The organism is Bacillus sp. JK106, assembly GCF_053663355.1.
On the sequence record NZ_JBSJQC010000005.1, the window covers coordinates 111070 to 302978 of the forward strand.

At 47.6% G+C, this 191909-nt stretch carries 178 protein-coding genes, 1 rRNA gene and 4 pseudogenes (1 of these 183 running past the window's edge); 123 read left to right on the plus strand and 60 right to left on the minus strand.

Translation table 11 applies throughout. The features are described from left to right. The 4 genes from pcrA to ACWJJS_RS18075 form a co-directional block, all read left to right on the plus strand. Positions 1-1936 carry the 3' portion of a DNA helicase PcrA gene (gene pcrA / locus ACWJJS_RS18060; protein ID WP_454023783.1) on the plus strand. It extends 284 nt beyond the left edge of the window, so 1936 of the gene's 2220 nt are visible here — the last part of the coding sequence; its start codon lies beyond the left edge, outside the window; its stop codon occupies positions 1934-1936. Between the two features lie 24 nt (positions 1937-1960). Continuing rightward, on the plus strand, positions 1961-3967 hold the full coding sequence (gene ligA, locus ACWJJS_RS18065; RefSeq protein WP_017419034.1) for an NAD-dependent DNA ligase LigA: 2007 nt from the start codon (positions 1961-1963) through the stop codon (positions 3965-3967). A gap of 15 nt (positions 3968-3982) precedes the next feature. After that, positions 3983-5179, plus strand: a complete 1197-nt coding sequence (locus ACWJJS_RS18070) for a CamS family sex pheromone protein (protein ID WP_454023784.1) — start codon at positions 3983-3985, stop codon at positions 5177-5179. A gap of 235 nt (positions 5180-5414) precedes the next feature. Next, complete coding sequence (locus ACWJJS_RS18075) at positions 5415-6410, plus strand: phosphotransferase enzyme family protein (protein ID WP_015388584.1); 996 nt, start codon at positions 5415-5417, stop codon at positions 6408-6410. A 36-nt stretch (positions 6411-6446) separates the two neighbouring features. Here the strand turns inward: ACWJJS_RS18075 and ACWJJS_RS18080 are convergent, their stop codons facing one another. Together ACWJJS_RS18080 and putP are read right to left on the minus strand one after the other, a co-directional pair. Then, positions 6447-7139: an MgtC/SapB family protein gene (locus ACWJJS_RS18080; RefSeq protein WP_003155735.1), complete on the minus strand. Its 693-nt coding sequence runs from the start codon at positions 7137-7139 to the stop codon at positions 6447-6449. 120 nt (positions 7140-7259) lie between these two features. Further along, positions 7260-8738: a sodium/proline symporter PutP gene (gene putP / locus ACWJJS_RS18085; RefSeq protein WP_007408914.1), complete on the minus strand. Its 1479-nt coding sequence runs from the start codon at positions 8736-8738 to the stop codon at positions 7260-7262. A gap of 420 nt (positions 8739-9158) precedes the next feature. On the opposite strand from putP, the gene gatC reads away from it, so the two are divergent. The 3 genes from gatC to gatB are packed head-to-tail and all read left to right on the plus strand — an operon-like array spanning position 9159 to position 12365. Continuing rightward, a complete protein-coding gene (gene gatC, locus ACWJJS_RS18090) occupies positions 9159-9449 on the plus strand; it encodes an Asp-tRNA(Asn)/Glu-tRNA(Gln) amidotransferase subunit GatC (RefSeq protein ID WP_003155732.1) in 291 nt (96 codons plus the stop codon). 14 nt (positions 9450-9463) lie between these two features. Continuing rightward, entirely contained in the window at positions 9464-10921 is a 1458-nt protein-coding gene (gene gatA / locus ACWJJS_RS18095; RefSeq protein WP_454023785.1) for an Asp-tRNA(Asn)/Glu-tRNA(Gln) amidotransferase subunit GatA, read from the plus strand. A gap of 13 nt (positions 10922-10934) precedes the next feature. Continuing rightward, the gene (gene gatB, locus ACWJJS_RS18100) at positions 10935-12365 is read left to right on the plus strand and encodes an Asp-tRNA(Asn)/Glu-tRNA(Gln) amidotransferase subunit GatB (protein ID WP_003155730.1); all 1431 of its coding nucleotides are present in this window, start codon (positions 10935-10937) and stop codon (positions 12363-12365) included. A 62-nt stretch (positions 12366-12427) separates the two neighbouring features. On the opposite strand, the gene ACWJJS_RS18105 is transcribed toward gatB, so the two are convergent. Beyond that, positions 12428-13276 (minus strand): TetR/AcrR family transcriptional regulator, encoded by an 849-nt coding sequence (locus ACWJJS_RS18105; RefSeq protein WP_060674470.1) that lies wholly within the window; start codon positions 13274-13276, stop codon positions 12428-12430. A gap of 128 nt (positions 13277-13404) precedes the next feature. Between ACWJJS_RS18105 and ACWJJS_RS18110 the strand changes: the two genes are divergently transcribed. From ACWJJS_RS18110 to rlmD (ACWJJS_RS18120), 3 genes are all read left to right on the plus strand, one after another. Beyond that, complete coding sequence (locus ACWJJS_RS18110; protein WP_070081472.1) at positions 13405-16548, plus strand: efflux RND transporter permease subunit; 3144 nt, start codon at positions 13405-13407, stop codon at positions 16546-16548. A gap of 152 nt (positions 16549-16700) precedes the next feature. Beyond that, positions 16701-17612 (plus strand): diacylglycerol kinase, encoded by a 912-nt coding sequence (locus tag ACWJJS_RS18115; protein WP_020955460.1) that lies wholly within the window; start codon positions 16701-16703, stop codon positions 17610-17612. Positions 17613-17759: 147 nt separating this feature from the next. Beyond that, the gene (gene rlmD, locus ACWJJS_RS18120; protein WP_454023786.1) at positions 17760-19145 is read left to right on the plus strand and encodes a 23S rRNA (uracil(1939)-C(5))-methyltransferase RlmD; all 1386 of its coding nucleotides are present in this window, start codon (positions 17760-17762) and stop codon (positions 19143-19145) included. Between the two features lie 154 nt (positions 19146-19299). Here the strand turns inward: rlmD (ACWJJS_RS18120) and ACWJJS_RS18125 are convergent, their stop codons facing one another. Next, positions 19300-19767, minus strand: a complete 468-nt coding sequence (locus ACWJJS_RS18125; protein WP_156736044.1) for a hypothetical protein — start codon at positions 19765-19767, stop codon at positions 19300-19302. Positions 19768-20119: 352 nt separating this feature from the next. Here ACWJJS_RS18125 and ACWJJS_RS18130 point away from each other — a divergent pair, with 352 nt between their 5' ends. Then, positions 20120-21073 (plus strand): ABC transporter ATP-binding protein, encoded by a 954-nt coding sequence (locus tag ACWJJS_RS18130; protein WP_071391414.1) that lies wholly within the window; start codon positions 20120-20122, stop codon positions 21071-21073. Next, positions 21074-21949 (plus strand): ABC transporter permease, encoded by an 876-nt coding sequence (locus ACWJJS_RS18135; RefSeq protein WP_204530342.1) that lies wholly within the window; start codon positions 21074-21076, stop codon positions 21947-21949. Positions 21950-22016: 67 nt separating this feature from the next. Here ACWJJS_RS18135 and ACWJJS_RS18140 read toward each other — a convergent pair. The 9 genes and pseudogenes from ACWJJS_RS18140 to ACWJJS_RS18180 form a co-directional block, all read right to left on the minus strand. After that, positions 22017-22280, minus strand: a pseudogene (locus ACWJJS_RS18140) (TIGR01741 family protein); the annotation flags it as partial. A gap of 83 nt (positions 22281-22363) precedes the next feature. After that, positions 22364-22834 (minus strand): TIGR01741 family protein, encoded by a 471-nt coding sequence (locus tag ACWJJS_RS18145; RefSeq protein WP_454023787.1) that lies wholly within the window; start codon positions 22832-22834, stop codon positions 22364-22366. 33 nt (positions 22835-22867) lie between these two features. Then, entirely contained in the window at positions 22868-23329 is a 462-nt protein-coding gene (locus ACWJJS_RS18150; RefSeq protein ID WP_104843154.1) for an antitoxin YezG family protein, read from the minus strand. Between the two features lie 16 nt (positions 23330-23345). After that, a pseudogene (locus tag ACWJJS_RS18155) lies at positions 23346-23833 on the minus strand (immunity protein YezG family protein). Positions 23834-23917: 84 nt separating this feature from the next. After that, a complete protein-coding gene (locus ACWJJS_RS18160) occupies positions 23918-24394 on the minus strand; it encodes an antitoxin YezG family protein (protein ID WP_454023788.1) in 477 nt (158 codons plus the stop codon). A gap of 20 nt (positions 24395-24414) precedes the next feature. Next, a pseudogene (locus tag ACWJJS_RS18165) lies at positions 24415-24869 on the minus strand (TIGR01741 family protein). 83 nt (positions 24870-24952) lie between these two features. Beyond that, the gene (locus ACWJJS_RS18170) at positions 24953-25423 is read right to left on the minus strand and encodes a TIGR01741 family protein (RefSeq protein WP_454023789.1); all 471 of its coding nucleotides are present in this window, start codon (positions 25421-25423) and stop codon (positions 24953-24955) included. 89 nt (positions 25424-25512) lie between these two features. Then, on the minus strand, positions 25513-25992 hold the full coding sequence (locus ACWJJS_RS18175; protein WP_454023790.1) for an antitoxin YezG family protein: 480 nt from the start codon (positions 25990-25992) through the stop codon (positions 25513-25515). Positions 25993-25996: 4 nt separating this feature from the next. Then, positions 25997-28003, minus strand: a complete 2007-nt coding sequence (locus ACWJJS_RS18180; RefSeq protein WP_454023791.1) for a T7SS effector LXG polymorphic toxin — start codon at positions 28001-28003, stop codon at positions 25997-25999. A 298-nt stretch (positions 28004-28301) separates the two neighbouring features. Between ACWJJS_RS18180 and ACWJJS_RS18185 the strand changes: the two genes are divergently transcribed. The 9 genes from ACWJJS_RS18185 to ACWJJS_RS18225 all read left to right on the plus strand — a co-directional run bounded on the left by ACWJJS_RS18185 (position 28302) and on the right by ACWJJS_RS18225 (position 33486). After that, positions 28302-29021 carry a YebC/PmpR family DNA-binding transcriptional regulator gene (locus ACWJJS_RS18185; RefSeq protein WP_003155709.1) on the plus strand — a complete coding sequence of 240 codons (720 nt, stop codon included), beginning with the start codon at positions 28302-28304 and terminating at the stop codon, positions 29019-29021. Between the two features lie 179 nt (positions 29022-29200). Next, a complete protein-coding gene (locus tag ACWJJS_RS18190) occupies positions 29201-29494 on the plus strand; it encodes a spore coat protein (protein WP_115996197.1) in 294 nt (97 codons plus the stop codon). 175 nt (positions 29495-29669) lie between these two features. Further along, a complete protein-coding gene (gene ant(6), locus ACWJJS_RS18195; protein WP_454023792.1) occupies positions 29670-30539 on the plus strand; it encodes an aminoglycoside 6-adenylyltransferase in 870 nt (289 codons plus the stop codon). A 133-nt stretch (positions 30540-30672) separates the two neighbouring features. Further along, positions 30673-30921, plus strand: a complete 249-nt coding sequence (gene cotJA / locus ACWJJS_RS18200; RefSeq protein WP_003155704.1) for a spore coat-associated protein CotJA — start codon at positions 30673-30675, stop codon at positions 30919-30921. Then, complete coding sequence (gene cotJB / locus ACWJJS_RS18205; protein ID WP_003155702.1) at positions 30905-31168, plus strand: spore coat protein CotJB; 264 nt, start codon at positions 30905-30907, stop codon at positions 31166-31168. Before cotJA ends, cotJB begins: the two co-directional genes overlap by 17 nt. 14 nt (positions 31169-31182) lie before the next feature. Then, entirely contained in the window at positions 31183-31752 is a 570-nt protein-coding gene (cotJC, locus tag ACWJJS_RS18210; RefSeq protein ID WP_003155700.1) for a spore coat protein CotJC, read from the plus strand. Between the two features lie 88 nt (positions 31753-31840). Continuing rightward, positions 31841-32374 carry a GNAT family N-acetyltransferase gene (locus ACWJJS_RS18215; RefSeq protein WP_454023793.1) on the plus strand — a complete coding sequence of 178 codons (534 nt, stop codon included), beginning with the start codon at positions 31841-31843 and terminating at the stop codon, positions 32372-32374. 30 nt (positions 32375-32404) lie between these two features. Continuing rightward, positions 32405-32683 (plus strand): YesK-like family protein, encoded by a 279-nt coding sequence (locus ACWJJS_RS18220; RefSeq protein WP_017419062.1) that lies wholly within the window; start codon positions 32405-32407, stop codon positions 32681-32683. Between the two features lie 113 nt (positions 32684-32796). Further along, complete coding sequence (locus ACWJJS_RS18225; RefSeq protein WP_167859957.1) at positions 32797-33486, plus strand: YetF domain-containing protein; 690 nt, start codon at positions 32797-32799, stop codon at positions 33484-33486. A gap of 32 nt (positions 33487-33518) precedes the next feature. Here ACWJJS_RS18225 and hmoA read toward each other — a convergent pair whose 3' ends face one another. After that, complete coding sequence (gene hmoA / locus ACWJJS_RS18230; RefSeq protein ID WP_454023794.1) at positions 33519-33845, minus strand: heme-degrading oxygenase HmoA; 327 nt, start codon at positions 33843-33845, stop codon at positions 33519-33521. An 84-nt stretch (positions 33846-33929) separates the two neighbouring features. Beyond that, positions 33930-34292, minus strand: coding sequence for a VOC family protein (locus ACWJJS_RS18235; protein WP_007408938.1), 363 nt, complete (start codon positions 34290-34292; stop codon positions 33930-33932). Positions 34293-34453: 161 nt separating this feature from the next. Here ACWJJS_RS18235 and ACWJJS_RS18240 point away from each other — a divergent pair, with 161 nt between their 5' ends. The 8 genes from ACWJJS_RS18240 to ACWJJS_RS18275 all read left to right on the plus strand — a co-directional run bounded on the left by ACWJJS_RS18240 (position 34454) and on the right by ACWJJS_RS18275 (position 40808). Further along, positions 34454-35320, plus strand: coding sequence for an STAS domain-containing protein (locus ACWJJS_RS18240; RefSeq protein WP_063174331.1), 867 nt, complete (start codon positions 34454-34456; stop codon positions 35318-35320). Between the two features lie 281 nt (positions 35321-35601). After that, positions 35602-36630: a sulfate ABC transporter substrate-binding protein gene (locus ACWJJS_RS18245; RefSeq protein ID WP_063174337.1), complete on the plus strand. Its 1029-nt coding sequence runs from the start codon at positions 35602-35604 to the stop codon at positions 36628-36630. A gap of 15 nt (positions 36631-36645) precedes the next feature. Beyond that, positions 36646-37482 (plus strand): sulfate ABC transporter permease subunit CysT, encoded by an 837-nt coding sequence (cysT, locus tag ACWJJS_RS18250; protein ID WP_060674487.1) that lies wholly within the window; start codon positions 36646-36648, stop codon positions 37480-37482. Between the two features lie 10 nt (positions 37483-37492). Next, positions 37493-38365: a sulfate ABC transporter permease subunit CysW gene (gene cysW / locus ACWJJS_RS18255; protein ID WP_369614762.1), complete on the plus strand. Its 873-nt coding sequence runs from the start codon at positions 37493-37495 to the stop codon at positions 38363-38365. Between the two features lie 13 nt (positions 38366-38378). Continuing rightward, a complete protein-coding gene (locus tag ACWJJS_RS18260; RefSeq protein WP_182069662.1) occupies positions 38379-39449 on the plus strand; it encodes a sulfate/molybdate ABC transporter ATP-binding protein in 1071 nt (356 codons plus the stop codon). 118 nt (positions 39450-39567) lie between these two features. Beyond that, positions 39568-39741: a YezD family protein gene (locus tag ACWJJS_RS18265; RefSeq protein WP_070081483.1), complete on the plus strand. Its 174-nt coding sequence runs from the start codon at positions 39568-39570 to the stop codon at positions 39739-39741. Positions 39742-39770: 29 nt separating this feature from the next. After that, positions 39771-40073: a hypothetical protein gene (locus tag ACWJJS_RS18270; protein WP_003155691.1), complete on the plus strand. Its 303-nt coding sequence runs from the start codon at positions 39771-39773 to the stop codon at positions 40071-40073. 90 nt (positions 40074-40163) lie between these two features. Continuing rightward, on the plus strand, positions 40164-40808 hold the full coding sequence (locus ACWJJS_RS18275) for a Bax inhibitor-1/YccA family protein (RefSeq protein WP_094247178.1): 645 nt from the start codon (positions 40164-40166) through the stop codon (positions 40806-40808). 38 nt (positions 40809-40846) lie between these two features. Here the strand turns inward: ACWJJS_RS18275 and ACWJJS_RS18280 are convergent, their stop codons facing one another. Next, complete coding sequence (locus ACWJJS_RS18280) at positions 40847-41359, minus strand: MarR family winged helix-turn-helix transcriptional regulator (RefSeq protein ID WP_109566772.1); 513 nt, start codon at positions 41357-41359, stop codon at positions 40847-40849. Positions 41360-41508: 149 nt separating this feature from the next. Here ACWJJS_RS18280 and ACWJJS_RS18285 point away from each other — a divergent pair, with 149 nt between their 5' ends. After that, a complete protein-coding gene (locus tag ACWJJS_RS18285) occupies positions 41509-42630 on the plus strand; it encodes an FAD-dependent oxidoreductase (protein WP_454023822.1) in 1122 nt (373 codons plus the stop codon). Between the two features lie 36 nt (positions 42631-42666). On the opposite strand, the gene ACWJJS_RS18290 is transcribed toward ACWJJS_RS18285, so the two are convergent. Beyond that, positions 42667-43737: a DUF3900 domain-containing protein gene (locus tag ACWJJS_RS18290; protein WP_003155683.1), complete on the minus strand. Its 1071-nt coding sequence runs from the start codon at positions 43735-43737 to the stop codon at positions 42667-42669. Positions 43738-43901: 164 nt separating this feature from the next. Between ACWJJS_RS18290 and ACWJJS_RS18295 the strand changes: the two genes are divergently transcribed. The 11 genes from ACWJJS_RS18295 (at position 43902) to ACWJJS_RS18345 (ending at position 57831) form a co-directional block, all read left to right on the plus strand. Next, a complete protein-coding gene (locus ACWJJS_RS18295; RefSeq protein WP_454023795.1) occupies positions 43902-47084 on the plus strand; it encodes a bifunctional cytochrome P450/NADPH--P450 reductase in 3183 nt (1060 codons plus the stop codon). Positions 47085-47548: 464 nt separating this feature from the next. Beyond that, positions 47549-48142 (plus strand): hypothetical protein, encoded by a 594-nt coding sequence (locus ACWJJS_RS18300; RefSeq protein ID WP_077721924.1) that lies wholly within the window; start codon positions 47549-47551, stop codon positions 48140-48142. Further along, positions 48135-48446 carry a winged helix-turn-helix domain-containing protein gene (locus tag ACWJJS_RS18305; RefSeq protein WP_007609957.1) on the plus strand — a complete coding sequence of 104 codons (312 nt, stop codon included), beginning with the start codon at positions 48135-48137 and terminating at the stop codon, positions 48444-48446. The genes ACWJJS_RS18300 and ACWJJS_RS18305 overlap by 8 nt, the downstream gene beginning before the upstream one ends. Then, positions 48447-49337 (plus strand): ABC transporter ATP-binding protein, encoded by an 891-nt coding sequence (locus ACWJJS_RS18310; protein ID WP_454023150.1) that lies wholly within the window; start codon positions 48447-48449, stop codon positions 49335-49337. Between the two features lie 14 nt (positions 49338-49351). Then, complete coding sequence (locus ACWJJS_RS18315) at positions 49352-50092, plus strand: ABC transporter permease (protein ID WP_077721926.1); 741 nt, start codon at positions 49352-49354, stop codon at positions 50090-50092. A 776-nt stretch (positions 50093-50868) separates the two neighbouring features. Beyond that, positions 50869-52797, plus strand: a complete 1929-nt coding sequence (locus ACWJJS_RS18320) for an LTA synthase family protein (RefSeq protein ID WP_003155677.1) — start codon at positions 50869-50871, stop codon at positions 52795-52797. 215 nt (positions 52798-53012) lie between these two features. After that, positions 53013-53777, plus strand: a complete 765-nt coding sequence (locus ACWJJS_RS18325; RefSeq protein ID WP_003155676.1) for a glucose-1-phosphate cytidylyltransferase — start codon at positions 53013-53015, stop codon at positions 53775-53777. A gap of 6 nt (positions 53778-53783) precedes the next feature. Next, complete coding sequence (locus ACWJJS_RS18330) at positions 53784-54752, plus strand: GDP-mannose 4,6-dehydratase (RefSeq protein WP_369614759.1); 969 nt, start codon at positions 53784-53786, stop codon at positions 54750-54752. Positions 54753-54776: 24 nt separating this feature from the next. Beyond that, the gene (locus ACWJJS_RS18335; protein WP_454023796.1) at positions 54777-55688 is read left to right on the plus strand and encodes a putative nucleotide-diphospho-sugar transferase; all 912 of its coding nucleotides are present in this window, start codon (positions 54777-54779) and stop codon (positions 55686-55688) included. 28 nt (positions 55689-55716) lie between these two features. Continuing rightward, the gene (locus ACWJJS_RS18340; protein ID WP_172614525.1) at positions 55717-56877 is read left to right on the plus strand and encodes a glycosyltransferase family 2 protein; all 1161 of its coding nucleotides are present in this window, start codon (positions 55717-55719) and stop codon (positions 56875-56877) included. 15 nt (positions 56878-56892) lie between these two features. Beyond that, positions 56893-57831, plus strand: coding sequence for a putative nucleotide-diphospho-sugar transferase (locus ACWJJS_RS18345; protein ID WP_003155671.1), 939 nt, complete (start codon positions 56893-56895; stop codon positions 57829-57831). A 28-nt stretch (positions 57832-57859) separates the two neighbouring features. On the opposite strand, the gene ACWJJS_RS18350 is transcribed toward ACWJJS_RS18345, so the two are convergent. Both ACWJJS_RS18350 and ACWJJS_RS18355 read right to left on the minus strand, forming a co-directional pair. After that, positions 57860-59089, minus strand: coding sequence for an MFS transporter (locus tag ACWJJS_RS18350; protein ID WP_103527075.1), 1230 nt, complete (start codon positions 59087-59089; stop codon positions 57860-57862). 117 nt (positions 59090-59206) lie between these two features. After that, positions 59207-60592, minus strand: coding sequence for an amino acid permease (locus ACWJJS_RS18355; RefSeq protein WP_025649927.1), 1386 nt, complete (start codon positions 60590-60592; stop codon positions 59207-59209). A 244-nt stretch (positions 60593-60836) separates the two neighbouring features. On the opposite strand from ACWJJS_RS18355, the gene ACWJJS_RS18360 reads away from it, so the two are divergent. The 3 genes from ACWJJS_RS18360 to ACWJJS_RS18370 all read left to right on the plus strand — a co-directional run bounded on the left by ACWJJS_RS18360 (position 60837) and on the right by ACWJJS_RS18370 (position 64194). Continuing rightward, the gene (locus ACWJJS_RS18360; RefSeq protein WP_033574964.1) at positions 60837-62294 is read left to right on the plus strand and encodes an aldehyde dehydrogenase family protein; all 1458 of its coding nucleotides are present in this window, start codon (positions 60837-60839) and stop codon (positions 62292-62294) included. Between the two features lie 465 nt (positions 62295-62759). Continuing rightward, positions 62760-63164, plus strand: a complete 405-nt coding sequence (locus ACWJJS_RS18365; RefSeq protein WP_369719111.1) for a methyl-accepting chemotaxis protein — start codon at positions 62760-62762, stop codon at positions 63162-63164. A 130-nt stretch (positions 63165-63294) separates the two neighbouring features. Beyond that, positions 63295-64194, plus strand: a complete 900-nt coding sequence (locus ACWJJS_RS18370; protein ID WP_196616276.1) for an SDR family oxidoreductase — start codon at positions 63295-63297, stop codon at positions 64192-64194. Between the two features lie 46 nt (positions 64195-64240). Here ACWJJS_RS18370 and ACWJJS_RS18375 read toward each other — a convergent pair whose 3' ends face one another. Next, entirely contained in the window at positions 64241-65308 is a 1068-nt protein-coding gene (locus tag ACWJJS_RS18375) for a glycosyltransferase (RefSeq protein ID WP_025649929.1), read from the minus strand. A gap of 158 nt (positions 65309-65466) precedes the next feature. On the opposite strand from ACWJJS_RS18375, the gene ACWJJS_RS18380 reads away from it, so the two are divergent. The 3 genes from ACWJJS_RS18380 to ACWJJS_RS18390 all read left to right on the plus strand — a co-directional run bounded on the left by ACWJJS_RS18380 (position 65467) and on the right by ACWJJS_RS18390 (position 69217). Further along, complete coding sequence (locus ACWJJS_RS18380; protein ID WP_454023797.1) at positions 65467-67356, plus strand: ABC-F family ATP-binding cassette domain-containing protein; 1890 nt, start codon at positions 65467-65469, stop codon at positions 67354-67356. A gap of 190 nt (positions 67357-67546) precedes the next feature. After that, complete coding sequence (locus tag ACWJJS_RS18385; protein WP_017419084.1) at positions 67547-67969, plus strand: MerR family transcriptional regulator; 423 nt, start codon at positions 67547-67549, stop codon at positions 67967-67969. A gap of 63 nt (positions 67970-68032) precedes the next feature. Further along, positions 68033-69217, plus strand: a complete 1185-nt coding sequence (locus ACWJJS_RS18390; protein WP_317859688.1) for an MFS transporter — start codon at positions 68033-68035, stop codon at positions 69215-69217. Positions 69218-69260: 43 nt separating this feature from the next. On the opposite strand, the gene ACWJJS_RS18395 is transcribed toward ACWJJS_RS18390, so the two are convergent. Beyond that, positions 69261-70817 (minus strand): ABC-F family ATP-binding cassette domain-containing protein, encoded by a 1557-nt coding sequence (locus tag ACWJJS_RS18395; protein ID WP_012117051.1) that lies wholly within the window; start codon positions 70815-70817, stop codon positions 69261-69263. Between the two features lie 171 nt (positions 70818-70988). On the opposite strand from ACWJJS_RS18395, the gene ACWJJS_RS18400 reads away from it, so the two are divergent. Both ACWJJS_RS18400 and ACWJJS_RS18405 read left to right on the plus strand, forming a co-directional pair. Then, a complete protein-coding gene (locus ACWJJS_RS18400; RefSeq protein ID WP_017419086.1) occupies positions 70989-72119 on the plus strand; it encodes a DEAD/DEAH box helicase in 1131 nt (376 codons plus the stop codon). 73 nt (positions 72120-72192) lie between these two features. Beyond that, positions 72193-72639, plus strand: a complete 447-nt coding sequence (locus ACWJJS_RS18405) for a GNAT family N-acetyltransferase (RefSeq protein WP_063174325.1) — start codon at positions 72193-72195, stop codon at positions 72637-72639. 52 nt (positions 72640-72691) lie between these two features. Here the strand turns inward: ACWJJS_RS18405 and ACWJJS_RS18410 are convergent, their stop codons facing one another. Further along, positions 72692-73711 (minus strand): NADP-dependent oxidoreductase, encoded by a 1020-nt coding sequence (locus ACWJJS_RS18410; RefSeq protein WP_172614527.1) that lies wholly within the window; start codon positions 73709-73711, stop codon positions 72692-72694. Positions 73712-73839: 128 nt separating this feature from the next. Beyond that, positions 73840-74190, minus strand: a complete 351-nt coding sequence (locus tag ACWJJS_RS18415) for a DUF3212 family protein (protein ID WP_050515827.1) — start codon at positions 74188-74190, stop codon at positions 73840-73842. A gap of 190 nt (positions 74191-74380) precedes the next feature. Between ACWJJS_RS18415 and ACWJJS_RS18420 the strand changes: the two genes are divergently transcribed. The 12 genes from ACWJJS_RS18420 (at position 74381) to nosA (ending at position 95679) form a co-directional block, all read left to right on the plus strand. Then, positions 74381-74728, plus strand: a complete 348-nt coding sequence (locus tag ACWJJS_RS18420) for a general stress protein (RefSeq protein ID WP_003155650.1) — start codon at positions 74381-74383, stop codon at positions 74726-74728. A gap of 163 nt (positions 74729-74891) precedes the next feature. After that, positions 74892-76157, plus strand: a complete 1266-nt coding sequence (locus ACWJJS_RS18425) for a pectate lyase family protein (protein ID WP_454023798.1) — start codon at positions 74892-74894, stop codon at positions 76155-76157. A gap of 124 nt (positions 76158-76281) precedes the next feature. Beyond that, on the plus strand, positions 76282-77718 hold the full coding sequence (locus ACWJJS_RS18430) for an anion permease (RefSeq protein WP_015417012.1): 1437 nt from the start codon (positions 76282-76284) through the stop codon (positions 77716-77718). Between the two features lie 106 nt (positions 77719-77824). Continuing rightward, a complete protein-coding gene (locus ACWJJS_RS18435; protein ID WP_454023799.1) occupies positions 77825-78532 on the plus strand; it encodes a hypothetical protein in 708 nt (235 codons plus the stop codon). 114 nt (positions 78533-78646) lie between these two features. Further along, positions 78647-85948 (plus strand): NTTRR-F1 domain, encoded by a 7302-nt coding sequence (locus tag ACWJJS_RS18440; protein WP_454023800.1) that lies wholly within the window; start codon positions 78647-78649, stop codon positions 85946-85948. Between the two features lie 180 nt (positions 85949-86128). Further along, a complete protein-coding gene (locus ACWJJS_RS18445; protein WP_454023801.1) occupies positions 86129-88687 on the plus strand; it encodes an exosporium glycoprotein BclB-related protein in 2559 nt (852 codons plus the stop codon). Positions 88688-88870: 183 nt separating this feature from the next. After that, entirely contained in the window at positions 88871-90475 is a 1605-nt protein-coding gene (locus ACWJJS_RS18450; protein ID WP_102421964.1) for a sensor histidine kinase, read from the plus strand. Next, on the plus strand, positions 90472-91152 hold the full coding sequence (locus ACWJJS_RS18455) for a response regulator (protein ID WP_276788392.1): 681 nt from the start codon (positions 90472-90474) through the stop codon (positions 91150-91152). Before ACWJJS_RS18450 ends, ACWJJS_RS18455 begins: the two co-directional genes overlap by 4 nt. 12 nt (positions 91153-91164) lie before the next feature. Further along, positions 91165-92127 carry a tripartite tricarboxylate transporter substrate binding protein gene (locus ACWJJS_RS18460; RefSeq protein WP_278071654.1) on the plus strand — a complete coding sequence of 321 codons (963 nt, stop codon included), beginning with the start codon at positions 91165-91167 and terminating at the stop codon, positions 92125-92127. Positions 92128-92319: 192 nt separating this feature from the next. After that, entirely contained in the window at positions 92320-93618 is a 1299-nt protein-coding gene (locus tag ACWJJS_RS18465; protein WP_003155615.1) for a citrate:proton symporter, read from the plus strand. Positions 93619-93669: 51 nt separating this feature from the next. After that, positions 93670-94464, plus strand: a complete 795-nt coding sequence (locus tag ACWJJS_RS18470) for an MBL fold metallo-hydrolase (protein ID WP_454023802.1) — start codon at positions 93670-93672, stop codon at positions 94462-94464. Positions 94465-94587: 123 nt separating this feature from the next. Beyond that, entirely contained in the window at positions 94588-95679 is a 1092-nt protein-coding gene (gene nosA, locus ACWJJS_RS18475; RefSeq protein ID WP_454023803.1) for a nitric oxide synthase, read from the plus strand. On the opposite strand, the gene ACWJJS_RS18480 is transcribed toward nosA, so the two are convergent. After that, a complete protein-coding gene (locus tag ACWJJS_RS18480) occupies positions 95673-95945 on the minus strand; it encodes an acylphosphatase (protein ID WP_454023804.1) in 273 nt (90 codons plus the stop codon). The genes nosA and ACWJJS_RS18480 overlap by 7 nt on opposite strands. A 67-nt stretch (positions 95946-96012) precedes the next feature. Here ACWJJS_RS18480 and ACWJJS_RS18485 point away from each other — a divergent pair, with 67 nt between their 5' ends. Further along, positions 96013-96672 (plus strand): MOSC domain-containing protein, encoded by a 660-nt coding sequence (locus ACWJJS_RS18485; protein ID WP_015239385.1) that lies wholly within the window; start codon positions 96013-96015, stop codon positions 96670-96672. A gap of 40 nt (positions 96673-96712) precedes the next feature. Here the strand turns inward: ACWJJS_RS18485 and ACWJJS_RS18490 are convergent, their stop codons facing one another. The 4 genes from ACWJJS_RS18490 to map form a co-directional block, all read right to left on the minus strand. Further along, positions 96713-96847 carry a YflJ family protein gene (locus ACWJJS_RS18490; protein ID WP_003155609.1) on the minus strand — a complete coding sequence of 45 codons (135 nt, stop codon included), beginning with the start codon at positions 96845-96847 and terminating at the stop codon, positions 96713-96715. 178 nt (positions 96848-97025) lie between these two features. Further along, the gene (locus ACWJJS_RS18495; protein ID WP_003155608.1) at positions 97026-97181 is read right to left on the minus strand and encodes a hypothetical protein; all 156 of its coding nucleotides are present in this window, start codon (positions 97179-97181) and stop codon (positions 97026-97028) included. Positions 97182-97263: 82 nt separating this feature from the next. Then, a complete protein-coding gene (locus ACWJJS_RS18500) occupies positions 97264-97575 on the minus strand; it encodes a DUF3243 domain-containing protein (protein ID WP_003155607.1) in 312 nt (103 codons plus the stop codon). 56 nt (positions 97576-97631) lie between these two features. Further along, the gene (map, locus tag ACWJJS_RS18505) at positions 97632-98381 is read right to left on the minus strand and encodes a type I methionyl aminopeptidase (RefSeq protein WP_003155605.1); all 750 of its coding nucleotides are present in this window, start codon (positions 98379-98381) and stop codon (positions 97632-97634) included. 164 nt (positions 98382-98545) lie between these two features. Between map and nagE the strand changes: the two genes are divergently transcribed. Both nagE and ACWJJS_RS18515 read left to right on the plus strand, forming a co-directional pair. Next, complete coding sequence (gene nagE, locus ACWJJS_RS18510; protein ID WP_012117066.1) at positions 98546-99928, plus strand: N-acetylglucosamine-specific PTS transporter subunit IIBC; 1383 nt, start codon at positions 98546-98548, stop codon at positions 99926-99928. A gap of 125 nt (positions 99929-100053) precedes the next feature. Continuing rightward, a complete protein-coding gene (locus tag ACWJJS_RS18515; RefSeq protein WP_003155601.1) occupies positions 100054-100497 on the plus strand; it encodes a YfmQ family protein in 444 nt (147 codons plus the stop codon). 40 nt (positions 100498-100537) lie between these two features. Here the strand turns inward: ACWJJS_RS18515 and ACWJJS_RS18520 are convergent, their stop codons facing one another. Continuing rightward, on the minus strand, positions 100538-102475 hold the full coding sequence (locus ACWJJS_RS18520) for an LTA synthase family protein (RefSeq protein WP_003155599.1): 1938 nt from the start codon (positions 102473-102475) through the stop codon (positions 100538-100540). Between the two features lie 245 nt (positions 102476-102720). On the opposite strand from ACWJJS_RS18520, the gene ACWJJS_RS18525 reads away from it, so the two are divergent. Then, entirely contained in the window at positions 102721-103098 is a 378-nt protein-coding gene (locus tag ACWJJS_RS18525; RefSeq protein WP_353575413.1) for a DnaJ family domain-containing protein, read from the plus strand. A gap of 9 nt (positions 103099-103107) precedes the next feature. Here ACWJJS_RS18525 and ACWJJS_RS18530 read toward each other — a convergent pair whose 3' ends face one another. The 3 genes from ACWJJS_RS18530 to ACWJJS_RS18540 are packed head-to-tail and all read right to left on the minus strand — an operon-like array spanning position 103108 to position 104072. Next, entirely contained in the window at positions 103108-103539 is a 432-nt protein-coding gene (locus ACWJJS_RS18530; protein ID WP_003155596.1) for an Hsp20/alpha crystallin family protein, read from the minus strand. A 15-nt stretch (positions 103540-103554) separates the two neighbouring features. After that, entirely contained in the window at positions 103555-103797 is a 243-nt protein-coding gene (locus ACWJJS_RS18535) for a spore germination protein (RefSeq protein ID WP_003155595.1), read from the minus strand. Between the two features lie 14 nt (positions 103798-103811). Next, positions 103812-104072 carry a spore germination protein gene (locus tag ACWJJS_RS18540; protein WP_007408496.1) on the minus strand — a complete coding sequence of 87 codons (261 nt, stop codon included), beginning with the start codon at positions 104070-104072 and terminating at the stop codon, positions 103812-103814. Between the two features lie 269 nt (positions 104073-104341). On the opposite strand from ACWJJS_RS18540, the gene treP reads away from it, so the two are divergent. The 4 genes from treP (at position 104342) to ACWJJS_RS18560 (ending at position 109057) form a co-directional block, all read left to right on the plus strand. Continuing rightward, the gene (gene treP, locus ACWJJS_RS18545; RefSeq protein WP_191073295.1) at positions 104342-105757 is read left to right on the plus strand and encodes a PTS system trehalose-specific EIIBC component; all 1416 of its coding nucleotides are present in this window, start codon (positions 104342-104344) and stop codon (positions 105755-105757) included. Between the two features lie 75 nt (positions 105758-105832). Continuing rightward, the gene (gene treC / locus ACWJJS_RS18550; protein ID WP_353575412.1) at positions 105833-107518 is read left to right on the plus strand and encodes an alpha,alpha-phosphotrehalase; all 1686 of its coding nucleotides are present in this window, start codon (positions 105833-105835) and stop codon (positions 107516-107518) included. A 23-nt stretch (positions 107519-107541) separates the two neighbouring features. Next, positions 107542-108258, plus strand: a complete 717-nt coding sequence (treR, locus tag ACWJJS_RS18555; RefSeq protein WP_454023805.1) for a trehalose operon repressor — start codon at positions 107542-107544, stop codon at positions 108256-108258. Positions 108259-108391: 133 nt separating this feature from the next. Beyond that, positions 108392-109057 carry an NAD(P)H-dependent oxidoreductase gene (locus ACWJJS_RS18560; RefSeq protein ID WP_454023806.1) on the plus strand — a complete coding sequence of 222 codons (666 nt, stop codon included), beginning with the start codon at positions 108392-108394 and terminating at the stop codon, positions 109055-109057. A 35-nt stretch (positions 109058-109092) separates the two neighbouring features. On the opposite strand, the gene ACWJJS_RS18565 is transcribed toward ACWJJS_RS18560, so the two are convergent. The 3 genes from ACWJJS_RS18565 to ACWJJS_RS18575 form a co-directional block, all read right to left on the minus strand. Next, the gene (locus ACWJJS_RS18565; RefSeq protein ID WP_454023807.1) at positions 109093-109854 is read right to left on the minus strand and encodes a YibE/F family protein; all 762 of its coding nucleotides are present in this window, start codon (positions 109852-109854) and stop codon (positions 109093-109095) included. Beyond that, complete coding sequence (locus ACWJJS_RS18570) at positions 109851-110990, minus strand: YibE/F family protein (RefSeq protein WP_096034920.1); 1140 nt, start codon at positions 110988-110990, stop codon at positions 109851-109853. Before ACWJJS_RS18570 ends, ACWJJS_RS18565 begins: the two co-directional genes overlap by 4 nt. A 210-nt stretch (positions 110991-111200) precedes the next feature. Then, complete coding sequence (locus tag ACWJJS_RS18575) at positions 111201-115499, minus strand: multifunctional 2',3'-cyclic-nucleotide 2'-phosphodiesterase/3'-nucleotidase/5'-nucleotidase (protein WP_454023808.1); 4299 nt, start codon at positions 115497-115499, stop codon at positions 111201-111203. Between the two features lie 220 nt (positions 115500-115719). On the opposite strand from ACWJJS_RS18575, the gene ACWJJS_RS18580 reads away from it, so the two are divergent. Further along, on the plus strand, positions 115720-116235 hold the full coding sequence (locus ACWJJS_RS18580; RefSeq protein WP_003155578.1) for a type 1 glutamine amidotransferase domain-containing protein: 516 nt from the start codon (positions 115720-115722) through the stop codon (positions 116233-116235). 20 nt (positions 116236-116255) lie between these two features. On the opposite strand, the gene ACWJJS_RS18585 is transcribed toward ACWJJS_RS18580, so the two are convergent. The 5 genes from ACWJJS_RS18585 to ACWJJS_RS18605 all read right to left on the minus strand — a co-directional run bounded on the left by ACWJJS_RS18585 (position 116256) and on the right by ACWJJS_RS18605 (position 120908). Further along, positions 116256-117287 carry a LacI family DNA-binding transcriptional regulator gene (locus ACWJJS_RS18585; protein ID WP_326361130.1) on the minus strand — a complete coding sequence of 344 codons (1032 nt, stop codon included), beginning with the start codon at positions 117285-117287 and terminating at the stop codon, positions 116256-116258. A 137-nt stretch (positions 117288-117424) separates the two neighbouring features. Then, a complete protein-coding gene (locus ACWJJS_RS18590) occupies positions 117425-118309 on the minus strand; it encodes a shikimate dehydrogenase (RefSeq protein ID WP_204530359.1) in 885 nt (294 codons plus the stop codon). Positions 118310-118374: 65 nt separating this feature from the next. Then, entirely contained in the window at positions 118375-119136 is a 762-nt protein-coding gene (gene aroD / locus ACWJJS_RS18595) for a type I 3-dehydroquinate dehydratase (protein ID WP_024085013.1), read from the minus strand. 26 nt (positions 119137-119162) lie between these two features. Then, positions 119163-120356, minus strand: coding sequence for an MFS transporter (locus ACWJJS_RS18600; protein WP_003155573.1), 1194 nt, complete (start codon positions 120354-120356; stop codon positions 119163-119165). Positions 120357-120692: 336 nt separating this feature from the next. Continuing rightward, positions 120693-120908 carry a DUF1128 domain-containing protein gene (locus tag ACWJJS_RS18605; protein ID WP_003155571.1) on the minus strand — a complete coding sequence of 72 codons (216 nt, stop codon included), beginning with the start codon at positions 120906-120908 and terminating at the stop codon, positions 120693-120695. 155 nt (positions 120909-121063) lie between these two features. Between ACWJJS_RS18605 and ACWJJS_RS18610 the strand changes: the two genes are divergently transcribed. The 3 genes from ACWJJS_RS18610 to ACWJJS_RS18620 are packed head-to-tail and all read left to right on the plus strand — an operon-like array spanning position 121064 to position 122728. Continuing rightward, positions 121064-121537, plus strand: coding sequence for a low molecular weight protein-tyrosine-phosphatase (locus ACWJJS_RS18610; RefSeq protein WP_003155569.1), 474 nt, complete (start codon positions 121064-121066; stop codon positions 121535-121537). 13 nt (positions 121538-121550) lie between these two features. Next, complete coding sequence (locus tag ACWJJS_RS18615; protein WP_003155568.1) at positions 121551-121877, plus strand: hypothetical protein; 327 nt, start codon at positions 121551-121553, stop codon at positions 121875-121877. 11 nt (positions 121878-121888) lie between these two features. Further along, positions 121889-122728 carry a YihY family inner membrane protein gene (locus ACWJJS_RS18620; RefSeq protein WP_003155567.1) on the plus strand — a complete coding sequence of 280 codons (840 nt, stop codon included), beginning with the start codon at positions 121889-121891 and terminating at the stop codon, positions 122726-122728. A 185-nt stretch (positions 122729-122913) separates the two neighbouring features. Here the strand turns inward: ACWJJS_RS18620 and ACWJJS_RS18625 are convergent, their stop codons facing one another. Further along, positions 122914-124092: an MFS transporter gene (locus ACWJJS_RS18625; RefSeq protein ID WP_014304624.1), complete on the minus strand. Its 1179-nt coding sequence runs from the start codon at positions 124090-124092 to the stop codon at positions 122914-122916. A gap of 158 nt (positions 124093-124250) precedes the next feature. Between ACWJJS_RS18625 and cax the strand changes: the two genes are divergently transcribed. Both cax and ACWJJS_RS18635 read left to right on the plus strand, forming a co-directional pair. Next, on the plus strand, positions 124251-125306 hold the full coding sequence (gene cax, locus ACWJJS_RS18630; protein WP_077721939.1) for a calcium/proton exchanger: 1056 nt from the start codon (positions 124251-124253) through the stop codon (positions 125304-125306). Between the two features lie 70 nt (positions 125307-125376). After that, complete coding sequence (locus ACWJJS_RS18635; RefSeq protein ID WP_088005349.1) at positions 125377-126171, plus strand: YfkD famly protein; 795 nt, start codon at positions 125377-125379, stop codon at positions 126169-126171. A 28-nt stretch (positions 126172-126199) separates the two neighbouring features. Here the strand turns inward: ACWJJS_RS18635 and ACWJJS_RS18640 are convergent, their stop codons facing one another. Both ACWJJS_RS18640 and yfkAB read right to left on the minus strand, forming a co-directional pair. Continuing rightward, positions 126200-127033 (minus strand): mechanosensitive ion channel family protein, encoded by an 834-nt coding sequence (locus ACWJJS_RS18640; RefSeq protein ID WP_015388541.1) that lies wholly within the window; start codon positions 127031-127033, stop codon positions 126200-126202. 6 nt (positions 127034-127039) lie between these two features. Continuing rightward, positions 127040-128161, minus strand: a complete 1122-nt coding sequence (gene yfkAB, locus ACWJJS_RS18645) for a radical SAM/CxCxxxxC motif protein YfkAB (RefSeq protein WP_454023809.1) — start codon at positions 128159-128161, stop codon at positions 127040-127042. Between the two features lie 146 nt (positions 128162-128307). Here yfkAB and ACWJJS_RS18650 point away from each other — a divergent pair, with 146 nt between their 5' ends. After that, positions 128308-128493: an SE1561 family protein gene (locus tag ACWJJS_RS18650; protein WP_003155558.1), complete on the plus strand. Its 186-nt coding sequence runs from the start codon at positions 128308-128310 to the stop codon at positions 128491-128493. 100 nt (positions 128494-128593) lie between these two features. Continuing rightward, positions 128594-129385 (plus strand): delta-lactam-biosynthetic de-N-acetylase, encoded by a 792-nt coding sequence (pdaA, locus tag ACWJJS_RS18655; protein WP_237436845.1) that lies wholly within the window; start codon positions 128594-128596, stop codon positions 129383-129385. A 34-nt stretch (positions 129386-129419) separates the two neighbouring features. Here pdaA and ACWJJS_RS18660 read toward each other — a convergent pair whose 3' ends face one another. The 3 genes from ACWJJS_RS18660 to corA all read right to left on the minus strand — a co-directional run bounded on the left by ACWJJS_RS18660 (position 129420) and on the right by corA (position 132001). Beyond that, complete coding sequence (locus ACWJJS_RS18660; protein WP_172614536.1) at positions 129420-130280, minus strand: NAD(P)-dependent oxidoreductase; 861 nt, start codon at positions 130278-130280, stop codon at positions 129420-129422. Between the two features lie 50 nt (positions 130281-130330). Continuing rightward, positions 130331-130978: a hypothetical protein gene (locus ACWJJS_RS18665; RefSeq protein WP_454023810.1), complete on the minus strand. Its 648-nt coding sequence runs from the start codon at positions 130976-130978 to the stop codon at positions 130331-130333. 63 nt (positions 130979-131041) lie between these two features. After that, positions 131042-132001 carry a magnesium/cobalt transporter CorA gene (gene corA / locus ACWJJS_RS18670; protein ID WP_003155549.1) on the minus strand — a complete coding sequence of 320 codons (960 nt, stop codon included), beginning with the start codon at positions 131999-132001 and terminating at the stop codon, positions 131042-131044. A 106-nt stretch (positions 132002-132107) separates the two neighbouring features. On the opposite strand from corA, the gene ACWJJS_RS18675 reads away from it, so the two are divergent. The 19 genes from ACWJJS_RS18675 (at position 132108) to cyoE (ending at position 155517) form a co-directional block, all read left to right on the plus strand. Beyond that, positions 132108-132971 carry a DNA-3-methyladenine glycosylase family protein gene (locus ACWJJS_RS18675; RefSeq protein ID WP_077721942.1) on the plus strand — a complete coding sequence of 288 codons (864 nt, stop codon included), beginning with the start codon at positions 132108-132110 and terminating at the stop codon, positions 132969-132971. A 144-nt stretch (positions 132972-133115) separates the two neighbouring features. Next, entirely contained in the window at positions 133116-134516 is a 1401-nt protein-coding gene (rlmD, locus tag ACWJJS_RS18680; protein WP_070081509.1) for a 23S rRNA (uracil(1939)-C(5))-methyltransferase RlmD, read from the plus strand. Between the two features lie 734 nt (positions 134517-135250). Continuing rightward, the gene (locus ACWJJS_RS18685; RefSeq protein ID WP_094247152.1) at positions 135251-135532 is read left to right on the plus strand and encodes a YfzA family protein; all 282 of its coding nucleotides are present in this window, start codon (positions 135251-135253) and stop codon (positions 135530-135532) included. 887 nt (positions 135533-136419) lie between these two features. Further along, on the plus strand, positions 136420-137403 hold the full coding sequence (locus ACWJJS_RS18690) for a tRNA dihydrouridine synthase (RefSeq protein WP_167860598.1): 984 nt from the start codon (positions 136420-136422) through the stop codon (positions 137401-137403). A gap of 157 nt (positions 137404-137560) precedes the next feature. Further along, on the plus strand, positions 137561-138040 hold the full coding sequence (locus tag ACWJJS_RS18695) for a DUF6884 domain-containing protein (RefSeq protein WP_353575404.1): 480 nt from the start codon (positions 137561-137563) through the stop codon (positions 138038-138040). Positions 138041-138315: 275 nt separating this feature from the next. Next, complete coding sequence (gene acoA, locus ACWJJS_RS18700; RefSeq protein ID WP_025854017.1) at positions 138316-139317, plus strand: acetoin:2,6-dichlorophenolindophenol oxidoreductase subunit alpha; 1002 nt, start codon at positions 138316-138318, stop codon at positions 139315-139317. A gap of 1 nt (position 139318) precedes the next feature. Continuing rightward, on the plus strand, positions 139319-140347 hold the full coding sequence (gene acoB, locus ACWJJS_RS18705) for an acetoin:2,6-dichlorophenolindophenol oxidoreductase subunit beta (RefSeq protein WP_043866923.1): 1029 nt from the start codon (positions 139319-139321) through the stop codon (positions 140345-140347). A gap of 14 nt (positions 140348-140361) precedes the next feature. After that, positions 140362-141555, plus strand: coding sequence for a dihydrolipoamide acetyltransferase family protein (locus ACWJJS_RS18710; protein WP_353575403.1), 1194 nt, complete (start codon positions 140362-140364; stop codon positions 141553-141555). A gap of 14 nt (positions 141556-141569) precedes the next feature. Continuing rightward, positions 141570-142949: a dihydrolipoyl dehydrogenase gene (lpdA, locus tag ACWJJS_RS18715; protein ID WP_095315892.1), complete on the plus strand. Its 1380-nt coding sequence runs from the start codon at positions 141570-141572 to the stop codon at positions 142947-142949. A gap of 106 nt (positions 142950-143055) precedes the next feature. Then, the gene (locus tag ACWJJS_RS18720; protein ID WP_063637095.1) at positions 143056-144864 is read left to right on the plus strand and encodes a sigma-54-dependent Fis family transcriptional regulator; all 1809 of its coding nucleotides are present in this window, start codon (positions 143056-143058) and stop codon (positions 144862-144864) included. A gap of 65 nt (positions 144865-144929) precedes the next feature. Further along, on the plus strand, positions 144930-145112 hold the full coding sequence (locus ACWJJS_RS18725; RefSeq protein WP_003155535.1) for an H-type small acid-soluble spore protein: 183 nt from the start codon (positions 144930-144932) through the stop codon (positions 145110-145112). Positions 145113-145282: 170 nt separating this feature from the next. Beyond that, complete coding sequence (glvA, locus tag ACWJJS_RS18730) at positions 145283-146632, plus strand: maltose-6'-phosphate glucosidase (protein WP_003155532.1); 1350 nt, start codon at positions 145283-145285, stop codon at positions 146630-146632. A gap of 68 nt (positions 146633-146700) precedes the next feature. Beyond that, positions 146701-147462: a MurR/RpiR family transcriptional regulator gene (locus ACWJJS_RS18735; protein WP_007408530.1), complete on the plus strand. Its 762-nt coding sequence runs from the start codon at positions 146701-146703 to the stop codon at positions 147460-147462. Between the two features lie 16 nt (positions 147463-147478). Further along, positions 147479-149065 (plus strand): alpha-glucoside-specific PTS transporter subunit IIBC, encoded by a 1587-nt coding sequence (locus tag ACWJJS_RS18740; RefSeq protein WP_052587310.1) that lies wholly within the window; start codon positions 147479-147481, stop codon positions 149063-149065. Positions 149066-149202: 137 nt separating this feature from the next. Continuing rightward, the gene (locus ACWJJS_RS18745; RefSeq protein WP_167859987.1) at positions 149203-150936 is read left to right on the plus strand and encodes an ABC transporter ATP-binding protein; all 1734 of its coding nucleotides are present in this window, start codon (positions 149203-149205) and stop codon (positions 150934-150936) included. Continuing rightward, positions 150917-152734 (plus strand): ABC transporter ATP-binding protein, encoded by a 1818-nt coding sequence (locus ACWJJS_RS18750; protein ID WP_454023811.1) that lies wholly within the window; start codon positions 150917-150919, stop codon positions 152732-152734. The genes ACWJJS_RS18745 and ACWJJS_RS18750 overlap by 20 nt, the downstream gene beginning before the upstream one ends. A gap of 166 nt (positions 152735-152900) precedes the next feature. Next, a complete protein-coding gene (locus ACWJJS_RS18755; RefSeq protein WP_014304646.1) occupies positions 152901-153305 on the plus strand; it encodes a DoxX family protein in 405 nt (134 codons plus the stop codon). A gap of 16 nt (positions 153306-153321) precedes the next feature. Further along, the gene (locus ACWJJS_RS18760; RefSeq protein WP_454023812.1) at positions 153322-154179 is read left to right on the plus strand and encodes a VOC family protein; all 858 of its coding nucleotides are present in this window, start codon (positions 153322-153324) and stop codon (positions 154177-154179) included. A 390-nt stretch (positions 154180-154569) separates the two neighbouring features. Then, positions 154570-155517: a heme o synthase gene (cyoE, locus tag ACWJJS_RS18765; protein ID WP_070081515.1), complete on the plus strand. Its 948-nt coding sequence runs from the start codon at positions 154570-154572 to the stop codon at positions 155515-155517. Positions 155518-155554: 37 nt separating this feature from the next. Here the strand turns inward: cyoE and ACWJJS_RS18770 are convergent, their stop codons facing one another. After that, a complete protein-coding gene (locus ACWJJS_RS18770; protein WP_012117104.1) occupies positions 155555-156106 on the minus strand; it encodes a PadR family transcriptional regulator in 552 nt (183 codons plus the stop codon). 232 nt (positions 156107-156338) lie between these two features. Between ACWJJS_RS18770 and ACWJJS_RS18775 the strand changes: the two genes are divergently transcribed. From ACWJJS_RS18775 to bstA, 5 genes are all read left to right on the plus strand, one after another. Next, positions 156339-156941, plus strand: coding sequence for an NAD(P)H-dependent oxidoreductase (locus tag ACWJJS_RS18775; protein WP_454023813.1), 603 nt, complete (start codon positions 156339-156341; stop codon positions 156939-156941). Next, the gene (locus tag ACWJJS_RS18780) at positions 156932-158020 is read left to right on the plus strand and encodes an acyltransferase family protein (protein ID WP_454023814.1); all 1089 of its coding nucleotides are present in this window, start codon (positions 156932-156934) and stop codon (positions 158018-158020) included. The genes ACWJJS_RS18775 and ACWJJS_RS18780 overlap by 10 nt, the downstream gene beginning before the upstream one ends. A gap of 256 nt (positions 158021-158276) precedes the next feature. Then, the gene (locus tag ACWJJS_RS18785; RefSeq protein ID WP_454023815.1) at positions 158277-160688 is read left to right on the plus strand and encodes a PEP/pyruvate-binding domain-containing protein; all 2412 of its coding nucleotides are present in this window, start codon (positions 158277-158279) and stop codon (positions 160686-160688) included. Positions 160689-160710: 22 nt separating this feature from the next. Continuing rightward, positions 160711-160983, plus strand: coding sequence for a ribonuclease inhibitor Barstar (locus ACWJJS_RS18790; RefSeq protein ID WP_094247144.1), 273 nt, complete (start codon positions 160711-160713; stop codon positions 160981-160983). A 25-nt stretch (positions 160984-161008) separates the two neighbouring features. Then, on the plus strand, positions 161009-161551 hold the full coding sequence (gene bstA, locus ACWJJS_RS18795; protein ID WP_094247143.1) for a bacillithiol transferase BstA: 543 nt from the start codon (positions 161009-161011) through the stop codon (positions 161549-161551). Here bstA and ACWJJS_RS18800 read toward each other — a convergent pair. Both ACWJJS_RS18800 and ACWJJS_RS18805 read right to left on the minus strand, forming a co-directional pair. Beyond that, a complete protein-coding gene (locus tag ACWJJS_RS18800; protein ID WP_454023816.1) occupies positions 161511-163103 on the minus strand; it encodes an MFS transporter in 1593 nt (530 codons plus the stop codon). The two genes, bstA and ACWJJS_RS18800, sit on opposite strands and share 41 nt — an antisense overlap. A gap of 107 nt (positions 163104-163210) precedes the next feature. Beyond that, entirely contained in the window at positions 163211-163693 is a 483-nt protein-coding gene (locus ACWJJS_RS18805; RefSeq protein ID WP_003155512.1) for a MarR family transcriptional regulator, read from the minus strand. A 168-nt stretch (positions 163694-163861) separates the two neighbouring features. On the opposite strand from ACWJJS_RS18805, the gene mprF reads away from it, so the two are divergent. The 3 genes from mprF to ACWJJS_RS18820 all read left to right on the plus strand — a co-directional run bounded on the left by mprF (position 163862) and on the right by ACWJJS_RS18820 (position 168071). Next, entirely contained in the window at positions 163862-166432 is a 2571-nt protein-coding gene (gene mprF / locus ACWJJS_RS18810) for a bifunctional lysylphosphatidylglycerol flippase/synthetase MprF (protein WP_060386825.1), read from the plus strand. A gap of 93 nt (positions 166433-166525) precedes the next feature. Further along, positions 166526-167410, plus strand: a complete 885-nt coding sequence (locus ACWJJS_RS18815; protein WP_454023817.1) for a PhzF family phenazine biosynthesis isomerase — start codon at positions 166526-166528, stop codon at positions 167408-167410. Between the two features lie 76 nt (positions 167411-167486). Further along, positions 167487-168071: a nitroreductase family protein gene (locus ACWJJS_RS18820; protein WP_007408549.1), complete on the plus strand. Its 585-nt coding sequence runs from the start codon at positions 167487-167489 to the stop codon at positions 168069-168071. A gap of 38 nt (positions 168072-168109) precedes the next feature. On the opposite strand, the gene ACWJJS_RS18825 is transcribed toward ACWJJS_RS18820, so the two are convergent. The 3 genes from ACWJJS_RS18825 to ACWJJS_RS18835 all read right to left on the minus strand — a co-directional run bounded on the left by ACWJJS_RS18825 (position 168110) and on the right by ACWJJS_RS18835 (position 169439). Then, entirely contained in the window at positions 168110-168301 is a 192-nt protein-coding gene (locus ACWJJS_RS18825; protein WP_003155508.1) for a YfhD family protein, read from the minus strand. 70 nt (positions 168302-168371) lie between these two features. After that, a complete protein-coding gene (locus tag ACWJJS_RS18830) occupies positions 168372-168482 on the minus strand; it encodes a YfhE family protein (RefSeq protein WP_003155504.1) in 111 nt (36 codons plus the stop codon). A 57-nt stretch (positions 168483-168539) separates the two neighbouring features. After that, positions 168540-169439, minus strand: a complete 900-nt coding sequence (locus tag ACWJJS_RS18835; RefSeq protein ID WP_454023818.1) for a TIGR01777 family oxidoreductase — start codon at positions 169437-169439, stop codon at positions 168540-168542. A gap of 91 nt (positions 169440-169530) precedes the next feature. On the opposite strand from ACWJJS_RS18835, the gene recX reads away from it, so the two are divergent. The 3 genes from recX to ACWJJS_RS18850 all read left to right on the plus strand — a co-directional run bounded on the left by recX (position 169531) and on the right by ACWJJS_RS18850 (position 171980). Continuing rightward, positions 169531-170322: a recombination regulator RecX gene (gene recX, locus ACWJJS_RS18840; RefSeq protein ID WP_003155502.1), complete on the plus strand. Its 792-nt coding sequence runs from the start codon at positions 169531-169533 to the stop codon at positions 170320-170322. A gap of 6 nt (positions 170323-170328) precedes the next feature. Further along, entirely contained in the window at positions 170329-170640 is a 312-nt protein-coding gene (locus ACWJJS_RS18845) for a YfhH family protein (protein ID WP_025650230.1), read from the plus strand. A gap of 146 nt (positions 170641-170786) precedes the next feature. Continuing rightward, entirely contained in the window at positions 170787-171980 is a 1194-nt protein-coding gene (locus ACWJJS_RS18850) for an MFS transporter (RefSeq protein ID WP_454023823.1), read from the plus strand. Positions 171981-172019: 39 nt separating this feature from the next. Here the strand turns inward: ACWJJS_RS18850 and ACWJJS_RS18855 are convergent, their stop codons facing one another. The 3 genes from ACWJJS_RS18855 to ACWJJS_RS18865 form a co-directional block, all read right to left on the minus strand. Then, positions 172020-172409 carry a DUF2606 family protein gene (locus tag ACWJJS_RS18855; RefSeq protein WP_454023819.1) on the minus strand — a complete coding sequence of 130 codons (390 nt, stop codon included), beginning with the start codon at positions 172407-172409 and terminating at the stop codon, positions 172020-172022. Continuing rightward, positions 172372-173283 carry a trypsin-like serine peptidase gene (locus tag ACWJJS_RS18860; protein WP_003155497.1) on the minus strand — a complete coding sequence of 304 codons (912 nt, stop codon included), beginning with the start codon at positions 173281-173283 and terminating at the stop codon, positions 172372-172374. Before ACWJJS_RS18860 ends, ACWJJS_RS18855 begins: the two co-directional genes overlap by 38 nt. A 145-nt stretch (positions 173284-173428) precedes the next feature. Continuing rightward, complete coding sequence (locus tag ACWJJS_RS18865; RefSeq protein WP_003155495.1) at positions 173429-173581, minus strand: small, acid-soluble spore protein K; 153 nt, start codon at positions 173579-173581, stop codon at positions 173429-173431. A gap of 123 nt (positions 173582-173704) precedes the next feature. Here ACWJJS_RS18865 and ACWJJS_RS18870 point away from each other — a divergent pair, with 123 nt between their 5' ends. The 6 genes from ACWJJS_RS18870 (at position 173705) to ACWJJS_RS18895 (ending at position 179720) form a co-directional block, all read left to right on the plus strand. Further along, the gene (locus ACWJJS_RS18870) at positions 173705-173974 is read left to right on the plus strand and encodes a YfhJ family protein (RefSeq protein ID WP_003155492.1); all 270 of its coding nucleotides are present in this window, start codon (positions 173705-173707) and stop codon (positions 173972-173974) included. A gap of 131 nt (positions 173975-174105) precedes the next feature. Beyond that, entirely contained in the window at positions 174106-174633 is a 528-nt protein-coding gene (locus ACWJJS_RS18875) for an SH3 domain-containing protein (RefSeq protein ID WP_167859997.1), read from the plus strand. A gap of 85 nt (positions 174634-174718) precedes the next feature. Beyond that, a complete protein-coding gene (locus tag ACWJJS_RS18880; protein WP_070081524.1) occupies positions 174719-175054 on the plus strand; it encodes an SdpI family protein in 336 nt (111 codons plus the stop codon). Next, the gene (locus ACWJJS_RS18885; RefSeq protein ID WP_070081525.1) at positions 175047-175907 is read left to right on the plus strand and encodes an alpha/beta fold hydrolase; all 861 of its coding nucleotides are present in this window, start codon (positions 175047-175049) and stop codon (positions 175905-175907) included. The genes ACWJJS_RS18880 and ACWJJS_RS18885 overlap by 8 nt, the downstream gene beginning before the upstream one ends. A 210-nt stretch (positions 175908-176117) precedes the next feature. Beyond that, the gene (locus ACWJJS_RS18890) at positions 176118-177098 is read left to right on the plus strand and encodes a glycosyltransferase family 2 protein (protein WP_003155484.1); all 981 of its coding nucleotides are present in this window, start codon (positions 176118-176120) and stop codon (positions 177096-177098) included. Positions 177099-177134: 36 nt separating this feature from the next. After that, entirely contained in the window at positions 177135-179720 is a 2586-nt protein-coding gene (locus ACWJJS_RS18895) for a YfhO family protein (RefSeq protein WP_454023820.1), read from the plus strand. On the opposite strand, the gene ACWJJS_RS18900 is transcribed toward ACWJJS_RS18895, so the two are convergent. Then, positions 179717-180700 (minus strand): metal-dependent hydrolase, encoded by a 984-nt coding sequence (locus ACWJJS_RS18900; RefSeq protein ID WP_003155481.1) that lies wholly within the window; start codon positions 180698-180700, stop codon positions 179717-179719. The two genes, ACWJJS_RS18895 and ACWJJS_RS18900, sit on opposite strands and share 4 nt — an antisense overlap. 226 nt (positions 180701-180926) lie before the next feature. On the opposite strand from ACWJJS_RS18900, the gene mutY reads away from it, so the two are divergent. Beyond that, complete coding sequence (gene mutY / locus ACWJJS_RS18905; protein ID WP_003155480.1) at positions 180927-182021, plus strand: A/G-specific adenine glycosylase; 1095 nt, start codon at positions 180927-180929, stop codon at positions 182019-182021. A 6-nt stretch (positions 182022-182027) separates the two neighbouring features. On the opposite strand, the gene ACWJJS_RS18910 is transcribed toward mutY, so the two are convergent. Then, positions 182028-182252, minus strand: a complete 225-nt coding sequence (locus ACWJJS_RS18910) for a hypothetical protein (RefSeq protein ID WP_003155479.1) — start codon at positions 182250-182252, stop codon at positions 182028-182030. An 81-nt stretch (positions 182253-182333) separates the two neighbouring features. Between ACWJJS_RS18910 and fabL the strand changes: the two genes are divergently transcribed. The 5 genes and pseudogenes from fabL to ACWJJS_RS18935 all read left to right on the plus strand — a co-directional run bounded on the left by fabL (position 182334) and on the right by ACWJJS_RS18935 (position 186240). After that, positions 182334-183086 (plus strand): enoyl-[acyl-carrier-protein] reductase FabL, encoded by a 753-nt coding sequence (fabL, locus tag ACWJJS_RS18915; protein WP_070081527.1) that lies wholly within the window; start codon positions 182334-182336, stop codon positions 183084-183086. Between the two features lie 83 nt (positions 183087-183169). Next, positions 183170-183322 (plus strand): annotated as a pseudogene (locus ACWJJS_RS18920) (gamma-type small acid-soluble spore protein); the annotation flags it as partial. A 160-nt stretch (positions 183323-183482) separates the two neighbouring features. Then, entirely contained in the window at positions 183483-183749 is a 267-nt protein-coding gene (locus ACWJJS_RS18925) for a YgaB family protein (protein WP_003155476.1), read from the plus strand. A gap of 135 nt (positions 183750-183884) precedes the next feature. Next, positions 183885-184415, plus strand: coding sequence for a nucleoside tri-diphosphate phosphatase (gene ntdP, locus ACWJJS_RS18930; protein ID WP_003155475.1), 531 nt, complete (start codon positions 183885-183887; stop codon positions 184413-184415). Between the two features lie 82 nt (positions 184416-184497). Continuing rightward, positions 184498-186240: an ABC transporter ATP-binding protein gene (locus tag ACWJJS_RS18935; RefSeq protein WP_165625945.1), complete on the plus strand. Its 1743-nt coding sequence runs from the start codon at positions 184498-184500 to the stop codon at positions 186238-186240. Positions 186241-186319: 79 nt separating this feature from the next. On the opposite strand, the gene ACWJJS_RS18940 is transcribed toward ACWJJS_RS18935, so the two are convergent. Together ACWJJS_RS18940 and ACWJJS_RS18945 are read right to left on the minus strand one after the other, a co-directional pair. Continuing rightward, positions 186320-187384 carry an aromatic acid exporter family protein gene (locus ACWJJS_RS18940; RefSeq protein WP_454023821.1) on the minus strand — a complete coding sequence of 355 codons (1065 nt, stop codon included), beginning with the start codon at positions 187382-187384 and terminating at the stop codon, positions 186320-186322. A 209-nt stretch (positions 187385-187593) separates the two neighbouring features. After that, the gene (locus ACWJJS_RS18945) at positions 187594-188883 is read right to left on the minus strand and encodes a glutamate-1-semialdehyde 2,1-aminomutase (RefSeq protein WP_007408567.1); all 1290 of its coding nucleotides are present in this window, start codon (positions 188881-188883) and stop codon (positions 187594-187596) included. A gap of 147 nt (positions 188884-189030) precedes the next feature. Between ACWJJS_RS18945 and bcp the strand changes: the two genes are divergently transcribed. Both bcp and perR read left to right on the plus strand, forming a co-directional pair. Then, positions 189031-189504 carry a thioredoxin-dependent thiol peroxidase gene (gene bcp / locus ACWJJS_RS18950; protein WP_003155466.1) on the plus strand — a complete coding sequence of 158 codons (474 nt, stop codon included), beginning with the start codon at positions 189031-189033 and terminating at the stop codon, positions 189502-189504. Between the two features lie 124 nt (positions 189505-189628). Then, the gene (perR, locus tag ACWJJS_RS18955) at positions 189629-190066 is read left to right on the plus strand and encodes a peroxide-responsive transcriptional repressor PerR (protein ID WP_003155465.1); all 438 of its coding nucleotides are present in this window, start codon (positions 189629-189631) and stop codon (positions 190064-190066) included. A gap of 34 nt (positions 190067-190100) precedes the next feature. Here the strand turns inward: perR and ACWJJS_RS18960 are convergent, their stop codons facing one another. After that, on the minus strand, positions 190101-190454 hold the full coding sequence (locus ACWJJS_RS18960) for a YgzB family protein (RefSeq protein WP_007408568.1): 354 nt from the start codon (positions 190452-190454) through the stop codon (positions 190101-190103). 202 nt (positions 190455-190656) lie between these two features. On the opposite strand from ACWJJS_RS18960, the gene ACWJJS_RS18965 reads away from it, so the two are divergent. Together ACWJJS_RS18965 and ACWJJS_RS18970 are read left to right on the plus strand one after the other, a co-directional pair. Further along, a complete protein-coding gene (locus tag ACWJJS_RS18965) occupies positions 190657-191541 on the plus strand; it encodes a nucleotidyltransferase-like protein (protein WP_003155463.1) in 885 nt (294 codons plus the stop codon). A 292-nt stretch (positions 191542-191833) separates the two neighbouring features. Continuing rightward, positions 191834-191909 (plus strand): 16S ribosomal RNA (locus ACWJJS_RS18970); the annotation flags it as partial.

Sequence of the window (191909 nt, forward strand, 5' to 3'; positions counted from 1 at the left end):
GTGCGTGCGGATTCTGCGCAGGGATATTGACAGAATCGGCATCAACCGAAACTTCTCCATTCTTGATACGGCTGATCAGCTTTCCGTTATTAAAGGGATTTTGAAAGAGCGGAATATCGATCCGAAAAAGTTTGATCCGAGAAGTATTTTAGGCTCCATCAGCAGCGCCAAAAACGAGCTGATCGAACCTGAGGAATTCGCAAAAACGGCCGGCGGCTACTACGATCAGGTCACGAGTGACGTGTATACCGATTATCAGAAAAAACTGCTGAAAAACCAATCGCTCGATTTTGATGATTTAATCATGACGACGATTAAGCTTTTCGAGCGTGTGCCGGAAGTGCTTGAGTTTTATCAGCGCAAATTCCAGTACATTCACGTAGACGAGTATCAGGATACGAACAGAGCGCAATACCTGCTTGTGAAGCAGCTTGCGGCCCGTCTTGAAAATATCTGCGTCGTCGGTGACTCCGACCAGTCCATTTACAGATGGCGCGGGGCGGATATCGCGAATATCCTTTCCTTTGAAAAAGATTATCCGAGCGCAAACGTGATTCTGCTCGAGCAAAACTACCGCTCAACAAAGCGGATTCTGCAAGCGGCTAACGAAGTGATCAAAAACAACTCAAACCGCAAGCCGAAAAAACTGTGGACGGAAAATGACGAAGGCATCAAGCTTTCTTATTACAGCGGCGACAATGAATTCGGCGAAGGCCAATTCGTCGCGGGCAAAATTTATGAGCTGCACAGCTCGGGGCGGCGGAAGCTTTCCGATATCGCGATTTTATACCGGACAAACGCCCAGTCGCGCGTCATTGAGGAAACCCTTTTAAAATCCGGTCTGAACTACAATATCGTCGGCGGAACCAAGTTCTACGACAGGAAAGAAATTAAAGACATTCTTGCATATCTGCGCCTTGTGTCAAATCCGGACGACGACATCAGTTTTACGCGGATCGTCAATGTGCCGAAGCGGGGCGTCGGCGCCACTTCGCTAGAAAAAATCGCGTCATATGCGGCGATGAACGGAATGTCAATGTTCCAGGCGATCAAACAGGTTGATTTCATCGGCGTCAGTGCAAAAGCGGCAAACGCGCTTGACGGCTTTGGCGCGATGATTGAGAATCTGACGAACATGCAGGATTATCTGTCCATTACGGAACTCACGGAAGAAATTCTCGAAAAAACGGAATACAGAGAAATGCTGAAGGCCGAAAAATCAATCGAAGCCCAAAGCCGCCTTGAAAATATCGACGAGTTTCTTTCCGTGACGAAAAACTTCGAACAAAAAAGCGAAGACAAGTCTCTCGTCGCGTTTCTGACTGATTTGGCGCTTATCGCGGATATTGACCAGCTCGACCAGAAGGAAGAGGAATCAGGCGGAAAGGATGCCGTCACTTTAATGACACTGCACGCCGCTAAGGGGCTTGAATTTCCTGTCGTGTTCTTAATGGGCATGGAAGAAGGCGTGTTCCCGCACAGCCGCTCCCTGATGGAAGAAGCCGAGATGGAAGAAGAACGCAGGCTCGCATATGTAGGCATTACGAGGGCGGAAGAAGAACTGTATTTAACGAATGCCAAAATGCGAACCTTATTCGGCCGCACCAATATGAATCCGGAATCCCGCTTTATCAGGGAAATACCTGGCGATTTATTGGAGAACCTAAATGAGAAGAAAACACCTCGCATGCAGCCGGGACGAAAAGTGCAGCCGAAACGCGGGCCCGTATCCCGTCCCGTTTCCTATGGGAACAAAACAGGCGGCGACTCGCTCAGCTGGGCGGTCGGCGATAAAGCGGGCCATAAAAAATGGGGCACCGGAACGGTTGTCAGCGTAAAAGGAGAAGGCGAAAGCACCGAGCTTGATATCGCATTCCCGAGCCCAGTCGGCGTGAAGCGTCTGCTTGCAGCTTTTGCGCCGATTGAAAAGCAGTAACCTGAAGAGGAAAGGAAGAACATGATGGACAAAGAAACAGCGAAACACCGGGCAGAAGAATTGCGCCGCACCATCGATCAGTACAGTTATGAATATTACACCTTAGATGAACCGAGCGTGCCGGATTCCGAGTACGACAGACTGATGCAGGAGCTGATTGCCATAGAGGAAGAGCACCCGGAGCTCAGAACGCCTGATTCGCCCACACAGCGGGTCGGGGGAGCGGTGCTTGAATCTTTTCAAAAGGTGCAGCACGGCACGCCGATGCTCAGTCTCGGCAACGCATTTAACGATGATGATCTCCGCGATTTTGACCGCCGCGTCCGTCAGGCTGTCGGTGACGGCGTCGCTTACAATGTGGAGCTGAAAATAGACGGTCTTGCTGTTTCTCTCCGTTATGAAGACGGCTATTTCGTCAGAGGCGCGACAAGAGGAGACGGAACGACGGGCGAAGATATCACGGAAAACTTAAAAACGATCCGCAACATTCCGCTGAAAATGAAACGGAATCTTTCCATAGAAGTGCGCGGAGAGGCGTACATGCCGAAACAGTCATTTGAAGCGCTCAATGAAGAAAGGCTGAAACATGAAGAGGAGCCGTTCGCCAATCCCCGGAACGCGGCTGCGGGCTCACTCAGACAGCTCGATCCGAAAATTGCAGCGAAACGAAATCTTGACATCTTCGTCTACAGTATAGCGGAGCTTGACGAGATGGGTGTGGAAACACAGAGTCAGGGCCTGGATTTTCTGGATGAGCTCGGTTTTAAAACAAACCAGGAACGGAAAAAATGCGCCACGATAGATGAAGTCATTGAAATGATCGAAGAGCTGCAGGCGAAGCGGGCCGATCTCCCTTATGAAATTGACGGAATCGTCATCAAAGTCGATTCGCTCGACCAGCAGGAAGAACTCGGGTATACGGCAAAAAGCCCGCGCTGGGCGATTGCTTACAAATTCCCGGCGGAAGAGGTCGTGACAAAACTGCTCGATATCGAACTGAATGTCGGAAGAACGGGCGTTATTACGCCGACCGCCGTTCTGGAACCGGTAAAAGTCGCGGGAACGACGGTCTCAAGAGCATCCCTTCATAACGAAGATTTAATTAAAGAGAAGGATATCCGCATTCTCGATAAAGTGGTCGTCAAAAAAGCGGGCGACATCATCCCTGAGGTCGTCAATGTCTTAATTGAACAGCGGACCGGGGAAGAAAAAGAATTCAATATGCCGACCAGCTGCCCTGAGTGCGAAAGCGAACTTGTCCGCATTGAAGGGGAAGTCGCGCTGCGCTGCATCAATCCGGAATGTCCGGCGCAGATCAGAGAAGGCCTGATTCACTTTGTCTCACGCAACGCGATGAATATTGACGGACTCGGAGAACGTGTCATCACACAGCTTTTCCGTGAACATCTCGTCCGTAATGTCGCTGATTTGTATAAGCTGACGAAAGAACAGGTTATCCGGCTTGAGCGGATGGGGGAAAAATCAACTGACAATCTGATCAGCTCCATCCAAAAGTCGAAAGAGAATTCGCTGGAACGCCTGCTGTTCGGTCTCGGCATCCGTTTTATCGGCTCAAAAGCGGCCAAAACACTGGCCATGCATTTTGAAAGCCTGGAAAATCTGAAACAAGCCACGGAAGAAGAGCTGCTTGCGGTAGATGAAATCGGCGAAAAGATGGCCGATGCCGTTATCACCTATTTCCGCAAAGAGGAAATGCTTGAGCTTTTGAATGAACTTGAGGAACTCGGTGTGAACACACTCTACAAAGGCCCGAAAAAAGTAAAAGCGGAGGACAGCGACTCTTATTTTGCCGGCAAAACCATCGTGTTAACCGGAAAGCTTGAAGAGCTGTCCAGAAATGAAGCCAAGGCGCAGATTGAAGCGCTCGGCGGAAAGCTGACGGGATCTGTCAGCAAAAAAACAGACTTGCTGATTGCCGGAGAAGCGGCCGGAAGCAAGCTGACAAAAGCGCAGGAATTAAACATTGAAGTATGGAATGAAGCACAGCTATTGGGAGAGCTAAAGAAATAAGAGGAGTGTTTTCTATTGAAAAAGATGTTGGCATTGGCGGCGACGGCAACGGCGGCAGTACTCATGCTGTCGGCCTGTTCGCCGAGTTTCGGGGGAAAAAAAGAGGAAGAGATCACGCAGAAAACGGCAAAGTCTTCTGAAAAAGCGATCATACCGAAATATAATATCTCTGATTCCTACTATAAAATGGTGCTCCCGTTTAAGGCCGGAAAAGCGCGCGGCCTGACCGCGGACCGGCTGAACACGAGGCTGGACATCGATGAATTCGAGACGGGGCTGATGCGGCTCGCTCAAGACACGTTCCCGACGGATGACTATTTGTATCAGGAAGGCCAGTATTTAGATGAGGACACGGTACTCAGCTGGCTTGACCGCAAAAAAGAGGGCAGTGATCTGAAAAAGGCGAAAAAGGCAGACGCCAATTTCCAGAATCTCGGCTTAAACCCGGTGCTGCCAAGCTCGGGATCAGCAAAAGAGAAAAACGAAAACAGCCCGATTTACTTAGCGTCCATGCTTGAGCAGGATTACCTAGTAAGAAAAGATAAAAATTCCATCCAGCTTGGCGGTGTTATGATCGGTCTCGCTCTCAACTCTGTATACTATTACCGCGAAAACACAGGTGATCCGCAGCAGGAAGTGGAGCTCAGCGACAAAACGATCCGCAGCCACGGTGAAGAAATCGCACAGGAAGTCGTTAACCGCCTTCGGAAAATGGATAACCTGAAAAATGTGCCGATTACCGTCGCCCTTTATAAACAAGCGCCGAAAACATCAATCGTACCGGGGAATTACATTGCGAAAACAGAAGTCAAGGCCGGCTCATCCACCATTTCAAACTGGGATGATGTCAAAGAAAAGTACGTCTTCTATCCGGCGGATACAGACACGGCAAAGAAATACCCTGATGATTCCGAAGTGTTTAAACGCTTCAAAAACGCCATCGACAGCTACTTCCCGAATTACACCGGAGTTGTCGGAACGGCAATGTACGAAAACAATGAAATGAGAAAAATGAAGATTGAAATCCCGATGCAATTTTACGGGAAAAGCGAAGTCATCGCCTTTACCCAATACTTAACAGGTGAGCTGATGGATTATTATTCAAAAGGCTCAGTTGATGTCGAAATTAACATTACCTCGTCTGACGGGCAGGAAGCGCTGATCGTCCGCAATGCGGGTGACAAAGAACCGACCGTCCATATTTACGATTAACCAAGATGCCCTTGTTCATTTCTGTATGAGCAAGGGTTTTTAGTGTGAATATCGTTGGAGAGAGGAATGAGGTATGTTAAGATATTTGTATAATTAGGAATTAACAGGAAAACACATTGCATTTCTAAGCGGATGTTACGAATCTGCTGTGAAAAAAGAAGGGCAGGAATGTTGATGAATGACATTTGCTGAGTACACACACCGCCTACAAACGTTATGAAAAGGGTGAATCAGCATGCATAAAGATATTAAAGCGATTTTTGAGGAAGATAAGGTGCTCGCTGAAGCAGGTGAAATATACGGATTTACCAAGTTTCAATTTATCGCGGACGCAGAGAACTACGTATATGAAATTGTGAAAGATAACGAACCGTATATCTTAAAAATTACGCATACGATCAGAAGAACACCGGAATATATTCTCGGAGAAATGGAATGGCTTCATCATCTGGCAAAGGGAGGGCTTTCAGTAGCAAAGCCGATTCCTTCATTAAATGGCAAAGATGTCGAAGAAGTGCCGGACGGAAAAGGCGGAGCGTTTTTATTAAGAGTCTATGAAAAAGCGCCCGGACGCAAAGTGGAGGAATCAGACTGGAACGGAACTCTGTTTTACCAGCTTGGAAAGTACACGGGGAACATGCACCGGCTGACGAAAAGCTACCGTCTGAGCGATCCGGCATATAAAAGGCAGGAATGGGATGAAGAGGAGCAGCTGAAGCTGAGAAAATACGTGCCCGCAGATCAGCATCTCGTATTTGAGCGGGCGGATGCTCTAATGGAAAAACTGCGCCGTTTGCCGAAGAATCCTGAAAACTACGGCCTTGTGCACGCCGATCTGCATCATGGCAATTTTAATTGGGACAACGGAAAAATCACTGCATTTGATTTTGATGATATCGGCTACAATTGGTTTGTGAATGATATCAGTATTCTGCTGTACAACATGTTGTGGTATCCGGTCATCCCGTATGAAGACAAGGCCGCGTTTACGGGTGAATTCATGACTCACTTTATGAAAGGCTACAGGGAAGAAAATGACCTTGATTCCGCATGGTTTGAACACATCCCGGATTTCCTCCGGCTGCGCCATATGCTGATCTACGGATTATTGCATCAGGCGTTTGACCTCAATTCACTCGGGGACGAGGAACTCGGGATGCTGAAAGCCTTCAGGCGCGATATCGAAAATGAAACACCGATTACGGAGTATCAATTTTCTGCATTCGTATAAATAGAAAAACGCCGGCTGAATCCAGCCCGGCGTTTTTTATAACGTATCACATTTCACTCCGACGACGCCCTGAATTTCTTTAATATCATAATAGACGTCAGTGGTGTAGCGGTTTTTATGAACACTGACTTTCACTTCCATAATCGGAAATTCTTTTTCACCCAGATCATCAATCCGGACGGAGTGAATGCGGAGCTGTTTGCTTTTCATTTCCTTTAAAATCTCGGTCATTTTGTCTTTATCGGAAAGAGACATTCTCACGCGGATATCCTTTTCCTTCAAGCGGTTGGGACCGATTTTTCTGATCAGCCACGGAAGAAATTCGACACTGATCAGGATAAACAAGAGGCTTGCGAACGCCTCTTTATAAAAGCCGGCGCCTGTAGCCAGACCCAGCCCGGCCGCGCCCCAGATGATAGCCGATGTCGTCAGGCCGGATATGACGTCATTGCTTTTACGCAGGATCACGCCCGCGCCGATAAAACCGACGCCGGAAATGATTTGGGCGGGAAGGCGGAGCGGATCCATCATGATACGGTAATATTTTGGGAAATGGTATGCCGCATTAATGCTGACGATCGTCAGCATACAGGAGCTGACGGCGATGACGATACAGGTTTTCAGTCCGAGCGGTTTGTTTTTCAGCTCGCGTTCAAGACCGATGATCATGCCGATCAGCGTGGCAATGCCCAGCTTTAATAAAATGTCTGGTTCGATAGGCCAGCTCAATTTGCACAGCACCTCCGCAATTTTTCTTATAATAAATTGATATGATTTTCTCACAGTATTTATAGCAGGACAAGTGCGGAAGAAAAAAGCCGTCAGGGATAAAATCTGACGGCTTTTTGTCTATTTCTTGTTTTTCAAAAGAGCTTCCATCCGGCTGAACAGCTGATAAGAAGCATCGGCCGGTTTTTTGGTCAGCAGGCTGACGGCAATACCGGCAATCAGACTGAGGAAGAATCCCGGAATGATTTCGTATACGCCGGTTGAAGCGGCAAGCCCTGTGGTGATCCAGATTAAAACGGCCGCTGCCCCGGTAATCATCGCCGCAAGCGCTCCCCATTCATTCATCCGTTTCCAGTACAGACTGAGCAAGAGCGCCGGACCGATAGCCGAACCAAAGCCAGCCCACGCATATCCGACCAGATCAAGAATGGTGCTGTTCGGATTCATGGATAGCAGGATGGCGATAACGGCTACGATCAATACCGACAGGCGTCCGGTCATGACCAATTCTTTATCGCTCGCTTCCCGTCTGAAAAAGGCGCGGTATAAATCTTCCGTAATGGCGCTTGCCGTTACGAGAAGCTGTGAGGAAATGGAACTCATGATCGCCGCTAAAATCGCGGACAGCAGGAAGCCCGTAATCAGCGGGTGGAACAAGATTTTAGAAAAAATAATGAAAATCGTTTCCGGATCTTTTACGGAGACCCCGAAGTGATGAGAATACGCAACCCCGATAATCCCGGTCAGCAATGAACCGACAACTGAAATAACCATCCAGCTCATCCCGATTCTGCGGGCGGGTTTTAAATCTTTCACTTCTTTAATCGCCATAAATCGTACGATGATATGAGGCTGGCCGTAATAGCCGAGTCCCCATGCCAAATAAGAAATAATGCTAATGACGCTCGCGCCTTTAAAGATATCCAATAGTTTCGGGTTAACGGCGTTGATCGAATCAATCGTCGTTGAAACGCTCCCGAGCTGGGTAAAAGCAACGATCGGCACAAGCACTAATGCCGCAAACATGATCGCTCCCTGTACAAAGTCAGTCAGACTGACAGCGAGGAAACCGCCAAACAGCGTGTAAAGGACAACAACACCGGCCGTTAAAAACAAACCGAATTTGTAGTCGGCGCCGAATGCCGATTCAAATAACCTGCCTCCGGATACCATCCCGGACGATGTGTACAGTGTGAAAAAGATCATAATAATCACGGCGGAAACAATTTTCAGCAATGATGACGAGTGGCGGAACCGTTTATCGAAAAAATCGGGAATCGTAATCGCATCATCCGCAACTTCCGTGTAAGCGCGCAGCCTCGGAGCAAGCAGCAGATAATTTGAATACGCGCCGATCGTTAAACCGAGCGCCAGCCATAAGGTCGATAACCCCGTTGCGAACATTGCGCCGGGAACTCCCATCAGCATCCATGCGCTCATATCCGCCGCACCTGCGGACAGCGCCGTTACGAACGGGCCGAGTCCTCTTCCGCCCAGCATGTAATCATTAATATTCGTTGTCTTCCTGAATGCGTACCAGCCGATTAACAGCATGGCAGCAAAGTAAATGCCAAGAGATATAATTAATTCAATACTCACGTTTTTGGACCCTCTCTTCTTTCATGTAAATGTTGCATCACCTCTGTAGATTAGTAGTGCCGGAATATGCGCCGGCGATCCAGCCTTTAGTCATCATTCCATGCGAATCACATATTTAGTGCCGGCTATGGTTACTAAACCTAACAAAGTATCCCCGATCAATCAACTCTCGAAACCTGGCCCGCTCAAGGAAAAAATCCCCGCCAACATAGAACAGCTTAGAGATGAAAACGCTACCAATAAATTATAAAAGTAAAAATTTTCTGACATATAATTCGTTTCTCTTTCTCCCCGATTTAGGATAAAATAGAGAGGGTTTCATCATGCCTCAGAAGGCGGCGTTTTGTTGCTTTAGAGGGCTCGTTTTTGATATGATCAGTATTATATGACGAAACGGAGAATTATGCGGAGGTGGATCTTATGTCACGAATTTCTATAGAAGAAGTAAAGCATGTCGCTCATTTGGCGAGACTCGCCATTACGGATGAAGAAGCTGAAATGTTCACAGAACAGCTTGACAGCATCATCTCGTTTGCCGAGGAGCTTAATGAAGTGGACACGGATAACGTGGAACCGACAACACACGTGCTGAAAATGAAAAACGTAATGAGAGAAGATGAAGCGGGTAAAGGCCTTCCGGTCGAGGATGTCATGAAAAATGCTCCCGATCATAAAGACGGCTATGTCCGTGTGCCATCTATTCTGGATTAAAGGAGGGAGACAGTATGTCATTATTTGATCACAAAATCACAGAACTGAAACAAATGATACATAAAAAAGAAATCAAGATTTCCGATCTTGTTGATGAATCTTACAAACGGATCGCATCCGTGGATGATAAGGTGCAGGCATTTTTACAGCTTGATGAAGAAAGAGCCCGCGCTTACGCGAAAGAACTTGACGAAGCGGTTGACGGACGGTCTGAACACGGTCTTCTCTTCGGAATGCCGATCGGCGTCAAAGACAACATCGTGACCAAAGGGCTTCGCACAACATGCTCAAGCAAAATCCTCGAAAACTTCGATCCGATTTACGATGCGACGGTTGTGGAACGCCTTCAAGCCGCTGAAGCCGTCACAATCGGAAAGCTGAATATGGACGAGTTCGCGATGGGTTCTTCTACTGAAAACTCCGCGTACAAAGCGACGAAAAACCCTTGGAATCTCGATACGGTTCCCGGCGGATCAAGCGGCGGTTCCGCAGCTGCGGTTGCAGCCGGCGAAGTGCCGTTTTCACTCGGATCTGATACGGGCGGCTCCATCCGTCAGCCGGCTTCTTTCTGCGGCGTCGTCGGATTAAAGCCTACATACGGACGCGTGTCACGTTACGGTTTGGTCGCTTTTGCGTCTTCACTTGACCAGATCGGACCGATCACAAGAAACGTAGAAGATAACGCATTCCTGCTTCAGGCGATTTCAGGCCCGGACAAAATGGACTCTACGAGCGCCAATGTCGAAGTGCCGGACTTTCTTTCTTCATTAACTGGCGATATTAAAGGCTTAAAAATCGCCGTACCGAAAGAATATATCGGAGAAGGCGTCGGCAAAGAAGCGAAAGAATCGGTTTTAGCCGCTTTAAAAGTGCTTGAAGACCTCGGAGCGACATGGGAAGAAGTATCTCTGCCGCACAGCAAATACGCGCTTGCGACATATTATCTGCTGTCTTCTTCCGAAGCGTCTGCAAACCTTGCGCGCTTTGACGGCATCCGCTACGGATACCGCTCAGACAATGCGGACAACCTGATTGATCTTTATAAACAGACACGCTCTGAAGGCTTCGGCAATGAAGTGAAGCGCCGCATCATGCTCGGCACCTTCGCGCTCAGCTCCGGCTACTATGACGCGTATTACAAAAAAGCGCAAAAAGTGCGCACGCTTATTAAAAAAGATTTTGAAGACGTATTTGAGAAATACGATGTCATCGTCGGACCGACAACGCCGACACCGGCATTCAAAATCGGCGAAAAAACCAGCGATCCGCTCACAATGTACGCCAACGATATTTTAACGATCCCTGTCAACCTCGCGGGTGTGCCGGGAATCAGCGTGCCGTGCGGATTTGCGGACGGACTGCCGCTCGGACTGCAAATCATCGGAAAACACTTCGATGAAGGCACTGTATACCGCGTCGCTCATGCTTTTGAGCAGGCAACAGATCATCATAAAGCGAAACCTGAACTGTAAGGGGTGAAATGAAGTGAACTTTGAAACGGTAATCGGACTTGAAGTCCATGTGGAATTAAAAACAAAATCTAAAATTTTCTCAAGCTCACCGACGCCATTCGGCGCGGAAGCGAATACCCAAACGAGCGTCATCGACCTCGGCTATCCCGGCGTGCTGCCCGTTTTGAACAAAGAAGCGGTCGAATTCGCGATGAAAGCCGCAATGGCTTTGAACTGTGAAATCGCAACGGATACGAAGTTTGACCGGAAAAACTATTTCTATCCGGACAACCCGAAGGCATATCAAATTTCTCAATTTGACAAGCCGATCGGCGAAAACGGCTGGATTGAAATCGAAGTCGGCGGAAAAACGAAAAAAATCGGCATTACCCGTCTTCACCTTGAAGAAGATGCGGGAAAACTGACGCATACGGGCGACGGCTATTCCCTCGTTGACTTCAACCGCCAGGGCACGCCGCTTGTCGAGATTGTATCTGAGCCGGATATCCGCACACCGGAGGAAGCTTACGCATATCTCGAAAAGCTGAAATCAATTATCCAATACACAGGCGTTTCCGACTGTAAAATGGAAGAAGGTTCACTGCGCTGTGACGCCAACATTTCCCTCCGTCCGATCGGCCAGGAGAAATTCGGCACAAAAACGGAGCTGAAAAACCTGAACTCCTTCGCGTTCGTGCAAAAAGGACTTGAGCATGAAGAAAAACGCCAAGAGCAGGTGCTTCTGTCAGGCGGAGTCATTCAGCAGGAGACGCGCCGCTACGATGAAGCGACGAAAAAAACCATTTTGATGCGTGTCAAAGAAGGTTCGGACGACTATCGTTATTTCCCTGAGCCTGACCTTGTCGAGCTCTACATTGATGACGAATGGAAAGAACGCGTAAGAGCAACCATTCCTGAGCTTCCGGACGAGCGCCGCAAGCGTTATATCGAAGAGCTCGGCCTGCCTGCTTATGACGCAATGGTTCTGACGCTGACGAAAGAAATGGCTGATTTCTTCGAAGAAACGGTCAATAAAGGCGCGGAAGCCAAGCAGGCATCAAACTGGCTGATGGGTGAAGTGTCAGCTTACCTGAATGCCGAACAAAAAGAGCTTGAGGATGTCGCACTGACTCCTGAAGGCCTTGCCGGCATGATTAAGCTGATTGAAAAAGGAACCATCTCGTCCAAAATCGCGAAGAAAGTCTTTAAAGAATTAATTGAAAAAGGCGGCGACGCAGAAAAAATCGTCAAAGAAAAAGGCCTTGTGCAGATTTCTGACGAAAGCGTGCTTCTGAAGCTGGTAACAGATGCGCTTGACAGCAACCCGCAGTCAATTGAAGACTTCAAAAACGGAAAAGACCGCGCGATCGGCTTCCTTGTCGGGCAGATTATGAAAGCCTCAAAAGGACAGGCCAACCCGCCGATGGTCAACAAAATCTTACTTGAAGAAATCAAAAAACGATAAAAAAAGCAGCCGCCTGAAAGGGCGCTGCTGATACGGAGACCGGTAAGCGCCGGTCTCTTTTTTTATAAGCTGAAATAGGTTTCAATGGAAGCCCGCAGCGTTTCAATCTGCTCATTTCCGCTGCCTGCCAAGTTGGACAGCATTCCTTTAATAATCGGTTTTCGCGGCTCTTCCTTTGCGTATTCCTCTTCAATGACTTCAAGCGATACGAGGACGTCCTCAGGCAGCCCCTGCTGTGCTTTTATCTTTTGAATATCCGCAAGCAGCCTTTCTCTGTCCGCCGCGGGCTGAGTGAAGATATCCTCCGGCAGCAGCGGATCGGGATTGTCTCTTATCAGTCCCGTAATCAGATCATCGATTCTGGCAATCAGAAAGGCCGCCACGTTTTCCGTCCGGAATGCCGTATGTTCATTAAAAATCAAGAAATGAATATAGGAGCTCACTATTCCTTGCGCCATAACGGACGCATCCGCTATAAACGGTATGACGGCATCTCCGTAAACGGAGAGCAAAGCATCCCGATACAGCATGTTAAATTGAATATTGGCCTCATGAAAATACTGTTTGACCTTTTGATTTTCAGGAATGACCTTTTCGCTCAGCAAGAGAATGATAAAGTCCTTGTGCTCCATAAATTCCTGGAATTGATAAGCGATTTGTTTTCGGAATACGTCCTTAGGCGATTTATGCTGATGTTCTGTTTTGATTTTCTTTATTTCTTCCATAGACATGCCGATGTAATACTCACATGCTGAGAGCAAAAGGTCTTCTTTTGATTTAAAATGAAGATAGAAGGCCCCTTTTGAAATTCCGCATTCACCGGCGATTTCCTGAATGGTTGTTGAAGAAAACCCTTTTTTGGCAAATAAATGGATGCCTGTTTTTATGATTTTCTCTTTTTTTTCGTTCATGACGTGCTTCCCCTTAATCCTGAAAAATTTAGAAAAATTTACTGCCTTATTAGTTGACGATGTTGAGTTATACCGTTTAGTATTATATAGAATGACCAGTCAGTCAATAAAAATTAACGGAGGACATGATGAACCACATTATTAACTTTGTACTGAAGAACAAATTCGCAGTTTGGCTGATGACGATTATCGTTACTGTAGCAGGGCTGTATGCCGGTATGAATATGAAGCAGGAATCCATACCGGACGTCAACATGCCTTACCTCTCAGTAAATACGACTTATCCCGGAGCTGCTCCGAGTCAAGTTGCGGATGACGTGACAAAACCGATCGAGCAGGCGGTGCAGAATTTAGAAGGAGTGAGCGTCGTAACGTCCACATCCTCTGAAAATGTCTCATCGGTTATGATTGAATATGATTACAACAAGGATATGGACAAGGCGAAAACCGAAGTCGCTGAAGCGCTGGACAGTGTCAGCCTTCCTGATGACGCGAAAAAACCTGACATTTCCCGTTACAGCCTCAACTCTTTCCCGATTTTGACGCTCAGTGTGACAAGCGGCAAAAGCTCGCTTGAAGATCTGACTAAAAATGTGGAAAACACTCTCGTTCCTAAGCTTGAAGGCATTCAGGGCGTTGCGTCCGTACAAGTTTCCGGACAGCAGGAAGAGCAGGTGGAATTCTCTTTCAAAGATAAAAAAATGAAAGAGTACGGACTTGATGAAGATACCGTCAAGAAAGTGATCCAAGGCTCTGACGTCAATACGCCGCTTGGGTTGTACACATTCGGCAACAAGGAAAAATCAGTTGTCGTTAACGGAAATATTACGTCAATTAAAGATCTGAAAGAGATGAGAATTCCGGTCACATCTTCTTCTGCCGCTCAAGGTCAAGCGGGCGGAGCCGGTGCGGCATCTGCGGCGGACGCTCAGGCTATGCAGCAGGCACAGCAAAGCGCGTCAGCAGGGGTGCCGACAGTCAAGCTTTCTGACATTGCCGACATTAAAGATGTGAAAAAAGCTGAATCCATTTCCCGCACGAACGGAAAGGACAGCATCGGAATTAATATCGTAAAAGCCAATGACGCCAACACGGTAGAAGTGGCCGATGCGATTAAAGATGAACTGAATCAATACAAAAAAGACCACAAAGGGTTCAAGTACAGCTCGACTCTTGATATGGCAGAGCCGATTACAGAGTCAGTGGATACGATGTTAAGCAAAGCGATTTTCGGCGCGATTTTTGCGGTCGTGATCATTCTCTTATTCTTAAGAGATATTAAATCAACGATGATTTCTATCGTTTCCATCCCGCTGTCACTGCTGATTGCGCTTCTCGTGCTGAATCAGCTTGATGTCACATTGAACATAATGACGCTCGGTGCGATGACGGTCGCCATCGGACGGGTAGTCGACGACTCGATTGTCGTGATCGAAAACATTTACCGCCGCATGAGGCTGAAAGATGAACCTTTACGCGGGAAGCAATTGGTGCGTGAAGCGACGAAAGAAATGTTTAAACCGATCATGTCATCAACGATCGTAACCATTGCCGTATTCCTGCCGCTTGCCATGGTCGGCGGACAGATCGGCGAACTGTTTATGCCGTTTGCCTTAACAATCGTCTTTGCGCTTGCCGCATCACTGTTGATTTCGATCACACTGGTGCCGATGCTTGCGCACAGCTTATTCAAAAAATCGCTCACAGGCGCGCCTGTTAAAGCGAAAGAGCATAAGCCGGGCAGATTGGCCAATTTCTATAAAAAAGTGCTGAATTGGTCATTAAGCCATAAATGGATTACATCTATCATCGCGGTTCTGATGCTTGTCGGAAGTTTGTTCCTCGTACCTCTGATCGGCGCGAGCTACCTGCCTGCGCAAGCGGACAAAACGATGCAGCTCACATACACGCCTGAACCGGGCGAAACGAAAAGCGAAGCTGAAAAAGCTGCGCAAAAAGCGGAAGACATGCTGCTTAAACGCAAACATGTCGATACCGTTCAGTATTCTTTAGGCTCGCAAAGTCCGCTCGGCGGAAGCTCAAACGGCGCATTGTTCTACGTGAAATACGAGGATGACACGCCTGATTTTGACAAAGAAAAAGACAATGTCTTAAAAGAAATCAAAAAAACATCCAGCCGCGGCGAATGGAAATCACAAAATTTCAGTTCGTCAGGCAACAACAACGAATTAACGTACTATGTGTACGGAGATTCAGAGTCTGATATTAAAGGCACGGTCAAAGACATCGAAGGCATCATGAAAAAGGAGAAGGATCTGAAAGACGTCAACTCAGGCCTTTCCAGCACATATGATGAGTACACGTTCGTCGCTGACCAGGAGAAACTCAGCAAGCAGGGCCTGACGGCTTCGCAAATCTCCCAAGCCCTGATGTCCCAAACGTCACAGTCTCCTTTGACAACGGTGAAAAAAGACGGCAAAGAGCTTGACGTCAACATCAAAACAGAAAAAGACCAGTATAAGAGTGTAAAAGAATTAGAGGATAAAACCATCACATCGCCTGCAGGCCAAGAAGTAAAAATCGGCGATGTGGCGAAAGTGAAAAACGGCACGACGTCTGATACCATTTCCAAACGCGACGGCAAAGTGTACGCTGACGTAACGGCAACCGTCACTTCTGACAACGTCACGAAGGTGTCATCAGCCGTTCAAAAGAAAGTTGACAAACTGGATAAACCGGACAATGTATCGATTGATACCGGCGGTGTATCAGCGGATATTGCAGATTCCTTTACGAAACTCGGGTTAGCGATGCTTGCCGCAATCGCCATCGTATACCTCGTTCTTGTGATCACGTTCGGCGGAGCATTAGCGCCGTTTGCGATTCTGTTCTCGCTTCCGTTTACAGTCATCGGCGCATTAGTCGGACTGTATGTATCCGGAGAGACGGTCAGTCTGAATGCCATGATCGGTATGCTGATGCTGATCGGAATCGTCGTCACAAACGCGATTGTCTTAATTGACCGCGTCATCCATAAAGAAGCGGAAGGCCTATCGACGAGAGAAGCGCTCCTGGAAGCCGGCTCTACGAGATTGCGTCCGATTCTGATGACGGCGATCGCGACAATCGGCGCCCTGCTTCCATTGGCATTGGGCTTTGAAGGCGGAAGCCAAGTCATTTCTAAAGGACTCGGTGTCACCGTTATCGGCGGTTTAATCAGTTCGACTCTGCTGACTCTTCTGATTGTGCCGATCGTATATGAAGTATTAGCGAAATTCCGTAAGAAAAAACCTGGAACGGAAGAAGAGTAAGACAGCGGGCCTTGGCTCCTTAAACGGAGCCGGGGCCTTTTTTCTTCTGGCAATTCCTGTACATATTGTTGCGATTTTCTCAAGTCATAGTATAATTAAAGGTTGTTAGTGTTAATAATGGATCGGATACTCTTAAGTAGGATGATGAGATAATGAAACGTGCACGCATAATATACAATCCGACTTCAGGACGGGAGCTTTTTAAGAAAAATCTTGCCCAGGTCCTGCAAAAATTTGAACAAGCTGGTTATGAAACCTCCACCCATGCCACCACATGCGCGGGGGATGCCACCCACGCCGCAAAAGAAGCCGCTTTGCGGGAGTTTGACCTGATTATCGCAGCCGGCGGAGACGGAACGATTAATGAAGTCGTCAATGGTCTTGCGCCGTTAGACAAACGCCCGACACTGGGCATCATTCCGGTCGGCACGACAAATGATTTCGCCAGAGCGCTGGGCATTCCGAGAGAGAATATACTGAATGCCGCTGATACCGTCATTAACGGCGTGGCCCGCCCGATCGACATCGGACAGGTGAATGGTCAGTATTTTATCAACATCGCCGGCGGAGGCCGTCTGACGGAGCTGACGTACGATGTGCCAAGCAAACTGAAAACGATGCTCGGCCAGCTTGCTTATTATTTAAAGGGAATGGAAATGCTGCCTTCACTTCGACCGACAGAAGTCGAGATTGAATATGACGGCAAGCTGTTTCAAGGCGAAATTATGCTGTTTTTAGTGACGCTGACCAACTCGGTCGGCGGATTCGAGAAGCTGGCCCCTGATTCCAGCCTGAATGACGGCATGTTTGATTTAATTATTTTGAAAAAAGCCAATCTCGCGGAGTTTATCAGAGTCGCGAGCATGGCGCTCAGAGGCGATCATATTAACGATCAGCACATTATTTACACAAAAGCGAACCGTGTGAAAGTCAATGTATCAGAAAAGATGCAGCTGAACCTGGACGGCGAATACGGCGGCATGCTGCCGGGCGAATTCGTGAATCTGTATCGGCATATTCACGTCATCATGCCGAAGGAGAAAGCGGAACAGCTGGATGACTAATACGCGGACAAAATCCTAAAACAGTATTCGTTTTAGGATTTTGTCATCTTTTCAGCGTGATCGGAAACCTTTGAAGGCTGACATTGAATTTGAAGGTTTGCCAGCACGCTGAAACAAGGCTTTTGGTAAAACGAGAGGTGATTATAGATGAAAATGAAACCCCCGATAGAAAAAAATGAATACTATGACGTGACATTTGAGGATTTGACGCATGAAGGAGCGGGCGTCGCAAAGGTTCAGGGCTTCCCGATCTTCGTGCCGAACGCCCTGCCTGACGAAAAAGCGCAAATTAAAGTGACACGCGTCAAAAAAGGCTTCGCTTTCGGCCGTTTGATCGAGCTGAAGGAAGAAAGCCCGCACAGAACGGATGCCCCGTGCCCGATCTACAAGCAATGCGGCGGCTGCCAGCTTCAGCACATGACCTATGAAGGCCAGCTCTTGTTTAAACAGAAACAAGTCAAAGACGTCTTAGAACGGATCGGCAAGCTGGACCTCTCAAAAGTCACCGTGCACCCGACGCTCGGCATGGAAGACCCGTGGAACTACAGAAACAAAGCGCAGGTGCCGGTAGGAGAAAGAGAAGGCGGACTCGTCGCCGGATTCTATCAGCAAAGAAGCCATGACATCATCGACATGAGCGCCTGCCTGATTCAGCAATCCAAAAACGATGAAGCCGTCCAAGCCGTCAAAGACATCTGTGCAGCATACGGTGTCAAAGCCTATAACGAAGAACGCCACAAAGGCTGGCTTCGCCACATCATGGTCAGATACGGCGTCGTCACGGGCGAAATGATGATCGTCTTCATCACAAGAACAAGCGATTTTCCGCACAAAGCGAAGATCATCAAAGACATCACGGCGCAATTCCCGCACGTCAAATCGATCGTGCAAAACATCAACCCAAATAAAACAAACGTCATTTTTGGGGACGAAACAAACGTCATCTGGGGCGAAGAATACATCTACGACCTCATCGGAGACGTCAAATTCGCCATCTCCGCCAGATCGTTCTATCAGGTCAACCCGGAACAGACAAAAGTGCTCTACGACAAAGCGCTTGAGTACGCAGAGCTGCAAGGAGAAGAAACCGTCATCGACGCCTACTGCGGCATCGGAACCATTTCTCTATTTCTTGCAAAGCAGGCGAAAAAAGTGTACGGCGTCGAAATCGTGCCGGAAGCCATCGAGGATGCGAAACGCAACGCTGAGCTGAATGGCATCACAAACGCGGAATTCGCAGTCGGAGAAGCGGAAACCGTCATTCCGAAATGGTATGAAGAAGGCATCACGGCAGATACGCTAGTCGTCGACCCGCCAAGAAAAGGCTGCGACGAAGCCCTCCTGCGGACGATCATCGACATGAAACCGAAGCGGGTGGTGTACGTGTCCTGTAATCCAGGCACGCTTGCAAGAGACCTGAGGGTGCTTGAGGATGGCGGATATCAGACGCTCGAAGTGCAGCCTGTGGATATGTTCCCGCATACGAATCATGTGGAGTGTGTGGCTGTGCTGGAATTAAGAGAAGGCAACTAACCCTTAGGGATGGTTGCCTTTTTTAATCCGCATTTTTTTGTATTCAGGACGAACTCGTGACATGAGAGGAGTACCAGAAGATGTTTGGTTAACGTCTATAATATAGCTTTCTATACATCTCTTTATTAATATTCACTCTAGAGGGGCAGCTTTTTTAATACACTTTCATATCTTGTTTTTTCTCCTTACTAATCATTACTTTTTCTAAATAACTCTTAAGAAATACATTATCTATCCTATCCGGGATGTAACCCAGACGTTTATTTAATATATTCTCTATGATATACATTTTCTTTGTGTAATATTGGTAATTATCCGTTGCGATTTGAACACTTTCTGATTCATTTCCCTTTTCTGATTCAAGTCGAGATTTATATAGCTGATCATACTTCTGTTTGCGTATTTTTCTTGAGAGCCGCAGTAAATGAAATAATTCAATTGTTGGCATAGTCATTAGTTCTGGTGTAGACTTATCCAAATCTAATTCAGAAGTATGCTCACGATAATCTATGATTTCACGTTTGCCATCTCTCTGAACATTATGTATGTACATTAAGCAAAAACTACAGTAATACTGATTATCCTTTTGAATTGAAGTTGCACAATAAGGGCATGTTTCCATTATGTTCTCCTTTCTTAATGTTCTAAGATAGTATGTATTTCGGTTATAAACAGGAGTTTTAAATAGTATTGAAATTCTTAACCAATAAAAACCCTTTTAATGATAAAGAGTTTATTGAATACAGCATGTATAAATTTCCTGCAAAATCAATAGTGATCCCCTTGTATAGAAAATCCACCGATCCCTAAATCCAATAACAAAACCCGAAAATAATAAATTATATCGTTATAATTAAGATAATTATTTATAAAAAGATAATAAAGTTGGATAAAAATGAGGAAAATCCTGGCGGGAATGACGATATAAAGTTAGTGAACAACGGTATAGAATCTTACTTTTCGAGGTGAACAGAATGGGAGAAGAACAAGACATTATTACAGTAACCGATCTGCGCAAAAAATATGGATCATTTGAAGCAGTGAAAGGGGTATCCTTTTCTGTCAAACGCGGCGAGCTGTTTGCATTTCTGGGAACGAACGGTGCAGGGAAATCGACCACTATCGATATTCTCTGTACGCTGATTAAAAAGACATCCGGAAAAGTGGTAATAGACGGTTATACGCTTGGTGAGGGGAAAGAGAATAATCATATTCGCAAAAAGATCGGAGTCGTTTTCCAAGAGAGCATTTTGGATGAACGATTGACCGTTTATGAAAATATCATGAACCGCGGACAATATTATCATTTAAGCAAGGTACAAGTGCAAGAGAACTATCAGTTTGTAACAGACTATTTAAAATTGGATGATATTAAGGAGAAAAAATACAGCGATTTGTCAGGCGGACAAAGAAGAAGAGCGGATATTGCCCGTGCCATCATCCATAAACCAACTATATTATTTTTAGATGAGCCTACTACAGGTCTTGATCCGCAAACGAGAGTATTTGTTTGGAATGCGATTAAAAGGCTGCAGGAAGAAACAAACATGACGATCTTTTTAACGACCCATTACATGGAGGAGGCCGCTGTGGCTGATAACGTTGTGGTCATCAAAGAAGGACGTCTGATCGCAGAGGGTACACCGAGTCAGCTGAAAGATCAATATGCGTTTGACAGTCTGCATATGATGTTTAAGCAAGGCGTTGATCCGACTGCATGGTTTGAAAATAAACAACTGGATTTTACGGTTAAAAACTCTATTTATTCCCTTCGTGTTGAGTCTACTCTCCATGCGCTGGACATTTTGAAAGGTCTTGAAGGAAAAATTGAATCTTTCGAGGTGATTAAAGGAAATATGGATGATGTGTTTATCCATATTATCGAAGAACAAGGAAGCAGTTTGCCAGTAAAGGGGAGCATTGCATAAATGAAGTCTTTATCCAGTTTAATCAGCAGAAATATAAAAATATACTTCCGTGATCGAACGCTTTTGCTTCTTTCTTTGCTGTCAGTATTTATCGTCATTCTGTTATATGCCGTGTTCTTACAGCAGACACAGCTGGACGCCATTAAGGCCCTGGTCGGTTCGACAGATGATTCCAAAGCAATGGTGAACGAATGGATGGTGGCGGGATTGCTGTCCATTACAGCTGTGACAACGACTTTAGGCGCTTTCGGAATTATGGTGAAAGATAAAGAAAGCAAGAGAACGTATGACTTTTTAACAGCTCCTTTATCAAGGGCAACCATCCAATTGAGCTATGTCATTCATTCATTTGTCATCGGCTTGATCTTTTCTTTCATCGCCTTTTTAGGCTGTGAAATTTTTCTCGTTTCAACAGGCAGCAAGCTTTTAAGCGGTACAGATATACTTGAAGTATTGGGGATCATTATTCTTTCAGTTGCACTCTCGAGTTCCATAAATTTATTTTTAACGCTGTTTATTCACACACAAAATGCATTTTCGACGTTAAGTACGATTGTCGGAACAGCCATCGGTTTTTTATGCGGAGTATATGTACCGATCGGCGGCGTACCGGTGTTTGTGCAGAAGATTATTATGTATTTCCCTATCAGCCACACCGCCGTTCTGTTCAGAAAAGCGTTTATGACAGACTCAGTTGATAAAGTGTTTAAACATGCTTCTGCGGACCAAATACAGGAATATGAAAAGCATTACGGGATCGTCTACAAGTTAAACGGCCATTTTATCAGTACGGCTGCGAGCTTGTGGGTCATTGTCATGACAGCCATCATATTTACCGTCATATCTATTTTCATATTTAAAAAACAAAATAAATGACTTCTTCAGACGATACATAACGATGTAACAGGCAGCATCCGTTTACTGGATGCTGCCTGTTTTGTTTATCATTATTCTTTTTGTGCTCAATTCTTAATTCCTCAAAAAGTTCTCGGATTTCTCTTAAAAAAGTGTTGAAGATATCTTTATTTACACTGTATCAGGCTGGTAGATCTTGCGAATAAATCAGTTGACGTTTTTCTGGTGTCTTGAAGTGAAAGAGAACCATGGTAGAGTCATCTAATACTTCTGCATAAAGATATATTTTTGTCCATTCACAAGGTATGATGTCATTTAATTTCTTACTAATAAGCTGGTACAGATCTTGCATTTTCCAACCTTTTCACCTTCAATCGTCGAGAAATCCTAGTTATAAAAAATAGCCCAGCAAGGAAGTGCTGAGCCATTATTGTTTTATAGACTGCAGTAGCTTATTACAAATTCTTTATCGTCCTCATCTTTAGGTAATAGCCCTAAATTTTGATATTTCCAAACATCTCGTCTTTGAAGGTCATCAAGTTCAGAGGATAAAACATCATCATCATTATAATCAATTGAAAACTGTCCGGTGTTTTCTAATTTTAAAGTGAGATTAGTCCAAATGTCTTGATTGCCTAACTTAAATTCTTCTTTTAGTTCTTCAAATAGCTCTTGAAGTTCAATTAGCAGTTGATCGTAAATCTCTTCACTCATATTAAATTGTTCAGGTATATAATGAGAAAATAAATAATCACTGTTATTTGGTGTTGTAAAATAAAAGTATATATCCGCTGAGTCATCAAGTATTTCAGCATATAAAATGATTTTTTCCCGTTGAGATGGAATCATTTCATTTAGATGTTCAGCAATCTTTTGATATAGTTGTTCCATTTTTTCAGTTTCCATTGATGATCCTCTACCTTTGAATTGTTGAAGCCATTATTTAATATTTAGATAATCCTTAACAAATTCTTTATCCTCTTCATCTTCGGGGAAAATACCCAAGTTATTGAACTCCCAAATCATTTGTCTTTCGTATTCGTCCAAATCAGATTCAATAACATCTTCATAATCATAATCAATTGAGAACGTTCCATCGCTTTCAAGATTCAGTGTCAAATTTGTCCATGCTTCAGGATTATTTTCTTTAAACTCATTGTGTAACTGTTTAAATAACTCTTGAAGATCTATTAATAGTTCGGTATAAATTTTTTTACTAACTTGAAATTGTTCTGGAATGTCATGAGAGTATATATATTCATCGTTTTCTGGTGTTTGAAAGAAAAAATACACTTCTCTGGAACCGTCTAGTATTTCCGCATAAAGAACAACTTTGCTCCATTCGGAAGGGATTATTTTTCCTATGACATCAGTTATTTTTAGATAAGTTTTTTCTAACATCATTATCCCAACTTTATTAAATTGGATTTTCAGGATATTCTTCTGAATATTTTTTTATTAATTTTTGTAATGATGGATCCTTAGGTTCTTCTCCTAAATTTTTAAATTTCCAGATGATAAGCTGATCACTGAAACTATAATCTGTCTTAAACCAATCTGTATAATCAAAGTTGACAGTTAATTTTCCTGATTTCTCTTGGCTAAGAGTGAAGGAATAAAATAATTCTTGATCATGATCTTTGAAAACATCTCTCATTTTTTCGCTTAGTTTAAATAATTCCATCTCATACTGATCGAATTCATTTTCGTCAATATCAAATTCAAACGGAATTTCAAGACTGTACTTAAAATGATTAGGTTCATTTGAGAACTATAAAAAAAGTAAGTGCTTCCGCCTGTCTCTGAAACCTGAGCGTAGAACAAAAATTTCTCCCATGGTTCAGGTATCATTTCGTTAACGGTTTCAGCTATGCTTCTATATAATGCATTTAATTCATTTTCCAAAAAGAATCAGCCTCCTGCATTATAATTGGTAATTTGTAAGGATCATTTGTATCAAAAAAACCCCCAAAAAAAGGAGGGGGAATTTTAATTTTGAGAACTTAGATATTGTTCTAAAAAGGATTTTAAAGGTTCACTCTTAGGATATTTTCCTACATTTTTATAAGTCCAGATTGTTTGCCTTTCAGAAATGGTGTATGGAGATTGAATAACGTCTTCATAATTATAATCTATCGAGAATTCTCCGCTTATCGCCAGATTAAGTGTTAGATTAGTCCATATATCTTGATTGTTTTCTTTAAATTCATTACGTAATTCCTCGAATAAGTCATGTAAGTCAAATAACAGCCCCTCATAAATCTCCTCACTGACGTGAAAATGCTCAGGAATGTTATGAGAATATATAAAATCTTCACTATGTGGAGTATTGAAATAAAAGAAAACCTCAGATGAATCGTCAAGTATTTCCGCATAAAGAATAACTCTTTCCCATTCAGATGGAATGATTTCGTCAATGCCTTCTGCTATCTGTTGATATAATTCACCCATTTTTGCAGTTTCCATGATGCCCCCAGTTTTTATTATTATTGATTTAGATAAGTAATTAAAAATTCTCTATCTGCCTCGTCTTCAGGCAAGATACCAAGAGTTTTGTACTCCCATAATGCAATTCTTTGATACCCATCAAGCTCAGATGCCAAAATATCATCATCATTATAATTAAGTTGGAATTGACCGTTGCTCTCCAATGTCAATGTAAGGTTCGTCCAAACCTGATTATTATTCTTTTTGTGCTCAATTCTTAATTCCTCAAAAAGTTCTCGGATTTCTCTTAAAAAAGTGTTGAAGATATCTTTACTTACACTGTATCGGACTGGTTATCTTGCGAATAAATCAATTGACGTTTTTCTGGTGTCTTGAAGTGAAAGAGAACCATGGTAGAGTCATCTAATACTTCTGCATAAAGATATATTTTTGTCCATTCACAAGGTATGATGTCATTTAATTTCTCACCAATAATCTGGTACAGATCTTGCATTTTCCAACCTTTTCACCTTCAATCGTCGAGAAATCCTAGTTATAAAAAATAGCCCAGCAGAGAAGCGCTGGGCCATTATTGATTTAAAGACCGAAGTAGTCTATTACAAATTCTTTATCATCGTCATCTTCAGGCAAAATACCAAGGTTTTTATATTCCCATATTGCGATTCTTTCATATCCATCTAAATCTGATGCTAAAATATCATCATAATTATAATCTAATTGGAATTCTCCGCTACGATCCAATGTTAGTGTAAGGTTAGTCCAAACATCATCGTTATTATTTCTGTGTTCAGTTTTTAATTCTTCAAAAAGTTCTCTTAGTTCTCTTAACAACGTCTTGAAAATGTCCTTGCTTACGTTGTAATGGCTAGGTATATCTTGTGAATAAATAATTTGATTATTTTCTGGTGTTCTGAAGTGAAAAAGAACCATTGTGGAATCATCTAATACTTCTGCATAAAGATATATCTTTGTCCATTCACAAGGTATGATGTCATTCAATTTCTGACTAATAAGCTGATACAAATCTTGCATTTTCCTAGTTTCCAATCTTTTCACCTTCAATCGTCGAGAAATCTTAGTTATCAAAAATAGCCCAGCAGTGAAGGCTGAGCTATTTTTGATTATTGTAAAATAGATTATTCTTCTTCCGAATTGAGATAGTGTTCCAAGAACTCCCTGTTTTTCTTACCAGTAGGAGCCAAACCTAAATGTTTATATTCCCAAACTATTTGACGTTGAGTACCGTTTAGTTCTGAAGCAATAACATCATCATAATTATAGTCAATTGAAAACTTTCCGGTATACTCTAGCTTGAGTGTAAGGTTAGTCCAGACGTCTGAGTTATTCGCTTTCCATTCATTTCTTAGTTCATCAAATAAATCTTGTAGTTCGATTAACAGGTCATCATAAATTTGTTCACTTACTTGATAATGTTCCGGAATGTCATGCGAATAAATGAACTCTTCACTATTTTTTGTATTAAAGAAAAAGTATACTTCTCTAGAATCGTCTAAAATCTCTGCGTATAGAGCAACTTTATTCCATTCTGCTGGAATCATTTCATTAATTTGTTCTGCTATTTTTTGATATAATTGGCCCATTTTTTCTGTCTCCATAATATCAACCTCCTGCTTGGTTTCTTATTGTCATATTTTTATATCTGCCGTCACCAACTTTATACTTTACTTTAAATAAAGTTGGTCTTAGTGAATCGCCTTGATAAACATTTTCTATTTGCACACTAACTGTTTCGGGAGGTTCTTCTTTAAGAGCTTTTGCCCACTCCTGCTCCATCTCATACCATTTCCCGCCGCTCCTATTAATCTGAGAATTCATAGGCACGATGTTGTCGAATTGGCCTGAGCCTTTGAATTGAGTGGCGATTAGGTGGCCTCCGTCGTCATCTGTCAGACGGTCTGGTTTACCTGCTTTTGACTGTGCATATTGGTTGCGTTTTGCTTCTCCCAGCTGTAAGTCTGCTTTGACACTTGTAATTCTACCATAGTTGTCAGTGGTGTACGTGTAGCCTTCTTTTGTTTTATAGATGACATTCGGTTTTAATACTTTCTTTCTGGTCCATTTCGCAAAATGCTCGCCGTATTTGACCGTTACCGGCGGTACATGCGGTGCCGGTGTCCGTCTGCCGCTTGCGGAGGTTCCGTACGGTTTCGGCAGGATGACCTTGGCGAATTTCCGCAGTCCCTCTTTAAGTGTGACCCCGTTGACTGCGTTGTAAGGAACGCCTGCCGGCACTAAGTCGTGACGCGGATGATACGGGAGAATATCAGCCAGGGTGAGATCTCCAATTTGATGTAACTTGGTTTTGACACGTTTTTTTGATACTTCTATGCCTGTGTTGACCTTTTGCTTGATGTGGTCAACGGTTTGTTTTGAGACCGTTATCGCTTTTTGAGCTGCGGCGGATTTGCTTGCTGCTGTTTTGACTTTGGTTGTCACTTTGGCGGCTGTGCCTGTTTTTGAGACGGCACCGACGCCTTTTGTGCCGACGACTGATGTCACAACGGTGCCCACTGCATATGACACCCATCTTGCTCTGGAGTAGGTGTCGCCATTCACCATGTCTTTTTGGTACGATTCTTCGATTGCCGCTGAAATGGCTTCATACGTTTTGATCGGGTGAGCCACCGCTCCTGTAATGGCTTCAACCGTTCCGCCCGGATCTGTGACCATATCCCACAGGCCTGTGACCGCGTCTTTTCCGGAATCATAAAGGCCGACGGCAACGCCTTTGAAACCGTCTGTAAGTTCACGCGTGTTTTCAATTTGAGTGAAGTAGCGCTGCTGTTCTTTTGTCAGGTTTTTATAGCCGATTGTTTTGGCCATTGAGTAGAATTCATCAGCATTCGCATAATCGTAGTTTTTCAGTCTTTCTTTCAGTTTTTCAATCTCTCGTTCCTTCGCTTCCTCTTTCTTCATCTTCAAATAAGCATCCGAATGTCTTGCAATCTCGCCTTTTTTCTTATGGATGTCGCTTTCACGGTACGCCTTGGCGTTGTAGTGAAGCGGCGTGGCGCTTTTTCCTTTGCCTGTGGCGTTTTGAAGCTGCTGGAAGTCAGCTTGGATGAACTGTTCGTTCGCTTCGGTTTCTGCGTATTCTTTCGTTAGATCGTGATCAAGCTTGCCGAGCTTATGTATCGTTTCGCTTCTTTTTTTGTCAGCTGAAGAGAGCTTCTGATCTGTGTTTTCCGTTGAAAACAGATCAAGCGAGATGATGTCTTCGATTTCTCTGAGGATGGACCCCATGTCCTTTTTTTGCCCTTCCATAATCGCCTTTGATTTGCTGAGGGCGTGGGTGAGTTCATGCTCCAGGAAAGATTCCTCCACATGCGAACTGGAAAGTCCGGCATCTTCGACCTTGCCGGGAAGGCTTGTGAGAAATGCGATTTTCATGTCGATCAGATCAAGCCAGCTGTCTGTGACGCCGGCGTGGTCTTTGAAAAAGGCTTTGATGTTGTCGGCGCCCCGACCAGAGAAATCGCCGTCACCGAGGTCAGCCATGCCTTGAAACGCTTTTTTCAGATTAACCATCTGGCCGCGCAGTTTTTTGTATTCACCCGCGCGCTGTTTGGCGGCGGCCAGGAGGGTGGTTGCTTCGAAAACTTTCATGACCATATCCTTTCTTTTGTTCGATATCAAAATTTTACCACGTGAGTCAGGATATACAGTGTAGGAAATAGGTAATAAGAATAAAATGAATCTTTTGGCTTGCGACTTCCTTCCTGTATGAAGGGGGCTTTTTTATGTTTTGTACAATAATCCTCAAATTCGGCTTACTGCGCTCCGGTGATTTTAAGCGTGCCTGTTTTTTCTAATGTCTTACACTCGAAACAACCCAACCGCTGAGGTATAATAGAAGCAGAGTATTTATCATACAGATTCAATTCGTGAAAGAGAGTGGAACAAAATGGGCCGTAAGTGGAACAATATTAAAGAAAAGAAAGCATCAAAGGACGCAAATACGAGCCGGATTTACGCGAAGTTCGGCCGTGAGATTTATGTGGCGGCAAAACAAGGCGAGCCAGATCCGGAATCGAACCAGGCGTTAAAAGTGGTGCTTGAGCGCGCAAAGACGTACAGTGTGCCGAAAAATATTATTGAGCGTGCGATTGAAAAGGCGAAAGGCGGCGCGGAGGAGAACTTTGACGAGCTGCGTTACGAAGGTTTCGGGCCGAACGGTTCAATGATCATCGTTGATGCGTTAACGAATAATGTAAACCGCACGGCGCCTGAAGTGCGCGCCGCATTCGGGAAAAACGGCGGAAATATGGGTGTGAGCGGGTCTGTCGCTTACATGTTTGATGCGACCGCCGTTATCGGCGTTGAAGGCAAGACGGCGGATGAAGCGCTGGAATTGCTGATGGAAGCTGATGTGGACGTGCGCGATATTTTGGAAGAGGATGACAGTGTTATCGTATATGCCGAGCCTGATCAATTCCATGCCGTACAGGAGGCATTCAAAAATGCCGGCGTTGAAGAGTTCACGGTTGCGGAGCTGACGATGCTTGCGCAAAATGAAGTCGAGCTTCCGGAAGATGCGAAAGCTCAATTTGAAAAGCTGATCGATGTGCTGGAAGACCTCGAAGACGTACAGCAGGTTTATCACAATGTGGATTTAGGCGAATAAAGACAAAAAGGCCGGGACGGCATAAGTTCCGGCCTTTTTATTTTGCTTATGCGGCCGGCCTGTATCGTATTTCTCCGTAAGCAATTATTGATTATTTCACCAAAACTGGGCGGATGCCCATACGTTTCCTTCCGCATGTCATAAACTGGACTGTAACCTATGTGAAGGAGCGATAAATCATGAATGAAAGAAGACCGATTTACGGCGGCGGCTATGGAGGCTACGGAGGCTACCCGGGGTACGGTTTTGGCGGCTACGGAGGCTACGGTGGCTACGGCGGCTTCGGAGGATATCCGGGATACGGTTTCGGCGGAGGCTACGGCTACCCGGGATACGGTTTTGGCGGTTACGGCGGTTTTGGCGGCTACGGCGGCTTCGGAGGATATCCGGGGTACGGTTTTGGCGGCTATGGCGGAGGCTACGGCGGCTACCCGTTCCATCACCATCATCATCGGGACAGCCAATTTATCTGACCATTCGGGAAAAGCACTCTTGGAACAGCAAGAGTGCTCTTCTCATGTTCTTGCAGCTGTGTTACGATTGGAGCAAAATCATCAAGTACATAGGACATTTCTGTAAATCATGAGCAAGTTGTTTATAAACTGAAAAGCATGATCTGTAAAAACTCTTTATCGGGAGGTTTTACATGTGAGAAGTGAAGACGAAATGATGAAATTGATTCTTGATATTGCGATGAAGGACGAGAGAATCCGTCTTGTCACTTTAGAGGGATCAAGAACCAATAAAAATGTACCGAGAGACAAATTTCAAGACTATGATATTTCTTATTTTGTGACCGATATGGACTCTTTCACATCTGACGAAAGCTGGCTGGATCAGTTTGGCGAAAGAATGATGATACAAAAACCTGAAGATATGGAACTTTTCCCTCCGGAACTCGGAGACTGGTTCTCCTATCTCATGCTTTTTAAAGATCATCATAAAATCGACTTAACTTTGATCCCTCTGAGTCAAACAGAGAATTATTTTACACAGAGTGATGGTTTGGCGGAAATATTATTAGACAAGGATGACCGAATCAACAGTAAGATGATTGCGAGTGATGAACAATATCATATAAAGAAACCGACCCCCGGAGAGTTTGATGATTGCTGCAATGAATTTTGGATGGTTTCAACCTATGTGATTAAAGGATTAATGCGTAAAGAAATACTGTTTGCGCTGGATCATATGAATGACATTTTAAGGCCTAATGTTTTGCGTATGATTGCGTGGAATATCGGGATAGAGCATCAGTTTTCATTAAGTGTAGGGAAGAATTATAAGTATATTCAACATTACATGAATGCGAAAGATTGGGAAATTCTGCTGAATACTTATGTCGGCAATACGTATGAAAGCGTGTGGAAGGCATTGTTTGACTGCCAGGATCTCTTCAGAGCATATTCAACGTCAGTGGCTGTTTTATTGAGATATGAATATCCTGAATATGATCAGCAAATTACGGAATATACAATTAAACATTATCAGCGCTTTCAATCAGATTTTTCATTATGATTTTTTACTTAAAATTCCAGATGAGCTGCATTGAGTCCGTTTTTAACGGGCTTTTTTTATTTTCTTACAGGGCATAAATGCCGATACGGATTCATACCTATTAAGGTCATGTGTTTAGGAAAGGAGGATCGTAATGAAAGAAAATCAGCCGTTTACACCGGTCAAATCCTATAAACCCTTCCACAGCCGGTTTGATCCCTGCCCGCCGATCGGAAGAAAATACTACAGAACGCCGCCGCATCTTTATATGCGGTTTCAGCCGTATCACTTGGAGCAGTTTTCTCCGATGGAGGCATTGAGAAAAGGAACCCTTTGGAAGGATCTTTACGATTTCTATGATAATCCTTATCGGGGGGGAATCGAATATGGCGAAAAAGATTGATGATGAATACTATCGGCTGCTGGAACAAATCCAGGCGGCGGACTTTGTCTTGGTGGAGCTGACGCTTTATCTGGATACGCATCCCCATGACCGTCTCGCGCTTCAGCAGTTTCATGAATATTCCCGGTACTCAAGGCAGCTGAGAAAACGGTTTGAACCTGAGTACGGACCGCTTCTGCAATTCGGCGTGAGTCAGGCCGGCGCTCAATGGGACTGGGGCCGCGGTCCTTGGCCATGGCAAGTATAAGGAGGGATCTGTAAATGTGGGTATATGAAAAAAAGCTGCAGTATCCGGTTAAAGTGAGTACATGCAACCCGATGCTGGCTAAGTTTCTCATTGAACAATACGGCGGGGCGGACGGCGAATTGGCCGCAGCGCTCCGGTACTTAAACCAGCGCTACACGATTCCTGATAAGGTGATCGGCCTGCTGACGGATATCGGCACGGAGGAGTTTGCGCATTTAGAAATGATTGCGACGATGATTTATAAGCTGACAAAAGATGCGACACCGGAGCAGCTGCGTGATGCAGGGCTCAGTGATCATTACGTCAACCATGACAGCGCGCTGTTTTATCACAATGCGGCCGGAGTTCCGTTCACAGCGTCTTACATACAGGCGAAGGGAGATCCGATTGCTGATTTATATGAGGATATTGCGGCTGAAGAAAAGGCGAGAGCGACGTATCAATGGATTATTGATATTTCCGATGATCCTGACCTGAATGATTCACTCCGTTTTCTGCGTGAGCGTGAAATCGTTCACTCTATGCGTTTCAGGGAAGCGGTTGAGATTTTAAAAGAAGAACGTGATAAGAAGAAAATTTTTTAAACGGCCCTCAAACATGACGGCTGTTTTTTTCCTTTCTGCGTTTGGTCTATAATAAAGGTGTCGAATATTCTGATTATAGGAGGATTTTATGACACCATTTACGATTACGGAGGAGAAGGCGGGGGCATTCCGGGTCACCTCCGCCCGGAAGGATGATGAAGAAGAGGTCATGGATCTGCTCGTGCAGGCGGCAGAATGGCTTCGCGATAAAGGGTCGAACCAGTGGAGCGGTCTTCTGCAAGGGGAAGATACCCACAATATGCGGGAGGCGATCGCCAAAGGGTATGTTTTTTTATTCAGGCAGAATGAAGAGCTGGCCGGCGTCGTCATGCTGCTTCCCGAAGCAAGCGGGTGGGACAGACGTCTATGGGGCGATGAAGGACATGAGGAGTCCGTATATCTCCACCGGCTGGCGATTAACAGGCGGTTTAAAGGCGCGGGGCTCGGCCGGACAATCATGACTTGGGCGGAGACGGGTGTGTCTTGTCCGGGAAAAACGAAAATCCGGCTCGACTGCGTGGCCGAAAACAAGGCGCTTCAGTCGTTTTACAGCGGAATGGGTTACGAATCAAAAGGGCTCGCGCCGGGTTATCATTTGTTTGAAAAAAAGGTGAGTAAATAAAAAGCTCCTTATGACGGAGGTGCAAAAGACATGGGGTTTTTTTATCTGATCTGTCTGGCCGCATTTTGTCTTAACTTTGCCGTATCGGCTGTGCTCCGTAAGAAATGGCCGAAAAAGATGTGGCCTGAGTGCCTTTTGGCGGTGCTGGGCCTGACTGCTTTCGGTACGGTTGTTTACAGCATTTTCGGTGTCGGCGGCTGGGAAGGAATGGGCTTGGGGCTTGCCGCGATGTTTGCGGGTTCCGGAGCGGCAGCCGGTTATGCCGCTGAGGTGTGCTTACGGGTCGTCAGATCGAATCAAAAACAGTAAGCAGAAGTGAAAAAACGCGGCCTCGGCTGCGTTTTTTTGTGTATTGCCGGCCGCTGTATAGAAAACAGGCGGATGTCCATAATGGTAATGACTTTTAAGAAGAAGGTGCGAATATGGGACATTTACTTACAGTGGCTTGGGAGTTAGTATGCGGCTTGGGTATTTTATTTGTGATTTTAAAATTGCTTGGAAAAACCCAATTCTCGCAAATTACGCCGTTTGATTTTATTTCCGCGCTCATCCTCGGCGAACTGGTCGGAAATGCGGTGTATGATAAAGGCGTCAGGATTATTGAAATCATTTTTGCTTCTCTGTTATGGGGGGTTTTAATTTATCTCATCGAACTGATTACGCAGAAAGTAAAAAGCTCCAGAAAGCTGTTGGAAGGCGAGCCGAGTATTATCATACATAAAGGAAAACTGAAATATGATGTGCTGAAAAAGAATAAGCTGGACATTAATCAATTGCAAAGCCTTCTCAGACAGGCGAATTGCTTTTCCATACAGGAAGCGGAGTACGCGATTTTAGAAACAAACGGGATGGTCAGCGTCCTGCCGAAATTCCAATATGACACGACGAAAAACGGCGACATGCAAATAAAGCCGAAGCAGGTCTCTTTGCCGGTCACGCTGATTATTGACGGCGAAGTGCTGTATGAAAATCTGAAAGAAGCCGGGCTGGAAGAAAAGCAGCTGAATCAGGAGCTGAAAAAGCTGAACATCAAAAGAACGGAGGACGTGCTGTATGCGGAATGGAAGCCCGATAAACCGCTGTTTGTCCTGCCGTATGAGGAGAAAAAATAAAAAGAGCATTGCCCTGGGGCAAATGCTCTTTATTATTTTTCGTGTGCGCCTGTTTTAACGGCTCTGACATGATACATACCGACATCCGTTCCAAGCATATAATCAGGTTTCGGCTTGCCTTGGTTTGCTTTGTGGGCCGCGATGTGGTCTTCGCTTTTTTCCCATTGTTTCCAATGGTCTTCAGACTCCCAGCGGATTAACACGACGACTTCTTCATCACCGCGGCGGACTTTTTTTTCCAGAACCGTTACGTCTATCAAACCTTCCTGCTTTTCAATCAAGCCTTCTGAACTGAAGCTTTCGATTACTTTGTCGGCATGTCCTTCTTTTACGGTCATTTTTCTGATTTGCACAAACATCTGGTAGCTCTCCAATCATTTTCACGCTTTATCCAACATTTTAAATGAAAATGATTCTCAAAGTCAATTGAGATGCCTGACGGATTACGATTTCAGGAGAAAGACATGACCATCCTCATCTTTAAATTGCACGAAGCTGCCCCATTCCATTTGTTTCGGTTCATCTAAAAAGGTGATGCCGTTCTTTTTCATCTGTTCGTATGCGGCAAAGACATCTTCACACTCAAATACGATAGAAGCCTTCATATGCTCGGCCCCTTTCATCATCGATTTCGGATAAATAACCAAATGAGTGGCGGCCCCTTTGGGCGCTACCTCAAGCCAGAAGGCGCCCGGTCCCATCGGATGCTCGGCGACGGTTTCAAACCCCGCTTTTTCCGTCCAGAATGTTTTCGCTTTTTGCTGATCATCAGTGTATACGGCAACTGTCGCGATTTTTTTGATCATCATACTGACCTCCTGTTTCATTTCTTTTATAGTGTATCCTCCTGCCGAAAAAAGCAATCAAAAGCTTTAATGTGCCGGCTTTTTTTAATTTCTCTAGTGCGATTGGCGATTCCGATTTATAATTTAGACAAAAGTACATATTCTTGAAAGAGGAGACGGCAGTGAACAAAGACCAATTACTTCATGATTATATTATTACACATTCGGCAGAGCTGACGGAAAAATGGCTTAAGCTGAGACGGAAGCTGAGAGGGCGTTTTTATTCTGCGGATCAATTAAGTGAGGAAATGAAACGGCTGCTGATCGAGCAGCATACCTTTACAAACACGGTCATCGCAAGCGCTTTTTTGGAAGATCCGGCCGTTTTTCAGCATAACAAAGAAAAATGGGCCGCACAGGTAGCGAAAAGCAGAGTGGAGCAAGACGCGGAGGTTCATGAGGTCGTTGAGGCGATCGGCAATTCAAGAACCGTCTTTTGGGAGGCGGTCACCCGTTTTATGGATGAGCATCAGGACATTGTAACAAATGAGGATGCCCGCCGCTGGAATTACATTGTCAACGGCTCGTTTGATCAGCTGATGACGGATTTTACTGAACAGTTTCAGAAATTAATGATCGCGAGGCTGTCATCTCAGCAGGAGCTTATTTCCGAATTGAGCTGTCCGGTTATTTTGATCGCGGATACGATCGGCACTCTGCCGCTCATCGGCGCGATTGATACGAGACGGGCGCGTGTGATTTTGGAGTCGGTGCCGGAAAACTGTGTCGCCAAACGGATCACAAACCTTGTGATTGATCTGTCCGGTGTGCCCATTGTCGATACGATGGTGGCGCAGCAATTGTATATGCTGTCGAAAACGTTATTTCTCCTCGGCATCAGAACCGTGTTTTCCGGCATTCGGCCTGATGTGGCACAGACTTCTATCCAATTGGGACTTGATTTTTCAGAGTATCAAACTTACGGCTCTCTGGAGCAGGCGCTCGCCAGCATGGGTGTCACATGTGTGATCGAGGAAGCAAAAGCATAGAAAAAAGGTGCTCCGGCCAGAGGCGGGGCGCTTTTTTTGTCAGCGGAAAACAATTTAAATATTCTAAAACTTAGTTGACAGCTAGGGATAGTTTGAATTATTCTTATACACATCGAACCGGCACAAATAGCTGATCGTACACAAACGAAAGCTGGCCGTTCTGTCCAAATCTGATACCGGTATAATTGCCCATCAGTCAACTGAAGGCATATTATTTCCCTTTTTTGAAAGGGGATAATATGCCTTTTTTTATGCGGAAAAAGAGAGGAGAAATCAGGCACATGAAAAAAACAGCGGCATTTTTAGTATTGATCTTATTGGCAGGGGCGCTGTCAGCCTGTCAATCTGAGTCCGGCAGCGCGTCATCAGACGGAAAGACCGTTCAGCTGCTGAATGTATCGTATGATCCGACACGGGAGCTGTATAAAGAGTATAATCAGGCCTTTTCTTCCTATTGGAAAAAGAAAACGGGTCAAGATGTAACCGTTCAGCAGTCGCATGGAGGTTCGGGGAAGCAGGCCAGATCCGTAATAGACGGACTCGACGCTGATGTCGTAACGCTTGCTTTAGGTTATGACATTGATTCGATAGCAGAAAAAGCCCGGCTCATTGATCAAAACTGGCAGTCACGTCTGCCGGATCAATCAACTCCTTACACGTCAACCATCGTATTCTTAGTCAGAAAAGGGAATCCGAAACACATCACTGATTGGGCTGACTTGGTGAAAAAGGACGTTTCGGTCATTACGCCCAATCCGAAAACATCGGGCGGAGCCAGATGGAACTATTTAGCGGCATGGGCATATGCCGATGAAACGTATCATCATGACGACACGAAAATCAAACAGTTTATGAAAGACCTCTACGGCAATGTGGAAGTGCTTGATTCAGGGGCGCGCGGAGCCACGACCAGTTTTACAGAAAGAGGGATGGGGGATGTGCTGATCGCCTGGGAAAATGAGGCCTATCTCACACTGAAGGAATTCGGCAAGGAGAAATATGAGATTGTCAATCCTTCAATCAGCATTCTGGCTGAGCCTCCTGTCTCTGTTGTCGACAAAACCGCCGATAAAAAAGGAACAAAAAAAGCGGCTGAAGCATATTTGTCCTACCTCTACAGCAAAAAAGGGCAGGAGATCGCCGCGAAGAATTTTTACCGGCCCCGCGATAAAGAGGTTCTGAAAAAGTATGAAAAACAATTCCCGCAGATTAAAACGGTGACGGTCGAAAAGGAATTCGGCGGCTGGAAAAAAGCGCAGGAAACCCATTTCAATGACGGCGGAACCTTTGACAGCATCTATGAGAAATAGAAAGAGGAAACGAGTATGAGAACGTTACTTTTCAAAAAAACAAAACCGTCCGTGATTCCGGGGTTCGGATTAACGATGGGATTTACATTTTTATATATGGCCGTTTTGGTTATCGTGCCGCTGTCCATGGTGTTTTTTCATACGATGTCAATGGGGCCCGGGGACGTCTGGCATATCATTTCTGAGCCGAGGGCCGCGGCTTCCTATCGGCTGAGCTTCTTGACGGCGGGCTGCGCCGCTTTGATCAATGCGGTTTTCGGCGTTGTCATCGCCTGGGTGCTGACGAGATATGACTTTCCGGGGAAAAGGCTGGCTGACGGCCTGGTTGATCTGCCGTTTGCGCTGCCGACCGCCGTCGCAGGCATTACATTAACGGCAATGTATTCACCGGACGGCTGGATCGGACAGTTGTTTCCTTTCCGTATTTCCTTTACACCGATCGGCATTGTCATCGCATTGACGTTTATCGGGCTGCCTTTTGTCGTCAGGATGGTTCAGCCCGTCTTAGAAAATCTCCAAAAGGAAACGGAAGAAGCATCTGCGTCACTTGGAGCTTCGAAATGGAAAACCTTCCAAAAGGTCATTCTGCCGGAGCTTTTTCCTTCTATTATATCGGGTTTCGCATTATCTTTTGCCCGCGCCCTCGGGGAGTATGGTTCTGTTGTATTTATCGCGGGCAATATGCCGTTTAAAACCGAGATTTCCCCGCTGATCATTATGACGAAATTAGAGCAATACGATTATGCCGGGGCAACAGCTGTTGCGGCAGTCATGCTTGTCATCACATTTTTCATTTTATTCATCATCAATGGATTGCAATGGCTCACCGCGAGAAAATACGCAGGAAGGTAGGGGATATGCCATGCAGCTGGAAACAGCGAAAACAGCGAAAACAGCCGTGCCAAAGCGGGAGATACGGGAATCACCCGTTGTGAAATGGGTGCTGATCTCAGCAGTTCTGCTCTTTTTGTCCATATTTTTAATTATGCCGCTTGCATTCATATTTATTGAAGCTTTTAAAAAGGGAGCGGAAGCATATATCCTCTTTGTCACGCATCCGGATTCCCTTGCCGCGATGAAATTGACGCTCCTCATCGTTTTCATCACGGTTCCGCTGAATACGCTGTTCGGCGTCGCCGCGGCGTGGGCTGTGACCAAATATGAATTCAGGGGGAAAAGTCTGTTTATGACACTGATTGATCTGCCGTTTGCCGTGTCTCCGGTAATCGCGGGCTTAATCTTTGTCCTTTTGTTCGGGCTTCACGGCTGGCTTGGTCCATTTTTACTTGATCACCAGATAAAAATCGTATTCGCAGTCCCGGGAATCGTGCTTGCATCCTTGTTTGTGACGCTCCCTTTTATCGCCCGGGAATTAATACCGCTTATGCAAAGCTTGGGAAATGCTGAAGAAGAAGCGTCCGTCACCCTTGGTGCTGGTGGCTGGAGAACGTTCTGGCATGTGACGCTGCCTAATATCAAATGGGGGCTGATCTACGGCGTGATTTTGAGCGCGGCCCGGACAATCGGCGAATTCGGCGCCGTATCAGTCGTTTCCGGTCATATCAGGGGTGTTACCAACACGCTCCCGCTTCATATCGAAATTTTGTACAACGAATATCAGTTTACGGCCGCTTTTGCGGCGGCCTCCGTCATGTCGGTTTTTGCGATTGTGACACTGTTTTTGAAAAACATCATTGAATGGAAAGCCGGTTATCGTTCTGTCAAAGCCGGATGAGGAAGGAGTCATTATGGAGATTACGATCGACAGTATTTCTAAGCATTACGGAAACTATCAGGCATTGCGGGATATCAATCTTCACGTCAATAATGGCGAGCTGGTTGCGCTTCTCGGCCCGTCAGGCTCAGGCAAAACGTCATTATTGAGAGTCATTGCCGGCCTCGAGCAGGCAGATGGGGGACGTGTCCTGTTCGGAAAACAAGATGTGACGGATACGCATGTAAAAAGCAGACATGTCGGTTTTGTGTTTCAGCACTATGCGTTATTCAGCAAGATGACGATTTTTGAAAATGTCGCCTACGGATTAAAAGTCCGTCCGCGAAAGCAGCGTCCCGCCAAAAAGGAAATTGCCGAAAAGGTGAGAGAGCTTCTGGCGCTTGTGAAACTGGAACCTTATGAAAAGCGCTATCCCTCGCAACTGTCAGGCGGACAAAGACAAAGAGCCGCCCTCGCACGCGCTTTGGCCGTAGAACCGAACATTCTGCTGTTGGATGAACCGTTCGGCGCGCTTGACGCCAAAGTAAGAAAAGAGTTAAGGCAATGGCTCAGACGGCTTCATGATGAATTCGGCATGACAAGTATTTTCGTCACTCACGACCAGGAAGAAGCGCTTGATGTGGCCGACCGCATCGTCATTATGAATGAAGGTGCAATTGAACAGATCGGAACGCCGCAGGAGGTGTATGATCACCCCGCAAATCCGTTTGTGTACGACTTTCTCGGCAGTGTCAACGTATTTGAAGGAAGAGTGGAGGAAGGAAAGCTGATCACCGGAAACGCGGCAATACCTGTCGGGCATGCTGATCAGGACAAGGGGATCGCTTATGTGAGGCCGCACCATTTTACCGTAGAAAAAAAACCGTCCGGTCTGCATTCATTTGAAGCAAAGGCGGCTCATATCCGCGCCATCGGACCGTCCGTCAGATTGGAAGCCGTCCGTACCGACACAGGCCAGCACTTGGAGATTGAGCTCTCAAAAGAGCAATATGACGCCTTGGGGGCGGGCGTCGGCGACACGGTTTATGTCAAAGCGAAGGAAGTGAAAGTTTTCGCAAAGAAAACATATCCGAAAATTGTGTAAATGCTGTTGATTTCTGAATGAAAACATAATAGTATAATTATATATTTCTTATCAGAATAGTATGAATTAAAACACTCATTGTCAAAAGACGAACGGCCAGACATAAAGGGGGAGCATGATGACGTCCAAAGGAAACGTAGATCCGCATGTGATCGAAAAGATTATCAGTGCGCTGGAAACGCTCGATTTCGGGACTGTTCAGATTACGGTTCATAATTCCCAAGTGACACAAATTGATAAGGTGGAGAAATATCGATTTTCCCTGAAGAGCAAAGAATTAAAACAATCTTAAAAAACAGCCAATGACAGGAGGCGGTACATATGAAGCATTCAACTGTTCCTTTCCGGGAGAGCCGGTATCTGCACCTGCCCGAAGTGCGCTTTCTGCATTGGTGCACGAAGCAATACGGCATAAATAAAGGCGTGCTCAATACAATTGACGGCTGGTTTTATGATGCGGGCGTCATTCCGATTCCCGTCAGGCGTCTTTATGTGCTGGCATTCCTTGATTTCGTGAAAACGCCGGGGCAGAAGGGGAATATCCGATTCGGGCACGGCGGATTGACGAAAAAACTGCATGATTTCATGGATATGCAGGAGTGCGCAGCAAAACGTCAGGCCTGACATCCTTAAAATCTTCTTAAAATCATGCAAATTTCTCCCATTTTATTTATAATAGACCTATCACGATCATTTTTTGGGAGGACTTTTGACATGCAAACTGCTGCTTATGAGAGCAAACAATCTATTATGCAGCGCATTATCACGGTATTTGTGTTTACACTGTTAGTTGCGACAATCGGCCTGTATACGGGCCGGTTCATTCCGCCGGCATTGATGCTGCCGCTGTCGATCTTAGAGGTCGTCATGATCATCGCCGCATTTTGGCTGCGCCGAAAAAAAGCCGTCGGATATGTGTTTGTCTTTTCGTTCGCTTTTATTTCCGGAATGACGCTGTTTCCGATCATCAGCCATTATGCGTCCGCAGCCGGAGCCTATGTCGTATTGGAGGCATTCGGTTCTTCGTTTGTGATTTTTGCGGTGCTCGGCACGATCGGCGCTAAAACGAAAAAGGACTTGTCGTTTTTATGGTCCTTCTTGCTTGTCGCTCTTATCGCGCTTCTCGCAGTGGGGATCTTTAATATTTTCAGCCCGCTGAATTCCGCCGCCATGATGGCGTATTCCGTCATCGGAACGATTGTGTTTTCAATGTACATCTTATACGATCTGAACCAGATCAAGCACCGGGACATCACGGCTGACCTGATTCCTTTGATGGCATTGACGCTTTATATCGACTTTATCAACTTGTTTATCAACCTGCTTCGGTTTTTCGGGATTTTAAACAGTGATGATTAACCGCGCGAAAAAGGCGCCCTGCTGAGAGGGGCGCCTTTTTATGTTCTGCCGCCGGAAAACAGCAGAAGCTTATCAAATAAAACTTCAAGCATTTTTGTCAATTCCGCTTTTTCTCCAGCAGTGAAGCTTTCCATGACTGCTGAAATGTTGGAGAAGTGGCCGGGAAGAAACAGCATCAGCTTTTCTTTTCCTTCCCTTGTAAGTTCGATGCTGATTTTTCGTCTGTCACCGGTATGCCGGCTGCGGTTTACAAAGCCGTCCCGTGCGAGTCCGTCGATCAATCCGGTGATGGTCGCTTTGGTGACATTGGATTTTTTCGCCAGCTCCGTCGGACTCAGGCTGTGGCCGGGTTCGTCAAACAGAAACATTAAAATTTTGAATTTCCCTTCGGACAATCCGTGACTTGAGAAATAATGCTCCATGACCTGATTCATTTTTTTAGACATATCAAATAACGTCAAAAATGTTTTCAATGATTCAGCATCCATACCGGCGTAAATCTCAGCGCGTCCGGCAATCTGCGAGTAATCCGGCAAATGTCTCAACTCCATTTTGTAAGCCTCCGTACCATTTTAGTGATTCAAAGTATAAGCTTGCCGGATTCAAAAGGCAACCTATAAAGATTGACAGTTTTTCAGACTATATAGTAAGGTGGCTAATAGTTAATGAATGATAAATAAATCGAGAAGGCGGTATCGTGATGAACCATGAAGTGAAAAAGATCATCATAGCGGGCGGAGGGATCGGCGGCCTGTCCGCAGCGATTTCTCTCGGCAGAGCGGGTTTTGAAGTAACCCTTTGCGAGGCGGCGTCCGACATGCGAAAAAGCGGAGCGGGCATTCTTCAGCCTCAAAATGCGCTTCGGGTGCTTCGGGAAATCGGTGTGTATGATGAATGCTGTCAACACGGCTTTCAAACGGATTGGCTGAAGCAGCATGATGAAAACGGAACGCTGCAGTTTAAAGTGAGTGAGGCGTTTTTAGATGATACATTGCCGGGGCGGAATAATATATTGCGGCAAACATTAAACGATATCCTCAGGAAGCATGCTGAAGCGGCGGGAGTCACGATTCTGCCCGGTAAAAAAGTCGTGTCTTACGAAGAAACGGCAGATGAAATAACGGTGCATTGTGGAGACGGAACCGCGATGACGGCTGACATTCTCGCCGGCTTTGACGGCATCCGCTCCGCTGTCCGCGATCAAATGCTGCAAATGGAAGTGAAAACAGAGTATCTCGGCATGGGAGCGCACAGATTTTACATTTCTTTTCCCGAGCCGGTTTTTCATGATTCAACACTGATGTATAAAAAAGGGCAGACGCAGGTCGGGGTCGTGCCGCTCTCTGAAAAAACAGGATACGTATTTATCATCCGGCCGTATGACGCTGACTTCAGGGATGACGAGGACACACGTTTTGAACGGGTGAGAGACTTGCTGCGCGGAATTCCGGGAGTAAAGTTTGTGACAGAGAATATGTCAAGGGAATATCCCGTTTTGTTTCATAAGATTGAGCAGATGGCGGTCAAAGAACCGTGGCACAGAGGCCGCGTCGTTCTGGGCGGGGATGCCGTCCATGCAGGAGCGCCGACATTGGCGCAGGGAGCGGCGATGGCGATTGAAGACGCGATTGTGCTTAGTGAAGAACTGCAAAAGCACGAAAACCATGAAACTGCATGTCAATCATACTTTGAAAGACGGGCGGAGCGGGCATTACAGGTGCAGAATCTCTCATCTGAAATCGTCCGCCGCGAGATAAAGGGAACGCCCGGCGTCCAAGACATCATCGGTGAATGCTATCGATTGCTCAAAGAGCCTTATTAAATAAAGAAAGTCCAGAACATGGCGTCTGGACTTTTGTCAGTCTTGTTCAGATTTATTCCGTATCCGCTCAATCACCTCATGCAGCCCCTCAGGCTTGTGAAACTCCACCGGCGAACTGCCTTTTTCAAACGAGATCGTCTCCGCCTCAATGAGCGCGACATAGCGCCCGTTCACTTTTGCGAGATGGATGGATTCGCCGAAATCAGCCAGTAATCCTTTAATCTCTGTTTCTCCGACTTTCATTTTCAGCTCGGCTTCCGGCGTGTGTTCAATGATCTGCGCGGATGCCTCGATGACTTGATGGGTGTCGAGGCGCTCCTGAATTTCCCGCTTTTCACTCGCTTCCCAAATTTCAATGTCGTGCTCAAACTGCTGAAGCTCTTCACTGTTTTCTTCAAAAGTTTCATACACGTGCTCCTGCACCATGTTCATGACTTGGTTTTTCATGATTTCCGGCATCGATTCGCCATATTCGACAAATTTGAGAAAATCTTCGAAATAACGGGCGTGCGAGGCCTGGTGGATTTTCAGCTCATGCTCTTCCGTCATGCCTTCTTCCGGCATATACGGATATTGAATGCTTTTCATGTTCTTTGTCGTGATGGCCATTTCGACCTTTTTAATGAGAGATGAGGCGTCTGAGATCCGGGCGACCTTCGGCTCGAAATCGCATTTCATCATAAAGACGAACTTGTCCTCAAAATATTTACGCGGCACGGCCGATGCCACGATAAAAACACCGCCGCGAACGGCGCTCGTGTCAAGGTAAGTGCGGACGAACTGTTCGCTTGCTTCGATAAATGCTTCCTTCGTATCCGCAAGTCTGGCGCGGTTGAAAAGGTTGTAATTCGGATTTGAATCAAGCTCATGGCCCGGCTCCGTGATAAAATGGCCGATTTTTGTGGGGACCTGCTCGGATTGCGGATGCCGTTCAGCTTTCCGTTTGACGATTTTCTTCAATTCCCCGTCAAGAAAATCCTTCAGCTCGCTTTCTTCAAATTCGTCTGTGTCAAGGGTCTGGAAATGTTTGAACTGTTTATTTGCCTGTTCGTCTTTTCCTTCCACTTGAATGACATAAAACGATAAAAACTTGATTTCAAAATCCATATGTGAACTCACCTTATTTCTGTATTTAACAAGCCTCTCCAGTATAGAAAAAACCGTTATCAATCGTCAATCCGGGGATTGATCCGTAACGGCGGATAATCGGCCGGTGAAAAGGGCACTGTAGTTGGAAGGAACGCATCAATGTGTAAGAAAGGGTGTTATTCATGAAGGAAACAGGTCCGATTCCGCAGCCGAAGACATTCGGTCCTCTCGGCAATCTCCCTTTGCTTGATAAAGACAAGCCTACAATGTCGCTGATCAAACTGGCAAACGAGCAGGGGCCTATTTTTCAGCTGCATACCCCGGCGGGCGCCATTATCGTCGTGTCCGGACATGAACTGGTGAAAGAGGTATGTGATGAAGAGCGGTTCGATAAAAGCATTGAAGGTGCTTTGGAGAAAGTCCGGGCGTTTTCCGGTGACGGGCTGTTTACAAGCTGGACGCATGAGCCTAACTGGCGAAAGGCGCATAATATTCTGATGCCGACCTTCAGCCAGCGCGCGATGAAAGATTATCATTCGATGATGACTGATATCGCGGTGCAGCTGATTCAAAAATGGGCTAGGCTGAATCCGGATGAGGCCGTTGATGTGCCTGCTGATATGACCCGCCTGACGCTTGATACGATCGGGCTTTGCGGCTTTAACTATCGGTTTAACAGCTATTACAGGGAAACGCCTCATCCGTTTATCAACAGCATGGTGCGCGCCCTTGATGAAGCGATGCACCAAATGCAGCGTCTCGATGTTCAGGATAAGCTCATGATCAGGACGAAGCGCCAATTTCATCATGACATTCAGGCGATGTTTTCGTTAGTAGACAGTATTATCGCAGAGCGCCGGTCAGGCGGACGGGATGAAAAGGATCTGCTGGCCAGAATGCTGAATGTGGAAGACCCGGAAACGGGCGAAAAACTTGATGATGAAAATATCCGGTTTCAAATCATCACGTTTTTAATTGCCGGCCATGAAACGACCAGCGGCCTGCTTTCCTTTGCCATCTACTTTCTGCTGAAACATCCCCGTGTTTTGGAAAAAGCCTATGAAGAAGCCGATCGGGTTTTGACCGATCCCGTTCCTTCTTATAAACAAGTACTGGAGCTTAGTTATATCCGAATGATTTTGCAGGAGTCATTGCGCTTATGGCCGACCGCGCCTGCGTTCAGCCTTTATGCGAAAGAGGATACGGTGATCGGCGGGAAATATCCGATCACGCCGAAAGACAGAATTTCCGTCTTAATTCCCCAGCTTCACCGTGATAAAGACGCGTGGGGAGACAATGCGGAGGAATTTTATCCGGAGCGGTTTGAACATCCTGATCAAGTGCCTCACCATGCGTACAAGCCGTTCGGAAACGGTCAGAGGGCGTGTATCGGTATGCAGTTCGCCCTGCATGAAGCAACTCTTGTTCTGGGGATGATTCTGCAGCATTTTACCTTTATCGATCACACCGATTATGAGCTCGATATTAAACAGACACTGACGATTAAGCCCGGCGACTTTCATATCCGGGTGCGGCCGAGAAACAAAGGAGCCGTTGCGGCAGCTCTCCCGGCGGCTGAAAAAGCGGCGGAAGACGTCGAAAAAGAAAAACGGGAAACAAAAGGCGCATCCATTATCGGGCTTGATAACCGACCGCTTCTGATTTTGTACGGCTCAGATACGGGAACCGCAGAAGGCGTGGCGCGGGAACTTGCCGATACTGCCGGGATGCACGGCGTCCGGACTGAAACGGCGCCTTTAAATGACCGGATCGGAAAACTGCCGAAAGAAGGAGCTCTCTTGATCATTACGTCCTCTTATAACGGAAAGCCTCCGAGCAACGCGGGACAATTCGTTCAATGGCTTGAAGAAGTCAAACGCGGGGAACTGGAAGGCGTCCGATATGCCGTCTTCGGCTGCGGTGATCATAACTGGGCGGCGACATATCAGGCTGTGCCGAGGCTGATTGATGAGAAGCTTGCCGAAAAAGGGGCGGAACGCTTTTCTGCACGAGGCGAAGGGGACGTCAGCGGCGATTTTGAAGGAAAGCTTGATGAATGGAAAAAAAGCATGTGGACGGACGCCATGAAGGCATTCGGTCTCAAGCTGAATGAAAATGCCGAAAAAGAGCGAAGTGCGCTGGGTCTTCAATTTGTCAGCGGGCTTGGCGGGTCTCCTTTGGCAAAGACGTATGAGGCGGTTTACGCATCCGTTGCGGAAAACAGGGAACTTCAGGCGCCGGAAAGCGGCCGGAGCACAAGGCATATTGAAATCACTCTGCCGAAAGAGGCTGCCTATCATGAAGGGGATCATCTCGGCGTGCTGCCGGTAAACAGCAAAGAGCAGGTCAGCCGTGTTCTCCGCCGGTTCAATCTGAACGGGAATGATCAAGTGCTGCTGACGGCCAGCGGACAGAGCGCGGCTCATCTCCCGCTCGATCGGCCGGTCAGGCTGCATGATCTTCTGAGCAGCTGTGTCGAATTGCAGGAAGCGGCATCAAGGGCTCAAATCCGGGAAATGGCCGCTTATACGGTCTGTCCGCCGCACAAACGGGAATTGGAAGATTTTCTTGAGGAGGGCGTCTATCAGGAGCAAATCTTAACACCGCGCGTCTCAATGCTCGATCTCCTTGAAAAATATGAAGCGTGTGAACTGCCGTTTGAGCGATTTCTGGAGCTTTTGCGCCCGCTGAAGCCGCGGTATTATTCGATTTCAAGTTCGCCGCGGAAACATCCCGGGCAGGCCTCAATTACCGTCGGTGTCGTTCGCGGCCCCGCCCGGAGCGGTTTGGGTGAGTATCGCGGAGTTGCTTCGAATTATTTAGCGGACCGCCGCCCTGAGGATGGTATCGTGATGTTTGTCCGCACTCCGGAAACACGATTCCGGCTGCCGGAAGATCCGGAAAAACCGATTATTATGGTCGGTCCCGGCACAGGAGTCGCCCCGTTCCGCGGATTTCTGCAGGCCCGCGCGGCGTTAAAAAAAGAAGGAAAAGAGCTGGGCGAGGCTCGTCTGTATTTCGGATGCAGAAACGATCATGATTTTATTTACCGTGATGAGCTTGAAGCTTATGAAAAAGACGGAATCGTGACGCTTCATACGGCTTTCTCCCGCAAAGAAGGCGTACCGAAAACGTATGTGCAGCACTTAATGGCGAAAGACGCCGGCGCTTTAATTTCCATCCTCGGCCGGGGAGGGCACCTCTACGTATGCGGCGACGGCAGCAAAATGGCGCCCGATGTAGAGGCAACGCTGCAAAAAGCGTATCAGTCGGTCCACGAAACAGACGAACGGCAAGCGCAAGAATGGCTTTTGGACCTCCAGACAAAAGGCATTTACGCAAAAGATGTTTGGGCGGGGATTTGACCAATGTGATGAAAAGGACTGGATGACTCCAGTCCTTTTTCCTTCAATAAAATGAATTGCTTTCCAATCGATATACATTCGGCTTGTCCAACCACACCTGGTCAAGATATCTTCCCTGCTTGACTCCCGGACCTTCTATTTTGGTCATTTCTAAAACCTGCAGAAATTGTCATCAGAAGTGTGGCTTAAAAGTTTTACCATATGTTCCTCCGTTAGCCAGAAATTCAGACAGCCATTGCATGCTATCTATTGAGTTGAAGATCAGCAGGCTTCTCTTTTTTATTAGGATGCTTATATAAAGGACGTCTCATGCTGTAATGGAAGCATACCGGCGCAAAGAGTCCCATCTGCTGTTCCCAAGACTAAATAGTTGCGCCTATTTTGGATAAAACCTCTTTACAAATATATGGAATTAGAATATACTCTGTTTCACAAAGTACTTTGCGAAAAGAGGAGCCTGTCTTATGTCAAATCAGAATTTTCGTGAATCAGAGATAGCTGAAAACTTATCTCATATCAAAGTCTTGACGAATTACAAGACTGAGTACTCAAGGCAAACCAGTCCATATTTCATTATTTGGGGCTGTATATGGATTATTGCGTATTCCGTTTCTTTATTTAAGGTACTTTCTGTAGTCCTTGCTTGTGTCTGGTTAATACTGGCAGTATTAGGATGGATACTGACTTTGAAGACATATCTTAAGCAGAAACAATTTGATCCTATGCCCACTTTCTTAAAGAATCAATTAAAATATGCTTGGATTGGATTCATATTAGTGGTATGCATTTTTGTTTTCCTGTTTTTAATGGGATTATTGCCGCGAACAGGAGAATTTCTATCGTTTTTGATTGTTTTAATGGTGTCTATTATGTACATATTCTTAGGCATCGTGTTAACAAAAGAGATTTTTGTTATGGGATTTTGGCTGAGCATACTCGGTATGCTTACATTCTGCCTATTTCCTGATGCAATGAATATTGTTTTTGCATTTATTGGCGGAGGCAGCCTATTACTTACAGGAATGATTTTGAAAAGAAAAGGGCAAGGAAATGAGTAATGTTAACAATATCAATGATTTAATACATGCCAAAGTGCGGTTGGGAATTATGAGTTTATTGATGACTTATGATCAATGTGATTTTACTTTCCTGAAAAAGTCATTAGACATCACAGATGGGAATTTAGGTTCGCATCTGAAAAAGTTAGAAGATGCAGCTTATATAGAACTAACCAAGAAGTTCGTATCCAAAAAGCCGAAGACTATTGTTCAGATCACGAAAGAAGGGAAAGCAGCCTACAAGGAGTACATTAATACGATTGAATCCATATTTAAAATAAATAACAGTGGGGGCATGGTGTAAATGCTGCAAGTTGAACATATAAGTAAGCGCTATGGCACGACTCTGGCTTTGGACAATGTTGCTTTAACAATTCCGAAAGGAGTCTGCTATGGACTTGTTGGACCGAACGGATCCGGCAAATCTACCTTAATTAAGATCATCTCGCGCATCATCCGCGAATATGACGGTAAGGTTGAATTTGTCGGCAAGGAAAATGGCAGGCTGGGTTATGTTCCGCAGGATATCAGCCTTGAAGAAAAATTAACCGCAAAAACCAATATGGAATTTTTCGGAAAGTTACACGGGCTGAATGGCTTAAAACTAAAGCAAACAACAAAAAAACTGTTAGAAGATATCGGGTTGTTAGAAAGGGCAAACGACGTTGTGGAGAACTTTTCTGGAGGAATGAAGCGCCGTTTAAATATCGGGTGTGCATTAATGCACGATCCAGACTTAATTATTCTAGATGAGCCGACGGTAGGTGTGGACCCGCAATCACGCCGCTACATTTTTAAAATCGTAAATCGACTCAAAAAAGCCGGTAAAACCATTATTTATGTGAGTCATTACATGGAAGAGATTGAAACTCTTTGTGACTATGTAGCTTTTATCGACAGAGGGCAAATTATCGATGAAGGAGAAATAAATGAACTGCTTAAACGACATGAAGAATCATCTATTATGTTTAACTCCTCATTGTCTCCTGAATTAATAAAGAGCCATGGTTTTGAGTTTTCAGTCGTTAATTCAGGGTTGATAATAAAAACCAAAGAACCTTTAGAAACCATGGAGCGCTTAATTAGGGTCAGTAAGGAAAACAATATTGTGCCTCATCAGTTGTTTTTATATAAGCCAAAATTAGAAGATGTATTCTTTAAACTTACCGGCACTGATTTGCGTGATGAAGAATAAAGGGGAAATTTATCATGTTACCGCTCGCTCAAATTGAAACGCTAAAACAGTTAAAGGATAAGTCTCTGTTTTTTTGGACGATTATATTACCCATTGTGTCCATCATATTGCTGATTGAGCTATTTACGACAGACAGTGCAAACAAAACTTTAGTAGCTTCTCAATCTGTAACCGGCATGAGCGTATTCTTTTCAACATTCATTATTATCTCCATCGTTATAAGTTTTGTAAAGGATCGGGAAAAAGGAATTGTATCAAGACTGGCAAGTACTCCTTTAAAGCCTTATAACTTCTTCTTAGGAAAAAGTATCCCTTTTTTAGTCATAACTTTTATGCAAATTCTTCTCCTTTCCGTTCTGGGAATATTTCTGTACGATATTGAAATTAATAATTTTCCGGCGTATTTGTGGGTTGTTGTGTTGATATCTTTACTAGTTACATCCTGGGGAGTTGCTATTTCGGTCTTTGCAAAGACTGAAAATACCGGCTTGGTCATGACAAATGTGATTGCATTAGGTACCGCTGTTGTATGTGGTTTATGGACTCCTTATGATCAATTGCCAAGCTATCTTCAAACTATTGGAATGCTCTTCCCTCAGTACTGGGCGCATCAAGGGTTAATTCAATCGGTCTCGACGATATCGGGAGGAGAAAGTCTAGTATGGGTAACATTTGTTGTACTGGGCTATACAATACTAGGATTTATAGTTTCTCTAATTGGATACAGACATTACATTAAAATGGCGAGAAATTAAACCTCCGTGAGAATTAAGATATTAAAACGCAGCTGGGACTAAAAGGAGAGCGGGAAATGATTAGTGAAAAACTAAAACTGTATGTCGAGGCTCAATTTAAAAAGTATGAAAAAAACTCGTTGTTGAACAGAAAAAAAACGGAGCTAATTCCTTTATTGGCGGGTCTGATGAAACCAGTTCACAATTTTTTTCGCTAATGAGAAACAGAAATTTGCAAGACGCGTTAAGGACCAGTGTTGGAGAACAGTTTAAGCAGTCACAAATGCCAGCTCTGCTGCATGGTTGGATTATAAAAAACAAAAGGTATACGTGAAGAAAGCATTTTTGTATATTTTTAGGGTCTAAGCGATAATTTGACAGGGAAAGGACTGGATGACTCCGGTCCTTTTTTTACATCAGCCAAAAAAACCTTCAAGTTTTTCAGTCCCTTTGCATACAATAACTTCAGCCCGCCTGTTGGGCGGCTGTCTTTGATATTCATTTTTCGTTTTTAGAAGTTTGTGTTATTCTTATATTTGGTATCTCCTATTTTCAGACCGGGTCTGATACGGTACCTTTTAATGCCAGAAAAAAATGTGAAACGAAGAACGGATATCCTGCGTCTAATGGCTGGCGGGATAAGATGTTCAATGGGCATGACACGAATGATAAATATATCGTTTTTTAAAATGGTGTGTTTATGGGGCTGTGTGATGCTTTCGTTTTGCTCGGAAAGCAGGAATTGAAGCAAAAAGTAAGAATACAGATTTAAAGTGTTTAGGAAAGTAGAGGTTGCCATGAAGAAATTATTTTCTTACAGACTTAGTTTTTTTGTACTGGCTATTATTTTGTTTTGGGCCAAAACGTATTTAGCCTATCATGCTGAATTCAACCTTGGGGTGAAGGGTCCGACGCAGCAGTTTCTGCTTGTGATCAATCCGTTCTCAAGCGCCATTTTCTTTTTAGGACTGGCATTGTTTGCGAAAGGCCGCAAATCAGCGATTATCATGGTGATTATTGATTTCATCATGACGTTTATTTTGTATGCAAATATCCTATTCTATCGATTCTTCGATGATTTCTTGACATTCCCGAACTTAAAGCAATCCGGTAATGTCGGAAATATGGGAGACGGCATCTTCAGCATTATGTCCGGCCATGATATTTTATACTTTGTTGATATTATTATTTTAATCGCGCTTCTGGTGTGGAGACGTGAGCTGAAGGAATTCAAGCTGAAAAAACGGTATACGTCATTAATTATCGTGACGGGTATTGTGTTGTTCTTCGTGAACCTGGCGATTGCCGAAGAGGACCGCCCGGAGCTGCTGACAAGAACGTTTGACCGCAATTACATTGTAAAATACTTAGGCCTTTATAATTACACGATCTATGACGGCGTACAGACGGCGCAGACGGAATCACAGCGGGCATATGCCAGCAGCGATGACCTGACGAGCGTTGAAAACTACACATCGTCGCATTATGCGAAGCCGAACGCCGAGTATTTCGGCAAGGCCAAAGGCAAAAACATCATTAAGATTCACTTGGAGAGCTTCCAATCGTTTTTGATCAATTACAAACTTGACGGAAAAGAAGTCACGCCGTTCCTGAATAAACTCGCCCGCGGCGGAGAGGACATGACGTACTTTGATAACTTTTTCCACCAAACAGGCCAAGGTAAAACATCTGACGCCGAGCTGATGATGGATAACAGCCTGTTCGGACTGCCTGAAGGGTCAGCCTTCGTGACAAAAGGGGAAAACACGTATCAATCGCTTCCTGCCATCCTTGACCAAAGTGAGGGCTATACAAGCGCCGTTTTACACGGTGACTACAAATCATTCTGGAACCGTGACCAGATTTACAAACATATCGGCTACGATAAATTCTTTGACGCCAGCACATACGATATGTCTGATGACAACCTTGTCAATATGGGACTGAAGGATAAACCATTCTTCAAAGAATCCATACCGAAGCTTCAGTCGCTGAAACAGCCGTTCTACGCGCATCTGCTCACGCTGACGAACCATTATCCGTTTACGCTTGATGAAAAAGACGCAACGATCGAAAAAGCGAAAACGGGCGACGCGACTGTGGATGACTATTTCCAGACGGCGCGTTATCTCGACGAAGCGCTTGAACAGTTCTTTAAAGATCTGAAGTCATCCGGTTTATATGACAACTCGGTGATTATGCTTTACGGAGACCATTACGGAATCTCTGAAAACCATAACCGCGCGATGAAAGAAATTCTCGGCAAAGAAATTACGCCTTATCAAAACGCGCAGAATCAGCGTGTGCCGCTTATGCTTCGCATCCCCGGCAAAAAAGGCGGGGTGAACCATACGTACGGCGGTGAAATGGACGTTGTGCCGACGATCCTTCACTTGGAAGGCATCGATTCTAAGAAATATATTAATTTCGGCACCGATCTCTTCTCGAAAGACCATGATGATACGGTGACGTTCCGTAACGGAGATTACGTCACGCCGAAATATACTTCCATCTCCAATGTCGTATACGATACGAAGACAGGAAAAGAACTGAAAGGCAATCAGGAAACGAAAAACCTGAAAGCCAGAGTCACAGAGCAGCTGAAGCTGTCTGACAGCGTGATGTACAAAGACTTGCTCAGATTCCACAAATTGAGCGACTTTACGCCGGTTGATCCGTCTAAATATCATTACGGCAAAGAAAAGCTGAATCAGGATAATAAATAATAGAAAGAGCCTTACGGAATTTCCGTGAGGCTCTTTTTTTGTGTGTATCTTCACCAATCTGAAAAAAGAGAGAGCTTTTGGTCACAAAGGGCGCCAATCTCTCATATCTTACAGTAGATTTTGAAACCGGTGATAGAGAATCGGACAAATTATCGGGTTGGTTTCTCTTATACGGGCGGTTTCGAATCCAATATTCACAGAGAAGAGGGGTAGAGATGAAAGCAGTCATTCTCTGCGGCGGAAAAGGAACGAGAATGAGCGAAATCACCAATGAACGTCCCAAACCGCTCGCCATGATAGGCGGCAAACCGATTCTATGGCATATTATGAAACTCTATCAATACTATGGCGTGAACGAATTTATCCTGCTTCTTGGTTTCAAAGGAGAGATGATTAAGGAATATTTCTTAGATTATGACTGGAAGAATCACAGCATGACGCTGGACAGCTCTACCGGAGAAGTGCGGATATTGGGAACATCCGAGCCGTGGAAAATCACTTTTTTAGACACGGGGGAACACACGCAGACAGCGGGGCGGCTTTTACAGGCGAAGGACATCATCGGTGATGAAACCTTTCTTATGACGTACGGGGACGGACTGGCCAACATCAACCTGTTTCATCTGATCAGCTATCATCAATCAAAAGGGGCTGCGGCGACCGTCACCGGTATAGAAAAGACCTCGCAATTCGGAACGCTGACGGTTGAAGACGGTATGGCGAAAAGCTTTTCTGAAAAAACCTCAAGTGACGGCATCATCAACGGCGGATTTTTCGTGCTCAGCCCGAAGGTATTTGATTATCTGCCGAAAGACAGGGACGTCATGTTTGAAGAAGAACCGCTGAAGGAGCTGGCAAAGGACGGCGAATTGGCGGTATACCGGCATTACGGTTTCTGGACGGCGATCGATACGTATAAAAATCTGCTGGAAATTAACAAGATGTGGGACCGGGGACAACATGTATGGAAGGTATGGTGATCAAGTTTGAGTTTCTGGAAAAATAAAAATGTGTTTGTGACGGGATGTACAGGTCTTTTAGGAAGCTGCTTGGTGAAGGAACTGATCGATCAGGGGGCTAATGTGACGGGACTTGTCCGTGACACTGTGCCCAAGTCGAACCTGTATCAGGGAGAACAAGTGAAGCAAATGAATATCGTGCAGGGCGCGCTTGAAGATCTGGATGTGATTGAGCGGGCGCTGGGCGAGTATGAAATTGACACGGTCTTTCATTTAGCCGCTCAGGCGATCGTCGGCGTCGCAAACCGCAATCCGATTTCCACATTTGAAGCCAATATTCTCGGCACATGGAACATCCTTGAATCGTGCCGCAGGCATCCGCTCATCAAGCGGGTGATCGTCGCGTCCAGTGATAAAGCGTACGGCGACCAGCCGACACTGCCGTACGATGAAAACATGCCTCTTCAGGGCAAACATCCGTATGACGTATCAAAAAGCTGTGCCGATTTATTAAGCCACACATATTTTAATACGTACGGACTTCCGGTCTGTATTACGCGCTGCGGCAACTTGTACGGCGGCGGAGATTTGAACTTCAACCGGATTATTCCGCAGACGATTCAGCTCGTGCTGAACGGTGAAGCGCCGGAAATCCGCAGCGACGGCACATTTATCCGTGATTATTTTTACATCGAGGATGCGGTCGAGGCATACCTTTTGCTGGCGGAAAAGATGGAGGAGCTCAATCTTGCGGGAGAAGCGTTCAACTTCAGCAATGAGATTCAGCTGACGGTGCTGGAACTTGTAGAAAAAATTCTTAAGGCGATGGACAGTGACCTCAAGCCGAAAGTGCTTAACCAGGGAAGCCACGAAATCAAGCACCAATATTTATCAGCGGAAAAGGCGAGGAAGCTTCTGAATTGGACGCCCGCGCATACCATTGATGAAGGATTGGAAAAAACGATCGAATGGTATAAAGCCTTTTTTCAAAAGTAACAGAAACAGAGGTGAGAGAAAGACGTGACAAGCGCATATTGCACAGTTTTATCAAAAGGAAGGCTGTATCAGGCTATCGCTTTGTTCGGCTCATTGAAAGCGGTTCAGGCGGACGCCCCCATTTTTACTTTGTGTATGGATCAAGACACCTATGACGTGCTGCAGGCAATGCGGCCGGATAATGTCACCTTGATTCAGGTGTCCGCACTGGAAAATGAGGCGCTCCTTGAACTGAAGCGGACGAGGGATCAGAGCGAATATTGCTGGACGGTGAAGCCGGTATTTCTCGAATTCGTGCTGGACGGACACCCGGAATTAGAGCGTGTCACGTACATTGATGCCGATTTGTTTTTCTTCGCTGATCCGCGCGCGATTTTTGACAATCAGCCGGATTGTTCGGTGCTTCTGTCACGGGGTGATATCGTCATTCCCTCATTTGAAAAACAGGAAATCGACATGCTGCAGCGTCTTTTAGGCCGGTATAATTCCGGTTTTCTCAGCTTCAAAACCGACAGTGCCGGAACAGATTGTCTCAGATGGTGGAAAGAACGCTGCCTGGAAGAATGCAAAAATGCGCCGGGCGAAGGAAAATTCGGAGATCAAGGCTACTTGGATTACATGTCCGGCCTGTTCCCGAATGTGTGTGACATCACCACGCCCGGCGTGAATATCGGCCATTGGAATTACGGCCGCCACACGTTTTCATGGAAGGACGGGCGTCTTGTGCTCGAAGACGGAAATCCGCTGATTTTCTATCATTTCAGCGGATACCGGATCGTCACAGCCAGCGACATTCGGCAGATTCATGAGACGGACCGGACCGACCTGCCGTTTGTCCATCAGCTTTATCAGGACATTCTGAAGCGGGTGATCGGGACGGTCAGCGCCGTCTGCCCGGAGTTCAGCGGCTTTGCATCTGAGGATGATAACAAATAAATGATCATATACAGGAAGTGAACGAAAAGTGAAGGCAAGCGTCATTGTTCCCGCATATAATTCCAAGGAGAGGCTTTATAACAGCCTGCTGTCCTTGAATGAACAGGAATGCACAGAGCCGTTCGAAGTGATTGTGGCTGACAACGGTTCGGAAGACGGAACCTTATCCATGCTTGAATCATTCAGCGCGAATTTTCCGCTGATTTTTGTAAGAATTAAAGAAAACAGAGGGATCGCTTACGGCCGGAATCAGGCGGTCCGCAATGCCAGAGGCGATATTTTGATTTTCCATGACAGCGACATGCTTGCCGAAAAGGATTTGGTGGCGAAGCATATCAAGGCTCATGAGAACCGGGACGATCTTGTCGTATGCGGTATGTTCTGGAAGCGGATTTACAGCTTTTATTATGACCGTTTTGAAAAAGAGCATAAGGAAAAACTCGCCGAACTGTATGAAGAGCTGCCGGGCGATAAAGAGGCGCTCCTTGATGAAAGTGACATCAGAGACGGAAGCTTTCTTGACCGATGCTTTGATTTAGATACCGACTTTATCCGGGTGCTGAAAAGCATTTTGGAAAAATACGGAGATGATTTGAACGGCTACCGTCTGCCATGGCGTTTTTTCATTACGAACAATTCATCAGTTAAGAGGCAGCACGTGGCAGATCTCGGCCTGTTTGATGAAGGCATTGTCAGATACGGCTTTGAAGATTATGATCTCGGCATCAGGCTTCATCAGTCGGGAATGAGATTTCAGCTGCGGCGCGATATCATGAGCGTCCATCAGGAGCATCCGAGCAACTGCGCTTCCGTTGATGACATCAGGGCGAATATCGCGTACATGTGCGACAAGTACAATGACATTCATTCGCTTGACGTGCACCTCGCGTTTAACGGCCCGTTTGACGCGGAGTTAACCAACAGTATAATGGCAGACATCGAGGTGCTGCTTGATTATGAGAAATATGAAAGCCTGCTGCACATTTTTCTCGAGCTGCTGCACGCGGTTAAAGACCGCAACCTCGATCCGGACTGGAAGACGAAAAGCCCGCGGATCACGGCGAACAGCTTCCAGCTGCCGGAGGTCGGAAAGCTTTTGGCAAAAGCGGAAAAAAAGCTGGGCGTCACGCACTTTGCAAGGGCGTTCAAAGCGCTGACTGCTGATTTACTGCATGTGGATCTTAAATAAATTGGATGTGATATGGTGAGTAAATATCATTTTTCAACCATTGTTTCCAGAACGCATATCTTTAAACTGATGCCGATGATTCATTCTCTCCATGAGCATTGCCGGGATTTTCATCTGTATGTGCTGTGTGTCGATCAGAAAGCGTACGAACTGCTTCAGCAGGTGCCGTGGGAACATGTCACGGCGGTTCAGCTCCATGAAATGGAGGACCCGGAGCTGCTTGAAGCAAAGGGCGGCCGGACGTTTCATGAATATTGCTGGACGCTGAAGCCGGCTTTTCTGTTCCATGTGATGACGGAGTATGATGAAGCCGAATATTTTGCCCATTTGGACACCGATCTCTTTTTCTTCTCAGATGCGGGCGAGCTGTTTGCGGAAAAGCCGGATGCTTCCCTTTTTCTGACGGATCACCGCAATTCAGAACGGTTTGCGTCTTATTACAAGCTGACGGGGCAGTACAACACCGGGTTTGTCGGCGCGCGGAATACCGGGGAAGCGTACCGGGCGGTCTGGCAGTGGAGACAGGATTGCATCTCCTATTGTACGGTGGAGATGAATGAAGAAAAAAAGACATACGGTGACCAAAGGTATGTTGAAAAGTGGCCCGCGCAGTTTGAACACGTTCATGTCACGGAGTCGATCGGCGCGAATGCGGCGCTGTGGAATATTGAGCAATATGACGTCAGCCTGCGCGACGGGGCTGTATATGTCAATGACACCCCGCTGATTTTTTATCATTTTTCAGGCTTTACGCTCGTCACGGAGAACGAATTCAATCTCTGCTGGTACTATCACATTGATGACGAGGCGACAGTCAGTATGATTTACGTCCCGTACATCAAAAACGTAAAAAAATGGATTGATGAAATTCAAAAAGCGTTTCCTGATTTCAGAGACGGGTTTATTCCGAAATATGCGGTTCCTGACACTCATTTTTATACGGTTGAAACATAAAATCCCTGCCTTTTCGGCAGGGATTTTTTTATGAATGCCATTCTTTTAATGTTTTGTCGCTCGGCAGGACAAAGGCGAGCAGACCTAAAACGGGCAGAAAGGCGACGGCTGTCATGGTCGGCGTCAATCCCGCTGAATCAATAAGAGCTCCGAGCGCAACCGCTCCGATCGCGCCCATTCCGAAGGCGAGCCCGACCGTAAGCCCTGACATCGTTCCGATTTTGCCGGGAACAAGCTCCTGCGCGTAGACAACCGTCACGGAGAAGCTGGACATCAGAACAACGCCGATCAGCGCCAGTACGCCATAGGCGATGACAGGTCCCGCAAACGGAAGGAAAATCGTCAAGGGAGCCGATGCCGTCATGGAAACGATGATGACGTTCCGCTTTCCGAAACGGTCTGCAAGCGGCCCGCCGAGAAACGTTCCGACAGCTCCGAAAAATAAAAAGACGAAGATGTAGCTCTGTGCCTGCTGAATGCTGACATGATAGGCATTCATCGCATAGAACGTATAGAAGTTGCCGATCGCGCTCACATACCAGGAGCGCGCGAAAATTAAGAAGATAATCATGATAAGTGCGAGAATAATCGGTTTTGTAATGACGGTCTGCACAGCGGCGGCCGATGATTTTTTACTTGCGGCGCGCAAATGAATAAGACGGCCTTTATACCATTTGGCGATATAAATGAGAAACAGCACAGCGATTGCGGCGACTAGCGTAAACCAGACAGAGCCGAATTGACCGAGCGGAACGAGAATCAGCGCGGTAATCAAGGGCGCCATCGCCTGGCCGGTATTCCCTCCGACTTGGTAAATTGATTGCGCCAACCCGCGCTTTTCGCCGGCGGCCATGTAAGCGACACGCGATCCTTCAGGATGAAAGACGGCGGAGCCAAGGCCGATAAAAAAGACACAGCATAAAATCGTCAGAAAAGACGGGGCGAACGCGAGACCTAAAATGCCGAGCATGCTTGCGGTGAGCCCGAGCGGCAAAGCATACGGCATCGGGCGTTTATCCGTATACCAGCCGATGACGGGCTGCATCACGGAAGACACCATATTCAGCGTAAAGGCGATAATTCCGAGCTGCGTAAATGTAAGATTCATGGAACGTTCCAAAATCGGAAACATCGCCGGAATCACCGCTTGCAGTGAATCGTTCAGCAGATGACAGATCCCGATAATGAACAGAATAGAATACATGGTTGTCTCGGGACGATGGACAGGTTTTTCTTTAAGCGGGGCGGCAATTGCCAAAGTGATTCTCCTCCTTTTTATGTAAACGAAGCATACACCATATTATTCATAAGGTGAATGAATTATCAAGTGCAAAAAAGGCTCTTCTTTCTCAAACAGAAAAAAGAGCCTCCCTTTTTATTTATTTAACAAACTGTGTTTTCTAGAATACATCATATAAACGACGATCCCGGCGGCGATCCAGATGACAAAGGCGAGCCATGTCACGCCCGGCAGGCTGCTTGCGAGATACAGGCATAAGCATGCGCTGATGATCGGCACAAAAGGCACGAAAGGAACACGGAAGGAAGATTTGATCTCCGGATGTTTCTTTCTTAAAACGATGACGGCGATCGCAATGACCGTAAAGGCTGCCAAGGTTCCCATATTGACGAGATGCGCCAAGGTTCCCAGATCAATAAAACCTGCGATCCCGGCGGCAACGATCCCCGTCACCCATGTGTTTTGAAACGGTGTTTTAAAACGCGGGTGAACCTTGGAAAACATGCGGGGCAAAAGGCCGTCTCTGCTCATCGCAAATGTAAGGCGCACCTGAGCGTAAAGCAGAGCGAGCATGACCGTTGTAATCCCGATAATCGCGCCGACGGAAATAATGCCTGCTATTTTGTTCTGGCCGACAAATTGGAGCGCGAAAGATACAGGGTCTCCGACATTCAGCTTGGTGTACGAAAGCATTCCCGTCAGGACAAGCGATACCGTAATGTAAAGGACGGTGCAGATGGCAAGCGCGCCGATGATTCCGACAGGCATTGATTTCTGCGGGTTTTTCACTTCTTCCGACGCGTTTGACACGGCATCAAATCCGAGATACGCGAAGAAAACGGTCGCGGCGCTCGTGATGACGCCTTTCATTCCGAACGGCATAAACGGCGACCAGTTTTCCGGTTTCACGTAGCCGAAACCGACGACGATAAACAGCAGAATGATCGCAATTTTCATCAATACAATGACATTGTTAAAGCGGGTGCTTTCTTTCACGCCCCTTGAAACAATCGCGGTAATGACCAAGATAATGATAACGGCCGGCAGGTTGAACACGGCACCCGTTTTGCTGCCGGGTGCGGCGGTCAGCGCCTCCGGAAGATGCAGCCCGAAGCCTGCAAGAAGCGACTGGAAATAAGATGACCAGCCGGTTGCAACGGCGGCGAGCGCGATAACATATTCAAGCATTAAGTCCCATCCGATTAAAAACGCGAGACACTCCCCGAGAGTGACATATGAATACGTATATACGCTGCCTGAAATCGGAATGGATGAAGAAAATTCCGCATAACAAAACGCGGCGAGCGCGCAGGCAAGGCCCGCGAGCACAAACGACAGAATCAAAGCCGGTCCTGCGCCTGTCGCGGCCACAGTCCCGGTAATCACAAAAATCCCCGTGCCGACAACACAGCCGATTCCGAGCAAAACCAAGTCAAAAGCGCTTAACGAGCGGGACAGGCTGGTCTGTTTGCTCTGGGCCTTTAAGTCGGCCAGCGGCTTTTTCCGAAATAGTAAAGACATATGGGTCCTCCTGAAAATTCATAATATTCTTATCATTATATACACTGACGTTTGTATTATATTGTCGAAATTTCTCGCAGTCAATTAAAGAATTTTCCACTTTAAAAGGACAAAGCTAAAAAGCGTCGATGCACGGAAGGAAAGGGAATTTTATTGTGAAATAGTTCAATTTTCTCACCTTAAGACCGATACAAAAGATGACTCATCAACTAATTTCAAGTTTCGGTGAAAGGGAGATGTTTACATGTTTCAATATGAAGAACTAAATAAGCAGTTTATCGGCGGCCGATGGAGGGATGGAAGCAGCCGGAACGTATTGGAAAACAGAAATCCTTATACTCAAAAAGTCATCACCTCATTCCGAAAAGCGACGCCTGATGACGTGGATGCGGCATATCGCGCCGCGGCTCTTGCGAAACAAGAATGGGACAAAGTAAACCCTTTTAAAAAGCGGGCCATTTTGGAAAAAGCCGTTTCTTTCATTGAAGAGCACGAAGAAGCGATTATTTACTTAATCATGGAGGAGCTTGGCGGAACACGGCTGAAGGCTGAGTTTGAAATCGGACTTGTCAAAAATATGATAAAAGAAGCCGCAACATTTCCGGTGCGGATGGAAGGGAAAATTCTCCCGTCCACGATTGACGGAAAAGAAAACAGGCTGTACAGAATACCCGCCGGAGTCGTGGGGGTGATCAGCCCGTTTAATTTCCCGTTTTTCCTTTCGATGAAATCTGTTGCGCCGGCACTCGGCGCGGGGAACGGCGTCGTGCTGAAGCCTCATGAAGAAACGCCGATCTGCGGCGGAACGCTTATCGCGAAAATTTTTGAAGCGGCCGGCGTACCGGACGGGCTGCTGAATGTCATCGTGACGGATATCGGGGAGATCGGCGACAGCTTTGTTGAGCATCCCGTGCCGCGGATAATCTCATTTACAGGCTCAACCGGAGTGGGCAGCTATATCGGACAGCTTGCGGTCAAACACTTTAAAAAACCGCTGTTGGAGCTTGGCGGAAACAGCGCGCTGATCGTGCTTGAGGATGCTGATCTTGAATACGCCGTCAATGCGGCCGTATTCAGCCGGTTTACGCATCAAGGCCAGATCTGTATGTCGGCGAACCGCGTGCTCGTTCACACATCTGTATATGACAAATTTACAGAGCTTTACGAAGCGAAAGTGTCATCGCTGAAAGTCGGCGATCCGATGGACCCTGATACGGTTATCGGTCCTTTAATCAATGAGAGACAGGCGGAAGGTCTGAGACGGTCTGTCGAAAAAGCGATAGAAGAGGGAGCGGTTCCGGTGCTGTCCGGCCGATTCAGCGGAACGGTCGCTGAGCCCGTCATTTTAAAAGATGTGAAACCTGAGATGAGCATCGCGAAGGAGGAGCTGTTCGGACCGGCCGTCTGCATCATGCCGTTTGAAACGGAGGATGAAGCGGTAAGCATCGCAAACGCGACACCGTTCGGTTTAAGCGGAGCCGTGCATACGGCAAACGTGGAGCGGGGCGTTGAGTTTGCTAAGCGGATCGAAACCGGCATGATTCACGTCAACGATACGACCATTAATGATGAACCGAATGTCGCGTTCGGCGGCGAGAAACAATCAGGTCTCGGCAGGCTGAACGGCGAATGGAGCCTTGAAGAATTCACCACGCTGAAATGGATTTCGGTTCAGCATGAAAAACGTCAATTCCCATATTAAGAAGGAGTGAAAGAAATGAGTATACAGACGGAGCAGCAAACGCCCAGCCTGCTTGACGCTTTTGTCAAAGTTGCGCCTTTTTTAAACAGCCTGATCCAAGATGACATCACCATCGGAATTTATGATACAGAAAAATTAATCGTGAATATTCCGGCTAAAACGTTTTCTCTTAATGTAAAGCCGGGAGATCCGCTGCAAAAAGGGGACATCATTACAGACGCGATCCGCATGAATCAGAAGAAGACAAGCATGGTGCCGAAAGAGCTGTTCGGATTTCCGCTGATCGCCAGAGCGATTCCGCTTCATGATGAAAACGGAAAAGTCATCGGCGGCGTCGGTCTCGGCACGAGCCTTGAAAAATCAGCCAAGCTTCATGATGTCGCTGAAAGCCTGTCCGCCGTCGTGGAACAGACCGCTTCGGCGATCGCGGATATCTCAGAATCCATCAACGGCTTTTCAGCACAGATGACCGGAATTTCCGCTCAGGCGAAACAAGTCAGTGAAAGCGCGGGAGAAATCGCTGACATTTCCGTCACTGTCAAGGGCATCTCGGATCAAAGCAATCTGCTCGGTTTGAATGCGGCCATTGAAGCCGCGAGAGCAGGAGAATCCGGCAAGGGCTTTTCCGTGGTGGCGGATGAGATCCGCAAGCTTGCCACTCATTCAAAAGACAATGTCGGCCAAATTGACCAGATTACGAAAAAAATCCACAGCCTGCTGAAAGGGCTGGAGGACTCAATTGAATCCATCAACCAGAACACGGACGGCCAAGCGGCGGCGGTTGAACAAATTTCTGCCACGATGCAGGAGATTTCAGGAAGCGCCCAGCATTTAGCGAAAATGGCTGAAAACGTTCTCGGAGAATCATAAAAAAAAGGGAGCTTACGGGCTCCTTTTTTGTTTTCCCTTTATCAAGCGGAAACTGCACTTACACGTTTGATCCGTCATGCTAAAGGGGTACACATACGAATACATCACCAATGATAAAGGAGAGTCTTGTATGTCTGATGCAAATCTGCACAACCCGCTGACGAAATATGATCATGATGAATTTCCAAAACAATATCAAGAACCGCCCGGTTTGCAGAAAGAGATGAAGCCTGTGCCGGACTGCGGTGAAACAAGCTATAAAGGAGCCGGCAAGCTGAAGGGAAGAAAAGCCCTCGTCACCGGCGGCGATTCAGGTATCGGCCGGGCCGCCGCAATTGCTTATGCCCGGGAAGGGGCGGATGTGGCCATTAACTATCTGCCTGAGGAACAGCCGGATGCCGAAGAAGTGAAAGCGTTAATTGAAAAAGAGGGAAGAAAAGCCGTTCTGCTGCCGGGAGATTTAAGCGATGAAGCGTTTTGCGGAGAATTGGCGGAAAAAGCGTATCAAGAGCTTGGCGGTCTTGATACGCTCGCTCTTGTCGCCGGCAAACAGCAGGCAGTGGATGATATCAGCGATCTTGCCGCAGAACAAATCTATCAAACATTTGAAGTCAACGTATTCTCGCTGTATTGGCTCGTCAAAGCCGCGCTTCCGTATCTGCCGGAAGGCGCGTCTATTATCACGACAACGTCCGTAGAAGGGTATAATCCAAGCCCGATGCTGTTGGATTATGCCGCGACGAAACATGCCATTATCGGTTTTACCGTCGGCCTAGGAAAGCAGCTGGCGAATAAAGGAATCAGAGTCAACTCGGTAGCGCCGGGGCCGATCTGGACACCGCTGCAGATTTCAGGAGGACAGCCCGGTGAAAACATTCCGAAATTCGGCAAGGAAACACCGGCCGTTCCATTAAAGCGTGCCGGACAGCCGGCGGAGCTTGCAGGGATTTATGTCTTTTTGGCCTCAGAAGAATCGAGCTATGTGACATCCCAAATTTACAGTGTAAGCGGAGGAATTCCGACAGCGTAATCAATAAAGAGCTGCCCTGCATACGGGGCAGCTCTTATTTTCGTTGTTATGTGCCGAGCACGTTTTGATTATACAGGACACTCGGATGTGACGGATGATAGGAGGCGGCTTTGTCGTTATGAATCTTCGCTTTTTCTCTGTCGCCGAGCTGCCAGTGGCAGACGCAGAGCTGCAGATGGGGGTACCAGGTGGAATATTCGAGCTGGGTAAAGCCTGCATCACTGCTTTTGGCGGATAGGGCGAGCTCATACCAAAACACGCCCTGCCGGTATTGCCGTTTCTCCGCAAAATAGTCGCCGAGCCTGCAGCAGAACTCCGGCCGCGGACAATCGATCAGAAATGATTTTAAGAGAGACGTCATGGCGGCCTCTTCATGGCCGACCGCCCTGTAGCAATCGGATAGATATTGGCACGTTCTGATCTCGTCTTCGATCCAGCACTGTTTTGTGGAAAGAAAATGGTGATAATACGTGATGGCGCGCTGATACTGGCCGTGATCCTTTAATTCATTCGCGAAGTAAAACAAATCGCGCGGTGTCATCGTTTCACTGTTTTCCGCCATTTTCTCATAAATCTTCAAGTTGCGGTCTGAGGGAGGCGAGTGCTTTTTCTCGGATTTCCGGTGTGTGACGGCAATATCGGTTTCTATGATGTTTCCGTATACCTCAAGATACTCATGCACGGCTCCGATCCAGCGGAATCCTTTTTCACGCTTGACGAGTCGGTTGCGGCGGTATCTGAAGCTGACCTCTCCCCGATCATCAAAGCCGACGTGATAATACATGGATACCGCGTCCACCTCTTTTGAAAGCGACGCCTTCAGTTCAATCAGCTTTTCACGGTCCTTTTCCGTCAGCATATCGTCGGCGTCCAGCCACAGAATATAATCCATTTCCGCTTTCGAAAACACAAAATTACGGGCGGCCGCAAAGTGATCGATCCATTCAAAATCATAAATCTTATCCGTATAACGGGCCGCGATTTCTTTCGTCCGGTCGGTCGAGCCCGTATCAGCAATCACAATTTCATCCGCAATGTCTTTGACGGAATCAAGACAGCCCGCAAGCACCTCCTCTTCATTTTTCACGATAACGCACAAACTGACGCTGATCATGTCATCACCTCTTCCCCTCCAGTGTATAAAAGGAGAGGCGGAAACATTCTTCGGACAAAATGATCTCTTCCAAGAAATTTGTCTGTCCTTTTACTAGTTTTATTCCAGCGCCTGATTTAAAATGAACACATGAACTTACGTGAGGATTGATAGGAACCATGAGCATCATAAAAGCGGAAAACCTTTATAAAACATACGGAGATAAGACATTATTCGACCATATCTCCTTTCATATTGAAGAGAATGAAAGAATCGGTTTAATCGGCCCGAACGGAACGGGGAAGTCTACGCTTCTGAAAACCATTGCCGGCCTTGAATCAACGGAGGAAGGCGAGATTACGGCTTCAGGAAACGTGCATATTGAGTTCTTGCATCAGGACCCTGAGCTTCCGGCCGGACAAACCGTTCTTGAACATATTTATTCCGGCGGATCAGCCGTCATGAGAACGATGAGAGAGTACGAAAAAGCGCTTCAGGCGCTGAATGAAGAACCGGAAAATGACCAGCGCCAGAAACACCTGCTTGATGCGCAGGCCCGAATGGACACGAATGATGCGTGGGAGGCGAATACGTTAGCCAAAACGGTTTTAACCAAACTTGGCGTCACCGATCTGATGAAGGATGTCAGCGAGCTGTCCGGCGGCCAGAGAAAGCGCGTCGCGATTGCGAAAAACGTCATCCAGCCGGCTGACCTGCTCATTTTGGATGAACCGACAAACCACTTGGACAATGAAACGATTGAATGGCTGGAAGGCTACTTATCGCAATATCCGGGCGCCGTTATGCTTGTCACGCACGACAGATATTTTCTGAACAGGGTGACGAACAGAATTTACGAGCTTGAGAGAGGCAGCCTTTATACGTATAAAGGAAACTATGAAGTATTCCTGGAAAAACGGGCCGAACGGGAGGCGCTGGCAGAGCAGAAAGAAACAAAACGCCAAAACCTCCTGCGCCGCGAATTGGCGTGGCTCAGAAGAGGAGCAAAAGCGCGCTCGACGAAACAAAAAGCGAGAGTGGACAGAGCGGAGGCGCTCAAGGAGCAAAAAGGGCCGGCAGTCTCCGGATCACTCGATTTCGCGATCGGTTCCCACCGTCTCGGAAAACAAGTAATCGAAGCCGATAACGTCGCCATTACCTATAACGGCCAAGCGCTGATCAGCCAGTTTAATGAGCTTGTCATCCCTGGGGAACGAATCGGCATCATCGGGCCGAACGGAATCGGGAAAACGACACTTTTAAACAGCCTCGCCGGCAGAATTCAGCCTGACAGCGGCAATATCACCATCGGGCAGACGGTCCGGATCGGCTACTACACCCAGGATCACAGCGAAATGAACGGCGATATGAAAGTCATTGAATATATAAAAGAGACGGCCGAAATCGTCAAAACGGCGGAAGGCGATGTCATCACCGCGGAACAAATGCTTGAGCGTTTTCTGTTCCCGCGTCCGATGCAGCAGACATATATCAGAAAGCTGTCGGGCGGGGAAAAGCGCCGTCTGTACTTGCTGAATGTACTGATGCAGGAGCCGAATGTGCTGTTTTTAGATGAACCGACCAATGATCTGGACACAGAAACATTAAGCGTGCTCGAGGATTATATCGAACAGTTCCCGGGCGTCGTCATCACTGTATCCCATGACCGCTATTTCCTTGACCGCGTCGTGGACCGCCTGATTGTATTTGAAGGACACGGCATCATTTCCCGTTTCCAAGGTTCGTACAGTGAATACATGGAACAAGCAAAAGCGAAGAAGACAGCGGTAAAACAGCCGGCCGAAGAGAAAAAGGCGGAAGAAGAGCCGAAGAAAAAGCGCAAAAAGCTTTCATATAAGGATCAGATCGAATGGGACGGCATCGAAGACAAAATCGCCGGCCTTGAAGAAAAGCATCAGCGTCTGGAAGCGGAAATCGCTGAAGCGGGAAGTGATTTCGGAAAGATACAAGAACTGATGGCCGAACAGGCAAAAACGGCTGAAGAGCTTGAAGCGGCGATGGAACGCTGGACCGAATTGTCACTGATGATTGAAGAACTTGAGAATTAAGAAAAGCCGGTACGACCCCCGAGAAGATGGCGGGTCATACCGGCTTTTTTTATCTTACACAGATGTCTCCCGGCGCTTTAAAGACAAAGGTTCCGTCCAAGCCAAGTTTATCCGGCATAAAAAGTTTACGTTTACGTTAAGGTTCAAATGGTGTATAATAGAAACAGATACGACAAGAGGGGGATTCACCTTGGAATGGATGAAGATTGATCAAGTTGCCAAGCGAAGCGGACTGACAAAACGAACCATTCGTTTTTACGAGGAGATTGGTTTGATTCCTGCTCCTAAACGGACAGAAGGCGGCGTCCGGCTTTACTCTGAAGATGATATGGAAGAGCTCGAAAAAGTCACCAGCACAAAAGAAGTGCTCGGTTTTTCCCTTCAGGAGCTTCAGCAGTTTATGGAGATGAGCCGTCAGCTGGAATTAAACAAAGAGGGGTACTTGTTGTCACTGGATCCGAAGGAACGGAAAGAAAAGCTGGAAGAGATTCAGCACGCTTTGAACCACCAGCTTGAGATGATTGATGAGAAGATCAGCACATTTCAGCATTTTAAAACGCGCCTTAACGGAATGAAAGAACAAGCTGACCGCGCCATTCAATCAATCGAATGATTTTGCTGTAAACGCTATGGATATAGCGTTTCTTTTAATGGATAAAACAGGAGGTTTGGTCAAATGGATACATCATCACAACAGAAAACAGGCTTATTCAGCCAGCCGAAAGCCGTTTGGGCGGTTGCGTTTGCCTGTGTGATTTCCTTTATGGGAATCGGTCTTGTCGATCCGATTCTTCCGGCGATCGCCGCACAATTACATGCTTCACCTAGTGAAGTATCTCTGTTATTTACAAGTTATTTGCTCGTTACCGGTTTTATGATGTTTTTCTCCGGCGCGATTTCCAGCCGGATCGGCGCAAAATGGACGCTGCTTCTCGGACTTATTTTTATCATCGTGTTTGCCGCTCTCGGCGGAAGCTCAAGTTCAATCGCTCAGCTTGTCGGCTATCGCGGCGGCTGGGGGCTTGGGAATGCTCTCTTTATTTCAACCGCGCTTGCCGTCATCGTCGGGGTATCTGTCGGCGGCAGCGCCAAAGCGATTATTCTGTATGAGGCCGCGCTCGGACTGGGAATTTCCGTCGGGCCGCTTGCCGGCGGAGAGCTAGGCAGCCTTTCATGGCGCGCTCCGTTCTTCGGAGTGTCTGTCCTGATGTTTATAGCGCTTTGCGCGATTTCACTCATGCTGCCGAAGCTGCCGAAACCGGCGAAACGCGTCGGTGTGTTTGATGCGATGAAGGCGCTCAAATATAAAGGCCTTTTGACAATGGCAGTATCTGCATTCTTATACAACTTTGGATTTTTTATTTTGCTTGCTTATTCTCCGTTCGTGCTGGATTTAGATGAACACGGCCTTGGATATGTCTTCTTCGGCTGGGGGTTATTCCTGGCAATTACGTCAGTCTTTACGGCGCCGCTCGTGCACAAAGCGCTGGGCACAGTGCGTTCGCTCGTCGTTCTCTTTATCGCCTTTGCGGCCATTCTCGTTATTATGGGGGTCTGGACTGACCATCAGACGTTGATCATTACATGTATCGTTGTTGCCGGTGCCGTTCTCGGTATGGTGAATACGATCATGACAACCGCTGTGATGGGTGCTGCGCCGGTTGAACGTTCAATCGCGTCTTCAGCCTACAGCTCAGTCCGCTTTATCGGCGGTGCGCTCGCTCCGTGGATTGCGGGAATGCTGTCAGAACACTTCACCGCAAGCACTCCATATACAGTAGGCGGGATCGTCGTTTTTGTAGGCATGCTTGTCCTTCTCATGGGACGCAAACATCTCGCCGGAATAAAAGCCGGACATTAAGAAAAAAAGGAACTTCCGCACGGGCGGGAGTTCCTTTTTGTGTTTACAGCACTTTTGTCGTCCAAGACTCACAATTCCATGTTTCCGTCGCGATATCCATGTAAAACTCGGGTTCGTGGGAAATCAGCAGAATGGAGCCTTTGTATTCTTTCAGCGCGCGTTTCAGCTCTTCTTTCGCATCGACATCCAGGTGGTTTGTCGGTTCGTCAAGCACAAGTAGATTTGTTTCTGAATTGATCAGCTTGCACAGTCTGACCTTCGCTTTTTCTCCTCCGCTGAGAACGGAGACGCGGCTTTCAATGTGTTTGGTCGTCAGGCCGCATTTGGCGAGGGCGGCGCGGATTTCGTACTGGGTAAAGGAAGGAAATTCGCTCCACACTTCTTCGATGCACGTATTGTTATTGGTTTCTTTCACTTCCTGCTCGAAATAGCCCGTGTATTGATGCTCGCCGCGCTCCACCGTGCCTTCCAGCGGCTGGATTTCACCGAGCAGGCTTTTTAACAGCGTCGTTTTCCCGATGCCGTTTGCGCCGTACAGGGCGACTTTCTGTCCGCGCTCCATTCTGAGATTGAGCGGGCGTGACAGCGGAGTATCGTAACCGATGACTAAGTCCTTCGTTTCAAAAATGAGCTTGCCTGACGTTCTCGCAGGCTTGAAATGGAATTCCGGTTTCGGTTTTTCGGCCGCCAGTTCGATCATATCCATCTTATCAAGCTTTTTCTGACGGGACATCGCCATATTTCTCGTGCTGACGCGGGCTTTGTTGCGGGCGACGAAATCTTTCAGCTCAGCCACTTCCTGCTGCTGTTTTTTATAGGCGGCTTCGAGCTGCTGTTTTTTCACTTCGTAGACTTCCATAAACTGATGATAATCACCGACATAACGCGTCAGCTCTTGATTTTCCACATGATAAATCAAATTGATTACGCTGTTTAAAAACGGAATGTCATGGGAAATTAAGATGAACGCATTTTCATATTCCTGCAAATAGCGTTTCAGCCATTCAATATGCTGTTCATCAAGGTAGTTCGTCGGTTCGTCCAACAGAAGGATTTCCGGCTTTTCCAAAAGCAGTTTGGCGAGCAGCACTTTCGTCCGCTGTCCGCCGCTTAAATCAGTGACGTCGCGGTCAAGTCCGACATCCTGCAGGCCGAGGCCGCGGGCGATTTCTTCAACTTTGCTGTCAATCACGTAGAAATCATTGTTTGTCAGGGCGTCCTGAATGACACCGACATCTTCAAGCAGCTGTTCAAGCTCGTCAGGGTCCGCTTCGCCCATTTTGTTGTAAATCTCATTCATTTCCTCTTCCATCGCAAATAAGTAATGGAACGCATCCTTCAGCACGTCGCGGATCGTTTTTCCTTTTTCAAGCACGGTATGCTGATCGAGATAGCCGACACGCACGTTTTTCGCCCATTCAACCTTACCCTCATCAGGCTCAAGCTTTCCGGTAATAATATTCATAAACGTTGATTTACCTTCGCCGTTTGCTCCGATTAAGCCGACGTGTTCCCCTTTTAAAAGACGGAACGATACATTGTTAAAAAGCGCACGGTCACCGAAGCCGTGGCTTAAATCTTTTACGGATAAAATACTCATCATTACACCTCTATCGTTATCAGACACGCTTTTTTTATCATGTGTCTTTCTCATTTATGATTATAAAGGAGGAGACCGTTTGTTAAAAGGCTTGGAAGGAAAAAGAAAATTGCGTTTGCCGCGTGCATTTGAGATACTATGGAGTAGATTTTAAGAATTGAGGAGAACGACATGACCCAAACATGGCCATTTTTACAGCATACACAACCATTTATCGCCGAAAACTGGGAGGCGTCAGGCTTTCAGGAGCCGACCGTTATTCAGGAAAAAGCCGCTCAGGTGATCATGGAAGGGAAAGACGTCATTGCCGAATCCCCGACGGGAACGGGAAAAACATTGGCGTACACGCTTCCGGTTCTGGAGCGGATCAACCCGGAACAGAAACATCCGCAAGTGATCATTTTAGCGCCGTCCCGCGAGCTTGTGATGCAGATTTTTCAAGTGATTCAGGAGTGGAAAAAAGGCTCCGATCTTCGCGCTTTGTCTTTGATCGGCGGGGCAAACGTGAAAAAGCAGGTGGAGAAGCTCAAAAATAAACCGCATATCATTGCAGGCACACCGGGCAGGGTGCTCGAATTGATTCAGGCGAAAAAGCTGAAAATGCATGAAGTCAAGACGATCGTTCTTGATGAAGCGGATCAGCTCGTGACAAAGGAACACCGCGAAACGATGAAAAAAATCATTAAAACGACGCTGAAAGACCGACAGCTTTTAAGCTTTTCCGCTACGCTGCAGCCGGAGACAGAAGAGGTGCTGAATGCCATCGCACATGAACCGGCCGTTTTGAAAGTGGAGCGGAATACGGCGGAAAAAGCGCGCGTCACGCATCAATATCTCGTCTGCGATCAGCGGGATAAAGTGAAGCTTTTGCAAAAGCTGTCACGGCTGAACGGCATGCAGGCGCTCGTGTTTGTCAGAGATATCGGAAATTTAAGCGTCTATGCGGAAAAACTCGCCTATCACCATGTGGATCTCGGCATCCTGCACGGAGAAGCGAAAAAAATGGAGCGGGCAAAGATATTATCAGCGTTTGAACGGGGAGAATTTCCGCTGCTTCTGGCGACTGACATTGCGGCGCGCGGACTCGATATCGATGATCTTCCGTACGTCATTCACGCGGACATCCCGAATGAAGACGGATATATCCACAGATCCGGCCGGACGGGGCGGGCCGGTAAAGAGGGAACCGTACTCAGCCTTGTCACGCCGATGGAAGAATCCAAACTGAAAAAAATGGCCAAATCACTCGGAATTGAGCTGAAAGAGGCCGTTTATTCAGGCGGAAAATTATCTGAGAAATAAGAAACGGAGGGCGGGAAGCCCTTCTTTTTTTATTGTAAAATAATAGAAAAGGTTCGGGCGGGGGAGTGGGAAGATGGGTTCAATAGACCGATTTCAAATATTGAAGGAACGTGAGCTGAAAATACTTGAACACTGGTTTAAGAACGATAACATCAGACGGAGAATGGATGCGATGCTGCCATTAGACGCGTGGTATGCACGATTGAATAAAGATGAAGACGATACTGTCATTATGGCATATGACGGGCAGCTTCCGGCAGGAATGGTCTCTATAGAGTTTGTGGAGGAACGGGCGTATATCGGATTGATCGTCAATCCTTTGCACCAGCTTCAAGGGTACGGAAAACAGATTTTGCAAAAACTGCTGACTGATCCATGGTTTACCGGCGTGCGGGAATGGGCGGCAAGCATCGAAAAAGACAATCAAATCAGTTTAGCCTGCTTTCAAGCAGCGGGATTCACTTTGGAAGATACGGAGCCTGATGAAGACGGCTTTCTGACTTTGATTCTTCGCGGCTGATGCGAAAAAGCAGAAAAGGAGGGGACAAAGCCCTCCTTTTTTCATCATCATGTTAACTTAGATCACTGACTTTGATGATCTGTTTGCCTTTGTTTTCTCCTTTAAACAGGCCGAGGAACGCGTCAGGAATATGGCTGAATCCTTCCGTAATCGTTTCTTCATAATGAAGCTTCCCGTCCTTGAGCCATTCGGCCAATTGTTTCGCGCCTTCGGAAAAGCGGTCAGCATAATCACCGACGATGAACCCCTGCATCAGCGCTTTTGTTTTGATCAGCTTCGGCTGGACGCGGGGGCCCATGTCTTCCTCTTCACTTTCGGTATTATATGAAGAGATCGCTCCGCATACCGGAATGCGGGCGAATTCATTCAGCAGGTTTATCACCGCATCTGAAATCGGTCCGCCGACATTGTCAAAATAGACATCGACGCCGTCAGGGCATGCCTGTTCAAGCGCTTTTTGAATATCATCCGCCGTTTTGTAATTAATGGCTTCATCAAATTGAAGCTCCTCTTTCAGATACGCGATTTTTTCGTCAGAACCGGCGATGCCGACAACCCGCGCGCCTTTGATTTTTGCAATCTGCCCGACTGTTGAGCCGACGGCGCCCGCAGCCCCTGAAACGACGACGGTTTCGCCCTTTTTCGGACGGCCGATATCGAGCAGCCCGAAGTAAGCGGTCAGTCCGGTCATCCCTAAAATGCCGAGATACGCCTGGGCGGGTGCGATATCCGTATCCAACTTGCGGAGGGCGGACTCATTGACGGCTGAATATTCCTGCCATGCGAGATTTCCGATCACAACATCTCCTTTTTTCAGCTTATCGCCGTCTGTCAGAACTTCGGCAATCACTCCGCCTGTTATGGCTTCATCTAAAGCGAACGGCTCTACATATGATTTTGTATCCTGCATCCGTCCGCGCATGTACGGATCAACGGACACATAACTCGTTTTCACAAGCACTTCGCCGTCTTTCGGTTCGGGAACGGCAATCGTTTCAAAGCGGAAATCGTCATGGACGGGAACGCCTTTAGGGCGTCTTGCCAATTGAATCTGCTGCTGATTTTTCGGCATGATGCATCCTCCTTCAACATGAGTGTTTGTTCCAAATGTAACACGAACCATTTCCCGAATACAAAATCAAACCGTCCGCCGGCAACAAAAAAAGAAGGGCCAGGGCCCTTCTTTCCTTATATGCGTATTTAAAAGAATAACCGGTACACATCGGTGTTTTTCTCATGTTCCAAATATTCATAGGCATTCGTTTTTGAAGAATGAAGCATGTCAGCGGTAATGACGGGCTGAAGCGCGGTCAGATAAGAACCCAGCTTATTTTCAATTTCTTTCGGCAGAACGGATTCGATATCACCGATATTGATAATGATAGAGAAAACGAAATCGATATTAATATGAAAAGTATCTTCAGCAAAGACCGTAAGCTCTTTTATTCCATCCGGGCAGCGGGTATGCCGGCGGAATACCTGCTTCACTAAATCACTGACAACCCAAGCGTTAAATCGCTGTTCCGGTGAAAAGTAATGAATAGGAACCACCTCCCTGCTTAATCGGCTCATGAAGATTTTTATTTTTCTGAAAATGTAGCTTTCCCTACTGTAACATGTCCCGCCGGAAAATATCCACCGACAATCTGCCCGTTTTTTCCCGGAACTCTCTTTCTTTTGTTTGACCTTTGGTTGAGCGGGTAAACATCCAATATACAAAAACAAAAGGGAGGACTTATCAATGAAACCGGTAGTAAGAGAATATACAAATGATCAAAAACTGATGCAGGACGTAAAAGAGCTTCAGCAATTGGGTGTCGCAAAAGAAGACGTATATGTGCTTTCTCATGATGACGACAGAACGGACCGCCTGGCAGATAATACTGATGTCAATACCATCGGAGCGAAAGAAACGGGCATTAAACACGCGGTCGGCAATATGTTTAATAAAAAAGGCGACGAGCTCCGCAACAAAATTCACGAAATCGGCTTTTCAGAAGAGGAAGCATCACAATTTGAAAAGCGCTTAGATGAAGGAAAAGTTCTTCTGTTTGTCACGGATAACGAAAAAGTAAAATCATGGGCGTAAGCTGAACAGATCCCAAGGGGTTTTCGGTCCCTTGGGATTTTTTTGCGGTTTCCGCAATAAAACCGAAAGGCACATGCTGTACATTTTCGGTGCCGTTTCTCAACTGATTTGATAGAATTCAATTGTAATAAATTGGAACGAAAAATCAGGAGGAGCACAATTCATGAAAAAAATGTTATTTATGCTGGCGGTTTGTTTATGTATGATCCCTGCGGACGTCTATGCCGCTGACCTGGGACGGCAGACGTTAGGAACAAATGACGGCTGGGGAGCCGCTTCCGGCGGGACAACCGGCGGCGCGAAAGCCTCTTCATCGAATGTCTACACCGTATCAAACAGACAGCAGCTCGTTTCTGCATTAGGGGGAAGCGCCAACAGCACGCCGAAGATTATTTACATACAAGGCACAATCAATATGAATACGGACGACCGGAATAAAACGCTCGGCTTTAATGATTATAAAGATCCGGCATATGATCTCAACGCTTATCTGAAGGCGTACGACCCGGACAAATGGGGGAAAAAAGCGCCGTCAGGCACCCAGGAAGACGCCAGACAGCGATCTCAAAAAAACCAGAAAGCACGGGTCGTGATTGACATTCCTTCAAATACGACGATCATCGGTTTGGGTTCAAATGCCAAAGTGACAGGCGGAAGTTTTAATATAAAGAACGGCGTCGACAATGTCATCATCCGCAACATTGAATTTCAAGACGCTTACGACTATTTTCCGCAATGGGACCCGACGGACGGCAGCAGCGGCAACTGGAACTCGGAATATGACAATATCACCATTAACGGCGCGACGCACATCTGGATCGATCATTGCACCTTTAATGACGGATCGAATCCCGACAGCGGTTTTCCTTACTATTACGGGAGAAAATATCAGCACCATGACGGCCAGACGGATATAGCCAACGGGGCGAATTATATTACATTGTCCTATAATAAATATCATGACCATGACAAAGGCTCCGTCATCGGAAACAGCGACAGCAAGACGTCGGATGAAGGAAAACTGAAGGTGACCACTCACCATAACTATTACCAGAACATCGTCCAGCGTGCACCGCGGGTCCGGTACGGGCAGGTTCATATTTATAATAATTTTTACGCAGGCTCTAAAAGCGCCGCATACCCGTTCAGCTATGCGTGGGGCGCAGGCCACGCGTCAAAAATATATGCCCAGAATAATGTCTTTGAAGTGCCGGGACTGGCTGCTGATAAAGTCATCAGCGTCTTCAGCGGCGGAAAAGCGCTTCATGAAGACGGCACTCTTTTAAACGGCGCCGCAATTAACGCGTCAGCCGCCAACGGATTAAGTCAGTCCGTCGGCTGGACACCGTCATTGCACGGTTCCATCGGCTCATCATCAAATGTAAAATCAGATGTTATATCTAAAGCCGGGTCGGGTATATTAAAATAATAAACAAGAAGCACAAAGGAAAATATTCCTTTGTGTTTTTTAATTAACAAAAACGTTTATTAACTTAGTTAAGTAGTAAAATGGGATAGGGGATGGAAGACAACAAAATAGGAGGAGACCTGTAATGGCTTCAGAAAAAGACGCAAAAAAACAGCAGGCAGTAAAAATCATTCCTTTGCTTATTACTGTTGCTGTGGGATTAATCATTTGGTTTATTCCCGCGCCGTCCGGACTTGAACCTAAAGCATGGCATTTGTTCGCTATTTTTGTCGCAACAATTATCGGCTTTATCTCCAAGCCCTTGCCAATGGGCGCAATTGCAATTTTTGCATTGGCAGTCACCGCGTTAACGGGAACGCTATCTATTGAAAATACGTTAAGCGGATTTGGAAACAAGACAATCTGGCTGATTGTCATCGCCTTTTTTATTTCCCGGGGATTTATCAAAACCGGGCTCGGCGCCAGGATTTCTTACGTATTCGTACAACGGTTCGGGAAGAAAACACTCGGCCTTTCTTATTCACTGCTGTTCAGTGATTTAATTTTATCACCTGCCATTCCGAGCAACACGGCACGGGCGGGCGGCATTATTTTTCCTATTATCAGATCATTATCCGAAACTTTCGGATCAACGCCGGCAGACGGAACAGAGCGGAAAATCGGCGCTTTCTTATTAAAAACCGGTTTTCAAGGAAACTTGATTACGTCTGCGATGTTTTTGACGGCAATGGCGGCGAACCCGCTGATCGCCAAGCTGGCCCACGATGTCGCAGGGGTGGACATCACATGGACAAGCTGGGCAATCGCGGCCATTGTACCGGGATTGGCGAGCTTAATCATTACGCCGCTCGTCATTTATAAGCTGTATCCGCCGGAAATTAAAGAAACACCGGACGCGGCTAAAATCGCAACGGAAAAATTGAAAGAAATGGGTCCGTTTAAAAAATCCGAACTCTCCATGGTCATCGTCTTTTTATTGGTGCTTGCGCTGTGGATTTTCGGAGGAAGCTTAAATATCGACGCAACGACGACGGCCCTGATCGGATTATCCGTTTTGCTTTTGTCACAGGTATTAACATGGGAGGACATCAAAAAGGAACAAGGTGCATGGGATACGCTTACTTGGTTCGCGGCGCTTGTGATGCTGGCGAATTTCCTGAATGAGCTCGGCATGGTGTCTTGGTTCAGCGATATGATGAAATCATCTGTTTCCGGTTTTTCATGGATTGTGGCATTTATGATTCTGATTGTCGTGTATTATTACACGCATTACTTCTTTGCGAGTGCAACCGCGCATATCAGCGCCATGTATGCGGCATTTCTCGCCGTCATCGTGGCGGCAGGCGCTCCGCCGCTGTTGGCGGCGCTCAGCCTGGCGTTTTTCAGCAACCTTTTCGGTTCGACGACGCATTACGGATCAGGAGCGGCTCCGGTCTTTTTCGGAGCGGGTTATATATCGCAAAGCAAATGGTGGTCCATCGGCTTTATCCTGTCAATCGTCCATATTGTGACATGGCTTGTGATCGGCGGATTATGGTGGAAAGTATTAGGGTTATGGTAGAAGAAAAAAGGCAGACTCAGGTCTGCCTTTTTTTATTTCGGTAAGGAATGGGAAGGGCCTGCACATGATGACTTCAGTGCGAATAGAATATTGCCGGGGTGATAATATGAGCAGCGGCCGTAATCAATACATGATATTGAAACAGAAACCTTACAAATATATGAGCAGACATATGAAACGCCGGTATGAACAATTACCATGTGAACTTGAAAGTCCGGAAACAGGGACGGAAAAACGGTTTCCGTCTTCAGATGAAAATCGATCTGCCTTGTGCGTACCCGGGCTGCGAGGTCCCGAAGGCAAAAGAGGACCCGCCGGTTCCCGCGGTCCGCAAGGGGAGGCGGGTCCGCCCGGTTCGCCCGGTCCCCCGGGGCCTGAGGGTCCGCCGGGAGCGGTTCCTGCGGTAGCTTTTCAAAATACAGCAGAACTAATGACGATTCCGTTAGAAGGAACACCGATAAACGTGTTAAGCGCAGTGATAGCTGCGCCGACAGATCAATTGGTGAAAACGGATACCGTCATACAAGTAAATGTGGAATTAGATCCGCTCGCGTCTCATTTCTCATTGGTCTTAGCTGTCGATCTGCAAAGAAATGGCGTATCGATACAAACACAGAGACAAGAGAGGAACCTCTTTTCTTCAGGCGGGCAAATCATAGGAATTCCTTTTACGTACATCGACGAAATGAAGGCGGATGAAACAGCCGCGTATCAGCTCTATTTATCCGTCCTTTCTTCGAACTACGTAACACAAGTCGCAGCCGCAAACCGCTCCCTCATTGCGACGGGATTCCCCATTCAAGGATCGGATTAAGGTGATGAAAAGAAATCACCTTTTTTATTTAGGTTGTCAAAACACAGCCCGTATTAATATGCTGTCTTAATAAGTAAGACGGTCAACAACGGGAAGGAGAGGGAAAAAGATTGAATGAATAATCCGATTATAAACGGAAGCTTTGAAACCGGCACATTAGCGGGCTGGAGTTCGGCAAATACCCAGATTAACAGTTTGTTTGCACATTCAGGGAGATATTCTGCGCAATTTATTGGAGCTCAGCCATATGCTTACCTCAGTCAAATCGTTCCCATTTCAGCCAAGTCAGTGACTCTATTCGTATCACTCGCAACGCTTGGAAATGAGCCAAGTCCCCAAGTCACTCTCCAGATCATCTATGTCAGCGCAGCAGGTGAACAAATCAGTTCCATTCAAGAAAATATCACACCCGGAAATTTGCCGAACGTGCTCTTTCACACATGGTCTGAAATCTATAAAACAAGCAGTGTGCCTTCTGGCGCGGCCTCTGCCGTCATTGTATTAAGTAAAGTTTCTTCCGGCACGGTTTTAATAGACGATGTTTCATTGGCGCAAACCGGGGGTGAACCTGGCGTAACAGGAATTACAGGTCCCACAGGAGTGACGGGTCCCACAGGAGTGACAGGAGCAAGAGGAGCGACCGGAGTAACTGGTGCAACGGGATCAACTGGTTCAACCGGGGCATCCGGCCCAACTGGCGCCACAGGCCCAACTGGAGTAACTGGTCCGACAGGAGTAACAGGGGCGACGGGAGTAACTGGAGCTACCGGATCGACTGGTGTAACAGGAGCAAGAGGAGCAACCGGAACCACGGGAATAACCGGAGTGACTGGTTCAACAGGAGCGACCGGGCCAACGGGAGAGGCCGGTCCAACAGGAGTTACTGGCGCAACCGGATCAACAGGAGCAATAGGACCGACTGGGGTAACGGGTGTAACTGGGGTAACGGGACCAACCGGACCGACAGGAGAAACCGGTCCAACTGGCTCGACCGGGGATACTGGAGCTACTGGAGTAACTGGTGCAACAGGACCGACTGGAGTAACAGGGGCGACTGGAGAAACCGGCCCAACAGGAATCACGGGTCCAACCGGAGCAACTGGAGTAACAGGAGCAACTGGAGTAACAGGAGCCACTGGAGCAACTGGAGTAACAGGAGCCACTGGAGCAACTGGAGTAACAGGAGCCACTGGAGTGACTGGAGCAACGGGTGTGACTGGAGCCACAGGAGTAACGGGATCAACAGGAGCCACTGGAGTGACTGGGGCAACGGGGATAACCGGAGCGACTGGCGCAACAGGAGTAACAGGTTCAACCGGAGAAACGGGTCCAACAGGAGTAACAGGGGCGACTGGAGAAACTGGCCCAACAGGAATCATGGGTCCAACAGGAGCCACAGGAGTAACGGGATCAACAGGAGCCACTGGAGTGACTGGCGCAACAGGGGTAACAGGTTCAACCGGAGCAACTGGTCCAACTGGTGTAACGGGAATAACTGGTGTAACAGGACTAACTGGAGCAACTGGAGTAACAGGCCCAACCGGTCCAACGGGTGTGACTGGAGCAACGGGTGTGACTGGAGCAACGGGTGTGACTGGAGCAACGGGTGTGACTGGAGCAACGGGTGTGACTGGAGCAACTGGAGCAACTGGAGTAACAGGAGTAACGGGTGCAACCGGAGTAACAGGGCCAACAGGCTCAACCGGATCGACCGGAGTAACAGGACCAACTGGAGCAACGGGAGTAACAGGAGCAACGGGGATAACCGGAGCGACTGGTGTAACCGGTCCAACAGGGTCAACTGGTTCAACCGGAGCAACCGGTCCAACTGGTGTAACGGGCTCAACTGGAGTAACAGGAGCAACCGGTCCAACGGGAGAGGCCGGTCCAACCGGATCAACAGGCTCAACCGGAATAACAGGCTCAACCGGAATAACAGGGGCAACAGGATCGACAGGAGCAATTGGTTCAACCGGACCGACTGGCTCAACGGGAGAAACCGGCCTAACCGGTGTAACGGGATCAACCGGTGTAACAGGGTCAACAGGAGAAACCGGAGCGACTGGTGTAACTGGGTCAACAGGAATAACCGGTGTAACTGGAGCAACCGGCCCAACCGGTGCAACGGGGGTAACTGGAGAAATTGGCCCAACCGGTGCAACGGGGGTAACTGGAGAAATTGGCCCAACGGGAGAGACCGGTCCAACCGGAGTAACAGGAGCAACAGGATCGACTGGCATAACGGGTTCAACCGGCCCAACAGGTGTAACAGGTTCGACCGGAGCAACCGGCCCAACTGGAGTAACAGGTTCAACGGGAGAAACGGGTCCAACCGGAATCATGGGTCCAACAGGAGTAACCGGGGCAACGGGATCGACAGGCTCAACCGGAGCGACTGGAGCAACAGGAGCAACCGGTCCAACTGGAGTTACTGGAGCGACCGGAGAAACTGGGGCAACGGGAGTAACCGGTCCAACCGGAGTAACAGGATCGACAGGACCAACAGGTTCAATCGGAGAAACCGGAGCAACCGGCCCAACCGGCCCAACGGGAGAGACCGGTCCAACCGGAGTAACAGGAGCAACAGGATCGACTGGCATAACGGGTTCAACCGGCCCAACAGGTGTAACAGGTTCGACCGGAGCAACCGGCCCAACTGGAGTAACAGGTTCAACGGGAGAAACGGGTCCAACCGGAATCATGGGTCCAACAGGAGTAACCGGGGCAACGGGATCGACAGGCTCAACCGGAGCGACTGGAGCAACAGGAGCAACCGGTCCAACTGGAGTTACTGGAGCGACCGGAGAAACTGGGGCAACGGGAGTAACCGGTCCAACCGGAGTAACAGGATCGACAGGACCAACAGGTTCAATCGGAGAAACCGGAGCAACCGGCCCAACCGGCCCAACGGGAGAGACCGGTCCAACCGGAGAAACGGGTGCAACAGGATCGACAGGACCAACAGGGCCAACAGGTTTAACAGGATCAACAGGAGCAACCGGAACCACGGGTTCAACCGGAATGACTGGAGTAACAGGAACAACCGGTTCGACTGGTGTAACCGGTGCAACGGGAGAAACTGGCCCAACGGGAGAGACCGGTCCAACCGGAGAAACGGGTGCAACAGGATCGACAGGACCAACAGGACCAACAGGTGTAACAGGATCAACAGGAGCAACCGGAACCACGGGTTCAACCGGAATGACTGGAGTAACAGGCTCAACCGGTTCAACTGGTGTAACCGGTGCAACGGGAGAAACTGGCCCAACCGGCGTAACTGGTGCAACAGGAGTGACTGGGTCAACAGGAATAAACGGTGAAACAGGAGCGACGGGAGTAACAGGCCCAACAGGAGTAACAGGTTCAACGGGAGAAACGGGACCAACCGGAGCCACGGGAGTAACTGGTTCAACTGGAATAACCGGATCGACCGGTCCAACCGGAGCGACTGGGGTAACGGGTGTAACCGGGGGAACGGGAACAACCGGACCGACAGGACCGACAGGAGTAACCGGTCCAACCGGAGTAACAGGAACAACCGGATCGACAGGACCAACAGGGCCAACAGGTTTAACAGGATCAACAGGAGCAACCGGAACCACGGGTTCAACCGGAGCGACCGGAGTAACTGGAATAACGGGCCCAACAGGATCGACAGGCCCAACCGGAGCAACAGGTTCAATCGGAGAAACCGGTCCAACCGGGGTAACAGGTTCAACGGGAGTAACTGGAGCAACAGGAGTAACCGGAACCACGGGTTCAACCGGAATAACTGGAGTAACAGGAACAACCGGTTCGACTGGTGTAACTGGAGAAACTGGCCCAACCGGCGCAACAGGGCCAACCGGAGAAACCGGAACCACGGGCTCAACCGGAGTAACAGGGGCAGCAGGAGAAACCGGTGCAACGGGAGTAACTGGAGCAACCGGCCCAACTGGAGTAACAGGTTCAACGGGAGAAACGGGTCCAACCGGAGCAATCGGCTTGACCGGTGTAACAGGCCCAACAGGTGTAACAGGAGAAACCGGAGCAACCGGTGTAACGGGAGAAACCGGCCCAACCGGCGTAACTGGTGCAACAGGAGTGACTGGGTCAACAGGAATAACCGGAGCGACCGGTCCAACCGGAGAAACGGGTGCAACAGGACCAACAGGACCAACAGGACCAACAGGGCCAACAGGTGTAACAGGAGCAACAGGAGCAACAGGAGCAACAGGAGCAACTGGAACCACGGGTTCAACCGGAATGACTGGAGTAACAGGCTCAACCGGTTCAACTGGTGTAACCGGTGCAACGGGAGAAACTGGCCCAACCGGCGTAACTGGTGCAACAGGAGTGACTGGGTCAACAGGAGAAACCGGCGCGACCGGTGTAACAGGGTCAACAGGAATAACCGGTGTAACTGGCCCAACCGGAGAAACTGGTGCAACGGGAGAAACCGGCGCAACCGGTGTAACAGGGTCAACAGGAATAACCGGAGAAACGGGATCGACAGGCCCAACCGGCACAACCGGTGTAACGGGAGTGACTGGGTCAACGGGGATAACCGGAGCGACTGGAGCAACCGGCGCAACCGGAATAACAGGGGCAACGGGTTTAACGGGAGTGACTGGTTCAACCGGAGAAACCGGCCCAACCGGAGCAACCGGTCCAACCGGGGTAACAGGTTCAACGGGAGTAACTGGAGCAGCAGGAGAAACCGGTGCAACGGGAGTAACTGGAGCAACCGGTCCAACAGGTGTAACAGGCTCAACCGGAGCAACCGGTGTAACGGGAGAAACCGGCCCAACCGGCGTAACTGGTGCAACAGGAGTGACTGGGTCAACAGGAGAAACCGGCGCGACCGGTGTAACAGGGTCAACAGGAATAACCGGAGCGACCGGTCCAACCGGCCCAACAGGTGTAACAGGAGAAACCGGAACCACGGGATCAACCGGAGTAACTGGGACAACGGGAGAAACCGGTTCAACTGGAGTGACTGGAGCAACGGGGATAACAGGAGCAACAGGCTCAACCGGTGCAACAGGAGCGACCGGAATAACGGGATCAACCGGAGCAACAGGCGCAACTGGTGTAACCGGGCTAACTGGGATAACAGGCGCGACGGGCCCAACCGGTGTGACTGGCCCAACAGGGGTTACTGGCTCAACAGGAGAAACCGGTTCAACTGGAGTGACTGGCGCAACCGGTACAACCGGAATGACAGGCCCAACCGGTCCAACGGGTGTGACTGGAGCAACGGGAGTAACTGGGGCGACCGGAGAAACCGGCCCAACCGGAATCACGGGTCCAACAGGGCCAACAGGAGCAACAGGAGAAACCGGAGCGACCGGTGTAACTGGGTCAACAGGAATAACCGGACCGACTGGCTCAACGGGAGAAACCGGTTCAACCGGAGCAACGGGTGCATCCGGGGCGACCGGCGCAACGGGAATAACTGGAGAAACCGGCCCAACTGGGGTCACGGGCTCAACTGGTGTAACAGGTCCAACTGGATCGACTGGTGCAACAGGAGTAACAGGCACAACCGGAGAAACCGGTGTAACAGGGCCAACAGGAGAAACAGGCTCGACCGGGGCAACCGGAGCTACTGGAGTAACCGGCCCAACCGGAGCAACGGGTTCAACCGGAGAAACCGGTGTAACAGGTCCAACCGGAGAAACCGGAACCACGGGTTCAACCGGAGTAACAGGTTCAACGGGAGTAACTGGAGCAACAGGACCGACTGGAGCAACCGGAGAAACTGGCTCGACCGGGGATACCGGAGCTACTGGAGTAACCGGCGCAACAGGGGCAACGGGGGTAACTGGAGAAATCGGCCCAACGGGAGAGGCCGGTCCAACCGGATCGACAGGACCAACCGGCGCAACAGGGCCAACAGGTTTAACAGGATCAACAGGAGCAACCGGAACCACGGGCTCAACTGGTGTAACGGGAGCAACCGGCTCAACCGGCGCGACTGGGGTAACGGGTATAACCGGAGCAACCGGAGCGACCGGCGCAACGGGAATAACTGGAGAAACCGGCGCAACGGGAGAGACTGGTCCAACCGGAGCAACAGGAGCAACAGGATTGACTGGCATAACGGGTTCAACCGGCCCAACAGGAGTAACAGGAGCAACCGGTTCGACTGGTGTAACTGGTGCAACAGGAGTGACTGGGTCAACAGGAGAAACCGGAGCGACCGGTGTAACAGGGTCAACAGGAATAACCGGAGCAACGGGGATAACAGGAGCAACAGGTGCAACCGGGCTAACTGGAATAACAGGCGCGACGGGCCCAACCGGTGTGACTGGCCCAACAGGGGTTACTGGCTCAACAGGAGAAACCGGAGCAACTGGATCGACAGGCTCAACCGGTACAACCGGCCCGACTGGTGTAACCGGCGCAACCGGAGTAACAGGCCCAACCGGCGCAACAGGGCCAACAGGAGAAACCGGTGCAACGGGGGTAACCGGAGAAATCGGCCCAACGGGAGAGACCGGTCCAACCGGAGTAACAGGAGCAACAGGATCGACTGGCATAACGGGTTCAACCGGCCCAACTGGTGTAACAGGTTCGACCGGAGAAACCGGCCCAACTGGTGTAACAGGTTCGACCGGAGAAACCGGCCCAACTGGTGTAACAGGTTCGACCGGTGTAACAGGCCCAACAGGTGTAACAGGCTCAACCGGCCCAACAGGTGCAACGGGAGTAACTGGAGCGACCGGAGTAACTGGTGCAACGGGAGAAACTGGCCCAACAGGATCAACAGGCTCAACCGGAATAACAGGAGCAACAGGTGCAACCGGAGTAACCGGAGTAACCGGAGTAACTGGAGTAACAGGATCAACAGGCTCAACCGGAATAACAGGAGCGACAGGTACAACAGGCCTAACGGGTCCAACTGGAGCAACGGGAGTGACAGGAGCAACCGGCACAACCGGCCCGACTGGTGTAACCGGGGCAACCGGAGTAACGGGCCCAACAGGCCCAACAGGCCCAACAGGCCCAACCGGCGCCACAGGCAGTACACCAACCTTGCTCTTCACAAGAACCAACGGGCCGCTCACTGTTTATCCGCCGTTAAATACAGAGGTTCCCATTGCTACGCTGGCAATCCCGGTTAACGCTTTGCAGAATGTAAAGCTTGATTATGCACTCAGTGTCGCGCTAACAACTGCAGCGAATTCAAACTTTGTTTTTGAAGTGAGATTATATAGGGGAGCAGTGCAAATTCATACAAGAACTCTGTCGCGAACTAATACTACCGCAGCTACGGATAGTTTTTCGATTGCTGATACAACAGTGGATACAGCGCCGACCGCAGGAACAAATACGTACCAGTTGAGAGTTGTTTTCACAACTGCAAATAATATAACAGCAGCGTCAGCTCTCAATATCGATTTTAACAGCATTCGTTTCCCGACAACCTAATGACAATAGCAGACTGATATTTTAAAGATGAAAGACCTGACTTATGCACAGTTAGGTCTTTTTTCTCTAAAAGCTGTGCATGGTGCAGCCTTAAGAACATTTGAAAATTCGCCCAATAGAAATGGGATTTTGCCACACCTTTTTCTTTTGCGGAAATATTATGCAAGAAGAGGTGGTGTAATGAGAAAAGGAGATACTTGGTATAACAGATACGACTCTTGGGATTACGACTGCCGGAATTGTAATGAGTGCTGCTGTCATTTTCAACATAAAAGAAGAAATCAAAGGCGCAGTTATCAAAATCGGGCCCATTGCTGTGAAGAATTCTGTTGCAAAACCTCTTGCTGTCATGAAAGATGGTGTCCATGCTGTCATCCAAATCATTTTCATGTAAGAGGATTCACCGGAGCAACGGGGTGCACCGGAGCAACGGGGCTGACCGGAGCAACGGGGTTCACTGGAGCAACAGGGCTGACCGGAGCAACAGGGCTGACCGGAGCAACGGGGTTCACTGGAGCAACAGGGCTGACCGGAGCAACAGGGCTGACTGGAGCTACGGGGTTCACTGGAGCAACAGGGCTGACCGGAGCAACGGGCTCGACCGGGAATACAGGCGCGACTGGTGTAACCGGTGCCACGGGAGCAACCGGAGTAACGGGAGCAACCGGGGTAACCGGAGTTACTGGAGTAACGGGCTTGACCGGAGCCACCGGGATCACCGGAGTCACTGGAGTAACCGGGGTAACGGGAGTAACAGGCGCCACCGGGGTAACAGGCGCCACCGGGGTAACAGGCGCCACCGGAGTAACAGGCGCTACCGGAGTAACGGGATCAACTGGAGTCACAGGAGCAACCGGGGTAACCGGAGCCATCGGAGCTACTGGAGTAACGGGCTTAACCGGAGCAACCGGAGCTACTGGATCTACCGGAATAACGGGAGCAACCGGAGTAACAGGAGCAACCGGAGATACTGGATCTACCGGAATAACAGGAGCCACCGGGGTAACAGGAGCAACCGGAGTAGCAGGGGCTACCGGAGTAACAGGAGCAACCGGAGTAACAGGAGCAACCGGAGTAACAGGGGCTATCGGAGTAACAGGTGCTACCGGAGTAACAGGCGCCACCGGGATAACGGGAGCCACTGGGATCACCGGAGCTACTGGAGTAACGGGCTTGACCGGAGCAACCGGGATAACGGGAGTAACAGGAGCTACAGGAGCTACAGGATTAACGGGAGCAACCGGGGTAACAGGTGCTACCGGAGTAACGGGAGCAACCGGGATCACCGGAGCTACTGGAGTAACAGGCGCCACCGGGGTAACGGGAGTAACAGGAGCGACAGGAATAACGGGAGCCACCGGAGAAACAGGCGCCACCGGGATCACCGGAGTCACAGGAGTAACGGGAGTAACAGGAGCAACCGGGGATACTGGAGCAACCGGAATAACAGGCGCCACCGGAGTAACAGGTGCTACCGGAGTAACCGGGGATACTGGGATAACGGGAGCCACCGGAGTAACCGGGATCACCGGAGTAACTGGATCAACTGGAGTAACCGGAGAAACGGGAGCAACCGGAGCTACTGGATCTACCGGAATAACGGGAGCAACCGGAGTAACAGGAGCTACAGGAATAACGGGAGCAACCGGGGTAACCGGAGCCACTGGAGTAACGGGCTTGACCGGAGCAACCGGAGCTACTGGAGCTACTGGATCTACCGGAATAACGGGAGCAACCGGAGTAACAGGCGCTACCGGAGTAACGGGAGCAACCGGGATAACGGGAGCAACCGGGATAACGGGAGTAACAGGAGCTACAGGAATAACAGGAGCAACCGGGGTAACAGGTGCTACCGGAGTAACGGGATCAACTGGAGTAACCGGGGTAACGGGAGTAACAGGAGCAACCGGGGATACTGGAGCAACCGGAATAACAGGCGCCACCGGAGTAACAGGGGCTACCGGAGTAACCGGGGATACTGGGATAACGGGAGCCACCGGAGTAACCGGAGTAACCGGGATCACCGGAGTAACGGGAGCAACTGGAGTAACCGGAGTAACAGGCGCCACCGGAGTAACAGGCGCTACCGGAGTCACAGGAGCGACAGGAATAACGGGAGCTACCGGAGTAACGGGAGCCACAGGTGTAACTGGGGTAACGGGAACAACCGGAGTAACAGGCGCAACTGGGATCACCGGAGCCACTGGAATAACCGGAGCAGGCGCGATCATTCCTTATGCTTCAGGTTTTCCCACTGCCGTGACGACCATTGCCGGCGGATTAATCGGAACGGTGAGCCTTGTCGGGTTCGGCAATTCTGTGACGGGCGTCAATGTCGGAGGTGGAGGCGCAATTGATCTTACCGGGGCTGGAGGAACTCTGCTGAACTTTGCTTTTTCTGCTCCGAGAAGCGGAACCATTACATCAATTGCCGCCTATTTCAGTACAACCGCAGCATTGTCGCTTGTCGGCTCGACTGTTACGATAACCGCACAACTATACAGTTCTACTGTGCCGAACAATACGTTCACGCCGATCCCCGGAGCATCCGTCACTTTAGCTCCTCCCCTCACCGGCGTATTGTCAATCGGCAGCATCAGCAACGGAATCACGACAGGGCTGAACATTGCGGTAACTCCTCAAACCCGGCTGTTAATGGTATTCTCCGCCACTGCTACAGGCCTTTCGCTTATTAATACAGTGGCGGGATATGCAAGCGCGGGAGTTACAATTTCCTGATAGATTGCAGACTGACTTCGGTCAGTCTTTTTTATGTGTTATATCAATTGTGTAAAAGTAAATATATACCTATCATCACCTTTTTGGTAAGCCGCAAGAGAAAAAGATCACGAAAATTCTCAAAAATGAGAAATAAAGATTTAAAAAATGGTATGATTTTAGGAGGAAAGGACGGCTGGTGCTGTGTTGGAAGCGAAGCGGTTTTATGTCTCTCTGCAAATGAAAATCGCCGGATTAATTACGGCTTTATTAATACTTGTTATCGGAACGCTCACGGTTATATTTGCCTTTCAGCAATTAAAGGAAGGGCAGAAGCAGGCTGAACAGCTGGCGGTGCAAACGGCAAAAACCATTTCATATTTGCCTCCCGTAAAAGAGGCGTTCCGGCTTGCGGATCAAGAGGCTTTTACAAAGTTAGACGTCATTGAACAAATGAAAGAACAGGCAGGCGCGCACGCCGTCTACATCACTGATCAAAAAGGGCATGTTGCATTTCATTCGGCCCGAAGCAGTATTCCGAAAGAAAATCAAAATCTGCAAAACAAAACCGTCATGTTCGGCGGGTCTCCGGTTTCCGACGGAATGAAGGCCGTCCGGGGAAGCGCCCCGGTTATTTTGGAGGAAAAAAATCATAACGAAGTCGTCGGAACGGTGACAGTCGAGTTTCTACAAGATGAGATAGAAAAAGATATGAAAGCGCACCTGCGGCATTTAGGCTATTTTGCATGTTTGGTGTTTCTTATCGGCATCGGGGGAGCAGCAGCGCTCGCAAAAAGCATCCGTAAAGATACACTCGGCCTTGAACCGCATGAAATTGCAGCGCTGTACAGGGAACGCAATGCGATGCTCCTTGCGATTAAAGAAGGGATTATCGCCGTAAACAAAGAAGGCGCGGTAACCATGATGAATTTATCTGCGGCTGATATGCTGAATCTTCCGGAACCGATGATCGGAAGGCATATAAAAGAAATCATGCCGGGCGCAAAGCTCATGCCGGTGTTGGCAGGGGGAGAAATACCGCCGAACGTGGAGGTGCGTGCCGGAGATAAAGTATTTATCTTAAATGTGAAAGAAATGAAGCAGACCGGACAAGTATACGGAGCGGTGATCAGCTTCCGCGAAAAAACGGAGCTCAAGAAACTGATCAACAAGCTGACTGAAATGAAAAAATACTCGGAGGATCTCCGGGCGCAAACGCATGAATTCTCGAATAAGCTTTACGCGATACTCGGTCTGTTAGAGCTGGGAGAATATAATGAAGCCATTGAACTGATAAAAGAAGAGTACGCCATCCAGAATGAACAGCATGAAATCCTCTTTCAAAACATTCATTCACAGCGGGTTCAGGCCATACTATTAGGAAAAATGGGAAAGGCGTCTGAGAAGAAAGTGAAGCTTTCAATAGATGAAAACAGCTTTTTAGAATCGCTGCCGGAGCATGTGGGTTCATCCCAGCTCATTACGATCATCGGAAATCTTATTGATAACGCTTTCGAAGCCGTCGCCGAAAAAGAGAAAAAAGAGGTATCCTTTTTCATGACCGATATCGGCAGGGATATCGTCATCGAAGTGGCGGACTCAGGAGACGGCGTGCCTCAGGAAAAAACAGAAACGATATTTGAAAAGGGCTACTCTTCAAAGGGGACTAGGAGAGGATACGGCTTAGCCAATCTGAAAGAAGCCGTCAGTGAATTGCAGGGATCGATAGAGATTTCGCAGCAAAAGAGCGGCGGTGCTGTATTTACGGTGTTTATACCGAAAGAAAGGCCAAAGGGGGAATCGGTGTGATTAACATCGCGATTGCAGAGGACGACTTTCGAATAGCGCAAATTCACGAAAAATTTATCGAACATCTTGATGGATTCAATGTCATCGGCAAAGCAATCAATGCCAAAGACACCATATCGCTGCTTGAGAAACGGCAGCCTGATCTGCTGCTTTTGGATATTTATATGCCGGATGAGCTGGGAACAGATCTGCTCCCGCTTATCCGCGGCCGTTTTCCTTCCGTTGATATCATCATTATTACGGCTTCTGCCGAAACAAGGCTGCTGCAGGAAGCGCTCAGATCAGGCGTTTCCCACTATGTCATAAAACCGGTGTCGGCACATAAATTTACAGAAGTGCTTTTGCAGTACCGTGAAAAAAGAGAATGGCTGCACTCACAGCCGGAGCTGAGCCAGTCCGTGATCGACATGTTTTTCGGAAGCGGTCAGAAAGAACAAAAACAGCACAATGATCTGCCGACAGGCATTAATTCGATTACGCTTCAAAAAATCAAAAACGCGCTCAGGGCGGCCCAAAAAGGGATGACGGCTGAAGAACTGGGCGAAAAAATGGGCGCCTCCAGAACAACGGCGCGGCGCTATGCCGAGTTTCTCGTTTCTCGGGAAGAAGCGCTCGCTGAATTAGAGTACGGCATTATCGGCAGGCCGGAACGGAAATATTATTTAGCACATGAATAAGGGATGGGAGAAATGAAGCGGTTGGGAGTGCTTCTTGTCATGCTGGCGGCGCTGGTTTCTTTTGACGGACGGCAGATGGCGGGCTTCCGCTCAGCTGAAGGGCCGGTTGAAATTGTCGTCCCGGCAGCGCCTCAAGGGGGCTGGGACGTAACGGCAAAAGCTTTGCAATCGGTAATAGAGCGGAAGCAAATATTAGGCCGGCCCGTAAAGATCATCTATAAACCCGGCGGAGGCGGAGACAGCGGCTGGAAATATGTAAACGAACGAAAAACGGATGTCATCAGTATGAATTCAAGCCTGCTGTTAAGCAATGAAATTTTGGGACAAAGCCGGCTGAAGGCAGCTGATTTTACGCCTTTGGCCATTATCGCAAAAGAGTGGCAGACCGTCGCTCTTCCGAAGGATTCAAAGATAAAAAGCGGAAGTCGGCTGCTCGGCGATATTAAAGCAAATCCGGGCGGCATAAAAATCGGATTTGCGCCCGGCCTCGGAAATGATGACCAGCTCTCCTTTGCGAGAGCGGCGGAAATGGCCGGAATTTCTCCGTTTGATATCCGCTTTTTTCAATACGGGAGCAGTAATGAAGTCATTGCAGCTCTTATCAGTCACGAGATAGACGCCGCCTCAATGACCATTTCAGAAGCGAGAGACGCCTATCGGAAAGGGAAAATCACATTGGCGGCCGTTACGTCTGACAAAAGGCTCTCCGGCTTCAGCGATGTGCCGACATGGAAAGAGCAGGGGGTGCCGTTTGTCTTTGCGCACTGGAGAGGCATCATGGGGCCGAAAGACATGACCGAAGGCGAGATCGCCTATTGGGATCAGGCTTTGAAACAGATTACTTCATCCGCGGAGTGGAAGCAAATGTTGAAAAAACGGGATTGGGAGAGCTTTTATAAAAACAGCAGCGGCGCAAAACGCTTTTTAGAAGAGCAGACCGAGTTCTATAAAGAGATGATGAGCAGCGAAAAATAAGCCTTCCGCATATTTGCGGAAGGCTTTTGATTTATAAATGAACAAAATGAACGAAAAGGTTATAAAAAATTAAAAATCTTTAAAATCCAAAATATTTACTTCAATATCCAATTCTCATAAGATAGCAAAAAGGCGGATAAAGGGAATCGGGCCTTTAAAATGTAAGCGTATTCATAATAAGGGGGACATACTGTGTTAGCAATCTTAGGCTTTCTTATGATGCTTGTTTTTATGGTGCTGATTATGACAAAACGGCTTTCAGTGTTAACGGCGCTCGTATTAACGCCGATCGTGTTTGCGCTGATTGCCGGGTTTTCTTTTAACCGGGTCGGCGAGATGATGATCTCCGGCATTGAACAGGTGGCGCCGATCGCAGTGATGATTATGTTTGCGATTCTTTATTTCGGCATTATGATTGATACCGGTTTATTTGATCCGATGGTGTCGCGTATTTTAAAGCTGGTTAAAGGCGACCCGCTCAAAATTGTAGTCGGAACAGCCGTTTTGACCATGCTTGTCGCACTGGACGGAGACGGCTCGACGACGTATATGATTACGACAAGCGCAATGCTGCCTTTGTATATCATGCTCGGAATCCGTCCGATTATTTTAGCGGGAATCGCCGGGGTCGGCATGGGTATCATGAACACGATACCATGGGGCGGCGCGACGCCGCGTGCGGCGAGTGCGCTCGGCGTTGACCCGGCAGAGCTGACGGGGCCGATGCTGCCCGTCATCGCGAGCGGAATGGTGTGTATGATTGTGGTCGCTTATGTACTCGGAAGGATGGAACGGAAACGGCTCGGGGTGATCGAATTAAAGCAGCCGTCCCATACAAATGAAACGGCTGCGGCTGCGGAAGATGAATGGAAGCGGCCGAAACTGTGGTGGTTCAATTTACTGTTAACGCTTTCTTTAGTGGGATTTTTAGTGTCAGGAAAAGTGAATTTAACCGTGCTGTTCATCATTGCGTTTTGTATCGCGCTGATTGTCAACTATCCGAAACTTAACGATCAAAGGGAGCGCATTTCAGCCCATTCGAGCAATGTGCTTGCGATCGGTTCGATGATTTTTGCCGCAGGCGTGTTTACCGGAATTTTAACGGGGACGAAGATGGTTGATGAAATGGCCATTTCCCTCGTATCGCTTATTCCGGAACAGATGGGAGGTTTTATTCCGGCGATTGTTGCCTTAACGAGCGGTATCTTTACGTTTCTGATGCCTAATGACGCCTATTTTTACGGCGTGTTGCCCATTTTATCTGAGACTGCCGTGGCGTACGGTGTAGATAAGGTGGAAATCGCCCGCGCTTCGATTATCGGCCAGCCGATTCATATGTTAAGCCCGCTCGTGCCGTCGACGCATTTATTAGTCGGGCTTGCCGGGGTCACCATTGATGAACACCAGAAATTTGCGATGAAATGGGCGGTTCTTGCCGTTATCGTCATGACGGCCTTTGCGCTCATCATCGGCGCAATCACGATTTTTTAACATAAAACACCCGGTTCGTCGCACACTAAAGGCATCAGAGGAGGTGCCATGATGAGTGATCCGTTTATGCCGCTTTTTTCAGTGAGAAGCGGCGCCGGTTTTAAAGCGGCGGACGGCGTTTACGGACTGACCGTGCAGATTGCGAATGTTTACTTTATCGAAAATCCCTCAGCTCCGCGGGAAATCATTCTGGTTGACGCGGGAATGCCTCAATCGGCGGAGATGATAACAGAAGAAATGAAACGCCGATTCAAAGAGGGGTATGAGCTGAAGGCGGTCATTTTGACACACGGTCATTTTGATCATGTCGGTGCGATTGAAGAACTGCTTGAGCTTTGGGATGTGCCGGTTTACATTCATGAAAAGGAGCTCCCGTACGTCACGGGGAAAGCGGATTATCCGCCTGCCAGGCCCGATGCGAAAAAAGGGCTTGTCGCAAAGCTGTCACCGCTGTTTCCGCGCCATACGATCCGCATTCCGTCCGTTCAGGCACTGCCTTCAGACGGTACCGTTCCGTTTCTTGAGGAATGGAGATGGGTGCATACGCCAGGCCACACACCCGGCCATATTTCATTATTCCGGGATAAAGACCGCGTGCTGCTTGCCGGTGATGCCGTGATCACTGTTGAACAGGAATCGCTTGCGGACGTTGTCATACAAAAGCAAGAGCTTCACGGGCCGCCCGCCTATTTTACAGCGGATACGCAGACGGCGGTCGCATCCGTTCAGAAACTGGCGGAACTGGAGCCGGAAGCGCTTTTGACGGGTCACGGAATTCCGATGACGGGAAAAAACTACCGTGAGGATTTGCTTACACTGGCTGAAAAACTGCATTCCGTTTTGTGAAACACCTGCGAAAATCACAGGTGTTTTTTCTTTGCAGTTTCCAGTATGATACAAAAAAACCATTGTGTTCACACCTAAAAACGATACAATGGGAAACAGATGTAAATTGAAGGAGAGAGTTTTTTGAAACATACGGAAATACTTTGGGATGAGGCGAAGGATTTTATTGATGTCTGCTATCACGAACTCGGAATGGAATCGCAAATCAACGCGCGACTGCACGCGATAAAAGATGAGATAGATCGGACGGGAAGTTACGTCCATACGGCGGAAGAGCTTGAACACGGGGCGAAAATGGCGTGGCGCAACAGCAATCGCTGTATCGGGCGTCTGTTCTGGCAATCGCTGAACGTCATTGACCGGCGCAATGTGAACACGAAAGAAGAGGTGCGTGACGCATTATTTGAACATATTGAAATCGCCACGAACGGCGGAAAAATTAAACCGACGATTACGATTTTACCTCCTGAGAAGAATGGGGAGAAACAAGTGGAAATCTGGAATCACCAGCTCATCCGCTATGCGGGATATGAGACTGAAAAAGGAAGAGTCGGTGATCCGGCATCATATGAGCTGACGGCTGTCTGCGAAAAACTCGGCTGGCGCGGGAAGCGGACCGATTTTGATATTCTGCCGCTGCTTTTCCGGATGAAAGGGGACGGGCAGCCGGTCTGGTATGACCTGCCTCAGACGCTCGTGAAAGAAGTGCCGATCACCCATCCGGATATTGAAGAGTTTGCCGATTTAAATCTCAGATGGTACGGGGTTCCGATTATCGCCGATATGAGGCTTGAAATCGGCGGACTGTCGTACAACGCGGCGCCTTTTAACGGATGGTATATGGGAACCGAAATCGGCGCAAGGAATCTTGCTGACGAAAAGCGGTATGATATGCTCAAAAAAGCCGCTTCGGTCATGGGGATTTCCGCCAGCCTGAATACTGACCTGTGGAAAGATCAGGTGCTGGTGGAACTGAATAAGGCAGTGCTCTATTCATACAAAAAACACGGTGTCAGCATTGTCGATCACCATACGGCCGCGAATCAATTTAAGCGCTTTGAAGAACAGGAACAAGACGCGGGCAGAAAGCTGACGGGCGACTGGACCTGGCTGATTCCGCCGATCTCGCCGGCTTCCACCCACATTTTTCATAAATCATATGACGATACGATTGTGAAGCCGAATTATTTTTATCAGGACAAGCCTTATCAGTAACTGATGAAAAAGGTGCGGTACCCTTTCAGACGGTGTGATTCTTCGATGGTTACGTTTGTGACATTTGAGAAGGGGCTGCCTTTTCTGACCGCTTCGGCAAATTGTTTTAACGACTCTTCAGGGCCTTCGGCAAGGATTTCCACCCGGCCGTCATCACGGTTTTTTACCCAGCCGGCTATCTTATGTCTGTCGGCTTCCATCTGGACGAAGTAGCGAAAACCTACGCCCTGAACCCGGCCGTCTGCAATCATATGATACTGAAGCATGGAAAAACCACCTTTTTCTTACTATGATAAAGGAAAGATAGGATATTTCGCAAAGGATGTGAACGAGATGACGCAAGACTATTCTGTCTTATCTATCAATCTCGGAAAGCCCGCAATTCATGAATTTGCCGGCAGACAAATCAATTCAGGCATCATCAAGCGGCCCGCAGATTCTCCCGTCATGCTGTATAAAACCCATTTTGACGGGGACGGGCAGGCTGATCTGAAGCATCACGGAGGTCCCGATAAAGCGGTGTGCGTGTATCCCGCCGAGCATTATTCATATTGGGAAACAACGCTCGCGAGAAAACTTCCCGCCGCCGCGTTCGGAGAGAATGTAACGGTCAAAGGACTGGCCGAACAAGACGTGTGGATCGGCGACGTCTTTCAGCTGGGGGAAGCCGTCGTTCAAGTAAGCCAGCCGCGCCAGCCCTGCGTCAAACTCGCGCTCAAATATGGCATCAAAGATATGGTGCTCCGTGTACAGCAGACGGGATTTACCGGCTTTTATTTCAGGGTGCTTGAAGAAGGATATGTCGATCCGCGTCCCGTTCTCAAGCGTCTGTCGAGAGGCAAAGAAAGCATTTCCGTCTGGTATGCGAACGAAGTGAAATACCGTGATTCAGGCAATCTGTCAGCGATTGAAGAAATACTGCGGGAAGAAGCGCTGTCAGAAAGCTGGAGGGAGTCCTTCCTTAAAAAAAGGGACAGGCTCACTAATGTATAGAAAAAAAGCCGTGCTGCACTGACAGCACGGCTGATTTACGTTATGCTTGTTTCTTTGTTTCCAGCAGATTGGCAAGGAAGTACTTTTTGAAGCTTTGAAGCTTTCTTCCTTCATAGTGGGTAATTCCTTTTTTCTTTAACTCTTCTACATACCAGCCTTTACTGCCATAATGCATGTCAGAAAACTCCTTTCTCCGTTCTCCCGCTGGGGAGGTTTCTTCAGTTTTTGCCAAACTTTTGGCATTGTAACATCTATAAAAAGACGCTGAAAAGGGATAATGCAAAAACTGAGCCTTTCGATTCAGAGATGTAAAGCTTTCTTACATATATATGTAAAGGGCGGTCTTTTCATGCTTAATGGCCGGTTAATTTTAACAGCACCGTTCCGAGTGTCATGATTCCGAAAACGACGCCGAAATAAATCAGCATCCCCTTCTTTTTCTTCACCCCGTAAACGGTGAGAATGATGCTTTCAATAAAGAAAATAAACCCGAAGATAATAAACCACATGTTGAAAAATGGCTCCTTTCACAGACATATGTCCAGTGTAGCACAACTCTTATAACGGAGCATAAAAAAGCCGGGCACTGTATCAGTGTCCGGCAAGTTTGACGAGAAGCTGGGCCAAATGCTGTTTTTCATTGTCATCCGCAATGTCCCACAGTTCTTGTAAAAGTTTTTCTTCCGCATTGCGGGGCTCCTCGTGTTTGGCGAGATAGTCCCCGAGGATGGCGGCGCTTTTAATGATTTTGCTGTCATCCAGACCCAGTTTTTTTCCGGCGGAAATTTTCTGATGAAGGTACGCCTTAAATTCCTCGAAATCCTCTAAAATCTGCTGTTTCGTTACGCCGTGCATGGCGTGTATTTCGTTTTCGATTTTGATTTTTTCTTTATCTTTTTTCATGCGTCTCCCTCCTTCGGGTTAGTTGTTGTATACCTGTTCGGGAGGGAGATGAAACATTACAATGCAGTTAAAATAATCGGTTTGTCTTTTGTAATCACGATGGTGTGTTCCACTTGGGCGACAAGGCTTTTATCCGGCGTTTTATACGTCCAGCCGTCTCCCGCTTCAACAATCGTTTCCGCTTTCGTGGAAATAAACGGCTCAAGCGCGATCACGGTTCCGTTTTTAAACAGCGCGTTATCAAACGGATCGTAGTAATTCATGATGTGGTTCGGCGCTTCATGGAGGTTTCTGCCGATTCCGTGGCCCGTCAGCGTTTTAATGACGGTAAATCCGTTGGAGCGGGCCTCATGGTAGACGGCTCTGCCGATCTGGTTTTGACGTTTGCCGGCTTTTGCCTGATCCAATCCTTTCTGAAATGCGGATGCCGCGCAGTTACAAAGCTTTTGCAGACGTTCATCGCCTTCTCCGAGCACAAATGAAATGCCCGTATCGGAATAAAAACCGCCGAACTCCGCCGAAATATCGATATTGACAAGATCTCCGGCTTTTAAGATTTTAGAGGCGCTCGGAATGCCGTGAGCGACTTCGTCATTTACGCTGATGCATGTCACGCCCGGGAAATCGTATTCCTTCTCCGGAGCGGAAGCGGCTCCGTGCTCGTCAAGCACCGCCTTTCCGATCAGGTCAAGATCTTTCGTGCTCATGCCGGGCTCGGCTTTTTTCTTCATTTCTTCACGCGCCAGCGCGACGATTCTGCCGATTTTTTTAAGGCCTTCTAATTCTTGATCGTTCGTTACAATCATTGTCATTCCCGCTTTCTATTTTTAATCATCTGATTCAAGCTTACCACAACTGGTTTATAAATAGAAAACCAACAAGCCTTATGTGAATAAATGAAGGAAAATTGGTATAGATCACTAGATAACTTATGTGGTATATTTAAGAAAAAAGAAGGGGGATGGGTAAAATGCTTCAATTTTTGCAAAAACTCGGAAAGTCTTTTATGCTTCCGATTGCCGTTCTGCCCGCCGTTGGTATTATTTTGGCCATCGGCAGAGAGGACTTATTAAATATTCCGTTCATTTACGCGGCGGGGACCGCGGTATTTGATCATCTGCCGCTGATTTTCGCGATCGGAATCGCAATCGGGATTTCCAAAGACAGCAACGGGGCCGCCGCTCTGTCGGGAGCCATTTCTTATATCATGCTGGACGCGGCTGTAAAATCAATCAATTCGACAAATAATATGGCCGTTTTCGGAGGGATTATCGCGGGGTTAATTGCGGGATACACGTATAATCGCTTTAAGGATACGAAGCTGCCCGAATATCTCGGTTTTTTCAGCGGGCGCAGGCTCGTTCCGATTGTAACGGCGCTGATTACCATTATTTTGGCGGGGATCTTCGGATTTGTGTGGCCGCCGATTCAGTCGGTGATTACGTCCTTCGGGGAATGGATGATCGGGCTTGGGGGGATCGGCGCCGGGATTTACGGGATTTTTAACCGGCTTTTGATTCCATTCGGTCTTCATCATGTGCTGAATAATATTTTTTGGTTCCAGTTTGGCGATTTTCACGGAAAAACGGGAGATCTGGCCCGCTTCTTTGCGAAGGATCCGACGGCGGGGACTTATATGACGGGATTCTTCCCGATTATGATGTTCGGGCTTCCGGCCGCATGTCTGGCAATGATTGCCGCGGCTAAGCCAAGTAAGCGCAAAGCGACGGCCGGAATGATGATCGGTCTCGCGCTGACGGCATTTATTACCGGAATTACAGAGCCGATTGAATTTGCATTTATGTTTTTATCACCGCTTTTGTACGGGGTTCATGCTATATTAACCGGGTTCTCTTTATTTATCGTGAATGTTCTCGGAATCAGGTCAGGTTTTTCATTCTCGGCGGGGGCGATCGATTATCTCCTCAGCTACGGCATTGCCGAAAAACCGCTTTTGCTGCTCGTTGTCGGGCTTTGTTATGCGGTGATCTATTTTGTCGTCTTCTACATGCTCATCAAAACGTTAAACTTGAAAACACCGGGACGGGAAGATGATGAGGAAGAGGAAGAAGTGCTTAGTGAAGATACGGCCGGTTCCGTCGAAGAACATGCCATGCTCAAGGGGCTCGGCGGCAGGCAAAACCTCGAAACGATTGATCACTGTGCGACCCGTCTCAGGCTGACCGTGCAGGATACGTCTCTCATTAATGAGGCGGCGCTTAAAAAAGCGGGAGCAAAAGGGGTTATCAAAACGGGGAATAAAACGGCGCAGGTCATTATCGGGCCGAACGTCGAATTTGTTGCGGAAGAGCTGAGAGAAGCCGTCCGCCTTGACGATCAGAAGCAGACTTGAAAAATCCGGATCACCTATGTGATCCGGATTTTTTTGAACATATATCAAGTTTCACATAATGTACAAAAAACAATGTTTTCTTCTATGTTAAGATTCATGTAGAACAAGTATGGAGATGATGTAAGGTGACATGGATTGCAGTTGTTTCAATTGTTGTCATAAGCCTGATTAAGATTGTGCTGACATGCCTTCCTACCGGAGCGGTGGAATGGATCCTCCGCAAGTTTGAAACCCATTCAAAGCTCAGTGACGAGTCCGCTGCCGTTTCCCTCGGCGGAAAACGTCTGGAAGGCGAAGACAAACGACGGGTGATTGATGATTTTAACGAAGCCGTGTTTATCGAACGGCATTATATATACCCAGGGGATGAAGAGCGTTATCTTCATCCGCAAAACGGAGCCGATCCGCTTGTCATTAAGACGAGAAAAGGAAAAAAAGATGTGACGGTGTTTGTATACAGCTACGAAGATCATGTAGATGTCGTCAAACAGCAGAAAAAGAAAGTCGTCGCTTATTCAGTTCTTTCCGACAGCCTGCAAAAGCGCACTATGGCCGCCGCCGGGAGCTGAACATAAAAAAGCCAGATCATATCAATGATCTGGCTTTTGTTTATTCTTTTTGATCGTCTGCTGAGGAATCTTCACGCTTCGTATAATCGAATTGTGACGGATCCACTTTCTTGAAGCCTTTCGGCTGATAGAAACGAAGCAGATCGCCGTTGATGATCTTATCAGACATTTCAAGCTCGGTCTTGACGAGAGAGTCTTCTTTTTTGTCGACTTCTGAATCATCTAAAAGTCTTCCGGTTTTCGTATCGTAATACTTGCCGGACACTTTCGTATAGTTCGGCGAGATGAAGTCTCCGTTACGGAACGGAATGACTTCTCTGTGCTCTTTCGATAAGATATCAGAACCTGACATGAGATAATCTTTCGTATCGACGCCGAGCAGATGAAGAACGGTCGGCGCGACATCGACTTCACCGGCAAATTTATGATTGCGGCCGCCTTTCACGCCGGGAGCGTGGATAAAGAGCGGCACCCGCTGAAGCTGGGCATTGTCGTATTCAGTGATCTCATCTTTGCCGAGCACTTTCGCCATCGCTTTATTATGGTTTTCGGAGATGCCGTAGTGGTCTCCGTACATCACGATAATCGACTTATCGTACAGGCCGTCTTTTTTCAGGTCATTAAAGAACTGTTCAATTGATTCATCCAGATAGTTCGCGGACTGGAAGTAATTATTGACGACTGAATCGCCAAAGTCTCCCGCCGGGAAGTCCGTGTCTTCTTTATCCATTCCGAACGGGAAGTGGTTGGACAGCGTAATGAACTTCGTATAGAACGGCTGCGGCAGGCTCTTTAAGAGCGGCATGGATTCTTTGAAATACGGTTTGTCTTTCATGCCGTAGTTTTTCGTGTTTTCTTCGCTCATGTCATAATAAGCGGAATCGAAAAACTTATCGATGCCTTCCGATTTGTACATTTCGTTACGGTTCCAGAAAGTCTGCGTATTTCCGTGGAAAGCGGCAGACGTGTACTTTTTGCCTTTTAAGATCGCAGGAACGGACTGCAGCGTGTTTTGCGCTTTATTGACGAAAACCGAACCTTGCGAAAGCGGGTACAGAGAGTTCTCCATCATAAATTCCGCATCAGATGTTTTACCTTGTCCCGTTTGGTGGAAAAAGTTATCAAAGTAGAATGTTTGATTATCGTGCGCCAGTTTGTTTAAAAACGGCGTCACTTCCTTGCCGTTAATTTTGTAATCAATGATAAAGGATTGCAGAGACTCTAATGAGACGTAGATGACGTTTTTTCCTTCGGCTTTTCCGAAGTAGACGTTATTCGGCACGTCATAGTTGGCCTTCATATAGTTTTCCACATCCGTTACATCGCTTGAATCGGCAAGCGCACGCTGGCTGTTTGATTTCACATTCTGCACGGCATCGTAAATCGTAAAGTTGTACGTGCCCAAGTATTTCACCAGATAATTTCGGTCAAATGAGCGTGTCAAAAGCTCGGGACGGTCGGATTCCGCGACGGCGAGGTTGATCAGGAACACAAGCACGGCGGAAGCCAAAACGATTCTGAATGATTTCTTCGCCGGTTTTTCAGCCGGTTTTTTCATCTTAAGGGCCAAAATAATCAAAATGACGGTATCCAGGAAGTAGAAGGCGTCTGTCCATCTCATTAACGAGAACGCGCTGTCTCCGAGCTGGCCGCCGTTTGTCTTTGCCTGCATCATGACCGGGATGGTAATGAAATCATTAAAGAATCTATAATAGACGATGTTTGCAAAAAGCAAAAAAGACAATAAAAAATGAATCACAATAATGGCTGTCTGCTGTAATTTTTTCTTGAAAAGAAGCCCAAATCCAAGAAAGAACAAGCTGGAGCTCAGCGGATTCACAAAAAGCAATATTTTCTGGATCGTGTTGTCTATGCCGAGGTTAAAGTTTAAAATATAAGCGACATATGTTTTCACCCACAATAACACGACCGCTATCAAGAAGAAGGCAAGTCCTCTTTCTTTTATAAATGTTTTCATTGTTACACTCCTTTTTTCCGATCACGGTTTACACGGAACGATAGAAAAAACGAACGTAATCAATATACCATGAAACCAGCAAATAGAAAAGGTGGAAAAGGCTCATCGGAAAAAGGGCGAAAAACGCTGTCGCAACAGCGGTTCATCTGTTGAATGACAGCTTTAAAAAACACAAATGGCACAAACTGGGATGTGAATTTCCGTATGATCACACCCGGTTCTATTGAAAAAAGAGGTGAACAGTGATGGATATTGCCCATATCGTGGCTGAAGATAAAATCAAGCGCGCCATTAAGGATGGAGAGTTCGCCAGCATCAAAGGAATGGGAAAGCCCCTGCCGAAAGACGATGCCGCACATCTTCCGGAGTCGCTCAGAATGGGCTACCGCATATTAAAAAACGCCGGGATCGCCGAGGATGAGGGCGCGCTGAAGAAAGAGCTGATGACGCTCGATTATTTGATCGCCAAGTGCCGCAATGAACAGGAGCGGGATCACCTGCGGAACAAACGGACGGAAAAACAAGTCAGACTCGACAAACTGACGGAGGAGAAAGCCATGTTCTCAAAACCCGCATCTTCTCATTATAAGGAGAAAGTGTACAGACGGCTGGGCCGCCCGTAAGCCGGCTCTTTAGATTTTTTTCTGAAAAGGAATGTGCTCCATAAGGCGCGGGTAGGAAATGTGGAGCAGGCCGTTTACGCACTGCGCCTGTAACAGGTGGGGCTCAGCCGGTTCAGGAAGCTCAATCGTCTCATCGATTTCCCCGTAATACCGGTTTTGGCAGACGCCCATGTTCTTCGGAAAAAGGGGTGTGATGTTTCCTCTTATATGCAGCCGTGTCCTTGACAGCAGCCTCAATGTCAATTCTTCTTCGTAAACGCCGGGCATTTCCACAATGACAAATGTGTGCTGTTCATCCTGATAAATATCATAAGTCAGGGTGTTTTTTTGTAAGGAGAAAAAATCTTCGGGAGATTTCCGTTTCAGGACATTGGTCCAAAAGTCGCTGGGCTTGTGCTCGTTCGTAATCTCAAGCCACTTTCTCATTTTTTCGATATCCACCTCGGCAGAACCTCCCTATATTTGATTTGCGATCGGCATTGACGGGTTGGCGATCTGATCCTGGTCGCTCACGTCAGGGTCAAGATGGCCCGAATTCAAACATCCGGCGGCCGGCGAAAAATCCCCTAAAGAAAAGTTCGCGCCGACAAACTTGCTGTTGGCGGTGTGGCTGTTTTGTACGGTCTGACCGATATCGACGTTTCCGTTTTGCGTTGCTCCGTTTACTTTTATATTGACGACGTTAATTTGGTAAGGCATTCATAAAAACCCCTTTAATCTATAATGGGCGGCACCGGCGTAATATTTGCGGTATCTGCGGTTCCGATGGCTGTCTGGTCGTTGACATCAGGATCATTTAACAAGTTCTCCATCATCGATTCTATAGGTGACGTATCGCCGAATGAAGAGTTCAGTCCTTGTGATTTGTTATTTGTGGTGGGACTGTTGTATGCCGCTTCCCCAATCGTAATAGATCCGTTGCCAGAAATACTGTTAATCTTCAAATAGTACAGGTTGATAACAGTGGATGGCATCTCTTCACACCTCTTTAACTTAGTTGTACAGTACTGTATGCTTTTTGTGCTCCTGTTGTGAATTTCGCCCGGACATGTTCCCGACCAAACAAGAAGTCAAGGCCCGGTTCCGGCGGGGCTTTTTTTGTTTCAGGGCTTTCGCAGTATATTTGTGATGAAAGCGCTATAAAAATAGATTGACGACATGTATATACATCATTACAATAGAGTCATAAACATGTATATACAAGTTTGCGAGACAAAATGAAAACGGTTACGGAGGGGTTGGCATGGGTGAGTTTAACCGGGCTGCGCGGCAGATCGCTGAAGCTGTCGGCGGAATCGAAAATATTGAGGCGGCGACTCATTGTGTGACGCGTTTGCGGTTTGCATTAATAGATGAAACCAAGGTAAACCAAAAAATGCTTGATGCAATAGACATTGTCAAAGGATCTTTTGCGGTAAACGGGCAGTTTCAAGTCGTGATCGGGCAGGGGACGGTCAACAAAGTATATGCGGAATTAGTGAAGGAAACGGGTATCGGTGAAGCGTCCAAGGATGACGTGAAGAAGGCGGCAGCGCAAAACATGAATCCTTTACAGCGTGCTGTGAAAACGCTTGCGGACATCTTTATTCCGATCTTGCCGGCGATCGTCACGGCCGGGCTGTTAATGGGTCTGAACAATATCTTAACGGCGGAAGGCATTTTCTACAGCACGAAATCGATTGTTCAAGTGTATCCGCAATGGGCGGATCTTGCCAATATGATTAATCTGATCGCGGGGACGGCCTTCGCTTTTCTGCCGGCTTTAATCGGCTGGTCGGCAGTGAAGCGGTTCGGAGGAAGCCCGCTTTTGGGCATCGTGCTCGGGCTGATGCTGGTGCATCCTGATCTGTTAAACGCATGGGGCTACGGGGCCGCCGAGCAGAGCGGCGATATTCCGGTGTGGAACCTGTTCGGCCTTGAGGTGCAGAAAGTCGGGTATCAAGGTCAGGTGCTCCCGATTCTGCTGGCGTCTTATTTACTTGCCAGGCTTGAGCTCTTTTTGACGAAACGGACGCCGGAGGGCATTCAGCTGTTGGTCGTCGCGCCGGTGACGCTTTTGGTCATCGGTTTTCTATCCTTTGTTATCATCGGTCCGATCACCTTTGCGATCGGTAACGCGCTGACGGCGGGATTGATTGCCGTTTTCGGCCAATTCTCCGCCATCGGAGGCCTGCTGTACGGAGGGCTGTATTCGGCGCTTGTGATCACGGGGATGCATCATACGTTTCTCGCGGTCGATCTTCAATTAATCGGATCAAAGCTCGGCGGCACATTTTTATGGCCGATGCTCGCATTATCAAATATCGCTCAAGGATCGGCGGCTCTGGCCATGATGCTGATTACAAAAGATAAAAAACAGCGGGGGCTTTCACTGACGGCCGGCATTTCCGCATATTTGGGCATTACAGAGCCGGCGATTTTCGGCGTGAATCTGCGTTACAAATTTCCGTTTGTGATCGCTATGATCAGTTCGGGAATCGCGGGGATGTTCATCTCCGTCAAAGGCGTTCTCGCAAGCTCGGTCGGAGTCGGCGGCGTGCCGGGGATCTTCTCCATTATGAGCCGGTACTGGGGTCCGTTTGCGATCGGAATGCTGATTGTGCTGATTCTCCCGTTTGCGGGAACATACGGGTATGCGCGGCTGAAACGGCAAAAATAGAAAACCTGCGGGGCGCCTTCTAACAGGCTGTCCCTTTTCCCTTTCCATTCAAAACAATACAGGCGGTGAAGAAAAATGAAAACAGACAGCACACCATGGTGGAAAAAGGCAGCGGTATATCAAATTTATCCGAAGAGCTTTAATGATACGACGGGAAACGGGATCGGTGATCTGAACGGTATTATCGAGAAGCTTGATTATTTGCAGAAGCTTTTGATTGATGTCATTTGGCTTACGCCGATTTACGATTCGCCGCAGAATGACAACGGTTATGACATTCGCGATTACTGCACCATTTATGAAGCATACGGAACAATGGAGGATTTTGAACGCCTTCTTGATGAAGCGCACAAAAGAGGAATCAAGGTCGTCATGGATCTTGTCGTAAACCATACATCAGTCGAGCATCAATGGTTCAAAGAAGCGGTCTCGTCACCCGACAGTCCGTATCGGGATTTTTACATTTGGAAAGACGGAAAGGAAGACGGCCGGGCGCCGAACAACTGGGAATCAAAATTCGGCGGTTCCGCTTGGGAGCTCGACCCGGCGTCAGGCCAGCACTATCTGCATTTATTCGATGTGTCGCAGGCCGATTTGAACTGGGAAAATGAAGAGATGAGAAAACAGGTTTACGACATGATGCATTTTTGGTTCCGAAAAGGGATCGACGGTTTCCGGCTGGATGTGATCAACCTCATTTCTAAAGACCAATCGTTTCCTGATGCCGAGGATGGCCGTGACGGACGCCCTTATTATACGGACGGGCCGCGCGTGCACGAATTTCTTCATGAGATGAACCGGGAAGTGTTTTCGAAATATGACAGCATGACGGTCGGTGAAATGTCCTCGACAACGGCTGACCACTGCATCCGGTACACAAACCCTGAAAATAAAGAACTCGATATGACCTTTAACTTTCATCATTTAAAAGTGGATTATCCGAATGGTGAAAAATGGGCGCTCGCTCCGTTTGATTTTCTGAAGCTGAAACGGATTTTAGCGTTTTGGCAGACGGAGATGCAAAAAGGCGGAGGCTGGAATGCATTATTCTGGTGCAATCATGACCAGCCGCGGGCTGTATCCAGATACGGAGACGACGGCGAATACCGGACGAAATCAGCCAAAATGCTGGCGGCGGCCATTCATATGATGCAGGGCACGCCCTACATTTATCAAGGTGAGGAGATCGGCATGGGCAATCCGAAGTTCGATGACATCGGCTCATACCGCGATGTCGAATCACTGAACATTTACAAAAAGATGAAGGAAGAAGGCGTGTCAGAAAAAGACATTATCGCCATTTTAAAAGAGAAATCAAGAGACAATGCAAGAACCCCCGTTCAATGGAACAGCGGACCGCACGGCGGCTTCACGACGGGAACGCCTTGGATTCCGGCGGCGGATGATTATCGGGACATTAACGCGGAAGCGGCTTTGCGGGACCCGGATTCAATTTTCTACCATTATCAGAAGCTCATCAAGCTCAGAAAGGAATATGACATCGTGACTGAAGGAACGTTTGAGCTGCTTGCTGAAGATGATCCGGCGGTTCTGGCGTACGTCAGACACGGCAAGGATGAAAAACTTCTGTGCATCAACAACTTCTACGGGAAAGAAGCGGACTTTACGGTAACGCTTAAAGACACGGACGGCTGGCGGTTTACGGTGCTGCTGACGAATGATGAACCGAGGGAAGGGCGGCCGGAACGATTGACGCTCCGTCCGTATGAATCGATCGTTTATCATCTGACAAAAGCGTGATACACTAATCTGGGTGGTCATGAATGAAAGTGAATAAATATATCACAATCTATAAAGATATGGTGCGGCAGATTGAAAGCGGCCAGCGGAAGGCTGAAGACGTTCTTCCGTCTGAAAATGATTTGTGCGATCAATACGGCACATCACGAGAAACCGTCCGTAAAGCGCTCAATATGCTGGCGCAAAACGGCTACATCCAGAAAATCAAAGGCAAAGGCTCCGTCATATTAGACAGAGAAAAAATGCGTTTTCCAGTCTCAGGCCTGATCAGTTTCAAAGAGCTTTCGGAAACGCTCGGAAAAGAGACGAGAACGGAGGTTCACCGTCTCGGGCTGATCCTGCCTCCCTCAGAAGCCGCAAAAGAGCTTGGTACAGAAGCGGATGAAAAGGTGTGGGAAGTCGTCAGATCAAGACGGATTGACGGAGACCATATTATTTTGGACAAGGATTACTTTGTGAAAAAACATGTGCCTCTATTAACGAAGGCGATTTGTGAAGATTCGATCTATGAGTATCTCGAAGGAGAGCTCGGCCTGTCCATCAGCTACGCGCAAAAGGAAATTGTCGTGGAGCCGGCGGGGGAGGAAGACGGGAAGTATTTAGATCTCGGCGGGTTCAGCCATATGGCGGTCGTGAAAAACCGCGTCTTTTTGGAGGATACCAGCCTCTTCCAATATACGGAAAGCCGGCACAGGCTCGATAAATTCCGTTTCGTCGACTTTGCGAGAAGAGAAAAATAAAAACGGACTGCCGCGGCAGCCCGTTTTTTTGTCAGTATCAAAATGAATACTATCCAACAAAAATGTGCGTACTGGTACTTTCAAAAATAATGGCTACAATAGTACATAACGAGATGAAAAGGAGAGATCATGAATGTCAGATAAAAAACAGCAGATCATCGAAGCATATCAATTCAGACACGCCACAAAGGAATTTGATCCTGAGAAGAAAATTTCAGAAAGCGATTTTGAATTCATTTTAGAAACGGGAAGATTATCCCCAAGCTCACTCGGTTTGGAGCCTTGGAAATTTGTCGTCGTTCAAAATCCGGAGCTTCGTCAAAAACTCCGCGAGTTCACATGGGGGGCGCAAAAGCAGCTGCCGACCGCAAGCCATTTCGTACTTCTGCTTGCCCGGACGGCAAAGGATATCCGTTTTGACGCCGATTATGTCAAAAATCACTTGCGGGAAGTCAAAAAAATGCCGGAAGATATGTATGAAGGCTATATCAGCAAAACGGAAGAATTCCAGAAAAATGATTTCAATCTGCTTGAATCAGATCGCGCGCTGTTTGACTGGGCATCCAAACAGACTTACATCGCCCTCGGCAATATGATGACAGCCGCTGCGCAGATCGGCATCGATTCCTGTCCTGTTGAAGGCTTCAACTACAAAGAAATCCACCGGATTCTTGAAGAAGAAGGGCTTCTGGAAAACGGAAGTTTCGACATCTCTGTCATGGCCGCATTCGGCTACCGTGTCAGAGAACCGCGCCCGAAAACAAGATCTGCCTCAAAAGACGTTGTAAAGTGGGTATAAGATAAAAAAAGCTGCCGGGCGTGTCCCGGCAGCTTTTACTGTTTATTTGGTTTTGCTAAAAAACAGGCGGTGATCCAGGACGTAACGGGAATGATGATGCCGATCCCGATTCCGGCGCAAAGAATGGTGACGGCTTCCGCACTGAATACTTTTGAGTTCACTATTTTTTCAGCTGAGTATGATAAGTCTTTAAACCAGATAATTAAAGCCAAATAGCTGCCGAAAAAAGCAAAGAATAACGTATTCGTATTCGTTCCTAAAATATCTCTCCCGATGCTTAATCCGAATGTGTACAGTTCTTTTCTGCTCATGGACGGATTATGACTGTAAATTTCCCGCATGAGTGAAGTAATGGAAATCGCGACATCAGTAATCGTCCCAATCGTGCCCATGATGATCATAGCTGCGGTAACCTTCACAAAATCCACCCCGACAAACAGTGTGAATATGCCGATATCCCCCAATTCTTCTTCACCGAATCCCTGAATCGAAGTATGTTTTGTTACGGCCATAATAAAAAACAGCAGCAATGCAATGGTCAGCATCGCAGAAATAAAGGCGGTTACGGTTTTGACGTTTCCTCCATTAATATAAAAAAGAGTAATGCTGCAAATCACGGCGGAAGAGAGCAATGTTAAAACAATCGGATTGATATGCGGATCTGTCATGAAAATAATGGTGAGAAAGAGAACCCCGAAATTTAAGAATAACGCAATAAAAGACCTCGCTCCTTTTTTTCCGCCGATAATGACCATTAATAGAAATAAAATCGCCGCGAGAATTACGATGACATTCATGAGCTTGCCTTCTTTCGTTTAATAAAAAAGACAGAAGCATACAGACTGGCGGGGATGGTCAATACAATTCCGATCCCTCCGGCCAATGCTCTGGCTATTTCCAAGGAAATGTTCATAGAAAGAGTGAATCCTATCGGGGAATCATTTTTCAAATACAAAAGCATCATCGGAATAGAGCCGCTTATATAAGCAAAAAACAGAATGTTGGTCATCGCCCCCATGATGTCTTTTCCGATCTCCATCCCGGAACGTCTGAGAGCTTGTAATGAGATACCCTTGTTTTCTTCATATAATCCGAAGACAGATGACGTCATGGTAATGGCTACATCCATGACCGCTCCCAGTGATCCGATAAATACCCCGGCCATAAACACCGTGTGATAAGGGCGGGTTAAATACTGCATTTCCTCATATCTGAGACCTTTCTCTCCGGTTGCCAGCATTACCAGATACGTAATCAGCAGGGAAACGAACGTGCCTGCGAGTGTCGCGGCTATGGCGGCGTATGTTTTCGCGTGAAAACCGCTGACAAGCAGCAATGAGATGACCGTAAAGATGAGAATACAGATACCGCAGATGAAAATTAACCCTATATTAGGATGCTTCCTGTACAAATCTAATGCAAACGACAGTAAAACGGCGTTAAACATCAGGCTGACGATCGAAAAGAAGCCTTGTTTTTTGCCGACGATAAGCAAGGTGAAGATGAAAACCCAAGCGATCAGCAAAATCTGTTTATCCCGTTTTTTATCTATAATGCTTCCCGATATATCTTTGTTTGATGGTTTCCCTTTATCAATAGAAACGAATACTTCATCGCCAATCGAATATTTCTGATCATTTGCTCCGGATAAAGAATACTGATTGGACAAATGAATGAGCTGTCCTTTCTGACTTCCGTTTTCAAGTCTGGCTGTGATCGTCTGAGTGAAAATCTTATCTTTGTTTTTATGCATGTCCTGTACGTCAGACTGATGTTCCAATGTTGTTTTCGTCACTTTGGCAATCGGCCGCTCATAAAAAGAAGCGTTGTGAGTGACAAAAATGAGCGAGCTGATAAAACAAAGCGCTGTTATCACGTATAACAGCTTTTTCTTGTAAGACATGCGGTTTCGTTTGTTTCCTGTAATCTTCAAAAAAAGTCCTCCAAACAGGCGGCGCCGTGTGAAAGAGAGGCCCTGCCGTGAAGTGTTGAACGATGCGGATGCAGTCTTTCGCGAATAACGTTCATATTTTATCACTCGGCCATACGGCTGTCGACTCAGAGGGGGGACCGGCAGAAAAAGCTCTCCTGATATCAGATCAGGAGAGCTCTTGGGATGAAACGCCTGATAAAAGCGGTCTTTTTATGCTTCGTTCACTTTCACTTTTTTTGCTTTTCTTCTTTGGTACAGATACAGTGCCGTTCCGAGCGCGCTGATGAGTAACCCGGCAAGAAGGATAGAATACATCGTTGTGGTCGTATCAGGAAGCAGGCCGCCCGGCGATACTCCGTCCTGCGCAGGGCCGGATGACGGTTTTTGTCCGCTTGGCTGCTTTCCGGAGCCGTGATCGCCGCTTGTCGGCGGCGCGCTCTTCGTGTTTGCGTTTAATATGGTGTATTCACTGAAATGATTTGTATAGCCCGTGACGAGATCGTGTGAAACCGAACCGTTGTCTGTTTTTGTATAGACGTTCTTTTTCCGGTCTACATGATAAATGCCGGGCTGTTTCGCCTTTTTCATATTCTCAATGCGCAGGGTGAGCTTTACCGGCGCTTTGAATGTTTTGATGTCTTTGTTTTTCTGCTTCATTGTAAAGTCGTATACATTTGAAAGCGCCCCGCTAACTTTTCCTTTCGGCGTCACACCGAATCGTGTATCAGCTGAAGCAGCGTTTGCCATCGGCATTTTCATGCTGAACTTGTCATGCAGGATCGTAAGGGAAGAATCCGATGTTCTGTCCTTTAACAGGCCGATTTGTTTTTTGGTCACGCTGAGATCAATCGGCTTTTTGGCGCCGTCATTCTTATCATAATACACGATCGGCGTGTTGGCGTTTTTGGCATAGACGGCAAATGCGCTGTCATCTTCAAGCGTCCACGAACCGTTTTTTTGTTTTGTCGGCAGGTACACTTCCTGCGCGCGGCCGTCAACTTTCGGTTCCACCGCTTTTCCCGCTTTTTCAAGCTGCTCAACGAAGACCTCATAGTCGGCAAAGCCAAGGTCTTCTTTATGGGACGCTTCGTTAAAGACGGAATATCCGTCTCCGCCTTCACCGACAAAGTTACTGGTGGCGACTCTGTATGTCTTCTTATCAGAAATCGGCTTTACACTGCCGTCATCCTGTACGGCCGCAGCTTGAAGAACGCGGTGTCCCGGCTTTTTATTCAGTGTAAACGTGTATGTTAAACCGGCAACTTGAGGGAAGGCGCCGCCTTGAGCCTCAATTCCGCTTAATCCTTGTTCCAGGGCTTGTTTGATCTGTTTTCCGGTTAAATCCGCGACGTAAAGCGTGTTGCCGAACGGCATCACATTCAGCACGTCGCCGAGTGTGATGTCTCCTTTATCAATGCCTGCCCGGATGCCGCCCCCGTTTGTGATCGCGATTTGGGCGCCGGCGGCTTCCTTCGCTTTTTGCAGCATGCCGTCCGCGATGAAGTTTCCGAGATTGGTTTCTTTGGAGCGGACATGCTCGCGCTGGCCGTCAAGTGCGACCTTCGTTGAACCGACTTTTTCATTTTTAACTGAGACGAGCTCTTTTTTAAACGGATCAAGCTCTTTTTTCAGATCCGGGTCTTCTTTCGTCTGCTCATTCACCGGCAGCGCTTGAAGAGAGGATTGTTCCGGCAGGACGACGCCGTTTTTGTCAAATGCGACATCGACACGGCCTAAATATTCGCCGTATTCTTTTGCCTGGGCGACGATGGTCGGCTCTTCGTTTTTGACAATTTCCATTTTATCTACAAGCGTATGCGTATGTCCGCCGACGATTAAGTCGATGCCTTTTACCTTTTTGGCGAGATCGAGATCACGCTGATGCCCGATATGGGTCAGGGCGATAATTTTATTGACATGTTCCTTGTTCTGTATTTCTTTTACCGTATCTTGTGCGGATTGGAAGGCATTATGAAAGACAATGCTTTTTCCCGGGCTTGATGTGACGGACGTATCTTCTGTCGTCAAGCCGAACACGGCGACTTTTTCTCCGTTTACATCAAGCAGAATATATGGATAGATGCCTGCTTTTTTCTTTTTCCCTGCCGTAAATGTGTCTGCTTTTTTCATGAATGGTCTGAGTTTTGACTCTTTGGACACATCGACATTTGAGCTGACGAGCGGAAAGTCAGGCGCTTGAAAATTGTATTTTCCGGACGGGTCAGACGCGCTCCCGTTACCGCTCAGGAAGCTGGCGAGAGCACCCGGACCTTTATCAAACTCATGATTTCCGAAGGTCATTGCGTCGTAGCCCATGCTGTTCATCAATTTTAAATCAGCCAGCCCCTGCCACTTTGTGAAATAGAGATCGCCTGAGAAAACGTCTCCCGCATCCAGCAAAATGCTGCGGTCGGTTTCGCTTCTGATTTCTTTGATTTTCGTCATCCGCCTCGCCGCGTTATCAAGGTGGGCGTGCGTGTCATTTGTATGCATAACGGTGAGTTTCCATGCGTCATCTTTCGGCGGATCTGTGCCCGGTTCATCATCTTTGAATTGGAGCTTGTACTGTCCGTAGCCCGCGTTTTGTGATTCACCGATATAGGCGACGTCATCTGCGCGGTCGGCAAACGGCTTTGCGGCCAAGGAAGATTCAAATGTCAGGTTTGTCCCTTTGACCGGAAGAATGGACCAGTTATGATCAGCCTGCGGATTAATCGTTTTCTGCTGGATGATGTAATCCATTAAGACCTGCCTGTTCTCATCGGCAGAAGAGTATACGATTTTATCATTGCTTAAGTGAGGGAATCCTCCGCCGCCTGAAGCGCGGTAATTATTTGTGACGATCAGAAATTCCTGCTTGGCGCTGACGGGCGTTCCTTGATAAGAAAGGTTGACGATCCGGCTTGCATCGGGATGAATGACTGTTCCGTTTTCGTTGTATTTCGCCGGTTTTGTGACATCGACCTGATAGGTGACACCGTCAATGACATCAAAATTGTATGAGCGGTAGGCGTCATTTAAAAGCGTTTGGCTGCCGCCTTTTGCCTGATCGATCTGATTAAATTGCCCCGCGGACATTTCGAGCCAGTCTTTCACTTCGCTTCCGTTCAGCTTGACGATCTGAACCGTGTTGTCATACAGGTACAAATCGCCGATGTTTTTGATGGCGAGGTCGCCCGCGGAAATGTTTGTATAGTAATTTGAGCCGTTCCGCCCGCCGGCTTTAAACGGGGCGCCCGCCGAGAGGATAGGCAGATCTTTGTATTCCGTATCCTTCATCTTATTTTCGGCGTACCATTTTTGCGCATCCGTTACGATTTGAATGGACGGATCATCTTTGACTTGGGCGAAGAAACTGTTGATATCGGCTTTTGTCTGGCCGACGGGTTCTCTGATGTATTTTAAAGTGCCTTCGTGCGCTTTTTTGACGGTATTGACGACGGTTTCGTTTTCCGAAGTCACATTGCCGGCAATCGGCTCGATGCTGCCTTTTGCATCTTCCACATGCCACGCGCTGTCTGTTTTTTCAAGCCTAAGGTCGATGACGCCCGCATATTTGCCCCAGCTGCTTGACATAACAACGGGGATGCCGTTAATCGTGCCTTTATCGACGTCGAATTGAGCAGCGCCTTTGTATTCGGCATCAGGGAAAAGCCCGTGCTGATGGCCCGATACGATCGCGTCAATTCCGCTGACTTTCGTTGCCAGGTCAAAAACGGCGTTTTCCGCTCCGGAAGACTGCGCTTTTTTTTCGATGCCGCTGTGGGCGAGGGCGATGACGATATCGGCTCCTTCAGCTTTCATTTTCGGAACGGTTTTCTTTGCGGATTCCACAATGTCCTCGACCTGAACGCGGCCTTCGAGATTTTTCTTATCCCACGTCATGATCTGAGGAGGAACAAAGCCGATGTAGCCGACTTTTAGCTGATGCTTGCCGCCGTTTTCATCCGTGACGGTTTTGTCTTTTATGACATAAGGCGTATAACGGTTTTCGCCGCTTACTGTTTTCACATTGGCATTAACGATCGGATAATCAGCGCCTTTGATTGTCCCGTCCAGGAATTCAAGCCCGTAATTAAATTCATGATTGCCGAGTGTTCCTGCGTCATAATGCAGACTGTTCATCACTTCAATGATCGGATGGGTCTTTGCGCCTGAAATGATATCATTTTTCTCATATTTTACGGCATATTCTCCGAGGGGATTGCCCTGAATCAGATCTCCGTTATCGACAAGCAGCGTATTCGGGTTTTCGCGCCTGTGCTTCTCAATAAGCTGAGCCGTTCGGGCCAGTCCGAATTCCGTTGTCGGTTTGTCGCTGTAGTAATCGTAGTCCATCATGTTAGCGTGAACGTCAGTTGTGGCTAAAATGCTGAGATTCACACTGGAGGATTTGTTTTCTTCTGCTTTAATGGGTGATGTTGGGAGGATTAGACTAAGTATCATAACTAGGGGCAGCAGAATACGGAGTGTCATATTGACGCTGCATCGTCTTTTCTGTATTCTCACCTGTTCTCCACCTTTCAACAAATTTTGTCATGCAGTACCATTGTAAGAATATTTTGTGAAAGTTTATATAGATTTCATGATGATTCTTGTAAAAAGATAAAAAATGAGGATAATGACCTATGTAAAACAGGCGGGCGGTAAACGCGTTACCTATGTTTGATGTTAGTGTGGCTGGGGTACATGGATTTATGTAGACTTCATCAAGCAGGAGGTAGTAACTATGGGTAAAAAAATTGCAGTTGTATTAACGGATTACTTTGAGGATGTCGAGTATACTGAACCTGCGAAAGCTTTTAAAGATGCGGGTCATGAATTAACCGTAATTGAACAGGAGAAAGGAAAAACAGTCAAAGGCAAACAAGGGGAAGCGGAAGTGAAAGTGGACGCGTCCATCGATGATGTGAATCCGAAAGACTTTGACGCATTGCTGATCCCGGGCGGATTCTCTCCTGACATGCTGCGTGCGGATGACCGTTTCGTCCAATTTGCCAAAGCGTTTATGGATGATAAAAAACCGGTGTTCGCCATCTGCCACGGCCCTCAGCTTCTCATCAACGCGAAAGCATTGGACGGGCGCAAAGCGACAGGTTTTACTTCAATCCGAATCGACATGGAAAACGCGGGCGCGAATGTGGTGGATGAAGAAGTCGTCGTCTGCCAGAACCAGCTGGTCACAAGCCGCACACCGGATGACATTCCGGCCTTCAACCGCGAATCATTAAAACTGCTTGCGTAATATAAAAGCGGAGCGCCGTATCAGGCGTTCCGCTTTTTTTGTGAAGATTCCCGGATGACCAGCTCAGGCGCCAGAATAATGCGTTGTTTTTTGTGCTGGGAATTGGTGATTTTATGATGCAGCAATTGAGCCGCTTCTTTTCCCGACTGCCGCGGAAAGGAAGAAACGGTTGTAAGCGGGGGATAAGAAATTTCAGCTTCCGGCACGTTATCAAAGCCGACAATGTCAATATCTTCGCCCGGAACGAACCCGGCTTTTCTGATCCCTTGCATGACGCCGAACGCGACCAAATCACTGAAGCAGAAAATCGCGGTCGGGCGCTCAGACCGGCGGAGGAGCTCCGTCACGGCGTCACAGCCTGCTTCGCGGGTCGGCGCGCTGTCAATGACATATTCATTTTTCACTTCCAGATCCGCTTCACGGAGCGCTTTTTTAAACCCTTTCATACGCTTCGTCCATGTTGATGAGTGCTTCACCCCGCCCAGAAACGCAATCTCCTGATGGCCTTTCTCAATGAAATGACGCACTGCCTTATAAGTGCCTTCTTCATAATCGGCTCCGACAAAATCACAGTCTGCATCGGCAATCTCCCTGACGGCGAGCACGACCGGAATGTCAAGCTGCTCAAGACGGGAAAGGGTTTCCTCAGCCGCACCTGAAACCGGACACAAAATCAATCCGCCGACCCTGTGCTCCAGCATGGTCGAAATCAGCTGCTCCTGTTTGGCGACGGAATCAAATGTCGTGCCTAACAGCACCGTTAATCCGACTTCCTCAAGCGTATTCTGAACGCCGATCAGAAACTCTGAGAAAAACGTATTGGAAATGTCAGTGATAATCAATCCTACCGTTGTGGACGTCTGTGATCGTAAATTCGCGGCGACCCGATCATATACGTACCCCAGCTCCCGCATGGATTGCAGCACTTTCTCACGGGTCGCTTCGGAAATTCGGGGATTGTTGCGGACAATTAATGAAGCGGTGGATGTTGAGACGCCGGCATGTTCGGCGACCTGCTGCAATGTCACCCGGCGTTTTTTTTGCTGTTTCATACGTCGCATTCCTCACTTGGTTTTTATTCGTTACATCCATTATAAGCGTTTTGGCGCATGAGAAGAAAGAGAGAGGAGGGGGAAAAAGATAAAGCGCCGGAAGACGGATTGTCCTTCGGCGCTTCTGTCACAATAGGTTATTCAAACATTTGCTCTTTAATATACTGAACCGGCATTTCACGGCCTGTCCAATATTCAAACGCCATGGCGCCCTGCCAAAGCATCATGCCGAGACCGTTAATGGTTTTGCAGCCGGCCGCTTGAGCTTGTTCAAGCAATTTCGACGTAACGGGGTTGTAAACGACGTCTGTCACAATCAAATCCGAACGGAGCATGGATGTATCTTCAATAACGCTCAAGCCTTCAAGCGGTTTCATGCCGACACCTGTTCCGTTTGTGAAAATATCGCTTGAAGCGATTTCAGCACGCAGCGCATCTTGATCTTCGAGCGGGAAGACTTTCGCTTTACAAGAAGATCCCTTCATTTCTTCATTGATGATGCGGACATTTTCTTCCGCTTTTTCGAAAAACGCGTCATTGCGGGCGAAAATAGAGATTTCTCCGAGGCCTTCCAATGCGGATTGAATCGCTATCGGAGTGGCGGCCCCGCCGGAACCGACCAGCGTCATTTTTTTCCCTGTGATATCGATGCCGTGTTCTTTTAAGTTGCGGACGTATCCCATACCGTCAGTGGAGTGTCCGATCAGTCTGCCGTTTTCATTAACGACTGTATTTACCGCGCCGGTGAATTTCGCTGAATCCGCGAGTTCATCGAGATAAGGGAGAATGTTCATCTTGTTCGGCATCGAGACATTGAAGCCTCTGACGTTTAAGGCGCGCATTCCCGTTACCACATCTTCCAGCTGTTCATTGCCGACTTCAAACGCGAGGTAAGCGTAGTTCAATCCTAATTTTTTAAACGCCAGGTTGTGCATCGCCGGAGATAAAGAGTGTCCGATCGGTGTCGCGAATAATCCGATAAGCTGAGTTTTTCCGTTAATCCGTCCTAATTCTTTCTTCATGATGTATTCCTCCGTTAGTCCATTCATTTGTTTTTCAACCCGCTTTGAGGGCAGAAAAACGCTGATTACATATGTTTATTTAAAATGCTGAGTACGCTGCGCAATTCCTCAACGGGAATCTGCCCGGGCGCTGATGCTTCTTTGCCCGCGCCGAACGTGCACGCCGAGCCGAAGACTTCGCCGGCCAGGCGGCTGATCAGGCCTGTTCCCGCCATTGACATTGTGATGATCGGCCGGTCCGCGTATTGTGTTTTCATCGTGTGAGTGGCATCCAATAAGACAAAAACATCTTCCGTGCTTTGCGGCATCACCGCGATTTTCGGAATGTGCGCGCCATACGCCTGCATGTTCCGCAGCCGGGAAATGATTTCTTCTTTTTTCGGTGTCTGATGAAAATCATGATTGGACATAACGACATATACGCCGTTGTCTTCAGCGGTTTTCACAATTGATTTGACTTCCGCTTCTCCCGTAAACAGCTCAACGTCTGCAAGGTCAATATGTTTTGTTTCGATGGCGGTTTTAAGCAATTCAATGTAAAAGCGGTCATCAATAACTTTATTTCCGCCTTCTTTATGGGTTCTGAATGTGAAAAGCAGCGGTGTTGCGCCTGCGGCTTTCCGCAGCTTTTCAAGCATGCCTTTTACGGCGTCCAGGCTGTCAACATGCTCGTATACATCCGCCCGCCACTCAATGATATCCGGGCGAAGCCTGTTGACGGCTTCAATTTCTTCGAGCAGTTCTTTCTCTCCGGCCGCCATCAGCGGCACAATGATCTTCGGAAGCCCTTCGCCGATGACCGTATTTCTGATCGTGATAGATTGCATGATAAATCCTCTCCCTTAAAAAATAGTCAGGCTTTCATCACTTGCTTAAAGCGGATTCCGATAAACAATGCGAGAAGGGCGCTGACGGCCGCAATTCCGATATCAAGCAGAAAAACAGGCGTCAGGCCGGCGGCTTTGGATATCGCTCCCGTTACAAGCGGAATGACAATAAAAGATAAGCTTGATGCTATATTAACAAAAGATGTGATCGTACCTTTATTTTTAGGGAATAAAACAGCCATAACCGTCATCGCCAATTGCAGAATGCCCGCAGTTGAAAGTCCGATGACAAAGGAGCTGATGACTGATACGGCCGGCTGATGAATGAAAATCAGAGCAAGCAGCGCGATTGCCGCGATCACAGGGTACAGCACCATTACCGTAATCGGCTGAATCACTCTGTTTAACAGCACAGCCAGCAATAACACGGACACAAGCGCCCCAATGCTGTAATAGCTCAACAATTTGACGGCCTGCACCTCAGGCATGCCCAAAACGGATTGCCCGAACTTAGGAAGCCATACTTGAACGAGCATAAACAGCGCCGTTGATGAAAAGCCTAACAGAATGATTGCGAGGCCTTCGCGCCATATCGACGGCTGTGATGTGAACGCGTCATCAGACGGAGAGGCTTCCGTCCGGCCGCCGTCTTCTTTTTGCTTATGATTCGGAAACGGAACTTTCAACAGGAAAAAGCCGTTCAGGAAGAAAATAATGCCCGGTACGAAAAACGTCCAGCCGTAAAACAAATGCCTGTCCGCAATAAACGCGATAAAAAACGGAAGCACCGTCGCGCCGATGGATACAAACGCTTTGATTAACACGGTTGCAGAGCTTGCGTTTTTCGGAAATCCTTCAATAAGCGCCGGATATGTCCCGGAATCCAAAAAGGAATTGGCGATCCCGGCGAAAATGGCGAAGATAAACGCGGCCGTATAGTTTGTCGAAAGCGGAATTCCGATTAGGAAAATCAGATACAGAAAGGCGCCCGACACGATAAACGGCCGTCTCCCGAATGTATCCGAAAGCTTCCCGGCAAACAGAAGCGAAATCAGCTTCCCGATCCCGATGGCGGAGACCAAATAGCTGACCCCTGCCGCGGAAGTATGAAGCTGTTTTGATAATGCCTCCATATTGGATGCAATAATAATATTGATCATGCCCAGCAGGAAATAGTTAATATAAAGACCCGCTGCCATTTTGGTGTATATGTTTTTCATGATGACATCCCCTAATGCGGTTAATAAAGAATTAAATTATTTTTTTAATTGATAAAAGCACAGCACCAATCCCCTTTATTGAACCACTGCCTTTCTTTGAAAACTGGTTTGATAAAACGATTGCATAGACAAACTTGAATAACGCTGATATCACAATGAGTATATCGTTCTACTAAACAAAAAAAGATAAGCGGCCCGCTCATTTAGTATATCGTTCTACCAAGTTCACAGTTACTATACTCCTTCTTTTTATATGTGTCAAACCGATGAACTTTTATTTTTTACTTTTTTAAATCAAGAAAAGACCCGCCGTTTTTCGGCAGGTCTGACATGGGTTTATTTTCTGAGAGAAGCGAGCTCCTCGGCAATGGCCTGCATTTCACTCGGGCTGAATGATGCTTTTTTCATGACCATTTGATGAAGGTATGTAAGATCTTCTATTTTTTCATCACTGAAATCTTCCGCTCTGATGACGCCGACATTGAGCATGTTGAGCTTTTGCGAAATGTCTTCAATCATTTTGTTTAACGTTTCTGTTTGTTGGCTCGGCAAATTCATGCATCCTTTCATGACCGTTTTCGTACCCTTTATTCTAACAGAATTCATTTAGAATAAAAGCTTATTTCCACAGCCGCAGAAAAGTTGCTAAGATGTTGATAAGGTTTTTGATCCTCAAAATGCGGGGAAAGAATAGGGAGGTTATCGATATGATACATGTGCTGTTTGTCTGTCTGGGAAATATTTGCCGGTCGCCTATGGCAGAGGCGGTATTTTCTGATATGGTGAAGAAAAACGGGCTGAACGGGCAGATTAACATTGATTCAGCGGGAATCGGCGCCTGGCATGCGGGAAATCCGCCGCATGAAGGGACAAAGGAGATCCTGAAGAAGAAAGGGATCAGCGCAAGCGGCATCACGGCGAGGCAGGTCCGTGAGTCTGATCTGACCGATTTTGATTACGTCATTGCGATGGATGCAGAAAATATCGGACATCTGCGCAGCATGGCAGGTTATAAAAAAGCGGCGCCGCGTATTGCAAGGCTGCTTGATTATGTACCGGAGTCGGACCTTGCCGACGTGCCCGATCCGTATTATACCGGAAATTTCAGCGAGGTGTACGCTTTGGTCGAGTCCGGGTGCCGTCATTTGCTGGAGATAATAAAGAAAGACCATCATTTATAAGGGGGATTGACCGATGAAGCAGACACGCATCATGGCAAAAGCGATTCTGATCGGCGCTGCCGCCGGCGGAGCACTGTCCTTATTACATAAGCCGACGAGAGAGGCATGTTTCCGGAATATGGACGCGTGCAGGCGGCGTGCGGCATTTTACCGAAAACATCCTGAAGCCCTGAAGCAGCAGGCTTCTGCAAAACTGGATCAAGTGAAAAGCCTCGCCAATACCGTATCGGACGATCTGAGTTTTTTAAACGGGCAGATCACCAAGCTGAAGCAGACGACGCCGCAGGTCATTGACCTGTTAAAAGAAACGAAGGAGCATTTTTCGAAAAACGATCATTGAGGTGGGATGTCATGAGTTTTATAAAGGAGCTGTTTGCAAGGTTTTCTCTGCATGAAGGACAAAGTAAATCGGCGGAGCTGGCGTATTTTTTCCTGCTGTCATTGTTTCCGTTAATGATTTTCATGCTGACGCTCACCGCCTATCTTCCCATATCGGCAGAAGACGTGCTCGGGGCGGTCGATCAATACGCGCCCGACAGCGCCATGTCCATGGTGAAATCCATAACGGAGCAAACGCTGAACAAGCGCAGCGGCGGACTTTTGTCATTCGGGATTATCGCCGTCATCTGGTCGGCTTCGAATGGTATGAACGCGATTGTCAGAGCATTTAACCATGCCTACGAAGTCGAGGAAAACCGCTCATTTATCATCATTCGCCTGACCTCAATTTTTTTAACCATTGCGATGGTGGTTACGATTTTAATCGCACTGCTTCTGCCGGTGTTCGGCAGAGAAATCGGAATGCTGGCCGCAGATTTCATCGGCGCCTCGGACCTGTTTTTGCAGGTGTGGTCGGTTGTCCGCTGGGGTATCAGTCCGCTTATCCTTTTAATCGTGTTCACCGCGCTTTACATATTCGCGCCGAATAAAAAGCTTTCCCTCCGTTTTGTCCTGCCGGGAGCTGTATTCGCGGCAGCCGGCTGGATTATCGTCAGTATGCTGTTCTCATTTTACGTCGGCACCTTTGCCAACTACAGCGCCACATACGGGAGCATCGGGGGAATTATCGTCCTTATGATCTGGTTTTACCTTACGGGAACCCTGTTGATTTTAGGAGGAGAAATCAACGCGCTTTTACATAAACGTAAAAAGCTTCCTGATGAAAATCCGTACCGCGGGAGCAAGCTATAGAGGAACGGATGACGTTCAAGCTGAAAAACGGAGGGAATCGGCTATGACCAAGCATACGAAAAAAGGCGGAAGCCATAATAAACAAAACTCAAAAAACGGCCCGAAGAATAAAACAAGCGGAAGCGCCAACGGGCAGAACGGATACCACTAGAAAGAAGCCGCCTGGCTCAGATCAGGCGGCTTTTTTATGTGGCCGGAAAAGAATGGGATTCGGAAGCGGGGCTGTGCTTTGTTTTCCCGAAGACGAGCGCAAGCCAAATACAGACCAGAATCACCGTAATAAAGTAAAACAAGTTGGCGCTTTCAAACCGCTGCATATACCAGCCGCCCGCCACCGGGCCGATCATGCTTCCGAGACTGAAGGAAATGCCGCAGAGCAGGTTGCCCGCCGGCAGCAGATGGGACGGCAGCAGGTCGCTCATATAGCTGATGCCGAGGGAAAACATACTGCCGACCGCCATCCCCGCCGTGAAAAAGCAGCAGCCGATGACAGAAGGCGACGGAAACAGTCCGGCCGTCAAAAAGCAAAGGGCACCCGTTAATAAGATGACGAGCAGGACACGTTTTCTCCCGAATCGATCGCTTAATAAACCGAGAGGGAACTGGAATACAATACTTCCGATGGCAAAAGCGGGCAAGATCAGCGCGACGGCATCAACGGATATACCTAAACGAAGGGCGTACACGGGAAAGCTTCCGTTCAGCGCCGTTTCTAAAAAACCGTACCCGAAAGCCGGGAGAAAAGCGACCCAGCCGAAAAGAAGGGCGCGGTAAAACCGTTTTGCGCTGTTGTCCCCGGATGTTTCATCCGGACCTTGCGCCGGGTACTCGTTACGTAAGGCAAACACAAACAGCCAGGCACAAAGACTGATACAGCCGGATACGATAAACGGAAGGGACGGACTTGTTTTCACAAGAGGGACCATGAAAGGGCCGACAGCGAATCCGAGCCCGAAGGACAGTCCGTACAGCGAAATGTTTCTTCCTCTGTTTCGGGGCGTTGACTTGGAAGTCACCCACGTTTGGGTTGAAAAATGCAGCATATGATCCCCGATTCCGATAAGCAGCCGAAGAAAAAACCATAACCATATGGATTGAAGCCAAATAAAACTGAATAAGCTGATGATAACAAGAAATCCGCCCATGACCATCAGAGGTTTGAATCCGAGCTTGCGCAGCGGGGCCTCCATAAACGGCGACGCCAGAAGCACGCCGATATAAAGGCCGGTTGCGTGAAGTCCGTTTATGGCTGCGGATTCTCCGTTCGTTTCAAAAATGACGGAGATCACCGGCAGCAGCATGCCTTGGGAAAATCCGGAGATGGAAACAAGCAGAACCAAAATAAAGAAGTACAGTCGTGACATCGCGTATTTCTCCTTCTTCAGTATCTTTCTTGATCGTACACGGATTTTCCGCGTCCGGCAACCTGAAAATGCCAATTCGGGCTGCCGAGGAAGTGTAATTGAGGGAGTTTTTGAGAAGGATATAAAAAGACTTATTCGAAAAAAGGAGCCAGGCAGATATGAATCGGATTTTTTTCTTTACGGCTGCGGCGGGAGTTCCGCTTTCAGTCATCGGCGGCCTGATGCACTGGCCGTCAGCGGTTTTGTTTATTATTTATTGCTTGACGATTATTGCGCTTGCAAGTTATATGGGGAGAGCGACTGAATCTCTTGCCATTATCGCGGGACCGCGGATCGGCGGTCTGCTGAATGCCACGTTCGGTAATGCGGTAGAGCTGATTATATCGCTTTTTGCCCTAAAAGAAGGGCTGACGGGCATCGTTCTTGCTTCACTGACCGGTTCGGTGCTCGGCAATCTTTTGCTCGTCGCGGGACTGTCGTTTTTTATCGGCGGTTTGAAATATAAGCGGCAGGAATTCAATATTCATGATGCACGGCATAATTCTGGCCTGCTGATTTTTGCCATTATCGTAGCTTTTGTCATTCCCGAAGTATTTTCCATGGATATGGGGGAAAAAAACAAGCTAAATTTGAGTGTCGGCATCAGCATCATCATGATCCTTTTGTACGTGGCAGCTCTTTATTTCAAGCTCGTCACCCACCGCGGTGTTTATCAGCCGAATCAGCCGGAGGCAAAGGAAGAAGAGGAGCAGCCTGAGTGGTCGGGGAAAAGAGCGACAGCCGTCTTATTTATTTCAACTATTATTGTCGCCTACATATCTGAAAACCTTGTCCATACGTTTCATGCGGTGGCTGAACAGTTCGGCTGGAGCGAGCTGTTTATCGGGGTGATTATCGTCGCAATTGTCGGAAATGCCGCAGAGCATGCGTCGGCGATTATTATGGCGTACAAAGACAAGATGGATGTCGCCGTTGAAATCGCGGTAGGTTCGACTTTGCAGATCGCCATGTTTGTAGCCCCGGTTCTTGTGATCTGTTCTATCTTTTTTCCGGTCAATATGCCGCTTGTATTCACATTGCCCGAGCTTGTGGCGATGATATCATCCGTCCTTTTGATGACGATGATTTCAAATGACGGCGATTCGAACTGGTTTGAAGGGGCTACGCTCCTTGCCGCTTATGTCATCATGGCGATCGGTTTTTTCCTGCTTTAACCTGTAAAAAATGCGGATAACAACGATTGCGTAGGAAAAGACTAAAGGAAAATGCTATAGAAAGAGTGATATGATGAGAAAGCTGTTTCATGCCACATTGATTCTGCTGTTATCCTTTAGTTTTTTCGCAATGCCGTCTGCCGGTGCAAAGAAACCGTTTAAGGTTCCTAACTCTGTCGTAAGCATTTCAAAGGAAAATACGTATCCGAATGCTTCACAGGACCAGCCGATGCTTCAGCCGAGCAAACTGGCAAAGGAATTGTTAGATACATCCGAGATCAACATCGAAAATCCGCATCTGATAAAAATGCTGAATGAATCCTCGGTTTCCGGTTCACCGCTTGCCATCGGCTACCGGGCGACAATATTTCTCGGGAAATGGGCGCTCGGCTATCAATCGAACGAAACGGTCGCCAACTGGGAATATAAAAAAATTAACACAAACAGAGCGGATAACCGGGGCGGACAGCAAACCGCGGTTATCTCATACGCCCAAGAACAGCAATACAAAATCAAAGGCGGGCTCACAGCGAAGGTGCCGAACGCAGAAGACGTAAAAAGTATGATGATGCAAAAAGCGATGAAGAAAACAAAACTGCCGCTCGCTTTTGAAACGGTTATCGGCGCAGGCACAAAACGCGATCAAACCTACAAAATTTCTCCGCAGCGGCTCGGCTACCTGCACGCCTACGCTCCGGCCGTTAATGAAAAAGGAAAAGTAACATACGGTGAAGTGTATTTGGTGCTGAAAGGCAGCAAGCGGAAACTTGTCGTCAAAAATGTGACTTCGCAAGGAATCGGGGCTTGGATTCCGGTACAGGATCACGTCACATTCGGTTTTCAAATGACAGCGCAGCCGAGATAACTAAAAAAAGCTGATTCCGGTTCGGGAATCAGCTTTTTTGTGTGTGATACATTTCCTCAAGCAATTGCACATTGTTGTTGTACAGCTCCCGGGCAAGAACGCGTCTCACCGCAAGGCTCGCCGAGAAGTATTCTTTATCTTGAACCATGCCTTTGACGGTAAATTCTATGCCTCTCGTCAATTTGTTCAGGCTCATGATTCCATGTACTTGAAACGGCTCCGTCGCATTGAGAAATTCATCCCGCTTCAGTGAATCGCGAAGCTCATCATTGAGCATGTCGCAGGCTTTTTCTAAGACGGCATATACCCGCTCGGGATCTTCTTTATAACTGATCACGACGGACTCGGTAATCCGCATAAAATCAATGTTATAGTTTTGAAGCTGTCTGACCTCACCGTTTGAAATGGTAAGCAGCTTGCCGGTCCACTCACGGATCTGAAGGGAACGGAGCCCGATTTCTTCGACTGTGCCGTTGAACAGATTGTTAATCGTCACGTAATCGCCTTTATGAAGCTGGCGTTCGTATATCAAAAAGACACCGGCCAATATGTCCTTGATTAACGACTGGGCGCCGAAACCGATGACGATACCGGCAACACCCGCCCCGGCTAAAATTCGGCCGAAATCATGAACGAATAACGAAATGACGTAAAAGATAAAACCGATCGTCGCCGTATACTGGGTGATGGATCGGACGAGGCTTTCAATCGTTTTCCCTTTCCGTTCCTCCAAGAAATCTATGCGTTTAAATAACACCTGGACAAAGCGGTTGATCAGAAAAACACCGGCGTAAAGAACGAGAGCGACGATGATGATCTCAACCACTTTGCTTTTCAAAATATCCGTAATTGTCGTTTCCATCTTCTGTTAACCTCTGGCTTTTCGTAATGAAAAATCCGTGTCCTGATAATAACTGTTTTTGACAAGGACGTTCGGTCCGAGGCACCGGACGTTTGTGCAGCGGCAGTTCAGCTCTTTGCTCAGCTTCGTCTGTCTCCACTTGTCATATGCATCGGGAAGGCTGTCTGTTTTAATATTGCCGAGCGGCGGTGTATCGCCGAAATCCGTGACAATGATATTTCCGTCAAAAATGTTCACATTCAGGCGGGAGCGGCCGTCAGGGTCGTTTCGCACCGTAACGTTTTTCGCTTCCCGCAGGCGGCGGAGGAGCTTCTGGTCTTCTTCATCAGGGCTGCATGCGTAAAACGGGAGCGTGCCGAACAGCATCCATGTCTCTTCATCGCGAATGTCGAGCAGATGATGAATGGCCTGTCTCATGTCCTTCAGGCTGAGTGATTCAAGCGCGCTGGCGAAATCACTCGGATACATCGGATGGACTTCGTGCCGCTGGCATTTCATTTCTTCCGTAATCTGCCGGTGAATATGTTCAATATGCGGCAGCGTGCGTTTGTTCAGCATCGTTTCCGCTGAAACCATTACGCCTGCTTCGACCAGCGTGCGGCTGTTTTCAATCATTTTGTCAAAATAGCGCGCCCGCTGTTCAAATGTCGGTTTCTTCTCCATCATCGCAAATCCGATGTCGGCAAAGTCCTCGATTGTTCCCCAGTTGTGGGAAATGTGAAGAACGTCCAAATAAGGAATAATCCGTTCGTAGCGCCCGATATCAAGCGTCAGGTTTGAATTGATCTGTGTGCGCACGCCGCGTTCATGCGCATATTTCAAAAGCGGGACGACGTATTCCTTTACCGATTTCAGCGAAAGCATCGGTTCGCCGCCCGTAATGCTGATAGAGCGCAACAGAGGAATTTCATCAAGCCGCTTTAATAAAAGGTCAATCGGCAGCGCATTCGGGTCTTTCGGCTGGAGCGTGTACCCGACGGCGCAGTGCTCGCATCTCATATTGCACAAAGTCGTCGTTGTGAATTCAACGTTCGTCAATTTCATATCTCCATACTGGTCGACATCCATGTACGCTTCCCAAGGATCGTACTCCGGTGTGATCGGACGCAGTGTTGTGTTTTGTGTCATGACTATCTAACTCCTTTATAAATGGGGCATACTAACGTCTGCCAACTGTTAATTTTAGACCTGATCTGCCAAGATCGCAAGTAGCGGAACCATTGAAAAACGCCAAAAAATACGCTACCATTATAAAAAATGAATGGAGTGGAAGTATGGGGAATGCAGTAAACAGCAAAGATCAGCAGCTCGATTACCTGAAGAACAGACTCGATATGTTTATGAATGTCATTGATTCATTAGACCCTGAATCAACGGACGTTGAAGATATAGACCGGCTCATCGGCATGCTTGATGATCTGGAAGCAAAATACGAACGCTTTAAAAAGGATTGGGAATAACCCCCGGCGGATGCCGGGGTTTTTCTTTTTCCATAATGCGGCTGTATAAAAGGGCAGGGCCTACTGCAAAATAAGGAAAAATGCAGAAGGAGTGCTGGTCATGAAATGGTTTTGTTCAATTTGCTGCATGGCCGTTTTACTTGCAGGAGGCATCAACAGCGCAGAAGCGGTGCCGAATGAACGGATAAACTGGGGATTTAAACGCAGCGTCAATCATCAGCCGCCGGAGGCCGGCAGACAGCTGGACAATCTGGTCAAAAAATATGATGCCTTTTATTTGGGCAATACGAAAGAAAAGACCATCTATTTAACGTTTGATAACGGATATGAAAATGGGTACACCCCGAAAGTGCTTGATGTGTTAAAAAAACATCACGTCACGGGCACTTTTTTTGTCACGGGTCATTTTGTGAAAGAGCAGCCTGATTTGATTAAACGGATGTCAAAGGAAGGCCATATCATCGGCAATCATTCTTTTCATCATCCTGATCTGACGACAAAAACGGGCGATCAGATTCAAGACGAACTCGATTCCGTCACGGAAGCTGTGTACAACATTACCGGAAAGCGGGACAATCTGTATCTCCGTCCGCCGCGCGGCGTATTCAGCGAATATGTCCTCAAAGAAACGAAGCGCCTCGGCTACCAAACCGTTTTCTGGTCCGTCGCATTTGTCGACTGGAAGGTTAACGAGCAAAAAGGGAAACAATACGCCTATGATCACATGATAAAGCAGGCGCATCCCGGCGCGATCTACCTTCTTCACACCGTTTCAAAGGACAATTCAGAAGCTCTGGACGATGCCATTACCGATTTGAAAAAAGAAGGCTACACGTTTAAAAGCATTGATGACCTGATGTTTGAGAAAGAAATGAAGCTGCCGCGCCTGTAAAAAACACCTCTCCTGGTAATGGAGAGGTGTTTTGTTATTTGATACATTTAATCAAAGCGGCCCAATCCAGATCCCCGAAGCCTTGTGCGATCCCGCTTTCAAACTGGCTCTTGGCCAGTTCGGCAAGAGGGAGTTTTGCGGAAACCTGTTCTGCGGCGGCGAGCGCCAGATTGGTATCTTTCAGCCCTAAAGACATTTTGAAGCCGGCCGGCTCAAATTTCTGCTCGGCCATGATGGTTCCGTAATTTTGATAGACGGGAGAGCCAAAGAGCGCATTGGCGATTTCTAGAAATTGTTTTTGTTCTAAACCGAACTTCTCCATCATTAAGAATGATTCAGATAACGCCTCCAGCATAGAAACGAGCAAGAAATTGACGCTGATTTTCGCGGCATTGGCCGTTTTTGTTTCTTCACCCGTGTCAAATACTTGCTGACTCAGGATGTTAAGCAGCGGTTCGGCCTTTTTCTTCGCTTCTGCCGGTCCGGCTGTGATGATGCGAAGCTCGGCCTTCTCGGCGGCATCGGGGCGGCCGAGGACGGGAGCGGCAATAAAGGACTGCCCTCTGCCCGAATGTGCGGCGGAAAGCTGTTCTGACAACGCCGCACTGATCGTGCTCATTGAAATATGAATGCCGTTTTCAGATAACCCGGCAATAATGCCGCAAGCTCCGAACGTCACGCCTGTTACGGCTTCATCGTCTGACAGCATTGACAGCACGATGTCCGCATGTTCAGCTGCCTGGCGGGGCGTTTCGGCATATTCGGCCCCTTTATCCAGCAGGTCAGCCGCTTTTTCTTTCGTCCGGTTATATACAGTCAGGCTGTATCCGGCTTTCATGATATTTTCGGCGATGGGGCGGCCCATATTGCCGAGTCCGACAATGGCGATCTTCATTTGACAGTCCCTCCAATGAAAAGTTTTCCACCATTATACATGCAAAATGGTTAATCTGCTGTGTACAGGATTTCCGCTTTCAGTTCAGGTTCTGAAGACCATCCGGAGTCTGAGGCGGCTTTCCCCTTATAAAATCCGGTAAACCGCGTCTTGATGATTGTTTTCGAACGGGGCTTTACAGTGAACGTTTTTGATTTGAATGTGACGTCCTTTATGTTTTCTGATAAATCCGGCGTGACAGAAATGGTTTGTTCCCCTTTTCCGTAATGATTGATATAAAGCGTGCAGCTCATGCCCGCTCTTTTTCGCTCAATCAGATGACTGCATTCGCTGCGGTGCTTCAAATATTCGACAGCCTCTTTTTCGGGCGCGAACTGTTTTAAGGAAAAAGCGGCATATTCGGTGGCAGGACTGATACCGGAAGCGGCCCCCATACTGAGAAAGATCAGAAACAGCCCCGCCGCGGGAAGCGTCCGCCTGAACGCGGCGGCACACCAGATTAACGCCGCAAAGTAAAGGACGACCCCGGGAATGACGGAGATATGGGCTCCGTCTTCCGACCAAGAGGAAAAGCCGAGTAACTCAAAGATGTAATCAGACACCGTACAGCCGTTATACAGCGGGGCAATGGACATGACACTGAATAGCAGGAGGACAGAAGAAATGATTTTGTGAGAAAAGATGGTAACGGCGCACACCTCTTTACGTTTTTTTCCAGACTATCATGTTTTCTCAAAAAAAAGAACAGCCGGCAGCCGTTCTTACTTGAAAATATTAAACCAGCCTTTGCGGGCGAACCAAAACAGCATGGCGGCCACAAGAACGGCCATGACGCCCAAAACGATAAAATACCCGTATTTCCAATGAAGCTCAGGCATGTTATCGAAATTCATGCCGTAAACCCCCGCGATGAACGTCAGCGGGATAAAAATGGTCGAGACGATGGTTAATGTCATCATAATGGCGTTCATCCGGTTTGAATTCAGCGTCACATAGCTGTCCCGTAAATCTGACGTCATATCACGGTTTGACTCGATCAGCTCGGCCAGTTTTAACAGGTGGTCATAAATATCGCTGAAATATGCCTTCGTTTCACGGCTTTCTTTTACATGGTCAAGGCTCAAAATCCGGTACATTAAATCGCGCATCGGAATGATCGTCCGTCTCAGGTTCAAAAGATCCGTCCGCAATTCAAACACTTCATTCATTAATGTGCCGTAAGATTTATGGGTTCTGCTGTCTTCAATTTCATTCAGCCGGTCTTCAATTTTGTACAGCACGGGGAAATATTCATCGACAAGCTGATCCATAATCATATAAGTGATGTGCCCCGGCCCTTTTTTGGCTAATCCCGGAGAAGCGAAAAACCGTTCTCTCACCCTTGAGACGCCGGGCGATTCGTGCAAATGGAAGCTGACGATGAAACGGTCGGACTGAAAAATGTCCACCTCTTCCATTTCCAGTGTGTCCGGGTTCAAGGCGTGGAGCACATAAAAACGGTAGCCGTCATAATGGTCGATTTTCGGCCGCTGCATGTGCTGAAAGCAATCCTCGATCGCAAGCGGATGAAAGTGAAAATAATCCCGCAGCAGCTCGGTTTCATGCATCTCAGCGCCGAAAAAATCAATCCAGTACCATGCGATGTCCGGTTGTTCTGTACGTGATAGGGGGATATTATCTAATATCTCATTATGTGTTGTGATTGCGGTTATATGTATCATAAACAACCCTCCGCCTGCCATTATATCATGCGGCGTTATGAAGAAAAGTATACGAATTGCCGCCCGGCCGCTTCATGATATACTTGGACAAAAAGGGGTGGAGCATATGTGGAAGGAAACGGTTTCGGTCACGCCGCCGTATCATTTTGATAAAGTCCTTGAAAGGCTGTCGCTCGATCCGCTGAATGCGGTCGATCTTCATGCAAGATCAATCAAAGTGCCGCTCAGAACACGGGACGGCAAACTGTCCGTCATCACGGTTCAAGCGGAAGGCACCGCCGCAGACCCGGTCTTCCTCGTCAGCGGAGAAACGGACCGCGAGGAGATGATTGAACGGATCAAACACATTTTTCAATGGGAACAGCCGCTTCAGCCTGTGCTTGATCATTTCTCAAAAACAAATCTGTCGGCGCTTTTTGAGGAGCATGCGGGAACCCCGCTCGTCTTGGAATATGACGTCTACAACTGTCTCATGAAATGCATCATCCACCAGCAGCTCAACCTGTCTTTCGCATTTACCTTAACGGAACGGTTCGTCCATGCCTTCGGTGAACAAAAAGACGGCGTCTGGTGCTATCCCGAGCCGAAAACGATCGCGGCGCTTGATTATCAGGACTTGCGGGAGCTCCAGTTCAGCATGAGAAAAGCGGAATATGCGATTGACATTTCACGCATGATTGCAGGCGGAGCGCTCAATCTGGCGGAACTTACCCATTTATCGGATGAAGACATTATGAAAAAGCTGATCACCATCAGAGGCATCGGCCCGTGGACCGTCCAAAACGTCCTCATGTTCGGCCTCGGCCGCCCGAATCTGTTTCCTTTGGCGGATATCGGCCTGCAAAATGCCATCAAACGCCGCTTCGCCCTTGAGGATAAACCGTCGAAAGACGTGATGCTTCAGGTAAGCAGCGAATGGGCGCCGTATTTAAGCTATGCGTCCCTGTATTTGTGGAGAAGTATTGAATGAAAAACCGCTTTGAGGATTTTTGGAAACTTCCAGTGAAAAACATGAAGGAACAGCCGGCTGCATGTTATACTGAAAAGATGTGATATTTCAAATCAGCCGTTTTCCCAGGAGAAAGGCTTTATATAGAAACGGAGAGAAAAAAACGTGAATCAACATCAAAAAAAGGCGCCTGCCGAATTGAAAATCGGGCAGACATTTCCGCTGACCATCAAACGTCTCGGCATTAACGGAGAGGGCGTCGGCTATTTTAAGAAAAAAGTTGTCTTCGTTCCCGGCGCTCTGCCCGGGGAAGAAGTCGTTGCCGAAGCGACAAATGTGCAGCCGAAATTTTCAGAAGCACGCGTCAAAAAAATCCGCAAGCCGTCTGAACACCGCGTCACGCCGCCATGCCCGGTCTACGACCAGTGCGGCGGCTGTCAGCTTCAGCATCTGGCATACACCCAGCAGCTTCGCGAAAAACGCGACATTGTCATTCAGTCTCTGGAACGTCATACGAGATTCAATGTCGAAGAAATGAACATTAAAGATACGATCGGAATGGACAACCCTTGGAATTACCGGAACAAAAGCCAGTTCCAAGTCGGACGCTCGCAAAGCGGCAGCATCATTGCCGGCTTATACGGACTTGATTCTCATAAAATCGTCCCGATTAAGGAATGCATTGTCCAGCATCCGGCGACAAACAAAACAACGGGTATCGTCCGCCGTATTTTGGAAAAACACAACGTATCCGTTTATAACGAACGGACCAAAAAAGGCGATGTCCGCACCATCGTGACGAGAGTCGGTTTTGAAACAGGCGAAGTGCAGGTCGTGCTTGTCACTGCGAAAGAGACACTGCCGAATAAAGATGAGATCGTCAAAGCCATTCAGAACCGGCTGCCGGAAGTGAAATCGATTATTCAAAACGTCAATGGCGCGCGCACATCCGTCATTTTCGGTGACAAAACAAAAGCGCTGGCCGGAAGCCATGCCATTCAAGAAGTGCTCGGTGACGTGTCATTTGAACTGAGCGCCCGCGCTTTCTTCCAGCTCAACCCTGAGCAGACGGTCAAGCTGTATGACGAAGTGAAACAAGCGGCTCAGCTGACAGGAAAAGAAAAAGTCGTAGACGCGTATTGCGGCGTCGGTACGATCGGCATGTGGGTTTCAAGCGGCGCAAAAGAGATCCGCGGCATGGACGTCATTAAAGAATCAATTGATGATGCGAAGAAAAACGCCAAAAAACACGGCATCAAAAACGCGGCATATGTCACAGGAACAGCCGAACACTGGCTCCCGAAATGGTCGAAAGAAGGCTTCCGTCCCGACGTGGTCATCGTCGACCCGCCGAGAACCGGCTGTGACAGAACATTTTTAGATACCATCAAAAAAGTAAAACCGAAACGCTTCGTCTACGTATCCTGCAATCCTTCCACACTGGCGAAAGACTTGCAGACGCTGTCGAAGGACTATCGCGTCGAATATATTCAGCCTGTGGATATGTTTCCGCAGACGGCTCATGTGGAAGCTGTGGCGAAGCTTGTGTTGAAATCGTCTAACTAAAATAAACAATTCGTAATCAGACCTGGATTCGGTATAAACATTTCCGATTTCCGGGTTTTTTTTATGCGGAGCCTTTGCCCTGGCTGTCTTTTCTAAACTTTATGTTTCTTCTTTTCTCGGAGATCTTTATTTAAACTGACGAAAAGAGTTGAAAAACGTGTGGAAAAGCGAGTGAAAAACAGCCAATTTTGACCTCGTTTGTATAATGACGCTGTGGTGTATTATGACATTATTGGGATAATGTAAAATAATTTGATATCATTGGTTTGAAATGAAGTTGTAACATTATTCAACTGTAAAGTATTTATCATGCCAAAGTAAGTAGGTCTTTAATAAAAGATAAACAGGAGGTGAAACCGAATGAGAGATATTGGAATTTCAACAACTGAACGAAGGTTCTGAAGTAGAAGCTGTAAAAGGCAAGGGTGCTTACTTACACTAATCACCAGCGGCAGTTGGCACATCGATAAAAGATCAAACACACTAAAAAAGCATGTTTGGTCGTTATACATAATATGAAAGCCTAAACAGGAAAAGGACCCCAATTATTTCTCTTGTTCCAAAAAAAGGAATAAATATGAGGCGGAACCGCAAGAGATAACAACTCTTACAGTAATACCTGCGATGGTTATATTCTTAATAAGTAATTATTGCGACAATCATGCTTCATCATATAATGATGTTAGATTGACACTAGGCTAAAAAGTATTGCAGAAAAGGAAATGGATAATGAAATGGGTAAAGTATATAAAAGAAGTTGGTTTCACACGTTGTTGGCATTTTTAATATCACAGCTTTATTTTAATTTTGTAGAATTAACGGGATGGGGTCCGAATTATAGAGAAATGAATGGATTCCCAGCAAACATAGTTGAACTGGATTTCTTTCAAACATATCTTTCATTCTATGATAATCCATGGTTTAATATTGTCACTGTTTTCTTGGGGGTTTTCACTGTTATACAAATCATTACAGGTATAACAAAGAATATTCGAAATGAAAGCAATAACTTCTGACGCCTTATTTAATGATGAAAGAAAATGAACACTTTCTTATTAATCTTATGAATGAAGACTGCGGCACTTAGTCAGCAGTCTATTTTATTGGTTTTGGATCAGAATTACCGGATCGTAACCTTATACAAATATATATAGGTGATTGTATAAAGATATTAACATATGGGCTTTGAAAGCCGATCGACCCTTAGTACATATACTGTATAGAGCCAGAAGCCACTTGCTGCGTTGGTTATTTCTAAACCATGAGCAAATCCGAAAAGATCCAGATTGAAGTTCTTGAATTCTGTTAAGTTCAAGTTTATTTTCTCTTCCCATCCTCTTTACTTCATGTGATTCACAATCGGCAAGTTAAGGCTTTTTCTTTTTACATTCTCTTCAGTACTCAGATATACCCCCCCCAGCCCCATTTGCTTAATCAACTTATTTCTTGAAATTTGTTTTATGGTAATAGGGAGAACTCATATGATATTCTATTTAGGTTGGACTCCTTTTTATCCAAAAAGAGCAAAAGTAAGGACGCTAAGAAAGATGAAGGTCAGCGCTAATCTTAATAAACCACAATATAATTAAAAATTAGGTGTAGATAATCATCACACTTTTTTCTCTCTCAAACCCTTTTAAAGGTTAAGGAATTGACTGAGTTGATCAGAAATGAACGATATGGGGTTAACTATAGCGATAGTCTATTACGTTAACTCAATTAATGTGTTCTACTCCAGTTTGCTTTTTCACTTTTTAACGTGTAAAAAGTGAAATGTTCAAAATTTACTATCGTTTGATAAGAAGTGCTGACACATGCTATAAGTGTAAAAGAAGCATGGTCAGTTTTTAATTTTGGGATAAAGGTTTGGCTGTATCCCATCATGAAAGGATTTGGATTTGTTATGACAGATAATTTCTGGCGTGGATTACCGCGGCCATTTTTTGTACTGGCACCAATGGAAGATGTGACGGATGTCGTTTTTCGCCATGTTGTGAGTGAAGCAGGCAGACCTGATGTGTTTTTCACAGAGTTTACAAACTCAGAAAGCTATTGTCACCCGGATGGGAAGGATAGTGTACGCGGCCGTTTGACTTTCACGGAGGATGAACAGCCGATGGTTGCCCACATATGGGGAGATAAGCCTGAAAACTTTCGCCAAATGAGTATTGGGATGGCGGAATTAGGGTTTAAGGGCCTGGATATCAATATGGGCTGTCCTGTACCTAATGTGGCTGGGAATGGAAAGGGAAGCGGCCTGATTTGCCGTCCTGAAGTTGCGGCAGAATTAATACAGGCGGCGAAAGCAGGAGGTCTGCCGGTAAGTGTGAAGACGAGACTTGGCTACACGGATGTTGACGAATGGCGCGGCTGGCTGACACACATACTGAAACAAGACATTGCGAATCTTTCCATTCATCTGCGTACAAGAGCGGAAATGAGTAAAGTAGATGCGCATTGGGAGTTGATCCCGGAAATCAAGAAACTTCGTGACGAGATTGCGCCAGATACCCTTTTGACGATCAATGGGGATATTCCTGACCGTGAAACCGGCTTGAAACTTGCTGAACAATACGGTGTTGACGGGATTATGATTGGACGAGGCATTTTTACTAATCCGTTCGCCTTTGAAAAGGAGCCGAGAGAGCATAGCAGTAAGGAATTGCTTGATCTTTTGAGATTACATCTGAATCTCCATGATGAGTATTCAAAAGAAGAAGCTAGAGCATATAAACCGCTCCCTCGCTTTTTCAAGATATATCTCCGCGGGTTCCGGGGAGCAAGTGAATTAAGAAATCAATGCATGAATACAAAGTCAACAGATGAAGTGCGTGCATTGCTCGATGACTTTGAGAGAAAGTATCTTGATGGGATGGAGCAAGAGTGACATAAACAACCCTTCATCCGGCCCGGAGTTCGGTTTGAAATCCGGGTCTTTTTGTGTGCAGCTTTTACCCAGACAGATCCATGGCCGGTTTCGTCATGCAGAAATAAACGAATAATGGTACATTGATAGGACATACATCATAAAGGGGGAGAGAAAAATGAAACGACTGTGCATCATCCCCTGCGGCAAGAAAAAAATTTGGGATGTCCATTCAGATACAGGGCCGGTAAGGGCGGAAGACGCTTATCTCAGCCCGTTTCATCAGGCATGCGAGCGATATGCGAAAGCATTTTTCGATGAGTGGGTGATTTTGTCGGCGAAGCACGGATTCCTTCGTCCGGATGATACTGTTCCCGGAAATTACGATGTCACTTTTGGAACCGGTCACCCGGAGATCATGGCAGCGGACGAGCTGCGCCGTCAATTTCATGAAAAAGGCTTTTCCGACGTCGAAGAGCTTGTCATGCTTGGCGGGAAAAAATACCGAAGCGTTCTAAATGCCGTCATCGGAGAGCATCAGCATATCACCTGGCCTCTGTCATCGTATAAAGGCATTGGCTACATGCTTCAAGCGCTGAATCAGGCTGTTGAAGAAAAGGATGAACTGCAGCGCGTGGATATGAAAAAAAGAGTGTAACCACTCAAGCGCCGCGTTAGACTGTATGCGGAAGAATGAAGCAATAAAAGATTTCCGAGGAAATAAATACGTCGATCATTGTCAAAGACAGGGTGATGCCCGGTCTTTTTTGTATGCCATAAAACGAGACAAAGTGATCAGATCGAGACAAAATGAGACACCTGTCTCAAACTGTCTCCATTGTAAAAATAAAAACATTCATTTTACGGGCTTCAAAGGCTGGCATGCTTCTTGCATTTATAAGTGTGAACCCTAAATAGAAGGAGGCGCACAAAATGGAATTGTTAAAACGAGAAGGCTTGTCATTAACTGAGGAAAAAGCGCTGTGGATGTACCAAAAGATGCTGGAAATCAGGGGCTTTGAAGACAAAGTGCATGAACTGTTCGCGCAAGGAGTGCTTCCCGGATTCGTCCATTTGTATGCCGGTGAAGAAGCGGTAGCAGCAGGGGTGTGCGCTCATTTACATGATGGCGACAGCATTACAAGCACACACAGGGGACATGGCCATTGTATCGCCAAAGGCTGTGATCTGGACGGCATGATGGCGGAAATATTCGGAAAAGCGACCGGACTGTGTAAAGGCAAAGGCGGTTCTATGCACATTGCGGATCTTGATAAAGGCATGTTAGGCGCAAATGGAATCGTCGGGGGCGGATTTACGCTCGCATGCGGATCAGCGCTCACGGCTAAATATAAACAAACTAAAAATGTAAGCGTTTGCTTTTTCGGGGACGGAGCCAATAACCAAGGCACCTTTCATGAAGGGCTGAACTTAGCGGCAGTATGGAACCTTCCTGTCGTGTTCATCGCCGAAAACAACGGCTACGGCGAAGCCACGACATTTGAGTACGCGTCAGCCTGTGATTCAATCGCCGATCGGGCGGCTGCCTACAACATGCCTGGGGTCACGGTGGACGGAAAAGATATTTTAGCAGTTTATCAGGCGGCCGGGGAAGCGATAGAAAGAGCAAGAAACGGCGGAGGCCCGTCTTTGATTGAATGTATGACTTACCGAAACTACGGCCATTTCGAAGGCGATGCCCAAACTTATAAAACAAAGGATGAAAAGACTGAGCATCTTGAAGAAAAGGATGCCATCCAAGGCTTTAAAAACTATCTTCTAAAAGAAACAGATGCAAATAAATTGTCAGACATCGAACAGCGAGTCAGCGAATCGATTGAAAAAGCCGTCTCGTTCAGCGAAAAGAGTCCGTATCCGAAAGAGTCAGAGCTGTTGACAGACGTCTACGTGTCATATGAAAAAGGGGGAATGTGAGATGGCGAGAGTCATAAGCATGTCGGACGCGATCAATGAAGCAATGAAGCTTGCGATGAGAAGAGACGACAATGTGCTTGTAATCGGTGAGGATGTCGCCGGGGGAGCGGCGGTCGATCATTTGCAAGATGATGAGGCATGGGGCGGTGTACTCGGGGTCACAAAGGGTCTCGTACAGGAATTCGGGCGCAGCCGAGTGCTGGATACACCGATTTCTGAGGCGGGCTACATGGGTGCGGCCATGGCTGCGGCATCCACGGGGCTGAGACCGATTGCCGAGCTGATGTTTAACGATTTTATCGGAACGTGCTTTGATCAAGTGATCAACCAAGGGGCGAAATTCCGCTATATGTTCGGCGGTAAAGCGCAAGTGCCGATCACCGTCCGCACCACATACGGAGCCGGGTTCCGGGCAGCGGCTCAGCATTCGCAGGCGCTGTATGGCCTCTTCACCAGCATCCCGGGGCTGAAGACAGTTGTGCCGTCCAATCCGTATGACGCCAAAGGTTTGCTGCTGGCGGCAATAGAAGACAATGATCCGGTATTCTTTTTTGAAGACAAAACGTCCTACAACATGAAGGGCGAGGTGCCGGAAGATTATTATACAATTCCGCTCGGAAAAGCGGATATCAAACGCGAAGGCAGCGACATCACGCTGTTTGCGGTCGGCAAGCAGGTTAATACCGCGCTTGAAGCGGCTGCACAGCTTTCTGAGAAAGGCATCGACGCCGAGGTGCTTGACCCCCGGAGTCTGTCTCCTTTAGATGAGGAAGCGATTTTCACATCGCTAGAAAAAACAAATCGGCTGATCATCATTGACGAAGCCAATCCGCGCTGCAGCATCGCCACGGATATTGCTGCGATTGTCGCCGATAAGGGCTTTGATTTGCTTGATGCGCCGATTAAGCGGATTACAGCGCCGCATACACCGGTGCCGTTTTCGCCAGTGCTTGAAGATCAATATTTGCCGACACCAGACCAAATTGTCAGCGTCACGCTTGAATTGCTTGGCGAGCCGGCAATGAATTAAAGGAGGGATATAGAATGGCTGTAAAAGTAGTAATGCCGAAGCTGGGAATGGCGATGAAGAAAGGTGAAGTATCCGTCTGGAATAAAAAAGTCGGCGACCCGGTTGAAAAGGGAGAAAGCATCGCCAGCATCAACTCGGAAAAAATAGAAATGGAAATAGAAGCGCCTGAAAGCGGCACGCTTCTTCACATTAAAGTCAAAGAGGGAGAAGGAGTCCCCCCGGGAACGCCCATCTGTTATATCGGGGAAAACGGCGAAGAAGTGCGGGAGAAGGAGGCGCCGGCTCCTGAAAATGCAGGGAAACCGCAATCTGAACCTGAACATATTCCCGCTCCCAAAGCCGGGCAAAAGCGTAAACACCGCGTGAAAATATCTCCCGTTGCCCGAAAAATGGCGGAGAAAGCCGGGTTGAAAGTTGACACGCTGAACGGGACGGGGCCCGGAGGCAGAATCGTAAAAGCTGACGTCATCAAGGCCGTGAAGACAGAAGCTGAACCGCAGTCTTCGGTTCAGACGGCACAGCCGGAGGGAAAACCGGCTTCAGCGATGAGAAAAGTGATAGCAGACCGAATGCACAAAAGCCTGCAAAACAGCGCCCAGCTGACGCTGACGATGAAAGCGGACATTACGGAGCTTGTAAAATGGCAGCAGCAGCTCGCCGACAGCGCGAAAAAGCGGAGCGGTGTTAAACTGACGGTCACACATTTCGTATCCCGGGCCGCGGTGCTTGCGCTGAAACAGCATCCTGAGCTGAACAGCTCTTATCAAGAGGAGCGGATCATCACCTATCCATATGTCCACCTCGGGATGGCGGTTTCTCTTGAAAACGGTCTCGTCGTGCCGGTGATCCGGGATGCGGAAAAGCTTTCATTCCTTGAGCTTGCGGATCACATCAGCACATCGGCACGCCGGGCGCGGGAAGGCAATGCTTCCGGAGATGATCTGCACGGATCGACATTTTCTATTACAAATCTCGGGGGTTACGGAATTGAGCATTTCACCCCGATTCTTAATCCGCCTGAAGCCGGTATTCTCGGAGTGGGCGCAAGCTATGAAACGCCGGCGTTTAAAGGAGATGAGCTTGTCAAAAGCACCATGCTGCCGCTGAGTCTTACCTTTGATCACAGAGTATGTGACGGCGCCCCGGCTGCGGACTTCCTGAAAACGGTCAAAGCGCTGCTTGAAGAGCCTGCCGGTTTGATTTTATAGAGAGAGGTGAAAAAATGAAACTAGCCATTATCGGCGGCGGGCCGGCCGGATATGCAGCTGCCGTGACTGCCGCGCGGAGAGGAGCAGAAGTCGTTCTGATCGACAAAGGGCCGCTCGGAGGCACTTGTCTCAATGAGGGGTGCATCCCGACAAAGTCGCTTTTGGAAAGTGCGAATGTGCTCGATAAAATCAGGCATGCAAATACATTCGGCATCGAACTGCCGCAAAACATTACACTCAATTGGAACCGCATGCAGGGGCGCAAACGGCAAATCGTCAGCCAGCTCGTGCAGGGAATTCAATACTTAATGAAAGCAAATCAGATTAAAGTCATCAGCGGGACAGCCTCATTTCTCACAGAGCAGACATTGCTTGTTGAAGAAGAAGGAGGCGCAAAAGACATTCTGGAAGCGGACCGGATATTGATTGCATCCGGATCTGAACCGGCGGAGCTGCCGTTTGCCCCATTTGACGGCGATTGGGTAATCGACAGCAAAGATGCGCTTTCTTTACAGAAAATCCCTTCGTCTCTGCTCATTGTCGGGGGAGGTGTGATCGGCTGCGAATTTGCCTCTTTATTCAGCCGGTTTAAAACGAAAGTGACGGTGATTGAATCGGCTGACCGGCTGCTCCCGGCAGAAGACGGGGAAATCGCCGCCGTTTTCGAAGACTCTTTAAGAGACAGCGGGGCTGATATTCAGACAAAAGCCGCCCTTCAGCGGATTGACAAAGAAAGGAAAACCGCCGTGTGGACAAAAGACGGAAAAGAAATTGAGGCTCAGGCTGATCACATTTTGGTTGCAATCGGCAGAAAACCGCGTTTGCAAGGCCTGAATTTGGATCAAGCCGGCATCCGGTATTCTCCGCGCGGGATTGAAGTCAATGACCATATGCAGACCAATGTGCCTCATATATATGCGTGCGGCGACGCGGCCGGAGGAATGCAGCTCGCGCATGCCGCCATTCATGAAGGAATCACAGCCGCCGCGCATGCCTCGGGAAAGGATAGCAAAGTCAATATGCGGGCGGTGCCCCGCTGTATTTATACATCGCCGGAAATGGCAGCTGTCGGGCTGACGGAAACACAGGCGAGAGAGACATACGGAGATGTGAAAATCGGAGAATGCTCATTTTCTGCTAACGGAAAAGCGTTAATTAAGCATCAGCACGGCGGCAAAATGAAAATCATTGCCGAACCGGAATTCGGAGAAATCGTCGGAGTGTCAATGATCGGGCCGGACGTGACGGAATTGATCGGTCAGGCGGTCATGATGATGAACGGTGAAATGACGGCGGATATGTCGGAGCACTTTATCGCGGCGCATCCGACTCTGTCAGAAACGCTTCAGGAAGCCCTGCTGAATGTCACCGGACTTGCGGTGCATTCCGTATAACCGGAATACCCTTTCTCAGATGAGAAGGGGTATTTTTCGTTGAAAGCGCTTTACTTTTCCCCTACAATATATGAAAAGATGGTCTGAACAGGGGGGAGCGAATACAATGAATGTCATTCGGAATGATTTTAAAACCTGGAAGCGTTTTGTGAAAGAAGGCGTGCTCGATGAATCCCGTATTCAGAAGCGGGTGGCCGCCTCATGGCACCGCTGCAAAAAAGCCGACGTCAATCCTTATCTTGAAAAGGGACCGAATGTAATGCCGGCAGATCATTTAGAAAGGCAGGCCGAAAAGCATGCGTTATTTTTAGCGGCCTCAACGCCGCACGCAGAAAGAATGAAAACGGCGATGCGGGAAATGGAAATGATGGTTCTTCTGATTGATTCTGACGGCGTTGTCCATTCAGTTGACGGCCACCCGCGCACCATTCATGAAGCGAACCGCATCAATTTCTTAAAAGGCGCCCGCTGGACGGAAACGGCCGTCGGCACGAATGCGATCGGGACGGCTCTTTATACAAATGAACCGGTCATGATACACGGCTCTGAACATTATTCGCTCGCTTCTCATCAATGGAGCTGTTCCGCCGCGCCCATCCGTTATGAAGACGGGCGGCTGGCGGGTGTCATTGATATTTCCTGCCCCGCCGCCCGCGCTCAGCCTTTTATGCTCGGAATTGCCTCCTCCATCGCTTATACGGCGGAACGGGAGCTTGCCCTAAAGATCAAAATGACAGAACTTGACATGATCAGCAAATTCGCCGGGCTTACCCGGTCTCACGATCCGATCGTGCTTTGCAATGAAATGAGCCGGGTTATCGCTGCAAGCCGTCCCGTTCAGCATTTTACCGGACATATGCTGCGCGAGCTTGAGGAACAGGGCTATCATATCAAGCAGACGAAGCGGGAGGAGAACGGCTTCTCATGCATTTACTTATCTAAACGAGAAGAAAAGCCGTCGTTTATATTTCATGGTGCGGCAGGCAAAAGCCCGTCATCCCGACATATGCTCCAGCAGCTGGAGCTTGTCGCCCGAACGGACGCAACCGTTTGTCTTACGGGAGAAACCGGGACGGGAAAGGAGATTGCCGCCCGGGCGATTCACAACAACAGCTCCAGGAAAAACGGCCCGTTTATCGCTGTCAACTGCGGGGCGGTCCCCGAAAAGCTGATTGAAAGCGAACTGTTCGGCTACTCGGAAGGCGCCTTCACCGGAGCCAAACGGAAAGGACATAACGGCGCTTTGCAAAAAGCCGATAAAGGCACGCTTTTCCTCGATGAAATCGGAGAAATATCACACTCCATGCAAGTCGCTCTGTTACGGGTGCTGCAGGAGCGGAAAGTCACCCCGGTCGGCGGGACAAAAGAGATTCCCGTTGACATCAGAATTATCACTGCCACCCACACTGATCTGAGACAGCTTGTCGAATGCAAAAAGCTGAGAGAAGATTTATTTTACCGGCTTCACGTCTGTCCGATCCATCTCCCTCCATTAAGAGAACGCACCGAAGACATTCCCGGCCTCTTCCTTGAATTTCAGCGAAATCGCGGCTGGCGGGGGGAGCTTCCTGATGATTTTTTAGACCTATTAAAGAGCCGGAAATGGCCGGGGAACATCAGGGAATTGTTTAATGTATTTGAACGTCTTTCCGTCATGTTCCCGGACGGACGGCTGTCAGGGCGCCCCATCGCAGCCCTGCTTGAAGCGTCAGGTCTTAAAGAGGCGGCCGAGTCTTATGAACAGGAAGAAGCGTCCCCTGTCTCCATCCGGGAGCACATTCAGAAAAACATCATCGTAAACGCGCTTGAATCAGCGAAGGGGAATGTCACGCAGGCCGCCAAAATGGCCGGAATCCCGCGGAGCACGTTTTACAAACGCCTCAAAAAATTCAAACTCACCGCCGGACAATTGTAAGAAACAAGCATACTTCTCTTGGCGGCCGGACACGTTATGTGTGAGGCCTAAAGGAGGTTTGAGACGTGAATACACAGCGTGCGAAAGACATTTCGGAATCCGCCGCCATGGCGTATGTGACGTATGAAGGAGTTCCGATTTATATTCAGCATGTCAACGAAGACAAGGAAACAGCGAGGATTTTTCCGATCGGAAATCCACAATTTGAGCAGGAAGTGCTGCTTTCTGATTTACAAGAGCATTTTTGAGAAGGGGTCTGCTGATGACAGCAGGCCTTTTTTGTACCTGTGGGAACTTTCCCGATTTTTGAGAAAAATAACTAAAAATGATCAAATGATCTAACTCCTCCAAACCCGGTACAGATCGGACCTTCTCATGATATAAATAAAATGTAAACGTTATCAGAGGAGGGCTTCACATGACAGACAAATCATTCTCAATCGTTATTGCAGGCGGCGGCAGCACATTTACCCCCGGAATTGTATTAATGCTTTTGAATCACCTGGAAGAGTTTCCGATCAGAAAGCTGAAACTTTATGACAATGATAAAGAAAGGCAGGAGCGGATTGCGGGTGCGTGTGAGGTATTCATAAAAGAAAAAGCGCCGGACATTGAATTTTTGGCGACTGATGACCCAGAGACGGCTTTTACGGATGTTGACTTCGTCATGGCGCATATCCGCGTCGGAAAATATGCGATGCGCGCACTCGATGAACAAATCCCGCTGAAGTACGGCGTGGTCGGCCAGGAAACATGCGGGCCGGGCGGAATCGCATACGGCATGCGCTCTATCGGCGGTGTTCTTGAGATTCTTGATTATATGGAAACGTACTCGCCTGACGCATGGATGCTGAATTACTCCAATCCGGCGGCGATTGTGGCCGAAGCTACACGGCGCCTCAGACCGAATTCAAAAATATTGAACATCTGCGACATGCCGGTCGGAATTGAGGATCGCATGGCGAACATCCTCGGATTATCTTCACGAAAAGAAATGAACGTCCGTTACTACGGCTTGAACCACTTTGGCTGGTGGACGTCCATCACCGATCGAGAGGGCAATGATTTAATGCCGAAGCTGAAAGAGCATGTCCGTGAATACGGCTACGTTCCGAAGACGGAGGCCGAACAGACTGAAGCAAGCTGGAATGACACATTCAAAAAAGCGCGCGACGTACAGGCGGCTGATCCGGATACGCTTCCGAACACATATCTGCAATATTACTTATTCCCGGATGATATGGTGAAAAAATCAAATCCGAACCATACGAGAGCCAACGAAGTCATGGAAGGGCGGGAAGCTTTCATTTTCAGCCAATGCGATATGATTACGCGCGAACAATCATCGGAGAACAGTGAAATTAAAATTGATGATCATGCTTCCTATATCGTCGACCTTGCCCGGGCCATCGCTTACAACACAGGGGAGAGAATGCTGTTAATCGTTGAAAATAACGGCGCGATCGCAAATTTTGATCCGTCAGCCATGGTTGAGATTCCTTGTCTCGTAGGTTCAAACGGACCGGAACCGCTCTCAGTCGGGAACATACCGCAATTTCAAAAAGGCCTGATGGAACAGCAGGTGTCTGTCGAAAAACTGACGGCTGAAGCGTGGGAAGAGCGGTCGTTTCAAAAGCTGTGGCAGGCGCTGATCCTGTCAAAAACAGTGCCGAATGCCCGTGTGGCAAGACTGATTCTTGAAGATCTGATGGAGGCTAATAAGGACTACTGGCCTGAGCTTGATGTAAGCCCGTCTCCTATTTCCTGATGACAATCTTCCCCGTTTTCTTTATCTGTTATTCTATATAATAGAAAGAAAACGGGGGGATTTTTGGGATGAGTCTTGAAGAACTGGTTAATCAGCATTACGCGAAATTAAATGACAACGATTTTTATATTTTAAAATATATATTGAATCATAAGCATACGTGCTACCATCTCGGTATCAATGACATGGCGAAAGCCTGTAATGTCTCTCGGTCTTCCATCCTGCGGCTCGCCCAAAAACTGGGCTTCAGCGGCTATAGTGAATTCCGTGTTTTTCTGAAATGGGAGGATCAGCCTGAAGAGGGCGAGAATATGACGTTTGAAAAGCTGCTGGATGATATTGAAGCCAATGTAAAATACGTGAAGTCAAAAGATATGACGGAGATGTGCCGGCTGATAGATGAAGCAAAACGGATTTTCGTTTACGGATCGGGGACGGCTCAGAGAGTGTGCGCCCGTGAGCTGCAGCGGATGTTTGTATCCCGGCGGAAGTATCTGATTTTAATTCAGGACATCACAGAGTTTGATATCATGTGTGATGATTTTAAGGTTGATGACGTATTCATCATTATTTCTTTATCAGGCGAAACACCCGAATTAATTCCGCAGGTAAGGACCCTGTCCGCAAAGGGAGTTCCGTTTATTTCAATCACCAATCTGAAAAACAACGTCCTGGCGCAAACGACGCCGTATAATCTTTATGCGACCAGCAAGCCGGTGACGTTAAGCGATAAAACGGAAATTGTCGCATTTGCCCCGTTTTTTCTGGTGGGCGAAGCGTTATTCCGTGCATATGTTGATTATAAAGAGCTCGAAAATTTTGATAAATAGCGGGAGGTCACGTGAAATGATGCAAAAAGTCCAGCGCTTCGGCAGCGCGATGTTTGTGCCTGTTTTATTATTTGCATTTTCCGGTATTATTGTCGGTCTGAGCACGCTGTTTAAAAATAAAACGCTGATGGGGCCGCTGGCTGATCCTGACGGGTTTTGGTATCAATGCTGGTACGTCATTGAACAGGGCGGCTGGACCGTCTTTAATCAGATGCCGCTCCTGTTTGCGATCGGCATCCCTGTCGCCTTAGCGAAAAAAGCGCAGGCGCGGGCTTGTTTGGAAGCGCTTACAGTTTATCTGACATTCAATTACTTTATCAATGCGATTCTAACGGTTTGGGGCGGGGCTTTTCATGTCGATATGACTCAGGAAGCCGGCGGAACGAGCGGGCTGACGATGATCGCCGGCATCAAAACGCTTGATACGAATATTATCGGCGCCATCTTTATTTCATCTATTGTCGTGTATTTGCACAATCGTTATTTTGATAAAAAACTGCCGGATTTTCTGGGGATTTTTCAAGGCTCTTCATACATCGTAATCATTTCTTTCTTCATTATGATACCGATTTCACTTGCGGTGGCATACGTATGGCCGATGGTTCAGTCCGGAATCGGCTCGCTGCAAAGTTTTCTCGTTTCTTCCGGGGCGATCGGCGTGTGGATTTACACCTTCCTGGAGCGGATTTTAATTCCGACCGGCCTGCATCATTTTATTTACTCGCCGTTTATTTACGGTCCGGCTGTGGCTGAAGGCGGTATCGTCACCTATTGGGCCCAGCATCTCGGGGAATACTCTCAAAGCGTCAAACCGCTGAAAGAATTGTTCCCACAGGGGGGCTTCGCGCTTCACGGCAACTCGAAAATCTTCGGCATACCGGGGATCGCGCTCGCTTTTTACGCCACGGCTTCAAAGGAAAAGAAAAAAATCGTCGCCGGCCTTTTGATCCCGGTCACCTTGACGTCCATTGTCGCAGGGATTACAGAGCCGATTGAATTTACATTCCTTTTTATCTCGCCGTTTTTATTTGCGGTTCATGCTTTGCTTGCCGCTTCCATGGCAACCGTCATGTATATGGCCGGCGTCGTCGGAAATATGGGAGGCGGTTTGATCGAAGCTGCGACCTTGAACTGGATCCCGCTGGCGTCAAGCCACGGCTTGACGTATGTATACCAGATCATCATCGGGCTGTGTTTTACCGCTGTTTACTTTTTCGTCTTCCGTTTCCTCATTCTCAAATTCAACATCGCCACACCGGGCAGAGAAAAAGAGGAAGGGCAGGAAACAAAGCTTTATTCGAAAAAGGAGTACAGAGAACGGAAGCAGGCTTCAAAAGAAACGGCTGCGGCAGACGAAACACAGCGGGATACAGCCGCTTTGTATATTGAAGCGCTGGGCGGAAAGGACAATATTACGGAGGTCACCAATTGCGCCACCCGTCTACGCGTCACTGTCGCTGATGAATCAAAGGTCAAAAGTGACGCCGATTTCAGAGAGCTGGGAGCCCACGGCGTCGTCAGAAAAGGCAGGGCGCTTCAGGTCATTGTCGGATTAGGCGTTCCGCAAATGCGGGAGCGCATTGAACAGCAATTGGATCAATAAGGTCAAAACCTTCCCCTCCCCGGGAAGGTTTTATCTTTTTCGCAGATTATTAAAAAAACGGCACACCAAATTTCTTTATTCATTTGCCGGAAAGGCATAAAATAATAATATTGAACAAAGGATTTGGAGGCTTACACATGTCAAAGGCTTTATCATATGTAAAACCGTATTCCCTTTTGGCGGGAATCGCTCTGTTTTTCATGCTCATCGAGCTTGCGGTAGAGCTGATACAGCCCCTGCTGATCGGGAAAATCATTGACGAAGGAATTTTAAAGCAGGATCTCGGTACGGTTTGGCTGTGGGGCGGTGTGATGATCGGAATGACCGCTGTTTCATTCGCATCGGGAATTTTAAATTCATTCTACTCCGCCCACATCAGCCAGAGCTATGCGTATGATACGCGAAAAGGGCTTTTTCAAAAAATTCAATCCTTCTCTTATTCGACGTTTGCGCAATTCTCATCCACATCGTTTATCACCCGGCTGACAAACGATGTGACGCAGGTCCAGAATATGCTTTTCATGAGTCTCCGGTTTATGCTCAGGGCGCCGTTAATGATCGCGGGCGGCATTATTCTCTCGCTGACCGTCAATGCGAAACTCGGTTTTTTTCTGCTGATCACGGTGCCGATTTTGCTTTTGTTTTTGCTGTGGGTGCTGAAAAGAGGCGGCGCGCTGTTTCGGTCCGTGCAAAAGCGGCTTGATCAGGTCAACACGATCATGCAGGAAAACCTGACGGCGATCAAACTGATTAAAGCGCTCCTCCGTGCAAACCACGAAGTGAAACGTTTTTTGAAATCGAATACGAAGCTGATGGAAAAAACGGTCTCCGCTTTTCGTCTCGTGGAAGCGGCGATGCCGATTTTAATGCTGCTGATGAACAGCTGCATTTTGTTTATCTTATGGTTCGGCGCCAAAAGCATTGCTCAGGGCGGAGCGCAGGTCGGCGATGTCGTTTCCGTCATTAACTATGCGACGCGGATTACAGGTGCGCTGTCCGTCCTGCCATTTCTCATTATGGTATTTTCCCGGGCGAAGGCTTCCGGGGAAAGAATCGGCGAGGTGCTGGAAACAGAAGGCGGCGAGGGAACGGGGCACGACCCGGCACGGGCGCTAGCAGGCGGGATTGAGTTTCGCGAAGTGTCCTTCCGCTATCCGGACATGGAAAAAGACGCGCTGCATCACGTGTCCTTTTCTGCCAGCCCGAGAGAAACGGTTGCCATTATGGGCGCGACAGGTTCAGGGAAATCAACGCTTTTTCAGCTGATTCCGCGCCTGTACACGGCTGATTCGGGCAGTATTTTCATAGACGGCAAACCGATCGGTGAATTCTCCGCTTGCGGGCTGCGCAGGGAAATCGGCTATGTGCCGCAGGAAGTGCTTCTGTTTTCGGGCACAATCCGTGAAAATATCGCCTGGGGACGGGAGGATGCTTCACTAGATGAAGTAATGGAAGCGGCCAAAGACGCGCAAATCCATGACACGATTATGAAACTGTCAAACGGATACGACACGGTGCTGGGACAGCGGGGCGTCAATTTGTCAGGCGGGCAGAAGCAGCGGATTTCCATCGCGCGCGCTTTTATCAGAAAGCCGTCCCTCCTGCTGTTAGATGACAGTACGAGCGCGCTCGATCTTCAAACGGAAGCGAAGCTTTTACAAGCCATCAGATCCTATGAATGCACGACACTGCTTATTACGCAGAAAATAACGACCGCGATGAAGGCTGACACCATCTTATTGCTTGAAGACGGCGAACTGCTGGCAAAAGGCACGCACAAAGAGCTGATGGCACAGTCTCATCTGTACCGGCAGATTTATGAATCACAATTCGGAAAGGAGGGAGCTGACAGTGGAGAAAGACATTCGTAAACCTTTCCGATATCCGAAAATACCGCTCAAACCAAATGAAGGCGGCAGAAAACGCGCGAAAGCAAAAGATACAAAAGGCACGCTGCGCAGAATCTGGTCGTATGTAGCCGAGAAAAAAGGGCTTTTAACCCTTGTGATCATCATGGTAGTCATAAGCGCCATATTCGGCCTGCTCGGACCGTTCGTCATCGGGAAAGCAATTGATCATTTTATCGTCGGACGGACGACGGACGGATTGGCGGGGGTGCTGTTCTTGCTGTTTGGGATTTACCTCGTGCAATCATTGTCCTTATGGTTTCAAAACTATTGGATGATCAATATTTCGCAAAGCACCGTGTTTAAAATGCGGAGCGAACTGTTCACCCATCTGCATGAGCTGCCGATACCGTTTTTTGATAAACAGCGCCTCGGCGACTTGATGAGCCGGGTTACCAATGATATCGAAAATGTCAGCTCCACTTTAAATACATCCGTCATTCAAGTGCTGTCGAGCGTCATTACATTCGTCGGCACAATCGCCGTCATGCTGTACATGAGTCCGCTTTTAACATTGATCACGCTTTTGATTATTCCGATCATGCTTTTGAGCATTAAATGGATCACCAATCGGACGGGACTCCTGTTTAAGCAGCAGCAGAAAAACCTCGGCGAGCTGAACGGTTTTATTGAAGAGTCGATATCAGGAGCGAAGGTCATTAAAGCCTATTCGAGGGAAGACCGCGTCATGGAGCAATTTTTAGAAAAAAACGCGGCGTTACAATCATCAGGGTTTTGGGCGCAGACAATTTCGGGATTCATTCCGAAAGTCATGAACTCTTTAAACAATTTAAGCTTTACGATTATAGCGGCGGTCGGCGGGCTGTTTGCGCTGAAGGGGTGGATTTCGATCGGTTCCATCGTCGTATTCGCAGAATACTCGCGGCAGTTCACGCGCCCTTTAAATGATTTAGCCAATCAGTTCAATACGATGTTATCGGCCATCGCCGGGGCTGAACGGGTGTTTGACGTGCTGGATGAAAAAGAGGAGCGGGAAGATGAAGAGCATGCGACGCACCAGCCGATCAAAACGGGAGAGATTGAATTCCGAGATGTCTCCTTCGGCTATCAGGAAGACAGCCCGATCTTAAAACATCTGTCCTTCAGCGTTCCGAAAGGACAGTCAATCGCCTTCGTCGGACCGACCGGAGCGGGTAAAACGACCGTTACGAGCCTGATCGCCCGCTTTTACGAGCCGAATAACGGGAAAATCCTCATCGACGGAACGGACATCAAAAAACTGACGAGATCCAGTCTGAGAAAAAACATGGGGTTTGTCCTGCAGGATTCCTTTCTCTTTCAGGGCACCATCAGGGAAAATATCCGTTACGGCCGTCTGGATGCATCTGACCAAGAGGTGGAGGCAGCCGCAAGAGCCGCCAATGCCCACGGATTCATCGAACGGCTCCCGAAAGGCTACGATACCGTCCTTACCCAAAACGGCGCGGGCATCAGCCAAGGACAAAAACAGCTTATTTCCATCGCGAGAGCTGTGCTGGCGGACCCTGTGCTGCTCATTTTGGATGAAGCGACGAGCAACATTGATACGGTGACGGAAGTGAAAATACAAGAAGCGCTCGGCCGTTTAATGGCGGGCAGAACAAGCGTCATCATCGCTCACAGGCTGAATACGATTCAAAAAGCCGATCAGATTCTTGTGCTGAAAGACGGCGAAATGGCTGAAAAAGGAACCCATGCCGAATTGCTCAGCCAGAACGGGTTTTACCGGGAATTATATGAAAGCCAGTTCCGGGAATCATAGATAGGGAAAAAGACCTCCGACAGAGTGCGGAGGTCTTTTTTTGCGAAGACAAATAGTACTTTTAAGTTATTTTCGTTAAATGTAACAAAATTACTTGACGTAAATAAGTTATGTATATATACTAGCTTACATAAAGTAAGTGATAATAATTTTCAAGGAGGATTTTATGAATAAATCATTCGAAACAGGAACACTGCTTTTAAGGGTTGTAACAGGTATTATCTTTTTTGTTCACGGTTTATCCAAGTTTCAAGGGTTGGAAGGAACTACGCAATTTTTCCAGAGCATCGGGCTTCCGGCCTTTATGGTCTACGTCATCGCGACGATTGAGCTTGTCGGCGGGGTTCTGATCTTTTTCGGTTTGGCGACGCGCATAATCGGCGTTCTGTTTGCCCTCACATTAGTCGGCGCCATCTTCACGGCGAAGCTTTCCTCACCATTTATGGGCGGATCGGAATTTGATTTCATCTTACTGGTTGCGTCAATTCACTTAGCGCTTTCAGGAAGCCGACTGCTTTCATTGGATCAGCTCCTTTTCAAATCAAAAAAGGGAGAAACTTTTTCAGCATAAGAAAGAAGGCGTTCAAATGACCGGCATTCATCAAGATACGGCAATCGGTTATGTCAAATTGACCATTAAAAATATGGAACGGTCGCTCGGCTTTTATCGGAATGTCATCGGCCTTCAAGTCATCTCGCAGACAGATCGTTCCGCAGAACTGTCAGCAGACGGAAAACGCGTCCTGCTGGTGCTTGAAGAAAATCCGAGCGCCGTCGTTCTGCCGGAGCGGTCTGTCACCGGCCTTTACCATTTCGCGATACTTCTGCCTGACCGGAAAGAACTCGGCATCGCATTGGCCAGGCTGATTGAAAACGGCATCGCGCTCGGGCAGGGGGATCACGCAGTCAGTGAGGCTCTTTACCTGTCTGATCCGGACGGCAACGGCATTGAAATATACGCCGATCGTCCCCGCAGCACGTGGCGCCAGGATGCAGAGGGCAATTACGTCATGCAAACGGCGCCCGTCGATGTGGACGGGCTTTTGGAAGAAGCCGGAGCTGAACGGAAAAGCCGTCTCCCGGAAGGAACCGTAATCGGTCACATCCATCTTCATGTGACGGATTTACAGGAAGCCAAAGCGTTTTACACCGATATCCTCGGTTTTGACATTGTCGGCAATTACGCGGGCATGTCCGCTCTGTTTGTTTCAGCGGGAGGGTATCACCATCACATCGGTCTGAATATATGGGCCGGAAAACATGCGCCGCCGAAACCGGGAAATGCAAGCGGGCTGGATTATTACACCATCGCGCTGCCGCATCAAAAAGAGCTGTCACGTGTGACAAAAGCGCTGACCGATGCCGGCTTTGAGATCGAAGAAAAAGAAGAGGGCGTATTCGTCAAAGACCCTGTATCAGGGGCGTATATCGCATTTACACTGTAAGAAACAACCCTTGCCGTCTAACCGGCAAGGGTTTTTATTTTTCCGAAGTTTTCTTGGGAAGGCTCGGGAAAGAAGAACGTCGATTTGCAATATACACACGGCTTTTGTGTGACTGAAGAGAGCGAACATCTCAGTGAGGCGCAAAAATGATGCGTGGAGCCCGCCATCGCCTGCCCGGGCTCAGGGCATCCGCTGGATTGAAAATGGTGTCCGTTCGGCGGATCAGGGAGCAGTATGGGCAGACTTTGAATAGAAAAAGGGAAAAGCCGCATCCGGTCACAAGATGCGGCTTTTCATATACAATTTACAATTGTGTGAAAAATGCCCAAAATAAATTGTGCTTCCTGATTCTTCCTGATATGATAAGCCGAAAAAGGAGAACCTCAACAAATGAATTCAAATGCAGCACAGACGGAACAGTCTATGAAGCATAACGGAAACCGGATGACGGTCAAGGACTTTATCATTCTTGCCAAACCGGGGATTATCATCTCAAATTCACTCGCCGCATTGGGCGGATTTTGGATCGCGTGGCTTCAGTCGGAAAGGACGGGCGGAGGGCCCGGTATATTTGCCGCCATGGCGGTTGCCATGATCGGAACGGCGTTAGTCATGGCGTCAAGCACTGTTTTTAATAACTTCTTTGACCGCGGCATGGACGCAAAGATGGCGCGAACCCGCACCCGCGCCAGCGTCACGGGAAAAATACCGCCGACGGTCATGATCCTGTACGGCACATGTCTCGGCGCATGCGGATTCATCATGCTTGCTTCGCTTAATGTACTGACCGCCGTTCTTGGCCTGCTTGCATTTTTGCTGTATGCCGTCGTTTATACGCTTTGGTTTAAAAGACAATCCGTCTGGAGCACATTTGTCGGCAGCTTTCCCGGGGCGGCTCCGCCTTTAATCGGTTATTGCGCGCTGGCCGGGTACATTGATATGCCCGCGATTTTGTTATTCGCGATTATGTTTTTGTGGCAGCCGCCGCATTTCTGGGCGATCGGAATCAGGCGAAAGGAAGAGTATCGTGCCGCCGGCATTCCGCTTTTGCCGATCATAAAAGGCAATCGCGTCACAAAAATAAAAATGTTGCGCTATATCGCCGTTCTGACTGCGGTTTCGCTGCTCGTTCCTCTTTATATAGACGTCAGCCCGTTTTATACCGCAACCGCTCTCCTGCTCGGGGCCATCTGGCTGTACCGGAGCGTCAAAGGCTTTCAGGCGGCGGATGACACGCAATGGTCGAAGGGGATGTTTTTTTATTCGATTGTTTATTTCAGTCTGCTTTTTCTTATTTTAATGGCTGATTCGTTTATCAATGCGGTTCTCAGAACGTAAACAGGCGGCCTGCAGATACAGAGCCGCCCCGTTTTGTTTATGCTTTTTTGATGAGAGCCAAAATATCTTCAAGCCAGGAAATATAATTCCGTTCCCGCTCAAGCGCTTTTGTCAGCACGAGATAATGGCCGAAATCAGGAGAAGAAAATGAATCCGCCTCCGCGGACGATGTCATCAGTTCTTGATAACTGTTTTCCAGATCGGACAATTTCTCCTTACGCTTTACGAGCTGATCGGTGAATAGCTCATCCGCTTCTTCCTGCGTCAAAGCTGAGATGAAATAAGCCTTCAGCATAAATTCATCCTTCACCGTTTCCGGAATCGGGTCTTTTTTCGTCAGCCAGGCAGCAAGCTCCAGCTCTCCCTTGTCAGTCAGCGTGTACATTTTTTTCTCAAGCTTCGTTCCTTGAATCGCAGTGCGAAACGTAATAAATCCCTCAGCCGTCAGTTTTTTTAATTCCGGATAAATCTGGCTGTGCTTTGCGCTCCAAAACTGGCCGAGCTCTTCCTTAAAATAGCTCGATATATCATATCCGCTCAATTCGCCTTTTCGCAAAAGCCCTAAAATCGCGTACTTTAAAATTCTCATGTTGTCCTCCAAGCCCATTCATTTGACAGCTAGTATACCATACGGCCGCTTAAAAACGCAGAAGCGCCGGATGCTTGTCATTGAATCCGCGGCGGCAAAATCAGCAAAATATGCAGAAAGGGGTTATCGAAACGGCAGCAGAACTGGAAAAAGCCTTTCTCGTGTCTTTGCCTCATTCATATGACATCATGATATAATCATTGTAAAAATTAATAAATACTGGGAGGGACATATGAAGACGGTGATTGTGTATGCAAACCCGGATGAGAACAGTTTCAATGCGGCTCTCGTAAAATACGTCGCCATGGCTTTAAAGGACAGCGGCCAAAGCTATACGGTCATTGACTTATACGCCGATCAATTTGATCCCGTGCTGAAGTACGGCGGCGAAAAAAAGCGCTCTGACATGAACCGGGACGCTGAAACGAAGAAATACCGGAAACTGATGAAAGAAGCGGATCATCTCATTTTCATCTACCCGCTGTGGTGGGGAGGCGTTCCGGCGATTATGAAAGGCTTTTTTGACAGAGTGCTTGTCGCCGGAGAAGCCTACACATATGAAAACGGCCGCGTAAAAGGACTGCTACGGGCAGAGACGGCACAGGTCTTTTATACGGCGGACTCCCCGGGCTGGTACTTAAAGTGGTTCCGGAAAAACTCGGACTGGATTACGCTGAAAAAAGGCATTCTGCAATTTTGCGGCATTCAAAAAGCCGAGCGGAACCTTTTTTCTGTCGTCAGAACGAGCACACCCGAACTGCGGGAAAAATGGCTGCGCCAAGCATACGCCAAAGTCCGGCGCGCTTGTGAAAAAGGAGCGGCCCCATGCAGATAAAAGAAATTTTCGTAATTCGCTGCCTGTCCTGTTTAAGTGTCGTTCTGCTTCACGCAGTTTCAATGGTGCTGATGATTCAGGAAGAGTCCTTAGCCAGTGCCGCCCATACGGTTGATGCGTTTCGGACCCTGTTGATGTTCAGCACGCCGGCGTTTATCTTTATTTCGGAATTTCTGCTTGCCAGGTCATACCCGAAAGGCGTTCCAGCGGGTTTTTTAAAGAAAAGGGGCAAAGTCATTTTCGTGCCGTTTCTGTTTATTGCCGCGGCGGATGCCATTTTAATGAAAAGCGTGGCGGAAGAAGGAGCCGGATTCGTTTCAGTGATCGGTAAATTTTTAGAAAATGTGTTTTTAGGAAACTTCATCGGCTACTTCATTCTTGTGATCTTTCAATTTTACATTCTCCATATGCTGCTGCACCGCTGGCTGAACAACACATCCCCAGTATGGGTGCTGTCTGTTTCGTTTATCATCAACGCCGTCTATCTGGCTTACTTTTCGATCTTTCATCCGCCGGCATCATCGGGGCTTGATTCTATTTTTCCGTTCTTTTGGGTTCCGTTTCCGGGCTGGGTGTTTTATTTCTGTCTGGCATTTTATTGCGGAAAGGAATATCCGCGTTTTTTATCGCTCATCAATCAGTACCGTTATGCGGTTTACTTCAGTGCGGCCGTATCGGCAATATTGATTGTGGCCGTTTCATATATCAGCAGCGGCTCCATTTCCTCTAAGCGTCCGGATATTATGATTTACGCGGTCAGTATGATCTTTCTGTGTTTTCATCTGTTTTCAAAGCTCAAAAAAGTGCCCGCGATTGTGATGATGATCAGCAACTATTCGTTTTCAATCTATCTGCTGCACTCCTACTTTTTAATCAGCGGATATCTTCTGGAAGGCTATTTGCGGTCAATGCCTTTAGCGGCTGCCATTCTTCTTTTATTTTTGATCTGCACGCTCGGTCCCATTTTCGTATCGTGGGGGTGCAACCATTTCAGATACGGATACCTGTTTGTCGGGAAAGTGTATCAGCCGAAGCAGACCAAAAGAAATACGGCGGCGCATCAAGGCCGCACAGTCTGAAAAAAAGGCGGCGCTTCGGCCGCCTTTTTGATACGGGTCCGCTTTATCCGGCACGAGGACGGATAGTTGTACATCCTGCAAACAAAGCCCCCGCCTGCGGCTGTTTTGACGGATGCATTTATGACAAAATAACGCCATTGATTTTCTCCCTTGTGAAGACCGATATATTGTATACTTGTAGGAAATACTTTCAAAAAAAGTGAAAAAGAGAAAAACTGTGAGCTTGGATGAACGACTAAAAAGGAGCGGGGACATTATGAATGACTGTGTCAAAACATTCGGAGAACTTCCGGCCGAACTTTATTCCTTTGCGGGAGGAAAAGGAAGCATTCTCTCTAAAATGTATCAAAGCGGGTATCCTGTGCCTGAAGGGTTTGTGATTTTGCCGTCAGCCTTTCAGGACGGACAGCTCCGCCATCAGGCGAGAGAGGCTGTTGATCAATATGTGAATTCCATCCGCAGCCGCCATGCATCTGCGTTGTTTGCCGTACGCTCATCCGCGCTGAGCGAGGATTCCGCTCAGGCTTCCTTTGCCGGAGAATTCGATACGGTGTTGAATGTCAAAACAGATCAAGACATGTCCAGGGCGATTGATGAAGTCCGCCGGTCGGTACAGTCAGAAAGAGTAAAAGCGTACAGCGCCGTTCAGGGAATGGAAGATGAGCATGAAATCGCAATCGTCATCCAGCTGATGATACCGTCTGAGATATCCGGAGTGCTGTTTACCGCAGATCCGATTACGGGGAGCAGGCGGGAGATGACAGGCAATTACGTCTACGGTCTCGGGGAGCAGCTCGTTTCCGGGGAAGCCGATGCCTATTCTTTTAAACTGGCACGGCCCAAGAAAAAATATGACGGCCCCGGGGAATTTCGCAAATATGCGTCAAAGCTCTATAAACTGGCGAAAAAGCTGGAAAAAGATCTTGGAGGGCCGCAGGATATTGAATGGGCCGCCGCGGGCGGGACATTGTATATTCTTCAATCCCGCCCGATTACGACCTTACAAGCCGGAAATCTGGAAACCTATGAATGGAACGATTCTTTCAGCGGTGATTTTTTATGGACAAACACAAATATAGGAGAAGCGATTCCCGATGTGATGACGCCGCTGACATGGTCGCTCCTCCGGAATCTGGATGAAGAGTCGGGCATCATTCCGGGCTATTATGTCTGGTCCGGCAATATTTGCGGCAGAGCCTATAACAATATGAGCCAGCCTCTTTCCGTTCTCGCCGCTTTCGGTCTGAATCCGAAAGGCGGAAAAATTGGAAAAATGATGAGCGATACATTGGGAGAAATCCCGGCGGAAATGAAGATACCTTTATATCCGTTCTCAAAGTATGAACTTTTGAAGATCATCCCGAAAAAACTGAAACCGTATCTGTCGAAAATGAAGCACGCGAAAAAAAACATGTCCTCCTACTTGGACGAATCACCGGAGTGGTGCCGGAATATTGAGGAAAAGCTGAAACGCGCCGAAACGGAGCAGGCATTATTAGCGATATGGAACGATGAGATCTATCCGTATTTATGCAACGCGTGGTTTGCGTTAATATCCGGCGGGCGTGATTCTGCGCAATCCTCTTCGTCGTTAACCTCTCAATTAACAAAACTCGCAGGCATAGAAGATGCGAATCTCCTGCTTTCCAATCTGAGGGGAAAAGGCGGACTGGCCAGCCTGGAGCCGATTATCGGCATTGATCAAGTCATGAAAGGCCGTATGAGCGAGGAAGAATATCTCAGGAACCAGGGCCACCGTGGCCCGCATGAATACGAACTTTCCATACCGCATCCGGGAGAAAACCGGGATTGGCTGACGAAGCAGATCAAAGAACACAAGGAGTCGGGTATTGATGCCGAACAACTGCTTTTGAAACAGCAGCGGGCGCATGAACAGGCCTTCCGAAGATTTGAAGAAAAGTTTCCTCATAAGGTCAAATGGCTCAAAGCCAAAATGGAAAAAGCGTCAGAATACGCGAATATTAGGGAAACAACCAGATCCGAATTTGTCAGAGTGTACCGGACAGCCAGAGCATTCGCGCTCAGAGCGGCGGAAATGACCGGCATGAAGGACGATATTTTCTTCCTGTATCTGCATGAAATAACCGATCTGCTCGCGGGGAAAGAGCCGGCGGTTGCGTCGATTCAAGCGAGAAAGCAAAACTATGAAACCTATAAAAAACTGCCGCCGTTCCCATCCGTTATTAACGGAAGATTCAATCCGTTTAAATGGGCTGAGGATCCTGACAAAAGAGCGGATTATTACGATGCTTTTATGCCTGCGGAAACGGATGATGCGCATACTTTAAAAGGTTTCGCGGGAGCGGCCGGGAGAGTGGAGGGCATTGTCCGTGTCCTTGATGCTCCGGAAGACGGTGATTCTTTTGCGGCGGGGGAAATTTTAGTGACGTCGACAACCAATGTAGGCTGGACCCCGCTTTTTCCAAGAGCGGCTGCTATCATAACGGACGTCGGCGCCCCTTTGTCCCACGCGGCGATCGTCGCCCGGGAACTGGGGATTCCTGCCGTTGTCGGGTGCGGAAATGCAACGTCAAAACTGAAAACAGGGGACAGGGTGGCCGTTGACGGCGGGCAAGGCATCGTCCAGCTGGAACCGCGGCAGACTCCGGTCACTTCTGAAGAGGAAAATGGTAAACTGATAGAATAGAATCAAGAGAAAGGAGCCGCGCATGAATAAAGCAGTTATTAACGGGGAGCAAATCAGAAGTATGAGCGACCTGCACCAGACATTGAAAAAGGAACTTGCCCTTCCTGAATACTACGGTGAAAACCTTGACGCTTTATGGGATTGTCTGACCGGCTGGGTGGAATATCCCCTCGTTTTAGAATGGAGACAGTTTGAACAAAGCAAGGAGCTTACAGAAAATGGCGCCGAGAGTGTGCTTCAGGTCTTTCGTGAAGCGAAAGCGGAAGGCTGCGACATCACCATCATACTTTCATAATACGATCAGCGGGAGAGAGACAAAAATGGAAAAACAAACCCTCAGCTATCCGATTGGAGAATATCAGCCGGCTGAATCGATTTCGTCCGGACAGAAACAAGAATGGATCAATGCGCTGGAACACGCTCCGGCCAAACTGAAACAAGCTGTCAGAGCGATGTCGGACAGTCAGCTTGATACGCCGTACCGCGAAGGGGGATGGACTGTCCGCCAAGTGGTTCACCATCTGGCGGACAGCCACATGAACGGCTATACCCGGTTTAAATTGAGCTTAACGGAGAATGAACCGGAAATCCGTCCTTATGATGAAAAAGGCTGGGCCGATCTTCATGATTCCAAAACCGCCGCTTGCGGGGATGCGCTTGAGCTGTTAACAATCCTGCACAGAAGATGGGCCGCTCTTTTGCACTCCATGACGGAAGCCCAATTCAAACGGACGTACTTCCATCCTGTATCTAAAGAGACGGTTACGCTGGAACAGGCGCTCGGGCTATATGTCTGGCACTCTGAACAACACATCGCCCATATTACTGAGCTTTCCCGGCGGATGGGCTGGCATCTGTCTTAGAGGATGCCGGCTTCCGGAAAAACGCCAAAACAGCCGCAGACACGATCGTGCATAATGAAATGACGGCGGCTGCCGTATAAAGATGGTGGTAGCCGCTGGAAATGCCCGCTTCAATCGCATCAGAAACCGCTTTTTTGACGGCGGGAACGGGGATTCGGCTAACCTGCTCCTGCAACGAAGAAAGTTCGCCGCCAATATCGGGCGTTTGCGCCTGATCAGCGGGAATGCCGCTTTTCATTAAGCGGTTTTTAATGTCCTCTCCGATCCGGTCAAAGCCCGCTGTAATGAAGCCGGCATATAAAGCCGGAGCGAGCGTCAGCCCGACCTGCCTTACGAGTGACAGCGTGCCGAGCGCTGTTCCTTTGTTTTGGCCCGCCGTTTCTGATACAAGCACATTCAGCGGAGCCCCGAGCAGAAATCCGAAACCGATCCCCGCAATGACACTCGCCGTGACAAATTCCCATTTATCCGTCACCCATAACGGAAACAGGCTGAAGCCCCCAAATGCGATGGCGCCTGATACAACCGCGGAGAAGACCGGCCCTTTTTTATCCGTGACCGCCCCGCCGAGCCACGCTCCGATGCCTGACGCCAACGCAAGCGGCGTCATCCAATAACCCGCTTTCTCCGCCGATACGTGCAAATATTGCTCCGCATAAGAAGGAATAAAAATGACCGCAGCGAGCAGCCCTCCCGATAAAAATCCGATGACAAGCGTCCATTGAAACACTTTATTTTGCAGCAGCGAGTAGGCGAGAATCGGATCGCCCCCCCGGTTTTCAACCCGCTTTTCGACCTTAAGCAGCACCAGAAAGAGAAGTGCCGCTCCCAAAAGATAGCCGTACACCTTTACGTCCATTATGCTTTCTGACAGCTTCGCCCCATTGAGATTCGTGATACCGATCATACAAGATAAGATCGCAAGAGACAGCAGCATTGTGCCGGCGAGGTCAAGCCGTTTCGCCTCAGGCTCTTTCGTTTCAGCGATAAACAAACCGCCGCACACAACCAAAGCGGCGGCAATCGGCAGGTTAATCAAGAACAGCCAATGCCACGACCCGGTTACATCAAGCAAAAAGCTCCCGATATTCGGTCCGAGGACGGCCGCCATACCGTTCATCGCCCCTAAAAGCCCGAGAGCTTTCCCCTGTTTCTCCTTCGGAAGCACGGCCAGCACATGCGAACTCCCGATTATAAAAATTCCGCCGCCGCCAAGCGCCTGAATGAGCCGTGCCGCCAAAAACATCGGGAAGCTCTGACTGAGTGCGACAAGCAAAGAGCCGAGTCCGAACAGGCCGACTTCCATCATAAACAGCTTTTTCCGCCCGTATCGGTCCGACAGCTTGCCGACAATCGGCACACTGACACTGAGTCCCAATGTGTAGAGGGTCACTCCCCACGATCCCCATGAAGGAGAAACATCAAAAGAGCTGTTAATCGTCGTCAGAGCAGCGGAAATAATTCCGTTGTCCAGCGCCGCCATGAACACACCGATCGTAAAAAGAGTGATGGCCCGGCTCTGGTTTTTTTCTGTTTGCAATGGATCCGGCATACTGATCAATCCTTCCGTTTTAATTCACTTCGAATATATTATTCACTTCAAGTGAATTAAATGTCAAACAAAAAAAGGCCGCCGATACCGGCAGGCCTTTTTCATCTCTATGCCTGTTTGGAAGAATCAAGGGCTCTTGCCAAGATGGCAAGTCCTTGATTGACCGTTTGTTTTTCTTCAGCGGTCAGCGTTTCCAATGAACGCTTCAATTTCACATGTCCTTTTTGATAAAGGCTGCGGAAAATATCTTTCGCGTTTTCCGTTAATTGAACGACGACTGAACGGCGGTCTTCTTCTGACGGAGCGCGTGTAATGAAACATGATTTTTCTAAACGGTCAAGCAGCCCCGTCGTATTTGAAAGAGAAGCGCCCATTTTCTCCGCTATGTCACTCACCTTAAGCGTTCCGTGGTTGTTCAGAAGCATCAGCACCTTCATTTGCGGCATGCTCATATCCAGTTTCATCCACTCCGACACATCGCCGAGTCCCGCCGAGGTCATCACTTTCATGTACAGCACCCAAATATCCCGTTCCTCAGGAGAAAAAATATCGCCGCCTAATACCGTTGTATCATGCAGATTATAATCCATCGTCTCACTTCCTCATTCATACTCCTGCATACCATATTACTGATTTTAATCAGAGAAAGAAAGTTGCAGACGAGTTTTGTTTGAATGTGAGGTGGTAGTGTATAATATGTTGGAGATTATTGGGGGAATTATAATAAATAAGCTATTTTATGATGATTGGAGAGAACATTGCTGACTAAAAAGAATGCCTTATCGATATTAAAAGTATTATTTCCTATTGCAGTTTTGCTTTTAGTCATTTATCAGTCCAAAAAGGAATTGACAGACCTTTCTTTTAAACGAACGCTGTACATTATTAACGGGATTGAGCGTTACGATTTATTTATTCTCGTTCTGCTCGGTCTCCTTGCCGTCAGCGCGATGTCCTTTTATGACTTTGTGCTGAAACGGACGCTTCGCCTCAACATTCCGAATTGGAAAGTATTCAGGGTCTCCTTTATCGCCAATTCCTTTAACAATGTCCTTGGGTTTGGCGGTCTGGCGGGCGTCGGGCTGCGGACGATGCTTTACAAAGAGCATACGAATGACGTAAAACGCCTCGTCGCAGGCATCGCCTGGCTTACGTCCTCAGCGCTGCTCGGGCTGTCCGTCTTCAGTATCCTGACCATTGCCCGCATTCTGCCGGTCGGAGAGATTACAGGTGAGAAACCGTGGCTGTGGGCTGTTATCGCCGGAGTGGCGCTTATTGTGCCGGCAGCCTTAATCGCCGCTTGGATCAACAATAAAAAAGCTGGCGCAGAAGACGGTGAAGCAAAACCGAGGCATCCGGTTTTTTCTTACATCGGGGCATCGTTTGCCGAATGGTTTGCGGCGGCCGTCGTCATGTATTATTCCCTGTATGTCATGGGGATTCACGCGGATGTCCGCCATGTATTCGGTGTATTTGCCATTGCCGCTATCGGGGGAATCATCAGCCTTGTGCCGGGAGGATTCGGTTCGTTTGACCTTCTGTTTCTGCTCGGCATGCAGAATATGGGCTTTCCGCAGGAGGCGGTTGTGACATCCATCGTCATCTACCGGATTGTGTATTCATTTATTCCGTTTGTGTTCGGGCTGTTCTTTGCGGCCGGCGATTTAACGGAAAATACGCTTAAACGGCTGGAATCAAATCCGAAGATGGCGCCCGCCGTGGAAACGACGAACGTGCTTCTCGTATTCCAGCGCGCCATCTTAATCAGAGTGCTTTACGGTTCGCTGTCGCTGTTGGTTTTTATGGCGGGAGTCGTTGTGCTGGCGTCCGTCGCCCTGCCGATTGACAGGGAGACGGTCATCCCGCATATTCCGCGCCCGGCGCTCCTTGCGTTTAACGCGTTATCGTTAAGCGCGGCTTTGATTCTTTTAATCTTGCCGATTGAATTATACAAACGGACGAAACGTTCTTATTCAATGGCGGTTGCCGCGCTGGTCGGCGGTTTTGTGTTCAGTTTCTTAAAAGGATTGAACATCAGCGCGATCTTTATTCTGCCTGTCGTCATCGTATTGCTGGTGTTGTTAAAGCGGCAGTTTATCAGAGAGCAGGCATCGTATACGCTCGGCCAGATGATTTTTGCCGCCGCTCTGTTTATTATCGCCTTGTTTAACTACAATCTCATTGCCGGCTTTATTTGGGATAAAATGAATCGGCTGCTGCGCCACGATTATTTCGTTCATAACAATTCGCACATTACATATGCCACGATGACGGCCATTATTGTTGTGCCGCTGTTTTTCCTTTTGTTTACGGTCTTTTATCATAAAAGATCGAAGCCGATCGGAGAAAAGGCCGATCCTGAACGGCTGAAGTCCTTTTTGGCGGAAGAAGGCGGAAACGCCCTCAGCCATCTCGGCTTTCTCGGGGATAAGCGGTTTTATTTCTCAAGCGACGGCAAAGCGCTTTTATTGTTCGGCCAGATTTCCAGAAGGCTTGTCGTGCTCGGTGATCCGTCAGGACAGAGAGACTCGTTTCCGCTTGTGATTGAGGAATTTCTGAATGAAGCGCATAAGCAGGGGCTGAGTGTCATGTTTTATCAGATCGAACGTGAAGATCTGGCGCTGTACCATGACTTCGGCTATAACTTCTTCAAGCTCGGAGAAGAGGCGTTCGTGGATATGGAAGCATTTACGCTGTCAGGTAAGAAAAAAGCGGGGCTGCGGGCGATTAACAACAAATTTGACCGCGAAGGCTACACATTTCATGTCGGGGAACCGCCGTTTTCCTCCGAGTTTATCGCCAAGCTGAAAGACATATCGGACGAATGGCTCGGACCGAAAAAAGAGAAAGGTTTTTCTCTCGGTTTCTTCGACCGGGATTATCTGGAACAGGCGCCGATTGCTTACGTGAAAGACGCGGAAGGGGAGATCATCGCTTTTGCCAACCTGATGCCGATGTATCAGGAAGGCGAGATATCAGTCGACTTGATGCGTTATCGGAAAAGTGCGCCGAACGGGATTATGGACGCGCTTTTCATCCGTCTGTTTCTCTGGGCGCAGGAAAAAGGCTATACCACCTTTAATATGGGCATGGCGCCTTTGTCAAACGTAGGAACGGCTTTTACATCTTTCTGGTCGGAAAGAATCGCGGCCGTCATTTTCAACAACGTCCGGTATATGTACAGCTTCAGCGGGCTGCGGGCCTTTAAAGAAAAATACAAACCGGAGTGGCGCGGGAAATACTTGGCGTACCGTAAAAACAGATCGCTGTCCGTCACGATGATTCTCGTCACCCGCCTGATCGGAAAAACCAAAAAAAGACGCCGTTAAAAGGCGTCTTTTTTTTGAAGAATTAACTAAAAATTCTAATTTTACTCTGTTATACTGAATAACATGATCATAAGGTGAAAGGAAGGCTGATGAATGAAACAGGCAACCGTGTTTAAATATGAAGCGTTTACCGATATTCCTGATTTGGGAAATCCCGCGGGAATCGTCTTTAACGGAGATGATTATTCAGATGAAGAGATGCAGATGATCGCCGAAATGGCAGGGTACAATGAAACCTCATTTCTCTGCAAAAGCGGAGAAGCCGATCTGCGCATCCGCTATTTTACACCCGGCCACGAAATGAATTTATGCGGACATGCTACCGTCGCCTCTCTTTACGCATTAATTGAAAAGGGAAGGCTTCAGGCTGATCAGACATATCAAATTGAGACAAAAGCCGGCATTCTTCCCGCAAAAGCCGCTGAACGAAACGGCCGGGTATACATCACGCTCAAACAGGCACCCCCGCAATTTCTGCCGTTTACGGGCGACAAAGAAAAGCTTGCGGCCTCGCTCGGGATTACGGCTGAGGATTTTCACAGCGAGCTGCCGATTGTTTACGGATCAACGGGGATCTGGACACTGATTGTTCCGCTGAGATCACTTAAAGCATCACGGAATATGGTGCCGGACAACGCACAATTCCCCGCTGTTTTGCGCGATCTTCCGAAAGCGAGCGTTCATCCGTTTTCTCTGGAAACCGTTCATCCGGAAAGTGATCTGCACGGCCGTCACTTTTCTTCCCCTTTCTCCGGAACGACCGAAGATCCCGTCACGGGAACCGCTTCAGGCGTCATGGCAGCCTATATGCGGCAATACGGAGGCTCTGAAGCCGAATGCCTCACGATCGAACAAGGCCAGGAAATCGGGAAAGACGGAAAAGTGGAAATCAGGATTACAGATGATAACGAAAAGATGAACATCGAGATGACGGGAACGGCCGTGTATGCAGAATCAATCAATTTTCAGCTTCCTTAACGGTTTACAAAAGACGGTCGTATCCGTTATATTATAAATGATAATCATTTTCAATTGAATAGGAAGGTGAATCGGCATGCCGAAAACCGAACAATTACAGCAAAACGAAAGTCTTGCACATACAATCAGAAACAGAAGATCCATCCGGTCGTTTAAGCCGGAAACCGTACCTTCTGAAGTCATATTAGATATGCTTGAAACGGCCGTTTACGCGCCGAACCACAGACTGACGGAGCCATGGCGTTTTATCTACGCAGCAAGCGAAGCGGGTAAAGCAAAGCTTGCGGACAGCTACGTCTCATTTTTCAAAAAAATAAAAGATGATTTCAACGAGGAAAAAGAGCGGAACATGAGAAAAAACCTCAGCGCCGTTCCGGGATTTTTGCTGGTCGTCTTAAAAGAAGATGAAAATGAATTTACGAGAAACGATGATTTCGCGGCGCTGAGCGGCATGATTCAAAACCTTCAGCTTCTCGCACATGAAAACGGCATCGGCATGGTCTGGAAAAGCGGCCGCATCATGTATGACAAACAGGTGCACCAAGACTTCGGCCTTGCAGACAATGAGCGCTTCGCCGCCATCATTCAAACGGGCTATCCGGATGAACAGCCTAAGGCGAAAGAACGGACGCCGGCAAAAAGCCTGTTTACCGAGTTGTAAAAGAATCCCCGTCTCCATACAGAGGCGGGGATTTCGTATTAGCGGGTTTTGCTTTTAGCTCTGTTGTCAGCGGCTTTCATCCGCGCCTGCGCTTCGCGGTCAGCGGAATCAGCAAGCTCGCTTGAATATTCCTCGTACGTGCCGTCTGTTTCGCGTTTCAAAGCATCCGGAACTTGAGGAAGTTTTTGTTTGTTTTTATCACGGTTTTTGTGAGTATGATTTCTGCCCATATCAATCGCCCCCTGAAAAAAGTGATATCAAACAAACATAGTATCTGCCCGGTCCCGATCTTTATTCAGTTTATTTCCGTTTGGCTGCTCTTTCCGCTTTTTTGAATTCACCGGAATAAAGGACTTCCTGCATTTTTTTCAGATTGGCTCCCTGCTGATGTTTTTCGCGCTTCTTTTCCATAAAAGAAGACCCTCCTTCAAAACAGAATACCAATAGGATTGGCTTTTATTTCCGTTTTTATGCAGATAAGAGATCCTTTAAAGCCAACTCAAGTTCTTCATACGTAAATTGAAAACCGGATGTCAGCGCCTGCTTAGGCAGGGCGCGCTGGCCTTTTACGATCAGCAGGCTCATTTCCCCCAAGGCCTTCTCCAGAAAAAATTCCGGTACGGGAATCCAATGGGGGCGGTGCAGGACGCTTGCGATCGTCTTTCCGAATTGCTTCATTTCTACGGGGTTCGGCGATGTCACATTCATGGGACCGGACAAGTCATCATGCTCCGCCGCAAAAGCAATAAGTTTTGCGGCGTCATCGACATGAACCCATGACAGCCACTGCCGTCCAGAGCCGACGGTGCCTCCGGCTAACAGCTTATAAGGAAGAACCATGAGCGGCATGGCGCCTTTTTCACCGAGCATCACCCCGAATCTGGCATATACCGTCCGAATGCCGAGCGCTTCAATTTTCTGGCCTTCACGCTCCCACATATGAGCCGTATGACTGAGAAAGTCTTCATTTGACGTATCGGACTGCTCAGTGAACGTTTTCTCTGTGCTGGTGCCGTAAATGCCGACTGCGCTTGCCTGAATTAAAGCCCGGGGTTTTTTCGGCTGCTGCTTCATAATCCGTCTGACTTCTCTCGTCGCTTCTACCCGGCTTGAGATGATTTGTTCTTTCGTTGTGTCCGTCCAGCGGTCAAAGATGGATTTGCCGGCGAGGTTCACCCATACATCAATAGGGGGAAGCTCGCGCTCAGGCGCCGCGTTTTCGGCCAGCCATTGAACATATGTCACATTTTTTTGTTCGGTTTCTCTCTGTTTTCTTGATAAAATATAGACATGATGTCCCCGGCGGGTAAGCACACCTGTCAGATGCCGGCCCAGAAAACCAGTGCCGCCTGTCATCGCGATATTCATATCCATCTCTCCTTACACGTTGATACATATACTGTACCTCATTTGCCAAAAAGAAAAACGCCTGAACATCGGGGCGGGAAAGGAGACCGGGATGCCGTTTATTACAAAAATATCGACCCAAAAGAAAAATACCGAGCGCTTCAACATCTTTCTTGATGAGAAATATGCATTCAGCGTCGACGCCGACGTGCTTGTGCGTTTTGACCTGAAAAAAGGGAAAGAACTGGACGAGCTTGACATTCTTGAAATCCAGCACGGTGATGACGTGAAAAAAGCCTTTAACCGCGCCGTAGAATTTTTATCATATCGGATGCGGTCTGAAAAAGAAGTCCGGGATCACCTGAAGAAAAAAGAAACACCGGACATGGTCATTTCTGAAGTCATCCATAAACTGTACGATTACCGCTACTTAAATGACAAAGAATTTGCCGAAGCCTATGCGAGCACCCACAAAAAAACAAACGGTAAAGGCCCTGACGTCCTGTTCCGCGAGCTGAAAGCGAAAGGAATAGACGACGATACCATCAAGGAGACGCTCAGCGCGTTTACATTTGATGAGCAGATACAAGAAGCGCTGAAACATATCGGCAAAATCCTCAAAAAAGACAAAAAGCTGTCCACAAAAGAGATCAGACAGCGGGCGCAGATGCAGCTTCAGCGAAAAGGTTTCCCTTTTGACGTCATCAATGCCGCTCTGGAGCAGACGGAGTATGAAAATGATGATGAAGCCGAGATGGAAGCTCTGAAGGCTCATGCGGAAAAAGCGATCAGGAAATACCGCTATGACGGCAGCTATGAAAGCGGAATGAAGGTCAAACAGTACTTATTCAGAAAAGGATTCTCGATTGACGATATTGATCAATTCTTGCAGGAAGAGGAGTAAACTGAAATGGACAAACGATACAGTCAAATGACGCCTCATGAACTACAGACAGAAATTGCGGGACTGACGGAAAAAGCGCGAAAAGCGGAACAGATGGGCATTGTAAATGAACTGGCCGTGCTTGAACGGAAAATGACGATGGCCAAAGCTTACATGCTGAACCCGGAAGACTTTCGGCCCGGCGGGGTGTATCAGATAGAAGGTTCTGATGACACTTTCCGCATTGATTACATCAACGGCGTATTCGCCTGGGGACACAGATCTTCCCCGTCTGACGGGGAAGAAGCACTGCCGATTTCCGTTTTAAAAGAAAAATAATAACAAAAGAGGCCGGTTCCGGCCTCTTTTTCTTTTCGGGCACATTCGTTTCAACCTTTCAGTAAAAAATGATTGAATTCATTTTTGATATCTTTTAAGATGGAATTCGTTGTTTTTTAATAAAAAGGAGGCGATTTGCGTTGAATATCAAAATGAAACAGCCATCTGTGAAATTAATGATTTTTGTTTTAATGATTTGCACATTTTCCATCGGGTATACGGAATATGCTGTCATGGGTATTCTGACGTCGATTGCCGATGACTTTCATATACATGTATCTTCAGCGGGCATGCTTGTTACGGCGTACGCGGCAAGCGTCTGCCTGACGGGCCCGATCGTAACCATTATCGCGGTTAAGCTGCCGAGAAAGCCGGTGCTGCTAGGGTTGATGGGCATCTTCGTCCTTGCCAACCTGATGAGCGTCTTTGCGCCGAACTTCGCCGTGCTGGCGATTTCCAGAATTTTATCCGCATCCATTCACGGAGCCTTTTTTGCGATCGCCATGGTGTTTGCGAGTGAAATGGTGCCGCCTGAAAAACGTTCCGCCGCCGCGGCTTCCATGAACGGCGGATTAACCGTGGCGCTGATGCTCGGCGTCCCGTTCGGCTCTTATTTAGGGGATGCCCTTAACTGGCGGGCCGTCTTTTTCATTATTTCTGTTTTAGGCCTGATCGGGCTGAACGGACTGATGCTGGTTGTACCGAACCGGAAACCGAAAGTGATTCCGATGCTGATGAATGAATGGAGTGTCTTTAAGCATAAACAAGTGATTTTTTCCTTTGCGATCACCATTCTCGGCTACTCAGGCGTATTTATCGCTTACACGTTTATTGAGCCGATTTTAAGAGATTCAGCGGGGTTCGGCACAGTTGGCATTACAGGCGCATTATTTGCTTACGGTCTCGGCGGAGTGGCGGGGAATTTCTTCGCGGGGAAAGTGCCGCTCAAACTGCTGACGCGCACGATGATCGGTGTGATGATCGGCCTGATCGGCGTCTTGGCGATTTTCCCTTATATCGCTGTTTTTCCCGCTGCCGCCGTTTCAGCGACATTTTTGTTCGGCGCATGTGCGTTCGGCACGCCGCCGCTTTTGCAGACCAAGGTTATTTCTTCCTCTGAAAACGGCACCACAATAGCCGCTGCGGTGAGCGTTTCCGCCTTTAACCTGGCAAACGCGCTCGGCGCCTGGATCGGCGGATTGATTCTCGGGGGAACGGGATCTTACTCATGGCTGTTTGCCGGCGGTGCGCTGATGACGGCTCTCGGCCTTGTGCTTTCCACGTTCGCTCATCTGTCTGAGAAGAAAGATGTTTATGAATACCAAGTGCATAAAGGATAACAAAAAGCTTGCAGGGGATATTCCGCCTGCAAGCTTTTTTCAGTGTTTCAATGTAATACTGACTACTGTATGTTTATCGCTCTCAGCTAAGGAAATATTCCGGGTTTCCGGTACTCCGTCTTTTTCAAAAACGACGGCATAGGTTCCTTTCGCGCCGCTTTTCCATGCAATATCGCCGTGGTGATCAGTCTTGCCTATTATCTCTCCGCGGTCTATATTCGGCTGATGATCTGACTCCGCCGCTTTCATCACGGTAACAGTCACACCGGCCGCCGGTGAACCGTCTGCATCCTCAACATGGAGCGTAACGGGCATTGCCTTTTTGGCGGCGGAATCATCCGCTTTGCCGCATCCGCATAAAACGGCCGCCGCGAGAAAGATAACAAAAGCTTTATTGATTTGACCAATATTGAATGTTGTCGAATACACTGTTTGTCACCCTTGTTCCCAGATTGTAAGACGACCCGCCGTTTGTATGAATGGCAATGGCGGTCTGGCCGGTGTCGCTGTAATTGCGGTAAACGGGCGATCCGCTCTGGCAGCCGAACGTATCTGTCGTGTAAGTGAGTTTATATGTCTCGGCAGAACGTATCGGCTTGCTGTCCGACCACATGGAACCGGACACTTTGTCGCACGGATATCCTGTCACGGTTGAGGAAAGCCCGGCCGGACTGGAACTGTTGGTCGTCCGGTAGCCGTACCAGCCGACAGTATTCCCGGGCGATCCGTTTACTTTGATTGCGCCGTAATCATAGTTTGTGTCACCGTTTTCTGTCCACCCTTTGACACTGTAGAATGTCTTGCCTGAATAAGAGCCGTACGGGTACGATGACCCGTTGCGGCCGGGAGCTGCCGTAATTTTCGATGCCCAGCCGTTTTTCTGATCATACACGCAATGTCCCGCCGTAACGATCGTGTCGGCATTGACAAAAAAACCGGTGCATCCGTAGGTGCTTGTGCTGCCGCTGTATGTAACGGTCAGCTGTGCTGTCGCGCGATATGGAAATGATGTTGTGGGAGAAATTCTGATTCGTTCGTCTGTCCCAATAATACTGGAAGGCTTTAATGACTTGATGTCAGCTTTGCTGTTTTGTGCAAGCTGTCTTTTGGTGAGGCCCGTTCCTTCATAAGCGGGGGATGTCTGTGTTGTTTGTACAGGCTGATTCTGATTTGCGTCAAACTCCTCACCGCTGTTTGATACAGATGTCTGCGGGCTGCCCGCTGCTTCAGCTGAAACAGCAAATAATGAAACTGACAGTAAGAATGCGGTAAGGCTCAGCAATCGTTTTGAAACTGTCTTCATTTTATAAAACCCCTCCTTTTTTGTCTACCGGCTTTCGTTTTAACATTTAACATATTATGGAATTTATTTAGCGTTATGACCGCAAGAGGATGTTTTTTTTCGCAAAAAAAAAGACCGGGTCATTCCCGGTCTCTTACGGTGTGTGTTATCGTCTGCCTGAAGCTCTCATGCGCTCTTGCGGGTGCGAATTAATTGAACCGTCCGCCCGTTTAGAAGCGTAGTCATCCTTTGCCCGCGGTTCGCCTTCAAACTTATTATTGTTCTGATTAGGAAATCCTTTTGCCTTGTTCCGGACCATTTGTTTTCCCCCTCGGCCAATATCAAAAGGTTGCGCCTTCTGGACTGAAGACGTAAAGTTAGTATATGCCTGTGACGAGCTGCGTAAAAGCAGCAGGTTTTCCCAAGGAAAGGAGACAGAGACATGAATACATATATCGACAAACTGACGAATTTGCTGCTTGAGAAAAATGACATGCTCAGCTATTTGCAAGCGCGAACTTGGGTTGAGCTTTTATGGGGAGATTTCGAAGCGACTTACGCAAAAGCCGGTCGCCCGTATCAAGGAGAGCAAATGACGGAACGCGTCGTCAAGGAATGGATCGAATCATACGGCAGCAAGCTCCATATGTTCCAGAGCGTTCGGGAAGACGTTTCTCATTATTTGGATCAAAGCAGGGGTCTCCTGCATTAATATAGCAGTGCGCCCGCCGGATACCGTCCGGCGGTTTTTTCTTTTTATAAAAGAAATGGGAAAATCATGTTTGACGACCGGCGGAATGTGGAAATGTGTAATAACTTATAAAATAGCGGGGAGGAACCACAATGAACATGAAAAAGGGGTTAACCGCATTTATTCCGGCCGCAGGACTTTGCTTATTTTTAGCCGCTGGCACCGTTTTTTTTGATCCGGCAGTGAATGCCGCAGCAGTTCACCAGACAAAAATAGACACCGCAGCAGATACATATATCGTGAAAGCAGGAGAACTTAATGTCCGCAAAGAACCCAATAAACAAGGGCGGATTATCGGCACGCTTCGTTCAGAGGATTCCGTAAAGGTTAAACGGCTTCAAGGAGCAGATTGGGCTGAAATTGACTACAAAGGTCACAAAGCCTATATTTCCACGCATTTTCTGATGAAGCAGCCGGTGAAGGCGGTGACCGCGAAACAAACCGATTTTTATACGCCGACTTTGGAAACCGGCAAAAAAGGGTCCGTTAAAGCGGGTGAAACCGTCAATGTGCTCGGCTGGGGGTTCAGCCATGACGGAGGGTTTGACCGTAAATGGGCGTACATCACATACGGCGGGAAAGCAGGTTATGTGAAAACGGCCGACTTAACTCAAAAATAAAGATTCAGGCAGGCGAATGAGCCTGCTTTTTTTCTGAAACTTTTCGCCTTTCCTTTCGTAAAAGATGAAAAGGAGAGTGATGGATATGATAATGGTGATCGGCGGCCTTCTGATGGCTGCGGCCGGCATTTCAGTCACATTTTTTCCGCCGAAGTCGATCAACAGCCTGTACGGATATCGGACGAAGCGCTCTATGGCGGATGAGTCGCAGTGGAAAGAAGGCAATCGATTCAGTGCGCTCCTCATGATTCTGTTCGGCCTTATTTCGGCGGCAGCTGGATTTTCGGGCAGCCTGCTTATCCGGCTGACTCAGCCGTTCGCCCTGATTGTTCAGGCCGTATTGTTGATTGCGATCAGCGTACTGATCATCGTCTTAACAGAAAGAAGATTGAAACAAACGGGGAGGAGAATCGATGAATGACATTACGTTTCACATGATCGAAACAAACGGAGTGACGCTGCACACGGCTTCAGCCGGTCCGAAAGACGGTCCTTTGGCGGTGCTGCTGCACGGGTTTCCGGAATTCTGGTACGGCTGGAAGAGTCAGATCAAACCGCTGGCGGATGCCGGATACCATGTTGTCGTGCCTGATCAGCGCGGCTATAATCTCAGTGACAAACCGGAGGGCATTGAAAACTATACCATTGATACGCTCAGAGACGACATTATCGGGCTGATCACTCATTTTACAAATGACAAAGCCGTCGTCATCGGACATGATTGGGGAGGAGCCGTGGCCTGGCATTTGGCATCCACGCGGCCGCAATACGTTGAAAAATTGATCACGGTCAATATCCCGCACCCGGCGGTTATGCGGAAGGTCACACCGTTCTACCCGCCGCAGTGGAAGAAAAGCTCTTATATCGCTTTCTTTCAGCTTCCGGAAAAGCCGGAACGGAGATTGTCTGAAGACGATTACCGCGTATTGGATCACGCGATCGGCTTATCCGAACGCCCGGCGCTTTTTTCACGGGAAGATGTCGACAGCTACAAAGAAGCATGGGGCAGAAAAGGAGCGCTCACGGCGATGCTGAACTGGTACCGGGCGATCAGAGCCGGCGGTTTAGGCCCTGCCGTTCCGCTTAAAATGCCCGTTCCGTACCGGTTAATATGGGGCGTCAACGACCGCGCGCTGAGCAAAAAGCTCGCCAAGGAAACAAAACGGATGATTCCAAACGGCGACTTAATCTTCATAGATGATGCCTCACATTGGGTCATTCACGAAAAACCGCGCATCGTCAGCCATTTGATTCATGAATACCTTCAGCAATAAAGTCTGTCCCGCGTACAGACTTTTTCTTTTTTTTCTCATATCTGCCGAAAAACATGACAAAATATAAACCATATGCAGAAAAAAATTTCTTTCCCTGTAACAAAAAAAGGGTTTAAACGTCATTAAAAAAAGGAAAAGCCTTACTGAAGTTTTGCGGACAATTCCTTTAAGGCCGTCCTAAAAAAAGAATAATACAAAGAAGGTGCCTTCATGAAACAAAGGTTAATCTCAATTATTATTCCGTCTTACAATGAAGGGAACAACGTCAAGCTCATCCATGAATCTTTAAAAAAAGAATTTCAGACGATTCATTATGACTATGAAATTTTTTACATCAATGACGGAAGCGCGGATGACACCCTTCAGCAGATTAAAGAACTGGCCGCCAGAAACCATCGCGTCAAATACATATCTTTTTCCCGCAACTTCGGGAAAGAAGCGGCCATTCTGGCAGGATTTGAACACGTGCAGGGCGAAGCGGTAATCGTGATGGACGCCGATCTGCAGCATCCGACCCATCTGCTGAAAGACTTCATTCAAGGCTATGAAGAAGGGTATGACCAAGTCATCGCGCAGCGCAACCGAAAAGGGGACAGCCCCGTGCGTTCCGTGCTTTCTTCCCTGTATTATAAATTTATCAACAAAGCCGTCGAAGTGGACTTGCGTGACGGGGTCGGAGATTTCCGCCTGCTGAGCCGGCAGGCCGTTGATGCTCTTTTGAAGCTGAGTGAAGGGAACCGTTTCTCGAAAGGGCTGTTCTGCTGGATCGGGTTTGACCAGAAAATCGTATTTTATGAAAATGTCGAAAGGAAGAACGGCACGTCCAAATGGTCATTCAGCAATCTGTTCAACTACGGAATGGACGGTGTCGTCTCCTTCAACAACAAGCCCCTCAGGGTATGCTTTTTCACCGGTATTCTGATATTGCTTCTGTCGATGGTTTATATTGTAACAACCTTTGTTCATATTCTGACACACGGCGTGTCCGTACCCGGATACTTCACCATTATTTCCGCCGTGCTGTTTTTAGGGGGCATCCAGCTTTTGAGTCTCGGCATCATCGGAGAATACATCGGCCGGATTTACTATGAAACAAAAAAACGCCCGCACTATTTAATTAAAGAAGCGAATATAACGTACGGAGAACAAAATGAAACGAATTATACAAAAAAGCGCAAGTGGAACCATTAAACAGCCGCCGCTGTGCGCAGGGTCTGGGGACGTTGTATGAAAAAAAATAAATGGATCTTGCCGGCAGCCTGTGTGCTGGCTGCGGCAGCCGCTCATATTTTTTTCTTAAAAGAGTGGTCGGCAGGCCGCTATATGACGGGGTCTGGAGACGGGATCGCCCAAATGGCGGTCTTCAAAAAGCTGCTGTTTGATCAATATATGAACGGCAGGCTGTTTTACAGCTATTCGTTCGGACTGGGCGGGGGAGTGTACAGTCAGCTCGGCTATTATTTCTCTACTTCTTTTCTATTCCTGTTTATCTCCGCCGCTGTCCGCTTTTTGCAGCTTATTCAGCTGACGGGTGAGGCTGATGCGCTGTTTTGGGCGCAGGCCTCCGTTTTTATCAGCATCGCCAAGCAGAGTTTTATCATATTCACGGCGGCGTGTGTGTTCCGCTATTTCGTCAAACGGACGGTGCCTGCTTTTGCCGGCGCCGTGTTGTACGGGGTCTCGATTATCTACTTCCGGCATGAGGTGTATTGGGACTTTTTCACTGACAGTATGGTGTGGCTGCCGCTGCTCGTGCTCGGCGCGGAAAAAATCATCAGGGAAAAAAAGCCGGCGTGGTTTATCTTCGCCTGTGCGCTGACATTGATCAACAACTTTTATTTTGCGTATATTAATCTGATTTTCATCGGCATTTACATCTTATTCAGATGGACCATTCATCTTGAAGACAATGAAGTCAAAAAGCTCACTCAATGCAGAATGTTTATTCTGTCAGGCCTTCTCGGCTTCGGCATAAGCGCAGTCTCCTTTATCCCTGTCGTATACGGATATCTTCATAATCTGCGGCCGCCGTATTCAGAGCAGATTGCATGGCTTGATTTTTCCGACAACATTTTATTTTTAAGCCGGATAATCATTCTGCCGGCGGTTTTTTTACTTTTTCTATTTACATTTTCTTTATATAAAAACCGGCTGTTCCGGCTGTTTGCGGGAATCAGTCTGCTGTACATTCTGTTTCACTTCAGTCCGTTTGCGGCAAGCGCCTTTAACGGTTTTTCAGCTCCGCAAAACAGGTTTGAATACGTCCTGTGCTTCACGATTGCGGGAACGGTTGCAGCAGGGCTTTCTAAGCTTTCAGACATCAGCATGAAGAGTATGCTGATATCCGCCGTACTCGCCGTTCTGCTCTATTGGAGCCAAGTGAGACGGTTCAGCCTGGATATTTCTGATCAGGCCAACCTGCCTATCCTGCTCCTTCTGGGGCTGACCATTGCCGCTTTCCTTGCAGCAAAGACAAGACTGAAAGGCGCGGTGCCCGCCGTCTATGCCGTCATTCTCTTGACGGCGGTGCTGACGGCTAATACATATGAAAAATATGCGTTATCAGAAGGCGGGAAGATTTATACGGTATCGCATACCTTTATGACGGGTCCTGACTATAAGGGCAAAGAACAAACAGAGCTTATTCAGCGTCTGAAAGAAAAAGACCCTGATCCGTTTGCCCGTTTGGATTGGATGAACGGTGTTTTCAATAACACCCCGATCATTTACGGGTTCAACGGATTCAGCGTATACTCAAGCATTCTGAACCGCAATCTGCTGTCCTTTTACTGGAACGATCTCCGGATTGATATGGGCAGAGAAAGCGTCAGCCGCTATGCGACATTAGGAAACAGGGCTAATTTATACAGCCTGCTTTACGGAAAATATTATATGACGGAAAAAACAAACGAGGCCGGCGTGCCGTACGGGTTCAAAAAAACCATGGAATCATCCCATTATGCGGTTTATCAAAATCAATATATGCTTCCGTTCGTACGGACAGCTGATCGCGTATATAACGAGGACGGTCTGAAAAAAGCGCCCGCCCTTGCCAGAGAACGGGCAATGCTTGACGGGATCATCACGGAATCAAGCACAGCCAACACGAAAAAAGCGCCTGAGGCGAAAAATATGATCCGTCAGGCAAAGGTAACGGCCGACCATGCGGATTATCAAGACGGCATCCTGACGGTAAACGAAGACGGCGGCGGCCTGATCATTACGCCGCAAGCCGCTAAGATGGACGGCGGCGATTATTACGTCAGCTTTTATTTGAAGAATAAAGCGAAGGACCAGGGCTTTACATTAAAAGTGAACGATTACACGACAACGAGAAAATCGAATCAATCCATTTACAAAACAGGTGTCAACGATCTTACTGTCAGAGTGCCGAAAACAAAAAACATCCAAATCCGTCTGCCGAAAGGATCGTATCAGCTTGACAGACTGGCGCTTTACGAAGAACGGTACGATACGCTGAAAAACGCATACCGAAAAGCGGAAAAAGAACCGCGGGCCGATCTCAGATGGCGCGGAAATACGCTTCATATCTCGTATGAAAACAAAACCCGCGCACCGTATATCATGCTTCCGATTCCATATGAAAAAGGCTGGGAGCTGAAGATAAACGGCAGAAAAGAACAGATTGAAAAAGCGGATTATTCCTTTATCGGATTTAAAGCGCAAAAAGGAAAAAACGATATTCAATTAACGTATTACCCGCCGTTTTTTAAACCCGCGGCCGCCCTATCGGTGATCAGTCTCGTGTTTGCCGCTATATATGTGAGAAGACAAAAAAAGCCCGGCTCTTAAACAGAGCCGAGCTTTAATTTTTTCTGCAGTTTTTCCTCGCTGAAAATCCAGCCCGTGTAGGAAGAGAGAAGCTCTAAATCATGACTGAGGTGGACGATGGCGACAAAAGGATAGTGGCCTTTGCTCCGGTAGCGCAAATCAATAAAGCGCACCTCATAATGATCTTTAAAAGTATCGACCTCCCACCTGTAAACGGGGGAAAATGAAAGAAAGGCTGCAATATTTTCGTCTTGTTTCGCGGCCTTCATCACATCGGTTTCCGGAACGGGCACTCGGTTGAATGTATCCAATATCACGACATGGCCGTCAAGGCTTCTGCCGACATAAAAGGCATGCGCCGTCGTCACGGCGATACGCCACTGCCTGAATTTCATCGTCGGCGAAATAATGATGGTTTCAATCTCCTCTTCAATCATTTCGCGCAGCCTTCGCTTTATCCGCAGCTGCATCAAAAACCGGACGGCGTAATATCCTGCGAGGATGATATAAAGCATCAGAAATGTCACGCCCGGATGACCTCCGATATACCACACGGCGATCGCGGCCAAATGGCTGACGAAAATAAACGGATCAAAGGTATTGATTAAACCGAGAGCGATCCATTTTCTCGAAAACGGACGGATGGCCTGTGTGCCGTACGCGTTAAAAATGTCAACAAACACATGCAAAACGACAGCCAGAAGCGTCCACAGCCACAGGTGCAAAAAGTTCGCTTCCGGATAAAACATAAACAAAATGCCCGGAATCAGAACGGACCAAAATAATACGGCGGGAATGGAGTGCGTGAATCCTCTATGATTTCGAATATAAACGGCATTATTTTTCAGCTTCAATATAGTATCAATATCAGGTGCCTGAGAGCCGGCAAGCGCGGCGATCATAACTGCCTGAGACATGGGGGTGTGCATGCCGACGGCAGGATCAAGAGTTGCGATTCCGCCAAGCGCGATACCCATGACAACGTGAGTGCCAGTATCCATTGTTGACCTCCTAGCAGGCGTTAAAAATCCAGCCGCCCGCATATTTCGCATTATAAGATATTCCCCATTTTCTGTTTGCCCAATCATGGCGTTTATCCGCCGTTCTCATATGTTTCCGCTTTTTCTTTATCACTATTTAATGTAACATATTATCGTAACGTGCCCTTAGTTTACACCAAAATACAGTGTCAAGAAAAGCGGAACCCGAAACATCTGAGGAGAAGATATGAACGCACTTGAAGAAAAAATGAAACAAAAAGATATAGACAAATTTCGCGAGGACTTAATTACATGGTTCGAAAGAGAACAGAGAATTCTGCCGTGGAGAGAAAATCAGGACCCGTATCGGGTGTGGGTGTCAGAGGTGATGCTGCAGCAGACGCGCGTAGATACCGTCATTCCTTATTTCCGGCGGTTTGTTGAGCAATTTCCGACCGTTTCGGCGCTCGCTGAAGCCGATGAGGAAAAAGTGCTCAAAGCCTGGGAAGGGCTAGGTTATTACTCCCGTGTAAGAAATCTGCAAAGTGCCGTAAAAGAAGTGCATGAGCGGTACGGGGGAGTCGTCCCTGCCGGGGAAAAGGAATTTGGCGGACTGAAAGGCGTCGGCCCTTATACAAAAGGCGCCGTGCTCAGCATCGCATACAACAAACCGATTCCCGCCGTAGACGGCAATGTGATGCGTGTCATGTCGAGAATTCTTTCCATATGGGACGATATCGCAAAACCTAAAACCAGAACCATTTTCGAACAGGCGGTATCCGCTTTCATTTCTCATGAAAAACCATCTGAATTCAATCAGGGTTTAATGGAGCTCGGCGCGATCATCTGCACCCCGAAATCGCCGTCATGCCTGCTTTGCCCCGTACAAAAGCACTGTTCGGCATTTGCGGAAGGGACAGAGCGGGAGCTGCCCGTTAAAAGCAAAAAGAAAAAGCCCGGAATAAAAACAATGGCAGCCGTTGTGCTGACAGACGAACAAGGCGATGTCTATATTCATAAACGGCCGCCAAAAGGCTTGCTCGCCAACTTGTGGGAGTTTCCGAATACCGAAACCCAGAAAGGAATCAAAACTGAAAGAGAGCAGCTTGAAGCCTATTTAGAAAAAGAGATGGGAATAACCGCTGAAATCGGGGAGCTGGAAGGCATCGTAGAACATGTTTTCACCCATCTCGTCTGGAATATTTCGGTCTTTTTCGGTAAAGTAAAACAAGTGTCGGATACAACGGAATTCATACGGGTCACAAAAGAGGAGCTCAAGGAATACGCATTTCCCGTTTCCCATCAAAAGATATGGAAAATGGCGGAAGAAAGCGGCCGCTAAAAAGCGTCAGTCATAGCTGACGCGAGTGCCGTGGCCGTAATCCGCTTCATTCCGTTTCAGTCCGCCGCGGGCTTCGATTTCCTGAATCAGTTCCCGGTATTTGGACTGGCCTTCTTCGTTTAAATACGGCATAATTTGCTGGAAGGCATGATGGAAATAGGCGAGCTCTGAATCTCTCCAATCTTGTTTGGGCATCATGGCCAATTCGCCCATATCACGTCCGACATACATATAAAAGACCCCTTTCAACACATATTGCTTTTATTGTTTGTTGAATGAAAAGAACTATACACAGCAAGGAGCTGAGGAAAAATGGAACAAAATAAATGCGCACTGATCACGGGAAGCAGCCGAGGCGTCGGGAAAGCAGCCGCCATCAGACTCGCGGAAAAAGGATACAATATCGTCATCAATTACGCCCGCAGTAAAAAAGCGGCATTAGAAACCGCCGAAGAAATTGAAAAACTCGGCGTTAAAACGCTCGTCATTAAAGCTAATGTCGGCCAGCCGGCAAAAATCAAAGACATGTTTCACCAGATTGACGAAACATTCGGCAGACTGGACGTGTTCGTCAATAATGCGGCTTCAGGCGTGCTGAGACCGGTTATGGAACTCGAAGAAACACACTGGGACTGGACGATGAATATCAACGCGAAAGCATTGCTTTTCTGCGCCCAGGAAGCGGCAAAGATGATGGAGAAAAACGGAGGCGGCCACATCGTCAGCATCAGCTCGCTCGGCAGCATCCGCTATCTTGAAAACTATACGACGGTCGGTGTCTCAAAAGCCGCTTTAGAATCGTTAACCCGTTATCTGGCGGTTGAGCTTTCTCCGAAAAACATCATCGTAAACGCGGTGTCAGGCGGAGCGATTGATACGGACGCGCTGAAGCATTTCCCTAACAGAGATGAACTGCTGGAAGATGCCCGCCAAAATACGCCGGCCGGCAGAATGGTCGAGATCAAAGATATGATCGACACGGTGGAGTTTTTAGTTTCTTCAAAAGCGGACATGATCCGCGGCCAGACCATCATTATTGACGGCGGACGCTCTCTGCTCGTATAAGTTTTAAAAAAGATGAATAGCCTTATCGTCTCCTGCGCATTCTAAAGTGCGTGGAGGTGATAACAATGGCAAACTCAAAATACAGCAAAACAGACGTTCAGCAGGTGAAAAAACAAAACCAGCAATCAGCTTCCGGTCAGGGTCAATACGGCACTGAATTCGGCAGTGAAACTGATGCGCAGCAGGTTAGAAAGCAAAACCAATCTGCTGAACAAAACAAACAGCAAAACAGCTAATCACTGAAACGAAAAAGCACTTCATCTTCGGATGGAAGTGCTTTTTTCTGTTGCCAAAACGACAAAACTTGTGATTCCTCTACAGAATGAGTCAAAGGGTTTTCCGGCGTAAAATCGAAATGGTAAGGAGTATCAACCTAAAAGCCTAAGGAGGAACCCGATGTCAGAGTTTGAAAAGCTTGTAAGTGAACAGATGAAAATCATGGATCAGCTTCTCGAGCTGCAGTCAGAACTTGACCGCTGCCGGCAGGTGGAAGCGGAACTCATCAGTCTGGAAAGAGATGCAAAGCTGGACAATGTACAGGACGAAATTGCGACAAAGCGAAAAGACCTGGCCGGCATACAGGAGTTATTCCAAAGGCAGACAGAGCAAGTCATCCAGTCTTATCGCAGCACGGAAAAGCCGTCTTCCTATGTGCAGAAATGAATGTGCCATTCCGGAAGCGGAGTGGTTCTTTTATTTTCATTTTTTAATTCGTAACGTTATAATAGTGAAAAGACTTGTCGGAAAGCAATTGCGGCTGCATTGACTGCAGGGCTTTACAGAAAGTAGGGGAGAAATATGGGATATCCCAAGGAAGGAGAAACCATTCAAATTCACAGCTATAAGCATAACGGGCTGCTTCATCGAATTTGGAATGAAACGACGATTTTAAAAAGTACGGAATTGTGTATCATCGGAGCTAACGACCGGACAATGGTAACCGAATCCGACGGACGGACGTGGGTGACGAGAGAACCGGCGATCTGCTACTTTCATGCCCGTCAGTGGTTTAACGTCATCGGAATGCTGAGAGATGACGGGGTACACTATTATTGCAACATCAGCTCGCCGTTCGCTTATGACGGAGAGGCCATCAAATATATTGATTACGATTTGGATGTCAAGGTGTTTCCGGATATGACATATAACATTCTTGACGAGGATGAATACGATGACCACCGCAAATCAATGAATTACCCTAAAGAGATCGACAGCATTCTGAAGGAGTATCTGAATACGCTGCTGCACTGGATTCATCAGCGGAAAGGACCGTTTGCTCCGGAATTTGTTGATATGTGGTATGAACGGTATCTGCGCTATACAAAATAAAGAATACAATAAAAAACCTGTTGGGGTGTCAACAGGTTTTTCACATGGGCTCACACGCCTTAAAGAGAGAGGGGGATAAAGTGTGGGCGTAATCAGACGCTATATGCAATTTGTAAAACCTTATAAAAAACAAATTTTTATCACAGTGTTAATCGGCATTATAAAATTCTCCATCCCGCTGGCTCTCCCGCTTCTGTTAAAATACGTGGTCGATGACATTATTCAAGGGAGCGGAACGGCAAGCGCTAAAACATCATCGCTATTCACGATAATGGGCATCATGTTCGTGCTGTTTTTAATTCTGCGTCCCCCGGTAGAGTACTATCGGCAATACTTCGCGCAATGGACGGGCAGCCGGGTGCTCTACGATATCAGGGGGGTATTGTTTGATCATATTCAAAAATTGAGCCTGAGGTTTTATGCCAACACGAGAACGGGCGAAGTCATTTCCCGGGTGATAAATGATGTCGAACAGACAAAAGACTTTGTCATAACGGGACTGATGAATATCTGGCTTGATATGATGACGGTGCTGATCGTCATCTGTATTATGTTTACACTCGATGTGAAGCTGACATTGATATCTGTCATTTTGTTTCCGTTATACGGAATTTCAGTGAAATACTTTTACGGCCGTCTCCGAAAACTGACACGTGAGCGTTCTCAGGCACTCGCCCAAGTCCAGGGACATTTGCACGAAAGAGTTCAGGGGATGCCCGTTATCAGAAGTTTCGCCATTGAAGATTATGAACAAGCCAATTTTGATGAAAAAAACGGACATTTTCTGGACAAAGCGATCCGTCATACGAATTGGAACGCGAAAACGTTCGCAGTTGTGAACACCATTACGGATTTGGCGCCGCTGCTCGTTATCGCATTTGCGGGTTATTTTGTCATAAACGGCCCGCTGACGGTAGGGACGATGGTTGCGTTCGTCGGCTATATTGACAGAATGTACAATCCGGTCAGAAGATTGATCAACTCATCGACGACGCTGACCCAGTCGATCGCTTCAATGGACCGCATATTTGAATTTATCGACGAGCCGTATGAACTGACTGATAAACCGAATGCACTAAAAGCTGACGGCATTAAGGGTGAAGTTGAATTCCGAAATGTCTCGTTCCGTTATGAGGAAGGAAAAGAAACGATTTTGCAGGACGTTTCCTTAAAGGTGACAAAAGGGGAAACCGTCGCGCTCGTCGGGATGAGCGGCGGCGGAAAATCGACGCTTGTCAGCCTCATACCGCGTTTTTATGATGTATCCGGCGGCAGCCTGCTGATTGACGGCGCAGATATTCGCGATTATGAAGCGAGAAGCCTCCGCAATCAAGTCGGAATGGTTCTTCAGGATACGTTTCTGTTCAGTGAGACGATTCGTGAAAATATCGCTATCGGTAAACCGGGAGCGTCTCTGGATGAGGTGGTTGCGGCTGCGAAAGCGGCAAATGCCCATGAATTTATTATGAACTTCCCCGAAGGCTACGAAACCAAAGTCGGCGAACGGGGCGTCAAATTGTCAGGCGGGCAGAAGCAGCGGATTTCGATCGCCCGTGTATTCTTAAAAAATCCGCCGCTGCTGATTTTGGATGAAGCGACATCGGCTCTTGATCTTGAAAGTGAACACTACATTCAGGAAGCGATGGAAAAGCTTGCGAAAAACCGGACGACTTTTATCGTCGCCCACAGGCTGTCCACGATTACGCACGCGGATAAAATTGTCGTCATGGAAAACGGCGCCGTCGTCGAAACCGGCACGCACGAGGAATTAATGGCCCGAGGCGGCCAGTACAGACACTTATTTACGATTCAGAATTTGAACTGATACAAAAACGTATGCCGTCCGAATGGGTGGCATACGTTTTTTTGAATGCAAAAAAACCCGGTTTTACGGAAGCACCGGGTTACTCTTCGTCTGTTTCTAATTCGCTGTCTTTCGGGTGGTATGTCTGAAAACTCGTAATTAACGTATCGAGATGCTCCAGCTGCTCGCGGTATTCCGCAACCGCAGCCATAATGCTGAGCATATTGTAATCAAGCAGTTCATCCTCGCAGTTCTGCTGATTTTTCAAGAAAGACTTCGTCAAAAGCTGTTTATATCTTATGCTTTCTTCAGCATCGTCATCATGCGGTTTGATCTTGCCGACCGTCCGCATCAGAATCCTTTCGTGCCAATGAAGCAGATAATCAATTTCTTCTGTCAGCGTCTCCTGAAATTCCTCCGGCATATGATAAATTTCGTTTTCATAGCGGTGCAGCTTTTTCAGCGTATCAAGCGCCCGATTTGCCGTAATAATCGCCTGTCTGAATAAAACAAGCTTGCGCGACTTTACATACGTCGTTTTCTTAAAGTAGCTTCTCTCCTCTTTATAAAGAAGGTACGTATGATCAAGCTTCATCATTTTTTCCTTCAGCTTCTCAATATCCTCTTTCAATATCGAGTGTTCCGTGGACTGACGCATCGTCAGCCTGATCCATTTCATGATCTCATCGGTATATTCAACCGTATGATGAGTCAGCTTCGTTTCGTATTTCGGCGGAAGAAACACAAGGTTCACAATAAAAGAAGACAGCACGCCTAAAATAACGGTGCTTGTTCGTATCAGAGCGAACGTCAGGAAGCTGTTTCCCGGTGTTTCTAAAATCGCGATAACCGTCACGAGCGCAATCGAAATGGTGTGTTCAATTTTCAGTTTTAACATGATCGTGATGACAATCACTGCGGTCAATCCGATCATAATCGGACTCGGTCCGAAAATCAGTCCGAATACCGTAGCGATGACAGCGCCGATGATATTTGCCTGAACCTGATCAATAATGATAAGAAAAGACCTGTAAATAGAGGGCTGTATGGCAAATATAGCTGCAATCCCGGCAAAGATCGGCGACGGAAGTCCGATCCCTGATGCTAAGTAGAGCGCGAGCGTAATCGCAATCCCTGTTTTAAAAATGCGGGCACCAAGTTTCATTGGTTTGTGCGTGCATTCCTTTCTCTAATAAATTATGTGCCGAACGAACGGCTGACACTTACATTTCCCTGTCGGCTGATTTGCTAAACAATAAAGTAATATACAGGGATCATACCAATTATTCAAGGTCTTTTTTTGAAAAAACCATTATCTCACAAATCGGACAAAAAGAAAAAGCGGAAGCCCCGGGCTCCCGCTTGTTTCAGCAGTTATTTTTTCATATGTCTGAACGCATCTTCAACGGCTTGTAAAGTGGCGTCGATATCCTCTTCAGTATGTGCGGTTGTGATAAACCAAGCTTCATACTTCGATGGAGCGAGATTGATGCCGCGTTCAAGCATCAGCTTGAAGAACTTGGCGAATGCTTCTCCGTCCGTATTTTCCGCCTGCTCGTAATTGACGATCTTTTCATCAGTGAAGTAAACCGTGAGCGCGCCTTTTAAACGGTTGACGGTGATGGTAATGCCATGTGTCTCCGCATGGGCGAGAATGCCTTGCTCAAGTCTGGCGCCGAGCTCATCAAGCCGCTCGTAAACGCCTTCTTCCTTCAGCACTTCCAGGCAGGCGATGCCTGATAGGATAGATGCCGGGTTTCCGGCCATCGTGCCGGCTTGATATGCCGGGCCGAGCGGAGCAACCTGCTCCATGATCTCTTTTTTGCCTCCGTAAGCGCCGATCGGCAAGCCGCCCCCGATAATTTTACCGAGCGCCGTTAAATCAGGCTTCACTTGAAGAAGATCCTGCGCGCCTCCGTACATAAAACGGAACGCCGTGATCACTTCATCATAAATGACGAGCGCGCCCGCTTTATGGGTCAACTCATTTACCTGTTCTAAAAATCCTTCTTCAGGTTCAACGATGCCGAAGTTGCCGACGATCGGCTCGACGAGAACCGCTGCAATTTCTGAACCCCATTTATCCAGCGCGGCTTTGTAGCTTTCAATGTCATTGAAAGGAACGGTAATGACCTCATTGGCGATGCTTTTCGGCACGCCGGCGGAATCAGGGGTGCCGAGCGTAGACGGGCCGGAACCCGCAGCGACAAGTACGAGATCAGAATGGCCGTGATAGCAGCCGGCGAATTTAATGATTTTTGTCCGGCCTGTATAAGCGCGTGCAACCCGGATCGTTGTCATCACCGCTTCGGTGCCTGAGTTTACGAATCGTACTTTATCAAGTGAAGGAATGGCCTCCTTCAGCATTTTGGCGAAAGTGACCTCATGTTTGGTCGGCGTCCCGTACAGCACGCCGTTTTCAGCCGCTGTTTTAATCGCTTCAGTAATATGCGGATGGGCATGTCCGGTAATAATCGGGCCGTAAGCCGCTAAATAATCGATATACTGATTCCCGTCTACATCCCAGAAATAAGCGCCGTTCGCTTTTTCCATCGCAACGGGTGAACCGCCGCCTACCGCTTTATAGGATCTGGACGGGCTGTTCACGCCCCCGACGATATGCTCTAACGCTTCCTTATGAAGTTCAACTGATTTTGTATACAAAAAATGACCCTCCTAATATCTCCTTACATCATGTTCTATTGTAGCATGCTTCATTGCGAGCACAACGGTTCATGCTTCCAGGGGGATAACGGTTGTAATCTTAACGTGAATTGGATACGCTTAATAAAAAACCCGGAGGTATAAGAAATGACGATTGAAATCGGACAAACAGCACCGGATATGAAATTAGTGAATGACAGCGGGGAAGAAGTAGCACTGACGGATTTTAAAGGGAAGTACGTCGTTCTCTATTTTTATCCGAAAGACATGACACCCGGATGCACGACGGAAGCATGTGATTTCCGTGATCAGCACGAAAGCTTCGCGGGACTTGATGCGGTTATCATCGGAGTAAGCCCTGACAGCCGTGATAAACATGAAAAATTTAAGCAAAAACACGATCTTCCTTTCCAGCTCCTCGTTGATGATGAGCACAAACTGGCGGAAGCTTTTGATGTGTGGAAGCTGAAGAAGAATTTTGGGAAAGAATATATGGGTATCGAGCGATCCACTTTTTTGTTAGACAAAGAAGGCCGTCTTGTGAAGGAGTGGAGAAAGGTAAAAGTGAAAGATCACGTTGCCGAGGCGCTTCGCGAATTGGAACAAATTGCGTCTAATTAATGGACAAATGCTGAACTCACGGGGTTTTCTTCAGATTACATTTGACAGGAGACCGGAAAAAGATGTACACTAATTATAAACATTATAAAGTAAGAATCTTTTTTAGAAGAGAGGTGCATGACGGATGGCTGCACATGAATTAAAAGAAGCCTTAGACACGTTGAAGGATACGGGAGTCCGGATTACTCCTCAACGTCATGCCATTCTGGAATATCTCGTGGATTCTATGGCACATCCGACAGCGGACGATATATATAAAGCCTTGGAAGGGAAATTCCCTAATATGAGTGTTGCGACAGTGTATAACAATTTGCGTGTATTCCGGGAAGCGGGGCTTGTAAAGGAACTGACGTACGGAGATGCGTCCAGCAGATTTGACTTTGTCACCTCTGACCATTATCACGCCATTTGTGAAAGCTGCGGAAAAATCGTGGACTTCCATTATCCCGGGCTTGACGAAGTGGAACAGCTTGCTGCTCACGTCACAGGGTTTAAGGTAAGCCACCACCGTTTGGAGATTTACGGCGTCTGCCAAGAATGTTCCAAAAAAGAAAACCACTAAACGAAGCTGACCGCTTTGATACGGTCAGCTTCGTTTATTTTACACTGTTTTTTCTGTTATAAGACTCATCGAACGCTTTGCCTTCCAATCCTTTATCCAATGTAAGCGGCTCTCTGCAATGCATGCACATATCCACTCTGCCCAGAATCTTCGTTTCTTTCTCGCAAGCGGGGCACATCACCCGGACCGCTTTTGTGGACAGCATGCCGATCCAAAAATAAACGGCGGTGCTGAGTCCGATCGACAGCAGGCCGAGAATCATAAACAAGCTGGCAAGCAAAACAGACTGCTTAAAGAACAGCCCGATGTACATAATGATAAACCCAACGAAAACCAAACTTAACGCAAACGTTCTGATCTTATTAATTTTGCTTGAGTATTTCGCCATGTCCATCCCCCTCTCGTTTAACTATAGCACAAAACAGATGGCATATTCTTCATGTTTTCGTAAGAAAAGGGAAGAATAAATATGGCACCTGAAAGGAAATTTGTTATAATAGTGCAATGTGTTTAGAAAAAAGGACTTTCATGTTTTATCATAGAAATGTAGAAACAATAGCTAGTGAAACAATCGCATTGGAGGAATCGTAATGGACAATCTTCTCCGTCCAATTTACCAAGAAAGAGCAAGTCATCCCGATACGCTGGCCGTCCTTATGATTGAGAGAAGGAGTAAAGCATCATCCATCACGGATAACTTTGATGCGGTCATGCTTGTCATTGTCAAACAGGCTGATGAACCTCTTTTTATAAAGCATTATGAATTCGAACACAAAACCGCTTCTTTACATATTGTAACGGATGCTCTGCTTCAGGAATGGATTCTGCTTGGGACAAATAGAAGAGTCATAGATTGGATCATCAACGGTAAAGTGCTGTTTGACCGCAATGAATATATATCTGAACTCAATGACCGGCTCAGCACTTTTCCTTTCGCCGAGCGGAAATTAAAGATCGGAATGGAATACGGCAAGCTGATCAGAAGATTTGTAGAAGGAAAAGCGTTTTTTGAAGCTGATCATTTTCTGGATGCATATTATGCGGTAGTGCACGCTCTTCACCACTTGGCCCGCATAGAAGTGATTGACCGGGGGTTTTATCCCGAAACGACAGTCTGGAACCAGGTCCGTCACATTGAGCCGCAGGTATATAAGCTATATTCCGAACTTGTCGAGAGTCACGAAAGCTTGGAGAAAAGGCTCGAATTATTATTCTTAGCAAATGATTTTCTCATCCATTCAAAAGCTGAAATCGGTTCTGCGCACCTTTTTCAAGTGATGAAAGAAAAAGAAATGTGGCAGTTTGGAGAATTGCTTCAGCACCCTGAACTGGTGCACTTCACCCAAGATCTCGGTGTCATGCTTGATTACCTGACGGAAAAAGGCTTTGTTGAAGTATCTCAAATAGAGACCAAAGGGCAGGAAGTATATCATCGAGGATATTCTTTCAAAAAAAGTGTTGACGCTGAATCATAGGCATGGTATATTATTAAACGTCGCTGATGCGCTTCACCAAAAAGCTCACAGCGGCGGAGAAATAAAAACAAAAAACATTTGACAGCAAAACGCTGAAATGTTATACTGAAAAAGTCGCCTCGAGATGAGGTTGAGATGATCTTTGAAAACTAAACAAGACAAAACGTACCTGTTAATTCAAAGTTTTAAATAAATCGCACAGCGATGTGCGTAGTCAGTCAAACTAACGTCTGCATGATGCAGATCACACAGACGTTACTGCAGGATGCAGTGAACTTAGTCTGTGATCCATTTATCGGAGAGTTTGATCCTGGCTCAGGACGAACGCTGGCGGCGTGCCTAATACATGCAAGTCGAGCGGACAGATG

Bases quoted from the DNA above. Each gene is read 5' to 3' on its own strand.
- ACWJJS_RS18640 (WP_015388541.1), bottom strand. From the start codon at position 127,033: ATGGAAACGACAATTACGGATATTTTGAAAAGCAAAGTGGTTGAGATC.
- ACWJJS_RS18805 (WP_003155512.1), bottom strand. From the start codon at position 163,693: ATGGATTATAATCTGCATGATACAACGGTATTAGGCGGCGATATTTTT.
- ACWJJS_RS18395 (WP_012117051.1), bottom strand. From the start codon at position 70,817: ATGAGTATTTTATCCGTAAAAGATTTAAGCCACGGCTTCGGTGACCGT.
- treR (WP_454023805.1), top strand. From the start codon at position 107,542: ATGAAAGTGAATAAATATATCACAATCTATAAAGATATGGTGCGGCAG.
- ACWJJS_RS18130 (WP_071391414.1), top strand. From the start codon at position 20,120: ATGGGAGAAGAACAAGACATTATTACAGTAACCGATCTGCGCAAAAAA.
- ACWJJS_RS18460 (WP_278071654.1), top strand. From the start codon at position 91,165: ATGAAGCGGTTGGGAGTGCTTCTTGTCATGCTGGCGGCGCTGGTTTCT.
- ACWJJS_RS18775 (WP_454023813.1), top strand. From the start codon at position 156,339: ATGAAGACGGTGATTGTGTATGCAAACCCGGATGAGAACAGTTTCAAT.
- ACWJJS_RS18485 (WP_015239385.1), top strand. From the start codon at position 96,013: ATGACGCAAGACTATTCTGTCTTATCTATCAATCTCGGAAAGCCCGCA.
- ACWJJS_RS18285 (WP_454023822.1), top strand. From the start codon at position 41,509: ATGAACCATGAAGTGAAAAAGATCATCATAGCGGGCGGAGGGATCGGC.
- cotJC (WP_003155700.1), top strand. From the start codon at position 31,183: ATGTGGGTATATGAAAAAAAGCTGCAGTATCCGGTTAAAGTGAGTACA.
- ACWJJS_RS18895 (WP_454023820.1), top strand. From the start codon at position 177,135: ATGAAAAAAAATAAATGGATCTTGCCGGCAGCCTGTGTGCTGGCTGCG.
- ACWJJS_RS18820 (WP_007408549.1), top strand. From the start codon at position 167,487: ATGCCGAAAACCGAACAATTACAGCAAAACGAAAGTCTTGCACATACA.
- cotJB (WP_003155702.1), top strand. From the start codon at position 30,905: ATGGCGAAAAAGATTGATGATGAATACTATCGGCTGCTGGAACAAATC.
- ACWJJS_RS18610 (WP_003155569.1), top strand. From the start codon at position 121,064: ATGATACATGTGCTGTTTGTCTGTCTGGGAAATATTTGCCGGTCGCCT.
- ACWJJS_RS18590 (WP_204530359.1), bottom strand. From the start codon at position 118,309: ATGAAGAAAGAATTAGGACGGATTAACGGAAAAACTCAGCTTATCGGA.
- pdaA (WP_237436845.1), top strand. From the start codon at position 128,594: ATGAAATGGTTTTGTTCAATTTGCTGCATGGCCGTTTTACTTGCAGGA.
- ACWJJS_RS18745 (WP_167859987.1), top strand. From the start codon at position 149,203: ATGTCAAAGGCTTTATCATATGTAAAACCGTATTCCCTTTTGGCGGGA.
- ACWJJS_RS18580 (WP_003155578.1), top strand. From the start codon at position 115,720: ATGGGTAAAAAAATTGCAGTTGTATTAACGGATTACTTTGAGGATGTC.
- ACWJJS_RS18900 (WP_003155481.1), bottom strand. From the start codon at position 180,700: ATGGATACTGGCACTCACGTTGTCATGGGTATCGCGCTTGGCGGAATC.
- ACWJJS_RS18435 (WP_454023799.1), top strand. From the start codon at position 77,825: ATGAGCAGCGGCCGTAATCAATACATGATATTGAAACAGAAACCTTAC.
- ACWJJS_RS18105 (WP_060674470.1), bottom strand. From the start codon at position 13,276: ATGAACGAAAAAAAAGAGAAAATCATAAAAACAGGCATCCATTTATTT.
- ACWJJS_RS18225 (WP_167859957.1), top strand. From the start codon at position 32,797: ATGGGACATTTACTTACAGTGGCTTGGGAGTTAGTATGCGGCTTGGGT.
- ACWJJS_RS18320 (WP_003155677.1), top strand. From the start codon at position 50,869: ATGAAGAAATTATTTTCTTACAGACTTAGTTTTTTTGTACTGGCTATT.
- ACWJJS_RS18290 (WP_003155683.1), bottom strand. From the start codon at position 43,737: ATGGATTTTGAAATCAAGTTTTTATCGTTTTATGTCATTCAAGTGGAA.
- ACWJJS_RS18355 (WP_025649927.1), bottom strand. From the start codon at position 60,592: ATGTCTTTACTATTTCGGAAAAAGCCGCTGGCCGACTTAAAGGCCCAG.
- ACWJJS_RS18625 (WP_014304624.1), bottom strand. From the start codon at position 124,092: ATGTCACGACTGTACTTCTTTATTTTGGTTCTGCTTGTTTCCATCTCC.
- ACWJJS_RS18305 (WP_007609957.1), top strand. From the start codon at position 48,135: ATGAGTAATGTTAACAATATCAATGATTTAATACATGCCAAAGTGCGG.
- ACWJJS_RS18620 (WP_003155567.1), top strand. From the start codon at position 121,889: ATGAGTTTTATAAAGGAGCTGTTTGCAAGGTTTTCTCTGCATGAAGGA.
- ACWJJS_RS18675 (WP_077721942.1), top strand. From the start codon at position 132,108: ATGTGGAAGGAAACGGTTTCGGTCACGCCGCCGTATCATTTTGATAAA.
- cyoE (WP_070081515.1), top strand. From the start codon at position 154,570: ATGAATTCAAATGCAGCACAGACGGAACAGTCTATGAAGCATAACGGA.
- ACWJJS_RS18075 (WP_015388584.1), top strand. From the start codon at position 5,415: ATGCATAAAGATATTAAAGCGATTTTTGAGGAAGATAAGGTGCTCGCT.
- ACWJJS_RS18430 (WP_015417012.1), top strand. From the start codon at position 76,282: ATGGCTTCAGAAAAAGACGCAAAAAAACAGCAGGCAGTAAAAATCATT.
- ACWJJS_RS18495 (WP_003155608.1), bottom strand. From the start codon at position 97,181: ATGTGGTTTATTATCTTCGGGTTTATTTTCTTTATTGAAAGCATCATT.
- ACWJJS_RS18650 (WP_003155558.1), top strand. From the start codon at position 128,308: ATGGGGAATGCAGTAAACAGCAAAGATCAGCAGCTCGATTACCTGAAG.
- ACWJJS_RS18560 (WP_454023806.1), top strand. From the start codon at position 108,392: ATGTCAGATAAAAAACAGCAGATCATCGAAGCATATCAATTCAGACAC.
- ACWJJS_RS18300 (WP_077721924.1), top strand. From the start codon at position 47,549: ATGTCAAATCAGAATTTTCGTGAATCAGAGATAGCTGAAAACTTATCT.
- acoA (WP_025854017.1), top strand. From the start codon at position 138,316: ATGGAATTGTTAAAACGAGAAGGCTTGTCATTAACTGAGGAAAAAGCG.
- ACWJJS_RS18965 (WP_003155463.1), top strand. From the start codon at position 190,657: ATGGACAATCTTCTCCGTCCAATTTACCAAGAAAGAGCAAGTCATCCC.
- recX (WP_003155502.1), top strand. From the start codon at position 169,531: ATGCCGTTTATTACAAAAATATCGACCCAAAAGAAAAATACCGAGCGC.
- ACWJJS_RS18830 (WP_003155504.1), bottom strand. From the start codon at position 168,482: ATGGAAAAGAAGCGCGAAAAACATCAGCAGGGAGCCAATCTGAAAAAA.
- corA (WP_003155549.1), bottom strand. From the start codon at position 132,001: ATGATACATATAACCGCAATCACAACACATAATGAGATATTAGATAAT.
- hmoA (WP_454023794.1), bottom strand. From the start codon at position 33,845: ATGTTTGTGCAAATCAGAAAAATGACCGTAAAAGAAGGACATGCCGAC.
- ACWJJS_RS18685 (WP_094247152.1), top strand. From the start codon at position 135,251: ATGGGTAAAGTATATAAAAGAAGTTGGTTTCACACGTTGTTGGCATTT.
- map (WP_003155605.1), bottom strand. From the start codon at position 98,381: ATGATTGTAACGAACGATCAAGAATTAGAAGGCCTTAAAAAAATCGGC.
- ACWJJS_RS18785 (WP_454023815.1), top strand. From the start codon at position 158,277: ATGAATGACTGTGTCAAAACATTCGGAGAACTTCCGGCCGAACTTTAT.
- ACWJJS_RS18615 (WP_003155568.1), top strand. From the start codon at position 121,551: ATGAAGCAGACACGCATCATGGCAAAAGCGATTCTGATCGGCGCTGCC.
- ACWJJS_RS18445 (WP_454023801.1), top strand. From the start codon at position 86,129: ATGAGAAAAGGAGATACTTGGTATAACAGATACGACTCTTGGGATTAC.
- ACWJJS_RS18245 (WP_063174337.1), top strand. From the start codon at position 35,602: ATGAAAAAAACAGCGGCATTTTTAGTATTGATCTTATTGGCAGGGGCG.
- ACWJJS_RS18175 (WP_454023790.1), bottom strand. From the start codon at position 25,992: ATGGAGACAGAAAAAATGGGCCAATTATATCAAAAAATAGCAGAACAA.
- ACWJJS_RS18280 (WP_109566772.1), bottom strand. From the start codon at position 41,359: ATGGAGTTGAGACATTTGCCGGATTACTCGCAGATTGCCGGACGCGCT.
- ACWJJS_RS18600 (WP_003155573.1), bottom strand. From the start codon at position 120,356: ATGAAAAACATATACACCAAAATGGCAGCGGGTCTTTATATTAACTAT.
- ACWJJS_RS18160 (WP_454023788.1), bottom strand. From the start codon at position 24,394: ATGGAAACTGCAAAAATGGGTGAATTATATCAACAGATAGCAGAAGGC.
- ACWJJS_RS18880 (WP_070081524.1), top strand. From the start codon at position 174,719: ATGATAATGGTGATCGGCGGCCTTCTGATGGCTGCGGCCGGCATTTCA.
- ACWJJS_RS18490 (WP_003155609.1), bottom strand. From the start codon at position 96,847: ATGCATTATGGCAGTAAAGGCTGGTATGTAGAAGAGTTAAAGAAAAAA.
- ACWJJS_RS18520 (WP_003155599.1), bottom strand. From the start codon at position 102,475: ATGAAAACATTTATAAAAGAAAGAGGACTTGCCTTCTTCTTGATAGCG.
- perR (WP_003155465.1), top strand. From the start codon at position 189,629: ATGGCTGCACATGAATTAAAAGAAGCCTTAGACACGTTGAAGGATACG.
- gatC (WP_003155732.1), top strand. From the start codon at position 9,159: ATGTCACGAATTTCTATAGAAGAAGTAAAGCATGTCGCTCATTTGGCG.
- ACWJJS_RS18265 (WP_070081483.1), top strand. From the start codon at position 39,568: ATGACGTCCAAAGGAAACGTAGATCCGCATGTGATCGAAAAGATTATC.
- cysW (WP_369614762.1), top strand. From the start codon at position 37,493: ATGCAGCTGGAAACAGCGAAAACAGCGAAAACAGCCGTGCCAAAGCGG.
- ACWJJS_RS18125 (WP_156736044.1), bottom strand. From the start codon at position 19,767: ATGGAAACATGCCCTTATTGTGCAACTTCAATTCAAAAGGATAATCAG.
- ACWJJS_RS18690 (WP_167860598.1), top strand. From the start codon at position 136,420: ATGACAGATAATTTCTGGCGTGGATTACCGCGGCCATTTTTTGTACTG.
- ACWJJS_RS18925 (WP_003155476.1), top strand. From the start codon at position 183,483: ATGTCAGAGTTTGAAAAGCTTGTAAGTGAACAGATGAAAATCATGGAT.
- ACWJJS_RS18825 (WP_003155508.1), bottom strand. From the start codon at position 168,301: ATGGGCAGAAATCATACTCACAAAAACCGTGATAAAAACAAACAAAAA.
- ACWJJS_RS18310 (WP_454023150.1), top strand. From the start codon at position 48,447: ATGCTGCAAGTTGAACATATAAGTAAGCGCTATGGCACGACTCTGGCT.
- ACWJJS_RS18535 (WP_003155595.1), bottom strand. From the start codon at position 103,797: ATGCCTTACCAAATTAACGTCGTCAATATAAAAGTAAACGGAGCAACG.
- ACWJJS_RS18375 (WP_025649929.1), bottom strand. From the start codon at position 65,308: ATGATCAGCGTCAGTTTGTGCGTTATCGTGAAAAATGAAGAGGAGGTG.
- ACWJJS_RS18660 (WP_172614536.1), bottom strand. From the start codon at position 130,280: ATGAAGATCGCCATTGTCGGACTCGGCAATATGGGCCGCCCCATCGCC.
- ACWJJS_RS18780 (WP_454023814.1), top strand. From the start codon at position 156,932: ATGCAGATAAAAGAAATTTTCGTAATTCGCTGCCTGTCCTGTTTAAGT.
- ACWJJS_RS18885 (WP_070081525.1), top strand. From the start codon at position 175,047: ATGAATGACATTACGTTTCACATGATCGAAACAAACGGAGTGACGCTG.
- ACWJJS_RS18815 (WP_454023817.1), top strand. From the start codon at position 166,526: ATGAAACAGGCAACCGTGTTTAAATATGAAGCGTTTACCGATATTCCT.
- ACWJJS_RS18315 (WP_077721926.1), top strand. From the start codon at position 49,352: ATGTTACCGCTCGCTCAAATTGAAACGCTAAAACAGTTAAAGGATAAG.
- ACWJJS_RS18390 (WP_317859688.1), top strand. From the start codon at position 68,033: ATGGATACATCATCACAACAGAAAACAGGCTTATTCAGCCAGCCGAAA.
- ACWJJS_RS18770 (WP_012117104.1), bottom strand. From the start codon at position 156,106: ATGAGAATTTTAAAGTACGCGATTTTAGGGCTTTTGCGAAAAGGCGAA.
- ACWJJS_RS18400 (WP_017419086.1), top strand. From the start codon at position 70,989: ATGACCCAAACATGGCCATTTTTACAGCATACACAACCATTTATCGCC.
- ACWJJS_RS18540 (WP_007408496.1), bottom strand. From the start codon at position 104,072: ATGCCATCCACTGTTATCAACCTGTACTATTTGAAGATTAACAGTATT.
- ACWJJS_RS18735 (WP_007408530.1), top strand. From the start codon at position 146,701: ATGAGTCTTGAAGAACTGGTTAATCAGCATTACGCGAAATTAAATGAC.
- ACWJJS_RS18755 (WP_014304646.1), top strand. From the start codon at position 152,901: ATGAATAAATCATTCGAAACAGGAACACTGCTTTTAAGGGTTGTAACA.
- treC (WP_353575412.1), top strand. From the start codon at position 105,833: ATGAAAACAGACAGCACACCATGGTGGAAAAAGGCAGCGGTATATCAA.
- ACWJJS_RS18180 (WP_454023791.1), bottom strand. From the start codon at position 28,003: ATGAAAGTTTTCGAAGCAACCACCCTCCTGGCCGCCGCCAAACAGCGC.
- ACWJJS_RS18910 (WP_003155479.1), bottom strand. From the start codon at position 182,252: ATGTATGTCGGACGTGATATGGGCGAATTGGCCATGATGCCCAAACAA.
- ACWJJS_RS18150 (WP_104843154.1), bottom strand. From the start codon at position 23,329: ATGTTAGAAAAAACTTATCTAAAAATAACTGATGTCATAGGAAAAATA.
- ACWJJS_RS18890 (WP_003155484.1), top strand. From the start codon at position 176,118: ATGAAACAAAGGTTAATCTCAATTATTATTCCGTCTTACAATGAAGGG.
- bcp (WP_003155466.1), top strand. From the start codon at position 189,031: ATGACGATTGAAATCGGACAAACAGCACCGGATATGAAATTAGTGAAT.
- ACWJJS_RS18835 (WP_454023818.1), bottom strand. From the start codon at position 169,439: ATGAATATCGCGATGACAGGCGGCACTGGTTTTCTGGGCCGGCATCTG.
- ACWJJS_RS18370 (WP_196616276.1), top strand. From the start codon at position 63,295: ATGTCTGATGCAAATCTGCACAACCCGCTGACGAAATATGATCATGAT.
- ACWJJS_RS18695 (WP_353575404.1), top strand. From the start codon at position 137,561: ATGAAACGACTGTGCATCATCCCCTGCGGCAAGAAAAAAATTTGGGAT.
- ACWJJS_RS18710 (WP_353575403.1), top strand. From the start codon at position 140,362: ATGGCTGTAAAAGTAGTAATGCCGAAGCTGGGAATGGCGATGAAGAAA.
- ACWJJS_RS18425 (WP_454023798.1), top strand. From the start codon at position 74,892: ATGAAAAAAATGTTATTTATGCTGGCGGTTTGTTTATGTATGATCCCT.
- ACWJJS_RS18525 (WP_353575413.1), top strand. From the start codon at position 102,721: ATGGATATTGCCCATATCGTGGCTGAAGATAAAATCAAGCGCGCCATT.
- acoB (WP_043866923.1), top strand. From the start codon at position 139,319: ATGGCGAGAGTCATAAGCATGTCGGACGCGATCAATGAAGCAATGAAG.
- lpdA (WP_095315892.1), top strand. From the start codon at position 141,570: ATGAAACTAGCCATTATCGGCGGCGGGCCGGCCGGATATGCAGCTGCC.
- yfkAB (WP_454023809.1), bottom strand. From the start codon at position 128,161: ATGACACAAAACACAACACTGCGTCCGATCACACCGGAGTACGATCCT.
- ACWJJS_RS18470 (WP_454023802.1), top strand. From the start codon at position 93,670: ATGAGTGATCCGTTTATGCCGCTTTTTTCAGTGAGAAGCGGCGCCGGT.
- ACWJJS_RS18940 (WP_454023821.1), bottom strand. From the start codon at position 187,384: ATGAAACTTGGTGCCCGCATTTTTAAAACAGGGATTGCGATTACGCTC.
- ACWJJS_RS18405 (WP_063174325.1), top strand. From the start codon at position 72,193: ATGGGTTCAATAGACCGATTTCAAATATTGAAGGAACGTGAGCTGAAA.
- ACWJJS_RS18135 (WP_204530342.1), top strand. From the start codon at position 21,074: ATGAAGTCTTTATCCAGTTTAATCAGCAGAAATATAAAAATATACTTC.
- ACWJJS_RS18145 (WP_454023787.1), bottom strand. From the start codon at position 22,834: ATGGAAACTGAAAAAATGGAACAACTATATCAAAAGATTGCTGAACAT.
- ACWJJS_RS18365 (WP_369719111.1), top strand. From the start codon at position 62,760: ATGACCGGAATTTCCGCTCAGGCGAAACAAGTCAGTGAAAGCGCGGGA.
- cax (WP_077721939.1), top strand. From the start codon at position 124,251: ATGAATCGGATTTTTTTCTTTACGGCTGCGGCGGGAGTTCCGCTTTCA.
- nagE (WP_012117066.1), top strand. From the start codon at position 98,546: ATGCTTCAATTTTTGCAAAAACTCGGAAAGTCTTTTATGCTTCCGATT.
- ACWJJS_RS18860 (WP_003155497.1), bottom strand. From the start codon at position 173,283: ATGAAGACAGTTTCAAAACGATTGCTGAGCCTTACCGCATTCTTACTG.
- ACWJJS_RS18275 (WP_094247178.1), top strand. From the start codon at position 40,164: ATGCAAACTGCTGCTTATGAGAGCAAACAATCTATTATGCAGCGCATT.
- rlmD (WP_454023786.1), top strand. From the start codon at position 17,760: ATGAAAATGAAACCCCCGATAGAAAAAAATGAATACTATGACGTGACA.
- ACWJJS_RS18720 (WP_063637095.1), top strand. From the start codon at position 143,056: ATGAATGTCATTCGGAATGATTTTAAAACCTGGAAGCGTTTTGTGAAA.
- ACWJJS_RS18480 (WP_454023804.1), bottom strand. From the start codon at position 95,945: ATGCTTCAGTATCATATGATTGCAGACGGCCGGGTTCAGGGCGTAGGT.
- ACWJJS_RS18190 (WP_115996197.1), top strand. From the start codon at position 29,201: ATGAATGAAAGAAGACCGATTTACGGCGGCGGCTATGGAGGCTACGGA.
- glvA (WP_003155532.1), top strand. From the start codon at position 145,283: ATGACAGACAAATCATTCTCAATCGTTATTGCAGGCGGCGGCAGCACA.
- ligA (WP_017419034.1), top strand. From the start codon at position 1,961: ATGGACAAAGAAACAGCGAAACACCGGGCAGAAGAATTGCGCCGCACC.
- gatA (WP_454023785.1), top strand. From the start codon at position 9,464: ATGTCATTATTTGATCACAAAATCACAGAACTGAAACAAATGATACAT.
- mutY (WP_003155480.1), top strand. From the start codon at position 180,927: ATGAACGCACTTGAAGAAAAAATGAAACAAAAAGATATAGACAAATTT.
- ACWJJS_RS18260 (WP_182069662.1), top strand. From the start codon at position 38,379: ATGGAGATTACGATCGACAGTATTTCTAAGCATTACGGAAACTATCAG.
- ACWJJS_RS18115 (WP_020955460.1), top strand. From the start codon at position 16,701: ATGAAACGTGCACGCATAATATACAATCCGACTTCAGGACGGGAGCTT.
- ACWJJS_RS18565 (WP_454023807.1), bottom strand. From the start codon at position 109,854: ATGAATGTCATCGTAATTCTCGCGGCGATTTTATTTCTATTAATGGTC.
- ACWJJS_RS18800 (WP_454023816.1), bottom strand. From the start codon at position 163,103: ATGCCGGATCCATTGCAAACAGAAAAAAACCAGAGCCGGGCCATCACT.
- ACWJJS_RS18870 (WP_003155492.1), top strand. From the start codon at position 173,705: ATGAATACATATATCGACAAACTGACGAATTTGCTGCTTGAGAAAAAT.
- bstA (WP_094247143.1), top strand. From the start codon at position 161,009: ATGGAAAAACAAACCCTCAGCTATCCGATTGGAGAATATCAGCCGGCT.
- ACWJJS_RS18865 (WP_003155495.1), bottom strand. From the start codon at position 173,581: ATGGTCCGGAACAAGGCAAAAGGATTTCCTAATCAGAACAATAATAAG.
- ACWJJS_RS18635 (WP_088005349.1), top strand. From the start codon at position 125,377: ATGATGAGAAAGCTGTTTCATGCCACATTGATTCTGCTGTTATCCTTT.
- ACWJJS_RS18220 (WP_017419062.1), top strand. From the start codon at position 32,405: ATGGGGTTTTTTTATCTGATCTGTCTGGCCGCATTTTGTCTTAACTTT.
- ACWJJS_RS18110 (WP_070081472.1), top strand. From the start codon at position 13,405: ATGAACCACATTATTAACTTTGTACTGAAGAACAAATTCGCAGTTTGG.
- ACWJJS_RS18960 (WP_007408568.1), bottom strand. From the start codon at position 190,454: ATGGCGAAATACTCAAGCAAAATTAATAAGATCAGAACGTTTGCGTTA.
- ACWJJS_RS18325 (WP_003155676.1), top strand. From the start codon at position 53,013: ATGAAAGCAGTCATTCTCTGCGGCGGAAAAGGAACGAGAATGAGCGAA.
- cotJA (WP_003155704.1), top strand. From the start codon at position 30,673: ATGAAAGAAAATCAGCCGTTTACACCGGTCAAATCCTATAAACCCTTC.
- ACWJJS_RS18790 (WP_094247144.1), top strand. From the start codon at position 160,711: ATGAATAAAGCAGTTATTAACGGGGAGCAAATCAGAAGTATGAGCGAC.
- treP (WP_191073295.1), top strand. From the start codon at position 104,342: ATGGGTGAGTTTAACCGGGCTGCGCGGCAGATCGCTGAAGCTGTCGGC.
- ACWJJS_RS18760 (WP_454023812.1), top strand. From the start codon at position 153,322: ATGACCGGCATTCATCAAGATACGGCAATCGGTTATGTCAAATTGACC.
- ACWJJS_RS18740 (WP_052587310.1), top strand. From the start codon at position 147,479: ATGATGCAAAAAGTCCAGCGCTTCGGCAGCGCGATGTTTGTGCCTGTT.
- ACWJJS_RS18585 (WP_326361130.1), bottom strand. From the start codon at position 117,287: ATGAAACAGCAAAAAAAACGCCGGGTGACATTGCAGCAGGTCGCCGAA.
- ACWJJS_RS18215 (WP_454023793.1), top strand. From the start codon at position 31,841: ATGACACCATTTACGATTACGGAGGAGAAGGCGGGGGCATTCCGGGTC.
- ACWJJS_RS18845 (WP_025650230.1), top strand. From the start codon at position 170,329: ATGGACAAACGATACAGTCAAATGACGCCTCATGAACTACAGACAGAA.
- ACWJJS_RS18380 (WP_454023797.1), top strand. From the start codon at position 65,467: ATGAGCATCATAAAAGCGGAAAACCTTTATAAAACATACGGAGATAAG.
- fabL (WP_070081527.1), top strand. From the start codon at position 182,334: ATGGAACAAAATAAATGCGCACTGATCACGGGAAGCAGCCGAGGCGTC.
- ntdP (WP_003155475.1), top strand. From the start codon at position 183,885: ATGGGATATCCCAAGGAAGGAGAAACCATTCAAATTCACAGCTATAAG.
- ACWJJS_RS18420 (WP_003155650.1), top strand. From the start codon at position 74,381: ATGAAACCGGTAGTAAGAGAATATACAAATGATCAAAAACTGATGCAG.
- ACWJJS_RS18185 (WP_003155709.1), top strand. From the start codon at position 28,302: ATGGGCCGTAAGTGGAACAATATTAAAGAAAAGAAAGCATCAAAGGAC.
- ACWJJS_RS18360 (WP_033574964.1), top strand. From the start codon at position 60,837: ATGTTTCAATATGAAGAACTAAATAAGCAGTTTATCGGCGGCCGATGG.
- ACWJJS_RS18410 (WP_172614527.1), bottom strand. From the start codon at position 73,711: ATGCCGAAAAATCAGCAGCAGATTCAATTGGCAAGACGCCCTAAAGGC.
- ACWJJS_RS18440 (WP_454023800.1), top strand. From the start codon at position 78,647: ATGAATAATCCGATTATAAACGGAAGCTTTGAAACCGGCACATTAGCG.
- cysT (WP_060674487.1), top strand. From the start codon at position 36,646: ATGAGAACGTTACTTTTCAAAAAAACAAAACCGTCCGTGATTCCGGGG.
- ACWJJS_RS18270 (WP_003155691.1), top strand. From the start codon at position 39,771: ATGAAGCATTCAACTGTTCCTTTCCGGGAGAGCCGGTATCTGCACCTG.
- aroD (WP_024085013.1), bottom strand. From the start codon at position 119,136: ATGCAATCTATCACGATCAGAAATACGGTCATCGGCGAAGGGCTTCCG.
- ACWJJS_RS18295 (WP_454023795.1), top strand. From the start codon at position 43,902: ATGAAGGAAACAGGTCCGATTCCGCAGCCGAAGACATTCGGTCCTCTC.
- ACWJJS_RS18500 (WP_003155607.1), bottom strand. From the start codon at position 97,575: ATGAAAAAAGATAAAGAAAAAATCAAAATCGAAAACGAAATACACGCC.
- ACWJJS_RS18875 (WP_167859997.1), top strand. From the start codon at position 174,106: ATGAACATGAAAAAGGGGTTAACCGCATTTATTCCGGCCGCAGGACTT.
- ACWJJS_RS18235 (WP_007408938.1), bottom strand. From the start codon at position 34,292: ATGATCAAAAAAATCGCGACAGTTGCCGTATACACTGATGATCAGCAA.